The 224,765-nt window shown below is 58.0% G+C and carries 226 protein-coding genes and 1 tRNA gene (1 of these 227 cut by a window edge); 141 read left to right on the top strand and 86 right to left on the bottom strand.

The window, feature by feature from the left end; genetic code table 11:
* Positions 1-24: 24 nt before the first annotated feature.
* The 6 genes from ACR0J2_RS05300 (at position 25) to ACR0J2_RS05275 (ending at position 5,890) form a co-directional block, all read left to right on the top strand.
* On the top strand, positions 25-933 hold the full coding sequence (locus ACR0J2_RS05300) for a DMT family transporter (protein ID WP_170682002.1): 909 nt from the start codon (positions 25-27) through the stop codon (positions 931-933).
* An 87-nt stretch (positions 934-1,020) separates the two neighbouring features.
* Entirely contained in the window at positions 1,021-1,593 is a 573-nt protein-coding gene (gene betI, locus ACR0J2_RS05295) for a choline-binding transcriptional repressor BetI (protein WP_170805300.1), read from the top strand.
* Positions 1,590-3,098, top strand: a complete 1,509-nt coding sequence (gene betC, locus ACR0J2_RS05290; RefSeq protein ID WP_480811876.1) for a choline-sulfatase — start codon at positions 1,590-1,592, stop codon at positions 3,096-3,098. Before betI ends, betC begins: the two co-directional genes overlap by 4 nt.
* 89 nt (positions 3,099-3,187) lie before the next feature.
* Positions 3,188-4,846, top strand: coding sequence for a choline dehydrogenase (gene betA, locus ACR0J2_RS05285; protein ID WP_480811875.1), 1,659 nt, complete (start codon positions 3,188-3,190; stop codon positions 4,844-4,846).
* Positions 4,847-4,900: 54 nt separating this feature from the next.
* Positions 4,901-5,551: a thermonuclease family protein gene (locus tag ACR0J2_RS05280; protein WP_480811874.1), complete on the top strand. Its 651-nt coding sequence runs from the start codon at positions 4,901-4,903 to the stop codon at positions 5,549-5,551.
* Positions 5,552-5,650: 99 nt separating this feature from the next.
* On the top strand, positions 5,651-5,890 hold the full coding sequence (locus ACR0J2_RS05275; RefSeq protein WP_321252104.1) for a YdcH family protein: 240 nt from the start codon (positions 5,651-5,653) through the stop codon (positions 5,888-5,890).
* Positions 5,891-5,975: 85 nt separating this feature from the next.
* On the opposite strand, the gene ACR0J2_RS05270 is transcribed toward ACR0J2_RS05275, so the two are convergent.
* Together ACR0J2_RS05270 and ACR0J2_RS05265 are read right to left on the bottom strand one after the other, a co-directional pair.
* Positions 5,976-7,376 (bottom strand): helix-turn-helix domain-containing protein, encoded by a 1,401-nt coding sequence (locus tag ACR0J2_RS05270; protein ID WP_480811873.1) that lies wholly within the window; start codon positions 7,374-7,376, stop codon positions 5,976-5,978.
* A gap of 65 nt (positions 7,377-7,441) precedes the next feature.
* Positions 7,442-8,647, bottom strand: coding sequence for a multidrug effflux MFS transporter (locus ACR0J2_RS05265; protein WP_170609931.1), 1,206 nt, complete (start codon positions 8,645-8,647; stop codon positions 7,442-7,444).
* Between the two features lie 182 nt (positions 8,648-8,829).
* On the opposite strand from ACR0J2_RS05265, the gene ACR0J2_RS05260 reads away from it, so the two are divergent.
* The 3 genes from ACR0J2_RS05260 to ACR0J2_RS05250 all read left to right on the top strand — a co-directional run bounded on the left by ACR0J2_RS05260 (position 8,830) and on the right by ACR0J2_RS05250 (position 11,442).
* Positions 8,830-10,362 carry an acyl-CoA carboxylase subunit beta gene (locus ACR0J2_RS05260; protein ID WP_170609933.1) on the top strand — a complete coding sequence of 511 codons (1,533 nt, stop codon included), beginning with the start codon at positions 8,830-8,832 and terminating at the stop codon, positions 10,360-10,362.
* Between the two features lie 221 nt (positions 10,363-10,583).
* Positions 10,584-10,952, top strand: a complete 369-nt coding sequence (locus tag ACR0J2_RS05255) for a DUF6497 family protein (protein ID WP_480490226.1) — start codon at positions 10,584-10,586, stop codon at positions 10,950-10,952.
* Positions 10,953-11,088: 136 nt separating this feature from the next.
* Positions 11,089-11,442, top strand: coding sequence for a hypothetical protein (locus tag ACR0J2_RS05250; RefSeq protein WP_170609935.1), 354 nt, complete (start codon positions 11,089-11,091; stop codon positions 11,440-11,442).
* 74 nt (positions 11,443-11,516) lie between these two features.
* Here ACR0J2_RS05250 and ACR0J2_RS05245 read toward each other — a convergent pair whose 3' ends face one another.
* On the bottom strand, positions 11,517-12,668 hold the full coding sequence (locus ACR0J2_RS05245; RefSeq protein WP_480811872.1) for a DcaP family trimeric outer membrane transporter: 1,152 nt from the start codon (positions 12,666-12,668) through the stop codon (positions 11,517-11,519).
* 650 nt (positions 12,669-13,318) lie between these two features.
* Here ACR0J2_RS05245 and ACR0J2_RS05240 point away from each other — a divergent pair.
* Together ACR0J2_RS05240 and ACR0J2_RS05235 are read left to right on the top strand one after the other, a co-directional pair.
* Positions 13,319-13,522, top strand: coding sequence for a hypothetical protein (locus tag ACR0J2_RS05240; RefSeq protein WP_170609939.1), 204 nt, complete (start codon positions 13,319-13,321; stop codon positions 13,520-13,522).
* A 117-nt stretch (positions 13,523-13,639) separates the two neighbouring features.
* The gene (locus ACR0J2_RS05235; protein ID WP_480811871.1) at positions 13,640-15,685 is read left to right on the top strand and encodes an ATP-binding protein; all 2,046 of its coding nucleotides are present in this window, start codon (positions 13,640-13,642) and stop codon (positions 15,683-15,685) included.
* Between the two features lie 76 nt (positions 15,686-15,761).
* On the opposite strand, the gene ACR0J2_RS05230 is transcribed toward ACR0J2_RS05235, so the two are convergent.
* On the bottom strand, positions 15,762-16,208 hold the full coding sequence (locus ACR0J2_RS05230) for a DUF4174 domain-containing protein (protein ID WP_480811870.1): 447 nt from the start codon (positions 16,206-16,208) through the stop codon (positions 15,762-15,764).
* 165 nt (positions 16,209-16,373) lie between these two features.
* On the opposite strand from ACR0J2_RS05230, the gene scpA reads away from it, so the two are divergent.
* From scpA to ACR0J2_RS05200, 6 genes are all read left to right on the top strand, one after another.
* Complete coding sequence (scpA, locus tag ACR0J2_RS05225; protein ID WP_480811869.1) at positions 16,374-18,500, top strand: methylmalonyl-CoA mutase; 2,127 nt, start codon at positions 16,374-16,376, stop codon at positions 18,498-18,500.
* A gap of 109 nt (positions 18,501-18,609) precedes the next feature.
* Entirely contained in the window at positions 18,610-19,206 is a 597-nt protein-coding gene (locus ACR0J2_RS05220; RefSeq protein WP_480811868.1) for a VOC family protein, read from the top strand.
* Complete coding sequence (locus tag ACR0J2_RS05215) at positions 19,203-19,691, top strand: N-acetyltransferase family protein (protein ID WP_480811867.1); 489 nt, start codon at positions 19,203-19,205, stop codon at positions 19,689-19,691. Before ACR0J2_RS05220 ends, ACR0J2_RS05215 begins: the two co-directional genes overlap by 4 nt.
* A 45-nt stretch (positions 19,692-19,736) precedes the next feature.
* On the top strand, positions 19,737-20,417 hold the full coding sequence (locus ACR0J2_RS05210; protein WP_170609951.1) for a molecular chaperone DjiA: 681 nt from the start codon (positions 19,737-19,739) through the stop codon (positions 20,415-20,417).
* A gap of 4 nt (positions 20,418-20,421) precedes the next feature.
* The gene (locus ACR0J2_RS05205; RefSeq protein ID WP_170681990.1) at positions 20,422-21,435 is read left to right on the top strand and encodes an endonuclease/exonuclease/phosphatase family protein; all 1,014 of its coding nucleotides are present in this window, start codon (positions 20,422-20,424) and stop codon (positions 21,433-21,435) included.
* Positions 21,436-21,473: 38 nt separating this feature from the next.
* Positions 21,474-21,848: a hypothetical protein gene (locus tag ACR0J2_RS05200; protein WP_170824812.1), complete on the top strand. Its 375-nt coding sequence runs from the start codon at positions 21,474-21,476 to the stop codon at positions 21,846-21,848.
* Between the two features lie 14 nt (positions 21,849-21,862).
* On the opposite strand, the gene ACR0J2_RS05195 is transcribed toward ACR0J2_RS05200, so the two are convergent.
* The 5 genes from ACR0J2_RS05195 to ACR0J2_RS05175 all read right to left on the bottom strand — a co-directional run bounded on the left by ACR0J2_RS05195 (position 21,863) and on the right by ACR0J2_RS05175 (position 27,649).
* Positions 21,863-23,407 carry a Ppx/GppA family phosphatase gene (locus ACR0J2_RS05195; RefSeq protein ID WP_170805314.1) on the bottom strand — a complete coding sequence of 515 codons (1,545 nt, stop codon included), beginning with the start codon at positions 23,405-23,407 and terminating at the stop codon, positions 21,863-21,865.
* A 58-nt stretch (positions 23,408-23,465) separates the two neighbouring features.
* Positions 23,466-24,146, bottom strand: a complete 681-nt coding sequence (locus ACR0J2_RS05190; RefSeq protein WP_480811866.1) for a P-loop NTPase family protein — start codon at positions 24,144-24,146, stop codon at positions 23,466-23,468.
* Positions 24,147-25,220 (bottom strand): AI-2E family transporter, encoded by a 1,074-nt coding sequence (locus ACR0J2_RS05185; RefSeq protein WP_170609960.1) that lies wholly within the window; start codon positions 25,218-25,220, stop codon positions 24,147-24,149.
* A 90-nt stretch (positions 25,221-25,310) separates the two neighbouring features.
* Entirely contained in the window at positions 25,311-26,285 is a 975-nt protein-coding gene (locus ACR0J2_RS05180) for an isopenicillin N synthase family dioxygenase (RefSeq protein ID WP_480811865.1), read from the bottom strand.
* Positions 26,285-27,649: an FAD-dependent oxidoreductase gene (locus ACR0J2_RS05175; RefSeq protein ID WP_480811864.1), complete on the bottom strand. Its 1,365-nt coding sequence runs from the start codon at positions 27,647-27,649 to the stop codon at positions 26,285-26,287. Before ACR0J2_RS05175 ends, ACR0J2_RS05180 begins: the two co-directional genes overlap by 1 nt.
* A 167-nt stretch (positions 27,650-27,816) precedes the next feature.
* Between ACR0J2_RS05175 and proS the strand changes: the two genes are divergently transcribed.
* Positions 27,817-29,157: a proline--tRNA ligase gene (gene proS / locus ACR0J2_RS05170; RefSeq protein ID WP_170609964.1), complete on the top strand. Its 1,341-nt coding sequence runs from the start codon at positions 27,817-27,819 to the stop codon at positions 29,155-29,157.
* The gene (locus tag ACR0J2_RS05165; RefSeq protein WP_480811863.1) at positions 29,141-30,034 is read left to right on the top strand and encodes a glycosyltransferase family 2 protein; all 894 of its coding nucleotides are present in this window, start codon (positions 29,141-29,143) and stop codon (positions 30,032-30,034) included. Before proS ends, ACR0J2_RS05165 begins: the two co-directional genes overlap by 17 nt.
* 9 nt (positions 30,035-30,043) lie before the next feature.
* On the opposite strand, the gene ACR0J2_RS05160 is transcribed toward ACR0J2_RS05165, so the two are convergent.
* Positions 30,044-30,403, bottom strand: coding sequence for a hypothetical protein (locus tag ACR0J2_RS05160; RefSeq protein ID WP_480811862.1), 360 nt, complete (start codon positions 30,401-30,403; stop codon positions 30,044-30,046).
* 334 nt (positions 30,404-30,737) lie between these two features.
* Between ACR0J2_RS05160 and ACR0J2_RS05155 the strand changes: the two genes are divergently transcribed.
* The 3 genes from ACR0J2_RS05155 to ACR0J2_RS05145 all read left to right on the top strand — a co-directional run bounded on the left by ACR0J2_RS05155 (position 30,738) and on the right by ACR0J2_RS05145 (position 33,782).
* Positions 30,738-31,724 (top strand): DUF6492 family protein, encoded by a 987-nt coding sequence (locus ACR0J2_RS05155; RefSeq protein ID WP_480811861.1) that lies wholly within the window; start codon positions 30,738-30,740, stop codon positions 31,722-31,724.
* A gap of 83 nt (positions 31,725-31,807) precedes the next feature.
* Positions 31,808-33,103, top strand: a complete 1,296-nt coding sequence (locus ACR0J2_RS05150; protein WP_480811860.1) for a lipoprotein-releasing ABC transporter permease subunit — start codon at positions 31,808-31,810, stop codon at positions 33,101-33,103.
* Positions 33,096-33,782, top strand: coding sequence for an ABC transporter ATP-binding protein (locus tag ACR0J2_RS05145; protein WP_170609973.1), 687 nt, complete (start codon positions 33,096-33,098; stop codon positions 33,780-33,782). Before ACR0J2_RS05150 ends, ACR0J2_RS05145 begins: the two co-directional genes overlap by 8 nt.
* Here the strand turns inward: ACR0J2_RS05145 and ACR0J2_RS05140 are convergent.
* Complete coding sequence (locus tag ACR0J2_RS05140; RefSeq protein ID WP_170609975.1) at positions 33,766-34,203, bottom strand: DMT family transporter; 438 nt, start codon at positions 34,201-34,203, stop codon at positions 33,766-33,768. The two genes, ACR0J2_RS05145 and ACR0J2_RS05140, sit on opposite strands and share 17 nt — an antisense overlap.
* 96 nt (positions 34,204-34,299) lie before the next feature.
* Between ACR0J2_RS05140 and ACR0J2_RS05135 the strand changes: the two genes are divergently transcribed.
* The gene (locus ACR0J2_RS05135) at positions 34,300-34,701 is read left to right on the top strand and encodes a c-type cytochrome (RefSeq protein ID WP_170609977.1); all 402 of its coding nucleotides are present in this window, start codon (positions 34,300-34,302) and stop codon (positions 34,699-34,701) included.
* A gap of 6 nt (positions 34,702-34,707) precedes the next feature.
* Here the strand turns inward: ACR0J2_RS05135 and ACR0J2_RS05130 are convergent, their stop codons facing one another.
* Positions 34,708-35,394, bottom strand: coding sequence for a hypothetical protein (locus ACR0J2_RS05130; protein WP_170805326.1), 687 nt, complete (start codon positions 35,392-35,394; stop codon positions 34,708-34,710).
* A 42-nt stretch (positions 35,395-35,436) separates the two neighbouring features.
* The gene (locus tag ACR0J2_RS05125; protein WP_480812033.1) at positions 35,437-36,099 is read right to left on the bottom strand and encodes a DNA-3-methyladenine glycosylase I; all 663 of its coding nucleotides are present in this window, start codon (positions 36,097-36,099) and stop codon (positions 35,437-35,439) included.
* A 414-nt stretch (positions 36,100-36,513) separates the two neighbouring features.
* On the opposite strand from ACR0J2_RS05125, the gene ACR0J2_RS05120 reads away from it, so the two are divergent.
* The 9 genes from ACR0J2_RS05120 (at position 36,514) to ACR0J2_RS05080 (ending at position 45,436) form a co-directional block, all read left to right on the top strand.
* A complete protein-coding gene (locus ACR0J2_RS05120) occupies positions 36,514-37,464 on the top strand; it encodes an ABC transporter substrate-binding protein (protein WP_480811859.1) in 951 nt (316 codons plus the stop codon).
* 9 nt (positions 37,465-37,473) lie between these two features.
* Positions 37,474-38,526 carry a betaine/proline/choline family ABC transporter ATP-binding protein gene (locus ACR0J2_RS05115; protein ID WP_170805327.1) on the top strand — a complete coding sequence of 351 codons (1,053 nt, stop codon included), beginning with the start codon at positions 37,474-37,476 and terminating at the stop codon, positions 38,524-38,526.
* Positions 38,523-40,586, top strand: coding sequence for an ABC transporter permease (locus tag ACR0J2_RS05110; RefSeq protein ID WP_480811858.1), 2,064 nt, complete (start codon positions 38,523-38,525; stop codon positions 40,584-40,586). The genes ACR0J2_RS05115 and ACR0J2_RS05110 overlap by 4 nt, the downstream gene beginning before the upstream one ends.
* A 105-nt stretch (positions 40,587-40,691) precedes the next feature.
* Positions 40,692-41,357 carry an NnrU family protein gene (locus tag ACR0J2_RS05105; RefSeq protein WP_480811857.1) on the top strand — a complete coding sequence of 222 codons (666 nt, stop codon included), beginning with the start codon at positions 40,692-40,694 and terminating at the stop codon, positions 41,355-41,357.
* Between the two features lie 72 nt (positions 41,358-41,429).
* On the top strand, positions 41,430-41,951 hold the full coding sequence (locus ACR0J2_RS05100) for a DUF2478 domain-containing protein (RefSeq protein ID WP_170609989.1): 522 nt from the start codon (positions 41,430-41,432) through the stop codon (positions 41,949-41,951).
* Between the two features lie 365 nt (positions 41,952-42,316).
* On the top strand, positions 42,317-43,180 hold the full coding sequence (locus ACR0J2_RS05095) for a hypothetical protein (RefSeq protein ID WP_480811856.1): 864 nt from the start codon (positions 42,317-42,319) through the stop codon (positions 43,178-43,180).
* Between the two features lie 235 nt (positions 43,181-43,415).
* Positions 43,416-43,718, top strand: coding sequence for a helix-turn-helix transcriptional regulator (locus ACR0J2_RS05090; protein WP_171186123.1), 303 nt, complete (start codon positions 43,416-43,418; stop codon positions 43,716-43,718).
* Positions 43,711-44,931: a type II toxin-antitoxin system HipA family toxin gene (locus ACR0J2_RS05085; RefSeq protein WP_480811855.1), complete on the top strand. Its 1,221-nt coding sequence runs from the start codon at positions 43,711-43,713 to the stop codon at positions 44,929-44,931. The genes ACR0J2_RS05090 and ACR0J2_RS05085 overlap by 8 nt, the downstream gene beginning before the upstream one ends.
* Positions 44,932-45,238: 307 nt before the next feature.
* A complete protein-coding gene (locus ACR0J2_RS05080) occupies positions 45,239-45,436 on the top strand; it encodes a hypothetical protein (RefSeq protein WP_035262952.1) in 198 nt (65 codons plus the stop codon).
* A 229-nt stretch (positions 45,437-45,665) separates the two neighbouring features.
* Here the strand turns inward: ACR0J2_RS05080 and ACR0J2_RS05075 are convergent, their stop codons facing one another.
* The 8 genes from ACR0J2_RS05075 to ACR0J2_RS05040 form a co-directional block, all read right to left on the bottom strand.
* On the bottom strand, positions 45,666-48,383 hold the full coding sequence (locus ACR0J2_RS05075; protein ID WP_480811854.1) for an ATP-binding domain-containing protein: 2,718 nt from the start codon (positions 48,381-48,383) through the stop codon (positions 45,666-45,668).
* Between the two features lie 111 nt (positions 48,384-48,494).
* A complete protein-coding gene (gene brxL, locus ACR0J2_RS05070) occupies positions 48,495-50,570 on the bottom strand; it encodes a BREX system Lon protease-like protein BrxL (protein ID WP_480811853.1) in 2,076 nt (691 codons plus the stop codon).
* Positions 50,571-50,579: 9 nt separating this feature from the next.
* A complete protein-coding gene (gene pglZ, locus ACR0J2_RS05065) occupies positions 50,580-53,075 on the bottom strand; it encodes a BREX-1 system phosphatase PglZ type A (protein ID WP_480811852.1) in 2,496 nt (831 codons plus the stop codon).
* Positions 53,072-56,563 (bottom strand): BREX-1 system adenine-specific DNA-methyltransferase PglX, encoded by a 3,492-nt coding sequence (gene pglX / locus ACR0J2_RS05060; protein WP_480811851.1) that lies wholly within the window; start codon positions 56,561-56,563, stop codon positions 53,072-53,074. The genes pglZ and pglX overlap by 4 nt, the downstream gene beginning before the upstream one ends.
* Positions 56,563-60,057, bottom strand: coding sequence for a BREX system P-loop protein BrxC (gene brxC / locus ACR0J2_RS05055; protein ID WP_480811850.1), 3,495 nt, complete (start codon positions 60,055-60,057; stop codon positions 56,563-56,565). The genes pglX and brxC overlap by 1 nt, the downstream gene beginning before the upstream one ends.
* Positions 60,058-60,061: 4 nt before the next feature.
* Positions 60,062-60,664 (bottom strand): DUF1788 domain-containing protein, encoded by a 603-nt coding sequence (locus tag ACR0J2_RS05050; RefSeq protein ID WP_168577143.1) that lies wholly within the window; start codon positions 60,662-60,664, stop codon positions 60,062-60,064.
* A 1-nt stretch (position 60,665) separates the two neighbouring features.
* Positions 60,666-61,280, bottom strand: a complete 615-nt coding sequence (locus ACR0J2_RS05045; protein WP_480811849.1) for a DUF1819 family protein — start codon at positions 61,278-61,280, stop codon at positions 60,666-60,668.
* On the bottom strand, positions 61,277-62,149 hold the full coding sequence (locus ACR0J2_RS05040; protein ID WP_480811848.1) for a BrxR family transcriptional regulator: 873 nt from the start codon (positions 62,147-62,149) through the stop codon (positions 61,277-61,279). Before ACR0J2_RS05040 ends, ACR0J2_RS05045 begins: the two co-directional genes overlap by 4 nt.
* 570 nt (positions 62,150-62,719) lie before the next feature.
* On the opposite strand from ACR0J2_RS05040, the gene ACR0J2_RS05035 reads away from it, so the two are divergent.
* The 10 genes from ACR0J2_RS05035 to ACR0J2_RS04990 all read left to right on the top strand — a co-directional run bounded on the left by ACR0J2_RS05035 (position 62,720) and on the right by ACR0J2_RS04990 (position 71,508).
* The gene (locus ACR0J2_RS05035) at positions 62,720-63,598 is read left to right on the top strand and encodes an ArdC family protein (RefSeq protein ID WP_480811847.1); all 879 of its coding nucleotides are present in this window, start codon (positions 62,720-62,722) and stop codon (positions 63,596-63,598) included.
* A 625-nt stretch (positions 63,599-64,223) separates the two neighbouring features.
* Entirely contained in the window at positions 64,224-64,532 is a 309-nt protein-coding gene (locus ACR0J2_RS05030) for a hypothetical protein (RefSeq protein WP_480811846.1), read from the top strand.
* Positions 64,529-64,732 carry a hypothetical protein gene (locus tag ACR0J2_RS05025; RefSeq protein ID WP_054463963.1) on the top strand — a complete coding sequence of 68 codons (204 nt, stop codon included), beginning with the start codon at positions 64,529-64,531 and terminating at the stop codon, positions 64,730-64,732. Before ACR0J2_RS05030 ends, ACR0J2_RS05025 begins: the two co-directional genes overlap by 4 nt.
* On the top strand, positions 64,729-64,953 hold the full coding sequence (locus ACR0J2_RS05020) for a hypothetical protein (RefSeq protein ID WP_480811845.1): 225 nt from the start codon (positions 64,729-64,731) through the stop codon (positions 64,951-64,953). The genes ACR0J2_RS05025 and ACR0J2_RS05020 overlap by 4 nt, the downstream gene beginning before the upstream one ends.
* On the top strand, positions 64,940-65,221 hold the full coding sequence (locus ACR0J2_RS05015; protein WP_480811844.1) for a hypothetical protein: 282 nt from the start codon (positions 64,940-64,942) through the stop codon (positions 65,219-65,221). Before ACR0J2_RS05020 ends, ACR0J2_RS05015 begins: the two co-directional genes overlap by 14 nt.
* Before the next feature lie 174 nt (positions 65,222-65,395).
* Positions 65,396-65,986, top strand: coding sequence for a hypothetical protein (locus tag ACR0J2_RS05010; RefSeq protein ID WP_480811843.1), 591 nt, complete (start codon positions 65,396-65,398; stop codon positions 65,984-65,986).
* The gene (locus ACR0J2_RS05005; protein ID WP_480811842.1) at positions 65,973-67,781 is read left to right on the top strand and encodes a relaxase/mobilization nuclease domain-containing protein; all 1,809 of its coding nucleotides are present in this window, start codon (positions 65,973-65,975) and stop codon (positions 67,779-67,781) included. Before ACR0J2_RS05010 ends, ACR0J2_RS05005 begins: the two co-directional genes overlap by 14 nt.
* Complete coding sequence (locus ACR0J2_RS05000) at positions 67,774-69,666, top strand: type IV secretory system conjugative DNA transfer family protein (protein ID WP_480811841.1); 1,893 nt, start codon at positions 67,774-67,776, stop codon at positions 69,664-69,666. The genes ACR0J2_RS05005 and ACR0J2_RS05000 overlap by 8 nt, the downstream gene beginning before the upstream one ends.
* Before the next feature lie 614 nt (positions 69,667-70,280).
* The gene (locus tag ACR0J2_RS04995) at positions 70,281-70,586 is read left to right on the top strand and encodes a helix-turn-helix transcriptional regulator (protein ID WP_480811840.1); all 306 of its coding nucleotides are present in this window, start codon (positions 70,281-70,283) and stop codon (positions 70,584-70,586) included.
* A complete protein-coding gene (locus ACR0J2_RS04990) occupies positions 70,567-71,508 on the top strand; it encodes a reverse transcriptase family protein (RefSeq protein ID WP_480811839.1) in 942 nt (313 codons plus the stop codon). The genes ACR0J2_RS04995 and ACR0J2_RS04990 overlap by 20 nt, the downstream gene beginning before the upstream one ends.
* 58 nt (positions 71,509-71,566) lie before the next feature.
* On the opposite strand, the gene ACR0J2_RS04985 is transcribed toward ACR0J2_RS04990, so the two are convergent.
* The 14 genes from ACR0J2_RS04985 to ACR0J2_RS04920 all read right to left on the bottom strand — a co-directional run bounded on the left by ACR0J2_RS04985 (position 71,567) and on the right by ACR0J2_RS04920 (position 82,373).
* Positions 71,567-72,565 carry a TrbL/VirB6 family protein gene (locus ACR0J2_RS04985; RefSeq protein ID WP_480811838.1) on the bottom strand — a complete coding sequence of 333 codons (999 nt, stop codon included), beginning with the start codon at positions 72,563-72,565 and terminating at the stop codon, positions 71,567-71,569.
* A 20-nt stretch (positions 72,566-72,585) separates the two neighbouring features.
* Entirely contained in the window at positions 72,586-72,762 is a 177-nt protein-coding gene (locus ACR0J2_RS04980; RefSeq protein WP_480811837.1) for a DUF4177 domain-containing protein, read from the bottom strand.
* Positions 72,755-73,750: an ATPase, T2SS/T4P/T4SS family gene (locus ACR0J2_RS04975; RefSeq protein WP_480811836.1), complete on the bottom strand. Its 996-nt coding sequence runs from the start codon at positions 73,748-73,750 to the stop codon at positions 72,755-72,757. The genes ACR0J2_RS04980 and ACR0J2_RS04975 overlap by 8 nt, the downstream gene beginning before the upstream one ends.
* A gap of 2 nt (positions 73,751-73,752) precedes the next feature.
* Positions 73,753-75,066, bottom strand: a complete 1,314-nt coding sequence (locus ACR0J2_RS04970; protein ID WP_480811835.1) for a TraB/TrbI/VirB10 family type IV secretion system protein — start codon at positions 75,064-75,066, stop codon at positions 73,753-73,755.
* On the bottom strand, positions 75,059-75,754 hold the full coding sequence (locus ACR0J2_RS04965) for a TrbG/VirB9 family P-type conjugative transfer protein (RefSeq protein ID WP_480811834.1): 696 nt from the start codon (positions 75,752-75,754) through the stop codon (positions 75,059-75,061). The genes ACR0J2_RS04970 and ACR0J2_RS04965 overlap by 8 nt, the downstream gene beginning before the upstream one ends.
* Before the next feature lie 3 nt (positions 75,755-75,757).
* A complete protein-coding gene (locus ACR0J2_RS04960) occupies positions 75,758-76,408 on the bottom strand; it encodes a VirB8 family type IV secretion system protein (RefSeq protein WP_480811833.1) in 651 nt (216 codons plus the stop codon).
* Between the two features lie 4 nt (positions 76,409-76,412).
* Positions 76,413-77,192 (bottom strand): type IV secretion system protein, encoded by a 780-nt coding sequence (locus ACR0J2_RS04955; RefSeq protein WP_480811832.1) that lies wholly within the window; start codon positions 77,190-77,192, stop codon positions 76,413-76,415.
* A complete protein-coding gene (locus ACR0J2_RS04950) occupies positions 77,189-78,283 on the bottom strand; it encodes a lytic transglycosylase domain-containing protein (RefSeq protein WP_480812032.1) in 1,095 nt (364 codons plus the stop codon). The genes ACR0J2_RS04955 and ACR0J2_RS04950 overlap by 4 nt, the downstream gene beginning before the upstream one ends.
* 46 nt (positions 78,284-78,329) lie before the next feature.
* Positions 78,330-78,488, bottom strand: a complete 159-nt coding sequence (locus tag ACR0J2_RS04945) for a hypothetical protein (RefSeq protein WP_480811831.1) — start codon at positions 78,486-78,488, stop codon at positions 78,330-78,332.
* Positions 78,481-80,847, bottom strand: a complete 2,367-nt coding sequence (locus tag ACR0J2_RS04940) for a VirB4 family type IV secretion/conjugal transfer ATPase (protein ID WP_480811830.1) — start codon at positions 80,845-80,847, stop codon at positions 78,481-78,483. Before ACR0J2_RS04940 ends, ACR0J2_RS04945 begins: the two co-directional genes overlap by 8 nt.
* The gene (locus tag ACR0J2_RS04935; protein WP_480811829.1) at positions 80,837-81,115 is read right to left on the bottom strand and encodes a VirB3 family type IV secretion system protein; all 279 of its coding nucleotides are present in this window, start codon (positions 81,113-81,115) and stop codon (positions 80,837-80,839) included. Before ACR0J2_RS04935 ends, ACR0J2_RS04940 begins: the two co-directional genes overlap by 11 nt.
* Before the next feature lie 7 nt (positions 81,116-81,122).
* A complete protein-coding gene (locus ACR0J2_RS04930; protein WP_058260734.1) occupies positions 81,123-81,413 on the bottom strand; it encodes a TrbC/VirB2 family protein in 291 nt (96 codons plus the stop codon).
* Positions 81,413-81,991, bottom strand: a complete 579-nt coding sequence (locus tag ACR0J2_RS04925) for a lytic transglycosylase domain-containing protein (RefSeq protein WP_480811828.1) — start codon at positions 81,989-81,991, stop codon at positions 81,413-81,415. Before ACR0J2_RS04925 ends, ACR0J2_RS04930 begins: the two co-directional genes overlap by 1 nt.
* Positions 81,992-82,055: 64 nt before the next feature.
* Positions 82,056-82,373 (bottom strand): hypothetical protein, encoded by a 318-nt coding sequence (locus tag ACR0J2_RS04920; RefSeq protein WP_226892621.1) that lies wholly within the window; start codon positions 82,371-82,373, stop codon positions 82,056-82,058.
* A 378-nt stretch (positions 82,374-82,751) separates the two neighbouring features.
* Here ACR0J2_RS04920 and ACR0J2_RS04915 point away from each other — a divergent pair, with 378 nt between their 5' ends.
* From ACR0J2_RS04915 to ACR0J2_RS04905, 3 genes are all read left to right on the top strand, one after another.
* Positions 82,752-83,723 carry an ABC transporter substrate-binding protein gene (locus ACR0J2_RS04915; RefSeq protein WP_480811827.1) on the top strand — a complete coding sequence of 324 codons (972 nt, stop codon included), beginning with the start codon at positions 82,752-82,754 and terminating at the stop codon, positions 83,721-83,723.
* Positions 83,724-83,790: 67 nt separating this feature from the next.
* Entirely contained in the window at positions 83,791-84,819 is a 1,029-nt protein-coding gene (locus ACR0J2_RS04910; protein WP_480811826.1) for an ABC transporter permease, read from the top strand.
* Between the two features lie 12 nt (positions 84,820-84,831).
* The gene (locus ACR0J2_RS04905) at positions 84,832-85,890 is read left to right on the top strand and encodes a quaternary amine ABC transporter ATP-binding protein (protein ID WP_480811825.1); all 1,059 of its coding nucleotides are present in this window, start codon (positions 84,832-84,834) and stop codon (positions 85,888-85,890) included.
* A gap of 33 nt (positions 85,891-85,923) precedes the next feature.
* Here ACR0J2_RS04905 and ACR0J2_RS04900 read toward each other — a convergent pair whose 3' ends face one another.
* Positions 85,924-86,847 carry a LysR substrate-binding domain-containing protein gene (locus ACR0J2_RS04900; RefSeq protein ID WP_480811824.1) on the bottom strand — a complete coding sequence of 308 codons (924 nt, stop codon included), beginning with the start codon at positions 86,845-86,847 and terminating at the stop codon, positions 85,924-85,926.
* 236 nt (positions 86,848-87,083) lie between these two features.
* Here ACR0J2_RS04900 and ACR0J2_RS04895 point away from each other — a divergent pair, with 236 nt between their 5' ends.
* The 6 genes from ACR0J2_RS04895 to ACR0J2_RS04870 all read left to right on the top strand — a co-directional run bounded on the left by ACR0J2_RS04895 (position 87,084) and on the right by ACR0J2_RS04870 (position 95,204).
* Positions 87,084-88,688 carry a fatty acid--CoA ligase gene (locus ACR0J2_RS04895; protein ID WP_480811823.1) on the top strand — a complete coding sequence of 535 codons (1,605 nt, stop codon included), beginning with the start codon at positions 87,084-87,086 and terminating at the stop codon, positions 88,686-88,688.
* Positions 88,685-89,371: a dimethylsulfonioproprionate lyase family protein gene (locus ACR0J2_RS04890; protein ID WP_480811822.1), complete on the top strand. Its 687-nt coding sequence runs from the start codon at positions 88,685-88,687 to the stop codon at positions 89,369-89,371. The genes ACR0J2_RS04895 and ACR0J2_RS04890 overlap by 4 nt, the downstream gene beginning before the upstream one ends.
* 11 nt (positions 89,372-89,382) lie before the next feature.
* Complete coding sequence (locus ACR0J2_RS04885) at positions 89,383-91,503, top strand: 3-hydroxyacyl-CoA dehydrogenase NAD-binding domain-containing protein (RefSeq protein ID WP_480811821.1); 2,121 nt, start codon at positions 89,383-89,385, stop codon at positions 91,501-91,503.
* Positions 91,500-92,684, top strand: coding sequence for an acetyl-CoA C-acyltransferase (locus tag ACR0J2_RS04880; RefSeq protein WP_480811820.1), 1,185 nt, complete (start codon positions 91,500-91,502; stop codon positions 92,682-92,684). The genes ACR0J2_RS04885 and ACR0J2_RS04880 overlap by 4 nt, the downstream gene beginning before the upstream one ends.
* Before the next feature lie 128 nt (positions 92,685-92,812).
* Positions 92,813-93,832: an AraC family transcriptional regulator gene (locus tag ACR0J2_RS04875; RefSeq protein WP_480811819.1), complete on the top strand. Its 1,020-nt coding sequence runs from the start codon at positions 92,813-92,815 to the stop codon at positions 93,830-93,832.
* A 193-nt stretch (positions 93,833-94,025) separates the two neighbouring features.
* The gene (locus tag ACR0J2_RS04870) at positions 94,026-95,204 is read left to right on the top strand and encodes an acyl-CoA dehydrogenase family protein (protein WP_480811818.1); all 1,179 of its coding nucleotides are present in this window, start codon (positions 94,026-94,028) and stop codon (positions 95,202-95,204) included.
* A 290-nt stretch (positions 95,205-95,494) separates the two neighbouring features.
* On the opposite strand, the gene ACR0J2_RS04865 is transcribed toward ACR0J2_RS04870, so the two are convergent.
* Positions 95,495-96,385, bottom strand: coding sequence for a LysR family transcriptional regulator (locus ACR0J2_RS04865; RefSeq protein WP_480811817.1), 891 nt, complete (start codon positions 96,383-96,385; stop codon positions 95,495-95,497).
* Between the two features lie 98 nt (positions 96,386-96,483).
* Between ACR0J2_RS04865 and ACR0J2_RS04860 the strand changes: the two genes are divergently transcribed.
* From ACR0J2_RS04860 to ACR0J2_RS04850, 3 genes are read left to right on the top strand one after another with little or no spacing between them, the layout of a single operon-like run.
* Entirely contained in the window at positions 96,484-97,332 is an 849-nt protein-coding gene (locus ACR0J2_RS04860) for an alpha/beta fold hydrolase (RefSeq protein WP_480811816.1), read from the top strand.
* A 3-nt stretch (positions 97,333-97,335) separates the two neighbouring features.
* On the top strand, positions 97,336-97,602 hold the full coding sequence (locus tag ACR0J2_RS04855; protein WP_480811815.1) for a hypothetical protein: 267 nt from the start codon (positions 97,336-97,338) through the stop codon (positions 97,600-97,602).
* A gap of 46 nt (positions 97,603-97,648) precedes the next feature.
* The gene (locus tag ACR0J2_RS04850) at positions 97,649-98,374 is read left to right on the top strand and encodes a haloacid dehalogenase type II (protein WP_480811814.1); all 726 of its coding nucleotides are present in this window, start codon (positions 97,649-97,651) and stop codon (positions 98,372-98,374) included.
* A 72-nt stretch (positions 98,375-98,446) separates the two neighbouring features.
* Here the strand turns inward: ACR0J2_RS04850 and ACR0J2_RS04845 are convergent, their stop codons facing one another.
* The gene (locus ACR0J2_RS04845; protein ID WP_480811813.1) at positions 98,447-98,647 is read right to left on the bottom strand and encodes a hypothetical protein; all 201 of its coding nucleotides are present in this window, start codon (positions 98,645-98,647) and stop codon (positions 98,447-98,449) included.
* A gap of 2 nt (positions 98,648-98,649) precedes the next feature.
* Positions 98,650-98,862 carry a helix-turn-helix domain-containing protein gene (locus tag ACR0J2_RS04840; RefSeq protein WP_035920163.1) on the bottom strand — a complete coding sequence of 71 codons (213 nt, stop codon included), beginning with the start codon at positions 98,860-98,862 and terminating at the stop codon, positions 98,650-98,652.
* Between the two features lie 158 nt (positions 98,863-99,020).
* On the opposite strand from ACR0J2_RS04840, the gene ACR0J2_RS04835 reads away from it, so the two are divergent.
* Positions 99,021-99,662: a hypothetical protein gene (locus tag ACR0J2_RS04835; RefSeq protein ID WP_480811812.1), complete on the top strand. Its 642-nt coding sequence runs from the start codon at positions 99,021-99,023 to the stop codon at positions 99,660-99,662.
* A 2-nt stretch (positions 99,663-99,664) separates the two neighbouring features.
* On the opposite strand, the gene ACR0J2_RS04830 is transcribed toward ACR0J2_RS04835, so the two are convergent.
* Positions 99,665-99,970, bottom strand: a complete 306-nt coding sequence (locus ACR0J2_RS04830) for a hypothetical protein (RefSeq protein ID WP_050673817.1) — start codon at positions 99,968-99,970, stop codon at positions 99,665-99,667.
* Between the two features lie 471 nt (positions 99,971-100,441).
* Here ACR0J2_RS04830 and ACR0J2_RS04825 point away from each other — a divergent pair, with 471 nt between their 5' ends.
* A complete protein-coding gene (locus ACR0J2_RS04825) occupies positions 100,442-101,518 on the top strand; it encodes a tyrosine-type recombinase/integrase (protein ID WP_480811811.1) in 1,077 nt (358 codons plus the stop codon).
* Between the two features lie 62 nt (positions 101,519-101,580).
* Here ACR0J2_RS04825 and ACR0J2_RS04820 read toward each other — a convergent pair.
* Positions 101,581-101,654 (bottom strand) — tRNA-Cys (locus tag ACR0J2_RS04820).
* A 225-nt stretch (positions 101,655-101,879) separates the two neighbouring features.
* Between ACR0J2_RS04820 and ACR0J2_RS04815 the strand changes: the two genes are divergently transcribed.
* The 3 genes from ACR0J2_RS04815 to ACR0J2_RS04805 all read left to right on the top strand — a co-directional run bounded on the left by ACR0J2_RS04815 (position 101,880) and on the right by ACR0J2_RS04805 (position 104,886).
* Positions 101,880-102,533, top strand: coding sequence for a protein-L-isoaspartate O-methyltransferase family protein (locus ACR0J2_RS04815; RefSeq protein WP_480811810.1), 654 nt, complete (start codon positions 101,880-101,882; stop codon positions 102,531-102,533).
* A gap of 95 nt (positions 102,534-102,628) precedes the next feature.
* On the top strand, positions 102,629-104,047 hold the full coding sequence (locus ACR0J2_RS04810) for a TolC family outer membrane protein (RefSeq protein WP_170610077.1): 1,419 nt from the start codon (positions 102,629-102,631) through the stop codon (positions 104,045-104,047).
* Positions 104,048-104,121: 74 nt separating this feature from the next.
* Positions 104,122-104,886: a hypothetical protein gene (locus ACR0J2_RS04805; RefSeq protein WP_480811809.1), complete on the top strand. Its 765-nt coding sequence runs from the start codon at positions 104,122-104,124 to the stop codon at positions 104,884-104,886.
* 4 nt (positions 104,887-104,890) lie between these two features.
* On the opposite strand, the gene ACR0J2_RS04800 is transcribed toward ACR0J2_RS04805, so the two are convergent.
* Positions 104,891-106,348 (bottom strand): cobyric acid synthase, encoded by a 1,458-nt coding sequence (locus tag ACR0J2_RS04800; RefSeq protein ID WP_480811808.1) that lies wholly within the window; start codon positions 106,346-106,348, stop codon positions 104,891-104,893.
* Positions 106,349-106,408: 60 nt separating this feature from the next.
* On the opposite strand from ACR0J2_RS04800, the gene ACR0J2_RS04795 reads away from it, so the two are divergent.
* Positions 106,409-106,978, top strand: a complete 570-nt coding sequence (locus ACR0J2_RS04795; RefSeq protein ID WP_480811807.1) for a cobalamin biosynthesis protein CobQ — start codon at positions 106,409-106,411, stop codon at positions 106,976-106,978.
* Between the two features lie 64 nt (positions 106,979-107,042).
* Here the strand turns inward: ACR0J2_RS04795 and ACR0J2_RS04790 are convergent, their stop codons facing one another.
* Positions 107,043-107,363, bottom strand: coding sequence for a DUF6280 family protein (locus ACR0J2_RS04790; protein ID WP_037310273.1), 321 nt, complete (start codon positions 107,361-107,363; stop codon positions 107,043-107,045).
* 219 nt (positions 107,364-107,582) lie between these two features.
* Between ACR0J2_RS04790 and efp the strand changes: the two genes are divergently transcribed.
* Positions 107,583-108,146 (top strand): elongation factor P, encoded by a 564-nt coding sequence (gene efp / locus ACR0J2_RS04785; protein ID WP_480811806.1) that lies wholly within the window; start codon positions 107,583-107,585, stop codon positions 108,144-108,146.
* Positions 108,147-108,202: 56 nt separating this feature from the next.
* On the opposite strand, the gene ACR0J2_RS04780 is transcribed toward efp, so the two are convergent.
* Positions 108,203-109,147, bottom strand: coding sequence for an ABC transporter transmembrane domain-containing protein (locus tag ACR0J2_RS04780; protein ID WP_480811805.1), 945 nt, complete (start codon positions 109,145-109,147; stop codon positions 108,203-108,205).
* A 106-nt stretch (positions 109,148-109,253) separates the two neighbouring features.
* The gene (ygfZ, locus tag ACR0J2_RS04775; protein WP_170816618.1) at positions 109,254-109,991 is read right to left on the bottom strand and encodes a CAF17-like 4Fe-4S cluster assembly/insertion protein YgfZ; all 738 of its coding nucleotides are present in this window, start codon (positions 109,989-109,991) and stop codon (positions 109,254-109,256) included.
* Between the two features lie 73 nt (positions 109,992-110,064).
* Between ygfZ and ACR0J2_RS04770 the strand changes: the two genes are divergently transcribed.
* A complete protein-coding gene (locus ACR0J2_RS04770) occupies positions 110,065-110,739 on the top strand; it encodes a TIGR04283 family arsenosugar biosynthesis glycosyltransferase (RefSeq protein ID WP_480811804.1) in 675 nt (224 codons plus the stop codon).
* Positions 110,740-111,590: 851 nt separating this feature from the next.
* Here the strand turns inward: ACR0J2_RS04770 and ACR0J2_RS04765 are convergent.
* On the bottom strand, positions 111,591-112,460 hold the full coding sequence (locus ACR0J2_RS04765; RefSeq protein ID WP_170816616.1) for a MurR/RpiR family transcriptional regulator: 870 nt from the start codon (positions 112,458-112,460) through the stop codon (positions 111,591-111,593).
* 107 nt (positions 112,461-112,567) lie between these two features.
* Here ACR0J2_RS04765 and ACR0J2_RS04760 point away from each other — a divergent pair, with 107 nt between their 5' ends.
* The 9 genes from ACR0J2_RS04760 to ACR0J2_RS04720 all read left to right on the top strand — a co-directional run bounded on the left by ACR0J2_RS04760 (position 112,568) and on the right by ACR0J2_RS04720 (position 122,192).
* A complete protein-coding gene (locus ACR0J2_RS04760) occupies positions 112,568-113,383 on the top strand; it encodes an N-formylglutamate amidohydrolase (RefSeq protein ID WP_480811803.1) in 816 nt (271 codons plus the stop codon).
* Entirely contained in the window at positions 113,380-113,904 is a 525-nt protein-coding gene (locus tag ACR0J2_RS04755; RefSeq protein WP_321252206.1) for a TRAP transporter small permease subunit, read from the top strand. The genes ACR0J2_RS04760 and ACR0J2_RS04755 overlap by 4 nt, the downstream gene beginning before the upstream one ends.
* Positions 113,904-115,229 (top strand): TRAP transporter large permease, encoded by a 1,326-nt coding sequence (locus tag ACR0J2_RS04750; protein WP_480811802.1) that lies wholly within the window; start codon positions 113,904-113,906, stop codon positions 115,227-115,229. Before ACR0J2_RS04755 ends, ACR0J2_RS04750 begins: the two co-directional genes overlap by 1 nt.
* Before the next feature lie 57 nt (positions 115,230-115,286).
* A complete protein-coding gene (locus ACR0J2_RS04745) occupies positions 115,287-116,324 on the top strand; it encodes a TRAP transporter substrate-binding protein (protein WP_480811801.1) in 1,038 nt (345 codons plus the stop codon).
* Between the two features lie 57 nt (positions 116,325-116,381).
* A complete protein-coding gene (locus ACR0J2_RS04740) occupies positions 116,382-117,743 on the top strand; it encodes a glutamine synthetase family protein (protein ID WP_480811800.1) in 1,362 nt (453 codons plus the stop codon).
* Positions 117,744-117,842: 99 nt separating this feature from the next.
* The gene (locus ACR0J2_RS04735) at positions 117,843-119,225 is read left to right on the top strand and encodes an aldehyde dehydrogenase family protein (RefSeq protein ID WP_170676289.1); all 1,383 of its coding nucleotides are present in this window, start codon (positions 117,843-117,845) and stop codon (positions 119,223-119,225) included.
* Between the two features lie 65 nt (positions 119,226-119,290).
* Positions 119,291-120,436 carry an iron-containing alcohol dehydrogenase gene (locus ACR0J2_RS04730; protein WP_480811799.1) on the top strand — a complete coding sequence of 382 codons (1,146 nt, stop codon included), beginning with the start codon at positions 119,291-119,293 and terminating at the stop codon, positions 120,434-120,436.
* Positions 120,437-120,508: 72 nt separating this feature from the next.
* On the top strand, positions 120,509-121,348 hold the full coding sequence (locus ACR0J2_RS04725; protein ID WP_480811798.1) for an EamA family transporter: 840 nt from the start codon (positions 120,509-120,511) through the stop codon (positions 121,346-121,348).
* Between the two features lie 73 nt (positions 121,349-121,421).
* Positions 121,422-122,192 (top strand): alpha/beta hydrolase, encoded by a 771-nt coding sequence (locus ACR0J2_RS04720; protein WP_480811797.1) that lies wholly within the window; start codon positions 121,422-121,424, stop codon positions 122,190-122,192.
* A 16-nt stretch (positions 122,193-122,208) separates the two neighbouring features.
* On the opposite strand, the gene ACR0J2_RS04715 is transcribed toward ACR0J2_RS04720, so the two are convergent.
* The 3 genes from ACR0J2_RS04715 to parE form a co-directional block, all read right to left on the bottom strand.
* Positions 122,209-122,490: a hypothetical protein gene (locus tag ACR0J2_RS04715; RefSeq protein WP_170610108.1), complete on the bottom strand. Its 282-nt coding sequence runs from the start codon at positions 122,488-122,490 to the stop codon at positions 122,209-122,211.
* A gap of 251 nt (positions 122,491-122,741) precedes the next feature.
* The gene (locus ACR0J2_RS04710) at positions 122,742-123,626 is read right to left on the bottom strand and encodes a DUF5677 domain-containing protein (RefSeq protein WP_480811796.1); all 885 of its coding nucleotides are present in this window, start codon (positions 123,624-123,626) and stop codon (positions 122,742-122,744) included.
* Positions 123,623-125,581 (bottom strand): DNA topoisomerase IV subunit B, encoded by a 1,959-nt coding sequence (gene parE, locus ACR0J2_RS04705; RefSeq protein ID WP_480811795.1) that lies wholly within the window; start codon positions 125,579-125,581, stop codon positions 123,623-123,625. The genes ACR0J2_RS04710 and parE overlap by 4 nt, the downstream gene beginning before the upstream one ends.
* 171 nt (positions 125,582-125,752) lie before the next feature.
* On the opposite strand from parE, the gene ACR0J2_RS04700 reads away from it, so the two are divergent.
* The 4 genes from ACR0J2_RS04700 (at position 125,753) to ACR0J2_RS04685 (ending at position 129,821) form a co-directional block, all read left to right on the top strand.
* Positions 125,753-126,571, top strand: a complete 819-nt coding sequence (locus tag ACR0J2_RS04700; protein WP_480811794.1) for a class I SAM-dependent methyltransferase — start codon at positions 125,753-125,755, stop codon at positions 126,569-126,571.
* A gap of 128 nt (positions 126,572-126,699) precedes the next feature.
* Positions 126,700-127,308 (top strand): peroxidase-related enzyme, encoded by a 609-nt coding sequence (locus ACR0J2_RS04695; protein WP_170824623.1) that lies wholly within the window; start codon positions 126,700-126,702, stop codon positions 127,306-127,308.
* Between the two features lie 117 nt (positions 127,309-127,425).
* Positions 127,426-128,352, top strand: coding sequence for a polyphosphate kinase 2 (gene ppk2 / locus ACR0J2_RS04690; RefSeq protein WP_170610117.1), 927 nt, complete (start codon positions 127,426-127,428; stop codon positions 128,350-128,352).
* Between the two features lie 92 nt (positions 128,353-128,444).
* A complete protein-coding gene (locus tag ACR0J2_RS04685; RefSeq protein WP_170619122.1) occupies positions 128,445-129,821 on the top strand; it encodes an MATE family efflux transporter in 1,377 nt (458 codons plus the stop codon).
* Here ACR0J2_RS04685 and ACR0J2_RS04680 read toward each other — a convergent pair whose 3' ends face one another.
* Both ACR0J2_RS04680 and ACR0J2_RS04675 read right to left on the bottom strand, forming a co-directional pair.
* Positions 129,822-130,223, bottom strand: coding sequence for a hypothetical protein (locus tag ACR0J2_RS04680; RefSeq protein ID WP_170610121.1), 402 nt, complete (start codon positions 130,221-130,223; stop codon positions 129,822-129,824).
* A 13-nt stretch (positions 130,224-130,236) separates the two neighbouring features.
* On the bottom strand, positions 130,237-131,439 hold the full coding sequence (locus tag ACR0J2_RS04675) for a pyridoxal phosphate-dependent aminotransferase (RefSeq protein WP_170610123.1): 1,203 nt from the start codon (positions 131,437-131,439) through the stop codon (positions 130,237-130,239).
* A 91-nt stretch (positions 131,440-131,530) separates the two neighbouring features.
* Here ACR0J2_RS04675 and ACR0J2_RS04670 point away from each other — a divergent pair, with 91 nt between their 5' ends.
* The 7 genes from ACR0J2_RS04670 to ACR0J2_RS04640 all read left to right on the top strand — a co-directional run bounded on the left by ACR0J2_RS04670 (position 131,531) and on the right by ACR0J2_RS04640 (position 136,541).
* Positions 131,531-131,923 (top strand): helix-turn-helix domain-containing protein, encoded by a 393-nt coding sequence (locus ACR0J2_RS04670; RefSeq protein ID WP_170610125.1) that lies wholly within the window; start codon positions 131,531-131,533, stop codon positions 131,921-131,923.
* Positions 131,920-132,177, top strand: a complete 258-nt coding sequence (locus ACR0J2_RS04665) for a succinate dehydrogenase assembly factor 2 (protein ID WP_480490192.1) — start codon at positions 131,920-131,922, stop codon at positions 132,175-132,177. Before ACR0J2_RS04670 ends, ACR0J2_RS04665 begins: the two co-directional genes overlap by 4 nt.
* Before the next feature lie 78 nt (positions 132,178-132,255).
* A complete protein-coding gene (locus ACR0J2_RS04660; protein ID WP_170805411.1) occupies positions 132,256-132,753 on the top strand; it encodes a winged helix DNA-binding protein in 498 nt (165 codons plus the stop codon).
* A 389-nt stretch (positions 132,754-133,142) separates the two neighbouring features.
* Entirely contained in the window at positions 133,143-134,138 is a 996-nt protein-coding gene (dusA, locus tag ACR0J2_RS04655; protein ID WP_480811793.1) for a tRNA dihydrouridine(20/20a) synthase DusA, read from the top strand.
* Between the two features lie 34 nt (positions 134,139-134,172).
* Positions 134,173-134,997, top strand: coding sequence for a sulfite exporter TauE/SafE family protein (locus tag ACR0J2_RS04650; RefSeq protein WP_170610131.1), 825 nt, complete (start codon positions 134,173-134,175; stop codon positions 134,995-134,997).
* Positions 134,991-135,776, top strand: a complete 786-nt coding sequence (locus tag ACR0J2_RS04645) for a hypothetical protein (protein WP_480811792.1) — start codon at positions 134,991-134,993, stop codon at positions 135,774-135,776. Before ACR0J2_RS04650 ends, ACR0J2_RS04645 begins: the two co-directional genes overlap by 7 nt.
* A 39-nt stretch (positions 135,777-135,815) precedes the next feature.
* A complete protein-coding gene (locus ACR0J2_RS04640; RefSeq protein ID WP_480811791.1) occupies positions 135,816-136,541 on the top strand; it encodes a SpoIIAA family protein in 726 nt (241 codons plus the stop codon).
* A 138-nt stretch (positions 136,542-136,679) separates the two neighbouring features.
* Here ACR0J2_RS04640 and ACR0J2_RS04635 read toward each other — a convergent pair whose 3' ends face one another.
* The 3 genes from ACR0J2_RS04635 to ccmI are packed head-to-tail and all read right to left on the bottom strand — an operon-like array spanning position 136,680 to position 138,621.
* Positions 136,680-136,913, bottom strand: a complete 234-nt coding sequence (locus ACR0J2_RS04635) for a DUF1289 domain-containing protein (RefSeq protein ID WP_170610137.1) — start codon at positions 136,911-136,913, stop codon at positions 136,680-136,682.
* A 17-nt stretch (positions 136,914-136,930) separates the two neighbouring features.
* The gene (gene ruvX, locus ACR0J2_RS04630) at positions 136,931-137,395 is read right to left on the bottom strand and encodes a Holliday junction resolvase RuvX (protein WP_480811790.1); all 465 of its coding nucleotides are present in this window, start codon (positions 137,393-137,395) and stop codon (positions 136,931-136,933) included.
* The gene (gene ccmI / locus ACR0J2_RS04625; protein WP_480811789.1) at positions 137,392-138,621 is read right to left on the bottom strand and encodes a c-type cytochrome biogenesis protein CcmI; all 1,230 of its coding nucleotides are present in this window, start codon (positions 138,619-138,621) and stop codon (positions 137,392-137,394) included. The genes ruvX and ccmI overlap by 4 nt, the downstream gene beginning before the upstream one ends.
* Positions 138,622-138,797: 176 nt before the next feature.
* On the opposite strand from ccmI, the gene ACR0J2_RS04620 reads away from it, so the two are divergent.
* The 4 genes from ACR0J2_RS04620 to ACR0J2_RS04605 all read left to right on the top strand — a co-directional run bounded on the left by ACR0J2_RS04620 (position 138,798) and on the right by ACR0J2_RS04605 (position 144,102).
* On the top strand, positions 138,798-140,042 hold the full coding sequence (locus ACR0J2_RS04620) for a sarcosine oxidase subunit beta family protein (RefSeq protein ID WP_170610143.1): 1,245 nt from the start codon (positions 138,798-138,800) through the stop codon (positions 140,040-140,042).
* Positions 140,043-140,131: 89 nt separating this feature from the next.
* Positions 140,132-140,461 carry a sarcosine oxidase subunit delta gene (locus ACR0J2_RS04615; protein ID WP_480811788.1) on the top strand — a complete coding sequence of 110 codons (330 nt, stop codon included), beginning with the start codon at positions 140,132-140,134 and terminating at the stop codon, positions 140,459-140,461.
* Between the two features lie 67 nt (positions 140,462-140,528).
* Positions 140,529-143,543: a sarcosine oxidase subunit alpha family protein gene (locus ACR0J2_RS04610; RefSeq protein WP_480811787.1), complete on the top strand. Its 3,015-nt coding sequence runs from the start codon at positions 140,529-140,531 to the stop codon at positions 143,541-143,543.
* Positions 143,536-144,102, top strand: a complete 567-nt coding sequence (locus tag ACR0J2_RS04605; RefSeq protein ID WP_170610149.1) for a sarcosine oxidase subunit gamma — start codon at positions 143,536-143,538, stop codon at positions 144,100-144,102. Before ACR0J2_RS04610 ends, ACR0J2_RS04605 begins: the two co-directional genes overlap by 8 nt.
* 51 nt (positions 144,103-144,153) lie before the next feature.
* Here the strand turns inward: ACR0J2_RS04605 and ACR0J2_RS04600 are convergent, their stop codons facing one another.
* Positions 144,154-144,540, bottom strand: coding sequence for a hypothetical protein (locus tag ACR0J2_RS04600; protein ID WP_480811786.1), 387 nt, complete (start codon positions 144,538-144,540; stop codon positions 144,154-144,156).
* A gap of 102 nt (positions 144,541-144,642) precedes the next feature.
* Entirely contained in the window at positions 144,643-145,404 is a 762-nt protein-coding gene (locus ACR0J2_RS04595; protein WP_480811785.1) for an FkbM family methyltransferase, read from the bottom strand.
* Between the two features lie 101 nt (positions 145,405-145,505).
* Here ACR0J2_RS04595 and ACR0J2_RS04590 point away from each other — a divergent pair, with 101 nt between their 5' ends.
* From ACR0J2_RS04590 to ACR0J2_RS04580, 3 genes are all read left to right on the top strand, one after another.
* The gene (locus ACR0J2_RS04590) at positions 145,506-146,105 is read left to right on the top strand and encodes a superoxide dismutase (protein ID WP_480811784.1); all 600 of its coding nucleotides are present in this window, start codon (positions 145,506-145,508) and stop codon (positions 146,103-146,105) included.
* Between the two features lie 3 nt (positions 146,106-146,108).
* A complete protein-coding gene (locus tag ACR0J2_RS04585; RefSeq protein WP_480811783.1) occupies positions 146,109-146,990 on the top strand; it encodes a metallophosphoesterase in 882 nt (293 codons plus the stop codon).
* Positions 146,991-147,211: 221 nt separating this feature from the next.
* Positions 147,212-147,670, top strand: a complete 459-nt coding sequence (locus tag ACR0J2_RS04580) for a baeRF12 domain-containing protein (RefSeq protein WP_170676343.1) — start codon at positions 147,212-147,214, stop codon at positions 147,668-147,670.
* A gap of 53 nt (positions 147,671-147,723) precedes the next feature.
* Here ACR0J2_RS04580 and ACR0J2_RS04575 read toward each other — a convergent pair whose 3' ends face one another.
* Entirely contained in the window at positions 147,724-148,275 is a 552-nt protein-coding gene (locus tag ACR0J2_RS04575; RefSeq protein WP_170805445.1) for a TIGR00730 family Rossman fold protein, read from the bottom strand.
* Positions 148,276-148,401: 126 nt separating this feature from the next.
* On the opposite strand from ACR0J2_RS04575, the gene ACR0J2_RS04570 reads away from it, so the two are divergent.
* The 3 genes from ACR0J2_RS04570 to ACR0J2_RS04560 all read left to right on the top strand — a co-directional run bounded on the left by ACR0J2_RS04570 (position 148,402) and on the right by ACR0J2_RS04560 (position 152,237).
* A complete protein-coding gene (locus ACR0J2_RS04570; RefSeq protein ID WP_480811782.1) occupies positions 148,402-149,877 on the top strand; it encodes a LysM peptidoglycan-binding domain-containing protein in 1,476 nt (491 codons plus the stop codon).
* Positions 149,878-149,956: 79 nt separating this feature from the next.
* Entirely contained in the window at positions 149,957-151,762 is a 1,806-nt protein-coding gene (locus tag ACR0J2_RS04565) for an ABCB family ABC transporter ATP-binding protein/permease (protein WP_480811781.1), read from the top strand.
* A gap of 64 nt (positions 151,763-151,826) precedes the next feature.
* Positions 151,827-152,237, top strand: a complete 411-nt coding sequence (locus ACR0J2_RS04560) for a DUF2147 domain-containing protein (protein WP_480811780.1) — start codon at positions 151,827-151,829, stop codon at positions 152,235-152,237.
* 30 nt (positions 152,238-152,267) lie between these two features.
* Here the strand turns inward: ACR0J2_RS04560 and ACR0J2_RS04555 are convergent, their stop codons facing one another.
* Positions 152,268-156,065 carry an efflux RND transporter permease subunit gene (locus tag ACR0J2_RS04555; protein ID WP_480811779.1) on the bottom strand — a complete coding sequence of 1,266 codons (3,798 nt, stop codon included), beginning with the start codon at positions 156,063-156,065 and terminating at the stop codon, positions 152,268-152,270.
* Entirely contained in the window at positions 156,062-157,294 is a 1,233-nt protein-coding gene (locus ACR0J2_RS04550; RefSeq protein ID WP_480811778.1) for an efflux RND transporter periplasmic adaptor subunit, read from the bottom strand. The genes ACR0J2_RS04555 and ACR0J2_RS04550 overlap by 4 nt, the downstream gene beginning before the upstream one ends.
* 226 nt (positions 157,295-157,520) lie before the next feature.
* On the opposite strand from ACR0J2_RS04550, the gene ACR0J2_RS04545 reads away from it, so the two are divergent.
* The 5 genes from ACR0J2_RS04545 (at position 157,521) to ACR0J2_RS04525 (ending at position 163,169) form a co-directional block, all read left to right on the top strand.
* Positions 157,521-158,192, top strand: coding sequence for a hypothetical protein (locus ACR0J2_RS04545; RefSeq protein ID WP_170805450.1), 672 nt, complete (start codon positions 157,521-157,523; stop codon positions 158,190-158,192).
* 45 nt (positions 158,193-158,237) lie between these two features.
* A complete protein-coding gene (locus ACR0J2_RS04540; RefSeq protein WP_170610172.1) occupies positions 158,238-159,560 on the top strand; it encodes a PQQ-like beta-propeller repeat protein in 1,323 nt (440 codons plus the stop codon).
* Between the two features lie 49 nt (positions 159,561-159,609).
* Positions 159,610-161,073, top strand: coding sequence for a ribosome biogenesis GTPase Der (gene der / locus ACR0J2_RS04535; protein ID WP_480811777.1), 1,464 nt, complete (start codon positions 159,610-159,612; stop codon positions 161,071-161,073).
* A gap of 433 nt (positions 161,074-161,506) precedes the next feature.
* Positions 161,507-162,493, top strand: coding sequence for a fatty acid desaturase (locus ACR0J2_RS04530; protein WP_170816605.1), 987 nt, complete (start codon positions 161,507-161,509; stop codon positions 162,491-162,493).
* 91 nt (positions 162,494-162,584) lie between these two features.
* Positions 162,585-163,169 (top strand): helix-hairpin-helix domain-containing protein, encoded by a 585-nt coding sequence (locus ACR0J2_RS04525; RefSeq protein WP_170805453.1) that lies wholly within the window; start codon positions 162,585-162,587, stop codon positions 163,167-163,169.
* A 64-nt stretch (positions 163,170-163,233) separates the two neighbouring features.
* Here the strand turns inward: ACR0J2_RS04525 and serS are convergent, their stop codons facing one another.
* Both serS and ACR0J2_RS04515 read right to left on the bottom strand, forming a co-directional pair.
* On the bottom strand, positions 163,234-164,526 hold the full coding sequence (gene serS, locus ACR0J2_RS04520) for a serine--tRNA ligase (protein ID WP_480811776.1): 1,293 nt from the start codon (positions 164,524-164,526) through the stop codon (positions 163,234-163,236).
* Between the two features lie 85 nt (positions 164,527-164,611).
* Positions 164,612-166,273, bottom strand: coding sequence for a mechanosensitive ion channel family protein (locus ACR0J2_RS04515; protein WP_480811775.1), 1,662 nt, complete (start codon positions 166,271-166,273; stop codon positions 164,612-164,614).
* 201 nt (positions 166,274-166,474) lie between these two features.
* Between ACR0J2_RS04515 and yajC the strand changes: the two genes are divergently transcribed.
* The 10 genes from yajC (at position 166,475) to ACR0J2_RS04465 (ending at position 173,466) form a co-directional block, all read left to right on the top strand.
* Positions 166,475-166,762 carry a preprotein translocase subunit YajC gene (gene yajC / locus ACR0J2_RS04510; protein WP_170610183.1) on the top strand — a complete coding sequence of 96 codons (288 nt, stop codon included), beginning with the start codon at positions 166,475-166,477 and terminating at the stop codon, positions 166,760-166,762.
* A 33-nt stretch (positions 166,763-166,795) separates the two neighbouring features.
* A complete protein-coding gene (gene secD / locus ACR0J2_RS04505) occupies positions 166,796-168,457 on the top strand; it encodes a protein translocase subunit SecD (RefSeq protein WP_170619143.1) in 1,662 nt (553 codons plus the stop codon).
* 1 nt (position 168,458) lies between these two features.
* Positions 168,459-169,427: a protein translocase subunit SecF gene (gene secF / locus ACR0J2_RS04500; RefSeq protein WP_480811774.1), complete on the top strand. Its 969-nt coding sequence runs from the start codon at positions 168,459-168,461 to the stop codon at positions 169,425-169,427.
* Positions 169,420-170,166: a TSUP family transporter gene (locus ACR0J2_RS04495; RefSeq protein ID WP_480811773.1), complete on the top strand. Its 747-nt coding sequence runs from the start codon at positions 169,420-169,422 to the stop codon at positions 170,164-170,166. Before secF ends, ACR0J2_RS04495 begins: the two co-directional genes overlap by 8 nt.
* Positions 170,167-170,175: 9 nt before the next feature.
* The gene (locus ACR0J2_RS04490) at positions 170,176-170,529 is read left to right on the top strand and encodes an Mth938-like domain-containing protein (protein ID WP_480811772.1); all 354 of its coding nucleotides are present in this window, start codon (positions 170,176-170,178) and stop codon (positions 170,527-170,529) included.
* Between the two features lie 147 nt (positions 170,530-170,676).
* The gene (gene ccmA, locus ACR0J2_RS04485) at positions 170,677-171,291 is read left to right on the top strand and encodes a heme ABC exporter ATP-binding protein CcmA (RefSeq protein ID WP_170610193.1); all 615 of its coding nucleotides are present in this window, start codon (positions 170,677-170,679) and stop codon (positions 171,289-171,291) included.
* On the top strand, positions 171,288-171,944 hold the full coding sequence (ccmB, locus tag ACR0J2_RS04480) for a heme exporter protein CcmB (protein ID WP_170610195.1): 657 nt from the start codon (positions 171,288-171,290) through the stop codon (positions 171,942-171,944). Before ccmA ends, ccmB begins: the two co-directional genes overlap by 4 nt.
* Before the next feature lie 61 nt (positions 171,945-172,005).
* Positions 172,006-172,779, top strand: a complete 774-nt coding sequence (locus tag ACR0J2_RS04475; protein WP_480713610.1) for a heme ABC transporter permease — start codon at positions 172,006-172,008, stop codon at positions 172,777-172,779.
* Positions 172,776-172,934 (top strand): heme exporter protein CcmD, encoded by a 159-nt coding sequence (gene ccmD / locus ACR0J2_RS04470; RefSeq protein WP_170610199.1) that lies wholly within the window; start codon positions 172,776-172,778, stop codon positions 172,932-172,934. The genes ACR0J2_RS04475 and ccmD overlap by 4 nt, the downstream gene beginning before the upstream one ends.
* Positions 172,927-173,466, top strand: a complete 540-nt coding sequence (locus ACR0J2_RS04465) for a DsbE family thiol:disulfide interchange protein (protein ID WP_170610201.1) — start codon at positions 172,927-172,929, stop codon at positions 173,464-173,466. The genes ccmD and ACR0J2_RS04465 overlap by 8 nt, the downstream gene beginning before the upstream one ends.
* 25 nt (positions 173,467-173,491) lie before the next feature.
* On the opposite strand, the gene ACR0J2_RS04460 is transcribed toward ACR0J2_RS04465, so the two are convergent.
* Positions 173,492-174,193: an SDR family NAD(P)-dependent oxidoreductase gene (locus tag ACR0J2_RS04460; protein ID WP_480811771.1), complete on the bottom strand. Its 702-nt coding sequence runs from the start codon at positions 174,191-174,193 to the stop codon at positions 173,492-173,494.
* A 144-nt stretch (positions 174,194-174,337) separates the two neighbouring features.
* Positions 174,338-177,028: an aconitate hydratase AcnA gene (gene acnA, locus ACR0J2_RS04455; protein WP_480811770.1), complete on the bottom strand. Its 2,691-nt coding sequence runs from the start codon at positions 177,026-177,028 to the stop codon at positions 174,338-174,340.
* A gap of 235 nt (positions 177,029-177,263) precedes the next feature.
* On the opposite strand from acnA, the gene ACR0J2_RS04450 reads away from it, so the two are divergent.
* Entirely contained in the window at positions 177,264-177,956 is a 693-nt protein-coding gene (locus ACR0J2_RS04450) for a DUF1223 domain-containing protein (protein ID WP_480811769.1), read from the top strand.
* Position 177,957: 1 nt separating this feature from the next.
* Here the strand turns inward: ACR0J2_RS04450 and ACR0J2_RS04445 are convergent, their stop codons facing one another.
* From ACR0J2_RS04445 to purB, 5 genes are all read right to left on the bottom strand, one after another.
* On the bottom strand, positions 177,958-178,881 hold the full coding sequence (locus ACR0J2_RS04445) for a lysophospholipid acyltransferase family protein (RefSeq protein ID WP_480811768.1): 924 nt from the start codon (positions 178,879-178,881) through the stop codon (positions 177,958-177,960).
* Positions 178,882-178,994: 113 nt separating this feature from the next.
* Positions 178,995-180,065: a flagellar motor switch protein FliG gene (locus ACR0J2_RS04440; RefSeq protein WP_480812031.1), complete on the bottom strand. Its 1,071-nt coding sequence runs from the start codon at positions 180,063-180,065 to the stop codon at positions 178,995-178,997.
* A 95-nt stretch (positions 180,066-180,160) separates the two neighbouring features.
* Positions 180,161-180,703: a tetratricopeptide repeat protein gene (locus ACR0J2_RS04435; protein WP_480811767.1), complete on the bottom strand. Its 543-nt coding sequence runs from the start codon at positions 180,701-180,703 to the stop codon at positions 180,161-180,163.
* A gap of 102 nt (positions 180,704-180,805) precedes the next feature.
* Positions 180,806-180,958 carry a chitin-binding domain-containing protein gene (locus ACR0J2_RS04430; protein ID WP_170610212.1) on the bottom strand — a complete coding sequence of 51 codons (153 nt, stop codon included), beginning with the start codon at positions 180,956-180,958 and terminating at the stop codon, positions 180,806-180,808.
* A gap of 117 nt (positions 180,959-181,075) precedes the next feature.
* On the bottom strand, positions 181,076-182,380 hold the full coding sequence (purB, locus tag ACR0J2_RS04425) for an adenylosuccinate lyase (protein ID WP_321252292.1): 1,305 nt from the start codon (positions 182,378-182,380) through the stop codon (positions 181,076-181,078).
* Positions 182,381-182,467: 87 nt separating this feature from the next.
* Here purB and ACR0J2_RS04420 point away from each other — a divergent pair, with 87 nt between their 5' ends.
* From ACR0J2_RS04420 to ACR0J2_RS04410, 3 genes are all read left to right on the top strand, one after another.
* Positions 182,468-182,800 (top strand): hypothetical protein, encoded by a 333-nt coding sequence (locus tag ACR0J2_RS04420; protein WP_480811766.1) that lies wholly within the window; start codon positions 182,468-182,470, stop codon positions 182,798-182,800.
* A gap of 144 nt (positions 182,801-182,944) precedes the next feature.
* On the top strand, positions 182,945-183,505 hold the full coding sequence (locus ACR0J2_RS04415; protein ID WP_480811765.1) for a hypothetical protein: 561 nt from the start codon (positions 182,945-182,947) through the stop codon (positions 183,503-183,505).
* A gap of 10 nt (positions 183,506-183,515) precedes the next feature.
* Positions 183,516-183,839, top strand: a complete 324-nt coding sequence (locus ACR0J2_RS04410; RefSeq protein WP_480811764.1) for a hypothetical protein — start codon at positions 183,516-183,518, stop codon at positions 183,837-183,839.
* Positions 183,840-183,851: 12 nt separating this feature from the next.
* On the opposite strand, the gene ACR0J2_RS04405 is transcribed toward ACR0J2_RS04410, so the two are convergent.
* Both ACR0J2_RS04405 and dddP read right to left on the bottom strand, forming a co-directional pair.
* Positions 183,852-185,069, bottom strand: coding sequence for a bifunctional alpha/beta hydrolase/OsmC family protein (locus tag ACR0J2_RS04405; protein ID WP_170610221.1), 1,218 nt, complete (start codon positions 185,067-185,069; stop codon positions 183,852-183,854).
* Positions 185,070-185,256: 187 nt separating this feature from the next.
* Positions 185,257-186,600: a dimethylsulfonioproprionate lyase DddP gene (dddP, locus tag ACR0J2_RS04400; RefSeq protein ID WP_170805468.1), complete on the bottom strand. Its 1,344-nt coding sequence runs from the start codon at positions 186,598-186,600 to the stop codon at positions 185,257-185,259.
* A 123-nt stretch (positions 186,601-186,723) separates the two neighbouring features.
* On the opposite strand from dddP, the gene ACR0J2_RS04395 reads away from it, so the two are divergent.
* Positions 186,724-187,467, top strand: a complete 744-nt coding sequence (locus tag ACR0J2_RS04395) for a heme-dependent oxidative N-demethylase family protein (RefSeq protein ID WP_480811763.1) — start codon at positions 186,724-186,726, stop codon at positions 187,465-187,467.
* A 36-nt stretch (positions 187,468-187,503) separates the two neighbouring features.
* Here ACR0J2_RS04395 and ACR0J2_RS04390 read toward each other — a convergent pair whose 3' ends face one another.
* The 5 genes from ACR0J2_RS04390 to ACR0J2_RS04370 form a co-directional block, all read right to left on the bottom strand.
* A complete protein-coding gene (locus ACR0J2_RS04390) occupies positions 187,504-188,418 on the bottom strand; it encodes a hypothetical protein (protein WP_480811762.1) in 915 nt (304 codons plus the stop codon).
* A gap of 199 nt (positions 188,419-188,617) precedes the next feature.
* Complete coding sequence (locus ACR0J2_RS04385; RefSeq protein ID WP_170676410.1) at positions 188,618-189,412, bottom strand: lytic murein transglycosylase; 795 nt, start codon at positions 189,410-189,412, stop codon at positions 188,618-188,620.
* Positions 189,413-189,490: 78 nt separating this feature from the next.
* The gene (locus ACR0J2_RS04380; protein WP_480811761.1) at positions 189,491-190,138 is read right to left on the bottom strand and encodes an MSMEG_1061 family FMN-dependent PPOX-type flavoprotein; all 648 of its coding nucleotides are present in this window, start codon (positions 190,136-190,138) and stop codon (positions 189,491-189,493) included.
* A 132-nt stretch (positions 190,139-190,270) separates the two neighbouring features.
* Entirely contained in the window at positions 190,271-191,677 is a 1,407-nt protein-coding gene (gene glnA, locus ACR0J2_RS04375) for a type I glutamate--ammonia ligase (RefSeq protein ID WP_170610233.1), read from the bottom strand.
* Between the two features lie 43 nt (positions 191,678-191,720).
* Positions 191,721-192,059, bottom strand: coding sequence for a P-II family nitrogen regulator (locus ACR0J2_RS04370; RefSeq protein WP_108800222.1), 339 nt, complete (start codon positions 192,057-192,059; stop codon positions 191,721-191,723).
* A gap of 167 nt (positions 192,060-192,226) precedes the next feature.
* Here ACR0J2_RS04370 and ACR0J2_RS04365 point away from each other — a divergent pair, with 167 nt between their 5' ends.
* The 3 genes from ACR0J2_RS04365 to tig all read left to right on the top strand — a co-directional run bounded on the left by ACR0J2_RS04365 (position 192,227) and on the right by tig (position 196,721).
* Positions 192,227-193,762, top strand: a complete 1,536-nt coding sequence (locus ACR0J2_RS04365; protein WP_480811760.1) for an NAD(P)H-hydrate dehydratase — start codon at positions 192,227-192,229, stop codon at positions 193,760-193,762.
* A gap of 319 nt (positions 193,763-194,081) precedes the next feature.
* Complete coding sequence (locus ACR0J2_RS04360) at positions 194,082-195,206, top strand: porin (protein ID WP_170676416.1); 1,125 nt, start codon at positions 194,082-194,084, stop codon at positions 195,204-195,206.
* A gap of 183 nt (positions 195,207-195,389) precedes the next feature.
* Entirely contained in the window at positions 195,390-196,721 is a 1,332-nt protein-coding gene (gene tig / locus ACR0J2_RS04355) for a trigger factor (RefSeq protein WP_170610238.1), read from the top strand.
* A 103-nt stretch (positions 196,722-196,824) separates the two neighbouring features.
* Here the strand turns inward: tig and ACR0J2_RS04350 are convergent, their stop codons facing one another.
* From ACR0J2_RS04350 to rpsF, 6 genes are all read right to left on the bottom strand, one after another.
* Positions 196,825-197,688 (bottom strand): acyl-homoserine-lactone synthase, encoded by an 864-nt coding sequence (locus ACR0J2_RS04350; protein ID WP_170619144.1) that lies wholly within the window; start codon positions 197,686-197,688, stop codon positions 196,825-196,827.
* Positions 197,689-197,785: 97 nt separating this feature from the next.
* Complete coding sequence (locus tag ACR0J2_RS04345; protein WP_170610242.1) at positions 197,786-198,487, bottom strand: helix-turn-helix transcriptional regulator; 702 nt, start codon at positions 198,485-198,487, stop codon at positions 197,786-197,788.
* Between the two features lie 226 nt (positions 198,488-198,713).
* Positions 198,714-199,190, bottom strand: a complete 477-nt coding sequence (locus ACR0J2_RS04340) for a lytic transglycosylase domain-containing protein (protein WP_170610244.1) — start codon at positions 199,188-199,190, stop codon at positions 198,714-198,716.
* 145 nt (positions 199,191-199,335) lie between these two features.
* Positions 199,336-199,953: a 50S ribosomal protein L9 gene (gene rplI, locus ACR0J2_RS04335; protein WP_170610246.1), complete on the bottom strand. Its 618-nt coding sequence runs from the start codon at positions 199,951-199,953 to the stop codon at positions 199,336-199,338.
* A 12-nt stretch (positions 199,954-199,965) separates the two neighbouring features.
* Positions 199,966-200,193: a 30S ribosomal protein S18 gene (gene rpsR, locus ACR0J2_RS04330; RefSeq protein ID WP_005608650.1), complete on the bottom strand. Its 228-nt coding sequence runs from the start codon at positions 200,191-200,193 to the stop codon at positions 199,966-199,968.
* Between the two features lie 27 nt (positions 200,194-200,220).
* Positions 200,221-200,574, bottom strand: coding sequence for a 30S ribosomal protein S6 (rpsF, locus tag ACR0J2_RS04325; RefSeq protein WP_170610248.1), 354 nt, complete (start codon positions 200,572-200,574; stop codon positions 200,221-200,223).
* A gap of 283 nt (positions 200,575-200,857) precedes the next feature.
* Between rpsF and ACR0J2_RS04320 the strand changes: the two genes are divergently transcribed.
* Both ACR0J2_RS04320 and ACR0J2_RS04315 read left to right on the top strand, forming a co-directional pair.
* Positions 200,858-201,376, top strand: coding sequence for a hypothetical protein (locus ACR0J2_RS04320; RefSeq protein ID WP_480522521.1), 519 nt, complete (start codon positions 200,858-200,860; stop codon positions 201,374-201,376).
* Between the two features lie 126 nt (positions 201,377-201,502).
* On the top strand, positions 201,503-202,075 hold the full coding sequence (locus ACR0J2_RS04315; RefSeq protein WP_170610251.1) for a YceI family protein: 573 nt from the start codon (positions 201,503-201,505) through the stop codon (positions 202,073-202,075).
* A gap of 68 nt (positions 202,076-202,143) precedes the next feature.
* On the opposite strand, the gene ACR0J2_RS04310 is transcribed toward ACR0J2_RS04315, so the two are convergent.
* Positions 202,144-203,370, bottom strand: a complete 1,227-nt coding sequence (locus ACR0J2_RS04310; RefSeq protein WP_480811759.1) for a cytochrome b/b6 domain-containing protein — start codon at positions 203,368-203,370, stop codon at positions 202,144-202,146.
* 174 nt (positions 203,371-203,544) lie between these two features.
* Here ACR0J2_RS04310 and fabD point away from each other — a divergent pair, with 174 nt between their 5' ends.
* From fabD to mltG, 7 genes are all read left to right on the top strand, one after another.
* Positions 203,545-204,483 (top strand): ACP S-malonyltransferase, encoded by a 939-nt coding sequence (fabD, locus tag ACR0J2_RS04305; protein ID WP_480812030.1) that lies wholly within the window; start codon positions 203,545-203,547, stop codon positions 204,481-204,483.
* 42 nt (positions 204,484-204,525) lie between these two features.
* Complete coding sequence (gene fabG, locus ACR0J2_RS04300; RefSeq protein WP_170610255.1) at positions 204,526-205,263, top strand: 3-oxoacyl-[acyl-carrier-protein] reductase; 738 nt, start codon at positions 204,526-204,528, stop codon at positions 205,261-205,263.
* 210 nt (positions 205,264-205,473) lie between these two features.
* Positions 205,474-205,707, top strand: coding sequence for an acyl carrier protein (locus ACR0J2_RS04295; RefSeq protein WP_008756330.1), 234 nt, complete (start codon positions 205,474-205,476; stop codon positions 205,705-205,707).
* A gap of 138 nt (positions 205,708-205,845) precedes the next feature.
* Positions 205,846-206,385, top strand: coding sequence for a GNAT family N-acetyltransferase (locus tag ACR0J2_RS04290; protein WP_170610257.1), 540 nt, complete (start codon positions 205,846-205,848; stop codon positions 206,383-206,385).
* Positions 206,386-206,507: 122 nt separating this feature from the next.
* Positions 206,508-207,251 carry a 1-(5-phosphoribosyl)-5-[(5-phosphoribosylamino)methylideneamino] imidazole-4-carboxamide isomerase gene (locus tag ACR0J2_RS04285; RefSeq protein WP_170610259.1) on the top strand — a complete coding sequence of 248 codons (744 nt, stop codon included), beginning with the start codon at positions 206,508-206,510 and terminating at the stop codon, positions 207,249-207,251.
* A 208-nt stretch (positions 207,252-207,459) separates the two neighbouring features.
* On the top strand, positions 207,460-208,725 hold the full coding sequence (gene fabF, locus ACR0J2_RS04280) for a beta-ketoacyl-ACP synthase II (RefSeq protein WP_170676428.1): 1,266 nt from the start codon (positions 207,460-207,462) through the stop codon (positions 208,723-208,725).
* Complete coding sequence (gene mltG, locus ACR0J2_RS04275; RefSeq protein WP_480811758.1) at positions 208,726-209,880, top strand: endolytic transglycosylase MltG; 1,155 nt, start codon at positions 208,726-208,728, stop codon at positions 209,878-209,880.
* A gap of 62 nt (positions 209,881-209,942) precedes the next feature.
* Here the strand turns inward: mltG and ACR0J2_RS04270 are convergent, their stop codons facing one another.
* From ACR0J2_RS04270 to phhA, 3 genes are all read right to left on the bottom strand, one after another.
* On the bottom strand, positions 209,943-211,205 hold the full coding sequence (locus ACR0J2_RS04270; protein WP_170816672.1) for a DEAD/DEAH box helicase: 1,263 nt from the start codon (positions 211,203-211,205) through the stop codon (positions 209,943-209,945).
* Positions 211,206-211,503: 298 nt separating this feature from the next.
* Entirely contained in the window at positions 211,504-211,842 is a 339-nt protein-coding gene (locus tag ACR0J2_RS04265) for a 4a-hydroxytetrahydrobiopterin dehydratase (RefSeq protein WP_170610266.1), read from the bottom strand.
* 6 nt (positions 211,843-211,848) lie between these two features.
* Positions 211,849-212,649: a phenylalanine 4-monooxygenase gene (gene phhA, locus ACR0J2_RS04260; protein WP_480811757.1), complete on the bottom strand. Its 801-nt coding sequence runs from the start codon at positions 212,647-212,649 to the stop codon at positions 211,849-211,851.
* A gap of 115 nt (positions 212,650-212,764) precedes the next feature.
* On the opposite strand from phhA, the gene ACR0J2_RS04255 reads away from it, so the two are divergent.
* Complete coding sequence (locus ACR0J2_RS04255) at positions 212,765-213,223, top strand: Lrp/AsnC family transcriptional regulator (RefSeq protein ID WP_480812029.1); 459 nt, start codon at positions 212,765-212,767, stop codon at positions 213,221-213,223.
* Positions 213,224-213,785: 562 nt separating this feature from the next.
* A complete protein-coding gene (locus ACR0J2_RS04250) occupies positions 213,786-215,072 on the top strand; it encodes a DNA-packaging protein (RefSeq protein ID WP_480812028.1) in 1,287 nt (428 codons plus the stop codon).
* A gap of 77 nt (positions 215,073-215,149) precedes the next feature.
* On the opposite strand, the gene ACR0J2_RS04245 is transcribed toward ACR0J2_RS04250, so the two are convergent.
* The gene (locus ACR0J2_RS04245; RefSeq protein ID WP_480811756.1) at positions 215,150-215,722 is read right to left on the bottom strand and encodes a dihydrofolate reductase family protein; all 573 of its coding nucleotides are present in this window, start codon (positions 215,720-215,722) and stop codon (positions 215,150-215,152) included.
* Positions 215,723-215,980: 258 nt separating this feature from the next.
* Between ACR0J2_RS04245 and ACR0J2_RS04240 the strand changes: the two genes are divergently transcribed.
* The 15 genes from ACR0J2_RS04240 to ACR0J2_RS04170 all read left to right on the top strand — a co-directional run.
* The gene (locus ACR0J2_RS04240; protein WP_480811755.1) at positions 215,981-217,153 is read left to right on the top strand and encodes a phage portal protein; all 1,173 of its coding nucleotides are present in this window, start codon (positions 215,981-215,983) and stop codon (positions 217,151-217,153) included.
* On the top strand, positions 217,146-217,364 hold the full coding sequence (locus ACR0J2_RS04235; protein WP_170824607.1) for a GTA head formation protein, RCAP_rcc01685 family: 219 nt from the start codon (positions 217,146-217,148) through the stop codon (positions 217,362-217,364). Before ACR0J2_RS04240 ends, ACR0J2_RS04235 begins: the two co-directional genes overlap by 8 nt.
* 26 nt (positions 217,365-217,390) lie before the next feature.
* The gene (locus ACR0J2_RS04230; protein ID WP_480811754.1) at positions 217,391-217,936 is read left to right on the top strand and encodes an HK97 family phage prohead protease; all 546 of its coding nucleotides are present in this window, start codon (positions 217,391-217,393) and stop codon (positions 217,934-217,936) included.
* Positions 217,937-217,971: 35 nt separating this feature from the next.
* Complete coding sequence (locus ACR0J2_RS04225) at positions 217,972-219,150, top strand: phage major capsid protein (protein ID WP_480811753.1); 1,179 nt, start codon at positions 217,972-217,974, stop codon at positions 219,148-219,150.
* 170 nt (positions 219,151-219,320) lie between these two features.
* The gene (locus ACR0J2_RS04220; protein WP_170805484.1) at positions 219,321-219,920 is read left to right on the top strand and encodes a head-tail connector protein; all 600 of its coding nucleotides are present in this window, start codon (positions 219,321-219,323) and stop codon (positions 219,918-219,920) included.
* On the top strand, positions 219,917-220,255 hold the full coding sequence (locus ACR0J2_RS04215) for a phage head closure protein (protein ID WP_480811752.1): 339 nt from the start codon (positions 219,917-219,919) through the stop codon (positions 220,253-220,255). Before ACR0J2_RS04220 ends, ACR0J2_RS04215 begins: the two co-directional genes overlap by 4 nt.
* Positions 220,252-220,665, top strand: coding sequence for a DUF3168 domain-containing protein (locus ACR0J2_RS04210; RefSeq protein ID WP_480811751.1), 414 nt, complete (start codon positions 220,252-220,254; stop codon positions 220,663-220,665). Before ACR0J2_RS04215 ends, ACR0J2_RS04210 begins: the two co-directional genes overlap by 4 nt.
* Positions 220,666-220,685: 20 nt before the next feature.
* Positions 220,686-221,099, top strand: coding sequence for a phage major tail protein, TP901-1 family (locus ACR0J2_RS04205; RefSeq protein ID WP_170805487.1), 414 nt, complete (start codon positions 220,686-220,688; stop codon positions 221,097-221,099).
* Positions 221,099-221,419, top strand: a complete 321-nt coding sequence (locus tag ACR0J2_RS04200; RefSeq protein WP_480811750.1) for a gene transfer agent family protein — start codon at positions 221,099-221,101, stop codon at positions 221,417-221,419. The genes ACR0J2_RS04205 and ACR0J2_RS04200 overlap by 1 nt, the downstream gene beginning before the upstream one ends.
* A complete protein-coding gene (locus tag ACR0J2_RS04195) occupies positions 221,416-221,625 on the top strand; it encodes a rcc01693 family protein (protein ID WP_480811749.1) in 210 nt (69 codons plus the stop codon). The genes ACR0J2_RS04200 and ACR0J2_RS04195 overlap by 4 nt, the downstream gene beginning before the upstream one ends.
* A complete protein-coding gene (locus ACR0J2_RS04190; protein WP_480811748.1) occupies positions 221,612-222,274 on the top strand; it encodes a phage tail tape measure protein in 663 nt (220 codons plus the stop codon). The genes ACR0J2_RS04195 and ACR0J2_RS04190 overlap by 14 nt, the downstream gene beginning before the upstream one ends.
* 15 nt (positions 222,275-222,289) lie before the next feature.
* Positions 222,290-222,922: a phage distal tail protein, Rcc01695 family gene (locus ACR0J2_RS04185; RefSeq protein ID WP_480811747.1), complete on the top strand. Its 633-nt coding sequence runs from the start codon at positions 222,290-222,292 to the stop codon at positions 222,920-222,922.
* Positions 222,922-223,809, top strand: a complete 888-nt coding sequence (locus ACR0J2_RS04180) for a DUF2163 domain-containing protein (RefSeq protein ID WP_480811746.1) — start codon at positions 222,922-222,924, stop codon at positions 223,807-223,809. The genes ACR0J2_RS04185 and ACR0J2_RS04180 overlap by 1 nt, the downstream gene beginning before the upstream one ends.
* A complete protein-coding gene (locus ACR0J2_RS04175; protein ID WP_170805493.1) occupies positions 223,809-224,252 on the top strand; it encodes an NlpC/P60 family protein in 444 nt (147 codons plus the stop codon). Before ACR0J2_RS04180 ends, ACR0J2_RS04175 begins: the two co-directional genes overlap by 1 nt.
* Positions 224,253-224,765, top strand: the beginning of a protein-coding gene (locus ACR0J2_RS04170; RefSeq protein WP_480811745.1) for a baseplate multidomain protein megatron. Its footprint extends 3,453 nt past the window's final position; the window shows 513 of its 3,966 coding nt (coding positions 1-513); its start codon is at positions 224,253-224,255; its stop codon lies beyond the right edge, outside the window.

The raw sequence follows: 224,765 nt of genomic DNA, 5'->3' as shown, positions 1-224,765 counted from the left end.
CGGTTTCCGTGTTCAACCACTGACATGACAACAGCAGCAGTATCCATCCGCCCGATCGCAGGCATGTTCTGGATGTTCTCCGCCGGGCTGTCCTTTGTCATGATGACGGCCCTGGTGAAGACCCTTGGCTCGTCCATGGATCCAATACAGGCGGCCTTTCTGAGGTATGCGCTGGGGCTGGTGTTTCTGCTGCCTGCCTTGCGAACGATCATGGCAACGCATCTGACCAAAAGAGACCTGACGTTGTTCGGGCTGCGGGGGATTATCCACGCCGTGGCGGTCATGCTGTGGTTCTTTGCCATGACCCAGATCCCTTTAGCCGAAGTGACGGCGATGAACTACATGACACCGATTTACGTCACGCTGGGCGCCGCGCTGTTTCTGGGGGAAAAGCTGGCCTTTCGCAGGATTGCCGCAATTTTGGTTGCCCTGATCGGGGTTCTGATCATTCTGCGCCCCGGGTTTCGAGAGGTTTCGCCAGGCCATGTCGCCATGTTGGGAACGGCGCTGACCCTTGGCGGGTCTTACCTGTTGGCCAAGCTTCTGGTCCGGGATATTCCGCCTTCGGTCGTGGTCGCGCACCTGTCAATCTGGGTTACAATCGCCCTGATCCCGTTTGCCTATGCCGTCTGGACCCCGCCCAGCCTGCACGATTTGGGTGTATTGTTTCTGATCGCCTGTTTCGCGACAGCTGGTCATTACTTCATGACGCTGGCCCTTCAGGCGGCACCTGTTGCGGTAACCCAGCCGGTCACGTTCCTGCAACTGATCTGGGCAACTTTGATGGGTGCACTGGTATTTCATGAACGGGTTGATGTCTGGGTGGTTGCTGGCGGAACGCTGATCCTCGCTGCCGTCAGTTTCATCTCATGGCGCGAAGCGGTCCTGAACCGCAGTGCCGTAACGCCGCCGGGAGTCGGCCCGAAATACTGACGCCGCTCGCTCGGCCTGAACGTTATTGATTGACGAGTCAATAAAACCCCCTTAGCGTTTGGTAAACCCAGCTGCTGAGAGGTAGGCATGCCAAAACTCGGAATGGAACCGATCCGTCGGGATGCAATCGTCCGCGCGACGATTGCCGAGCTTGGTCTGAAAAAGTCCCTCGACGTGACCGTCAGCCAGATCGCCAAACGGGCGGGCATGTCCAGCGCGTTGGCGCATCACTATTTCGGCGGCAAAGATCAGATATTTCTGGCCGCCATGCGCCGCATTCTATCCGATTTTGGTGCCGAAGCCCGCGGACAACTGAAAAGCGCTGAAGTAGGGGAAAGACCACAGGCCATTATCCGGGCATGCTTTGCACCCTCGTGTTTCACACCTGATGTGATCGCTGCCTGGATGACCTTTTATGTTCTGGCGCAAACCAATGACGATGCGTTGCGTCTCTGGCAAATCTACCAGTCGCGGATCAGATCCAATCTGATCGACAGCCTGCGACCGCTGATGAGTGACCCGGTTGAAGCTGCCGAGAACATGATTGCCCTGATCGACGGGCTGTATATCCGCGCGGCGCTGAGCGCACCGGAAGAGCCGCAACTGGCCGTTAACCACGCAATGCGTGTCCTCAACACTTTACTCGAGGCTGAAAAATGACAATGCCGAACATTCTGATCCTGATGGTGGATCAGCTGAACGGAACCCTCTTTCCCGATGGTCCCGCAGACTGGCTGCATGCGCCCAACCTCAAGAAACTGGCCGCGCGTTCGACCCGTTTTGCAAATGCCTATACCGCGTCGCCCCTTTGTGCGCCCGGTCGGGCCAGTTTCATGTCCGGCCAGTTGCCTTCGCGCACCGGTGTCTACGACAATGCGGCCGAGTTCCGTAGCGATATTCCCACCTACGCGCATCACCTTCGTCGCGCAGGTTACTACACCTGCCTGTCCGGCAAGATGCACTTCGTCGGTCCCGACCAAATGCATGGGTTTGAGGATCGCCTGACCACTGACATCTACCCGGCCGATTTCGGCTGGACACCGGACTATCGCAAACCCGGCGAGCGAATAGACTGGTGGTATCACAACATGGGTTCGGTGACTGGCGCAGGCGTGGCCGAAATATCGAACCAGATGGAGTATGATGACGAGGTTGCCTACAACGCCAAAGCCAAGCTTTACGATCTGGCGCGCGGCAAAGACGACCGCCCCTGGTGCGTGACCGTCAGCTTCACCCACCCGCACGACCCCTATGTTGCCCGGCGCAAGTACTGGGATCTCTACGAGGATTGCGAGCATCTTCTGCCAGAGATCGCCGATATCGGCTACGACAATCAGGATCCGCACGCAAAACGGATCTTCGATGCCAATGACTGGCGCAGTTTCGACATTACCGAAGAAGACATCCGCAAATCCCGACGCGCCTATTTCGCCAACATCACCTATCTTGACGACAAGATCGGCGAGATCATCGAGGTGCTGGAAACGACGCGGCAAGAGGCGATCATCATGTTCGTCTCAGACCACGGCGACATGCTGGGCGAGCGGGGCCTGTGGTTCAAAATGAACTTCTACGAAGGCTCGGCACGGGTGCCGCTGATGATCTCGGCCCCTGATCTTCCAACAGGGCGTATCGACGCCCCGGTATCGACCATCGACGTGACACCGACGCTGGGCGCTCTGGCTGGCGTCGACATGGAAGAGATCGCGCCCTGGACCGATGGCGAGAACCTAGTGCCCTTGGCTCAGGGCGGCGAGCGCACCGCGCCCGTGGCCATGGAATACGCGGCCGAAGCGTCTTATGCGCCGCTTGTCTCATTGCGCTACGGCAAGTGGAAATACAACCGCTGCACACTGGACCCGGATCAACTGTTCGACCTTGAGGCCGATCCGCACGAACTGACCAACCTTGCCTTGAACCCCGAACACGCTGGCACACTGCAAACTCTGCGCGCGAAATCCGAGGCGCGCTGGGATCTGGATCGTTTCGACGCAGACGTGCGGGCCAGTCAGGCGCGCCGCTGGGTCGTGTACGAGGCGTTGCGGCAGGGGGGATATTATCCGTGGGATTACCAGCCGCTGCAAAGAGCATCGGAGCGTTACATGCGCAATCACATGGATCTGAATATCGTCGAGGAAAACGCCCGCTTCCCGCGCGGCGAATAACCTCTTCATCTTTTTGAAAATACTCCCGCCGGAGGCAATTAGGTTTTTCAACGAAAGACCTTGGCCCGGCGGGAACAGGAGACCTGAAAATGGAAGCAGATTTTGTCATTGTGGGTGCAGGATCCGCAGGGTGCGCGATGGCCTATCGCCTCAGCGAAGCCGGGGCCTCGGTTCTGGTGATTGAACATGGTGGCACCGATGCGGGACCGTTCATCCAGATGCCCGCCGCACTCAGCTATCCGATGAACATGTCGCGCTATGACTGGGGCTACAGTTCCGAACCCGAGCCGCATCTGAACAACCGCCGGCTGGCCTGTCCGCGCGGCAAGGTGATTGGCGGATCGTCGTCGATCAACGGTATGGTCTATGTACGCGGTCATGCCCATGACTACGACACCTGGTCGAAAATGGGCGCTGATGGGTGGTCCTATGCGGATGTCCTGCCGTATTTCAAACGAATGGAATCCTGGCACGATGGCGGGCATGGGGGCGATCCGACGTGGCGCGGCACTGACGGGCCGCTGCACGTGTCGCGTGGCCCGCGCGAAAATCCACTGTTCCAGGCCTTTGTCGATGCCGGGCAACAGGCGGGATACCAGGTTACCGGCGACTATAACGGTGAAAAACAGGAAGGGTTCGGCCCGATGGAGCAGACCGTCTGGAAAGGACGGCGCTGGTCTGCTGCGAATGCTTATCTGAAGCCAGCTCTCAAACGGGATAACTGCGACATCCTGCGTGGCCTTGCGACACGTGTCGTAATGGAAAACGGCCGCGCCATGGGCGTCGAATTGGTCCGACGCGGCAAAAAGGAGATCATTCGTGCCCGGCGTGAGGTGGTTCTGGCCGCATCTTCGATAAACTCGCCCAAGCTGCTGATGTTGTCCGGTATCGGACCCGCGGCACATCTGGCTGAACATGGGATCGGCGTAGTCGCGGATCGCCCCGGGGTTGGGGCTAACCTGCAGGATCATCTGGAACTGTATATCCAGCAGGCATCGCTGCAGCCGATCACGCTGTACAAGCACTGGAACCTGTTCAGCAAAGGGCTGATCGGTGCCCAGTGGCTGTTTACTAAAACGGGTCTGGGTGCCTCGAACCAGTTTGAAAGTGCTGCGTTCATTCGCTCGAAACCCGGTGTGCGGTATCCGGATATCCAGTATCATTTCCTGCCGATCGCCGTGCGCTACGACGGGCAGACCGCGGCCGAGGGGCATGGTTTCCAAGCGCATGTCGGTCCCATGCGCTCACCTTCGCGCGGGGCGATAACGCTGCGCTCGGCCCGTGCCGAGGACGCGCCGGTCATTCGTTTCAATTACATGAGCCACGAAGAGGATTGGGCGGATTTCCGCACCTGCATCCGTCTGACGCGCGAGATCTTCGGTCAGGACGCTTTCAAACCCTATGCGGGCAAAGAGATCCAGCCCGGAGCCAGCGTTCAGTCCGACGAGGAATTGAACGAATTCATCGCCGAACATGCCGAAAGCGCGTATCACCCTTGCGGGACATGCCGTATGGGGCGGGCAGACGACAAGAACGCTGTCGTCGACCCGCAGGGGCGTGTGATCGGTGTAGATGGTCTGCGGGTCGCGGACAGTTCGATTTTCCCGCAAATCACCAACGGAAACCTGAATGCGCCATCGATCATGGTGGGCGAGAAAATGTCGGATCACCTGCTGGGCAAGGATGCGTTGCCTAGTTCGAATGACCGGCCATGGGTCCATCCCGAGTGGGAGACCGCTCAGCGTTAACGTTTCTTAACATACCCCGTTGAATGCGCCGTTGGTCAGGGGCATATCGGGGGTATGTTAAGACTTTGTTTGTGTTTTGTTCTGATGCTGCCGCAGATGGTTCTGGCCGCTGACCGGCCAACCGGGACTGTGCGGGTCGTGGACGCGGATACGTGGGATGTCGGTGGGGTCAGGATTCGTCTGTCTGGAATTGACGCCCCCGAATTGGATCAGACATGTCGTGACGCGCAAGGTGTCGAATGGCGCTGTGGCGCGTGGGCAACGCAGGTTGCACGACAAAGGTTCGATGGGAGACCGGCCTTCTGTGAACCGGTGGATCGGGACAGGTATGGCCGTGTGGTTGCTCGTTGTTATGTAGCGGGGAGCGATGCAGCGCTTACGCTGGTCGAGGATGGGCTGGCCTTTGCGTATCGCAAATACTCCCGCGAATATGTGCCGTTTGAACAGAGGGCCGCGAAGGAAAAGAAGGGTCTGCACGCAACAGTGATTCAGGTGCCCTGGGTGCACCGCGCCGGGACTGCAGGTTTGCCCCGGCAGGAAACGTGCCAGATCAAGGGAAATATCTCGGCTCGTGGAGAAAAGATTTACCACATGCCCGGGCAGGCTTTCTATTCGGCGACAAAGATCAACAAGGCAAAGGGCGAGCGTTGGTTCTGTGATGCCAGGGCGGCGCGTTTGGCGGGCTGGCGACCTGCAAAGCGGTGAATCCAGGCTTTTGATGTCGCCAATTTGATCCGGGTCAAAGCGGTATCGCCGGAACATGTTTATCCGTGGGGACAACAACATTTTGAGGAGCTTACAGGAATGTCCCACACCCCACATGAACTGGCCGAAGAGTTTCCGGAAAAAGTCGATGCGATGAGCCAACTCAAGCAGTCCGACGCGCATTTTGCCCGGCTGTCGGACGAATATCATGAGATCAACCGGACCGTGCATCGGGCCGAGACCAATGTCGAGCCGATGGAGGAACTGGCTGAAGTTGAGTTGCGCAAGAAGCGCGCGGCCTTGAAGGATGAAATCTGGGCGATCCTGTCGAAAAACTGACCCAATCGGGGGCTCTGCCCCCGTCGCGGCAGGCCGCGACTCCCCCGGGATATTTTTAGCCAGGTGAAGATCCCGGGGAAAAGTTTCAGGTGACTTCGTAGGGCAGCGTTCCTCGGGTATGGGCGTCGATTGTCAGTCTGCGTTCCAGCGGGGGAACGGACCTTTGGTGACAGGTTTGACGTTCGCAAATCCGGCAGGAAATCCCGATCGGTTCATAGGCGCTGGCATTGCTGATATCCAGGTTGTCGGCATAGACCAGAGCCTGCGCGTGGCGCACTTCGCACCCCAGTGCAATGGCGTAGCGGCGCACCGGGGCCCCGAATGAACCGCCGGATTTCGATACGTCGCGCGCCAGGGAGATATAACGCACTCCGTCCGGCGTTTCGGCAAGTTGAAGAAGGAAATGACCTGGCGTTTCGAATGCGCGGTGGACATTCCACAGCGGGCAGGCGCCGCCGAAGCGCGCAAATTGCAGTCGTGTGGCTGAATGGCGCTTGGTGATCGTTCCGGCCTGATCCACGCGAACAAAAAAGAAGGGGATGCCTTTGGCTCCGGGCCGTTGCAAAGTGGACAGGCGGTGGGCAACCTGTTCGATTGATGCGCCGAATCTGATACTGAGCAATTCCAGATCGTGGCGATCCTCTTGCGCGGCGGCCAAGAAGGCACCGTAGGGCATCAGGGAAGCCCCGGCAAAGTAGTTCGCAAGCCCGATTTTGGCGATGGCGCGGGCTTCGTCACTTTGGAAGCGGGCGAAATCCAGGGTTGCTTCAAGTAGTTTGTCCTGAGAAATCAGCGCAACCTGCAGCAGCAACTGAAAGACCTGCGTTTGCGGCGCGGCGCGTGAAGACAGAGAAAGCGTTTTGCTTGCTATGTCATATTTGCGCGTTTCTGGAATATCCGTGAACTCAACACGGATGCCCCGCTCGGACAGGCTGTTGAGGGCTGCGGCGCGTATGCCTCCGGCTTCTTCCGCGCGTGTTGAAAACCGTTCGGCGGCCCGGTCGACAGCGTCGATATAGTTGTCGCAATAGTGGAAGAAATCGCGCACTTCTTCCCAGGGGCTGGCCTGAATTCGGGAATCCTCGCGCCCCAGGGCCTCGTCCAGCGAGGCCAGCCGTTCGTGCGTCTGGCGATACGTGCGGTGCAACGCGATGAAGGCGCGTGCCAGCGCCGGTGCGTTCGATGCAGTCAGTCGCAAGTCGGCAAGAGGGGGCATTGCGTCGTCGAAGACCGGGTCAGCGAGCGCTTCGCGCATATCCGACACCAGCCGTTCGCTGTCACCGGTGCTGAGCTCGGTGACATCCATCCCGAATTCTTGCGCCAGAGCCAGAACAACCGTTGTCGAGATCGGTCGGTTGTTGTTCTCCATCTGGTTTAGATAGGGCAGGGAAACGCCAAGCTTGGTTGCGAATTCCTTTTGCGTCAGGGTCAGGCGCGTGCGCATTTCACGCAGCTTTGCGCCGGCATAGAGCTTTTGAGTGGCCATGGCGTGTCTTTGCAACTTTTCTTTCAGCGCAGGCTAACTTTGCAAACCGCTGCGTGCAAGAAAGTTCAAAGACCCAGCTGTCGTTCCCGCCAAATGACAAGGCTGATGGCTGCGATGGCCAGAACCGCGGTTGTGAGCATTAGCCAAAGCAACGGCATTGCGCCGGTTTCCTGTGTCAGAAGCGCGCCCGCAAGTGCGCTCAGCGCTGCGCCGCCGCCAAGCATGATTGCGCCGCTCAGGCCGGATGCTGTTGCGGCCAGATGGGGGCGAACGGACAGCGAGCCGGATGTTGCATTGGGGATCGCCATGCCGTTGCCGACGCCAACAAATGTCATAAACCCGAAGAAACTGATGGCGGTTCCCAACCCGGCCAGGAACAGTAGAGCAGACAGGAATACACCAAGCGCGTTCAGCCAGCTTCCCCACAGAACCATCTTGTTGATGCCAAAGCGCACCGAGTAGCGCCCGCTCAGGAAGTTGCCGAAGAAATAGCCAAGTGCTGGCGCGCCGAAATAGATGCCGATTTCTGCCGCGGTCATGCCAAAGACCTCGGTTCCGATGAAGGGGGCGCCGCCGAGATAAGCAAAGAACGCACCGGACGAAAACGCGGAAGACAGGGAGTAACCCCAAAACCGCGGAGACGTGAGAAGTTCCGGGTATTCCCGAAACTGCTGCAATAATGTCTTGCCGCTTTTGATGCTGGTTTCACCGAAATCCGAATAGGTCAGCCAGATCGCAAGAGCGCCCACCAGAAAAGGAAACCAGAAGTTGGCTTTCCAGCCAAAGACCTCTTCCAGGATGCCGCCAATTGCTGGACCGATCATCGGAACGACCGCCATGCCCATGGTGACATATCCAATCATCGAGGCGGCTTTGTCCTGTTCGTAAAGGTCGCGAACGGCGGCTCGGCTGAGGACCATCCCGACCACGACAACGGCCTGAGACATTCGAAACGCCAGGAAAATCTCGACATTCGGGGCATAGATGCAGCCTAAAGTTGCCAGCAGAAAAAGCCCGAGCCCCCACAGCATAACGGGCCTGCGCCCGGCCTTGTCCGCTATCGGGCCGATCAGTATCTGCAGCACCGCATTTATCAGCAGGTACAGGGCAATCGACAACTGCATCACCCGGTATTCCGTTTCAAAATACTCTGCCATGTTGGGCAGGCTGGGCAGAAACAGATTCATGCTCAGGGCGGAAAGCCCCGATAGGATGACCAATGTCGTGATTGAAGGCGGCGATCTGCGCACCGAGGTCGAGCTGAATTGCATGATGTGCATGTATAGGGGGCGCAGATGAGATTACCATCGGCCTCGCAGCGTCAATCGAAAAATTAGCAAATTTACACTATTCACTGACTGGATTGCCAATAGTTTGCAAATTTGCCGAAAGTTGCTTTGGTCCTTGCATGACTCCGTATAAGGTCCGGCCAAATTTTACAGGGGTTATCGTCATGAAAGACATCCTTTCCGAGCTTGAAGATCGCCGTAACGATGCGCGGCTGGGCGGTGGGCAAAAGCGGATCGATGCGCAGCATGCGCGGGGCAAACTGACGGCGCGCGAGCGGATCGAGTTGCTACTGGACGAAGACAGCTTTGAAGAATTCGATATGTTCGTCAGCCATCGCTGTACCGATTTCGGAATGGAAAATCAGAAACCTGCGGGCGACGGTGTTGTGACCGGATGGGGCACGATCAATGGCCGCATGGTCTATGTGTTCAGTCAGGATTTCACGGTTTTCGGCGGCTCGCTGTCTGAAACTCACGCACAGAAGATCTGCAAGATCATGGATATGGCGGTGCAGAACGGAGCCCCGGTGATCGGTATCAACGACTCGGGTGGTGCGCGTATTCAGGAAGGTGTTGCGTCACTGGCGGGTTACGCCGAAGTGTTCCAGCGTAACATCATGGCCTCGGGCGTTGTGCCGCAGATCAGCGTAATCATGGGGCCCTGTGCGGGCGGCGCGGTCTATAGCCCGGCGATGACCGACTTTATCTTTATGGTCAAAGACACATCCTACATGTTCGTGACCGGTCCCGATGTTGTTAAAACCGTAACGAACGAGGTCGTGACGGCGGAAGAGTTGGGTGGTGCGTCTACTCATACAAAGAAGTCTTCGGTTGCCGACGGTGCATTTGAAAACGATGTCGAGGCGCTGGCCGAAGTGCGCCGTCTGGTTGATTTCCTGCCGCTCAACAACCGCGAAAAGCCGCCCGTGCGTCCGTTCTTTGACGAACCCGATCGCATTGAATCTTCGCTGGATACGTTGGTTCCGGACAACCCGAACACGCCCTACGACATGAAGGAACTGATCGCGAAGGTCGCGGATGAGGGTGATTTCTACGAAATCCAGGAGGATTTCGCGAAGAATATCATCACCGGTTTCATCCGGCTTGAGGGGCAGACCGTTGGCGTCGTGGCCAACCAGCCGATGGTTCTGGCCGGATGTCTGGACATCGACAGCTCGCGCAAGGCCGCACGGTTCGTGCGCTTCTGTGACTGTTTTGAAATTCCGATCCTGACACTTGTCGACGTTCCGGGTTTCCTGCCCGGCACCAGCCAGGAATATGGCGGCGTGATCAAACACGGTGCAAAGCTTCTGTTCGCCTATGGCGAGGCAACGGTTCCGAAAGTAACCGTCATCACGCGCAAGGCTTACGGCGGAGCCTATGACGTGATGGCGTCGAAGCATTTACGAGGCGATTTCAATTACGCCTGGCCGACAGCCGAGATCGCAGTGATGGGCGCCAAGGGCGCGACCGAAATCATTCACCGCGCCGATCTGGGCGACGCGGACAAGATCGCGCAGCATACGCAGGATTACGAGGATCGCTTTGCCAATCCGTTCGTCGCGGCCGAGCGCGGATTTATTGACGAAGTCATCATGCCACACTCTACGCGTCGCCGTGTCTCGCGGGCATTTGCGAGTTTGCGGAACAAGAAGCTGAAGAACCCGTGGAAAAAGCACGACAATATCCCGCTTTGATGGCCGGGGTGGGGCGGCCCACCTCGAATTGGAGACGGTCTGCCGAAGTTGATGGCGGAACGATTGCGAAGCCTAAAATCCGACTTTGAGGCCGAAACAGGTTTATGGAACAACCAGCCAGAAACAGATTAGCGCGGCGAGTCAACGCTGCGCCCGCGACCCCGGAGAGAGGAGCCTGCCACTGGCGGGGCTGGGGTCGCGCATTTGTTTTAGCTGGCGCGTTGCTTGCATCCCCTGCGGAAGTACTGGCCCAAAGCCTTTTGCCTGTTCCGTCAGGCCAGCCAGTCGAGCTGAGCGATGTTCTGCTGGACAATAACCCAGGTGAATTGTGGCTTAGGTTTCGCTTCATTGCCCCCAAGATCGGTTCGACAGTTGGGCGGATCGGTTATGATGTGGCGTCGGCCGATATGGCGCATCTTTGTGAAATCCTCGCGGTTCCCTATGTGGCGAAGCATGAACTTGAGCCGGCCCTCGTCGTGATTTCCTTTTCCGACCGCGCCACCGAATTCGGAAATGCCGCGCCCGATGCAACGCAGTTTTTCGAGGCCTACCGGTTGGAGGATTCCCGGTGTATCTGGGAAGGGCTCTGATCATGATCGGTGATTTTCATGACATCAGTGCGTTTCAGAAAAAACCGGCGACCTTGGAGGTGCGCGCAATGAAACCAGCTCTGGTTGAGTGTAAGTCCTTTTTCCTTTTCAACATGTTGATGGCCGAGGTTCAGGTATGCTGAAGCATCGTGGTTTCCCCGGCCGTCTGTCCGGCACCGATTTCCAGTTCGTCATCCGGCGCGCCAACCCCAAAGGTGTAACGCCTCTGACCCGGCGCGAGCGTTTCCGGGATCGCAAACCAGCGGACCGGCGCGCGGACGCGGCGTTCATGGAAGCGTTGTGGGAACATTTCGGTGACCAGCCGTTTGAGCGTGGCAATCTGGACGCAGGGCGGCTGAGTTGGCTGTTCGGGCGGGAAGTGATTGCGGCAGAAGACCCGTTCGATCCCGCCAGCTACGACGCATTACTGGTGATTGATCTGGACGTCGCGCGCCATTCTTTTCCTGAAATCTTCGACGGGGTGCGCTGATCGTGTTTGCCGCCGCGTCCCATATCCGCCAAGGGAAAACCCTGCCCGAAGCCGGCCAGGGCTGGTATGGGATGTCAGAAGTTCAGCTGCGCCGCCAGTTGGACCCGGTCGCCGTCAAACGTCCGGCCAGTGGGGGCATCGTTCCGCTCGCCAAAGAAGTATTCGGCGCTGAATGTCAGGTTGTCGGTTGCCTGGTAAAAGGCGTTCACGTGGATCGTCTCAAGCTCGGTGAAGGACAACGTGCCGGTCGAGGTGGGCAGATCGTAATCTTCGCGACCGTAGGCGATACCGACATTCCATTTCGTACCAATGTCCTGGCGGAACTCGATGGTATAGCCGTCGACGTCATTTGCCCGGCCGTTGACGATGGCATCGCCCAGGCCGATCAGGTAGGGGCCAAGCGCCTCACCGTCGACGTAGTTGACCTGAAACAGCCCGCCTTGCCACGGCCGGACCGAGCCCGAGAGGGTAAAGCCTGTCTGATCGACTTCGACCGTGCCGGATTCGGCCTTGCCATAGAGGGCGGACGCGCGGGCAATATATGTGCCGTCGTCGTACTCGATTGCACCGGTGAAAACCGGATCTCTCGAATTGGACGCGCTGACGTTCTCTTCGATCGAAGCCGAGAATGTTGTGTTGGACCCAAGGGTATTGGAGTAGCGCACCTGTGGCACACGAGCGAATGGGATACCGACAGGACCGTTGAATTCAACCGAGGTCGGATAGGTGTCCAGCGGCTGGAAATTGGTCCAGTACTGACCGATCAGCCAGCTGTCTCCGATCGTGATATTGGCATGGCGCAGGCGCAGTTCAGCCGCTCCGCCCGAGGCGAACAGATCCAGTTCCAGCTGGCCGCCGATTTCGCCGATACCGGAAGGCGTGCTGGTACGCAGCCCGATTCTGGACTGACGAACAGTCGCGCCGAATGTGCCACTGGTCTCGTTTGCAGGCTCACCGATGTTGTTTACGAAGGCGGTGTCACCCTGGTCGTAGTCGAAGTCGTAGAAGAAATCGGCCTTGATATATCCGTAGACGTCCAGAGTGGTATTGCCGATCCTCAGGTCGCCGGTCCCCGCACCGGGTTTGGCGGCCTCCAGCGCTTCGACACGGGCGCGCAGGGCATCCAGTTCGGCCTGGGTCTGGGCATCCTGGGCGTTGGCCTTCAATCCGCTGAATCCGAGTGCCGAGACGGCGAGCAGAAGGGCCGTTTTTCTCTTTGTTATCATTTGGGTATTTCCTTGTATGCGAGTGTGCACAGGCACAGTTCCACGACCCAAAATCCGATGGAAATCACGAGAACGGGACAAAATAGGCCCGATTTCTCAAGCAATCGTGCGGGAAATCCCAAGCACCTTCACGTGTGGGTGAAAGAGGGTCGTAACGCACGGAATTCGAGAGAAAATTTGGCCTTCGAAATTCATGGCGTTCGTGATTTGCCTTTTGCCCAAATCGCCCTTGGAAACCGGGTCTGTAACAGGAATGTGACACCTTCTGGCGTGCTGAAATATGGATACGGCAAAGGTCTTGTCGGCGCGAAATTGCGCGGCATTACGCAGGATGGGCAAAATCCAGCCGGTATTCGGGGTGGAAACAATACTTTGTTTGCTGCCTGGATTGTGCCGTGCATGGTGGAAGGGCCGTGCGGCTCTACTTTGCCTGCGTCGCACAAGCACCTACTATTCCGTACCCCTTCCTATCGCGGGCAGGCTTGTGTTCCCCACAATATCCTGCCCGCGTTTTTCTTTTCTCAGGCAATAGGCAACAAGCGGCAAAAAACTGCGCAAAAAGTTTGGTTGCCGCCGTTGTTATTGCATAACAATGCGGGCTTCCGGCATCTGGCCGCAAGGAAACCAAGAAATCTGAAGGGGCAGAAACCATGCAAACCTCACGCATCTTCCTTGTGGTCGCGGCCTGCGCAGGCCTTGCGGCCTGTGGCGAAACCACCGGCGAACAAGCGGTCATCGGCGGCGGAGCGGGCGCCCTGGGCGCGGTCGTTCTGGACGCAAACCCGGTCGTCGGCGCTGCGGTCGGTGCCGCGGGCAACGTACTGTATTGCAAGTCGCAGGGTACCTGCGACTAACTCCAAGCTTTTCGGGGCGCGTTCCGCCCCGTCCGCCATCATGCAGAATGCCGTCGCGGGGGGAGTCCCCTGCGGCGGCGTTTTGCATTTCCAGAACACCAAGCCAAAGGACGTCTCATGTTCAACAAGATCCTGATCGCCAACCGGGGCGAGATCGCCTGCCGGGTCATCAAGACCGCTCGCAAGATGGGTATCGGTACGGTCGCCATTTATTCTGACGCCGACAAGAACGCGTTGCACGTTTCGATGGCGGATGAGGCGGTGCATATCGGACCGCCACCGGCGAACCAGTCCTACATCGTGATCGACAAGGTGATGGATGCCATCCGTCAAAGCGGTGCACAGGCGGTCCATCCCGGCTATGGCTTCTTGTCCGAGAACTCGAAATTCGCCGAAGCGCTTGAGGCCGAAGGCGTCGCTTTTGTTGGCCCCCCGGTGGGTGCGATCGAAAGCATGGGTGACAAGATCACCTCGAAGAAGATCGCGCAGGACGCCGGTGTTTCGACGGTTCCCGGTTACATGGGGCTGATCGAAGATGCCGACGAGGCGGTCAAGATCTCGAACGACATCGGCTATCCCGTCATGATCAAAGCCAGTGCCGGTGGTGGCGGCAAGGGGATGCGGATTGCATGGAATGACGAAGAAGCGCGCGAGGGTTTCCAGTCGTCCAAGAACGAAGCGGCCAATTCCTTCGGCGACGACCGGATTTTCATCGAGAAATTCGTGACCCAGCCGCGGCACATCGAAATTCAGGTTCTTTGCGACAGCCATGGTAACGGCATCTATCTGGGCGAACGCGAATGTTCGATCCAGCGCCGGAACCAGAAAGTGGTGGAAGAGGCACCGTCGCCGTTCCTTGATCCCGAAACACGCAAGGCGATGGGGGAACAGGCGGTCGCGCTGGCAAAGGCTGTGAACTACGCCAGTGCAGGCACTGTGGAATTCATCGTCGATGGGGAAAAGAATTTCTACTTCCTCGAAATGAACACCCGTTTGCAGGTGGAACACCCGGTGACGGAACTGATTACCGGCGTCGATCTGGTGGAACAGATGATCCGCGTGGCCGCAGGTGAGACGCTATCGATTACGCAGGATGACGTGACCCTGACAGGCTGGGCGATCGAAAACCGTCTTTATGCCGAGGATCCGTATCGCAACTTCCTGCCGTCGATTGGCCGTCTGACTCGCTATCGTCCGCCGCAGGAAGTCGCAGCCGGTCCGTTGCTAGTCAATGGCAAATGGCAGGGTGAGGCCCCCTCGGGCGAGGCTGCAGTGCGCAATGATACCGGCGTCTATGAGGGCGGCGAGATCAGCATGTATTACGACCCGATGATCGCAAAGCTCTGCACCTGGGCACCAACCCGCGAGCAGGCGATTGAGGCGATGCGCGTGGCGCTGGACAGTTTCGAGGTTGAAGGCATCGGCCACAACCTGCCGTTTCTGTCTGCCGTCATGGATCACCCGAAATTCGTCAGCGGCGACATGACCACGGCGTTTATTGCCGAAGAATACCCAGACGGCTTCGATGGGGTTCAACTGCCCGAGGTCGAGTTGCGGCGGATTGCGGCCTCGTGTTCTGCCATGCACCGGGTTGCCGAAATTCGCCGTACCCGCGTATCGGGCCGGATGGACAACCACGAACGCAAGGTTGGCACCGAATGGACGGTGACGTTGCAGGGGCAGGAGTTTGACACAACGATTGCCGCCGACCCCGGAGGTTCAACGGTGAGCTTCGCGGATGGCACCGTGCACCGTGTGTCCTCAGACTGGACGCCAGGTGATCAACTGGCAGTACTGGATGTGGATGGCAATCCATTGGTGCTGAAGGTGGGCAAGGTTTCGGGCGGGTTCCGCATCCGAAACCGGGGCGCGGATATCAAGGTGCACGTGCGCACGCCGCGTCAGGCCAAACTGGCCAGGCTGATGCCGGAAAAACTGCCGCCGGATACTTCGAAAATGCTGCTGTGCCCGATGCCCGGCCTGATCGTGAAGATCGACGTCGAAGTGGGGCAGGAGGTTCAGGAAGGTCAGGCGCTGTGCACCGTCGAAGCGATGAAGATGGAGAACATCCTTCGCGCCGAGAAAAAAGGCGTGGTCTCGAAGATCAACGCAGGTCCCGGCGACAGTCTCGCCGTGGACGACGTGATCATGGAATTCGAGTGACCATGGCTGCGCTTTTGTCATATCTCCAAGGGCCACCGGCGATCATCGCCGGGGCCAATGGGCTTGGCGAAAGTTCTCAGCCGCCCTCGCGCCGCTCGCGAATCTCGCGTTCGCGCAAGGGGGTCTTGTCGATGGACCGGCCAATCTCGCGCACGCTCCACGGGCTGGGCTTGCGCAGTTTCACCACCCCGTCCTTGTCGACAAACACCATCTGGAATCCACGCGGGCGCAGTTGTGACCGAATGGGCGACCGGGCCTTGGGATCGGTATCCGTCAGCACGATAACGTCGCGGTCGCGCATGGCGTTTTCACCTTCCAGCAGCATGTCGATCTGTTGCTGGAACCGTGGATCGGCAGGTGTATCGGCAAAGACAACGATGGGTCGGCTGACCCATAGGAATTCGTCCAGTTCGCTGTCGCCAGCGGGTCGGACAAAACTGTCATCTGCTGGTGCTGTGCCATCGGCGGCCAGCGCGGCCAGCGGGAATAGTGCCGAGAAAACAAGGGCAAGCGTGCGTGTCATATGGCCTCCTGTTCCACTGAATATAGCCACTGTGCAGGCGATTGCGACCAGCGATTTGCACTCAACGCTCAATTTTCCGCGCCCGGGCCGGATTGAAGTGCGGGATTGAACATACGCGTGCTGTCGCAAACCGGCCGCGCCCCGAATTGATAAGAGGAAATCGAAATGACCGACACGAAGGACTGGAAAGCGCTTGCCGAGAAAGAGCTGCGCGGTCGTCCGTTGGATGATCTGACCAAAGAAACGCTGGAAGGCATCGACGTCAAACCGCTGTATACGCCTGAGGACACGGCGGAACTGCTGCATATGGGGTCTTTGCCGGGTTTCGGGCCGTTTACGCGCGGTGTAAAGGCGACGATGTACGCAGGCCGTCCGTGGACCATCCGCCAATATGCGGGCTTTTCCACCGCCGAGGAGTCGAACGCTTTCTATCGCCGCAACCTGGCGGCCGGTCAGCAGGGCGTGTCGGTGGCCTTCGATCTGGCGACGCACCGGGGCTATGACAGTGACCACCCGCGCGTTGTCGGAGACGTCGGTAAGGCTGGTGTGGCCATTGATAGCGTTGAGGACATGAAGATTCTGTTCGACGGCATTCCGCTGGACAAGGTCTCGGTCTCGATGACGATGAACGGCGCGGTGATTCCGATTCTGGCAAGCTTCATCGTTGCGGGCGAAGAACAGGGCCACGACAAGTCCGTCCTGTCCGGCACCATTCAGAACGACATTCTGAAAGAGTTCATGGTGCGCAACACCTATATCTATCCGCCTGAACCATCGATGAAGATCATCTCGGATATTATCGATTTTACGTCGAACGAGATGCCCAAGTTCAACTCGATCTCAATTTCGGGCTATCACATGCAAGAGGCCGGAGCGAACCTGGTGCAGGAACTGGCCTATACGCTGGCTGACGGGCGCGAATATGTTCGTGCCGCGACGCAAGCCGGGATGGACGTGGACAAGTTCGCAGGTCGCCTGTCGTTCTTCTTTGCGATCGGCATGAATTTCTTTATGGAGGCTGCCAAACTGCGTGCCGCGCGGACCCTGTGGCATCGCGTGATGACCGAGTTCGGGGCAAAGTCCGAACGATCCAAGATGTTGCGTACCCATTGCCAGACTTCCGGCGTGTCGCTGCAGGAACAGGACCCCTATAACAATGTGATCCGTACCGCCTATGAGGCGATGAGCGCGGTTTTGGGCGGCACCCAGTCGCTGCACACAAATGCTTTGGACGAAGCGATTGCGTTGCCGACCGATTTCTCGGCCCGCATCGCGCGGAACACGCAATTGATCCTGCAGGAGGAAACCGGCGTGACGGATGTGGTCGATCCGCTGGCGGGTTCCTACTACGTCGAAAGCCTGACCAACGAGCTGATCGACAAAGCCTGGACCCTGATGGAAGAGGTCGAGGAGATGGGCGGCATGACCAAGGCCGTGGCCAGCGGCATGCCCAAGCTTCGGATTGAAGAAAGTGCTGCGCGTCGTCAGGCCATGATCGATCGGGGTGACGAGGTGATCGTCGGCGTCAACAAATACCGCAAGGAACAGGAAGACCCGATCGACATTCTCGACGTCGACAACGTCGCCGTGCGCGAGGCACAGGTTGCACGTCTGGAGCGCATCCGTGCTACCCGCGATGAGGCCGCCTGCCAACAGGCGCTGGACGCGTTGACGAAGACTGCCCAAGAGGGCGGAAACCTGCTTGCCGCCGCCGTCGAGGCCGCCCGCGCCCGCGCATCCGTAGGAGAGATCAGCATGGCAATGGAGAAGGAATTCGGCCGCCACCGCGCCGAAGTGAAAACGCTGGCCGGTGTCTATGGAGCGGCCTATGAGGGTGACGAAGGTTTTGCCGCGATCCAGAAGTCCATCGAAGATTTCGCCGAGGCTGAAGGCCGCCGCCCCCGCTTGCTGGTCGTCAAGATGGGGCAGGATGGTCATGACCGGGGTGCCAAGGTGATCGCGACCGCCTTTGCGGATATCGGGTTTGACGTCGACGTTGGCCCTCTGTTCCAGACACCGGCCGAGGCAGCCCAGGATGCCGTCGACAATGACGTCCACGTGGTCGGCATCTCGTCTCAGGCGGCAGGCCACAAGACACTGGCCCCGCAACTGGTCGAGGAACTCAAGAAAGCCGGTGCCGAGGATATCATCGTGATCTGCGGCGGGGTGATCCCACAGCAGGATTATCAGTTCCTCTACGACCACGGCGTCAAAGCGATTTTTGGTCCGGGCACCAATATCCCCGAAGCGGCACAGGATATTCTGCGCCTGATCGGCGAAGCCAAGGGGTAAGGCCCAGACAAGATTTTTCAACGAAGAATCTTGTGGCGCAGATGTCCTAGGACAGCTTTACTGGGAAAGGCAGCGCGTTTTCTGCGCTGCTTTTTTTGATGGGGTGGAAATGGAACTGGATCATCTGGCCGTCGCAGGGGAAACGCTGGAGGCTGCTGCCGCGCATGTCGAGGACGCCTTGGGGGTCAGGCTTGAGACAGGCGGCAAGCATGAGAAATTCGGTACTTATAACAAGCTGCTCGGACTTGAAGATGGCTTGTATCTGGAAGCGATTGCAGTTGACCCGAATGCGGCGCAACCTGAGCGCACCCGGTGGTTCGATCTGGACCGGTTTCAGGGTGCACCGCGCCTGTCCAACTGGATCTGCCGTGTGAAGGATATCGAGGCGGCCACCGTGCCGGGTGGCCCGTTCGACCCGACAGATCTGGAGCGCGGGGCGCTGCGCTGGCGCATGATCGTGCCATCGTCCGGGCGCCTGCCTTATGACAACCTCTATCCCGCACTCATACAGTGGCAGGGCGATCTGCACCCCGCGGGAATGTTGCAGGCCAGTGGTTGCCGGTTGCTGAGATTGCTGGTGTCCCATCCCGAAGCCGCGAAACTTGCCCTAAGCACCGGACCGGTTGAGGGTGTTGAATTTCACCAGGGCCCGCCGGGCCTGCGCGCTGAATTCGAGACACCAAACGGACGTCGCGTTCTGGAATGAGGGTTCGGCAGGCACAGATTGCGGATGCACCGGCGATTGCAAATATTGCCAACGCGATCATCAGGGATACCCTGGTTACGTTCACATCCGAGGAGCGGTCTGCCGCGGGAATTGCAGCCGACATAGAAGCCCGCGGTGCGGGGTTTTTGGTGGCTGAACTGGATAGCGAGGTTGTCGGTTTCGCTTCGTATACTCGGTTCCGATCCGGGCCGGGGTATGCCGAATGCCGCGAGCACTCGATTCAACTTGCTCCATCAGCACGTGGCAAGGGGATCGGCCGCGCGTTGATGAGCCGGTTGGAAGAGGTGGCCCGGGCCGAGAGCGTCCACGTGCTTGTGGCGGGAATTTCCTCGGAAAATCCGGGGGCCATCGCCTTTCACGCTCGCATCGGTTTCACCGAAGTCGGACGAATGCCCCAAGTGGGCTGCAAATGGGGCCGCAGGTTGGATCTGGTACTGATGCAGAAAATTATTGGTCAGGACTGATCTGTCGCACCTGACACGCGCGATTTGTGGCGCTAGGGTGCGGCCATGTCGATCTGGACCCGTATATCCGATGCGCTGAGCGCACTGGCACAAGGTGAAAGCCTGACTGCCGTTTTTGAGAAACTGCGCTCACCGCCCGAAAGGTCGGTGGCCTTTACAATCGCTGTAATCGCGCTGGGGGCCAAGATGGCCAAGGCAGACGGGCAGGTGACGCGGGACGAGGTTACGGCCTTTCGCGATGTGTTCCAGATTGCCCGCGAAGACGAAGAAGGCGCGGCGCGGGTGTTCAACATGGCCCGTACCGACGTGGCTGGCTATCAGGACTATGCCCGCAAGATCGCCCGGATGTTCGACGAAGACAGCACGACGTTGTGCGACCTGATGGAAGGCCTGTTTCACATCGCCATGGCCGACGGGTTTTATCACCCGAACGAAAACGAGTTTCTGGAAGAAGTCAGCCGGATATTCGGGCAAACCGACGCTCAGTTTCTGGCGCTGCGCGCCCGGTTCGTGCCGGATGCCCCAAACGATCCGTATACCGTTCTGGGCGTGACAAGGGACATGCCGTTGACCGAAATTCGCAACATCTGGCGCAAGCTAGTGCGCGAAACCCATCCTGACGCCATGATGGCGCGCGGCGTGCCCGAGGAGGCAATCCGGCTGGCCGAGAAAAAGATGATCGACATCAACCGCGCCTGGGACGAAATAAACGGTGCAAAGGTCTGAACGGATGCGTTTGGCGACCTACAATATCGAATGGTTCGCCAACTTGTTTGATCGCCAGGATCGTCTGATCGTCGATGACGGCTGGTCCGGCCGCTATGATGTCACCCGGGCCCAGCAGGTCGAGGCGATCGCCAAGGTTCTGACGGCCATCGACGCAGATGCCATTCTGATCGTTGAGGCCCCAAACACCGGTAAAACCCAGAACACCGTCCGCGCGTTGCAGGGTTTTGCGGAAGCCTTCGATTTGCGCACCACTCATGCGGTCATGGGCTTTGCCAATGAAACCCATCAGGAACTGGCACTTTTGTTTGATCCTCAGTTGATGATGGTGCGCCATGATCCAAAGACGCGGTCTGCGCAGCCATTCGACCATCAGACAGCACCCCGGTTTGACACCGAATTTCGGATTGATCTGGATATCGACGCAACCGAGGATGTTGTGCTTTTTTCAAAGCCACCGATGGAATTGGCGGTGGAAACAAAGTCGGGTGCGAAATTTCGCCTGATTGGGGCACATCTGAAATCCAAAGCGCCGCACGGCGCGGAAAGCCGGGACGAGGCGATCCGGATTTCAATTTCCAACCGGCGCAAACAACTGGCTCAGGCGATCTGGCTGGCCCGGCGCGTCGAACAGCACATTGCCGAGGACGAACCGGTGATTTTGCTGGGTGATCTGAATGACGGCCCGGGCCTGGACGAGTTCGAGAACCTGTTCGGGCGCTCATCCGTCGAGATTTTGTTGCAGTCCGGTTTGTTTGATCCCAATGCCGCAACCGCCTACGGCTCTGTCGGCGGGGAAACACCTTCGACGGCCCGGTTTGTGCGCCGGGACAAGGGAGATTTTCTTGAGGCATTGCTGGATTACATCATGATCAGCGATCCGCTGCGCCAGCGAAATCCGGTCTGGCGAATCTGGCATCCGTTGCGGGACGACGCGATCCGTTCGAACGCGGAATTGCGGGACGCACTGCTGACGGCCTCGGACCATTTTCCCGTAACTCTGGATATTGACCTGTGATCTTTCAACGCCTTCCCGCAGTGCTTATGTTTGGCCCCATGAAACGAGTGCTTTTGATAAGTCTGATCGTGACGTCCACTGCGTTCCCAGCCAGCGCGCAGGAAGATACCGGCAAGTCCCTGATGGAGCGCGGCGCCGAGCTTTTCTTCGAAGGCCTGCGCAAGGAAATGGAGCCCACGCTCGATGATTTGCGCGACCTGGCTGAACAGTTTGGTCCTGCCATGCTGTCCTTTTTTGAGGAAATGGGACCGGCACTGGCAGAAATGACCAAGGAGATACAGGACTGGAGCGTTTATGAGGCACCGGAGATCCTGCCCAATGGCGATATCATCATCCGCCGGAAACCGCAGGACGACACCCCGCAAACTCCTGAGGAAAAACCAGAGCCGGACGAAGGTGTAACGGATATCTGAGCGTTTACAGGGGATTACCCCTTGATGATAACCTTGGTCTCGGACTTCAATGCCTGAGCCAGAGAGCCGAAGCGTGCTTCGGCGGTTTCGTTGAACAGCGGTTCGGCGGCTTTCGGCAAAATCAGATCCAACTGGCGTTTCTTTGGGAAATAACGAAGTTTGCCCATCGTGGCGTCATTCTTCATCCACAGCATTGCGCCAAAGCGCATTGCCTTGCCCAGAATCTCGGCCTGCTTCTGACTCTTTTCATCCAGCAGTTCATATTGCGGCGCGAACCGGTTACCTTCGCGTTTGTTGCGGTAGCGGTGCTGCAAGGCCAGACCAATGAACACCCTTTCCGAATGCTTCAGCCCACCCAGATTGGCGCGGGTCACGTAGTCGAAACAGACCTCTGCCCGATAATCGGGATGAGCGCGCCAACTGACATCGTGCAGAAGGCAAGCGGCCTTGACCAGCCGGACGCGGGTTGACGGGGCCGATTTGAACAGCGGCATGACGAAATCGAACAGGTGTTTTCCAAAACCGGGCAGACGGGCGTCCTTGGCTTCCGAAAAGCGGCTGGCCTCGATCAGCGGGTCGCAATCGCGCAGGCTTTGCGGCATCTGTTCGTACAGAAGCCCTTCGCGGATTCCATAGCTTGAAATGGCGATGTCCTTGGGTTTGAAAGTGCGGATCAGTCGGGACAGCACATCCATCGCGTAAGGGATCAGCGCCATGCGTGAGCTGGAAACACCGGCCCGGCTGCGCAATTTCTCGGGGTCGCCCTTTTCGATGAACCGGATGGTTTCGCGCACCTGCTTGTGGGTCATCCTGTATTCATGCAGAACGTTCAGCGGATAACCCCGCCGCAGCATGTCCAGCCGTGCAAAGGCGCGCCAGCTACCGCCGACCAGGAACAGGCGATCCCGTTGGGGGCCCAACTGATCGCGCAGCTCTTCCATGGTGGATTTGATATGCGCCTTGCGGGCGCGACGCCCGCCTTTGATGTCCCGCAGTTTCAGCGGACCCAGCGCCGATGTCACGCGGCGGCCGGTCTGGCCTTCGCCGATCTCGGCCAGTTCCATGGATGAACCGCCAATATCGCAGATCAGACCGTATGCACCCGGCCATCCCAGAAGCACGCCCTGCGCGGAGAAACGGGCCTCTTCCAGACCATCGATGATTGAAACGTGCAGACCGGTTTCGGCTTTGACCTCGTCGCAAAACTCCTGCCCGTCCTTGGCTTCGCGTACCGCGGCGGTTGCGACAACGTGCAGACCGGGCAGATCAAGGTTGTCGGCCAGATGCTGGAACCGGCGCAGGGCATCCAAAGCGCGAACACGCCCTCTGGGGTTCAGGTGCCCGGTCTCCGACAGACCCGCGCCCAGTTCGCACATCACCTTTTCGTTGTAGAAATACGCGGGTGAGCGGGCGGCCCCGTCAAATATGACCATACGGACCGAGTTCGACCCGACATCGACAACACCGACCCGGGACAAGTCCCTGACGCGGGGATCAGAAAATAGCGGTCTTCCGAAAGGTCCCCAGTCGGGGATGGTGGTATCGATAGTCTGATCCATGTCTTTCCCAGATATTCCTGTCTCAGGATGCGAAATCACCGGATTCGGGTCAATCTCTTCAATGGCCGTCGCCGGCATGGTGTTTCAGAACCCGGATCGCCAGCGCCCGTGTGATGTCGCGCCTTTCCGACAGTGCAAGTTTGTCCAACTGGGTCACCACGTCTGCCGCAGTTTCGAAACGCCGGTCCATGTGCTTGACCAGATAGGAAATCACCTCGGGTCCGGGGTTGAGCTGCCGGTCCACGAACAGCTTGGCCAGCACGGCCCCCAAGAGGGCGTCATCAGGCGGGTCCAGGGCGACCTGATGGGCGCCTTCGATACGGCTTTGCAAATCGGCCAGAGGCAGCTGCCATAGCTTCGGCGCCAGTCGTCCGGTCATCAACAGCGCGTGGCCTTCGGCCAGAACAAGATTGTGCAGATGAAACAGCGTTTTCTGTTTTTCAGCGTCACCTGCGATCATGGGTACATCTTCGACCGCGACCGAAGTCCGGGCCAACTCAGGCACCTCGCTGTGCTTCAGACCGGTGGCCGAAATGATCCGTCCGCCGGTTTCCGCCGCCCATACATGCGACAGATGTGTTTTCCCCGAACCTGCCGGCCCGCTGAGCACCAGTTTGTTGCCTGGCCAGGACGAGGCGGAAATCATTGCCACCGCCAGAGCGTTGGCGGGGGAAACAAAAAAATCTTCGCGTCCCAGCGCGGTTTTCGCCGGAAGGTCAAAGCTGAGCTGGCGTGCCATTTACTTGTCTTCCTGATCCAGCCCTTCCAGCCCGGTATACAGGCGGCTTTCCAGATATTTCGAAGTGGCAAACCGGGCCAGAACGCCGAGCGCTGCGGCGACCGGAACAGCCACCAACATGCCCACAAAACCGAACAGTGCCCCGAACACGGACAGCGCGAGCAGCAGCCAGACCGGATGCAGGCCGACCGAATTGCCGACAAGTTTGGGTGTCAGGAAATTGCCTTCGGTCACTTGCCCAAGTGCGAATACACCAGCGACCAGCCCGATATGGGCCCAGTCACCCCAGAACTGAAACAGCGCCAGCCCGATCGCCAGCGTGCCGCCGATCAGCGCCCCCAGATACGGGATGAAGGTGACGAGCCCGGCAATGAACCCGACAATCAGCCCGAACTGCAGGCCAACAAGCATCAGCGCGATGGCATAGTACGTGCCCAGGATCAGACAGACCGTTCCCATGCCCCGCACGAACGAGGCCAGGACATCATCGATTTCCCCGGCCAGCTTCTTGATTGTCGGCGCATGGTCACGCGGCAAAAGCTCGGCTATACGCGCAATCATGCGGTCCCAGTCCAGCAGCAGGTAAACGGTAACCACCGGCACGATGACCAGCAAAACGACCACGTTTATTGCCGATCCCAACGAGGCAACGACCGTTTGCAGGACATCGCCGGTCTTCGATTTCAGGGTCTCGCCAAGAGAAACCAGAAACTGATGCGAGTTGGACTGACGGTCCAGCAGGGACGGGAATTGTCGTTCTATAAACCCGCGCAGTTCCTTGAACAGGCTGGGCATGATCTCGACCAGATCGATCAGCTGAGTGATCAATGCGGGAACAACCATCAGGATCGCCAGGACGAAACCCAGCACACCGACTACGGTGATGATGCCCGTCGCCGCCATGCGCGAGAGACCCAGATTTTCAAGCCGATCCGCGACCGGATCCAGAAAATATGCAATCGCACCACCGATGACGAAGGGCAGAAGCACGTCCCCAAGAGCCCACAAAAGAAGGGCAATCACCACTGCGGCGATGCCCCAGTATCTGAGCTGATCCTTAACGGGCAAGGCCATATCGGTCCCCTGAGTTTGGCTCTTGCACGTGTTCTTGGCCCATGCGCGCCCGCGATGCAAGTGGTTCATGCCCGCTGAGATTTTGGGGTGTCAGCTGTGCAATGTTCCTAGTTCGGGGGTTTCCTCATCCGCCATTTCATCTGACCAGTTTGTGCGCCAGATCTCTGCCGACCAGTGCCCGCAATGGACTGCGGGCCGGTCAAAGCCGGGTAGGGGTGGCAATTGGGGTTGGATGACAACATCATGACGCGGCACGGCGAAATACGGAAAGGAATACCTTTCCTGCCCCGATCGGTTGACGACCCGGTGCGGAGTTGATTTCAACCGTCCCCCCGACCAAAGCTCCAGCATGTCGCCGATATTGACGACAAAGCCTCCGGGCGGGCAATCCGGAGTAATCCAGTCTCCGGCCCGCGTCTGAACCTCGAGCCCGCCGACGGGATCGGGCGCGATGATGGTAAGTGCGTCGGTATCTTTGTGCGGATGAATGCCATAGCCCGCTTCCTCGGCGGCCTGAGGCGGGTAGTGCAGCAAAGTCATATTGGTCATCGGGTCGCGGAACGCGTTACGCAGACTGTCCGGCTCAAGCTTCAACCCGGCTTCGAGCGCCCCAAGCAAATGGTCTGTTACGCGATCCAGTTCAGCCCAGTAATTCAGGATGACGTCCTGTGCGCCCGGGACTTCGCGCGGCCAGAGATTTGGCCCATAAAGGGCGCAGTCCTGACGGATACGCGCATCCGATGGGGTTTCGAAATGCAACTTATAGCCTTCGTATTTGTCGGCGGTCCCCGATCCGTCGTTCGGGGTGAAAAATCCCATGGGAATATAGCCGCGATAATTGTCACGGGTGATGGCCTGATCCCATTTGCTGCTGTCATCGATGCCGAAGATCTCACGAACGCAGTCCCGAACCTGCTCGACCATATTCGGGGGAACACCGGTGCCTGTAATCGATAGGAAGCCGATGCTGGTGCAAGCGTCCAGGATTTGCTGAACGGTGGTGTCAAAGCCCGGATGAGCCTTGTCGTTCAGGGGGGCAATGTCGATTGTAGGTATATGGTCCATCAGTTGATCCTCACCCCCTGGCGTTCAAGTTCGGCGTGAACCGGGCTCAGGTTCAATTCGTGCACGTCCTGATTGCTTTTGAGGGACAACGCCGCTGCAATTCCGGCACCCTGACCCATGACCGCACAGCAGGCCATATTTCGGGTCGCGGCATGGGCGACGCGGTCTGCGCCGTGGGAACGCCCCGCCACCAGCAGGCCCTGCACGCCTTTTGGCAGCATTGATCGGTAAGGGACCTGCATGTATCGGCCTGTGGTCGGCAAGATCAGGATGCCATAGCCGTCGATGAACTCGGGGTAGATGCCGATCGTGTCTTCGAACCGACCCTGATGGCGGGCGTCATCCTCGGTCATGTTATAGATCGCGTCGATCTTACGGGTGTCGCGGATGCCGATCGTCATCCCAAAGTTCCGCAGACGGGCGTTTTCACAACCGGGCATGAACCGGCGCAGCGCCTCGATGGCCAGCATCGACTGACGTCGGCCTTCGATCTCGCCGCGCGTCAGGCTGTCGGGGTCGGTGCCGTCTATCTCGGCCAGATGGATGAGGTTCATGTAGGTCAGCTCACCCGTGTCATGCATTGCACCCCATGTACCGGCGATGGTGTTCAGATGCGGCGGGATCAGCCCCTCATCAATGGCTTGTTGGAACGGTTTGTGCACGAAGGGCGAGAACATGTCGTCTTCTTTGCCGCTCGTCTCGATGTTCCACTCACCGCCGCCGCCCCAGTCCTTGTAGGTCTGCGGGTCGGATTTGACACCTTCCATGAACGCCCGTTTGTCGACACCGGCCAGATGGAACATGACCGAGGCCGCCATCATGTCTTCGCGTGGTGTCTTGTGGGTCGGTGCGCCAGCACGGTGAGCCACATCAGCGTCCCCGGTGGCATCAATCACCACCTTGGCCAGTATCGCCTCGCGCCCTGCCTTGGATTCGGTGATGATCCCGGTGATCCGGTTGCCTTCCATGATCGGCGCAACAAACTGACGGTGCAGCATCGGATGCACGCCAGCTTCTTCGACCAGCTTGTCTGCCACCAGTTTAAAGCCCTCGCTGTCGAGCTCATAGCTCAGCGACTGGCTTTCCGGCACCGCAGCGCCCATCTCCTTGGCACGGGTTTCGAACTCCATGCCGATGCCGCCAGCTTCGACCGTCTGTTCGTGGCGATACCAGGCGAAACCTTCGACACCGACAGTGGTGATGTTCCCTCCCATGCAACCGAAGCGGTCGACCAAGGACACTTCCGCCCCCGCCCTTGCCGCTGCCAGTGCGGCGGCAAGGCCGGCGGGGCCGGAACCTACAACAAGAACGTCCGTCTGATGAACTACGGGGATCTGGCGGGCGGGTTCCTGAATGGTTTGCACGGGGACCTCCTGAGAAAATGTTCCCGCACCATCCTGAATGCTGACTGGCGGGTCAATCAAAAAACCGACTGCTCCGAGGTCGCAAAATCGCCAATGGCCGATTGCCCCCGGCGGGGCTTTGCAATAAGCAGCTTTGAAGTCGAATTCTCACCTTTGAAGGTCATACAATGCGCCTCAGCCGTTACTTTCTGCCCGTTCTCAAGGAAACCCCCTCGGAGGCCCAGATCGTCAGCCACCGGCTGATGCTGCGTGCCGGGATGATCAAACAGGCCGCGGCCGGGATTTATTCGTGGCTGCCGTTGGGTTTCAAAGTTCTGCGCAAGTTGGAAAACATCGTGCACGAGGAACAGGCGCGGGCGGGTCATATCGCCATCCAGATGCCTATTTTGCAATCCGCGGACCTGTGGCGCGAATCCGGACGTTACGACGATTACGGTCAGGAAATGCTGCGAATGCAGGACCGTCACGGGCGCGACATGCTGTATACGCCGACGGCTGAGGAACTGGTGACCGACATCTTCCGTGGCCATGTCAGCAGCTACAAGGATCTGCCGCTGACCCTCTATCAGATTCAGTGGAAATTCCGCGATGAAATCCGCCCCCGTTTCGGCGTGATGCGTGGTCGTGAATTCTATATGAAGGACGGCTACAATTTCGACCTGAACAAGGAAGACGCGCTGCACGCGTATAACCGCCATCTGGTCAGCTACCTGCGCACTTACGAGCGTATGGGGCTGCAAGCCATCCCGATGCGCGCCGATTCCGGTCCCATCGGTGGTGACGACACGCATGAGTTCCTGGTTCTGGCTGATACCGGCGAGTCCGAAGTTTTCTATGACAGTGCTGTCACCGATCTGACCTTTGGCGACCGCGAGATCGATTATGACAACCGCGAGCAGTGTCAGGCGATCCTCGAGGAGTTTACCTCGAAATACGCGCGCACCGACGAAACCCATGACGAGGCGCTGTTCAACCAGATCCCGGAAGAGCGCCGTCGCGTGGCGCGCGGAATCGAGGTCGGCCAGATCTTCTATTTCGGCACCAAGTATTCCGAACCGCTGGGTGCAACCGTGCAAGGCCCCGACGGTAAGCCGGTTCCGGTCCACATGGGCAGCCACGGCATCGGTGTCAGCCGCCTGATCGGCGCGATCATCGAGGCCAGCCATGACGACAAGGGCATCATCTGGCCCGAGGGCGTGACCCCGTTCCATTGCGGTATCGTCAACCTGAAACAGGGTGATGAAGAAGCGGATACGGCTTGCGAAAGGATCTACAAGGCACTGACCGCGCTGGGGCTTGAGCCGCTTTATGATGACCGCAACGAGCGGGCAGGGGGCAAATTCGCAACCATGGACCTGATCGGCCTGCCGTGGCGCATCACTGTCGGTCCGCGCGGCCTGAAGAACGGCGTGGTCGAACTGACCAGCCGTCGCACCGGCGAAAGTGAGGAACTGAGCCCCGAGGCCGCGGTCACCAAGATCGCCGGGATTTATGAGCAGATCGCCTGAGCAGACCGACACGCCGCTGATCTCGGTGATCACGGCGACTTACAACCTGCTGTCCCAAGGGCGGCAGGACAGTTTTCTGGGCGTCATCGAATGCATGGCGCGGCAGAACTGCGTTCGGGCCGAGCACGTCATTCAGGATGGCGCTTCGTCGGATGGAACAACTGCGTTTCTGAATGAGGCGACGGCAGACGCCCTGCGTACACGCGTGATCAGCGCACCGGATGCCGGTCTGTACGATGCGATGAACAAGGGGGCACAGGCCGCGCGCGGAACGTATCTGCTGTTCCTGAACTCGGACGACGCTCTGGCGTCAGATGATGTGCTTAACATGGCGGCGGATCGGCTTGAGGCAACCGCGCCCGATTTCCTGTTCGGGTCGACACTGCGCAAGCACGCGGACGGATCGGAAAGCCGGGAGAAACGGATGTCACTTACGGCGGTCCTGCAGCGGATGCCGTTCTGCCATAACTCGGTTTTCATAAAACGGGATGTCTTTCTTGCACTGGGCGGACATGACACGCAGTTTCGCGTTGCTGCCGATTACGACCTGATGCTGCGCCTGGTCGGTGGTGGCTATCAGGGCGAGCGGATGGATGATCCGGTCTCGTTGTTCTGGGAAAGAGGTGTGACCAGCGACGATGAGGCAACAGGGCAGGACTATGCCCGTGTCTGGATGCAATACTACGCGGATTTCAAAACGGCCCATGGGCTGACGCAGCAGGATTTCTTTGGATACTATCGGCGCGGACACATGCCGGCCAACCTGATGCTTGAAGTTCTGCGTCGACCCGATACGCCCGAGGCGATCAAACGGGCCGCACGCCATTGCCTGTTAAAGACCCTGCGCCGTTCGGTGCAGTTTTGGCGAAAGTTCTAGTTTCTTAATTCAAGTGCCGTTCCGGGATGGGCGTGCCGCAAGAACTTCTCCATCTGCCTGCCCGCCATGGGCGACGACAATCGGACGCCCAAGCTTACGCACCAGATCCTTGAATTCGAACCCAAGAAAACGCAGTCCACAGACCCGCTCGCCGGATGTTCTGTCGGTGATGCACAGGCGGCCCCTTCGGAATGCCAGCCTGTATCCTTTGTCTTTCAGGATGTCCGCCAGGCTACCCCAGCTTGCCGCGCTGGCGAATAACGGGCGGATTGCTGCGCGCAGCAGAGCCGCTGTTTCGCAATCGAGTTCTGTTGATGCCGTTCGGGCCACAATAGAACCCGACACCTCGGTCTTCCGCTTAATTAACATGAGCGACCCCCGCTCCGAAATGTGTTCCCCCATTACAGGGTGTCAAAATTTCTCAGAATAATCAAAATTTGAAATAAAATTACTCTGAAAATGTTGCATTTTGAGTTCAATAATTCACGCAATACCCGCATTGATATCATAGGTGAAACAATTCAGCGCTGTCTGTGAAGGATGTCACAACTATTGGTATAGCCCGCTTGTTGCTCTGTCGCCTTAAGCCCGAGCCCTTCCAGACGGACCGACCGCGTTTGATTCGTTCCGGCATTGCAATTGCCGGGCTGGACACAAGATATCAGAGTGGTAAATCGGTCTGGTTGAGACGGGGGATACGGACGTGCTGAGTTTTGCAACGGTTGTGTATTCCAAGGACTATCCCTTGCTGGAATTGCAGGCGTTGTCATTTGCCCGGTTCGTTGACCCCCGAAATGTCGCATCGATCCATGTTATCATGAACGACATTGACGAGGCGTCGCTCAGACAGAAGATCGATCCAATCCTGCCGTCTTATGGTCCGTTGCTGCCCAAGGTTAAGGTGCTAAGCGGCGACGACGTATTGCTGGGCACCGGGCATTGTTCAGAACGGCCCTGGCGTGACCGGGTCCTGATCGAGAACCGTTTCCGGATTCCGTTCGCCCGAAAAGGCGGGTGGCGGGGCAACAACGGGTATCGCGCTCAGCAGGTGCTGAAACTGGGTGCCGCACGCGTGGCAGATGCTGAGAATATCGTTATCCTGGATACCAAGAACGTGTTTTTGCGCTCCTTTGAACAATCTGAGTTCTTTTCACAGGATGGCGCTGCCCAAATCCCGTTCATTCCGGTTCAAAGCGATTTTCACCGCAATTGGTTGTCTGAGAGTTTGGAGGCACTTGGGGTTAACAAGCCCGATACCGCCGATCTTGAAACAACGAACTTTGCGACACCGTTCCCGGTCCGACGATCGCTTGTTTTGGCGCTGCTGGACGAAATCAATGCGCGTTACGGTTCGGTGCAGGCTCTCTTTGCGTCGCGGCGGCGGCCTTCCGAGTTCATGCTACTTAACGCGTTTTGTATGGGCTCACCTGAAGGTTACGGGCCTTGGTTTCAGCCGATTGAAAACAACAGCGTCGGTTTGTGGCCCACCTATTCGCAGGATGTTCTGAGTGCGCAGGTGTCACGACTGGACGATCCGCAGTCACTCAGCCTTGGATTGCACAATCGGGCGGTTTCGAAACTGCCCGAAGATCTGCGCGAACGGGTATTCAAGGCATTGGAAAGCCGCGGCATCAGCGACCCGGCCAGAACAAAGGCTGTATTGGATCAAACTTCGGCCCTTTCCGGCTAGCACAGACACTGGCGGTGACAAGTCGCTTGACCATCCGGGCAAATGCCGAAAGGGTCGCCGCAAACAGAAAAACCGGAGCAGGCATGGCCACCACACCCCCGCCCTTTGCCCCTTTTGAATGGAAAATCGCCTGGCGTTATCTGCGCGCCCGTCGAGCCGAAGGCGGCGTCAGCGTGATGACCTGGATTTCCCTGATCGGGATCACTCTGGCCGTGTTTGCCCTGATCGCGACCCTGGCGGTGCGGTCCGGGTTCCGGTCCGAGTTTGTCGGTACCATTTTGGGAGCCAACGCGCATGTCACCGTCTATTCGGCTGGCCAGATCGGCCAGCAGGGCAGTGTTGACAGGACGATTGCGGATTTTGACGGCATGGCCGCGCGTATCGCGCAGGTTGACGGGGTCGAGCGGGCCGCGCCATTGGTCAAGGGACAGGTGCTGATCACCAACCGCGACCGCAGCAGCGGGGTCGAGGTCTTTGGCATTCGCCCCGACGACCTGCGGGATTTGCCGGGTATTGCTGAAAGTGAACAAGCCATTGGTGATCTGTCCGGGTTTCAGGACGGTGAAGAAGTGGTTGCCCTTGGTTCCGGCGTTGCCCGCAGCATCGGGGCGACAGTCGGCGATACGATCAAGCTGACCTCGCCCAACGGGGTCAAAACCGCCTTTGGCACGTCGCCGCGGGTGAATGCTTACCGCGTGGTCTATGTCTTTTCGGCCGGCCGCTACGATATTGACCGGACCCGGGTCTACATGCCGTTTGACAGGGCGCAGATCTTTTTCAACCGCGAAGGTGTCGCGGATGAGATCGAGGTGATGGTCGCGCAGCCCGAGGCACTGAACCCGATCCTGATACCGATACTTGAGGCCGCAGGCGAGCGCAGCCAGATCTGGACGTGGCAGGACGCTTCGGGCGGGTTCTTGCGCGCGCTCGAGGTCGAGGACAACGTGATGTTCATCATCCTGTCGATCCTGGTGCTGATCGCGGCGATGAATATCGTCTCTGGCCTGATCATGCTGGTCAAGAACAAGGGGCGGGACATCGGCATCCTGCGCACCATCGGGCTGAGTGAAGGGTCCGTTCTGCGGGTGTTTTTCATTTGCGGGGCATTCACCGGCATCATCGGAACGGTGATGGGCGTGATCCTTGGGTGCCTTTTCGCCATCTATATCGATCCGATTTTTTCCTTCGTGAACTACGTCATGGGAGGCGGTGTCTGGGATCCGTCCATTCGGGGCATCTACGCTTTGCCCGCCGAGTTGCACCTGACCGATGTGCTCAAGGCAGTCGCGCTTTCGTTGGGTCTGTCCTTTCTTGTCACCTATTTCCCTGCTCGTCGTGCGGCGCGGCTGAACCCGGTTGAGGCGCTGCGCTATGAATGATGTGACGATGCGGCTGAACGGTCTGACCAAGACCTATCTGAGGGGCACTCCGGGCGAGGTTCAGGTTCTGCGCGGTGCAGATCTGGAACTGCGCGCGGGTGAGGCTGTGGCGCTGGTGGCACCGTCGGGTGCCGGAAAGTCGACGCTGCTTCATATTGCCGGGCTTCTTGATGCCCCCGATGCCGGATCGGTTGAAATTGCGGGTCAGGATGCCTCGGGCAAAGGCGACCGTACCCGCACAGCATTGCGGCGGCGCGATGTGGGATTTGTCTATCAGTTCCACCATCTGCTGCCGGAATTCACGGCGCTTGAGAATATAACCCTTCCGCAACTGGCCAATGGCGTATCCGAAAAAGCTGCCCGTGAACGGGCTATGTCACTGCTGGGGCGGGTTGGGGTTGCGTCCCGCGCCGATCATCGCCCGGCGGCCCTGTCAGGAGGAGAGCAACAGCGCGTTGCATTCTGCCGGGCGCTGGCCAATGCGCCGCGCGTTTTGCTGGCGGATGAACCGACCGGCAATCTGGACCCTGAGACCTCGGATCAGGTTTTCGATGCGCTGATGTCACTTGTGCGGGGTGAGGGGCTTTCGGCGTTGATCGCCACTCACAACCCGGATCTGGCCGCGCGGATGGACCGGATCGTGCGGTTGGACGGCGGTGTTCTCAAGCCAGTTGAGTGATGGCGACGCCAACTGCCATAACAGCAATCCCGCCCGCCCGCATCCAGGTTAGGGGTGTGATCTGGGCGCCAAACAGACCAAAATGGTCAATGGCGGCTGCACTGATCAACTGGCCCAGCAGGACAAAGAACACTGCGTTACCGACGCCAAAATGCGGGGCCACGTGGGTGATGGACAACACATAAAAGGCGACCAGAACGCCGCCGAGGAACAGGTGCTTCGGGGCTTCTGAAATTTTTGAAAGCGCGTCGAAGCCGGGAAACACCAACATGACCAGCGCCGAAGCGGTCAGGGCAACGGCGAACAGAACCACTGCCGCCGTGGTCGGCGACCCGATCAGTTTACCCAAGGCCGCATTCAGACCCGCCAGCAGAGGCACGCCGACCCCGGCTGCCAGCATGATGGCTGCGTATTGTGTCATTGCCCGATCCTTTGCCCTTGTTGCGTTGATCTGGATCATTGCCCCTAGCCGCAGAACGGGCAAGCCTGCAATTGCCAATCCTGACAGGAGATTACGATGAAAATGTCCGCCGCCCGGGTCACATTTCTGACAGCCGTCTTTCTGGCATCACAAGCGCCAGCACAGGATGCCGAAAATGGTGGCCATTTGTACCTGCGCCACTGCGCCACCTGTCACGGGATCGAAGCAACGGGTCAGGGTCCGATGGCCGGTGTCTTGGTTATTCAGCCCACTGACCTGACCAAATTAGCGGATGCAAATGGGGTGTTTCCACGGGCAAGAGTTGTGGCACGGATCGACGGGCGCGATCCTCTGGTTTCGCACGGCAGCCCGATGCCTGTGTATGGGCCGTTCTTCGAAGGGCAGGACACGGCGATCAAAACGCATGATGGCCAGCCGATTCTGACGAGCCAGCCAATTGTCGATCTGGTCGCCTATCTGGAAACGCTGCAAAAGTGACGGTGATCAGCTGCAAATGCCGTTGATTTCCGCGCCCCGCCACGGCAGGGCGACGTCACGCTCGCGCCCCTTCTCGGGCAGCGGTGACAGGTCGAAGTGCACACCCAGCATGTCGTGCAGACGCTGCGTGCGGGCCGCCTGGGGATCCAGCGCCCGGCAGCACACATATTCCTCGACGATCGCGCCCTGTTGTTCGAACCCGTAAGAAAGGAAGTCAGGCGAAGTTTCGAGGTCGAACAAATAGGGATCCTTGCGTCCGCCATGTTCTGCCGCCGCGCGTAAAGGATGATACCCGGTGGTTTCGCGGTTCTGCCACTGCCAGACATGGGTCAGTTCATGCGCCAGAAGCATTGCGGCAATCAGGTTCATTTCGTCCGGAAATCCGGACATGTAATTCTCAAGATACCAGTCACGCGAGAAATAGACCCGGTTGAACAAGGCCACTGCGGCAGGGGTGCTGGTGACAAGCCCCTCTTCGGCCGGTGGCAGAATGCGATCCCGGCAGGCCAGACGCGGTCGCGCCTCGCGGTAGTATGTAATGGGCAGCACGGGCGCGCCATCGACAAGTCTGACGCGATCAATGTCCAGGCTTTTGCCCTGAATGGTATCGGTAAACGCGCGTTCGGTTTCTGTCAGCGGGCGGCTGCAGGACGCAAGCAGAAACAGGGCGACTAGCATAACGCGAGTGATCATGCCTAGCAGCCTAGTACGACGCATTCCGCCTGCAAGGTGATTTTAGAGGCTCGTCGCCAGAACACGGCTGATTTCTGTCAACGATCGGCCGGATTGCTCCATCCATGTGTTGAAAGCTTGCTGTACTGCGGCCATTGCCTTTTTCGACGTAGCGGGCCTATCAATGATGCCCTCGGCGATCAGCCGCGCGGTGACGTCCTGTGACAATATAAAACTGTCACGCCCGGCAAACCGCATTGCATATTGAGCCGAAGCCCCTCCAAGGCGCGCCCCGCGTTTGGCCAGCATGGCCAGCAGGCCAATGTAGTCGTGCGAAGGCCAGCCGCCCAGAACCTGACCCGCTCCGCCTTCTTCACGCAGTCCCAGCAGAAACGCGGCGTTGTCCCGAACGGCGGCGATCTTTGTTCCGTTGCGCACGATACGAGTGTCTTGCAGCAGGCTGTCGAACTTTTCGTCGTCCATGAAGGCGCACCGCCCGACATCAAATCCGTCAAATGCCGTTTCGAACCCATCCCACTTGGATTCGATGACTTTCCAGCTGAATCCCGCCTGAAAAATGGTTTTTGTTATTGTCGACAACCAGCGGTCGTCCGGCATGGCGGCCAGCTCAGCGGTGCTTTTGGGTTTGCTCAGCTTTTCCTCCAGCCTGTCAGGGCCGCCATGCCGGCCGGCGGCAATGCTGTAGATTTCGTCAAAATGGCGCATCATTCGGTTCCTCCGGCGCTAGTGTTTCCTTTTTGTTCCTTTCTGGCAAGGGGGCAAGTTGCGCCCGGTTGGCCGGATTCAATAGATCGCGACTATTGCGAAATGCAGAAATTTAGACGGTTTTGCAAAGAAATGCTCGACAAAACAGGGGATTCGGGTTTGTGATTGACTCGTCAATCAATGTCCGGTGCCCTGGCAAACCTCAGCAACAAGCCAGGACGGTGCAGTTGCGTTGCAAAGCGGGTGGGGGAAATCGCGCCAAAAAAGTGAAATTAGCTTAGCTCTGGTGTCAGTGTTCACTTTCCTTTTCCGGCTAAATTTGTGCATGTTGCGACATGGTATTGTCACCAGACAAGTCAGCCGGCGTAAAAACGCGTCGGGGTGGGCAAAACAAAGAAGACAGGGAGAAAAATCATGAAAAAACTGAGTGTAAGCCTTTTGGCCCTTGCGGTCGCGGGATCGGCACAGGCGGCGGATATGGGCGCCGTGGACGAGCCGATCAAGCTGGCAATCAACGAATGGACCGGTCAGCACGTTACAACGCATGTCGCGGGCGAGATGCTGAAGGCCGCAGGATATAACGTTGAATACGTCACAGCGGGCATGATGAACCAGTTCCAGGCGCTGGCCGATGGCGACATCGACGCAACGCTGGAAATCTGGTCGTCTAACGTGTCGGACGAATATGCCAAGAAAATCGACGAAGGCACCGTGGTCGAAATCGGCGATCTTGGGCTGGATGCCAAAGAAGGTATCGCATACCCGGCCCATGTGGCCGATCTGTGCCCCGGCCTGCCTGCTTGGGAAGCGCTGAAAGACTGCGCGCAGGTCTTTGCTACGGCCGAGACGCTGCCCGGCGGGCGTCTGGTCGACTATCCTGCGGACTGGGGTACACCCGGCGCGGATCGTATGACGGGTCTTGAACTGCCTTTCAAAGCGGTTCCTGCGGGCTCGGAAGGTGCTCTGATCGCGGAATTGCGCGCTTCGACTGAACGCAAGTCGCCGCTGCTGATCACCTTCTGGCAGCCGCACTGGGCGATGTCGGCCTATGACGTTCAGTTCGTTGAACTGCCTGCGGGCGAAGAGGCTTGCTTCAACGATCCGGCCTGGGGTCCGAACCCGAACGCGGTGAATGACTGCGACTTCTCGCCCTCGCGCATCTTCAAAGCCGGTTGGAGCGGCATGGAGGAGAAATGGCCCGCCGCTTACGAGATCCTGACCAACTACCAACTGGCGGTCGAAGACCAGCAGCCGATGATGGGTGCGATCGACGTTGACGGCGGCTCGGTCGAAGAAGTTGTCGCCGCTTGGATGGCCGAGAACGAAGGCAAATGGCGTCCGGTCGTCGACGCGGCAACCAAGTGAGCCGCATAAGTGACTGACGCAAACACGCCAGCCATTGCCTGCCGGAATCTCTGGCAGGTCTTTGGCCCTGGTGCTGACAAAGCCCTGACCGACGCGCTGTCTCGGTCAGGGAACGACTCTGAAAAAGCCGCCGCCGATCTGCGCGAAAACGGGTTAATTCCGGCCGTTCAGGACGCGAATTTCGAAGTCCAGGAGGGCGAGCTTTTCGTCATCATGGGGCTTTCGGGGTCGGGCAAGTCCACGTTGATCCGGTGTATCTCGCAGTTGCTGCCCGGAACGGGCGGAGAAATCCATGTGGACGGCGAGAATGTCATTGGCGCATCAAAAAAGACGCTGACCGAGCTGCGTCGCAAGAAGCTGGGCATGGTGTTCCAGCATTTTGGTCTGTTCCCGCACATGACCGTTGCCGAAAATGTGGCCTACCCGCTGCGTGTTCAGGGCGTTGGCAAAAAGGAACGTCTGGCCCGCGCGCAGGAAGTAATATCGCTGGTCGGATTGGAAGGCCGCGAAGACAGTTTCCCGCGCCAGCTTTCGGGCGGTCAGCGCCAGCGTGTTGGCATCGCACGGTCATTGGCCGTGAATCCCGATATCTGGTTTCTGGACGAGCCGTTTTCGGCCCTCGACCCCCTTATCCGCCGCCAGTTGCAGGATGAGTTCCTGCGCATTCAGGCGACGCTGAAGAAATCCATCGTCTTCATCACGCACGATATTCAAGAGGCGCTGAAGCTGGCCGACCGGATAGCGATCATGCGCGACGGCAAGATCGTTCAGATCGGAACGCCCACGGATATCGTGCTGCGCCCGGTCGACGACTACGTGCGCGAATTCTCGAAAGATGTGGCCAAGGGCCAGCACGCCAAGGTCGCCTCGGTCATGCGCGGAGGCGAAAGTGAGTGTGGGCCGGATGATCCGGGCCTGACCACGGCGATGACGCTGGACGCCGCCCTTGCACATTGCATGGAACTGTACGAACCGGTGCCTGTGCGTGACGAGGCAGGCAACATCGTCGGTAGTGTCCACCCGTCGGATCTGGCCGCCGCGCTTCAGGTGGATGACACATGACCGCGGCTACGGATATTTCTGCGCATCGGGCGCGGCTGACTGCAGGCGCGCGGGCGGCCCTGATCACCGTGATCGTCGGTGCCGTGTGTCTTGCACTGGAAGGCGTCGCCCCGTGGCTGGTGAAATGGCCCACCGCGTGGGAACTGCCTGCGACCCAATGGGTGGGCGCGTTCCTGGACTGGTTCCTCAACGGGATCAAACCCGCCATGCGGTTGTTTTCCGATCTGATGACCTATCCGATGAATGCGGCCAACTATGTGCTTGCCAATACCCCGTGGCCGATCCTCATCGGTCTTGTCACGGCATTGGGCTGGTATCTCGGCGGCTTGCCGATGGCGGCGTTGGGGTTCTTCGGCCTCAGCTTTGTCCTGGCCTCAGGCTACTGGGCCGAGAGCATGAACACCCTGGCGCTGGTCGCCGTCTCGGTGCCGGTCGCGCTGATCGTTGGCGGAGCGATCGGTATCCTCGCGAATGAGGTGCCAAAGGTGAAATCCTTTGTGCAGGCGGTGCTGGACGTGATGCAGACTGTGCCGACTTTTGCCTATCTGACGCCGCTGCTGCTGCTCTTTGGTTTCGGCCCCGTTGTTGGTCTGATCGCCTCGGCCATCTACGCCGCGCCGCCGATGGCGCGAAACGTGATGCTGGGCCTCGAAAGGGTCGAGCCCGAAATCAAAGAGGCTGCCATCATGTCCGGCGGCACCCGGTTTCAGCAACTGTTTCAGGTGGAAATCCCCGCCGCCGCGACGCAGATCATGGTTGGTGTGAACCAATGTCTGATGGCGGCGCTGTCGATGGTGATCATTGCGGCTGTTATCGGCGGATTCAACGACATCGGCTGGGAGGTTCTGCTGACCATGCGCAAGGCGCAGTTCGGTGAATCCCTGCTGGCCGGTCTGGTGATTGTGGTTTTCGCCGTGGTGATCGACCGGATGAGCGGCATTCTGGCGACCGAGCGCAAGCGTTATGACCAACGCGTCGTTTGGGCTGTCCTGGGCTTTACCGTGCTGTTCACGGCCGCCTTTTGGGCATGGCTTCCGGATCCGTCCGAACTGACGCTTCTGGACCCCATGGCCGAAGCGGTCGACAGTGGTCTGACGGCGTTCACACAGGCGAACGGACCGTGGCTGGATGCGCTCAAGAACAACTCGCTGTTCTATGTTCTGTTGCCGTTGCGGATCGGTCTTGATCAGGCGGTTCTGCCGTTTACCTGGGGGTTCCAGTGGACACCCGGGATGAGTTACGGCCTGTTCGCCGCCGGTGCCGGTATCACCCTGCTGATGGCGTGGCGCGGGCACCTGACCGGTGGACTGGTCGTGTTGATCCTGATTGGCATGCTGGAAACCGGAATTGCCAACCTGCCTTGGCCGTTTGTCCTGACCGGAACCGCCGCCCTTGGCTGGGTTGCGGGCGGCTGGCGTCTGGCAGCGCTGTCGGTGGGGCTGCTCTGCACCATCCTCGTCTCGGGCCTGTGGGAAAGGGCGCTGCTGTCGCTCTACCTCAGCGGTGCTGCGGTGTTTTCCTGCGCCGTAGTTGGCGGGCTGATCGGTCTGGCCAGCGCGGTATGGGAGCCGGTGTGGAAAATCGTCCGCCCGATCTGTGACATGCTGCAGACGATTCCGCTGTTCGTGTTCCTGATCCCGGTGCTGATGGTGTTTCAGATTGGCGAGTTCTCTGCCTTTCTGGCGATCTGCGCCTATGCCATCGTCCCGATGATCCGTTACACGCGGCACGGACTGGTCAATACACCGGAAGAGATGATGGAGGCCGCCATTTCAAGCGGCGCGACCGAGTGGCAGATCATGCGTGACGTGCGTGCGCCTTACGCGGCGCCGACCATCCTGCTGGGGCTGAACCAAACCATCCTTTATGCCTTTGCCATGCTGGTGATTGCGGCGCTGATCGGGACGACCGGCCTGGGCCAGTCGATCTATCTGGCGCTTGGGCAGGCCGATGTGGGGCTTGGTATCTCGGCTGGTGCCGCGATGGCCATCCTGGCGCTGATTGCCGACCGCATGGTGCAGGGCTTTGCCGAAGAACGGCGCAAGGCACTGGGCTTGTGAACAAGGGCAGGGGCAGCGTATCTGCCCCTGCGCCCGACTTGATTTCGGACAAGGACCACCCCCGCGCCGCAGCCTAAACCGGGCGCAATATGTTCGGAGTTTATCATGACCGGTTGGGCCCTCTTCCTTGCAGCGCTGATCACCTTCCTTCTGACCCACGTTGTCCCGGCTCGTCCCGCCGTGCGTGGCAGGCTGATCGAAACGATGGGGCGCAGGCGGTATTTCGCTGCCTATTCCGCCCTGTCCCTGCTGGTGCTGGGCTGGCTTGTCGTCGCGGCCGCACAGGCGCCTTATGTCGAAGTCATACCGCCTTTTGCGCTTTTTCGCTGGATACCGCTGCTGATCATGCCGATTGCCTGCTGGCTGGCCATAGTGGGGCTGTCGATCCAGAACCCGTTTTCGTTCGGAGGGCTGGGATACCGCGCCTTTGACCCCGAGAACCCGGGCATCCTTCGCACCACGCGCCATCCGGTTTTGGCAGCGCTGATGTTGTGGGCCGGCGCGCACCTACTGGCCAATGGCAGCCTGTCCCATGTCATCCTTTTCGGGCTATTCGCGGGTTTCGCTGTAATGGGTATGGCGCTGATCGACCGCCGCAAGGCGCGGGCGATGGGTATCGAATGGACGCGTCTGTCGCGCAATACCGCGCGCTTCTCGCTACGCGCACCGCGCCCATGGCCGGGCAAATGGTCCGGTCTTGTCGCGCTTGCCGTATTTGCGGTTCTGCTTCACCTGCACACACCTGTGATTGGCCTTTCCCCCCTGCCTTGACGCGAGGTGTGGCCGAGCACAGACATGCGTGCTATCTGGAATGTCATGTATTTGTAAGAAGAGGGTCTCTGAATGTACCTGGCCTATGTCACCACCACCGATCGCGGCGCAACCGACCGCCTGCTGAGCGCTGTGGCCGAGCATCTTCTGAACGCTGACGCGCGGCTGGCTGGTGTGGTTCAGACCAACACCGAATGCGCGGACAGCAGCAAATGCGACATGGACGTCCGGGTGTTGCCCGAGGGTGAGACCATTCGGATTTCCCAGTCTCTGGGCACCCAGTCGCGTGGTTGCCGTCTTGACCCGGCCGCGCTGGAGCAGGCCGTCGGATATGTAACTGCTTCTCTGGACGACAATCCGCAGCTTCTGATTATCAATAAGTTCGGCAAACACGAGGCGGACGGCCGCGGCTTCCGCCCTGTCATCGCTGAAGCCCTGGCGCGGGATATTCCCGTTCTGGTCGGTGTCAACGGCCTGAACAACGAGAAATTTCAGGAGTTCACAGGAGGCGCCGCTGAGGAAATCACACCTGACCTGCAAGAGATCGTCAGCTGGTTCAATCGGGTAACGGCCCAACGCGCGACAGCGGCCTGAGCCAGCCATTCTCGCTGCAACGGCATTGAACCCTCGTGACAACGCGCTCTGGCAAGATTCTGGGTTGTTGACAGGGAGATATGGAGGCGAGTACCGGAATCGAACCGGTGTACACGGATTTGCAATCCGGAAAATTTCGTTGATTTCAAAAGGAAAAATTGTAAACGGACTTGTTTCGTTCAGGGTCACTTTTCAATAGGTTACGAGGCCCAAGTAAACGGTTTTTCACAGTCTCTCGCTCTGGCGAAAGGACAAAGAAAAACCGCTGAGGGGGCGGCCACCCACCTCAACGGCATAGAAGAATATTTCCGTCCCAATACCTACGGCATTTCCGGTCTGACCTCAACCCAATTGGCGGTGAGATCATGAGCTGGCGCATCGCAAATGAATGCGCCGAGCGCCGCTTTGGCAGCGCCGCGCGCAAGCAGATCATCATGTTCTTGGCCGATAAAGCGAGCGATGACGGTTCGGGCATCTGGTGCTCCAAGGGGACGATCCAGCGTCACACAGAGCTCAGCGAGAGCACGGTGAAGCGCACCATCATCGATTTCCTGCGCGAAGGCATTTTGATCGAGACTGGGCGGCGGAACTGTAAGAACGGCTACACTGTCATTTACCGCATCGTTCTGGTGCGCGTGGCTGCGCTCGAACCCACGGCCGAGCCCGACATTGAGACGGGGGTCACTGTGAACCCCGTCCAGCCTGAACCCGGTACGGGGTCCACGGTGAACGGGGTACGGGGTTCACGGTGGACCCCAAACCATCCTAAAACCATCCATAAACCACCTACGCGCAGGCGCGAGGCGGCGGAGGAGGTTGAAGATTTTGGGTCTGAGAAGATCTTGGCAGCCTATCCCGAAGACAGGATCCGAGACCGGCGAACCAGTCTGCGCCTGATTGCAGCGGCTGTGAAGGCGGGGGTAGAGCCCGATGACCTGCTGCAGGCGGTCAAAGCCTATGCCAAGGAAAGCGAAGGTTACACGCGCAGCAAGGTCTGCTTCTCAGACAACTGGTTCAAGATGCGGCGTTGGGAAAAGGGGCTGGCCCAGATCCAGGCGGAGCGTGAGAAAGCGCGAGAGGCCGAAGCCAAAGGCCGTGTCAGCCTCGCCGAGTGGATCCACGAGCGCCATCCCTTGTGCCGCCACATCACGAACCGCCAGATCGAAGATTTGATTGCGTCAAAGCTGGTGACGCCCGAACAGGTTCGCGCTGCGGGGTTGCAGGCATGACTTTCGAAGGAAGGTAACGCAATCATTTCGTTCGAGCAAACGCGCTGTATGTGTGCGGTGAGGTAACCAGGCCATGTTTCGTAATGGTAACCTTAATGCTGTCAATGTTATGATGAGATAACATAAGTCGTGGTGCGAGCAGGGGCGTTGGATCGTCAGGTTGAGCGGCGAAAATTGACAATAATGTTTTATCAGCGTAACATATAGAGGCTTAGTGTCGCTTGGAGATATCATTATGGCTGTTCCGATCAAAATGCCCAGGGCGGCACGTAAGGAGCTCGTGACACTTGGGGAAAACATTCGTGTTGCGCGACTGCGCCGCAAGTTGACCGCCGAGATTGTTGCGCAGCGCGCTGGCACAACGCGGCAGACCATTGCCAAGATCGAAAGCGGGAACCCTGCAGTCAAGATCGGCACTTACGTGGCAGTGCTGCAGGCGCTCGGCCTCTTGAAAGGTTGGGGGGATATCGATGATCCGGTCGGTGAGCAGATGGCTCTGGATGACCTCCCGCAGCGTGCGAGACTGAAAAATGGTTGAGGTCTGGATCGACTGGAAGGGGTTGAAACGGGTTGGCACGCTCCACCGCATAGCGGGGCGCGGCCGAGAGCGGGTATCCTTTACCTATCATGACGACTGGCTTGCCGACGAAAATGCCTTCGGGCTTTCGCCGGACATGCCTCTCGTCAAAGGGCAATTCGTGCCTGAAGCAGGGCAGGACATGCTTGCACCACTTGGGGATTCTGCCCCTGACACTTGGGGCAGAACGGTGATGCGGCGTTTTGAGGGGCGCATGGCAGAGGCCGAGGGGCGACGTCCGAGGACACTGCAAGAAACCGACTACCTGCTTGGGGTGAATGATGAGACCCGTTTGGGTGCGCTGCGTTTCAAGGTTGAAGGAGTGTTTCAAGCCCGCGAGGGCATTGGCGTGCCTGCGCTCGTGAGCCTCGGGGATCTGCTGAATGCCTCGCAACGCGTCCTTCGCGGGGAAGAGTCCGCTGAGGACCTTCAAATGCTGTTTGCACCGGGGAGCTCGCTAGGAGGCGCTCGGCCGAAGGCCAGCGTCCTTGACCAGCACGGCCGCCTGTCGGTTGCGAAGTTCCCGAAAGAGACGGACACTTATTGCGTGGAACGCTGGGAAGCCATTGCACTGGAATTGGCAAGACGCGCTGGAATTACGGTCTCGGATCACACGCTTGAGATGGCGGGCGACAAGCCTGTTTTCTTGTCCCATCGGTTTGACCGGAACGAGGACGGCAGGATCCCCTTCATCTCCGCTATGGCGATGCTGGGCGGCAAGGATGGCGAAAGCTACAGCTATTTGGACCTGGCCGATATCATCACCTCAGAAAGCGTAACGCCCGACCAAGACCGCGAGGAACTCTACCGGCGGGTTGCCTTTTCCATTCTCGTGACGAACCTCGATGACCATATGCGCAATCACGGATTTCTGCGTGGGCGTGGCGGCTGGCACCTTTCACCGGCCTACGATATCAACCCTGTTCCGAACCAACCACGCATGCTCAAAAGCTACGTTGATGACGACAATCCGGATGCCAGTATCGCCCTGCACCGCGCGCAACATGAATCCTATCTTCTCGAACGCGGCGAGGCAGATCGTATCATTGCCGAGGTGACCGAAGCGACTATGGCTTGGCGTGAAGTTGCGCGTGCCCTCGGGGCTCCGGAGCGGGAGATCAGGGAGATGGCGACAGCCTTCGAGCACGAGGAAGCGGATCTGGCGCGCACGTGAACTGGGGCCGCTGTTGAATTGGATTGACCGAAAGCCGTTCGGCTGCAGCGAGATTTTGAGGTCCTTGGCCATTCTGATGCGTTACGACGTGGCAGTCGATTTTGGAGTGCCGAACTCAGATCCTCAACGCCGTGTTTCTGATTGCTGAACATAAGCGGGCAGCCGTAGCAGGCGCGGTGCAAGCCCCGCTTCAACAAGAAAATTCCCCTGTGCCAGCGCATTCCTCGCGAGACAAGTTTCTCGCTGACAGCCCCTTGGTGCCAGCTTTGGTCATGTTCATCGAAACACTCAAAGTGAGGATCAAAAGATGGCTACTCAAACTCTGAAACTGAACGTCAAATCCGGCGAAAAAGACGGCAAGAACTTCTGGGACCGCTGCGGCGTCCTCTTCGTGAACACCGACGACAGCGGCAACATCACGTCGATCAATGTCAAACACAGCATGTTCCCCGATGTCGAAATGGTCGCCTTCCCGCGCCGCGATGAAGATCCGGTCACCGAGTGACCTTAGCGCCAGGGCGGGTTTCCCGCTCTGGCATTTGTCATGCAAATTTGACGATCATTCGATTCCGCGATCGAGAAAAGTTTTCCCGCCCGCGTCGGTGACGAAGTCCACCAAATAGAGGCCTGACTGTGTTGATATAGCTTAAAAATGCGCCCATCATCGCAATCTTTCCTTCGCGTGTCCCAAATGAGCATAGTAGATCATTGTTCCAGTGACAGCCTTTTCCCGGCTACATTGGCCAGTCCTTTTGAAAATGGGGCGCTAGCATCGCCACTTGCCCAGGGATTGATTGTGTAAAGGTGACGCCAAGGTAGTTCGCTGCCCGCGTTGCCCCCACATAAAGAAATTTGGCGAACAAATCGGGATGCTTCGCAATTGTCTCATCTAGCCCGATAAAAAAGACCGCTTCGAATTCCAGGCCTTTGATATGGCGGATATCGAACACTCTGACATCTCTATCGTTCCCAACCACCTTGCCGTCTTTGCACGCAACTGCAGAGAGACTGATTTCTTCCAAGCGGTCGTTCAGCGCCAAAGCTAGGGGCTCTACGTCAGCTTCTTCATTCACAAGAACCGCGATCGTTGTGGACCGCTGAAGCATTCGATCAATCTCGTGAATACGGTTTGTGAGCCAGTCGGAGACCTTTTCATGATCGTTCAGAGCATCCTGCCATACCGGCGACAAGCCTTCTGCGTCGAGACGATCCGGCAATATTATGTCTTCGGCTTTTGACCCACCCAGTGATGCAACATCCTTTGCAAGCTCCACGAGACGTTGGCTTTGCCTATACGACACGGTGATCGACTTTCGTTCAATACCTTTGGTAATCCAGTCTAGGGCTTCATTTGTCTTTAGGCCCCACGATGTCAGGCGTTGATTGATATCTCCGCAGAGGAAGAACGAGCTGGAAGTTGGGTGCGCAATCTCGTGCATAGCTGCAAGTTGAACACGTGAGAAATCTGTAGCTTCGTCAATCAGAACCTGCGCTCTCTGCATGGCGCGCACGCTACCAAGGAAGCCTCCCTCCGGCAGGCTGCTTTCTGCATGCCTTCGATAGTGTCCGAGCAGCTCATTGGCGATTTGCAGTGCGGCGAGAACAACGAGGTCAAGTTCTTTCCAAAAAATATCAGAAGGTTTGGTGGGGGCTGCCTCATACCAGCGTGAAGTTTTTACTCGCTCCGCACGAAACCGCTTATACTTTGGTGCGATGCCCCGAAGGAAAAGGCGTTCAAGTCGCTCAAACTTTCGCAGACGGGTCTGCTCCAACAGCAGTTTCCCCAACTCAGCCAAGTCCTCATCTGATGGAATGCGCTTCTCGCCAAGCCAAGCTAGAAGCATTCCGTCCTGAGACTTTTCCGATACAGTTCGTTTGGCCAGTCGAGCCCTTGCGATCGCCTTGAGCGCACGCTCGAAGCGCACAAGGGCTTGCTGGCGGCTTACTGGACGGCCGGGTTGAGGTTCCTCTGTAACTTGATCTTCATCATCGAGTGCATCTTCAAAGTCATCTATATCCTCTGCCGGTTGTGGTGCGTTTGACAGCTGACGAGATATCTCCTCTCGGAGAATGTTTGGAAAGTTGCGGTCTTCGTAGACAAGCGCGTTGCGGGCTTTGGCGATAAGGCGAGAGATGGCTTCACTTCGTTCAGATATCGCTTCTCGAATGTCAGGTACCAGCTCGGTGACATTCCGTAGCGCGTGGGCGTAAATGTCCTTCCGTGGGGTGTCCAAATCTTCAGAGAGTTTTTGGCCAATAGTTGTCAGATCGTCAGCCGGTCTTGCAGCCAACCACTTAGCATCGGCCCTTAGCTCTTCTGAAACCGAAGTATCCAAATATGACCTAAAGTCATCATACCACGAGGCTTCGTCGGCAATTTCATCCTTAAGATAGTCTTGGGCGCGCCGTTCTACGAAAGGGCCGCTCCCGCTACTGGTTCTCAATAGCTTGAATTCATCGCGAGCAATTTCACGCCGGAACTCTTCCCAAGTTCTAATGTGGGTATCGCTCGCAGCCAAGCCTTCGCGTGCAAACGCCTCTTTCACATACTGACGAAGCAATTCGGTCGGGGAAAAAACGACCCAGCTTGTCTCGTGAGGGGTGTTGGTTTCTGCTTCAACTTGCTCGATTAACCGTAGCTCCTGAGGCGACTCTTGGAGAGCCTGTCGGTCGGTTTTCTGCCCCAAACGCCTAATCAGCGTGGTAGTCTTGCCAGTACCCGGAGGCCCTGAGAGGAAGCACTTGGTGTTGATCGGCATCCTAAAAATCTCGTCCTGATGCCGGTCCAAAATAGGCTGATCGCGAAGGCCCATATGCGTAATAATTGCCCGCCTAACGCCTTCTACGACATTTTCATCGGTGTCATCGTTCCAGAGCGCTTCGAGGTCCCCTTCCTCGATTTCGCCTTCAGGTGTGAGGATTTCGCGTAGCGAACCAACCGTGAACCGACCCAAATCTCTGATATCAATTTCGGTTTCACGAGAGTCCCACCCGCTTGACGTACGCTCTGGTTTAAGCAGCGCGCGACTATCTATCAGGAGGTCCCGCTCTCTCGCCCCGAATTTGAATGATCCCTCATCACCGGCGGCCAATGATGCAATCTTCCCGAGATCGCTCCGGTAGCTTGCGATTTTGTAGCCCGGAACGGACCGGGGCGTGGTGCGAGTGATGAAGATTGTCTCCTCTTCATCGTTTTCGTCCAGGAAGTGAACCCGCGCGATGACAGGTTGCTGGATGAGCGCGGCAATAGCCTCAGCTTCACTGTCTGATATCGAACCGATGCTATTTACAGCCTGAGGGCTGTTGAGAGTGTTTATGGTCGTGAAGACCCGCGCGTCGCCCCTTTTATGGGCCGCGCGGGCATTTTCGGCATCGGCCGCGACCTTTTCAATGCAATCAAGAGAATGACGGGCAATATCTTCGATAACCGCTTCTTTGTTTGTTTTATTCATTTCGGCACCTCAATTTGCCTACCGATCTCGGCTTGTACGAGAACCAATCTTGGCTACTCTCAACCTGAGAAATCGAAAATTATCTTTTGAAATCGTCACCTGATCTCACCGTTAGTCTTGCCGCACATAGGTCACATAGAAATTCTTCAGCATGCGGTGCTCCTGCAGGCGGTCACCTAGGCTGAAGCCGTCGCGTCGCATGGGTGCTTGGAAAATATCCAGGCCGCGATCGAGAACGATTTTCCAGCCAGTGTTGGTGACGATATCTCTCGAGTGAGCGGTCCCTGAGCCATCGAATGCCCAGGTGAAATCAACACCGGACCCGATGCATGCCTCAGTAATGCTCTCCAGCAATTCGCGTTGCTTTTGCACGTTTCCGTCATCAGGCCCAGTGACAAGATGGATAGCCACTTGATCTTCCAACGCCTTGCGCTGAATCACCATCTCGACGAATTCCATCATGTTCCTGATCTGGTAAAAATAGCGAATGTAGGGGTCTGTCACTACGATCCGCGATGCACCGTCCAGATAGGGCCCGAACAGTTTATCGTAGCTGATGCCTTTTCGGTTTTCGGCGAATACGTGGTGACCCTCTTCGGCGCGCGGCTTGGCGGGCGCTGAGGTCTCCGATGTGTCGCGCGGCTCATGTTCGACTTCGATGACGTCATCATCGACAGCATCAGTGGATTGGTCCTGCTGCTTTGGGTCTAAGGCAGGTTTCAGATAGTAGAATTGGGGGAACTCTTGCTCTTCGACGGTTTGGACGCGCCGCTTTTCCCCGTCAGAGCCAGTGTAGAAGAAGTCGACATCTGGATAAGTCGCATCGATCCGAAACAATTGGTCCTTAACGCGCTTTCGACTTTCAAGTGCGAGCTGCAAGAGCTCTTCAACGTCATCGGCTGTTTCATCTCCGGCAGGGAAAATCACCTTCAGGAAGCCCGACATGGTCTTGTAGACGGCGTCCCGATCACGGGTTGAAATCTTCTCGCTGACTTTGAAATGCAGGTCCGGCCGGTTGGAGAAGTCTTCTTGGCGCAAATGGCGAAGGATCTCGGCGAGGTAGTCGACAATGAACCCGTAGCCAGTGGTGAACATCTCGCCTCGGATCACGTCGATCTCCCAGCCAGGCAGATAAGCGTGGAGGCGGTCAATGAATGCAGAGTCATGGAACTGGGGTGGCAGGGCTTCGAACAAGTCGCTGTTCTTGAGCATGAATGGCACATTGTGGTCTGTGTTGCCGACAAACGCGAAGCTCGCTTCTGCCCCCATGGGGTTAACCCCGCGCGAGAAGGTCTTGTTTGCCATGTAGTTTTTCATGATGTCGACCAGGGCCTTGTTCGCAGTTTTCTCGCGCCCCGCAAATTCATCAAAGGCCACCACATCCCAATATCCGACCAGTCCGATTCTCCCATTCGAGTTGTTTACAAACAGCTTCGGGATGGTCACTTCGCCGCCGGAGATCAGCTGCCCGTGTGGCGAAAACTCAGAGTAGATATGCGATTTACCCGTTCCCTTTGGGCCAAGTTCGATGATGTTATAGTTTCGCTCCACGAAGGGGATCAGCCGCATCAGCTGCAAAAGCTTGCTGCGACGTCCGAAGGCTTCAGGATTGAAGCCAATTGACTGCATTAAGAGATCAATCCACTCTTCTTTGGTAAATTGCGCGCGCGCCTCCTTGTACCCATCGTAATCGACCTTGGCGATCTGGATGGGTTTGATGGTCTCGAGCACCCACGGAGACGTTCGCGCGTCCTCAGAAAACTCGTATTGGACATCAGCAATACACCATACGCCGGTCACAAGCAGCTTTGGATGCGCTTTGACCGTGCCGCTATCCACCGCAACCTTTTTGATGCCCAAGTTGTCGAACGTGGCTTCGTAGCTGTCTGTTTTTTCGTTCAGCGAGACGCTGATCTGGTCGATGACCTTGTAGCGTCCCTTTTCCTTGATCGTGGATTGGATCAGTCCCGCTTCGCTTCTGTGAACGTAGTGCTTTCTGAGGATTTCTTTGACGGTTTCGATGCCGCTCTCGATCGATGCTTCATCGTCAGTCGCACAGTACTGCCCGAGCAGGTATTCGAGGACATAGGTTGGAACGATTGCGTTTCCCTTGACCGCTTTCACAAGGTCTTTGCGGACCACGTAGCCCGCGAAATGCTCGTTAATTTTTTCGTCGAGTGCGCTCATGATAGGTCCTTAAAAGTCGAAATCTGTCGATATGCCACGACGCAGTTGGAAACGGTGGCTTGTGTAATCTTCGAAGTGGCTCGTTTTGCCGATACGTTCGCGAAGCTTGAGGAAGACGTCCTGGTTGTTGAACCGATCAGCATCGCGAGAAAGCAGGAACTTGATGGGCAGCTCCCGTTCGCGCGCATTTTGCGAGGTGTAGTCAAAGGTCAGCGGGTGCTCATCTGAGATGAGCGTGCCATCCGAAGCGTAAATCCCAGCAAGAACATTACGCTGTTGCTGCTTCTCTGAAACTGGCTGAGTTTGATAGAGAGTGACGGCCGTTTGGCCGGAAGAGATCAAGCTTTTTCCAGTGACGATGATCTGCACTTCAACTTTTTCAACATCGGCTTCGCGTCGTTTGCCGACACGGAGTACGGGAACAATGACCTCTTGAAGCGTGGCCCCGCCATGTACGAACCGGCTTCCCGCTCCCTTGACGCGCATACGATTGATCGAATTGGGCAACAGAACGTCCAAGTTGCCTGATAGACCCAGATTTGAGGATGAAAACTTCTTCATTCCAGATGTCGCATCCAGGTCTCGCCCGATGATAAATCGACGATTTTTAACAAGGATTTCCGCACCAGCGGGAGCCGCTACCGAAAAGTCAGTCTCATCCAATGCCCGGTGCTGATAGATGAAGCCATGATCCGCCGTCACAAGGATGTTGGAAAAGTTGGCCGTCGTAAGCTTGCGGACCAGTTTGGTCAGATCTTCGACAGCGACTTCTGCAGCCTCTGTCACGCGTTCCTCAGTGGCGAGCTTGTCGCCAACGATGTCGATCCTGTTGTGGTAGAGGTAGAGAATGTCATGATCGCGGAAAATCTCTTTTCCGTCGTCCGCCTTCAAGCTCATGAAATCATCGGCCTTCATGGCTTTGACACGGTCTCCGGCACGCCCCATGCCCAGAACCTTTTCGCGGTTAGCGGTTCCCTGAGTAGGCAAGCCAAACGAAGACACGTTGCCGTCCTCCGACAGCTCCAGATCCTTGTTCGGTAAGAGCGCAGCCATGCCGAGTTGCGTGTAGCTGGGCAAAGCAGAAATCATCGGCTTTAGATCGGCGTCGAACCGGTTCAGTTTACGGATCTCGCGCAGGGCTTCTTCTGCAACCTCATAGCGCAACGCGTCAGAGATGATTACCACCACCTTCTGATCGCGGCGGCGGAATTCGGCGGCCTGGTCCATATAGAAATCGGTCTGATGCGCAAATCCCGATATCTTCCAATCGCTCAGTCCAGCGATCTGATCTTGCCAGGCGTCATTGACGGCAGACAGGAAGTTGGTCGTGTAGCGGTTCTCTACGCTTTCGAACAACGCGCTAAGCAGAGAGGACTGACCGCTCTTTTGCATATGATAGATGAATTTGCGGTAGAGTTGGTCGATCTTGTACCAATGCGAAACATAGCGCTTCACCCCCTCAGCGGGGGAGGTCATGGTCAGGTTCGCCTCAGCCAACGCCTGCTGGAATTCTGTGGCATAGCCGATGGCTTGATAAATATCCTCATAGGTCGGGTACCAATGGCTTTGCCGCCGCTCTCGCACGGTCTTCAGCACCTCGGCTGATGAGACCGTTTGGCTTGCCATCTCAAGCACCAGAGAGCGAATTATCTGCCGGTCGATCTCTTCAAAATGGTCGATGGCACGCAAGGCCTTGATGTCTCGCTCTTGCACGTCTTCTGGGATCCGCAGGATTTCCTGGTACTTCCCACTCAGCGTTTCAAACGCCTGCGCCCCCAGCCGGTTGTTCTTCCAGCGGCGGAAGACAAGAAGTGCCTCGCCGTTCAGCTTGCCATCTTCGCCCAGGGCGCGGGCATAGCAGGACTGGAACAATGTGATCGCGAAATCCTCAAAGTCAGGCGCATCGCTGACATAGCCGTAGGCATTCTCAACCTGCTTCCAGAAGAACTCTGTCAGACCAGACCGCTCGATCAGGCGCATCGCATCGTCGCGCTCGTCCGCGAGCTCGGCCAGCAGCTCCTCGATCACCGTGTCCAAGGCTCCCTCGGCCCCGGCGCAGACGGCCAGCATGCGGCGCAGCACATCGGTCTTCGTATCAGACGGGCTGATCATCTGCTTCAGCGCCTCGATGCGGCCCTTGGCACGGTAGAACTCCATGTGGTCGCGCACCACGTCTTCGAACTGCAGCGGCAAGCCCAGTTCCGCCAGCCAGATCGCCGCTTGATCGGCCTTGAAGACACCGCAGGCGAAATAAAGATCCAGCAGCCAGTTGTCGGCCATCTCGGGCGCGGGGCCGTCGTGGAACACCAGAAACTTTTGTTTCGGCTCTTGCCGCAGCACGCGGTACTTCAGACCGAACTCGTTATTCGCGATCTCGACCTTTTCCACATCGAGCAGATCCACGGCGTCATATTCGGCCCGCATGTCGCGGGCGGCGTCGTACCAGAAGACGATCCGGTGATCGATGAACAGCCGCTCCAGGCCCGCTTTGATCCGGTCCGTCATGACAGCCCCGCGATCTTCTTCAGGGCAGAGCCGAACTTCGGATAGTTGGCCTTCACCCCGTCATCCAGGTCGATCTCGATCTTCTGCTGCGCCAGCGGGAAGATCACGTCGCGTTCCCATTCGTTCAGCTCGTCGATCTGCTTGGCAACCTTGGCCACATCCTTCAACGCCTTGGTCTTCTGGCCTTGGGTTGCGGTCGGATCATCGGACAGCTTTTCTAGCCGGACCCGTTCGCCCTCCAGCTTGGTGATGAACTCGCGCAGGTAGTCGTTGAGCAGCACCGACACCGTGTCGCCCCGATAGCGGTGCATGTAGATCAGCGCGTTGAACGTCCCCTTGGGGGAGGAGACCATCCAGTAGATCGGGCGCTTCTTGTAGCGCTTCACGTGGTCGGCGTAGAAATCCTTGGTGAAATACTTGCGGATGTCGCGGCCTAAGCTGTCTTCGATGAACTTCAGGTTCTCGCGGAAATGCGCCTCTCCGAAGGTCACGCGCAGGAATTTGCGGAAGCGGTCAACGATATCATCTTCGAACCAGTTTTCGTCCAGCACGGGGATCACGTTGTTTTCATCCGGCATGAAAGACGGCTCGGGGATGCGGGCGAGGTAATCCTTCAGCCGCTCGCCCTGATTGGCGAGGATCAGGCCCGGCGACTCAAAGCTGTAGCGCCCGAACATGCAGCCCACGGCGTAGGAGAGGAACTCGGCAATGGTGTCGGCGCGCAGGCGGGTCTCGTTGGCCTCGACCTCGTTCTTGATGCCATAGCGATAGGCGGGGTTGCAGGTGAGAGTGATCTCGTTCAGCGGCACCTCGGGCGTCAGCTCGTCCTGCAGACCGTAGGCGTCGATGAAGATGCGGTTGTTCTCTTCCTCTAACTTCTGCATCTCGTCCGTCATGGACTGCCAATGGGCGCGGAGCGTAGCATAGCTGTCCGCCAGCGTCTCGCCGCGATGATCGGGCGAGAGCAACGGGAGCGTGGTGAAATCCCAGGAGGTTTCGTAGGCGTCCCAGTCGGATTTGGTTGTTGCAATTGCCTGTTCTTGAGTAATCCCATCGATTGCAGATAGCACTGCTTGGTCAAACGGTAGAGCTGCAATATTACCAACTTGGAAGTTCAAGGTTGGGTTGATCAATGATAGGAATTCAGAGGTTACCTTGCTGGCAAGCGCGCCTGAAAGCTTTTTCGCATATCCATTGGGAGGAAAGGCCGAACTGCCAGCAACATCAAACACCGAGCCATGCGGAGCATATCTAACACCAAAGCTGCCGGAGCTGACAAAAGTCCATGTTACGCCTTCCTTGAAATAGAAATTTGTGTTCTGTGCTCGAGAACGGATCTTTCCTTTTTCGTCAGAAAAGTTGCGGATTTCTCGCCCATCGTTTTCCCAATTAACTACATACTCGAAGTTCCCATACCAGCGGCGATACTCACCGCCCTTGTTGTAAGGATACCATTTGTGGTCACTCGTGGTCGTTGCAGATGTTGAAGAATAACCCACACCAAATTTGGACGTGCTTACTTCGTGCCAAAGTCTTAAAAATCGATCGTTATCTGCGGTGGCAAGACCCTGCTTGACGCCAGACCAATCACCGACTTTTTGCCTTTCAATGAAAGCTCTTTTCTGCTGCTTTGATGCCCAGTAAGCAATCGGCAGGCCGGGAATGGCTTCGAAATCAGATTGTTTTGTCCGATAGGTTCCGTCTTGGGTTCGAAGAAAGATTCGTTCGATTTCAGACGGCGTGCGCACGTCAACGTGCCGCTTGAACAGGCGTCGATATAAACCATCGTCTTTCAAAGAAGGTTTGGAGTTGCGGAGAACAAAAGCCGCTGATCCGAAGTCTGACCCGAATATGCCTCTTCCCAAATGAAGCAACGACAGGAAACGCTGTTGCTTTACGAGCCAGACTCTATGATCTTCAAACGAGCTCAAGAAAAGCCAAGAGGGTAGGTTGATCATACCCCAGTAGCCGGAATTAGCCGATAGTATCGCACATCGCTTCATGAAGCAGGTCATCAAATCAGACTTTGCTTGTGGGTATTGCTGGTTTACCCAATTTTTTAGAGTGGGGTTCATTCCAGCGGCGCCCATATACGGCGGGTTGGCGACCACCACGTGGTACTTCGGCGACAGCGCCTCGGCCATGCGCAGCACGGCGATGACGCGCTCCTGCACCTCCTTCAGCAGCAGGTCGCTGCCGAAATCCCGCGCCGCCACCACTCGCAGCGTCTCGGCCGGGTCGCGCAGCTTCGGCACGATCAGCGAGCCGAAGTTCTTGGCTTGCTCGAACTGCCCCAGCGTCTCGCGCAACTCGTCGGTGAACAGATCCTTGCCCACCACGGCGGCCACATCCCGGACAACCTCGGCATCCGTAAAGCTGACGTTCTGCAACACGCAGATGTCGGGCTTTGTCTCCATCCGCAAAAACCGCCGCCGCCCCAGCTGCGCCGCCGCCTTCATCGCCAGCGCAAAGGCTGCCAGCGCGCCCGCGCGGTCGTCAATCTCCACCCCGGTCAGGTTGTGCTGCAGGATCAGCGCGGGGATCTCGGTCGCGTCATAGCCCTCTTCCTCGTAGATGGCGTAGAGCAGGTCAAAGGCATAGGTCAGCATGTGCCCCGAGCCTGCGGCGGGATCGCAGATGCGGATCTCTTCTGGTTTGGTGATGCGCAGGAAATCCGTCTCGGGCTCTTCGGGCGCGATGTAGTAGTCCATCTTGGCCGCAAGCCCGCTTTGCGGATTGTTCAGCAGCCAGAGCCGCCCCAGCGAGTTTTCCACCAGATAGCGGACGATCCAGTGCGGGGTGAAAAGCTGCGTCGCGGCGGGGATGTTCTCGGCCGTGATCTTCTGGTTCTTCTTGAGGCCTGCGAAGACCTGGTCCTTCTTCTCGGAGATGTAGAACTGGTAGAGCCAACCGATGATCTCGACATCTTGGCAGGCGTCCTCGGTCATGACCTTGCGGAGTTCGGCGAGGATGGAGGTCTGCGAGAGCAGATCCTCGGGCATCAGCAGTTCGGTGTAGTCGTCGATCTGTTCGAACAGGAACGGCATGGGGCCGTGCCACTGGTTGCAGGTGTGGACGAGCAGGAGGCGATAGGCTTCGGCCTGTGGATCATGCGACGGCGTGCGCCCGTCAAGGAGCGACTGGATGGTGGCTGGGGCACCGTCGGGCAGGTTGCCCGCCATCGCCTCTGACAACAGCTCGGGCCGGGTTGCGCCGTCAGAGGGGGAGACGGTGCGGACCTGCGTGTAACCGTTCGCATCCATGAAGCGCAGGGCGGTGAAGCGGTTGAACCACGTGTAAGCGACCTGTTCGATGACCTGCTGTTTGTCGGCTTTGTTGATGGCGTTTTCGAGGTCTTTGACCGCCTTTGGGGCCTCGCGCCGCGCGGCGCTGCCCTCGGCCAGAACGATGTCGAGCTTGGAGGTGACCTGATCGATCAGCAGGTTACGGGCGGCCTGGGCAAATTTCTTGAGCGCGTTGGTATCCATTACACAATAACTTTCTTACCCGCGCGGATTTCGGCCAGCAGGGTCTTTTTCATTTCTTCAAGGTACTGGTCGACGTCGGCCTCATCGGTCAGCAGCGTTTTGGGCGCAGTGACCTTCAGCTGCGAGGCGAGGACCGTAGTGGGGTGCTGTCGTTCCGGGGTGTCGTCATCGTTTCTGGGAGGGGTTTTCAAGCGGTCGAGTTCGGTGACAACGTCCGACAGCAGGTTGGTGCGCGCGCCATTGGCACGGTCGCGCAGCACGGGGATCAGCGTAACGGTGTCGAGGCCCGCCTTGTGGCTCTCGATGCGCGAGGTAATGCGGGCTTGTTTGTCCGTGTCGAGCGCCTGGAAGTCCGGCATTTGTGCGATCTTGGCTGAGACGTCTTCGACCTCTGCGATGACGGCTTTGCGTTCCTCAAGCACCTTGAGTTCGACCTTGTTTTTCAGATCAAACAGGTCGGATTTGAGGTTCTGGATCGATGACCCCTTAAAGCAGCCCGGGTCCTCCAATGCGGCGCGCAGCTTCGCCCCGGCATCAGGATCGACATAGTCGATGTTGGCAGATTGGCTGGCGAGCATATCGCGGGCATCGTCGTAGATACCCTTTTGCGCGCCCCCCATGAAGGACTTCACCTTGTCCAGGATATCTTCCTTCGCGTTCAGAAGGTCATCCTCGCGCTTGGGCGCGTCGGAAATATACCAGTTCGCTGGCTTGCCCTTCATGCCCCGCAGCAGTTCATGGAACGGCTCGAGCGCGGTCAGGAAAGGGTAGCGGTGTGACAGGCGAATAAAACCGTCTACCTCGGCTTCGAGCGTATCAATGCTTGTAGCCCATTCCGCACCCAAACCACGCGCGTCTGTTCCCGATGAGGGGTGCGCAAAGAGCTCCTGATAAAGTTCCTTCGCTCGACGAATTTCTGCAGCGGAGAATTCTGCCTGACGGGTCAATAGTATGTTCGGAAGCGCGTGACTGTTGTTCAACGCTTTGGCAAGGTCCAAGCCTTCCTTGATGGCGCTGTCGACGCGCGCTTCGATTTTGCCTTTGGCAACCAAGCTGCCCGCAAGGCAAAGGACTGCGGTAACTGGCCAGCCGTAGGGTTTGGATGTGAACCGATCAGCCAGATATTTGACGGAGACCTTCACCCCGTTGCGTGCCTGCGCGTTGATGAAGCTGAGGACGTCCTGTTCGGCTTCGTTGATACCCGTACCGTCAGAACCGAATAGCCCGCTTTCCGACTGTACCGCTTTGTTGATGTCGGCCTCGGTATAGCTGACGCCGCGCAGCATCGGGAGATTGGTGTAGACTTTGTCTACCAGGGACTGGAACGCCTTGCTGATGCGCTCTTGAGCATCCTCTCCACCGATCTCCAATTCGTCACCCCTGACGAAAAGTCGGGCGCTTCCCATCAACTTGCGAAGCCGCATTTCAAGGTCTTTTGCGCGGCGGCCGTTTTGTTCGCCTTTTTCTGCGACGATACGGTCGCGGCCCGGCTGCGGAGAACCGCTCCGGGACTGACGGATGAACTTGTCCGTTTGCTTAAACAGGATCAGGTCGCGGACGAAGTTGGCATCTGGTTTCATGGCAACCGCGAGCTCTTCCCGAGACATAGTTTTCATTCGAATGCCATCGGGGCTTTCAACCTCGTCGCTGAGGGGCGAAACGAGATTGATTGCCAGTTCGTACTCGCGACCAACTGCGTGATCATCAAGCTTCCGGGTAAAGGAATATTCGCTGTTCGTTGCGAGATGCTTGATCTTGCGATGACGCAGAATGGTATCGAATGCGAGGGTTTCGAGTTCTTTTGAGAGCTCAGAAGGGTCTATTTCGAGGGCTTTGATTTCCGCTTCGACATCCTTTTCCTCATTGGTGAGGAACTCATAGACCTCACCGTTCCGCTGGATATAGGTTTCCCTTTCCAGACGGCTCAATGCTTCCTCGATCTTTCGGCGTTGGCTCGTCTGGTCCGCCTCAAACTCTGACAGCAGCAGAATTCCGATGTTTCGAACCGACGGTTTGAAGCCTTTGACGTATTTGACGAGGAACAAGGATTTCAAAACCCGAACGGCAAAAGGATCGTCCAGGTTTTTTTCGGCAATCTGAATGCTCTGTTGAACCGAAGATTTCAGTGCGGTGCGGATTCCTTCGAACATGAGATCGAAAGTGGCCAGCCCTCCGACTTCTTTGTCTTTCAGCTTCTTAGAGACCTGTTGGAAAACGCCCAACATCGAACGCTCACCGACCGAGCTGTGTTTGCCTTCAAATGCGTTGTGCTCCGACAAAGACGTGATCGCCATTTGGAAGAGGTCATACTGATAGGGAGGGAAAGGATAGCTTGAGATGAAGTGCTCGCGATCCCGGTAGTTTTTGAGCTTCATCGAGCCGTCAGCAAAATCGAACAGGGTCTTGAGGTTGTTTTCTTCGCGGTCATGAAGGTTGCCAAGCGTTACTTGCCCTTCCGACGTTTTGGCGAGGAGGCGGCGCTGGATCACTTCGGCGACGTCGGCCGAGTTCAGCGGCATGCGGTTGCTGAAGCGGGCCTGGATTTTGGAGAAGTCATTCTCTTGCTGTTGCGTCATGTCGCCGATAACCGACGCCATATCTTGCTGCGCAGTTACTATGATCCAAGCCTGCCCTTTGCATTTGGTGTTAAGGCTCTCTGCGATGGTTTGCAGGTTGGTCATGAGCTTAACATTGTCCGCAATATACTGGCCGACTTCGTCAACGAAGAAGTTTAGCCGGAAGCCCTTGGGCTGGTCATCGATCCAAGCTTTGACTGTTCCAGCGAAGTCCTCAATCGAGACGCGTGTGTCCTTCCGGTATTGGCTCAGGATGTCTTTTGCATCTGAAGGATCACCACCGGTTGCTTCTGCAAACGCTGTCGCAATGTTCTTGGCTTCGAGTAGCGCCTGTTCCCGACCGCGCTCCCAGTCTTTCCCGGCAGCGCTTCGAAAAGCTTCTTTGAATGCCTCGAATTGCCCACGCCCCTGCAAATCGCGTTCGAATTGCGCGATATGAGGCTGTTTGCCATAGAACCCGCAGGCTTCGTCAAAGACCTTTTGGAAGACAGATAGAAGCGCATCTACATCCGTTTTCGAGATCACATCTGCCTTCTGGTCGATATTGAACAAGATCGATTTCGACGGGATGGAAACGGCCTTGTTGAGTGCGCCTGCCAGCATTGGCTCGCCTTTGAGCTTCTCAGCGAAGATCTCGTGAGCGGTTTTGCCGTCGACTTCACGATTTTCAAGCAGTAGAGCCAGCATCTTCAGCAAGTGCGACTTACCAGAGCCAAAGAAGCCAGAGATCCAGACGCCATTTGAAGTGTCATAATTGTTGTAGGCCTCGAGGAACTGTTCCAGCCGTTGGCCGATCTCCCCTGTGATGACGTACTCGTCGAGTTCGACGCGAAGGCTTGCCTCGTCATCGGCCTTAATGACGCCGTCAATGGCGCGATCAACGGGTTTCTCAAAAATGTCTTTTAGCAGCTGGGCCATGGGCTTAGACCTCGTAATTCAGAATGTTGAAGGCGCGGTAATACTTGTCGTCATGAAGCTGGCCAAAGAGATCCAATGACGCGCCAGTCGCCAAAGCATGGGTGTAGCTTCCTGGGAAGAAGAGAACGGTTGGTGCTTCTTTCGCAGTGCTTTGTAGGTTGTTCAGCACGTTGTGAGATCGGATGTAAGGATAAACTTCACCGACGCCTGACAAGAAAATGACGTCATGCGGGGTCGCTCGGATCGCCTGGCCAATATGCGGGATCAGATGAGCCTGTGGGTCCAAGACGCCCTGTAGAAGTTCCTTGATCTCACCCTTGCTACTGTCGGCCTCAATTTCAAGAACCTGCTCTAAGATCCCGCGCTCTGAAAGTATTTCGAGCGCGAGATCGTAGAGGTTCAGGTCCAACACTCGAGTGCCGGAGTGCTGAATTCGGGTCACAAGATCTTCACGATCCTCAACCATGGTGAGCCCTTCCTCGGCGGGAAAGGGATAGATGAAAAATGGCACTTCATTCCCTAGGCCTTGTTTGGTCAGGAAGCGTTCACTGGTGATCACGCGGTAGAGGTGCTCGGCCCGCTCTTTCCGGTTTAGTTCTCGTTTCAATTTAAGCTCCCTCAACCGGAACGCTGGGGAAAAAGGCCAGCTCGCCGGGGTTGTGGTCTTCAATCATGTGTTTCAAACGTGTGGAAATAATCGCGGTTTGAATGCGATCATCTTCTGAAATGATCCCAGCTTCACGCATCATGCGAAACATGATTTGACGAAGTTTCAGGCGGGTCGACCGACTTAATCCGGCCAGTCCTTCATCCCATTCAGCTTTTGCCTCAAAAAGAATGTCAAAGCTTTCGAGCGGTAGATCGAGTTGGTAAGATAGGTATCGCTCTCTCACCACTTCCACCGCGAATTCACGAATGAACCGATATGCGCGGCATGTGGCGATCCACAACATCGCCTGCTGTTCGGAGCGGTCAGCCTCTTCCACAAGGTAAGCGCGTTCCTCATCTGTAAGAGTAAGCAGGCGGTTAGAAATTTCGCGCAACGATCGACGGTTCGATGCTGATTTCGGTAGGCTGGTTGTGCCTTCCTCCATGGCTCTGAGAATTGTGTCTTCCCAAGCTTCACCGTTTTCATGCAAGCGTGCGACTTCCAGGCTTTCGTTCAGGAAGAGCCCGCCGGTGCTAAATGACATCTTGTAGTCTTGTCTCGCGAAAGCACTCATCGCCGTCCCCTCACGAGAGCAGCGCGAACTTCTCCGTCATTGATCAAAACTATGTGCTGATCCTGTGGGGCGCGGATACTTGGATCAACATCAAGGCCTAGTCGCTTTAGATTGTAGAACAATAGGCACTTTCGCACTGAAAGTTCTGCCGCCCCGTCATTCATTGCATAGTCTAGCTCTACAATCCTGCGTTGGTTTTCAGACAGGCCAGGGTGCGGTGCGATTTTGAGCGTTATTGTTTGGTGCCAGTCTTCATCGGTACCGGCGTCGGCATCTGATTGTTCCCCCAATGCGCTCTTCAGTATGCGTCCGAGAACAAAGTCTTTGAAAACTTGGTCTTTTGAGCAAAGCGCTCTCGCATGCCAACGAAATCCGTCATGTGCGAGGGCATGAGGAATGATAACGCGATTTTCTGGATCGGGGGAGGACATGGACTGATAGCTTATCTGCAGCTCTTTGCGCTGTTCACAGGCCAATAAGACGTTGCGAAGTGTTAGCGCGCTTAGTCCGCGCCCAGGCACAGTGGTTGCCAGAATGTCCGGTTGGTAGACAATCCAGTCTGCAGCGGGGACTGAACCGCCCCTTGAGATCGACAGGAGGTCATCAAGATACTCTGACGGATCAAGCGCAGTGTAGTGTTCTTCGAACTTCGGGCCCAGAACGTAGGTCTTGGCCGTTTTATCGTAAATGATGTGTTCGGGATGATCATTGATGTAGCTGTTGAGGTCTTTCGAAGCTTGAGCCCGACTGAGGCCCATAACATCCATCAGATCCGCAAGGCCGACACGTCCACGCCAAAAGACCCTGTGCTCAATGAATGCACGGCGATCCTGCTGCCATCGTGAAAGACTATTCGATTCGCTTGTCATAGCTCAAGTCTAGTTCAACCTAGAGGATGGGTCTATATTTAAGAACCATATACTCAGCGGACTGTCTGCAATATCTTGTAATTCTGTCAGCGGGTTGCGGGATTGCTTCGGTCTTGTGTCGTGCGCGACCTAGGAAGTATCGCATGGTTTCAGAAGAACCCGCGCTTAAGCGCGCGGGCAACATCTCCCAGTAGACTGCACCGAGGCTCAACGGGCCGATGGCCCGCTCACCCCGATCCAGACATCATTATTTTTGTTTAGTCCGCCCAACATCCCTGACCGTGGCGGTCAACCTTGGGCCATCCCCAAAATAAGCCACCAATTTCCCCTGTCTCGCAGGCGAGCCATTCCTCGCGCGGCAAATTGGCGTCTGATTTTGGCGCAGACATTTTCTTCGCAAATGTGGCCGATTGACAGCCCCGTTCAGGGCCATGGGTCGGGCTTTGCCCTCTCCCACTCTGTTCCGCCGAATACATGCGTATTCGGTCAGATCAGGTGGCCGAGGCGCAGCCCATCGGCGGAAGGGGGCGCAAAGCCTCTCCCGCGTCACTTTGATCGAGGAGGCCACAAATGGCACCGAAGTTTGATGTTTATGCCCATGTCACCGACACCATTATTGCAGAGATCGAGGCGGGCACGCCGCCATGGCGCAAGCCGTGGACAGGGGGCGCGTCCGGCATTGCCCTGCCGACCCGACACAATGGCGAGGAGTATCGCGGGATTAATATCCTGATGCTCTGGGTCATGGCGGCCAAGCATGGCTATGTTTCGAGCCGCTGGATGACCTACAAACAGGCGCAGGAGCTGGACGGCCAAGTTCGCAAAGGCGAAACGTCGTCGACCGTGGTCAAATACGGGACGTTCACCCGAGAGAACGAACTGGGCATTGAGGAAGAAGTGCCCTACGCGCGCGCATACCGCGTCTTCAACGCGGATCAGATCGAAGGTTTGCCGGAGGAGTACTACATCCGTCCGGAGGCCCCGCGCGATCTTGGCACTGAGGCTGATCCCGAGCTTGAGGCGTTTTTTGCTCGCACGGGTGCGGAGATCGTGACCACCGATGAGCCGCGAGCCTATTATAGCCCGGCCAAAGATCACATCCATATGCCGCCCGTGGCGACCTTCCTTAGTGCGGAAGGGTATTTTGCGACCCTTGCCCATGAATTAATCCACTGGACCGGCAGCGAAAAGCGGCTTGAGCGGATCAAGAAATTTACGAACCGTGAGGCCTATGCCTTTGAAGAGCTAGTGGCGGAAATCGGCGCCTGTTTCCTTGGTGCTCAGATTGGCGTCGAGCCGGAATTCGACCAAAGCGCTGCCTATGTTGAAGGGTGGTTGGAAGCGCTCAAAGAAGACAAACGGGCGATTTTTCGCGCGGCGTCCGAGGCACAGAAGGCAGCCGATTTTGTCTTAGCAGCCGCAGGTCAGTCGAAAGCGGCCGCAGCATGAGCGGCCCCGCAATCTTACCCCCAATGACGTGCCGCAAATGCGGCGCGTCAAACCCAGTGATCTTTCTCGCACCGGTCATCGTGAAAGGCAGTTGTTCGTGCATTTGCCTAGATTGCGCCGAGGCCCGTTCATGGCTGGATCCGGACGGCAACTTGAAAGCCGGTGTTGAGCTTTGAGCACCTGCGGCCCGCTTCACTTGGCGGGGCGCAGGCATTTTTGATCGGGATGATAAATTGTGGCCCGTGCTGCTGCGCACGGGCCGCTCTGAGAAACGGACTGTGCGGAGGATCGACTGGCTTTCAGCCCGCTCACCTCCTTCAGGCTTCTTTCAATTTGATTGGTCCGCCCAACATCCCTGTCACGTCCCGTCAATGGGCAAGCGCCGCGCGGGCGCGTCGTCAAAGCCTGCAAGCCGTGTCCTCGCGCGAAGGCGCGCTGCGGGCCGCACCAGTTGCTGGCTTTGACCCATTGACTGGCCGCTCCTGGGCCGTGGGTCGGGCTGTGCCCCCACCCACTCTGTTCCGCCGAATATATGCGTATTCGGTCAGATCAGATTGGCCGGTGTGCAGCCCATCGGCGGAAGGGGGCGCAAGCCCCAACCGCAGCACCCAAGAGGAGGCCACAAATGGCTCACAAGTATCAGCCCCCGAAATTCTGGACCTGCGACTGTGATCGCGTGACCGGCGGTCACATCATCGACGGGCTTTATAGCACCTGCGTCTATTGCGGGAAGCATCGGCACGAGCTGAAGGAAATCGTTGTTCCGTCGGGTTTGGGCGGCGTGTTCTGCGTCGAGATCCTCAGCGTCGAGGATGATTGCGCCAAGGTGAAGGTGGTCAAAAGCTCGAACGGCTTTGACGCGCTGCCGCCCTTCACGGTGCCGTTCAAAGACATCGCTCCGCGTTGGAAGCACAAGGCGGGAGAAATCCAATGATCCCTGACTATCACAGTGATGATTTTGCGACAGCGCGTCTGGAAGATACCGTCAGCTTGCGAAGCGCCGCCCGTGAGGCCCGCGCCACGCTTTACGCGGTGTTGAACCGGCTGGAGCTGAACGATCTGGAGGGTGAGGAGCAGCCCTATATCGACGATTGTCTTGGGGCGCTCGCAATCCTTGAGGAGGCGTTGCGATGACCTTGGAAGACATCAAAGCAGCAGTGGACGCGGGCAACCGCGTTCACTGGGTCAATAGCGGGTATGTGGTGACGCGTGATGACCTCGGGCAATACCTCATCACATTCACGCGGAACGGGTCGGCTATCGGCTTGACCAGTCGGGATAGCACCCGCCTGAACGGCGAGCCTGACGAATTTTTCATCGGGGAAAGTGCAGAGGTTTGCCATGAGGTATTCTAACATCAGGCAGGCGGCCCGAGAGGGCCGCGCCAGCGTGAATCTTCATGGGTTCTGCAATCTGCCCGATGGCGGGCAGGAGTATTGTGATGATCCAGAACTGATTGATGGCTGGGCAATCTATGTCCGAGTTGAGACCCCGGACGACCCGCAACAGCCCTTTGATCTGCACGAGCAGCCCGATCATCAAACCTATGCCAGCGCCGAAGGCGCGGCCCGCGCAATAGCGCTGCAAGTGCTTGGCGATGCTGAGGCGTGGAACCACGACTAGTGGTGTCATGCCTTGCGCATGAGGCCGGACTTTGCTCGGCGGTCGCAGACTATGGCTGCTCCAAACGGAATACAGGCAGTTGATACAATATTATAATATTGAATCAATTATGGCGAAGTGCCATAACAGAGCTGCCTGTATGATGCTGGCAAGAAATAGGGGTGATTACTTCACATGGGCCGACCGCGCGCACCACGGCACAAGCGACTAACGCAAAACCAGCGTTTTGCGATCGTGCGCAAGCGTGCCGAGGGTGTGCCGATCGAGGATCTGGCGCGCGAATTCGGCGTCACGACCCGCAGCATCTTCTACACGTTGAAGGCCGATCAAAGCCGCAAGTTGGATGCACGCGTCCGCTCTGAACTGGTGAATGTCCGGCTCACGCCGAAAGAGCTTGCGAGCTTCGATACGGTGCTGACGCGCCATGATATCAACAGTCGGGCGGAGGGGCTGCGGAGGTTGATCCAAGCCTCAAACGATCTCTTCGTTCCTGACGATGAACTGGCCAATCAGATGCAGGGGCTCTCGGCCTCGCTCAATCGTACCGGCAACAACATCAACCAGATTGCGCAGCGCCTGAACGAGGCAAAGCGCCAGGGCAAGACACCGCCCTATGGCAACTCTGCCCATGGTCAGGTGCGCGCCTTGGCCGGGCTGATCTTCGACATTGCAGACCAAGTTCAGGACATGGCGCAACGCCGCCGAAGCGCGCTGTCCGGCGAGATTGCCCGCGTTCTGGGAGGCTTTGCCGATGGCCCGGAATAGCGCCGTTGCCGCCGCGCAGGAGGCCTTCTTCGATCGCGATTGGAGCCGCATTCGCGGCAGCGTCCCGCGCGCCCGTTCAAAGCAGATGGCCCGCGCTGCCATGGGGCATTCTCCCGCGATCTTCAAAGCCATTCGCGACGGTGGCACGCACAACAAAGCGCAGCTGCGCAACCAGCTGGAATACCTGACCACCAAGTCGAGCTTTATCATCGACAGCCGTGGCACCTATGACGGCCAAAGCGTTCTGTCAGCCAAAGAGATCGAGCAGGTCACGCGCCGGTTTTCAGCGCAGTGGAATGAGGGGTTTCACCCAAAGCTCGGGCACACTTCTCATCTGTTGATGGCCTTCCCGATCGGCACGCGCGGCGAGGATGTCGCCGAGATCACGCGCGAGATTTGCGAGCGTTTTTTTCAGGGCGACGGCAGCCACTTTGACTACATCGCGGCCGTGCACGAGGACCGGGATCACCCGCACGCGCATGTCGTACTGAATCGGCGCAGCAAGGATGGCGAGTTCTTCTTTCTGAAGGAAGGGCACCACTTCAATTACGACAGTTTTCGCGAGGCGATGGTGGAGGTGTCCGACCGCTATGGGCTGCGGCTTGAGGCGACGCGAAAACTCGAGCGTGGGGTCACGACGAAAAGTCCAAGCGATATAGACCAGCGTCGCGCAGAAGCCACGGGCCAAAAGCTGACCGAGCGTGAGCGTGTGGGGCCGGAGCTTGACCGTGCTTTGGCTGAGGTGGCGCAGAACGCGCGGCTCTATCGCGGTTTAGCGGCTGAAGCTTCGCGCGAGAACCAGCACGACATTGCGGCGGCTCTGGACAAGGCCGCGACGCTCTTGGCGCAGGGCAAACCGATTGAAGCAGATGGAAAGGTATATGGCATGGCCGAAGAACAGCATTCGTTTGATGAGGTCGTGGATGCCTTTCACGCCAAGATCAACCAGGCCGAACGCATTGTGGCGGACTCTCCAGTGGAGCGTCGCGCGACGCTGGAGCATGAGCTGAACGACATCTATCGCTCTTTGTCGCATCTCAGCCCAATGGGAACGCAGTCCCACACCTTGCTCGAAGATGCGTCCAAAAGTGGGATCTATTCTGCCGCGAACATTAAGGCCGACGCCCAAAGTGCATTGCGGGATACAGCTCTTACCGAACGTCTTCAGCAGGCTTTGAAAGGCACCGGCATTGACGCGCAGGAGGTGACACGTCGTGTCGAAATCGGCGCGGGCAATGCCGCGCTCGAGCGGCAATGGCTTGGGCAGGATCTGAAGGCGATTTCCGATAAGGAAGGCTTTGACCTGTCGCGGGCCGATGAGCTCGAAAAAGCGATCGACCGCCTTGACCAGGTGCACAGTGATCTGGGCCGTGTGTTGGCAGATGCTGAGGTTCTTAAAGACAGTGGGGCGGTGGAGACCGACCGGCAGGAAGCCATCATCGACCGGCTGCCGCCGACCACAGCTGATATCCTGAGCCGTATGAGGGACGACCCAACCGCAGATCCATTCCGCAGCGATCAGGAACGCGAGACCTTGCGGGCCGAACTGGAGGATCTGGTCGGTGAAGAGCAGGTCGCCGACTTGGCGATTGGCGATGAGACCACACTGGAGGAGCATATCGAAGACCGCCTGGACCGGCTCTATGCGGCCAAAGCCTATCTGCAGAGCGATGCCGCTCTGGCGAACAGCGTGGCGATGGAGCACGTCCTTGATGAAATCGCCAATGAAGAAATCGATGTTCAACGCGAGCGGCATGTCGATGCCGACGGCGAAAATGGTGTGACGCATGGGTAAGGCGCGGATCGCACTTGGCGTCATGAGCTTTGCTTTTCTCGGCGCGGTGTTCGGGTATGTTCTGTCGTCGGCCTTTCTGACCTTCCGCTGGTTCGGGGTTGGGGAGGACATCGATTTCTTGATGCTGGCGCGCAGCTATGGGGTTCTCCGAATGACCCATCCGGCCGATATGCAGATTGTTCACTTGATCGTGGGGATCAGCACCGGTGCTGGAGTTTTGCTCAGCGCCGTCTTGATGAACGACGCTCTGACCAAGTTCGGTGAAACTCACTGGCAGCACATGTCAGAGATGAAGCGAAACGGCTTTTTCGGCAAGCCTGGCCACGGCTTTGTGCTCGGAAAGATGGGCAAGCCCAAGAGCCGCAAACCCTTTGTCATGTCCAAAGTTTTTCCCCATGCTTTGATCGTGGCCCCGACCGGACGCGGGAAGACTACGGGTTTCGTCATTCCGAACCTTCTGACTTATCAGGGCAGTGCCGTCGTGCTCGACGTGAAGGGCGAAAACTTCGAGGCGACGGCGCGCCACCGGGCTGCGCAGGGCGACAAGGTGTTTCGGTTCGCGCCGACGGATTGGAAGGACGGCCGCTCGCACCGCTACAATCCTTTGTTGCGCATATCGGCGCTCGAAAATGTCGACCGCCAGCAGATGGAACTACAACTCTTGGCATCGCTGTTCCTTCAGGCTGATAACGATCGGGTTCAGGGGCTCCTTGATGGCGGTATCGATCTATTCGTAGCGGCAGGGCTTTTGGCGTTTGAGCGCAAGCGACCGACCTTAGGCGAGATCTACCGGATCACTGCATCAGGCGGGGACAAGCAGAAGGAGTATCGCCGCCGCGCCGATGAAGTAGTCAATCCAGCCGCGAAGCTGATCTTCATGCGCATGGCCTCGACCAACAACGACACGCTAACGTCTTATCTGTCGCTCTTGATGACGTCCGGCCTCAAACAGTGGTCGAACCCCGCCATCGACCGTGCAACCGCAACGTCAGACTTCGATTTCCGCGACATCCGAAAAACGCCGTTTTCGGTCTATCTCGTAGCCGAACCGCTGATGGTGAAACCCCTCGCGCCGCTGATCCGCCTGTTTTTCTCAGACTTGCTTGCATCGCTGCAGGACCATGAACCTGCCAAGGACGAGCCTTGGCCAGTTATGATCATGCTCGATGAGTTCAACCGTCTGGGTAAAATGCCGATCGTGCTCGACAGCATCGAAACTCTGCGATCTTACCGGGCAAACTTAGCGATCGTAACTCAGACGATCCCGGCTTTGGACGAGATCTATGGTGAAAATGCCCGCCGCGCCCTGCAGGGCAACGCGGGCATCAAACTCTATCTGACCCCCTCAGATGAAAAGACCATCGAAGAGCTCAGCAAAGCGGTTGGCAAAACAACCAAACGCGTTGTGACCCGTTCGCGCTCGGTCGGCCGCAACCCATTCGCGGGGCGCAGTATGTCTGAACGGACGGAAGAGACGCCTTTGTTACCTGAGGATGAGGCCCGTCGCATGGATCTTGATGACATTGTTCTGGTGGTCGACGCGCAAATGCCCGTGCGCGCCAGGCGGATCAAATACTATGAGGATCGGTTCTTTAAGCAGATCTTCGACAAGCAAACCGGCGATCTGCCATATCCGTCAGCTGGTGACCAGATGCGCGGGCTGCAAGGGCAGATCAAGGCACTGGAAGCGAAGATTGGAGCGCTTGAGATGCCGAGGGCGGTTTCAAATGAGGGCTCTGACGATGGAGGGAAGCGGCGCGAAGAGATTGAAGAATTGGCGTCCGGCAATCAAAATGCACAGTCAGGTGATCAGGCCAGTTTGGGCGACTATCAGGCAGGAACTGAAAGGGTGGAAAGGTTTATGGAAGAGGCTGCTCGGGGATGAGGGGGCAGGCAAACCTTTCTGCGCTGAGATCTAAGATATTCGTTTGAACAAATCGTCTTCTCGGTCGCGGCAAAAAAGTTCGCCTACAGTGAACTTTTTCCCTTGAAAGCTGACGCCCCCGTTCCCACATACCTAATGTGTAACAACGGAAGAAGTTCCTCATACCCAGCTTGGACTTGTTCAAGCGCGGAGGGGGTTTCCCCTCTACCACTTCTACCGCAGACGGCCTGGAGGCCCCCGGAGGGGGACGAGGGGACGGCGGCGGGCGAAGCAGACGCGATAGCAAGGACAGCTATCGCGTCTAGGCAACGGGTTTAGTCGTCGGTTTCCGTTTTCTGTTGGGTGAGGACCCTTGGTTAGTGGCATCCGCTGTGGATGTTGCGCCGGGGCCAACAGAAAGGAGGAGCAATATGGCTCTCTCTGAAGATACACACCGACGGCGGCGGCGACGTCGGTTTTGGAGGAAACTCCGGAACCCTCGCACCGTGATGGTCATCCTTAGGGTGGCTATCTTCATCTACCGGCTTGTCCGGTGGTTGATGGCGATTTTCGGATCGCCCGGCTAATCGCCGCCCGCCTAATGTCTAAGCGGGAAAGGCAAACGGGATGAAACTATGATACATGAAGCACTAAGGTTGATCCGAGTGTTCCATGACTTGAAACAGGTCGAACTGGCGGAAAAACTCGGCGTCTCGAAGTCCCATATTTCGGAGATCGAAAAGGGTAACAAATCCCCCTCGCTCGATCTGATCCAGAGATATGCGACAGAGTTCAAAATTCCGGTTTCTTCTATCATGTTCTTTGCGGAAGAGCTGCCTAACGCCAAGTCTGGCGACAAAATCCGTTCAAAAATTGCACGCAAGGTCATCGACATTCTGCGTTTCGTTGAAAGGAAAGCAGATGCCGAAGACGCAGCCTAGAGAGGGTTACCAACTCAAGGATAGCCCGTTTTTCCGCCTCAGAAGCCGGAAGCAACTGGCCAAGCTTCTAAGAGTGTCCGCCGATACCTTGGACGAGATCAGCCACCGCAATGACCTCTACGTCCGCCGCTGGAAGCACAAGAAGCTAAAGGATGATGAAAAAGGCGCGTGGCTGAAACACCCTCCAACGCCGGAACAGGCGGAGAACTACCGCCCTATCGACATTCCCGACCCGAAGCTTAAAGCGATGCAAGGCCGCATTGGTGATCTTCTGGGGCGTGTCAAAGCCCCAGAGTTCCTTTTCAGCCCTGTAAAAGGACGCTCATACGTCGAAAACGCAGCGCACCACAAAGAGGCCAAGGCGTTCTGGCTACTGGACGTCGCGGACTACTTCCCAAGTTGTTCAGCCAACAACGTCGCCCGATTTTTCCATCGGGAGCTTGAATGCTCTCGGGACGTAACCGCCGTTTTGGTTCACGTCGTAACTCTGGGTGGATGCCTGCCCCAAGGCTCTCCTTGTAGCCCGATCCTAGCCTACTACAGCAACAGCCATATTTGGCTTGCCGTCGAAAAGCTGGTGAGGGCGAAAGGGTGTAAACTAAGCCTCTATGCAGACGATATAACGATTTCTGGCGACGTAGTGCCTAAAGCGCTGATCTGGGAGATCAAAAAGCTCATCTTCAGCAACGGGCTTCGATTGAAGGACGCGAAGGAAGTGAGTTTGATCAATGCTCCCGCCGATATAACAGGAGTTATTGTAAAGGATGGAGCTACCCATCTACCGAACCGTCAACTAAAACGGCTTGCCGAATTGAAGCAACAACGCGCGTTGATTAGAAATCCAAAGGTCCGGGAGCGAATCGAAAATCAAATCGCAGGGCGCATTTCTCAACGTAAACAAGTGGAAAACCCGAAGTTCTGACGGGCTCACAGCTAACCTTTGTTTGGCGGCTTTTGAAGGCCATTTAGGGCTGAGAGCTCTATTCCAACCGCTTCGCACGCTCAGCCACCCGCTGAACCATCGAGACAGTCGCACCGCCCGCCTGGCGTAGTCCAGCCCCGGCGATCTCAGCATTTGACCTCGTCCCAAACCGCGCCCGCGCCCGTGAGCCCTTGGTTCCGATCAAACCCTTGGCGAACCCACCAGGACTGGGAATGCTCGGCGTTCCGGCCATCATGAAGTTGCCTGAGATTGAGCGGACGATCAGCGGGGTGGCGATGATCATGCCGCCTGCGAGGAACATCATCATGAAGAAGGGCACCAGCGCGCCGATGTTGCTCGCGCCAGAGGGGTCTCCTAGTTCAGTCATGAGCGAGCGGGACATGCCAACGACCGTGGAAAACACCCCGGCGATCACGAGGGGGTAGAGAGCATAGGATACCGTGCTGGACAGCCAGCGATGGAAATAGTCCTTGCTGACATCAAACAGCGACAGTGCGATCATGATGGGGGCGATGCCGATCATGAAGGCCAGCATGATCTTGGCGAAGATCAGGACAAGGCCGCAGAGCGCGCCGATCACGCCGAGGAGGAAAGCGCCGATCGCGCCGATCAGGGCTCCGGCCATCCAATGCATGTTGTCACCGGCCGCGTTCAGATAGTCGCCGAATTCTTCGATGAGATCGTCGAAGGCCCCGGCGAAATAAGACGCACCCGCACCGCCGCCGCCAAGCCCCGCCACCATGCCGCCCGCAAGTTGGTCTAGCCCATCGATCAGGGCACTGGCCACAGCGTTGAATTGGACCCAATTCATCGCAAAGAGGGAGATCAACATGAGTTTGAGGGCGAACCAGAAGGCGGTCCGCCCATCCATGGATTTGTATTGAAACACCATGTTGAGGAAGACGCCGATCACAGCCAACGTCGAGGCTACGGCAATGACGCCGCCGAGCTGACCCGCGACGTTTCCAAAGGTGGTTTGGGCCGCGTCGTCCAGAAAGTTGTCGGTTGTCTCAACCATCCAGGTGACGACGCCCATCGGTTCCTCCTCGGTTGGATTTAGGTGGTGTCACCAGTGCGACGTTTCAGGAATGCCTTCAGGATGTGCTCACCGTCGAAATCCGGCACCACCGACACCAACTCCCAACCATCCTGACCAAGAGCTGTTAGCTGCGCTTCGATCTTCGGTGGCTTAGTTTTGGCGGTGTTGATCAGTTCAATCTTGTATTCAAACATGGGCTGTTTCCTTTGAATGGGCCGGATCAACCGGCAGGTAGAATTCGGTGATGCCGCGTGCGCCTTCATGGCGACCAGCCTGGATGATCACATCGATCGAGCGGGTGATGTAGTCGTTCATGTCCTGGTAGGTCATGGGTACGTCAGTTTTCAGGGCAGCGATGGCGAGGCGCTGCACGGCCAGCTGAGGGGTTTCAGCGTGGAGCGTGGTAAGAGAGCCGCCATGCCCGGTGTTGATGGCCTCAAGGAAGGTCATCGCCTCTTTGCCGCGTACTTCGCCTAGGACGATGCGGTCCGGTCGCATGCGGAGGGTGGAGGTCAGGAGGACATCGGCGCTGCGCGTGGCTTCGTCTCGGTCGGACATCAGCGTAACGATATTGGGCTGCGTCGGACGCAACTCGGCTGCCTCTTCGATCGTGATGATGCGCTCCTCGGCGGGAACGAAAGAGAGGATCTTGCGTGCCGTGACGGTCTTGCCGGTCGAGGTGCCACCGGACACGATCATGTTGAGCTTGTGCGTGACGCAGAACTTGATCGCGGCATCGATGTCGCCGGTGGCCACGACATCGCGCAGTTCGGAATTGCGCTTGCGTCGTGCGCCCTCGTTTCTGCGTTCTTTGCCAAAGAGATAGGAGAGCTTGATCTGTTCCAAAGGTAGGTCGGCGAAGAACCGCAGGGAGATCGCATAGCCGCCATCGACAGCCGGTGGCTGGATGACTTGCGCGCGGATCGGGCGGTCACGGTAGGTGATGCTGACCGATACGATGGGCTTGGTCCGGCTGAGCGTGGTGTTTGCGGCCGAAGCAATCTGATTGCCCAAATCTTTGATCTCATTCGCCGAGAGCTGTCGATTGACGTTCCGCATGAAGTGATCCCCCTGAAACTCGGCCCACAGCGTGCCGTCGGGGTTGATGCAAAGCTCGATCAGCTTGGGGTCACGCGCCTCGGGGATCTTGTCCATCGAGCTTTGCAGATAGCTGGCCGCCATGGTCAAAAAATCTCCAGATCGCGGTCGACCATCACGGTGACGCGGGCACCTTGATCGACATAGATCACGGGCGAGACGGAGAGATATTCGCCAATCACGCTTTGCGCGCTTTCCTGAAGGTCTTCGCCAATGCCCTCGAGCACATCCGAGGCAATCTCATCTTCGGTGTTCTGGGCCGCCACAGCGGGCAAGGCTCCGATCAGCGATATCAGAGCAGCGGAACCAAATCGTGTGCCAAAGCGACTGTCGACAAAGCCGGTTGTGCCGGACCGCCCCAATTCATCACCACCGAAGGCGCTGATTTCAACGGTCTGGTTGCTGGGCAGAATGATCCGGTCCCAGGCGATCGTCACGCGTTGCTGGGCGATATCGAGACCGGATTGATACCGCCCGATGAGGCGCGCGCCGCGCGGGATCAGGATCCGCGAGCCGTCATAGGCGTGGATATCTTCCGATACCATCGCGCGGACCTGACCGGCGAGCGAGCTGTCGATCGCTGTCTCCAGCACAGCTTGGATCATCGTGCCCTGAACGACCGTGTTTGACGGGTTTACAATCAACTGGGCCTGCGTCACCTCAGCGGGTTCAGCGCCATTGCGGACAAAGTCTGTGTCACCATCAAGCCGCCGCTGCTCGGCGGCGGTATCATTGTTGCCGCTTCCAGTGCCGCCAAAGGCGATAATTGGGCTGGCAATACGCGCTTGCAGTTCATCAAGCTCGGCTTGCCGCCGCCGCTCGAGTTCTTGGAGGCGCAGTTCTTCGGCCGTGGTGCCGGTTGGTGCGGGCGTGCGCGGGGTTTCCAGGCGCGCAAGCTCCAGATCGTTCTGCAGTCGCTGTATCTGACGTGCGCGTTCTTCCAACTCTTCGCGCAAGGCGGCTTGCGTAGCAGCGGCCTCACTGCGCAGGGCATCGATCTCTGCACCCAAGGTCTCCAATGCTTCAGTGTTGACGGCTGGGACTTCAGGTGCGGGTGCGTTGCGCAGGGCTTCGAGCTCGGTGCGCATGGCGTCCATTTGCGCGCGCAGCTCTTCTGTGTCGCTGGCCGGTTCCGGCTCCGGCGGTGGTGATGTCTCTATCGGTGCAGGGGTTGGCTCAAGGTCGCCAAACCCCGGACCGGCCGCTTGGAATTCATCTGGGGACGCGGTTTCCAGGCTATCGGGATCAGAGCCGCCAGAGAACAACAGCAATAGACCGCCAAGGGCGGCGATTGCCCCAATGCCCAGGGCGATAACGAAAAATGACGGTCGAGGTTTTCGGTTTTGTGGTTTTCCTTCAAGCGCTTCGAGGCGCTTCTTAAGCTCGGCGGTTTCACTCATCTTGGTTTGCCTCGCTCATCTCTTGAACGCAGATCTCGTCCTCGCCGAGTCGGAGAACCCATCGATCGCTGACACCTGACACACGGATCACGCCATCAGGTCGGGCCAGAGCATTCACGCTGCGCTCATTGCCGTTTGACCAACGAAAGATCGCAGGCAGCGGCGCGTTCGCGGCAAAGCGGAAATAAGTGAAGGTGCCGTCGTCCCAAATCTCGCGCGGAGTGATTTCGGACCGCGCGCTGACGCCGTAAGCGTGGTTTGCAGGTTGGTTTGTTGCCACACGCGATTGCCGAGGGGCCGCCTCGGGATAGGTGAATCGAATGACATAGAAGGTCGGCGAGTTCGCCTCGGTCACATTGAAATAGTAACTGCGCCGGTTGGTGTAGACGGTGATGTTGGTATGCGCGCCGCGCGAGACGGGCTTGATCGCAAAAGCTTGGCCACCGGGCACACCGTCCAAAAGGAAGCCCTCGGTATCGCCTGCGATAATCGAGCGGATCGTTTCGCCTTGGCCAAACTCGATGCTGGTCACATGGGTCAGGCTGGTGCGGATGCGGTAGACCTGTCCATCCTGATAGGTGGCCAGCCGGACGCGGGCATCATAGGGGCCTTGGCGCGGCTGGGTTTCTGCATAGGCGGTGCCAGCAAGCGAAATTAGGAAGGCGAGGATCAGGAACAGGCGGGGCATGGGTTACTCCAGACGATCCGAGCGGATCGCGTATTCGGTGACAGTGAAGCCGAAGGGGTTCTGCCAGACATCATCGATCGACCGGCTATTCTGAGGCCGAAACTCAAACATCAAAGTTGCGGTGAAGAGCCCGTTTTGACTGCCGCGCGGCGAATTGAGCCGCTTGCGCAGGCGCACCTGTGCACGATTGGCGCTGATATGGTTGATCGAGAGCACCTCGACATCGAGCCGCGCATCTGTGCCGTAGCTGTCCGGCGGATAGGCCTCATGGCCGCTGGTCCAGAGCGCGCGCAGACCAGCGGCGGCCGCGCCGTCCGACTGGTCCAGGACCCGCCGCACCCGCACGTCATTGTCGAGCTGATTGTATGTCTCTCGATCAATCACATAGCGATAGACCTGTGCCTCGATTATAGCGGGGCGTTCCGTGAGTGAGACCGCTTCAACCATGGCATTGGGGAGGGCCATGCCGGTTTCGCTATCAAAGGGCACGATCATGGGCGGCGGGTCCGCGTCGAGCAGGGCCACGAGGGCGGCGGCGAGGCAACCTGCCATGCCAAACGCCATGCCTGTCAGCCCCAGCTTCTGCCACATAAGCTCGCGTCGTCGTGCGCCGTAGACGAGCTCTTCTTCGATGATTTCTGCCTCACTGCTCATGGGGTCAATCCGCGCGCAGGTCTGGCAAGGTGAAGTTCATGTAGCGGCGCTCTTCGGCCAGCGTGGCGGCATCCACCACGCCAGATTGGCCAGCGCCGACCGTTTGAATGGCTTCGAGCTCCCACATGCGCGTCATGGCAATCGCAAGCTCAGCCGTGACACGGGTGTTGTGGTCCACCGCTTCTTTGAGCGTTTCCATGTCTGGGATCAGCGAAACAAGCTGCTCGACCCGCTCAAGAGATTGCGCGGCCTCGTCGTAGCTGTTCTCAGCGGCTGCAGACATGACAGCCCCGGTGCCTGCCTGACTGGCGATACGTTCGGCCCCTGGGTTGCCGCTGCTGGCCATGTCGGACAGGCTGTCTTGGTCAAAGCCTGCATCCTCTAAGGCTTGCGTCATACGGCCCTCCATCTGTGGGGCTGCATTGCCGATGAGGCCGCTGAAATCGCCGCTCTGGATTTGCCGGATGGTACCAAGGAGATCGCCGAATTCTTGGTCCAAAAGCCCATCGAGGTCACCGCCCATAGCCATTTCGATAATATCCGTCGCGCCGGTCAGGGCTGCGTAGGTCTCGTTGAGCGTGTCGAGTTGCTGCTGCACGAGATCGAGTTGTTCGAGAAGCGTGTCGAGCTGGTCGGTCTGGATCCCGAAATCCTCCAGCATTTGCTGTAGCTGGCGAATTTCCTGCGCGATGTTGCGCGTGTCGACCGTGGGGACACCTTGGGCAAATAGGGGTGAGGCAACCAGCAAAGCGCAGGTGGCAACGGTAGAAAGAAAGCGGATCATCGGAGTGCCTCCAAATCGAATTGCATGAAGTCTTGTTCGCGGGCTTGCGCGGCCGCCATGGCCAGTTCTGCCGCGCTAAGCGGGCGGGTATGGGCGGCCTTGAGGCGCGTGCGGATGGCGATCAGGCGAGCGAGTTCGGCCCGCGCATAGGTGTTAAGCGACATGGCCGCGTGAATGTCATCTGTCTCACCAATGCGGGTGATGATGTCCTGCACCCGAAGCGCGGTCGCTTGCACGGAGACCAAGGAATAATCGCCGTAGACCCCTGCGCCGAAAGAGGTGAGGCTCATGGTGGAGTTGGCGAGCAAAACTGGATCAATGGTGCCAAGCGCGTCGACGCCGCCCACGCGGGCAAGGTAGAGATTATAACGCTCGGGGATGACTTGAACGTAGTGCTGGGTTTCGGCAAAGGGCGGCACGCCGCCGTAGCGCTGCACGTTGCCAGGACCGGCATTGTAGGCCGCCAATCCGTGAATGATGTTGCCATCAAACATGGCCAGCATCTGCGCCAGATAGCGCGCGCCGCCGGTGACCTGGATGTAGGGATTTTCATAATAGGCTGGGTAAATCCCGAGATCCTGCGCCGTACCGGGCATGATCTGGGTCAGGCCGAATGCACCAACAGGCGAGCGCGCGCCGATGGTGAAGCGGCTTTCTTGCCAGATCAGCGCCTGCAACAGACAGCGCCACTGTTTGGGCGATAGGCCCGCTGCGCGCACGCCGGACATATGGTGCGTTTCTTGGGCGGCACGAATGATCAGCTGTTCAATCGAACCGGAGGCATCGCCGAACATCTGGGCTGCGCCGGGGTTTGGGTCGGCTGAACCGTAAAGCGTCTCTGCAGCGCTTTCAGGTGATGACCCAGCTTCCAAGCTCGCGACCAGCGCGCCGGAATTTCCGCTGGCCAACGTCGTGGCATCGAGGATGTCTTCCAGCGCCTGGAGTTGTTCTTGCTCGAGCGCTTCAAGCTCGTCCTCTTTGGTCAACCGATCCCGCTGCAGCGCCAGATCTTGTTCTCCCTGCTGCAGCACGCGCTCGCGCTGCAAGAACATTCCCGCATCAAACGTGGGCACACCTTGGGCAAAGGCCATTGGCGCGGCGAACCACACCAAGCCCGCAAGGATATGCAGGCTGTACTTACTCACTGAGACCACCAATCGGCCCGAGCAGCTCAAAGTTGCAGTTGCTGCGGCTGACCTCGGCAAAGGACTTGAAGCATTCGGTTTCGGACGGCCGGTATTCTGCGCAGGCTGTCAGGGTCAAAAGGGCGAGGGTCAGCACGCAAAGTCTACGCATCAATCTGTCTCCAAAAGTCTGGGTTTTGGCGGTAATCCGCGCCCACCAGCGCTTCGCCTTTTTCCATGCCGCCAAGGATCGTGAGGTAAGAGCCAAGCGCGCTTAGATCGGCATCGATAACCACCGAGCCTTGATCATCACGCACCAGCGCCAGACGGGAATTGCTGCCCGTGCCGAGCAATACGCTGAGCTCTTTTTCAGTGAGGCGCAACATTGTGTAGTCACTGGCCGAGGCGCGAATGTTGGGAAGCAAAAGCTGCGTCGGCACGGCCTCGACAATCGTTTTGCCGGTGCGGGTCTTTTCAAGCTGGCTTGCGTATTGGGTCATCATCACGACGACCGCGTTCTGTTTGCGTGCTGTGACCAGCCAATTGCTGAGCCGGTCCGCAAAATAGGGATTATCCAGCGCTTTCCAGGCTTCATCAATGATGATCAGTGTCGGTTTGCGATCCTCGATCACGCGCTCCACCCGCCGAAACAGATAGGACAGAACCGCCATGCGCTCTTTCTCGCTTTCGCTGTCGAGAATGCCAGTCAGGTCGAACCCGACCACATCACCATCGAGCGAGAAGGTATCCTCAGAGCTTTGCCCGAAAATCCAACCGTAGCGGCCATCAGCGGTCCATTCCTGAATCCGTTCGAACAGATCCCCTTCATCCGCCCCGGCGACAAAGAGCGAGGCCAGATCCTGCCAGTTGCGTAGCGCGGCATCGCTGGCTCCGGCGTTCTGGCGCACCACTTCTTGGATGCGGTTGATCTGAACCGGGCTCAGGGGCTTGTCGGCGCGATGTAAGAGCGTGGCCAGCCAATCAGAAAGCCAGGCTTGGCCGCGCCCGTCGATCTCGGTACGCAGCGGGTTGAGACCGGTTGCTTCACCCGCCTTGATGGCGCTGTAGCGGCCGCCATTCGCGCGCACAGCCATTTCCATGCCAGCGCGATAGTCGAAAACAAAGACGCGCGCGTCGCAGCGCCGGGCTTGTGTCATCAAAAAGGCTGACAAGACCGACTTGCCAGAGCCCGGGCGGCCAAGGATCAATGTATGCCCGCCGGTCGGTTCTTTGTCCGGTTGACCTGTCTCATGGTAGTTAAAGAGAAAGCCCGAGCGTTCAGGCGTTGGAAACAGGGTGATCGGCTTGCCCCATGGGACTCTGTGTCCGGGTTTGCCCAGTTGACCGCGATGCAGTGCTGCGAGGTCGGCAAAGTTCGTGTTCGTGATGGCGGCCTTGCGGCTGCGCATTTGTCCATTGCCCGGATGCTGCGCGAAAAAATGTGTCCGAGCCGCAAAGCTCTCATTCACCAGATTGACCCCTTCACTGGCCGCGATATTGCGCACCTCGGAAGCGATGGCTTCCAGCTTTTCCTCGGTCTCGGCGAAAACCGTTACCGTCATGTGATGATCGCCAAAGCTGAGGCGCTTGGATTCAAGATCGTCCAGCGCGTCGACCAGTTCTTCCGCAAGGGATATCGCGCCATCATCGCTTGCTTTCATCAAGCGCTGTTGCCGTTTGATCCGGCTGGCCATGATGTTGCTGTTGATCGGCGTGAAGGAATGCGTGACGACCATGTCGACCGGCAAATTCAGCTCATCGAACATGGTGCAGTTGGTTTTGGCCGGATAGGTCTTGATCGCAAAGTTCGTGCCAAACCGCTTGCCCGCCGTCCCATCGTCCAACGTAAAGCCTCGCCCCTGAAACGTGACGCGGGTGTTGGCTACATCTTCGGCAATGACGCCAAAGCGGGATTTTGCGAAAAGCGGGCGCTCTTGGCCGATGTTGAGCGCCCCGAGGAACCCGAGCAGTTCGCCGCTCTCAGCCCCAAGCAGGCGCGGATTCATCTCGGCAAAGGACGATAGCAGAAACCCGACGACCTCCTCGAGCTTGCGCAGCTGCTTGGCCGTCTGGTCTTTCATCTGTGCGATTGAGTCTGCACGTTTCAGACGCAGCCGCGCGCCGAGGGGAGGGCGTTTTAGCACCGTGAGCGTGAGCGTCTTGTCCCGCAGCCCTGCCTGCGCCATGGCCAGCTGCCAGCGGGTGTCCAGCGCTTGCGCAAACCCTTCCTCGCGAACCGGTGGCAAGGCCGTCTCGATCGCTTTTGAAACCTTGTGCACATAGAAACTGTACTCTGACCCGATCTGCGCGATGATCGCAGCAAAGAGCGCGCGGATCCTCTCCAAATGCGCGTCATCGCTGGTCATGCTGTTGACGCCATCAAGGCGGATGCACTGGAACAGCGCATTGCCGCGCGTGCGGATCGTCACGTCATTCACGAGGTTGACATAGGGAAGCATGCTGGCCATCGGGCGCTCTTTGCGCGCCCAGTCTGGTAGTGTCGCAAGATCATCCGAGGTGTTATGCAGCATAGCTGTCCCCCGAATGGATCTTGCGATTTGGCGTCGGGGGCGTTTCCTGCAGGGCGGTGACCATCACCTCAAGAAAGGCCGGATCCCAGTCAGCGGCTTTCCACAGAGCAGGATAGGCCAGAGCGGCGATGATGATCACCGGCCAGCTCTGCACCCAGAGAAACAGCAACACAAACCCGAAGAGCCAAACCATTGCATACATGATTGGTAAGCCGATGAGCTTTGGCGGCCGGACCAGGCCCAGGAAGAGGCGGGTTTGCGTTGCCATGCCGGATTTATGCGCCCCAGATGGCGGTCACGATGGTCGGCGCAGCTGCGATGCCTGCGATAGCGACCAGCACCCAAAGAGCCTGGCGGAAGTCCAGAATGCCAAAGAGCCAGGAGAGGAACACGCCAATCAGGGCCAGGGTGCCGATCACAATGCCCAAGGGGCCGGTGATCGTGTCGACAATGCCTTGAAGAAGGTTCTGCACCGGGGAGAGATCGATGCTCTGTGCAAGGGCCGGGTTGGCAATCATCAAACTGGCCAGAGCCAGCGACAGGATCGTGCGGAGTTGTGTGTGCATCAGGAGGCTCCAGTCAGTCGGTCACGCACGGCCATGACCCGGCGCACGTGATTTTGGGTTTCTCGGTAGGGAGGGATGCCGCCATGGCGCGTGACCGCGTCTGGTCCCGCGTTATAGGCAGCGAGCGCGAGTTCGGGCGTGCCGAACTGCGCCAGCATCATCAGAAGGTAGCGGGCTGAGCCGTCGAGGTTGGCCTGCCAGTCATGCGGATCCACGCCGAGCTGCGCGGCCGTCGCGGGCATCAGCTGTCCAAGGCCAATCGCGCCTGCGGAACTGCGCGCATTTGGGCGATAGGCGCTTTCGATCTCGATATTGGCTTGGAACAGCGCCTGCCATTCGGAAACGGAGAGGCCAGCACGGCGCAGCGCGGGGTGCCCACCATAACGATGCGCCGTGCTTTCAATGGCTGACAGGACTTCGGGGCGGGGAACGGCGCGGGCGGGTGCAGGAGGCGGAACTTCAGGCTCAGGCGCTGCAAAAACGATCAGCTCTGGCGGGTTTTCACCAATCCCGTCGACATAGCTTTGCGCAAAACCTGATTGGGGGGATTTGGTCTCCAGCTGGCCATCGGCTCGCATGGAAAGCACGAAGCCTTCGGAATAGGCCGGGGCAGCTAGGAATGCTGCGAAGACGGCAAGTGGCTTAGCCCGCGTCGTCCAACTTGTGAGAGGCGATCTTGCCTTCGAACATGGGGATCGAGACGATCGAAACACCAAGCCCGGCGAGGAAGCTGGATAAGCCGTTGATTGTCTTAAACTCTCGGGCCGCCATGTTGTTACGCGCGGTGACGAGCAGGCGACGCGTCTCGCCATCTGGCGAGACGCAATGCACGGTCCAAACTCCGGACCACTGAGCACCTGTACGTTTGGGCGTAACCCGGCACACAACATCCGCCGAATGACCCTCGGCAAGTAGTGTGCGCAGCCCGTCTTCACTGACAACATTAGGGGCGTCTTGCATCAAATTCATAGGATCGAGCCTTGCAGAATTGTGCATTGGCCCGGCAGTCCCTCATGGACTACCGAACCGATACAATATTATAATCTTGCAATCAATAGGTGCAATTTGAGTTGTTGCGCCCTTCATGCGTTGAACCAAATTTACTGCAACGGAGTGGCTGAGCCAAGATAATATGGGGCTTTTGAAACAAACATGGGCGGCTCTGGCTGTTTTGAGTTGGGAGTCATCTCTCAACCTGTAAACAATTGTACATGATTCAAAATTCTTTTCAGTTTTTTGCTCAAAGGCCTGTCGGTACAAATCATCGCTACAAACAAGGCGAATTTTGGCTTGGAGCGTTTCTCCGCCCCTGTTTCGCCGATGACAAGGAGGAAAGAAATGTTCAAGATTTCAACGGGACTCGGGTGTGTATTTGCTGCGGCAATTACCGCCTCGGCGGCCCAGGCAAACGAATGCGGTGAAGTATCTATCATGCAAGGCGACTGGGGGTCTGCGCAGATCGTCACAGCGGTTGCGAAGTTCCTGATGGAGGAAGGCTACGGGTGCGACGTTACCGCAATGCCGCTCTCGAGTAACCCTGCGCTGGCATCCGTATCCGAGACCGGGGAGCCCGATATTCTGACTGAAATCTGGACAAACGGCGCGCCGGCTTACCAAGGGCTGGTTGACTCAGGTGCGATCATTCCGGTGACCGAAGTTCTATCTGATGGCGGTGTCGAAGGGTTCTTTGTTCCGAACTACCTTGTGGAGGAACATCCGGAACTGGCAACAATTGAAGGCATCGCAGCCAACCCCGAACTCGTCGGAAATCGCTTTCACAACTGCCCCGAGGGATGGACTTGTCTGAATGTCAGCACCAACCTGATGAAGGCAGGCGGGCTGATTGATGCAGGCATTGAAAACTTCGTGCATGGATCAGGCGAAACCCTTGCGGCTTCGATCGCTGCCGCCTACGAAAACCAAGAGCCGTGGTTTGGCTTTTATTGGGCACCGACATCGGTACTGGGCAAATACCCGATGACCCTGGTCGATATGGGCCCCCATGACCCTGACAAGCACGCCTGCAACATCACAGCGGAATGCGAGACGCCAGCAATGAGCGCCTTCCCTCGTAGTGAAGTGGTTACAGTTCTTTCCAAGGAATTCATGGCCGAAAACGCAGCAGTGTCTGACCTGATGACAAATCTGTCCTTCACCAACGCACAGATGGGCGAAACGCTGGCATGGGTTGAAGACAACAATGCCTCCTACGATGAAGGCGCGGTGCATTTCCTAACAACCTACAAGGATGTCTGGGGGGCGTGGCTTAACGATGCTGCGCGCGACAAACTTTCCGCATTGCTGCAGTAAACTGCACGGACGGGGGCATCCTCAGCGATGCCCCTAACGCACTGAAGTAGATCGGAAAGTGGGATAAATGGCCTTCTATGACAACTTATTCAGCGCATTGGGTCTGAGCGAATGGTGTGGAACGTCAGACGACAAAGCGCCTCTTTCGCTGGCGGACCTTGCGGCGCAAGCAGGAGGAGAAGAGGCCTCTGGGCCACTCATTCCAATTCCCTCGTTTGATAATCTGCATGAAAGCTGCAACCGCATATGGCAGTCGCGCGATGTAACCAACGGGATCGAAGAAGGGTTTCTGGCAGCCAAACCGGCTCTAAAAACTGTTCTGGACCCGATCACACAGCCACTGAGCTGGATGTTGGATGGCGCACTTTGGCTGTTTGAAGCGATGCCATGGTTCATCATGGTCCCGCTTCTGGTGGCGATCTCCTGGTACGCCTCGCGTTCGCGCCCTGTGACGATCTTCGTCGCCGTCTCGATTATGCTGCTGGCCGTCGTAGACCACTACGATGTGGCGATGCAGACCCTGTCGATAATTTTTGTATGTACGACGATATCGGTGCTGTTCGGTGTGCCCATTGGAATTGCCATGTCGAAATCCGACCGATTGCAAAAAAGCGTCGTTCCGTTACTCGACCTGCTGCAGACCCTGCCGACCTTCGTGTACCTGATCCCTCTGATTTTCTTGTTCTCGGTCACGGAATCGAAACTGTACGGGATTGCGATCATCCTTTACGCGATTGTCCCGGTGATCCGCCTGACCGATCTGGGCATCCGCCTTGTAGATCAGGACGTGATCGAAGCGGCCAATGCCTTTGGCATGAATGACCGCCAGAAACTGATGCGAGTACAATTGCCGCTGGCGCTACCGAACATCATGGCCGGGATCAACCAGACCATCATGATGAGCCTTGCCATGGTCGTGATCGCCTCTCTTGTTTCGGCCCCTGGCCTTGGCGTGAACGTGTTGCGCGGTATTCGAAACCTTGAACTGGGTGTGGGCATCGTCGCTGGCATCGGCATTGTTCTGCTGGCCGTGATCCTTGACCGCGTGTCCAAGGCAGCTCTCACACGAGTCGATAAGACCCAAGTCAAACATTAAGGAGCCGGTTCAATGACACAACCAATGGTCCGCCTGTCCGGGCTCTATAAAATCTTTGGCGCCCGCGACAAGGACGTGTTGCACCATGTCCAGGGTGGCATGGGCAAGGAAGAGTTGCTGGCGCAGCACAAACACGTTCTGGGCCTCAACAACATCAACGTCGATATGCAGGCGGGGGAAATCACAGTGGTCATGGGCCTGTCAGGCTCGGGTAAATCCACGCTGATCCGCCACCTGAACCGGTTGATCGAACCCACAGCGGGCGAGATCATCGTGCAGGGCGAAGACGTGATGCAACTGTCCGAGGACGGGCTGCGTCATGCCCGTCAGGAAAAGATGTCGATGGTTTTCCAGAAGTTCGCGTTGTTGCCGCACAAGACCGTGCTGAAGAATGCAGGCATGCCCTTGTCGGTGCGTGGCGAAGACGAGGTCACCTGCGACCGCGAAGCCGCGAAATGGCTGGACCGCGTCGGTCTGAGCGGGTTCGAAAACCATTATCCAGCGCAGTTGTCTGGAGGGATGCAGCAGCGGGTAGGCATTGCCCGGGCGCTGACCGCAAACACACCGATCATGCTAATGGACGAGGCTTTCTCGGCCCTTGATCCGCTGATCCGAACCGATATGCAGGACCTGCTGCTCGAGCTGCAAAAAGAGCTGCACAAGACCATCATCTTCATCACTCACGATCTTGATGAGGCGCTGAAGCTGGCCGATCACCTTGTGATCCTGAAGGACGGCTTTGTCGTGCAACAGGGCGAGCCGCAGCACATCCTGCTGAACCCGGGTGATCCCTACATCGAAGACTTCGTGAGCGACATCAACCGCGCACGGGTTCTGCGGGTGCGCTCGATTATGACCCCACTTGGGGGGGACAAAGTGCCTGCGGATGCCCATGGCGAAGTGGACGTGAACGACACGCTCGAAAGCATGATCGCGCGGTCCGGCGGGGATACGTCACACGCTTATATAGTCAAAGATGGGGAGCAGACGGTCGGCACACTGGATATGACCGAACTGGTTCGCGCTCTTGTCCCTCGCGTCGCATCCGAGGCCGGTGCGCGTCAGTCCTGACGCGCGCTGACGGCAGAGCTGGAATTCAACAGATCAGGCCCTAAATAGCCGCATGGTTGGGTCGGCCTCGATCTGTTCGAACAGCCAGTCGATAAATGTATCGAGCTTGGGGTTGGGTGCACGCTCTTTTTGCGTCGCCAGATACCAGCGGCCTGGCTCTGGCACTGAAATGTCGAACGGTCTGACCAAGCGCCCCCTTTCAAGATCACGCGTGCAAAACGGTGCCCTTGAGACACTCATTCCGTGGTTGTTCAAAACGGCTTCGCGGACAAGAGGGTAGTTGTCGAAGATTGAGCCAAATTTCATGGTTTCGCGATCTAAGCCCGCAGCCTCCAACCAACAGTCCCAGTCATCCGGCTCATTCCATGTGCTTGGGACACTCAGCAGCAGGAAATTTCTGAGCTCTTCCAGAGGCATTCCATCGCTTGCGGAATTCAAGGCCTCTGGCGCGCAAACCGGGTAGATATCCGTTTCGAACAAAGGGCTGTAATCAAATCGTTTGTCAAATGGTGGTGCATTGAACACGCCCACATCGAACCGGTGCATGTCGTAATCACCGTCTTCAAAGGTAGAGACTATGCGCACGCGCGTGTCCGGATTATCCTGAAGAAAGTCTGCCAATCTGGGCTGAAGCCACATCGTGTTGAAACTTGCGTAGGACTGGACGAGCAACACGTTCGGTTCCTCAGGTGTCTGGATGCGCCGCGTGGCTTTGATGATACCCTGAATGTGTTCGCGGACCGGCGGGTAATATTGCTCGCCAGCCGGTGTCAGTTCGACCGAACGGCTTGTGCGTTCCAACAGTTTGACGCCGATTGATGTTTCCAGCGCTTTGACTTGGTGGCTGACGGCCGCATGCGTCACACAAATCTCTTCTGCAGCCTTTCGGAAACTCTTGTGACGCGCCACCGCCTCAAAAGCGCGCAGCGAAACCAGCGTGGGCATGTGAGTGGTCATTACTGCATCTCCTTGAAGAAACCAGCTCTGTTTACCCTCAAGCAGAGTTATCCGACGACGGGCGCGAATGCAGCAGGGTTTTGATACTTTTTTCTTAGCTTGTCAGGGGGCGAAACGCAATTCGCGGTGCGATATGATCGGTTAGAATTTCTTGATGAACGGAAATTTCTTTCAATTCTTCAGCCGAGTGAGAAATGCCAGATTAGCAGATAAAGAAGCTCAAGGATTCCACCTTTATGCCACCATTGTCACCGCTCTCTAATGCATATGGCTATCCGTTGCTGATCAAACACTTGTTAACCCGATCGAATATTGCGTCTGCCAGCCAAGAGATCGTCAGTGCCACCGAAATGCGGCTGAGCTATGCGGACTTGGGCAAACGCGTGCGCCAACTTGCCAATTCTTTAAAGGCCAGCGGGATTCGTGAGGGCATGCGCGTCGGCGTCATGGATTGGGACACACACCGCTATCTTGAATGTTTTTTTGCGGTCCCGATGATGGGCGCGACCCTTTTCACGATCAACGTCCGCCTATCTCCTGCCCAGGTTCTTTATACGATCAACCATGGGCAGCCTGATCTGATCATCGTGCATCAGGACTTCATGCCGCTTATTGATGATATCAAATCGGGCTTCAATCGAGACATCATCATCGTGCCGATTGGCGACGGTGAAGGGTATGAAGAGTGGATAGGCGAGGCCCCAGACAGCTTTGACTTCCCGGACTTCGATGAAAACCAAACCGCAACCTTGTTTTACACAACCGGGACCACCGGCAATCCCAAGGGGGTGAGCTATTCACATCGGCAGTTGGTCCTTCACACGTTGGGCCTGATCGCCGGCTTTGGTGCGTGGCCCGGAAACGCCGGATTTCATCGCGGCGACGTTTACATGCCGCTGACGCCCTTGTTTCACGTCCACGGTTGGGGTTTTCCATATGCCGCAACGATGCTGGGGCTGCGTCAGGTCTATCCCGGTCGATATGACCCTGACACTATTTTGCGATTGATTGCAGCCGAAGGCGTCACCTTTTCCCATTGCGTTCCCACGGTTCTGTCCATGGTTCTCGACCATCCGGACTGCCCACAAATTGAGCTGCACAGATGGAAAGTGATCATTGGCGGGGCGGCTTTGCCGCGCAGTCTGCAGGACCGGGCGGCGGCGGCGGGCATATCCTTGCATGCGGCATATGGGATGTCCGAAACCTGTCCGTTTCTGACGGTGGCCGATTTGTCCAGCGGCGATCCAGAGGTGCAGGCACAAACCGGCTTTCCCGGCCCGCTTGTCGACCTTCGTGTTGTGACACCGGATATGCAGGACGTCCCACATGACGGCGAAACAACCGGCGAAGTTGTTGCTCGGGCTCCCTGGCTGACACAAGGCTATCTGGATAACGCGCAAGCCTCGGGTGAGCTTTGGTGCGGTGGATATCTGCATACCGGGGATGTTGGGTATATCCGCGAGAATGGATCGTTGCAGATTACTGACCGCCTCAAGGACGTGATCAAGACCGGCGGCGAGTGGATTTCCTCTCTGGCACTGGAAAACATAGCATCGTCTTGTAGCGGCGTTGAGGACGTCGCGGCAATCGGGTTGCCGCACGCGAAATGGGGCGAAAGGCCGGTCTTGGTTGCTCAAGCCGCAAAAGATGCCGACCCGGATCTTGTGCGCTTGAGAGTCATGGAAGAAATCCAGTCGCGGGTTGACGCAGGCGAGATCTCAAAATGGGCAGTTCCGGACGAGATAATCTTTGTCGCCCGCCTACCTAAAACCAGCGTCGGCAAGCTCGACAAGAAACTCGTGCGGAAAGATATTTCAACGCGCTCGGACTTTAAATCATGACAGACAAGCAACGCCGTATTCAGGCGCTTATTCAATCCGTTGTCACCTATCTGCAGGCTCACAGAGCTGCCACGCGCGGCGTTGATCTGACGTTGGACAAGCTGGCAGCCATGGACCTGAAGGGAGAGAGGCTCATTGATTTACCTCCCCAAGGAACCCGGCACGATGAGGTTCTGAAGAACGCCATCGCCGGGATTGTCGCCCCCGAATTGCAAGAAATCGCACGTTGTCTGAAAGCGGCCAAGGATGATCTGATCTGGCGCGAAGACAACGCCCAATTCTATCCCCCTGGTGCCGAATTGGGCGAGGGATACACAAAGTGTAACCTACATACTCTGCTGATTGGGCCAGACGCATGTGGACATCACCATCCCGATTTCAACCTTGGCATTTTCATGCTGGGCCCAAGGACGCTGTATCGCGACCACAACCACGACGCGCCCGAGCTGTACCTGAACCTGTCCGAGAAATCTGGTTGGCGGTTTGGCACCCGTGACTGGCAGGATTATCCGGCTGGATCACTTATCTGGAACGCGGCGGGCGATCCCCACGCCACCCGGGTCTATGACCAGCCATTCATCTCCGTCTTTGTCTGGCTCGAGAACGTGAATTCACCCTGCAATGTAATCCACTTCGACGATTGGGCAGAGATCGAACAAGATCTTGCCAAACAGTCCAATTGAGGTTTCCAAACATGATTTCCATTAAACACACCGAGGGTGTCGCTTTCATTGAGCTGAATGCCCCGCCAGTGAACGCTCTTGGCCTGAAGATGCGGCAGGCGCTTTCCTCGGCCATCCACGAGTTGGACGCCGATGAACAGGTCAAAGCTATCGTTCTATGCTCGGCTCTGCCGCTCTTTTGCGGCGGCGCTGACATCGTCGAGTTCCGTACCGGGGCAGTTTGGGACAAGCCGGACCTGCCAGACATGTGTGTAACGATTGAAACCAGCAAAAAACCCATTATCGCCGCGATAGCAGGTCCCGCTATGGGTGGTGCGCTGGAGATCGCGCTTGCCTGTGATTACCGTGTCGCCACGCCGGATGCCGTGATGGGCCTACCTGAGATCAAACTGGGGCTGCTGCCTGGTGCCGGAGGCACCCAGCGACTACCCCGGATTGCCGGGCTGGAAGCGGCAACGCAAATGATCCTCTCGGGTGATCCCGTGAAAGGCGAATATGCCCTGTCTTGTGGGCTGGTCGACGCACTATTTGAGAACGACCAGGATTTTCGCGCGCATGTTTTGGGTTTCGCCACCCGTGTCAGCCATGAGGGCGATCCGAAACGCAGTTGCGCGGATATGACCGTCACACACCCTGATCCAAAGGGATATCTGACGAGTTTCCGAGACCAGATAGCGCACACGTCCAAAAACCTTGTCGCCCCTGAACGCTGCTTGGTATCCATCGAGGCCGCGTGCGAATTGCCGCTGGCCGAGGGGTTGGCACAAGAGAAGGCAGGTTTCGCTGAACTGCTCGACACACCTCAATCGCGCGCCGGGCGGCATCTGTTCTTTGCAGAGCGTGAATGCACCAAGGTTCCCGGCGTTACCCGTGCTGACCAACCACGTGACATTGCATCGGTCGCCGTGATCGGCGCGGGAACAATGGGGCGCGGCATTGCTATCGCCTTTCTGCAGGCGGGGTATCCGGTCACGCTTCTTGAAACTACGCAAGGCGCGCTCGAACAGGGGCTGGAAAAGGTCTGGGAGCATTTCCAGCGTGCGGCCCAAAAAGGGCGGCGTAGTGCCAATCGGGCAGAGGCAATCGCCGCCAACGCCACTGGGACGCTCAGCTATGCAGACCTTGCGAAGGCCGACCTGATTATTGAAGCGGCGTTTGAAAGCATGAATGTCAAACGCCAGATTTTCGAAGCGTTAGACCGGCACGCAAAACCTGGCGCGATACTGGCCTCAAACACATCGACGTTGGATCTTGATGAAATAGCTGCGGTCACGTCCCGTCCGGAGGATGTGATTGGTCTCCATTTCTTTAGCCCGGCCAATGTCATGCGCTTGCTGGAGGTGGTGCGGGGCGCCAAGACCGCTCCCGATGTTATTGCAACGGCAATCACGGTCGCAAAGAAGATCCGGAAGCTCCCTGTCACGGTTGGCGTGTGCTACGGCTTTGTTGGAAACCGGATGCTGGAACCATACTTCCGCGAAGGATCCCGTCTGCTTCTAGAGGGGGCAACGCCGAAACAGGTGGATAACGTCCTTGAAGGCTTCGGTATGGCCATGGGCATTCATGCGATGGCAGATCTGGCCGGAGTCGATGTGGGCGCACGCGTGCGTCAGGAACGGCGTAGTGAAATCGCGCATGACCCGACATACCAGGCTGTGCAGGACAGGTTGTTTGAACTGGGCCGACTGGGTCAGAAAACCGGGCGTGGAAGCTATGTCTACGAGGGACGGACACGGGTCGAAGACCCTGAGATAGTTCAAATCAGTTCCGAACTGGCGGACCTGCATGGTGTGAAGCGCAGGGGCATCGACGATCAGGAAATCCTTGAGCGATGTCTGTTCCCCCTAATCAACGAGGGCTTTCTGATCCTTGAAGAGGGCATTGCGACGCGCCCGGGTGATTGCGACCTGATCTGGGTCAATGGCTATGGCTTTCCGAACTGGCGCGGCGGCCCAATGCACTATGCCGACGAGATTGGACTGAGCCAGATTCTGGTGCGCATGAACCACTATCGGCAGTCGCTTGGTGCCTATGGTGAGATGTGGTTCACGCCTGCGCCTTTGTTGGAAGAACTCGCAACCTCGGGCGTGACACTTACCGCGTATTTTGATGCCAAAAAGGAAAAATCATGAGAGAAGCCGTTATCGTCTCAACCGCACGAACTCCTATTGGGGTTGCCTTCAAAGGTGCGCTGAACAACATCAAATCCCCTACCATGATGGGGCACGCCATTCAGCACGCGGTTGAACGTGCAGGCGTGGACCCCGGTACGATCGAAGATGTAGTCATCGGATCGGTCCTGACAGCGGGAACAGCAGGCATGAATGTTGCTCGGCTTTCTGCACTGGCGGCGGGCCTTCCCAATACGGTGGCAGGACAGACGGTCGACAGGCAATGTTCATCGGGATTGATGGCCATTGCGACGGCTGCAAAGCAGGTCATTGTGGATGGTCAGAACGTTGCCGTGGCTGGCGGGCAGGAAAATATCTCCACCCTGCAGAATGCCTATCTGAAATGGGCGGGCGATGAGAAAGATCCAAACGTTATCGACCAATCTGAACATGCCTATATGCCGATGCTGATGACAGCGGAAAATGTGGCCCGGACCTATGGGATCAGCCGCGAGGTGCAGGATGAGTACGCCGCACTTTCCCAAGCCCGGACGGCCCAGGCTCAGGCCACTGGCGCTTTTGATGACGAGATCGTCCCGATCACGGCGATCAAACGCGTCAAGAACCGCGAAACCGGAGAGGAAGCCCTGGAAGAAGTGACCTTGTCACAAGACGAAGGCAACCGGCCGGGCACAACGGCCGAAACTCTTGGCCAGTTGAACCCGGTTGTCGAAGGCGGCGTGATCACTGCCGGAAACGCAAGCCAGCTTTCTGACGGGGCCTCGGCTTGTGTGCTCATGGAAGGCAAAATGGCTGAGCAACAGGGTCTCCCACCGCTGGGTATTTATCGCGGCATGGCTGTTGCAGGAAACGCACCGGAAGAGATGGGGGTCGGTCCGATCTTTGCAATTCCAAAGCTGCTGAAGAATGCAGGTCTTCGCATCGAAGACATCGGCCTTTGGGAGCTTAACGAAGCCTTTGCCTGCCAGGTTCTGTATTGCCGTGACCATCTTGGGATCGATCCCGAAATCTACAACGTGAACGGCGGTGCAATATCGATTGGCCACCCCTACGGCATGACAGGTGCGAGACAAGTCGGGCATGCTCTGATTGAGGGGAGGCGTCGTGGCGTGAAATACGTGGTGACCTCCATGTGTGTCGGCGGAGGCATGGGCGCCGCAGCACTGTTCGAAGTCGCCTGACCCCACTGAAATTAGTTCAAGCAGAGCGTTATCTGTTTGGGACATTGACATTCTGGCATCTGCAAGGGTCGCCATCTGCAAGCCTGCGTTTCATGTCGACCGGAATTGGTGATACCTCCTGAGGCGTTATGACCAATGTCGCGCCAACGATCCTTTCCACGGTTTCCAGCCAGTTTGTCGATGACTGGCTGGCGGCGCTGCGTGCCCTGTGCCCAGAGGCGCAGATGGCGTCGCTGCTTAGCCGGTCCGGTCTGAACGCCGACTCGCGCTCGCCGAATGGTCGCGTCACGCTGGATCAGATCGTATGTCTCTATCAACTCGCCGCAGTTGAGACCGGTGATGAGATGATGGGGCTTTGGAGCAGACCCGTCAGACCAAGGGCCCTGCAACATCTTTTGACCACTGTCAGGGAAGCCACGTCTCTTGCATCTGCACTCTACCGGTTTTCGACCTTCTGGAATTTGCTGCTGGATGACTATCAGTTTGACCTGGATGATACTGACAGCGCATTGGTGCTGACCCTGAAACCACAAGGCGACGTGCCGCTTCAGCGGTTTGGGCATATGCTGATCCTCAAACTTGCCCACGGGCTCATGTCTTGGCTGGCAGGGCATGAGGTTCCGGTTAAGGCTGTCGATTTCGCGTTTGACCGCCCGGACTTTGATCAGGATTACGCGATCATCTTTCCTGCACCGCTGCGGTTTGGCCAGCCCGCCACCGCAATCTCGTTCGATCCGAATACACTGGGTCCCGTGCAGACGCGCAGCACCGCTGACCTTGACCGGTTTTTGCAAAACGCGCCCCGGGACTGGATCTTCACCTCTTCGCGCGAGCACACCCAATCGCTGCGGGTGCGCACCTATCTGGGTCAAACGGGATGGGACGCGGCGACCCTGACCCAGACAGCATCCGCAATGCACATGACCCCGCGCACCCTGATCCGCAGGTTGCAGGCGGATGGCACATCGTTTCAGGCGATCAAGGATGCCCTGCGCCGCGACATCGCGATCCGCGACCTGCAGGCGGGGCGCAAAAGCGTCGAGGCCATCGCACATGATGTCGGATTCTCCTCGGCTGCCAATTTTCACCGGGCCTTTCAACGCTGGACCGGCAGCACCCCCAGCTCGTACCGAAAGGCGAGCATTTGAGACGTGCTTTTTGTCACTTTTGGACAATAACCTGTCACTGCACGAGATAGAGCGAAGAAGTTTCCCTTGCTAAACCTTGCGCAATGCAAAGCATTCTCATCTGATTCTACTCAAGAAGCTTGATCGGCGGCCCCTCAGCAGGTGCTGGGATGTGGCGTCATATGAGAACGGCCGCCCTTGAAAGGATCCGCCAATGTCAGACAATCTCGCCACCATACTCCAGGCCGCACGCGACCACACCGAGCAGGTCATCCTGCCCAATGTGGACGCATGGAACGCCGCAAAGACATGGCCCCGTGATGCGTCTGACAAGGCCGGGGCCGCTGGCCTGACGGGGCTCTACGCCCCCGAGGAGTTTGGTGGTCAGGGCATGCCGCTGGCAGAGGGCATTCAGGTCTATGAACAACTGGGGCTGGGGGACGGCGCTTATGCCTTTGCCCTGTCGATGCATAACATCTGTACCTTCGCGGGCTGCGGCTATGGCACAGATACCTTCAAGGAAAAATGGGCACGGGATCTGACCTCGGGCCGCAAACTGGCGAACTTTGCACTGACCGAACCGCAATCGGGATCGGATGCCACAAACATGTATTCGCGGGCCGTGATCAATGATGACGGCACTTGGACGATCAGCGGAGCCAAAGCATGGGTCAGCCTGGCGACCGAGGCTGATATCTATTTCACCGTGGTCAAGACCAGTGACGCACCCGGCCACAAGGATATGGCGATGATCGCCATTCCCGCCGACGCGCCGGGCCTCAGCTTTGGTCCGCTCTACGACACCCCGTCCTACAATTTCCTGCCTCTGGCCGAGATGTACATGGACAAGGTGGTGGTGAGCGAAGACAACATCATCCTGCCGATCGGTCAGGGCTTGCAAGGTTCGCTCATGGCGATCGATATCGCCCGTGTGTCGATTGCGTCAGGATGCTGTGGATTGATGCAAGCTGCCTTGGATACGGCTCTGTCCTATTCCAAGAACCGCAAGATGTTTGGCGGCAAGAACCTCGATCTGGACGGAATCCAGTGGATGCTGGGCGAGGTTGCAACCGATCTTGAAGCCTCCAAGCTGCTTTACCGAAAGGCGGCAGAATCCCTTGGCACACCCGAAGGCCCTCTGATGGCCGCTCATGCCAAACGGTTTGTGCCAGATGCCGCAGTGAAGGCTGCGAACACCTGTACGCAAGTGTTGGGCGGCATGGGTCTGCTGCAGCCTTATGGTCTGGATCGTTTGTCCCGCCTCGCACAAATGCTGCGGATTGTGGACGGGACAACCGAAATCAGCCGTGTAGTTATCGGGCGGGCCCTGCAAAAACGAGCGGCGACCTTGCCTGATCTGCCAGTACCGAAAGGTTTTGGTGAAACCGGCTGAACGTCCCAACCCGCCGAAGAAGCGGAACCGACCGGAAAATCTCTTCTGAAATCGGTAAAATCGAAAGACCGGCCGCGCAAATGTGGCCGGTTTCTCTATTGCAGACCTTGGTGCAAGCGCGCGAGGTCAGTGGAGACTATGCGCGCGTTCTGGAGTTCCTGGACGACATGAGGAAATGATAGCCGTCCTCACGTAGAGAAAGCTGCCGTTCAATAAAGCTGCAGCGAAGGTCGCCAACGCGGGACAAAACAGTCTTTGGCTGCGAGTTCCCGAAAGGCTGCTTTGAAGCGCTATCCGGCAGCGCGCAAAGGGATCGAAACGCTGAGCTCGCGTGCGATTTCGTCGATGAGCGCTTTTACGGGTTCGGTTTTTCTTTTGGGATGTATGCGAGCCACAAACGTAATATCGGGTGGTGCTGGAAACACCCCCTCGATGACCTCGATTTCGTCAGATAGGTGCATCCCATTCAATAGCGCTACCCCAAGCCCAGATTGGACGGCGGATTTTACTCCGGCGGCGCTGGGGCATTCCAACACCTGTTCAAAGTGATGCCCCTGCGCTTGGCCGTCAGAGAAGCCCCATTGCCTGTAAAAGCAATTTTTGTCGAACGAGAGAAATGGAATTGACCCCAAGGTGTTTAGGAGCAGGTCAGGAGATTTCACCCAATGCAGAGTGTCGTCAAAAAGAACGAGGTCACCTTTCGCGACATCGGAGTTTAAAATCTGCATTACTGCAACGTCCAGTTCACCTGCCTCGAGCCAGGCCTGCACATTCAGACTTTGGCTTGTTCGGGTTCGCACGTTGACCTCAGGGAAAAGTCTTGTGAATCGCCCGAGGATCCGGGCGATGTCGCTGGTTGCCGTATCCTCAGTCACGCCTAGTCGGATGGTCCCGGCAAGAGGTTTCTTACCCAAATCAGAAAGGGCTTCGTCATGCAGGTCAACCATGCGGCGCGCATAGTCACATAGCCGCTTACCCGCATCCGTGAACAATGGCCCACCCGCTCGACGCGCGAGCAGGTTGCAATCCAACGCTTGTTCGAGGCGTCTAATTTTGTGACTGACGGCGGATTGCGACAACCCAAGATGTTCTGCTGCGCGCGTAACACCGCCGTAGTGAGCGATGGCGAGCAGAGCTCGTAGTGCGTCTATTTCAAGTCTCTTAGACATTCTCTCAACCATCCATGACATTTTTCAATCAATGTATGACAATCATTCATTTGATTCATATGTTATCGCTTGGCTAAGGTTTGCGAAAGCTAAAAATCTAGAGCATCGCTATGACCCACCTTGTTAATCAAAATGTCATCATCAACGGCACACGCATCTCTCATGGTGTACATGGTGAAGGGAGCCCCGTGGTTCTTATCCACGGCACACCGTCCTCCTCATATATCTGGCGCAATATACTGCCTTCGCTGGTCTCCGCTGGATACAAAGTCCATGTCTACGACTTGCTGGGATATGGGTTGTCGGAACGCCCTTGCGACCCGGCTATCGACACGTCCGTCACCGGCCAAGTCCCAATTCTTGAAGGATTGCTCGACATATGGGGCCTAGATGATCTGCACGTCATCGCCCATGACATCGGCGGTGGCATTGCACAGCGCTTTGGCATCCAGTCGCCCGACCGGGTTCGCACGCTCAGCATGATTGATGTAGTGAGCTATGATAGCTGGCCCTCGAAGCGCACCAATGAGCAGATGCAAGCTGGTTTAGAAAAGCTGATCAAAGCACCAGATGCCGATCATCGTGAGCATTTCCGCGAATGGTTCTATTCGACGGTTCAAAACAAAGTGCGTTTAGCAGAAACTTCGATGGAGACCTATTTGGACTTCATCTGTGGTCCGGTCGGTCAGGGAAGCTTTTTCCAGCATCAAGTCATGCATTACGACCCAAAGCATACAGACGAAATTGTCCCTCGTTATGCTGAACTCGGCAAGAACCCAGTTCAACTGATTTGGGGGGCTGACGATGCGTGGCAGGTTGTCGATTGGGCGCATCGACTGCACGACGCAATCCCAGGTTCAGAACTTCATGTGTTGGAAGACTGCGGTCACTTCTCACTGGAAGATCAACCCGAAAAGATTTCTGCCTTGCTGGTAGACTTTCTGCAAAGGCAGTGCTGAGCGATGACGGAGATCACACAAACGAATGTCGTTGAGCGCGACAAGCGACAGCTCACATCGCTATTCGAGATTATCGGCTCCGTCTTGGCGATGGTTTATGCATTGTCGATTGCGCTCAACGTAGGAGCAGAAATGCTTGGATTCTCGCTGCTGCTTGTGTCTTCAGGTCTGTTTGCAGGGTGGGCAATTTTAGATCGGCGTTGGGCTTTCCTTTTGCTCCAAGTCTTCTATGCAACGTCGGCAATTATTGGGTTGATCCGTTGGGCCTGACAACAATTCAGCGAAATCGTCCATATCAATAAGAAGGAAAGAAACTGTGAAACTGACGGACTTCAAGGTTCTGGCATTCGACGTTTATGGCACGCTGATAGACTGGGAAAGCGGGATGGTCACAGCTCTCAAACCATTGACTGACAAGATCACACAAGACCTGACACGTGACGACATCCTTGAAGCGCACGCCTATCATGAATCCACGACACAGCGCTGGACACCCAACAAAAAATACTCCGATCTCCTTGCTGTCGTTTACCGTCGTTTGGCTGAAGAATGGGGTGTCGAAGTGACTTGGGAAGAATGCCAAGCGTACGGCCTCTCGGTGCGCCAGTGGCCTGCATTTGACGATAGCCGTGACGCACTCGCCTATCTCAAACAACACTACAAACTGGTCGTCCTGACCAATACCGACAATGTAAGCTTTTCAGGGTCGAACGCGCGGCTCGGCGTCCATTTTGACGGCGTTTATACTGCAGAGGACGTGGGCAGCTACAAACCCAATGATCGCAACTTCGACTACATGCTGGAAACCCTTGCAAGGCAGGGCATCGCAAAAGAAGACATTCTGCACACCGCCGAAAGTATGTTCCATGACCATAGTCCGGCTAACAAACACGGGCTGAAAAATTGCTGGATTTACCGCCGCTATGAGAAAGAAGGGTTCGGAGCAACTATGAACCCGGGTGAGATGCCCAGCTACAATTTTTGTTTTAATAGCATGGCCGAACTGGCAGACGCACATAGGGCGGAGTTGTCCGGACAATAAGTCTGCACCGGACTGCGAAGCCGACATTCGCTGCTACTTGTTGAAGCTGTAAGTTTGGGCTCTTTCCGGCCGTTAGCTGCGTTTTCCACCAATGTCTGGTTCAGTGGAAAGCTCTGAGTTGTGTTGCGCTATAGGCTCGCCGTCATTGTGCAACGCAGCCTGCGTCTCGCCGTTGTCCCACTGATACAGCAGACCGATTTCTTCGCCAGTCTTGATACACGTAATGCGACCGATGGCTTCGGCCGTCGTGCGAACACTCTCAAGTTCGGGCAAAACTAGCCCCTCTCGTTAAACAATTCCTTCGGGGCAACATCGAGGGCAAGCGCAATCTGCTCCAGAATATCGATTGATGCTGAATTCTTGGCGAGTTCGATCTCGCTGATGTAGCTGCGGTCCACGTCCGCAGCCAAAGCTAGTTGTTCTTGGCTCATACCTTTGGAATTTCTTAGATTCCGGATGTTTAGCCCTACTTGTTCCCTCAATTTCATGGCCTGTATTCGGCCAGATCACAAGAACTGCTCTACGGACTATATTCCACAAAACGCGCGCGAACATCATAAACCCCATGCTCGCATATGGTGTGAAGGTTGAGGTTGGAGCTAGTGTATCAATAACACAGTAATGTAATCAAAAGGTACTGATTGATATGCGGTGCAAACTTATCAGGAATTGGACTGCCGGAGTAGCTTTGGCTCTTCTTTCAACCGTGGCCCCGCAGGCGGCAAAGGCCTATCAGGTCGATTGCGCCATTCTGCTTTGCCTGGCTGGTGGGTGGCCCGCGTCAGCAGAATGTGCCCACGCCCGTGCAGTGTTTATCCGCCGGATCACGCCCTGGCCGATTGAGCCGCCTTTGCAAATCTGGCGTTGCCCGATGGGTGTTTCTGAGCGTGCGCCTTTACAAAGTACGGCCCCGAAAATCTGGGAGGTCAGCAACCAGAATGGTCAGACACTCGGCCAAGTCATTCTGGCTCAGGTGGCTGAAGGCGGTGCCGACATCGACATCAGTGGTCTGGAATTCGATTTCGTGCGCACGATCCGTGTTTGGGATGTTCGGCACTACAGCCATCGCGAACGTGGCCGCGACGATGATTGTTCTGAGAGTTATAACATGCGCCTCGGGACCTACGGCACACAAGGCGAATTTGGCTGGCAACGCACGACCCCAGCGGCCGCACCGCAATGGGTTCTGCCGTCACGGCGCTGTTCGTCGTCAAGCTGGCGTCGCGGGGTCGGTGTCGAATGGGAAGATCACGAAGGCAACCATGGATATGAGTGGGTGGCCTACTAAGGCTATTCGCCGATGTCCTTCATACGTTCCGCGATATCGCCCGCAATGCGCTCATACAGGGCGGCTTGCTTATCTCTGGGAGTTCCGGGCTTCGGGTTCCTTCGGCGGATGCGTTTGGCAAGCCAGAAGAGCATCCGTGCCGCTGGATCCGACGTCGCATCAGGTTCTGCAGCTGGGTACTTCTCCTCAAGAGCGACGACGATTTCCTGAGACAGGCTGCGCCGGTTCAGTGTTGCATGCGTTTCCAGACGCTTCTTGAGCGCGGCGGGAAGCAAGAGTTTGAATTGGACCAAGGCTTCTTCTTTCATGATTCCATGATGGACAATATTTGTCCTCAATGATATGGACATTTTATGTCCTTTTGTTGAGGTGTAAATATGAAGACAACCCAATTCAAACTTAACCTTCCAGCGGACGTGAAAGCCTGGCTCGAAGAGGAAGCAGTGCGGAACTTGCGCTCACAGGGCGCTCAGGTGGTGTCTTGTTTGCGGGCAGCCATGTCGCGGCAAGAAGCCGTGGGTGAGAGGGCTGAAAAATGAGCCCAAGCCATATTCAGCTGATTCCAACCCCAGAGCTCGCGCTTCTCTTCGGCTACAACGAGCCGAGCGCGTCCTTCTATGACTTCTGCCGTAGGACGGGTATCGCTCCGGTGCCAGGGCGGCGCGGGTGGTATGACCCGAAACTCATTCGCGCGCGATTGGATGCTGTTCAGGGCATCAGCGTCACCGAACGCGAGGCCACTTCGCAACCGAGCCTCGTTGCACAGCGGAGAGCGCGCCGTGCCCAGAAGTAATCTTCCCAAGGGCGTCCACCGTGTCCGGCGCAAGGTTGTCTCCGGTGTTCGCTACCATTTCTATGCTTGGCGGGGCGGCACTAAATTTTGGGAAGGGACGGACCCAAACCCCAAAGAACCCGAATTCTTCCATGCGTTTTCGCAGTGCGGTAAGCCCCTGAGCCCGGCCGAATATCTGACGACTCACTTGGTCGACGATTTTCTGTCCAGCGCGTCCTTGCCCAAGGCTGAGCGTTCAAAGGCTGATATCCGCAAATGGTTGGAACTGTTTCGCGAAGAATTCGGTGCCGATCCTGTTGCGATGTTCGAAGAGCGCGCCTCGCGGGGCGAGGTTAACAATTGGCGCAAGAAGTGGCTTCACTCGCCCAAGCAGCACGATATGGCAGGCACCCACGCCACACGCCTTTTGAATTGGGCAGTGGAAGAGGGGAAGCTGAAAGAGCACCACTGCCACAAGCTCAAGAAACTCTACCAATCGAACCGCACAGAAATTATCTGGACGAGCGGCGATATCGCTCAGTTCAATAAGCACGCACCGAAATGGGTGCAGAGGATCCTGACCGCCGGATGCGAAACCGGTTTGCGAGCGGCCGATCTGGTTCAGGTCAAAATGGACCAATTCGAAGACACGCCGCACGGCAAGCGCCTTCGTTTCAGGACCAGTAAGCGCGGCCAGATCGCATATATCCCTGCCACATCGGCACTTGAGAAATTGATCGCAGAGACGCCGGAAGGCCAAGAGGTGTTGCTGGTGTCAGAGCTTGGCAGGCCTTTGACGGCCCGTTGGGCATCGAACCAGATCACCAAGTGGCGGCGCGAAGCTCAGATCCCCCCTTGGATCGACGGCAGGGAGAAGACTCTGTCTGATACACGCGGGACGGCGGCGACAAGATTGCTGAATGCCGATCTGTCTTTGCGCCAGATTGCGGTGCTGATGGGGTGGTCGGTTCGCTACGCGGCGCAGGTAATCGAGCATTATGCGCAGGTTAGCCCGGACGAAAGCGATGCGGTTTTGCGCAAGCTCAATCGAGCAAAATCACTGTCTCAAGACACAAAAATGTAAACGCCCCTGTAAACGCGGGGCCTCAAACACGGCAAGGAGTGATGTAAGTGATTGATTTTAAATGGAGGCGAGTACCGGAATCGAACCGGTGTACACGGATTTGCAATCCGCTGCGTCACCACTCCGCCAACTCGCCTTTTTAAGTAAAATCAATTACTTGCCGTGGTGTGAGAGGCGTTTTAACAGCTTTCGTCTGGGGCGTCCAGAGGATTGATTGCAATTTTGGCATCCGGCTTTGGAATTGCCGTCCCGCATAATGTGCAAACCGGGCATCATCGGCAAGATTCAGTGCATGAGCCGTTGCTGGCTGGCAAGGGATGTGGCACAAGCCAAACAATCAAGAGAGCAAGTGAGCGATCCAATGACAGACTTCGCAAAACGTCGCCAAACGATGGTCGATACTCAGGTCCGGCCTTCCGATGTCACCAAGTTCCCCATCATCGATGCGATGCTCAGCGTCAAACGCGAGAATTTTGTGCCGCACGCACAGCGCGAAGCCGCCTATGTCGAAGATCTGATCGATCTGGGCGACGGGCGGTACATGACCGAACCGCGGACGCTGGCCAAGATGCTGGATGTGCTCAACATTTCCAACAACGAGATGGTGATGGACATCGCTCCGGCGCTTGGGTACTCGACTGCGGTTGCCGCGCGCATGGCGCAACTGGTCGTCGCTGTCGAGGAAGAGGAAAGCCTGGCCGGCGAAGCGCAGACGCTTTTGATGGAAGCTGACGCCGACAATGCCATCGTGCATGTCGGCCCTCTGGAACAGGGGGCTGGTGAACATGGGCCGTATGACGTGATCATGGTGCAGGGTGGTGTCGAACAGGTTCCGCAGGACTTGCTGGCGCAACTCAAGGATCACGGTCGGATTGCCTGCCTGTTCATGGAGGGTGAACTGGGGGCGGTGCGCATCGGTTATAAATCCGGCGGACGTGTCACCTGGCGCCATGCGTTCAATGCCAGCGCGCCGGTTCTGAAGGCATTTTCGGCCGAAAGTGCATTTTCGCTATAGTCCGAAAGCAGATTATTTCGCTGCCTTGATTAGTTGAAAACAAAGGCGCAAACTGCCCAACGAGCAGTGTTATTTTGATTTGAGAGGACTTGGTTATGCGTGGTACGCCAACTGGTAGACTGGTCAGGGCAGCGGCCTTGACCACCGCCATTGCCTTGAGCGCAATACCCGGCCGCGCGGTCTGGGCCGATAATCTGACCGATGCGTTCATCGGCGCGTACAATACAAGCGGTTTGCTTGAGCAGAACAGGGCGTTGTTGCGTGCGGCGGACGAAGATGTCGCCATTGCGCTGTCAGCGCTGCGGCCGATCATCAACTGGGCCGTCCAGGTAAGCCAGGACTACACCCGTGCACGGACCAATAATGTGGTCACGACCAACGAACCTTCTCGGTTTTTCACAGGTCTGACGCTTAACCAACTCGTGTATGATGGCGGTGCATCGATCTTGGGGAAACAATCGGCTCAAGAAACTGTGCTGGCGACCCGACAGAGCCTGATTGATATCGAGCAGGGGGTTCTGAGCCGGGCGGCAAGTGCCTATCTGGATGTGTTGCTGCAGGAAGAGACTGTGGCCATTCGTCAGAACAACGTCGAGGTTTCGGCAGAGGAACTTCGCGCATCAAATGATCGCTTCGAGGTTGGTGAAGTCACCCGGACTGACGTGGCACTGTCCGAGGCTCAATTGGCTGGCTCACAGGCCGATCTGGCCGTTGCACGTGGCGATCTGGATATCGCGCAAGCTGAATATGTAAATGCGGTCGGTAATGCTCCCGGACGAACAGCCGGTCAGCCAAGTTTGCCCAGTCTGCCTCGCTCCGAAGCGGAAGCGATCAGCCTGGCGCAACGTAACCATCCAGCGATTCTGTCGGCGCAGCATCAGGTGCGAGCGCTGGATCTCATCGTGCAGCAACAGCGGGCAAACTTGGGTCCGAACGTTTCCCTGGATGCTGACGCGGGTGTTACAGAACGCTATGACAACAGCGATTACATCAACGATGCCAGTGTCTCGCTAACTTTCAGGCAGCCGATCTATGCCGGTGGCCGACTGGCAGCTAACGTCCGTCGGGCCATGGCGCAACGCGATGGGTCACGCGCCAATCTGCTGAATGTTCAAAAGAACATTACGCAAGGCGTAACGAACCAGTACGCGGCATTTCAGGCGGCCAGCGCAAGCTTGAGAGCATCGACCGAACGGGTTCGCGCGTCGCAGGTTGCTTTCGATGGTATCCGCGAAGAAGCGACCTTGGGGGCCCGGACAACGTTGGATGTTCTGAACGCTCAGCAGGATCTGCTGGATGCGCAACTCGCCGAAGTCAGATCGCGCACAGAGCGAACCCGCGCAGCCTATGATTTGTTGCAGGCCCAGGGCCTTCTGACCGCAGAACGCCTTGGTCTGGCCGTGCAGATTTATGATCCGACGCTGTACTATAACCTCGTCAAAAAGGCTCCGGCACAGGTCAGCAAGCAAAGCCGTGACCTGGATCGCGTCCTCAAAGCGTTGCGTCGTGACTGACGGGCAATACTATCGGTTGTGAGGTTCGAATTGTTTGGCTACACTTATCCGTAAGGATAGAGCGGTAGAGAACAATGACGGATAATGTCGTAAAAGCAGGGATCGAGGACGTCCTGTCCTCGGTCAAACGTCTGGTCAGCGAAGAAAGCCGCAAGGTTCCCGATCTGGCGTCCAAACGCAAGCCAAGCCGGCTGGTTCTGACCGATTCCCTACGGGTCGATGATCCCGTCAGGGTTGAAAGAAAGCAGGAAGCGCCGGAAGGTGTTCCCGGGTGCGAAACAGAACGCACCGCAAAGCCCCTGGTGCTGAGCGCCAGTGACATCATCAAAAACGGTGAGTGTGAGCCTGCCAATACATCAGTGTTGGAAGACGGGCCCAAAGCAGGGGCTGCGGACGATCTGGCGGGCAGTCTGAGCGCAAAGATCGAGGCACTGGAGGCCGCCATAGCCCGGACCGAGGACCAGTGGGAGCCTGACGGGAACAGCGATGACGCTTATTCGGGGACGCAGGTCAACCCACTGAGCTGGGATGGGGCAGGCGGGTTCGTGGCTGGATCCGAGCAACTTGACGACCAGATTGACGAAACTGAAGACGAAAGCTTCTCGGCGACATTTGTACGATCTTCGCAGGCGTCATATTCTGAACGGGCAGAGCCTGAAGCAGATGATCCAGACGATTTGGATGTTCCCACATTGGACGAGGATGCATTGCGGGAACTGGTGGCCGATGTCGTCCGTCAGGAATTGCAGGGTGTTCTTGGGGAACGTATCACGCGAAATCTGCGCAAACTGGTGCGGCGGGAGATCCATCGCGCATTGTCTGCTCAGAACCTCGAATAAACTGTTACTGGCGGGTCGGCGGCGCGGCCAGGGACAGCAACAGGTCCAGATCCATGTGCTGTTCCAGATGATCCGCCAGATCATCCAGCGTCTGTTCCACACCGTCATCGTAGCTGAGGTCTGAATTCACACCAAACTGCGCCAGATAGCTGGCGCGGAACGTGTCTGACGAAAAGATGCCGTGCAGATAGCTGCCACGGATACGGCCATTTCGACTGGCAGCGCCTTCCGGGCGGCCGTCAATCTCCAGCCAGGCATGGTCGCAATCGGCCCCGTCGGTGCGTCCCATATGTATCTCGTAGCCGGTGACGGTCTCTCCGCCCGTCAGTGCCTTTGCAGTGCGCAGTCTGACGTGCTTGTCCCCGGCCATGACGGTTGCGACGTCCAGCAGGCCCAAACCGTCGACTTTGCCCGGACGACCATCGACGCCGTCCGGGTCAGAAATGGTTTTGCCCAGCATCTGATAGCCGCCGCACAGGCCCAGAACATGGCCGCCGCGACGGACATGCGCCATAAGGTCCACATCCCAACCCTGTGCCCGGAAATAGGCCAGGTCGCCGATGGTGGACTTGCTGCCGGGCAGCAACACAAGATCGGCATCACCGGGCAGGGCCCGCCCGGCGGGGACGATCTCGACCGTCACGCCGGGTTCGGCCGACAATGGATCGAGATCGTCAAAATTCGCCATGCGCTCCAGTTGCGGGACAACTACCTTGCACGCCCCGCCACCATGAGAGCGGATGTCCATCATGTCTTCAGCAGGCAGTTTCCAGGCGTCGTGAAACCACGGAACCACGCCCAGACAGGGCCAGCCGGTCCGGGCGGCAATGTCATCGCGCCCTTCATCGAACAGTGAAACATCGCCCTTGAACCGGTTGACGGCGAACCCTTTGATCATTGCAAGATCGCGATCTTCCAGAACGGCCTGCGTTCCGACGATCTGGGCGATCACGCCACCGCGATGGATGTCGCCGACCAGCACCACCGGCACCCCTGTTGCGCAGGCAAACCCCATGTTGGCAATGTCGCCCTTTCTCAGATTGGTTTCGGCCGGGCTGCCCGCACCTTCGATAAGCACCAGATCGGCGTCGCTGCATAACCGGTCAAAGCTTTGCAGCGCGGCGCCCAGCAGTTTGGATTTATCCTTGCGATAGTCGCCAGCCTTCATCGTTCCCGCGCGTTTGCCCTGCACGATAATTTGCGCCCCGGTATCCGTTTCCGGCTTCAGCAGGATCGGGTTCATATCCGTATGCGTCGGTCGCCTCGCAGCCATGGCCTGCAACGCCTGAGCGCGCCCGATCTCGCCGCCGTTCTCGGTCACGGCCGCATTGTTTGACATGTTCTGCGGCTTGAATGGAGCAACCTTCAGCCCGCGCTTTGTGAAGGCCCGCGCCAGACCGGCGACCAGAACCGACTTGCCAACATTACTGCCGGTTCCCTGAATCATGATGGCGCGAACCATGGGCGTCTCCTATACGTTGAGGCGCAGATGACCTGATTTGAGGCCAAAGGGAAAGCCCGGATGAACACGCCCGCGCATCTTTTGATCGGTGCGGCCGCAGTTGCGCGACCACCCCGGGGCCGAACCTTGTCGGCGGCTTTGCTGGGGTCTCTGCTGCCGGATTTGTCGCTCTATCTTATGGCTGGCGTGTCGCTGTTTGTTCTGGGCATTCCTGAACAGGTGGTTTTCGGCCAACTCTACTACTCGAAATCATGGCAAACGGTCTTTGCCATCGACAATTCCTTTTTTCTGTGGGCGGCGATGTTGCTGATCGGTATCTGGCGCGGTTGGCGCTTACTGATCGTAGCCACCCTGGCCGCGCTATTACATGTGACGATGGATTTCCTGCTGCACGCAGGGGATGGTCGCCCGCACCTCTGGCCCCTGACCGACTGGGTGTTTGATAGCCCGGTCAGCTATTGGGACAGCACGCATCACGCCCTATGGGTCGCGCCTGTCTCCGTCGCGGTCTGTGCAGGTTCATACCTGCTGTTGTGGCAAAGAGGTTTGTCGGTTTCAGCCAAGCTGTTCTTTGCGGCAATGCTGGCAGCCGAGATCTGGGTCGCGCGCCAGTGGCTTTTGTTCTTCTGAAGCGTTCAAAAGAAAAACGCGCCCGTAGTTGGGGGCGCGTTTTTTCACCGGAAGACGCCGTTGATCAGGCGGCTTCAGCTTGCTGTGCGGCGTTGCGACGCTCGCTTTCTTCACGCGACAGCGCGACCGAAGTGCGTACGCCACGGCCAACGAACTCCATCAGTCCGCTGACGACCCGCTCGTTGGGGTCGATACCCGCGCAGGAAAGCACCTCGCGACCATCGCGCGAACGGGCCCAGCGGGCGATTTGTTCCGGGCCGTTGCCGTATTTCTTGTCATCGGCAATTGCATCGTCCAAAGCAGCCAAAACGACGGCTGCAAAAAGTTTGCGAGCACGATTGCCTTGCTCGTTGTTAAAGGCAGTGCCGTCAACGAAATCTCTCATCTCGTCAATCCTTGTTGTTCTTGCTCTTGCATTTTCGGCGTGGCGGCTCTTATGACCTATTAGGTGCGATTCGGATACACTTAAAATGCATAGTTGCGTTGCGTCATGTGCATGGCTTGCTGCAAGTGCAGCACTAGGTGTCGTTGTCTTGTCAGGTGTGGTCACGCCAGATATAGGGACGGGAACTGACGCATCAACCGTTTGTGAAGGATTTATGTAATGCCCAAGATAAATGGGAACGAAATTCGCCCCGGCAATGTGCTTGAGCATAACGAAGGGCTATGGGCCGCGGTCAAAGTTGACCACGTAAAGCCCGGTAAAGGTGGTGCTTTTGCCCAAGTCGAACTGCGTAACCTGCGCAACGGCTCGAAGTTGAACGAGCGATTCCGCTCGGCGGACAAGGTCGAACGCGTCCGCCTCGAGCAGAAAGATCAGCAGTTCCTGTACGAATCCGATGGCATGCTGGTGTTCATGGATTCCGAAACCTATGAGCAGATCGAACTGCCTGCCGATCTGCTGGGCGAGCGCCGCCCGTTTCTGCAGGACGGCATGACAATTGTTGTCGAATTTTATGAAAGCGAAGCATTGAACGCCACGCTGCCGCAAAAAGTGACCTGCAAAATTGTCGAGACCGAGCCGGTCGTCAAAGGCCAGACCGCCGCGAATTCGTTCAAGCCGGCCATTCTGGACAACGGTGTCAAGGTCATGGTGCCGCCCTTCATCGGGCAGGACGAAATGATCGTCGTGAACACCGAAACCATGGAATATTCCGAGCGCGCATAACGCGCCCCTTGTTCGAAAAGTGAAAAACCGCGCGGTTCCGTGCCGCGCGGTTTTTCTTACCTACTTCTTTCGATCTGCCGATAGCGCTCGGGGTGTGGGCCGAAAAGCTCGAGCATGAGTTCGTATTTTATGCGGTTTGCGCTGACCTGCCGGTAGAACGCGATCAGGAACGCGGTGGGGCCCTGAATTCGGCCAAGCCCGCTCGTGGCTGCGACGACCGTCCCGACATCCGTTTTGCCGTTCAGCACCAGATAGCCGCCCAGCATCAGCACGCCGACAGTTCCGGCCCCATTGATTACGCTAAGCAGAAACTTGGCGGACAGCTTCCAGAGGAACATTTTTCGCCGGGTCTCATAAATATCATCGAACAAGGCGTCGACCTCTTTCGAGACTGCGTCGATCTCCTCGATGGTCAGCTTGTCGGTTGCGCCCCGCAGGATATGAACACGCTCGGCGACCAAGACGTTCACCTTACGCTGCGAGATCAGCACGATGATGATTTGCGGGACGATCATCGAAAAGGCGATCATGCCCAGACCCGGTTGGGTCGAAGAGATATAGCCGATCACGCTGATCAGGGTTCCGATCTGAACCACGGGGTCTGAAAATGCGCCGCCCGCAAACTTACCCAATTCTTCGGCTTCGGCCGAAATGGCGGTGGTCATGGTTCCCTTGCGAACAGCCTCGCCTGACGCCTTTACATCCGAGGCCCGCACCAGCAATCGCTGGCGGATCATGCGGATCATGTCCTCGCCCAGTGTTCCGGCGCGAAACCCCAAAAGCCATTTCAGCGCGAGGCTGAGCAGAATGACGGACATCATTCCCGTGCCCAGATAAATCAGCTTTTCCGTCGTGACATCGTCCGAGGTGAGGTGGTTGATGATATCGCGCTGAAATTCCAGCGGAACGGCCGCCAGACCTGCGATTGCAATGGACAAAACGATTAGGAAGATCTGCCGCCCGGCGCTGGCACGCCAGATCGCTCTGTATAGCTGAAACATTGAAGCATCCGGTTTGCTGAACTCAAACCAGTGTGACAGCGCGGGTGGCCATGTTCAAAGGGCAGGGCAGAGTTCCTGGGCGCAGTCGTGCCGCTTTGGCAACATGTTAAGGGGCCAATGTAACCTTCGCGTCTTCGGCTGTCATGTCGTCCCCGACGCGGTCCAGGCGCAGGTAGGCGATCCCAAGGCCATTGGACTGGGTGAAAAGGGTCCCGGCAGGTTTTCCGCCCGAGGTAATCGGGGTTCCGACCGCCGCAATGCCATCAACGCTCACCCCGCGCAGACCCTTGCGCAGTTCGGTCTTGTGCTTCATGCGGGCCGTGACTTCCTGCCCAACATAGCAGCCTTTCTTGAAATCCACGCCGTTCAGCGCTTCGAACCCGGCTTCAAGGATAAAGGTGTCGGGTGTCAGTTCGACCCCGGTTTCCGGAATGCAGCGCCGTACCCTTATCGCGTCCCAGTCGGTGCCATCATCGCCGTCCGCCGCCGATGTATAGGCACGCCAGCCCAGTTCGGGATGGCGCGGGTCGGGCAGGGCGCCTTCGGGTGCAGGCCCGGTTCCGCGTTGTACGTTCAAATCACTGTTTTCGATGGTCACATCGGCGCGCAGTTTGTACATGCCCAGCCGTTTGGCCACCCCGTCCGCCAATTCTTCGGCAACGTCCAGCAAAATGGCATCCCCGTCCCGTTTAAGAAAGAAATCGGCCAGGTATTTGCCCTGCGGCGTCAGCAATGCAGCGTAGACGAGGCCGTGGGCCAGCTTGTTGACGTCATTCGTGACCAGCCCCTGCAAAAAGCTGTCAGTGTCCTTACCGGAAAGGCGCAGAATGCGGCGATTGGGCATGGGGTGGTCCTCGTCATTTCCTTGGGCTCCGTGATATAGGAGTTTCCGTGACCATGACCAGAGGTTAACGGACGTGCCCGCGCCAATCAGCATCGTGATCCCGACCCTGAACGCCTCTGGCTCGTTGCCCGGAACCTTGCAATCGCTGATGGAAGGGGTGCAGGTGGGTCTTATCCGCGAGTTAGTGATTACCGATGGAGGGTCAACGGATGAGACATTGGTCATCGCGGAGGAGGCCGGGGCCAGGATCGTAGAAGGCCCGCCTTCGCGCGGTGGACAATTGCGGCGCGGATGCCAAACGGCTTCGGCTGAGTGGTTGATGGTTTTGCACGCGGACACTGCCCTGCAAAGTGGGTGGAGCGACGCGGTGGCCTCACATCTGGAAACCGGTGCACCGGCAGCGTTTCTATTGCAGTTTCAGGCCAGGGGGATTGCCCCCCGATGGGTCGCCGGCTGGGCCAATCTGCGCAGCCGCCTGTTTGGCTTACCCTATGGCGATCAGGGGTTGCTGGTGCCGCGCAAAACCTATCTTGCTGCTGGCGGCTACAAGGAGCAGCCTTTGATGGAGGATGTCGCGCTGGTCCGGGCGCTGCCGCGCGTGCGCATCCTGCCCGTGCGTGCCGTTACGAGCGCGGAGCGCTATGAGCGTTTGGGCTGGCTGCGTCGGGGAGGGCGGAACCTGTGGCTGGTGTTTCGCTATTTTCTGGGGGCCGATCCGGAACAACTGGCACAGCAGTATCGGCGTTGAATGCGGTGCGCAGTTCGACCAGCGATTTGCCCAGCCGGAACGGAGCGGCGAAACTGACCAGGCACAGAGCGACGATCTGCAGAACCAGAATATGCGCGTTGGCCTGCAGGTATTCCCATTCATCCTTCAGCTTGCCGACCTGTTCGATCAGGTCATCATAGCTTTGCGCCAGAATAAGATAGTCCCCTGCGATTGCAGGCACTTTGCGACGCATGTTGTCGATTGCGGTCTGGGTTTTTTCATCCAACGAGGTGAAGACAAGAAACTGGTCGATGTTGAAAGCGTCGGCCGTGGCGGCCATGTGGCGCATTTCGTCCATGTCGTCCTTGGCCCCGGTTCCGAACAGAAAATGCAGACCTTGTAGCGGCGCAACCTCGTTCGTGACGGCTATGAACAGCGGCAGGTCGGCATTGCTGGCGGTTGAAGCCGACAGGAACTCGACCTTGTCGCACAAAACTGCTGTATCCGGGTCATAGGCCGGGTCGCAGAACCGCAACCGGAACCGCGCCGCATCGCGATCAAATGCCAGCGTTGCTGCATAGGCCACGTCGATCTGCCGGTCCAGCCGCGAACTGTCCGAGGTATAAAGGCCCGCCAGCACCGCCACCAGCGCGCCGATGCCGCCCAGCACGACCCAGACCAAGTCGGCAAGTTTCCAGGCCCGGTGCCCGGCCGGCTTGCGAAACAAAAATGCCGTTCCGACCGAACCCACCAGAAAGAAGAGGATCAGCAGTGGCAGCTGGTTTTCTGTAATGAACGTCATGGGTTCAAAGTGTACGGACTGCCGTCCGGCTGGCAACAGTGTTCACGGGCAGTTGTACCGATTGGGATGGGTCGCCATTCGGCAGATGTTAAGACCCTGAACTCTGCCCGAATTTCCGAAAGAGTTTCGTGCGGTCGAAGGCCTGTTCCAGCTCGTCGGTCCGCGCTTTCACCGAATCCCACAGACGTTCCTGTACTTCGGCAATGGCGCACTCCATCAAAACCAGAATGGCGGCCATCGAGTCCCAAGCTGACGGTACCGAAATGCGTGCGCTGAACGTGTGCTTGGCCAGCCTGTGAATAGGTGAGCGCCATTGGTCAGTGAACAGCACAATTTCCGCCTCACGCTCATGGCAGAGCTGCCCGATCAGCAAGGTCGAGTTTTCATACCGCCGGACATCCAGGGCGATCAGAACATCCCCTTTGCGCACGTCCAGCAGGTCATGTGTCCATGAGGCGGCTACAGGCAACAATCTGACATCCGGCCGGATCATTTGCAGGTGCAGGTAGAGATACTGCGCCAGAGTGCCGGTTATTCTTCCTCCAGTCAGGAAAATGCGCCGGTCCGGGTCGCACAGCAACCTGCAGAAACTGTCAAATTCCGCCGGATCCACTTCGTCGATCGTGCGTTTCTGGTTTTCCAGCGTTCGCCCGGAGTAGCGATTCAGGATGTGTTCCTCGGGCAGATCGTTCTGCCAGAGATCGCGCTTGGCCTCGGGGCCCGAGATCATCTCTTTAACCTCGTGGCGCAGCGCCGCCTGAAACTGCGGGTAGCCGTCAAACCCAGTTTTCTGCAACATGCGCGCGACTGTCGTGGTGGAAACCCCCGCCGTGCTGGCCAGTTCTGTTATGCTGCCCAAACCGGCCATCGGATAGTCATCCAGCAACACGCTGACCAGTTGCCTTTCGGATGGGGTCAGCTTGTCCCGGTGTGTCAGCAGCCTGTCCGTTACCCGCACGGTTGGACCCTCCTGTTTGATGACGTCAACTGTGATGTGAATATTTTTTCACTGCAATCAAGGTTGGAGAAATTTGTACAGGAAAAATATTGACAGGTGAATGTCCGATGTGGAATTTTTTCCACACGCCCAATCTGGGGCGCTTTCTGGAATCACGGGATTGCACATTGGACTACGGACCGGTCGTTCATATCGAAGCGAAAAACGATGCTCCCGCCGTGGTTGTGGTGTGCGAGCATGCGTCGAACCGTGTTCCCGAAGCGCTGGGATATCTGGGGTTGCCCGCTACGGCACTGGAAAGCCACATCGCGTGGGATCCGGGGGCGTTGGCGGTAGCCCGGCTGATCGCGGCGGACCTGTCTGCGGTATTGGTTCATGGAGGGGTGTCCCGGCTTGTCTATGATTGCAACCGCCCACCCGAAGCGATCGGGGCAATGGTGGTGAAAAGCGAAGATATCCGAATCCCTGCCAACGCCGATCTGACCCCGCAGCAGCGGCAGGACAGAATCGACAGTGTTTACAGGCCCTTTTGCACCGGCTTGTCCGATCAGATTCAATCGCATCGCAAGACATTGCGGCTGATGGTGACGGTCCACAGTTTCACGCCGGTCTATCATGGCAAGCCCCGATCGGTAGAGCTGGGGTTGCTGCATGGCGAAGATGACCGGTTTGCCCTGGCGATGATGGCGTCTGCACCTGTTGATCTGAAGTTTGAAACCCGCCTGAACGAGCCATACTCGGCCGCGGACGGCGTAGCGCATACGCTGGATGCGCAGGCGAAGCCCAATGGGCTTTTGAATGTGATGATCGAGATCCGGAATGATCTGATCCGAACGGAAGATCAGCAAAAGGCGATGGCGGCGTGTCTTGTGCCATGGATCAGCCGCACGTTGAACGATTTCGGGGAAAGGACGGAAATGTGATCCGGGCGATGGAGATATATGTGCGGGTCATCGACGCGGTCAATCACAGGGTTGGCCGCGTGATGATGTGGGGGCTGTTCGCCATGATGGCGATCCTGCTGTGGTCTTCAATCTCGAAAACCTTTTTTGTTCCGTCGCTCTGGACACTGGAAATGGCACAGTTCGCGATGGTTGCCTACTACATGCTTGGCGGGCCGTACTCGATCCAGATGGGGTCGAATGTGCGGATGGATCTGCTGTACGGAGAATGGTCCCATCGGCGCAAGGCGTGGACTGACGCATTTACCGTCATGTTCCTTATTGTCTATCTGATCATCCTGTTGTGGGGCGGCTGGGACAGCCTGATGTACTCGTTCCAATACGGAGGAGAGCGCAGCGCAACCATCTGGCGGCCGTATCTGTGGCCGGTCAAACTGATCATGGTAGTCGGCATCTTCCTGATGCTTTTGCAGGCCATTTCCGAGTTCTTCAAAGACATCCTGCGCCTTTGCGGCCACGACATCCCCCGAGAGGTAATCTGATGTCCTACGAGATGATTGCCTTGCTGATGTTCGCATCAATGATGTTGATGCTGCTGACAGGTCAGCGGGTGTTTGGTGCGATCGGCTTTGTCGCGGTGGTGTCGGCCTTGTTCCTGTGGGGGGATCGCGGCGGTTATGATCTTGGGTTCGCGGCTGCGATCAAGGTTATGAAGTGGTATCCGCTGCTGACGCTGCCGATGTTCATTTTTATGGGATACATCCTGTCCGAAAGCCGGATCGCGGATGATCTGTACAAGATGTTCCATGTCTGGATGGGCGGACTGTCGGGCGGGCTGGCGGTCGGAACCATCGGGCTGATGGTGCTGATTTCGGCGATGAACGGGCTGTCCGTAGCGGGCATGGCCATCGGGGCCACGATTGCTCTGCCGGAACTGCTGCGGCGGAACTACGACAAACGCATGGTCACCGGGGTGATCCAGGCAGGGTCATCATTAGGAATTCTGGTGCCGCCATCTGTGGTTCTGGTTCTCTATGCCATGATCGCCCGTCAGCCGGTTGGTCAGCTTTGGCTGGCCGGGGTTCTTCCTGGCCTGATGATGGCCGCCATGTTCATCATCTATATCATCATCCGGTGCCGGATCACCCCGTCGCTGGGCCCGGTTCTGCCAGCCGAAGAACGCGATATCCCACTGAGAGAGAAGCTGCGCCTTCTGCAGGCCGGATTACTGCCGGTCGGGATTTTCATGGTGATGATGGTCCCCTTCGTGAACGGCTGGACTTCGCTGGTTGAATCTTCGGCCATTGGTGCGATCACGGCGCTGCTGGCAGCAGCGCTGAAAGGGCGCCTGACCCGCGAAGTGTTTGAAAACTCGATGCGGCATACGCTGGGAATATCCTGCATGTTCATGTGGATCATTCTGGCGGCATTGGCATTTGGTGCCGTGTTCGACGGGCTGGGCGCGGTCAAGGCCATCGAAAGCCTGTTCACCGAAAAGCTGGGACTGTCCCCTTGGATGATCCTTGTCCTGATGCAGCTCAGCTTTATCCTGATGGGCACGTTTCTGGACGACACCGCGATGCTGGTGATCGTGGCCCCGCTATATGTGCCGCTGGTCGGAGAACTGGGCTTTGACCTGATCTGGTACGGCGTTCTCTACACCATCACCACGCAGATCGCGTATATGACGCCGCCGTTTGGCTATAACCTGTTCCTGATGCGGGCGATGGCCCCGCCCGAAATTTCGTTGCGCGACATCTACGGCTCGATCATTCCTTTTGTTCTGGTGATGGCCTGCGCCTTGGCCACGATCATCATCTTCCCAGAAATCGCGCTTTGGCTGCCGAATTATGTCTATGGAAAATAAGTCAGAAGACCCCGCAAAGGGGCGAAACTCAGTTCGACTAAACAGAGGAGAAGGATAATGACAACAAGACGCAGATTTCTAAGGTCGGCGGGGCTGGCCGGGGCGGCCACTCTGGCAAGCCCTGCAATCGTCAAAGCACAGTCGGCCATCAAGTGGCGGTTCCAGACCTACGCCGGCAGCGCATTGGGCGAGCACGTGACCAAGCCTGCCATCGACTACATCAACGCCAACGCAAATGGCGAACTTGAGATCGAGCTGTATTTTGCCGATCAGATCGTTCCCACCGGCGAACTGTTCCAGGCGCTGCAGCGCGGTACCATCGACGGGGTGCATTCAGACGACGACTCGATGGCGTCGCCGACGCCGCTGCGCCAGTTCGGCGGCTACTTCCCCTTTGCGACCAAACATATCCTTGATGTGCCCGTGCTGTTCAATCAGTACGGTCTGGCCGATATCTGGCAGTCAGAATACGAAAAGGTCGGTGTGGCGTGGTTGTCTGCTGCGGGTCAGGACCCGTGCAACTTCAACACCAAGAAGGAAATCAAGACGCTCGGCGATCTGGACGGGCTGAAGCTGTACACCTTCCCGACGGCGGGTCGCTTCCTGGCCAAGTTTGGCGTCGTGCCGGTGAACATTCCTTACGAGGATGCCGAAGTGGCGGTTCAGACCGGAGAGCTGGACGGTATGGCATGGTCGGGCATCACCGAAGATTACACCGTGGGCTGGGCCGATGTGACCGACTACTTCCTGACCAACAACATCTCGGGTGCCTGGATCGGTTCGTGGTTCGCAAATCAGGAACGCTGGGCCGAACTGCCCGATCACCTGAAATCGGTTGTCATGGCCGGGATCGAGGCGGGCCACACCTATCGCAACCAGTGGTACTGGGGTGGCGAAGCGGCGTTGCGTGCCAACGGCGACAAGCTGGAACTGCGGCAAGTTCCGGCCTCGGAATGGAAAGAGGTTGAAAACGCAGCTATCGAATTCTGGGATGAGGTCGCGCAGGAAGGCGAGATTCACCAGAAGATTGTTGGCATCTTCCGCGAGTACAACTCGGTCATCAACCAGGCCGGTGCTCCCTATACCTTCGATTGATACCAAACTCGGGGGCACCGCGTTTGGTGCCCCCGTCAGCAGCTAGAGGTTTGTTTCATGACCGCAACTTTGACATTCGAAACCCTGAAATCCCAGGTCGCATCCGGTGACATTGATACAGTCTTGGTTTGTTTTGTTGACATGCAGGGCCGTTTGATGGGGAAGCGGTTTCATGGGGGTCATTTTGTTGCGGGTGCGTGGGAAGAGACGCATTGCTGCAACTATCTGCTGGCAACGGACCTCGAGATGGGGACGCCGGACGGGTATGCCTCGACCAGCTGGGAGCGGGGATACGGCGACTACGTCATGAAGCCGGATCTGGACACGCTGCGGCCGGTGCCGTGGCTTGAGGGGACGGTGATGGTGATGTGTGATGTGCTGGATCATCACACGCATGAAGAGGTGCCGCATGCGCCGCGTTCGATCCTGAAGAAGCAGGTGAACCGCCTGAAGGCGATGGGCTATGAGGCGATGTGCGCCACCGAGCTGGAGTTTTTCCTGTTCGAAAAGAGCTTTGATGCGATCCGCAAGGAGGGGTTCCGCGATCTGCAACCGATCTCGGGCTATAACGAGGATTATCACATCCTGCAGACCACCAAGGAAGAGCATGTGATGCGGCCGATCCGCAACCATCTTTGGAATGCCGGCATTCCGGTCGAAAACTCGAAGGGTGAGGCCGAGACCGGGCAAGAAGAGCTGAACATCAAATACGCGCCGGCGATGGATACGGCTGAATATCACTCGATTGCCAAGAACGCGGTGAAAGAGATCGCCTGGCAGCATGGCCATGCGGCGACGTTTCTGCCGAAATGGCATCACGACAAGGTGGGCAGTTCGTCCCACGTGCACCAGTCGCTTTGGGCCGATGGCAAGCCTGCCTTCTATGACGCGGAAGATGAGCTGGGCATGTCGGCGCTGATGAAAAGCTACATGGCCGGTCTGCTGAAATACGCTGCCGATTACACATACTTCATGGCGCCTTACATCAACAGCTACAAGCGGTTCATGAAGGGCACCTTTGCGCCGACGCGGATCATCTGGTCGGTTGACAACCGCACCGCCGGGTTCCGCCTGTGCGGGGATGGCACCAAGGCGGTTCGGGTGGAGTGCCGGATCCCTGGGTCGGACATGAACCCCTATCTGGCGATGGCCGGAATGTTGGCGGCCGGGATTGCGGGTATCGAAGAGGGGCTGGAGCTACAACCGCCTGCAAGGGGCGATGTCTATCAGGGCGACACGGGCATGATCCCCGGCACTTTGAAGGATGCGCGCAACGCGCTGCATGGCTCGGCGATGTTGCGCGGAGCTATGGGGGATGATGTGGTGGATCACTATACCCGCGCGGCCGAGGTCGAGATTGAGGAATTCGAGCGCGTGGTGACGGATTGGGAAGTGGCCCGGGGCTTCGAGCGGGCGTAGGCTAGGGGAGAGCGGGCGCTGCGCGCCCGGGTGCCTTCGGCGAGAGTATTTGGAAAAAGATGAAGCAGGGCGCGCCCTGCGAACAGTCAAGAGGTTGGGATGGCCCAGACACTGAAGTGTATCTCTCCGGTCGATGGATCGGTTTTTGCCGAGCGGGAAGTGCTGTCGCGCGAAGCTGCGTTTGAGCTGGCCGCAAAGGCCCGCGCGGCGCAGGCGGGCTGGGCGGCGCGGCCGTTGCAGGAGCGGATTGATCTTGTAATGGCGGGCGTAGCCGCCGTTGGCGCGATGAATGACGAGATCGTGCCGGAATTGGCCCATATGATGGGTCGCCCGGTGCGCTATGGCGGTGAGTTCGGCGGCTTCAATGAGCGCGCCAGTTACATGGCCGAGATTGCCGCAACCTCTCTGGCCGATATCGCGGTGGGCGAGGATGAGACGTTCAGGCGCTATATCAAGCGCATCCCGCACGGGGTCGTGTTTGTGGTGGCGCCGTGGAACTACCCCTACATGACCGCAATCAACACGGTGGCACCGGCGCTGATCGCGGGCAACACTGTGATCCTGAAACATGCCACGCAGACCCTGCTGGTGGGGGAGCGTATGGCGCAGGCCTTCCATTCGGCAGGTGTGCCCGAGGATGTGTTCCAGAATGTTTTTCTGAGCCATGACGTGACCAATGATCTGATCGCTGGCAATGCGTTCGACTTCGTGAACTTCACCGGCTCGGTCGGGGGCGGTCGGGCGATGGAACGCGCGGCGGCAGGGACATTCACCGGTGTCGGCACGGAACTGGGCGGCAAGGATCCGGGCTATGTCATGGAGGATGCCGATCTGGACGCGGCAGTTGATACGCTGATCGACGGGGCGATGTTCAATTCGGGCCAGTGCTGCTGCGGGATTGAGCGGATTTACGTCCATGATAGCCTGTATGATGACTTCGTTGCCAAGGCGGTTGAGGTTGTGAAAGGTTATAAGCTGGGCAACCCGCTGGATACCGGGACGACAATTGGTCCGATGGCGAATGTGCGCTTTGCCGACGAGGTGCGGGCGCAGATTGCCGAGGCGGTTGCGGCTGGCGCGGTGGCCCATATCGACACCTTCCCTGAGGATGATGGCGGTGCTTATCTGACGCCGCAGATTCTTACAGGCGTCACCCATGACATGCGGGTGATGCGGGACGAAAGCTTTGGCCCCGTCGTTGGCATAATGAAAGTGTCCTCGGACGAAGAAGCCATCGCGCTGATGAATGACAGCGAATTTGGCCTGACCGCGTCGCTCTGGACCCGCGATGTGGACCGCGCCGCGCGGGTCGGGGACCGGATCGAGACCGGCACCGTGTTCATGAACCGGGCCGACTATCTGGACCCGGGCCTGTGCTGGACCGGCTGCAAGAATACCGGTCGTGGCGGCGGACTGTCCGTGATCGGCTATCACAACCTGACCCGTCCAAAGTCGTATCACCTGAAAAAGGTGACTGGCTGAGGATACCCGCTCGTCCCGTTCTCCCCCTCTGCGGGACGGGCCCGAACATTGAGAGAAAACAGGACATGAACCTTCAAGGAAACTGGTCTTATCCGACCGCGGTCAAATTCGGCGCAGGCCGAATCCGGGAACTGCCCGAGGCCTGCGCAGCCGCCGGGATGAAACGCCCGCTGCTGGTCACCGACAAGGGGCTGGCCGATCTGCCGATCACCAAGGCAACGCTGGATATCATGGAGGCCGCCGGTCTGGGGCGCGGCCTGTTCAACGACGTGGACCCGAACCCGAATGAGAAGAACCTTGAGGCCGGTGTCGCGGCCTATAAAGCGGGTGGCCATGACGGGGTGATCGCGTTTGGCGGCGGCTCGGGTCTGGATCTGGGCAAGATGGTGGCCTTCATGGCGGGTCAGACGCGGCCAGTCTGGGATTTTGAAGACATTGGCGACTGGTGGACCCGCGCCGACGCAGATGCCATCGCGCCGATCATCGCCGTGCCGACGACCGCGGGCACCGGATCGGAGGTGGGTCGCGCCAGCGTCATCACCAACTCCGAAACCCATGCCAAGAAGATCATCTTTCACCCGAAAGTGCTGCCAACGGTCGTGCTCTGTGACCCGGAGCTGACCGTGGGCATGCCCAGGTTCATCACCGCAGGCACCGGGCTGGATGCCTTTGCCCATTGTGTCGAGGCCTATTCCAGCCCGCACTACCATCCGATGAGCCAGGGCATCGCTTTGGAAGGGATGCGCCTGGTCAAGGATTACCTGCCGCGCGCCTATGCCGATGGCACCGACATCGAGGCCCGCGCCCAGATGATGAGCGCCGCCGCCATGGGCGCCACCGCCTTCCAGAAGGGCCTGGGCGCGATCCACGCCATGAGCCACCCCGTCGGCGCGCACTTCAACACCCACCACGGCACCACCAACGCGGTCTGCATGCCCGCCGTGCTGGACTTCAACGCCCCGGCCATCGCCGACCGGTTCGCGTTGGCCGCGGCTTACCTGGGCATCGATGGCGGCTTTGACGGCTTCCGTGCCTTTGTGCAGGACTTCAACGACAGCCTCGGCATCCCGCGCAAGCTCTCCGAACTGGGCGTCACCGAAGCCGCTATCCCAGACCTCGTCCAGGGCGCCCTCATCGACCCCTCCTGCGGCGGAAACCCAGTCGAACTTACCCAAGAGAACCTCACAAACCTCTTCAACACCGCGTTGTGATCCACCTCTCTTTGTGACAATAGGACACCGGCCCGTTTTGCGGGCCGGTTTTGTTTCACGAAAGGTTCGGACGTGACCCCGTTTGTCATCGCCATCACTTTGGCGGCTGCAATGCTGCATGCAGTTTGGAACGCGATAGTCAAATCTGCGGCCGACCGAACCACGACGATGGGCTTGGTGGCTCTTGGGCAGGCTATTCCCGGGGCGATCATGGTTGTCATGCTGCCCATGCCCAGTGCCGAGAGCTTCCCCTACATCCTGATCTCGACCTTTGTGCATTTCGGGTACTATTTCATGCTGGGCAAGGCGTATCAGCACGGTGACCTGAGCGTCGTCTATCCCATCGCCCGCGGGATCGTACCGGCGCTGGTCTCTCTGTGGGCGATGCTGTTGGTGGGCGAAATGCTGCCCCTGCAGGCGTGGGCCGGGATTGCTTTGATCGCGGTTGGTATCCAGCTCAGCAACTGGAGGGCATTACGTTCGGGGCTCGGGCGCTCGACCCTGTTGTTCGCGATAGGCACAGGGGTGTGTATCTCGATCTATTCGGTGTTCGACGGGATCGGGGTGCGCTTGTCGGGAAACACGCTCAGCTACTGGGCCTGGGGGGCTTTTCTGCACCTTTTTATTGCCGGATTCGTCGGCATCCGCAGGCGAAATAAACTGGCGGATTATCCTATGAACGTGTGGGTTGTTGGCCTGTTGGGCGGCCTGGTGTCGATGACGGCCTATGGGTTGGTGCTTTACGCCAAGAACTTTGCCCCGCTGGGCGCGGTTTCGGCGCTGCGCGAAACCTCCGTCATCTTCGCGGCGCTGATCGGGTTCATTTTCCTGAAAGAAGGCAACTGGATGCGGCGGCTGGGGGCCGCGGTCCTGATGGCCATTGGCGTGGCACTGATCGGGCTGGCCGTTTAATCCCCCCAAGACCATCTTGCTGAGTGCGCCCCCGATCTCTCATATTGAGTCGGAGTGATGAGGGAGCGTTTTCATGACCAAAGAGATTGTTCTGATCCACGGGGCCTTTGCCGGGCCGTGGTGCATGCAGGATTACGCGGGTTTCTTCCGCGACAGGGGCTGGACCGTGCACACCCCCGCATTGCGGTATCATGGCGGAGATCCAAAGGCCGAGCCTGATCCGGGCCTGACCGATACCAGTGTGATGGATTATGCGGACGACATCGCGGAATTTGTGAAAGGACTGGACAGCAAGCCGGTTCTCCTTGGCCATGCGATTGCGGGCGTGGTGGCGCAGCAGGTGGCCTCGCGCGGGTTGGCCAGCGCCGTCGTCCTTATCAACCCGAACGCAGCGTGGGGCACCTTGCCCGAAACCGACGACGAACGGGCCATCCCCCGCGCGCTGATGGAGGGCGGGGCGTTCTGGAAACAGCCCATGCGCGTCGATTTCGACCTGATGGCCCCCTTCGCGCTGAACAAGATGCCCGAGGCGCAACAACATGCGGTGTTTGACCAGTTGGGCGCCGAAAGCGGCCGGGTGATGTTCGAGATGTTCTTTTGGATGTTCGACGACCACCACGCGATGAAGGTCGACATCGACAAGGTCGACTGCCCGGTGCTGATCGTATCCGGCACCGAGGATCGGGCGGTAAACCCTGACACCTGCCGCGCTTTGGTCGAACTGTACGGAGACCGCGCGACCTTTATGCCCGTAAAGGATCACGCGCATTTTCTGTTCATGGAACCCGGCTGGGAAAAACCCGCCGGGCAGATTGCCGATTGGTTGGATGGAAAGGTGGGCTAGCAGACCCGCCATTGCATCACCGGCTGGTCTGAAAGCTGCTTTGTGGCCGCCAGCTCATCGTGCCATCATCCCGTTTGACACAGCGGAGCAGATGTTCCTCTCGCGATGTTGAGGTAGTGGTGACGGTGTTGTCGCCCGAGATCACCACGAAGGAATCCAGTGAATAGGCCATGCCCTGATAGTAGCAGAACCGTAACTCTGCCCCGACCGGAATCGGTGACGCGGTGAGCAGAGCCTGCTGCGCGTTTGCCTGGCTGGCCAGCACGGCAAAGGCCAGCCCGAGGGTTAATGATTTCATGTCGTCCTCCCGTTCGAATTTTTGTTGGTTGAAATTGGGTCTTGGACGCTCGGAACCTCAAATGTCGTTCTTCTATGACGGATTGTGCGCAAGTGTGAACGGGGTCAACGGGTTAGGCAAGGGGGAGTGTTTGTGAGTTGCCTGTGGGGATGTCCCGCACTACTCAACCAACGCTTTATGCAGAGCATCAAGCACGCGCCCGACCCGCCCCCATGGGCGGGCGCAGATTTCTACTGTAATTCGAAGCCTTTCTATTCATAACTTGAATAGAATTGCTCCTGTGAATCAGAGAATGCCTGCCTAAAGACTTTGGCTTCGCTTTCAAAGTCATCCAATAAAGGTTGGAATTCCGAGAACTTCATCTCCCTGCTGAAGTGCCTTGATAGAGCCATTTGGCAAAACATCCAAAAATGTAGTTGATCTGACATTATCCGACAGACTTGTGCATCCTGTTTCAGTTTTGTTTCTGACGGGTCGCGCAGTTGTTCATCTAGCATTAAATCGAGTGCTTTGTTGTCGCCATGTACCAAATGGCTTTGAAGCCCGTACATATGGGCCAAGGCGCGAAAACCTATTGTCGGGGAACCTTCAAAGCTGCGCTTATCTAAGAAATCAATAATTTCGGAAAATGACCATTTTTGCTTTAATTGTTTTCGTTTTTGCTTGTTCTGGCCTCCAAACTCGAAAATTGTGTCATCGCGGAGGGCTTCGAAAATACGCTGATCGAGATGCGTCCCGTGTTCGTTCGCTAAACTCTGAGCAAATTGAGCCTTATGTCTTTGTTGATGTGCGTGAACGTGTTCAAGGTCCGTCCAAAACTCTTCGACCAATTCCGGCTGTTCAGCAGTTGGAGTGTAACAAATAAACCAAATCTTGGAGCAGGTTTCTGTGAAAGGGCGTAGAAGTATTTCGGCATCCCAGATGTACCCCCAACTGGTCAAAAAAGATATGCTTTGACTTCTTTCGCTAGCAAACGTCATCAACCGATACAGTGTGCCTACGGCTGGGGACACAATGTGAGTATCTCGAAAATAGGAGAGAATTTGCTCTCGAATTTCCGAGACAGCAGTCAATTGGGCAGATTGAACGCCATGCAGTGTTGCAGTTTGCTTGGAAAAGCCTGTAGCTTTACTCAAACATCCAACTCCTCCACAAACCGCGCGTTCTCTTGAATATACTGGAACCGCAGTTCGGGTTTCTTGCCCATCAGGCGCTCGACAAGGTCTCCGGTTTCGCCGGGTTCGTCCTCGTCGATGGTGACGCGGATCAGTTTGCGGGACGCGGGGTCCATCGTGGTCTCTTTCAGGTCCTTGGCGTCCATTTCGCCCAGACCCTTGAAGCGTGAAACGTCGATCTTGCCCTTGCCGCCCAGACCTTTCTCAAGCCACGCGTCCCGCTCAGCCTCGTCCAGGCAATAGACGCGTTTCGCTCCTTGCGTCAGGCGATACAAAGGCGGGCAGGCAAGGTACAAGTGGCCCGCGTCGATCATCGGGCGCATCTGGGTGAAGAAGAATGTCATCAGCAGCGAGGCGATATGCGCCCCGTCCACATCCGCGTCGGTCATGATGATGACCTTGTCATAGCGCAGGTCGTCGACGTTGAACTTGGTGCCAAGGCCCACACCCAGTGCTTGGGTCAGATCGTTGATCTCGGCATTGGTGCCCAGCTTGGAACTGGCCGCGCCCAGCACGTTCAGGATCTTTCCGCGCAGGGGCAGCAGGGCCTGTGTCTTGCGGTCGCGGCCCATTTTGGCGGACCCGCCCGCCGAGTCGCCTTCGACGATGAATAACTCGGTGCCATCGCGTGTTGAACTAGAGCAGTCCACCAGCTTGCCGGGAAGACGAAGTTTCTTAGTGGCGGACTTGCGTTGTGTTTCCTTCTCGGCCCGTCGGCGCAGGCGTTCTTCGGCCCTCAGGATGAGGAAGTCCAGAATGGCGCCGGCGGATTTCGTGTCCGCAGCCAGCCAGTTGTCGAAATGGTCGCGGACCGAGTTTTCGACCAGCCGTTGCGCCTCAACCGTGGCAAGGCGGTCTTTGGTCTGGCCGACAAATTCCGGTTCACTGATAAAACAGGACACCAGCGCACAACCGCCGGTGATCAGGTCGTCGCGGGTGATCTGACCGGCCTTCTTGTTGTTGATCAGCTCGCCATAGGCTTTGATCCCTTTAAGGACCGCGGCCCAGAACCCGGCAACATGGGTGCCGCCTTCGGGCGTGGGAACGGTATTACAATAGGACTGGATGAAACCGTCGCGCGACGGTGTCCAGTTGATCGCCCATTCGACCTTACCGGGGGTTCTGAATTTCTCATTGAAATCCACCGTTCCGGCGAAGGGCTGCTCGGCATAGGTGGAGGAGCCGTTCATCGTCTCCTTGAGGTAATCCGACAGGCCGCCGGGAAAGTGAAAGGACGCCTCGGTCGGGGTTTCACCATCGTCTATGGCGGATTTCCAGCGGATTTCGACGCCCGAGAACAGGTAAGCCTTGGAGCGGATCGACTTGAACAGGCGGGCCGGCTTGAACCGGTGATGGCCGAATATTTCCTCATCCGCGTGGAAGGTGACGGTGGTGCCGCGCCGGTTGGGGGCCGCACCGATTTTCTCGACAGGGCCCAGCGGGATACCGCGCGAGAACCGCTGTTCGAACAGCGTCTTATCGCGCGCCACCTGCACGACCATCGAATCCGACAAAGCGTTGACAACGGACGCACCCACGCCGTGCAGACCGCCCGAGGTCTGGTAGGCCTTGCCCGAGAATTTACCGCCAGCGTGCAGGGTGCAAAGAATGACCTCCAGCGCCGATTTGTCCGGGAACTTTGGGTGCGGATCGATCGGAATACCGCGCCCATTGTCGCGCACGGTCAAGGCGTAATCCGAGTGCAGTTCGACCTCGATCCGGTTGGCGTGGCCCGCAACGGCCTCGTCCATCGAGTTGTCGAGGATTTCGGCAACCATGTGGTGCAAAGCGCGTTCGTCCGTGCCGCCGATATACATGCCGGGGCGTTTGCGGACCGGTTCCAGCCCTTCAAGCACCTCAATCGAGGAGGCGTCATAGGCGGCGGTGGCGCTGGGCGTCAACAGATCGTCGGGCATGGGTGCTGCTCTTGTTTTTGGGTTTGCCCCATTATGGCAGGTGATGTGTGCGGGGGGAAGAGGGGCGCGAGGTGTTGTGGATAGATGCGCTGGCGGCTGAGTTTTCGCCTGATCGACGGTAATTTGCTAGTCTGGGTTCGAGCAACGGCCTTATTGCAAAGGAGTGGGTTGATGAACACGAGCGCGTCCGGTTTTGTTGGAGAGATTCCTGAGCATTACGACAAGGGGCTAGGGCCCAATATTTTTGTCGACTATGCAGACCGGCTTGTCGACGAATGCTGTGCAGAGGCCGTGGCAAATGTAATCGAACTGGCGGCTGGCACCGGAATTGTCAGTGGCAAGCTGCGCGACAGATTACCGAAGGACGCCAGTTTGCTGGTGACGGATCTGAACGGGCCGATGCTGGAGGTGGCAAAAAAGAAATTCGAAGAGGGCGATAATCTCCGGTTCTCAGTCGCGGATGCAATGGATCTACCTTTTGAGGAAGCCCGTTTCGATCTTATGGTTTGCCAGTTTGGAGTGATGTTCTTTCCCGACAAAGTTGCCTCGTTCCGCGAGGCAGCCCGAGTTATCAAACCTGGCGGCCGTTACGTTTTCAACGTGTGGAGCGCAATGTCCGAGAACCCGTTTTCGCAGATGGCTCACGAAGTGGCCCGACAGTTTTTTCCGGATGATCCGCCCGGGTTTTATAAGGTTCCCTTTCACTACGGTGATCCACAGTTGGTCAAGGCGGACCTTGCCGAGGCAGGATGGGGTGACATCAGGTACGAGACCATTCGACTGAGCAAACGCATTGAGGCGCCCGAGACATTTGCGAAAGCTTTGGTTTTCGGAAATCCATTGATTGATGAAATCAGATCCCGAGGCGGAGTTTCTTCGGATGACGTTGCCAGGGAAATGGCGTCTGCTCTGCACCGCACTTTTGGCCCAAGCGAAATGACGATGCCGTTGTCGGCTACGACTTTTGTTTGCCGCAAGATCCAAGCGTGACAGATCCGGGCTTTTCTTAGTCTGCTGTTTTCAGGACTTTTGTTCCGCCTTTTCCTTTGGCATCAATATCCCGAAAGAGCGCTGAGGGTTCACGGCCAAGGGCGTTTGGCCCATAGAGAGGATTGCGAATGAGCTGGATCAAAACCATTCCGTTTGACGAGGCGAAAGGTAAGTTGCGAAAGCTGTATGAGCGAGTGACCGGCCCGGACAACAACGTGGACAACATCATGATGGCGCACAGCCTGCGCCCGCATTCGATGGAAGGCCACATGGCGATCTACAAGAACGTGCTGCACCATTCAGGCAACCAGATTCCTAAATGGTTCCTTGAGGTTCTTGGTGTCTGGGTCAGCTCGCTGAATCGGTGCGGCTATTGTGTGGAACATCACTTCAACGGGTTGCAGCGGTTGCTGGGTGATACTGTGCGAGGTGATGCCATACGCGCAGCGATTGAGGCGCGACAGCCGGAAACGGCGCCGCTGGATGCAGCACAGGTGGCAGCGATGGGATATGCCCGCAAGCTGACCGAAGCGCCGGCGGAACTGACCGAGGCCGATGTGATCGTTTTGCGAGATGCGGGGTGGGACGACGGAGAGATCCTCGAGATCAATCAGGTCTGTTCCTATTTTTCCTATGCCAACCGGACAGTTTTGGGATTGGGGTGTTCGACCAAGGGGGATGTTTTGGGACTGTCGCCAAACAACTCCGACAATCCCGACGATTGGGGCCATCGGTAAGGGCGCAAGCGGGCGTGGGCAGGCTGTTGCGCCTGTCAGAGTTTGATGCCGATCAAAGCGAATTTTTCGAGTTTCTGCTAGGCGTTCCGGGAAACATTGAAACCCAGGAGCATATGCATGGCGGCAATCGTCCAGACCGACTTGAAACCCACTCAGATCAATACTGTACAGGCTGAAGTTCAGGATGCCGCGCAGCCATGCGCCGAGAAAATCCGGCACGCTTTCGAGAGCGGCAAGTACCCTTACGGCCACAAGATGGCGCGCAAAACCTACGAGGCGGAAAAGGCGAAGCTTCAGGCTGAATTGCTCAAGGTGCAGCTTTGGGCGCAGGAGACGGGCCAGCGGTTTGTTCTGCTGTTTGAAGGGCGCGACGCGGCGGGCAAAGGCGGCACGATCAAGCGGTTCATGGAGCATCTGAACCCCCGTCAGGCCCGCGTGGTGGCCCTGAACAAGCCGACGTGGGAAGAGAAGGGGCAGTGGTACTATCAGCGCTATGTGCAGGAGCTGCCGACGGTCGGTGAAATGGTGTTCTACGACCGGTCCTGGTACAACCGGGCAGGTGTCGAGCGCGTGATGGGGTTCTGTTCGCCAAACGAATACCTTGAGTTCATGCGGCAGACGCCCGAACTGGAACGGATGCTGGTGCGATCAGGTATCCAGCTATATAAGTACTGGTTCTCGGTTACGCAGCCCGAACAGCAGCGGCGGTTCAAGAGCCGCGAAACCGATCCGCTGAAGCAGTGGAAGCTGTCGCCAATCGACAAGGCCAGTCTGGACAAATGGGATGATTATACCGAGGCGAAGGAGGCGATGTTCTTTTACACCGACACTGCCGATGCGCCCTGGACCATTGTCAAATCGAATGACAAGAAACGCGCGCGGCTGAACTGTATGCGGCATTTCTTGTCGACGCTGGATTACCCGGACAAGGATCACGAATTGGTTGACGAGCCCGATCCGCTGATCGTCGGGCAGGCGCATCACGTCATACATCGTTCGGATCACGTGCTGGGTACGTCGCTGCATCCCGAAGCGCGTTTATGAACAATCTGGCCTTTGGGGAATTCGGAGTCTCAGTTTGAAAATTCGCTGATCGGCTCTTGTCCCTGACGATGGCCGGGCCTATGGCTGTTGCGATGAGCAAAGTCATGTCATATCCCGGCCATTTTCGCGCGATTGCCGTTCTGGGCCTGCCCCTGATCGGCGGGCATCTTGCGCAGTATGCGATCGGCCTGACCGATACCATCATGCTGGGATGGTACGGGGTCGAAGCGCTGGCGGCGGTGACGTTGGCCAGCAGCTACTACTTTGTTCTGTTCCTGTTCGGCGCAGGGTTCGGCTTGGCGGTCATGCCCATGGTCGCAACGGCCGCGGCGGAGGAGAACGAAACCAGCATCCGAAGATCAACCCGCATGGGGTTGTGGCTGTCGCTGATTTACTCGGCCCTGATCATGCCGCTGCTTTGGTGGTCCTATCCCATACTGATCGCCCTGAAGCAGGAGCCGGAGGTTGCTCAAACAGCCTCGGAATACTTGCGTGTCGCAGGGTGGGGGATCATCCCGGCGCTATTGGTCATGGTGCTGAAGTCTTATCTGGCTGCGTTGGAGCGTACACAGATCGTCTTGTGGATTACCGTTGCCGCTGCCCTGGTGAACGCGGTGACGAACTACGCGCTGATCTTTGGCAATTGGGGGGCTCCGGAACTTGGTGTCATGGGGGCCGCCATCGCATCGGTTGTGACGCAGATCGTTTCGTTGATTTGCGTCATCTACTATGCGGTACGCGTTTTGCCTGAACACAGCCTGTTTCAGCGTTTCTGGCGGCCGGATTGGGAAATGTTCCACAGTGTTCTGCGGTTGGGCGTTCCTATCGGCCTGACCATGCTGGCCGAGGTTTCCCTGTTTGCCACTTCGGCCCTGATGATGGGATGGATCGGGCAGGTTCCGCTGGCCGCGCACGGTATTGCGCTGAACCTCGCCTCGGCAACGTTCATGGTTCATTTGGGCCTTTCAAACGCCGCCACCATAAGGGCAGGCAACGCGCTGGGCCGGAAGGATCGAGCGCACCTGGAAAAAGGCGCGATTGCCGTAACCGGGATGTCGCTGGTTGTGTCAGTGCTGACGATCATCCTGTTTCTGACCTGCGCCGAACCGTTGATTTCGCTGTTCATGGAAGCGGACAACCCCGAGCGTCCGCAGATTCTGGCGATCGGCACCGGGCTTCTGGCCATGGCGGCCCTGTTCCAACTGGTTGATGGCGCTCAGGTCATCGCGCTGGGCCTGTTGCGCGGTGTGCAGGACGCCAAGATCCCCATGGTGATGGCCGCGCTCAGCTATTGGGTGATCGGCATTCCAGCCTCTTACTACTTTGGCTTCATGCGGGGTATGGAGGGTATCGGAGTTTGGCTTGGCCTTGTCATTGGGCTGGCCTGCGCTGCGGTGATGCTGATGGCCCGTTTCTGGCTCAGGTCCGTGCGTGAGGTCGGGTTGCCTGTCGAAAGACCGGCGGCCTGATCAGTTTTTGTTCAGGCGATCGGCCTTCTTCCTTACAAGCACAGTCCGCAGGTCGTGCATCGCCATCAGCAACCGATCGCTGACATCTTCAAGCTGTTCTTCCGTGGCCTTGGACTGGGCCCACTGTGTCGTCAGGTTCAGGTAGTCGACCGCGCGGTGAATGTCGTCAATGTCACGTTCCGCCAACAGGGCTTTACGTTCTGTCATCCAGCGTTGGATTTCGGCCTTGTCAGCATCGGAAAGCGTGTGCTGTCCATGCGGTCTGACGTCGTCATTGCGGATGTTGATAACGGCGATCTGATCCATTTCGATCCGGCGATGTCGATTTGCCGTATCAATTTTGAACACAACCGCTCCGTTTTCGCGGACGCGGAAATAGTATTCCGGCAGGTCTGTCGACAAGATTTTTCTCCGATCAGGTCAGTGCGGCGCAAAACCGTTGAATGCGGGTACACGCCTCTTTCAGGGCCGCGTCCGAAGTCGCGTAGCTGATCCGGAAATTCGGCGAAAGCCCAAAGGCCGCACCAAAGACAACAGCGACGTCCGCTTCCTCCAGCAATGCGGTGGCAAAGGTTTCGTCACTGTCAATCAGGGTACCTGCAGGGCTGGTCTTTCCGATCAGACCTGCGATGGACGGGTACACATAGAACGCGCCTTCGGGCGTGGGGCAGGAAATGCCGTCGATTTCATTCAGCATCTCGACGACCAGATCGCGGCGTCGTTTGAAGGTCTCATTGTTGGGGGCCAGAAACGCCTGGGTGCCGTTCAGTGCCTCAACCGCGGCCCATTGGCTGACCGAACACGGGTTCGAGGTGGATTGCGACTGGATTTTGCGCATGGCCGCAATGATCTCGACCGGGCCCGCGGCGTAACCGATCCGCCAGCCGGTCATGGCATAGGCTTTGGATACGCCGTTGCAGGTGAGCGTACGGTCATACAGTCCCGGCTCAACCTCAGCAGGGGTGCAGAACTCGAACCCGTCATAAGCCAGGTGCTCATACATATCGTCGGACATGATCCAGACATGCGGGTGGCGCATCAGCACATCGGTCAACGCCTTCAGTTCTTCCCGGCTATATCCGGCCCCGGTTGGGTTCGATGGAGAGTTGAAGATGAACCACTTTGTCTTCGGCGTGATCGCGGCCTCAAGCTGTTCGGCGGTCAGCTTGAAATTGTTTTCGAGTTTGGCTTCGACCACAACCGGCGTGCCCCCGGCCAAAAGCACCATGTCCGGGTAGCTGACCCAGTATGGTGCGGGGATGACAACTTCGTCGCCCGGATTCATCGTCGCCATCAGCGCGTTGTACAGCGTCTGCTTGCCGCCCGTTCCGACCGAAATCTGGGCCGGCGTGTAATCCAGCCCGTGATCGCGCTTCATCTTGGCGCAGGCCGCCTGCTTGAGTTCGGGGATACCGTCGGGGGCGGTATACTTGGTCTTGCCGGCGGCAATGGCAGCGACCGCCGCGTCCTTGATGTTCTGCGGGGTGTCGAAATCCGGTTCGCCCGCGCTGAGGCCAATGACGTCGCGTCCGGCGGCCTTCATTTCAGCCGCCTTTGCCGTCATCGCGATTGTGGGCGAAGGTTTTACGCGTGACAGTGTCGCAGACAGGAAACTCATGAGCGGCCTCGGTTTGTATGTTTTGTCTGTCTGTCATAGGGTGCGCCCGAATGACGATCAAGCGCTATGAAAAATAGATTTGGAGCCCCAGATGACTGAAGAATACGACTGGTTCGGACCGGATGCAGCAACGTTTGGGGATCGTCTGGCAGGCGCGCGAGAAGCGGCCGGGATGTCACAGTCTGAGATGGCCCGCAGGCTGGGTGTAAAAAAGGCGACCATTGTCGCGTGGGAGAACGATCTGTCCGAGCCGCGCGCGAACCGTCTGTCGATTATGGCGGGCATGGTGAATGTCTCGATCATGTGGTTGCTGACCGGAGAAGGTGAGGGGATGGGCGCTCCCTTGGAGGAGGATGCCGAAAGCCTGGAGTTGGCAGGCGTCGCCGCCGAGTTGCGCGCAATTCGCGGCGAAATGCGCGCCAGCGCCGAACGCGCGGCGCGTCTTGAGAAAAAGATCCGCCTGATGTTGGAGCCTCAACAGTGACGGAAACACGCGATGTTCGGATCAAGCGTATGAAAATGCGCTCGATGCGGCGGGGGATCAAAGAGATGGATCTGATCCTGTCGGCCTATGCCGACCGCAATCTTGCGGGCATGGATACGGTCGGTCTGGATGCCTACGATGCGCTGCTGCACGAAAACGATCAGGACCTTTATCAATGGGTGACTGGGCAGGCCAGGCCTCCTGAAAACTTTGCGGACCTGATCGCGGATATCGCGCAGACCTTTCAAAAGTAACGGAAAGTCCCGCTTAACCGATTTTTCGGGAATTCGGTTCATCGTGTCAGAAACTGCGCGACTGAATCGGAGGGTCGGATGAGTATGGAATTGCAGGTTTCCGCGCCGGGAACCAAAGGGTTCATGACCAGCTATCTTGAGGCGCTGGCCCTTGTCGAACGGCTGCATCGGTTGCTGCTGGATGTCATCAAGGATGAATTCGAACGTGTCGGTGTGCTGGAAATCAATGCGGTGCAGGCGCTTCTTCTGTTCAATATCGGCGATCACGAGGTGACGGCGGGCGAATTGAAAAGCCGGGGTTACTATCAGGGCAGCAATGTCAGCTACAACCTGAAGAAACTGGTCGAAATGGGTTACATGCATCACCAGAGATGCGAGATTGACCGGCGGTCCGTCCGGGTGCGCCTGACCCCACGCGGCCGAGAGATTCGCGACATCGTGGCCGAGCTGTTCTCGCGCCATGCCGAAGGCTTGCAGAGCCGTGGTGTTCTGGAATTTGACGGGATCGAACATATCACCACGTCTTTGCGCCGGGTCGAGCGATACTGGACCGATCAGATACGGTATATTTACTAAGCATTCGGGCACGTCGCTCGGCAAAAGGTGAACGTCAGGTATCGGTGTGAAATCCAAGCTCTGCGGGTGCTGACCGGAACGTCGTATTCGCGGCAAATAGCGACTGAAGGTCGAGGGCCGGACAACTTCGAGCTCTCTCAACAAAAAGCCCAGTACGCTAACTGGGCATCTTCCTTCCGTGGTTTGATCGCCGGCTTTCGGGCAAAGTTTGGGTAAAAATCTTGAGCGTGACGGGTACCGGATCACATCGCGTTCAAGTCGCTGTTCGCTCTCACCGAATATGCTACACCGTGGCACGCTCGAATCAGAAACCCCAGTGCTCCGGAACCGGCAAGACAGGCTGGCCAAATCTCGGGGCGCTTTGCTTGCACGAACACGGAGCCAGCGCTTTGACGAAAAACGCACAGAAAGCAGCGCGTCTGAGCGTGGCCCCCATGATGGACTGGACAGACCGGCATTGTCGGTTTTTCCATCGGTTGCTCAGTCGTCAAACCCTGCTTTATACGGAAATGGTGACGGCCCTGGCATTGGTCCGGGGTGGGGCACTTCATTTGCTGGACTACAGCCCGCAGGAGCACCCAGTTGCCCTGCAACTGGGCGGGTCGGGTCCTGAAGAATTGGCACAAGCAGCGCGCTTGGGCGCGGAAGCCGGGTATGATGAGGTTAACCTGAATTGCGGCTGCCCTTCCGATCGGGTTCAGTCGGGCACGTTTGGGGCGGTGTTGATGAAGGACCCCTCTCGCGTCGCCGAATGCGTGGCGGCGATGATTGATGCTGTCGATATCGAAGTTACCGTCAAATGCCGCCTTGGTGTCGATGATCAGGAAGCCGAAGAAGTGCTGCCTGCGTTTCTGGAGGCAATCCGCGCGGCAGGCTGCGGTCGTGTTACGATCCACGCGCGCAAGGCCTGGCTTCAAGGGCTCAGCCCAAAGGAAAACCGCGATATTCCGCCGCTGGACTACGGTCTGGTGCATCGGATGAAAGCGGCTTTTCCTGATCTGCATGTCTCGATCAACGGCGGTATCACCTCGCTGAAACAAGCGAGGGAGCATCTGGACGCCGGGCTGGATGGTGTGATGATCGGACGTTCGGCCTATCATCAGCCCGCCGACATTCTTTGCGATGCTGACCCGCTGATCTTTCAAACAGGACTTGCCACTGACCCGTTTGAAGTTGTCCATGAAATGGTGCCTTATGTCGAAAAACACCTTGCCGACGGTGGGCGACTGCACCAGATCACGCGTCACATGCTGGGCCTATTCGCCGGACGACCCGGTGCGCGGGCATGGCGACGCGCACTGTCCGAGGGGGCAGTACATTCCGGGGCCGGGCCCGAGGTGATGCTGCAGGCGCTGGAACAGGTTGCGCCACTGGCTGAGGTTTAAACGAAATCCGGTTTGACACCGGTTTGGGGGGACAATGCCCGAGACGATGTTGCTGGCCCAAATGCTGGGCCTTTTGCTTGTGATCGGGGCCCTGGCCGGAGTGCTGGCCGGGTTGCTGGGAGTCGGGGGCGGAATTGTTCTGGTACCTGCGTTTTTCTATGCGTTTCAGACGCTTGGATATGGCGGGCCGCAACTGATGCAGCTGTGTCTGGCGACGTCTCTGGCCACGATCATCGTCACGTCTGTCCGGTCCGTGCTTGCGCACAACAAGAAAGGCGCGGTGGACTGGGATATCCTGCGCGGATGGGGCGTTGGTATTGCTATTGGTGCCGTTCTGGGTGTGCTGGTGGCTTCGGCCTTGCGAACAGAGGCGCTGCAGGCCCTGTTTGGGATACTCGGCATGGTCATCGGGGCTTATCTGGGGCTGGGCCGGTCAGAATGGCGGCTGGGTGACGCCATGCCGATAGGGATGCGCCGTGCGGTTCTTTCGCCATCGGTCGGCTTTTTGTCCGTGCTGATGGGGATTGGCGGTGGCAGTTTCGGTGTGCCTTTGATGAGCCTTTTCAACACCCCCATTCACCGCGCCGTGGCCACTGCCGCCGGGTTCGGCGTGATTATCGCCGTGCCATCGGTCCTGGGCTTTCTGTTTGTGGAAATCCCGGTCGAGCATCGTCCGCCTCTGACAATCGGGGCGGTTAATCTGGTTGCATTTGGCGTGGTGGTCGCAATGACGATGATAACGGCGCCCTGGGGGGTGAAACTGGCCCACGCGATGGATCCCAAACCCCTAAAACGGGTTTTTGCCGTGTTTCTGACACTGGTCGCCCTCAACATGCTTCGCAAGGCGGTGGGATGGTAGACCATTTTCAAGATAAGGGCTGGATCTCGTTTCCTTATGATCCGGTTCTGGCCGAATGGGTTGAAGAGGCTTTGCCTGCTGCCCGAAGCTCGGTCTCGGACCCGGCGCACGCTCCGTGGCTCGATTGCGAGGGGACGTGGTTCATCGGCGTCGATGCTCTGACCAATGATCGCCAGGGCAGGGTGGGGCGTTCATTGCCGCTGGCCGGGCATGCGATGGACTTCATCACTGGGCAGTACGGTGTTCTGCCGCTGCACAAAGGGCAGGTCTCGGTCATCTACCCCGGCTACCCGCGCCCCCGACGTGGCGAAAGCGAGGCGGCCGCACGGTACAGGCGAAACAAGGATGCCGCCCATGTGGACGGACTGCGCCCCTCTGGCACTGGCCGACGCCGCCATGTGGATGAGCCGCACGCATGGATTCTAGGAATACCGCTGAACAAAGCCAGCGCCGATGCTTCGCCGCTGGTTCTGTGGGAGGGGAGCCACAAGATCATGGGGGCGGCCTTTCGGAACGCCATGGCCGGACACACGGATGAGGCACTGCATCAGATCGACGTGACGGAAATCTACCAGACGGCACGACGAGAAGTCTTCGACACATGTCCGCGAATCGAACTGCCGGCGGCACCGGGCGAGGCTTATCTTTTGCATCGACACTGTCTGCATGGGGTCGCCCCGTGGGCTGAAACCGCAAGTTGTGGGCCCGACGGACGGATGATCGCCTATTTCCGCCCTGAATGTGCCGGGGGTGTAGCCGAGTGGCTCGAAACTCCGTAACGTCCTGCCATTGTTTAGCTTTGGAGGATTTTCGGTATGATGACCGTCCACACGAATTCTGATGGCGCACAGATTGAAGTTGAACTGTCTGGCCAGATCACTGCCGACGACTATGCTTCGACCCTTATTCCGGCCATCGAAGCTGCTTTGACCGAGCATGACGCGGTTCGCCTTCTGGCGATCGTGCATCCGGAGTTCAAAGGTTACGACCTTGGAGCCGCGTGGTCTGACACCAAACTTGGTCTGAGCCATTGGCGCGGCTTCGACCGGATCGCAGTGGTGGCGGATCAGGGCTGGGTTCAGACAAGCATCCGGCTGGCAGCTCCGATCCTGCCGTGCCCGGTGCAGGTGTTCGAGATGACCGAGTTGGAAGCCGCGCGGCGCTGGATGCGCGAATCCCTCGGGGCCATTCATGTCACAGATCTGGGCGGCCCGTGTATTCAGATTTCCTTGATGGGCAAGTTGGACCCCGATGAATACAAGCAGGCCGAGACCGATCTGGACAGCCTGCTTCGCGAGCGTGACGGGTTCAGGTTACTGATCGATCTGCGGGAATTTGATGGCTGGCAGGGGCTGACGGCACTGGCTGCACATTTCCGTCTGGCGCAGGGGCATATCGGGATGCTTGATCGCGCAGCAATTGTTGGCGACAAGGGCTGGCAGAGGATTGCGCAAAAAGTGGCAAGCCACGTGTTGGGAGCGCGAACGCAGTATTTCCCATCGGACGAAATCGAAAACGCAAAATCCTGGCTTACGGCTGGCTGATCCCTTCGCGGAGAGACAACTGAACTGATCGCGCCGCTGTGCTGGCCACTCACTCACGATCCGCGAACTCAACCCCCTCGGAGTTCACTCGGCCCGCAGCGGCGCAGCTTTAGATCGGTCTATTCTGGAATTGAAGTGTCAGCCTTTGTTCAGACGGGCAGCGCGGCCACCACGCCGTTTCGCAAGACGCGGTTTACGAGCCGGCAGGTCTGTCATGATTTCCGCCCGCTCGCTGCTTTCCATCTTGGACCAGCGCGAAATCTCGTCAAGGGTGCGGTAGCATCCTGTGCAGATACGTTCCGTCGGGTGCACAACACAGATCTGGACGCAGGGGCTTTCCACCTCATTCCTTTTCCAAACCATGTTTGTCATCGCGCCAACCCGCCTTTTTAAAGAAAGCGCAACCTGTCGAGCGCTCCTTGCAAAATATAACCAGCAGCGACGTGATCAATAACCTGTCCGCGACGTTTTCGTGTCGTATCCGCCTCAAGCAGTGCCTTTTCTGCCGCAACTGTGCTTAATCTCTCGTCCCAAAAACCGATGGGAAGGTCCGTCAGGCGCGACAGATTCCGGGCAAAAGCGCGGGTTGACTGGCATCGGGGGCCTTCAGTTCCGTCCATGTTTTTGGGCAGGCCCAGAAGTATTCCTCCGATTTCGCGGTCAGCAACAATTTCCAGAAGCCGCGCGGAATCGAGCGTGAATTTCTTGCGCCCGACCGTTTCGAGCGGGCTGGCCACGCCGCGCATCCGGTCCGAAACCGCCACGCCGATCGTCTTCTCGCCAAGGTCCAACCCCATGAGCGCCGTCATCGGGGCCAGCGCGGCGGCGAAATCTTCGAACTGATCGTGGATCATGGTTCCAGACCTGCCCTTCGGGCGGCCGTGGCCAGAATGTCCAGCGCATCGGCATTGCCGGCGAAAACAGATTGCGCTTCGTCGTATATTCCGCTTGCCCGTTCCGCTTCGCCAAGAACGCCCAGTGCTGCAATCAGGCGGGCCCATTCTTCGGGCGATCCGCCTTCGGTTGCCAGCCGGTCCGACAACTGGTTGACCATTCCGCGGATCATGTCCTGACGTTCTTCCGGCGTCAGTTCCGCTGCTGCGTCGACAGCGGCCTGATCAGGGCCTGGCGCGGTGGAAGGTGCCGGGATTTCCGGAGCATTGAAAACGCCCGCCCTGAAGGCCAGTTCGTCAATTTGGGCGCGGATCGCATCTGCCCAGGGTGCGCCGGCGGGCGCTTGGGCCAGTGCATCGGCCCAAAGCCGGTAGGCCAGGTCGGGTCGTCCGGTCTGCACAAGCATCTGCCCCCAATAGTACCGAGCAGGTCCATGATGCGGGTCGCGATCCAGCGCCTGTTTCAGCGCGTCCTCAGCCTCGGGCGAAACATATCCGCCCGCCGCCAGAATCATCATCTCGGCCAGGTGGGAATAAGCATCCGCTGGCGCTGCATCACCCGACAGTTCGATCACGCGTTGCTGCGCCTTGTAAGCAGCCTGAAAATTGCCTGCGTTGGCCTCATGTTGGGCCAGCAGAATATGACCCTGCAAGTCGTCGGGCCGGCTAGCAACGGTTTCGCGCAACTGGCCCAGCAGTTCGACATAGCTTTCTTCCAGCTGAGACGCCGGCGCGTGTGGTGTCGACGCTTCAAATTCGGCCTGAGCCGGACGATCGGCGCGCAGGCTCTTGGCCATTTCCAGTCGCATTTCCAGTGGTTGATCCGGCAACCCGTTGGCACCGAGTTGACGATAAAGCCCCATTGCACCACCCACCAGAACAAGCGCCACGACAACAAGTGATCCGACCGTAACGGCACGCGACGGGCCGTTGCCCGCTGCAGACTGCTGCATCTGCGCATCCGCAGCCAGAATGCGACGAGAGATTTCGGTGCGTACCCTGTCGGCATCCGCTGCTGGGATTACACCCCGGGCCAGGTCCCGGTCCACGCCCGCCAACTGTTCACGGTAGACGCGCAGGTCGTAGGCCGCGGCAGGTTCGCGGTTTTTCCTGTTGCGCAGCATGGAATATCCCAAAAACACGGCAATCAGCAGTGCAGTCAGTAAGATCAGGACCCAGAACGTCATAGTATCTCCGAAACGCTTGCCCTGACTTAGACCCGCTGGCCGCCCGACAAAAGGGACAAATGGCCGCGAATGGCGTACATGTCGCAATAGTGCGATATTGCGGCGTTGTGCGGCAGGGGTAAACTGTCGCCACAGGTCATATCTGCGCCCAATCACCGAACCGGATGGATTCGCTTATGAAACACTATTCAGCCTTTGCCGTTGCGCGCGAAGCGCTTCGTTACCACACAGGATGGGAACGCGCCTGGCGGTCACCCGAACCCAAGAAACGCTACGACGTAATAATCGTTGGCGCAGGGGGGCATGGTCTGGCCACTGCATACTATCTGGGTAAGAACTATGGCATCCAGAACGTGGCCGTAATTGAAAAAGGCTGGCTGGGCGGTGGCAACACCGGCCGGAACACGACGATCATCCGCTCGAACTATCTGCAGGACCCGTCGGCGGCGATCTACGAAAAGGCGCGCAGCCTCTATGAGGATCTGAGCCAGGACCTGAACTATAACATCATGTTCAGCCCGCGCGGCGTGATGATGCTGGCGCAGACACAGCACGAAATCCGCGGCTATCAGCGCACGGCGCACGCCAACGCCTTGCAGGGCGTCAAGACCGAGTGGATTACGCCTGAACGCGTCAAGGAACTGGTGCCGATCATCAATCTGGACGGCCCGCGCTATCCGGTTCTGGGCGCGCTTTGGCAGGAACGCGGCGGCACCGCACGCCATGACGCGGTGGCGTGGGGCTATGCGCGCGCCTGTTCCGCGATGGGCATGGACATCATTCAGCAGTGCGAAGTCACCGGCGTCCGTTCGGACAATGGCCGTGTGGTTGGTGTCGATACCACCAAGGGCGCCATTGACTGTGACAAGCTGGGCATCGTTGTTGCCGGGCACTCGGGGCAATTGGCCGAGATGGCAGGCTTCCGGCTGCCGCTTGAGGCCATCGCGCTGCAAGCGCTGGTATCCGAGCCGATCAAACCTTGCATGGACGTTGTCGTAATGGCCAACACCGTGCACGGCTACATGTCTCAGTCCGACAAGGGCGAGATGGTGATCGGCGGCGGAACCGACGGGTTCAACAACTTCACCCAGCGCGGTTCGTTCCACCATATCGAGGAAACGGTCCGCGCGCTGGTCGAGACCTTCCCGATGATCTCGCGCCTGAAGATGCTGCGTCAGTGGGGCGGGATCGTGGATATGACCGGTGATCGCTCGCCGATCCTGTCGAAAACACCGCTGCAGGGCTGCTTTATCAACGGCGGCTGGGGCACGGGCGGCTTCAAGGCGATCCCGGGTTCGGGCTGGGGCATGGCGCAACTGATGGCCACCGGTCATTCGCCACTGACCGAAGCCTTCTCGCTGGATCGCTTCAAAGAGGGCCGCTTCATCGACGAAAGCGTCGCCGCCGGGGTGGCGCATTGATGGAGATTTTTCGCCGAAAAATCGTCTCTGCCCCTGACTACGAATTGCGCGGACGTCAAACGACGGCTTGCTGCTGAAAGGATGACAAAATGCTGATCCTGAATTGCCCCTATTGCGGCGTTGACGCCGAAGAAACCGAACTGGCCGCTGGTGGCGAGGCGCATCTGAAGCGCTTTGGCCCCGGCTCGTCGGATGACGAATTCCACGACTACCTGTTCATGCGTGAAAACCCCAAAGGCGTGCATTTCGAACGCTGGCGGCACGCCAATGGCTGTGGCAAGTGGTTCCACGCCGCGCGTTGCACCCAAACGCTCGAAGTGTTCGGCACCTACACCGCTCAGACCTCCGAGCCGCCGCAAGACATCAAGGACGCCATCGCCGCCAAACGGCCCGGCTGGACGTGGAGAGAGTTCTCCTGATGCTTCACCTTTTCAAAAATACTCCCGCCGGAGGCTCCGACACCTCCACCTGCAAAAGGTCCGCAAAATGAGCACCCGTCTCGCAAAACTAGGCCGACTGATTAACCGGTCGAAACAGGTCACCTTTACTTTCAACGGCACCGCGATGCAGGGCTACGAGGGCGATACGCTTGCCTCGGCCCTTCTGGCCAATGATCAGATGATGATGGGCCGGTCGTTCAAATATCACCGTCCGCGTGGCGTTGTCGCCAGCGGGGCCGAGGAACCGAACGCTCTGGTCGGTCTCGGGCAGGGCGGCCGCTTCGAGCCGAACCAGCGTGCCACCACGACCGAGCTGTTCAACGGCCTGACGGCGATCTCGCAAAACCACTGGCCGAACCTGGAATTCGACATCGGTGCCGTCAACACTCACCTGTCACGGTTCCTGCCGGCCGGCTTCTACTACAAGATGTTCATCCATCCCAAGCCGTTCTGGAAGCACGTCTACGAACCCTTCATCCGCCAGTCCGCCGGTCTGGGCAAAGCGCCGGACAAGGAAACCAAGGACGCGGACACCTATGAACACTTCTACGCCTTCACCGATGTTCTGGTGATCGGTGGCGGTGTGGCTGGTCTTCTGGCCGCCAAAGCTGCGGCGCAATCCGGTGCCAAGGTTCTGCTGATCGAGCAGACTGCACATTGGGGCGGTCGCGCTCCGGTTGATGGCGGAACCGTCAATGGTGAGCCTGTGGATAAGTTCGTGGAACAATTGGTTTCCGAACTCGAAACAATGGGCAACGTCACCATGCGGTCCCGTTGCATGGGCGCAGGGGTTTATGACCATGGTTACGTATTGGGTTATGAGCGCCTGAACGATCACAAACCGGGCACGCAAGGCCCACGTCATCGCTTGTGGCGGATCCGGGCCAAACAGATCGTGACAGCAACAGGCGCGATCGAGCGTCCGCTGTCCTTTGCCGGAAATGATGTGCCGGGTGTGATGCTGGCTTCGGCCATGCGCGACTATGTGATCAACTGGGGCGTGACCCCCGGCGAGCGTGTCATCGTCGCCACCAACAATGACGATGCTTATCGCACGGCGATCCTGTTGAAACAGGCGGGTGTCGATGTCCTGCGCGTTGTCGATGCGCGTACATCTGCCGGGCCGTTGGCCGAAGAGGCGCGTCAGCTTGGCATCCGTGTCGATCCGGGCAAGGCCATCGCCAAAGTCAAAGGCGGCAAACGTGTCAAGAAAGTTGCGATCTGCAATCAGGAAGGCATCGGGGGCGCTCGCGAAGAAGTGGAATGCGACGCGGTCGCCATGTCGGGCGGCTGGTCTCCGGTGGTTCACATGTGGTCGCATTGTGGGGGCAAGCTGATCTGGGATGAGGCGCAAGCCCATTTCCGTCCCGATCCGGCGCGCCCGCCTTTGGGTGCGAATGGCGAAGGGTTTGTTGTGGCGGCGGGGTCTTCGAACGGTCCGCTGGCGCTGGGCGAGGTGCTGTCCGATGCCCATGCCGCTGGCAAAGCGGCGGCCAAGGCGGCCGGGTTCAAACCGAAGAACACTAAGGCCCCTGCTGGGGAAGCTACCGGCGAAGCGGCGATGGAAGCTGTCTGGCTGATGCCTGCCAATGCCGAAATTCAGCTGCGTATGAAATCCTGGCTCGACTTCCAGAACGACGTCAAAGTTTCCGACGTCCAGCTGGCTGCGCGTGAAGGGTACGAAAGCGTTGAACACACCAAGCGTTACACCACGCTGGGCATGGCGACGGATCAGGGTAAACTGAGCAATATCAACGGCTTGGCAATCCTGGCTGATGCGCTGGAATCCGAAATTCCGAAGGTCGGCACCACAACCTTCCGCCCGCCCTATACCCCCATTTCGATGGGTGCGATTGGTGGCGAAGCGCGTGGTGAAGTATTCCAGCCGATCCGCCAAACACCGATGCACAACTGGCACGACAAGAACGGCGCCGACTGGGAGCCGGTCGGCCACTGGCGCCGGACCTACGCCTACGTGCGTCCCGGAGAGTCCGTGCATGACGCGGTCAATCGCGAGGTCAAGAACACCCGCGAAAACCTTGGCCTGCTTGATGCATCGACGCTGGGCAAACTGATTGTCAAAGGCCCGGATGCCGGCAAGTTCCTCGACATGATGTACACCAACATGATGTCCACGCTGAAGGTCGGCAAATGCCGCTATGGCCTGATGTGCTCGGAAAACGGTTTCCTGATCGACGACGGCGTTGTTGCCCGCATCGACGAGGACACATGGCTGTGCCACACCACCACCGGCGGGGCCGAGCGTATCCATGGGCACATGGAAGAGTGGCTGCAGACCGAATGGTGGGACTGGAAAGTCTACGTGGCCAACGTGACCGAGCAATACGCGCAGGTCGCCGTGGTCGGCCCCAACGCCCGCAAGGTGCTTGAGAAGCTGGGCGGCATGGACGTCAGCCGCGACGCGCTGCCGTTCATGGAATGGCGTGATGGCAAGATCGGTGACTTCAACTGCCGCGCCTACCGCATTTCGTTCTCGGGTGAGCTGTCCTATGAAATCGCGGTTCCGGCCTCTCAGGGGCAGGCTTTCTGGGACGCTCTGATGGAAGCGGGCAAAGAGTTCGGCGTTATGCCTTATGGCACCGAATGTTTGCACATCCTGCGGGCCGAGAAAGGTTTTATCATGATCGGCGACGAGACCGACGGCACCGTGATCCCGCAGGATCTGGGGCTGCACTGGGCGCTGTCGAAAAAGAAAGAGGACTATCTGGGCAAACGCGCCCATTCGCGCAGCCACATGGCCGATCCTGAACGTTGGAAACTGGTCGGGCTTGAGACTGTGGATGGATCGGTTCTGCCGGATGGTGCCTACGCAGTGGGCGAGGGCGTCAACGCCAACGGTCAGCGCAATATGATCGGACGCGTGACCTCGACCTATTACTCGGCCAACCTGGACAAGGGCATCGCCATGGGTCTGATCAAACACGGGCCTGACCGGATGGGTGAGATTGTCGAGTTCCCGGGAACGGATGACAAAGTCTACAAAGCCAAGATCGTGGATCCGATCTTCTACGACAAGGACGGGGAGAAGCAGAATGTCTGAACCCATCAGCGCACTGAATCACGCAAGCTTCGACGGCATTGCCAAGGTCGAGGAATGCGGTCTGCAGGGTATGATCACTCTGCGCGGCGACCTGTCCGACAAGGTGCTTGCCAAGGCGGTCAAAGACGCCACGGGCCAAAAGGTTCCTGGCCAGCGCGAGGCTTTGGTGAACGGCGATACCGGCGTTTGCTGGATGTCGACCGACGAGTTGCTGGTGCTGGTGCCCTACGCCGAGGTCGAAGCCAAGCTGGCCGCGATGACCAATGCCCTGAGCGGCACACACGCCCTGGCCGTCAACGTCTCGGATGCCCGCGCAGTGTTCCGCATCTCGGGCGGCAGCGCACGCGAAGTACTGGGCAAGCTGGCTCCGGTCGAGTTCTCGGAAGAGGCATTCCAGCCCGGCCAGATCCGGCGCTCGCGTCTGGCACAGGTGGCAGGTGCGTTCTGGATGGATGACACCGAAACCTTCCGGGTGGTTTGTTTCCGGTCCGCCGCAGATTATGTGTTCAAACTGCTGAAAGTCGCGGCGCAGCCGGGCAGTGAAGTTGGGGTTTACTGACCTCTGCCTAAGTGCAGTTGAAATAGAAGCCCCGGGTCATCCGGGGCTTTTTTATTTGACCAACGCGCAGTTTCCGGTCCCGTAAGGTTTGTTTGATGCACTTACGTTGCCAAAGCTGCCGCGGACTTTGATCTTGTTTTTGGCTTGATCGAGGTTTGCCTGATACCGCATGCGCACCGCCTGACCGTCCGAACTCGGCAATGTGACCTTCCAGCTCATCTGGTAAATGTCGTTTCTGCGGGTATTCAGGTTTGCGTCCATCCAGTCGTGGTAGTTACTGACGACCTTCGCTTTGTTGGCTTCTGGATCAATGCGAAAGTAGTATTCCGGTGCGATCCAGCCTTCCCGACCCTTGACCTTGCAATGATATGTCAAATCTTCAGCCGCTGCCGTCTGAGCAGCAAATGCCGCAATGATAATTCCAAATAGTCGTTTCATTTCTTATCTTATTCATCAATGAGTTACTGGCGGAAGGAAACAGGTTTAGCTCGGGCAAACAAGCAGAACCGCACGTAAAATGAGAAGGTGGATTGTCGCATTCTACCCGTGCAGAACAATCGCGCGATAGCGTGTCAATTCTTCGGGTTTGAGCATTGTCTGAACGTCTGCCGGTTGCCCGCTTTCGTCACAAGCATTGGAGTAAAAGGAAAGGCTTTCCAGCAGCTCGGATGTGCGGGTCAGGCGATCTTCGTCGGCCAACAGGGGGGAGTGGAGAGAGAGATACAGTGCAGGCCGTACCTTTTCCAACCATGACAACAGGGTTGGAAGTACGAAGAACTCGGCCCCTTCGATATCCATTTTGACCAGTGACACGCCAGACAGATCATTCACCGCCTCGAACTGATCCCAGGCAATGGTCAGCGCATCGCTGCCATGTGTGCCGTCATGAAGCAATGAACTGGTGGAATCGCCGGGCTCTCCGCGCAGGGATGCCATGCGGGCCACACCGAACTGGTCTGACAGCGCCACACCAAAGGCCGACACGTTGTGGATGTCGTTCAGGTCCAGATTCCACGCCAGATGTCGGTAGGCCGTCGGGTCCGGCTCGAAACACCAGACATGCCGCGCCTTGCGTGCGCCATAAAGGACGGTGGGGCCAATCCACGCACCGATGTCAAGGTAATCGCTGCCCGGCGTCAGGTACTCATCAAGGACGGCGAAGGTCTCGGGTTCCCAGTCACCCGCAGTCGCCTTGCGCCAGAATTTCGAATGATAGGGGTCAAGGCGAAACGGCTCGCCGTTCAAGTTGCCCGCATAGTATCCGCGGGCGCGGTAGAACATCTTGCGCGCCTGTGTCAGCATCGTCTGCCTCCGGGTTTTCTTGTCTCGGCTCTTGACCTGCGGCGGCTGCCAAAGCATTTAACCTTGGGAACCGCAACTTACATTTTAAACAGGGGGCCGATATGGCTTTTGAACTTCCTGATCTTCCTTATGCACATGACGCGCTGGCAGCCAAGGGTATGTCCGCGGAAACACTGGAATATCACCACGACCTGCACCACAAGGCCTATGTCGACAACGGCAACAAGCTGATCGCCGGCACCCAGTGGGACGGCAAGTCGCTGGAAGAGATCATCGTTGGCACCTATGACGCAAACGCTGTCGCCCAGAATGGCATCTTCAACAACATCAGCCAGCTGTGGAACCACAACCAGTTCTGGGAAATGATGGGCCCCGGTGGCAACGCCATGCCCGGTGAGCTGGAAAAGGCCCTGACCGAAAGCTTCGGCTCGGTTGACGAATTCAAGTCGCAGTTCAGCGCTGCTGGTGCCGGTCAGTTCGGTTCGGGCTGGGCGTGGCTGGTCAAGAACGCGGACGGATCGCTGGCCGTGACCAAGACCGAAAACGGCGTGAACCCGCTGTGCTTTAACCAAACCGCACTGCTGGGTTGCGATGTGTGGGAGCACAGCTACTACATCGACTTCCGCAACAAGCGTCCGGCTTACCTTTCGAACTTCCTCGACAATCTGGTGAACTGGGAAAACGTTGCATCGCGGATGTAATCATTGACCCGACGAGGGTTCATACGGGGTCTGCTGGCGGTTACGCTGGCAGGCCTTTTTACTGCGGCTTATGGCTTTTTCATCGAGCCGGCCCTGCGGCTGCGCGTACGCAAATGGCGCCTGAAACGAACCGACTGGACTGTGCCCCCGGTTCGTATTGCGGTTCTGGCCGATCTGCATGTCGGAGAGCCTATGATCGGGCTTGACCGCATTCGCCAGATCGTGCGGCGCACCAATGCACTGGCGCCGGATCTTATCTTGCTGCTAGGAGATTACTCGGCAGACCTGAAAACCTTCATGCAACCGGTCAGGCCGGACGATCTGGCCGACGTTCTTTCTGATCTTGATGCGCCGCACGGGGTGTTTTCGGTGTTGGGCAACCACGACTGGTGGGATGACCGGCAGGCTCAGCAGCGGGGTGGTGGGCCGAATATCTACGCCGAGGCGCTGGGACGCAAAGGCATCACGGTTCTGTCGAACACTGCGATCAAGCTTGAGGCGTTAGGATTCTGGCTGGCCGGGCTTGAGGATCAGTGGGCTATCCGGCGCAAAGGCGGCGGGTATCAGGGGCTGGATGATCTGCCGGGCACCTTGAGTCAGGTAACGGACGATGCGCCGGTCGTGATGATGGCGCATGAACCGGATATTTTTCCAAAAGTACCAAAGAAAGTTGCGCTTACCCTGTCCGGGCATACTCATGGCGGACAGGTGCGCCTGTTTGGCTGGTCGCCCGTGGTGCCATCCCGCTATGGCAATCGGTACGCCTATGGGCACGTGCAGGAAGATGGGCGGGATCTGGTGGTTTCAGGCGGTATTGGCTGTTCAATCCTGCCCGTGCGGCTGGGGGTCACACCTGAGATTACAGTGATCGAAATGTCGGCCTGATCCTTTTCTTAGCGCTGGTGAAAACCTGCCGATACGTCGACTTTTGCCTTCGCCGGGATTGTATCGCGCCCCGCAGACCCTACGTAAAGTAGGCGGCAGGAGAGAGCTGCAAATCAAATAGACAAGCGACAGTAAGCGCGCCAATCCACTGTTGGCACGCTACAGAAGACTTGTGCCCAAAGGGCGGGGGGCGACCTCAACGGCCGATACAGGAGATCACTATGGTCGCAATTGAACAGGGAACATGGGTTATCATCGCAGACGGGGAAAAGGCGCTGGTGATGGAAAACATCACAGACGCCGAAGATCCCAATCTTGTCGTCGTCTCGGTTGAAGAGCAGGACACAGCGGACAACAAACCCAAGGACAGGGCAGGACGCCGGTTCGATTCCGGGCCGAACCAGAAGTCGGCCATGGAAGAGACGAACTGGAAAGCCCACGCCAAATCCTTGTTCGTTCAGGATGTGGCGGATTTGCTGAATCGAAAGGGGTTGAAAGGTGCGTTCAAGCGGCTTGTTCTTGTCGCCAGCCCTCATGTTCTGGGCCTGTTGCGCCGGCGGCTTCACAGCGAGGTGCTGGCCAAAGTGGTCGCCGAGGTCGACAAGACCCTGACAAACCACCCGTTGCACAAGGTCGAACAGGTTTTGCGTCAGCGCTTGGCAAAGCCTGCGGTTGCCTGACTATTTTTTCCCCGGGAGGCCAAAGGGTCCCCCGGGGTTCCGAACATCCTAAGTTAAGTCAGAAGCGAACGCAGGGCCTCAATGGCCCCTGTTGGGGAGTCCACCCAGGTCAGGAACTCGCCCAGCGATGGATCGGCAAATTCCTGATCCATGACCTGCGCGACCAGTTCGCGCAGCTTGTCCCAGTATCCATCAACATTCAGGATCAGGATGGGTTTGTCGTGCAGGCCTAGCTGCCGCCATGTCAGGGCTTCGAACAGTTCGTCCAGCGACCCGGGGCCACCCGGCAGAACGACAACCGCGTCTGCATTCATGATCATGACCTTCTTGCGCTCGTGCATGGTCTCGGTGATCACGAAATGGGTCAGGTCGGTCTTGCCGACTTCGCGCCGGACCAGATGCACTGGGATGACACCGAAAGTTTCCCCTCCGGCGGACTGCGCCGCGCGCGCGACCTCGCCCATCAGCCCGACATCTCCGGCACCATAAACCAGACGCCAGCCTTCATTTGCCAGCAATGTGCCGAACGCTTCGGCGGCTGCGGCATAGGCGGGATTTGTGCCATTGCGTGACCCGCAATACACACAGACTGATTTCTGAGACATCAGATGGGTTCTCCGGGCTTGTGTCTGAGGTTTTGACCCCTGATAGCGGGATTGATAGGTTGCCTCAACCGTCAGGCAGAATGTGTGAAAGTCAAAGCATTTGCGCTGCGGAGTGAAAGGAAAAGAATGGACGCCAAGTCGGGAAGCGGAAGCTCTGGAAACTTCCTCTGGGGATTGATCGCTGGAATTGCAGCTCTGATCGGAGCGGGAGGTTTGTATCTGTCCGGCATTTTTGGCGATGAACAGGACACTCCGGTGCCTCAGCAGACCGAACTCGCTGCCGAAGCGCCACAGGAAGATGTCACCACCGAAGCAGAAGAAACCGCTGAAAAGTCTGTGCAGCCTGCGGAAACGGCGGAGCCTGAGCAGTCTGTAGATCAGGCCGGGCAAGGCGAGAGCCAACCGGAACCGGCGGGCGAGGAAAAGGCCGAGACCGGGGAGGCAGTTGAACCTGCGCCCACGCCGGTCATCGCGCCTGCTCTGGATCAGGTTTATATCGAAACGGACGGGAACGCCCTGTTGTCCGGCACCGCCGAACCGGGTTCCGAAATCCGCGTGTTGCTGGATGGAGAGCCTGTGCACAGCTTCACGGTCGATGCCAGCGGGCAATTTGCCGAGTTTCTGGTGATCCCGTTCTCCGATATCGCAAGGGGCTTGGTGCTTGAGACATCCGACGGAGACACGGCGTCGCGTTCGGATGATTACCTGATAGCGGCGCTACCGGCGCCCGAGCCGCAACAGACCGAGGTGGCTTCGGCCGAGCCGTCAGAGGAAGCCGGAGCGCAAACGGTTGAGCCCGGTGCATCCGAAGTGGAAGTCACGGAACCCGAACCGACCGAGACCGCAGCAGCGGAAGACACGGGAACAGACCAACAGCCTGTGATTTCGCAAGAGGAGCAGACGGCAGAGGCATCTTCTGAGGATCAGCCCCAGCCCGAACCCGAAACGGCAGATACTGAAACCGCCGAAACCGACACCGCAGAAACTGAACAGGCAGATACTGAACCCACAGTATCTGAACCGGCAGCCGAGGCTTCTCAGGATCAGCAGGTCGCCGTATTGCGGTCTGGTGAAGAAGGTGTCGAACTGGTGCAGCCTCCTGCGACGCAAACTCAGCAGCCGGATCAGATTGCATTGGATACGATTGGCTATTCGGAAACCGGCGAAGTCGAGCTGACGGGGCGTGCGCAGGGCGGATCGGCTGTGCGCCTTTATCTGGACAACCGCCTTGTCGGCGATCTTCCGTCTGCGGAAGACGGAAAATGGCGGGGCGAGATCGAAGGTATCGACCCTGGTATCTATACATTGCGGGTGGATGAGGTAGCCCCGGACGGAACTGTCGTCAGTCGACTGGAAACCCCATTCAAGCGAGAACCAATCGAGACGCTGCAGGCGGCTGATCAGTTGGATGAAGCGGATGCCGAGACCCAAACAGCCGCAATCCGGTCAGTCACGGTTCAGAAAGGCGACACACTCTGGGCGATTTCGCGGGAACGTTTTGGTGACGGTATTCTCTACGTCAAACTTTTCGAGGCCAACCGCGACTCGATCCGCGATCCGGACCTGATTTATCCTGGTCAAATCTTTACCATCCCCGAATGAACACCCGGCTCTGGCCCTTTTGGGGGCGGGGGCCTATTTCTGATCTCAGGACAGACACGTGAAGCGACGGACAGCCCCAATGCAATCTGATAACGGGTCAGAACCTGACGAACGGCGCTCTGGCTGGCGCACGATCCGAAAGGTTTCGCCTTACCTGTGGCCCGATGACGAGCCGTGGGTTAAGCGCCGCGTTGTTCTGGCGCTGACGATGCTGGTCGTGGCCAAGCTGATCGCGGTATATACGCCGATTCTGTACAAGGGCGCGGTCGATGCGTTGGCGGGCGAAGGTGTGCCGCCCATAGCGCTTGGTGCTGTCGGGCTGACAGTGGCCTATGGCGTCGCGCGGATGATGACCGTTGGCTTCCAGCAATTGCGCGATGCGGCTTTTGCGCCGGTTGGACAGCGTGCTTTGCGTGCGCTTGCGCTGGAAACCTTCCAACACATCCACCAATTGTCCATGCGCTATCACGTGACACGCCGAACAGGCGGCCTGAGCCGGATTATCGAGCGGGGCGTCAAAGGGGTAGAGTTCCTGCTGCGGTTCCTGTTGTTTTCGATTGGGCCGCTGATCCTGGAACTGCTGCTGGTTGCGATCATTCTGATGTGGCTGTTCGACGTGTGGTACCTGGTTGTCGTCGCCGTCACCATCACACTTTACATTTGGTTCACGTTCGCGGTGACGGAATGGCGGGTCAAGCTGCGCCGCGAGATGAATGATCAGGACACCGAAGCCAATCAGCGCGCTATCGACAGCCTGCTGAACTTCGAAACCGTCAAGTATTTCAATGCGGAGATGCGCGAAGCCGAACGGTATGACGTTTCGATGAAGGCTTATGCAAAGGCCGCGCTCAAGACCGCTTATTCGCTGGCCTTTCTGAATTTTGGACAGTCCTTCCTGATCACGTGCGGGCTGATCGGTGTCATGGTTCTTGCGGCCATTGGCGTGCAGAACGGAGGCCTGACGGTGGGCGATTTCGTGATGGTGAACGCCTACATGATCCAGATCACCGTGCCGCTGAATTTCCTGGGCACGGTCTATCGCGAAATCCGCCAGTCTCTGGTGGATATGGGGCAGATGTTCGATCTGCTCGAACAGCCCGCCGAGGTAACCGACAAGCCTTGTGCACCCAATTTGAAGGTGAATGGCGGCGAGGTGACGTTGGAAGATGTGCGGTTCGGGTATGAGGCTGACCGGGAAATCCTCAAAGGTGTATCCCTGACCGTACCGGCAGGGCAGACCGTTGCAATCGTCGGGGCGACTGGGTCCGGCAAGTCGACCATCGGGCGGCTTTTATTCCGGTTCTACGATGTCACAGGTGGCGCGCTGAAAATCGACGGACAGGATGTCCGCGATGTCAGTCAGACCAGTCTGCACGCGGCCATCGGTGTCGTGCCGCAAGACACCGTTCTGTTCAATGACACGATCCGCTACAATATTGCTTATGGCCGCGAAGGAGCCAGCCAGTCCGACGTGGAAGAGGCCGCGAAAGCTGCTCAGATACACGACTTCATCGCCAGCCTGCCTGACGGCTATGACACAAAGGTTGGCGAGCGGGGGCTGAAACTGTCAGGCGGTGAGAAGCAGCGCGTGGGTATCGCGCGCACCTTGCTGAAGAATCCGCCGATTTTGTTGTTGGATGAGGCGACCTCGGCGCTGGATACCGACACCGAACAGGACATCAAGGACGCCCTAGCGCGGGCGGGAGAGGGGCGGACTGTGCTGACCATCGCTCACCGACTGAGCACAATTGCCGAGGCCGATCGCATCGTTGTGCTGGAACGGGGCGAGATCCTGGAACAGGGCACGCATGACGAATTGCTCTCTCGAGCCGGACGCTATGCGCAGCTATGGAACCGGCAGCAATCGGACACGCAGGCTGCCTGACGCGCGTTGTGTCCGGCAGGATGATTTTGTGATAAAATAAGCCTGTTCTTACAGGAGATTTCCGATGCGTCGATTTGTTCGAAAAGGCACAATTGCGGGCATACTTGCCGTGGCTATCAACCTTCCCACGCTGGCCGCAGCTGATCCGATCGAAGGCGTCTGGAAGACCGAGCCGGATCGAAAGGACCTGATCTCGCACATCAAGATTACGGTGTGTGGCGACAAGTTTTGCGGTCAGATTTTGTCGGCCTATGACAAATCCGGAAAAGAGGTGCAGACGCCCAATATCGGGAAGAAACTGTTCTGGGATGTGTCCAGCGAAGGTTCGGGCACATATGGCGGCGGAGAGTTTTGGGTGCCACTGCTGGATGTCGAGGCGGTGCCTCAGATGACGTTGCAGGGCGACACGCTCAAGGTCAAAGGATGTGAACATCACCTCTGCGGCCATCAGACCTGGACACGATTGCAGAATTGAAAAGGGCCGGTGTTGGCCGGCCCATGATCTTTATTCAGCTGCTTTCAGAGGCGGATTAGGTGGCTGATCCGACGCCTGGTCCGTTTTGGCCACGGACAGAGCGTCTATGACCTCATCGTCCTCCCAGATAACCTCGGTCGCCTGCGCTTTTCGCGCCGCCCGTCCAATGGCCATATCCTGTGCCAGCCGGCTGGCGCGGCCTGCCGAGGCGCGGGCCAGTGCCTTGCCCAGCCAGATTGTGTAGGTCGCCACCCAGACTCGCAGCGCCAACAGCGATGGTGTCACGATCAGTGTCAGTACGGTCGCAATACCCAGGCCAAAGACAACCGCAGTGGCAAGCTGTTTCCACCACAGGGCGGTGGGGCTGTCGATGGAATAACCGCCGTTGATGAAGTCCAGCGACAGACCGAACATCATCGGTGTCAGACCCGCCATCGTGGTCAAAGTGGTCAGCAGAACCGGACGAATGCGCGCCTCGGCCGTGCGGACGATGGCCTCGATCCGGGGCATGTAGCGGCTGTATTCCTGATAAGTGTCGATCAGAACGATGTTGTTGTTCACCACGATCCCGGCCAGCGCCACGATGCCCGTCCCGGTCATGATGATCGAGAACGGCTGTTGCATGATCATCATTCCGATCAGCACCCCGGTTGTCGATAGAACAACCGCCAGCAGCACCAGCACCGAGTTGTAGAACGAGTTGAACTGCGCCAGCAGGATCACGAACATCAATCCCAGCGCACCCATGAACGCATTTACAAGGAAGGCGCCGGATTCTTCCTGTTCCTCCTGGTCGCCGGTCCATTCCCAGCTGACTGCTTTCGAGAAAGGTCCAGTGTCCAACCACTCCGTCAGGACGGCAATCCGTTCATTGGGGTTGATCAGCGAGAACTGCGCGCCGCCATCCTCGATCGCAGACCGGATATCCTCGGCGCTCTGGCTGCTGGTCAGCTCGACAATCTCATACGCCTCACCATCGGGGCTGGTCAGGGTCGCGCCCTTAGGCTCCGCGCCTTCCGCAACCGCCCGGACAACGGCCAGCCTTTGTTCTGTGCCGTCCGCGTCGGTGATAACGACTTTGCTCAGCCCCGGTTCTACGTCCGCTTTGATGTCGTAATACCGCTCCTGATTGATGCGGTTGATCTCGGCCAGTTTTTCAACCGGCTTGCGGGTTACGAAATTCGATAGTGGCACCAGACCGTCCGAAGTGCGGACCTTCAGCGAATCCAGCGTGGAAAGAACGCGGTCTTCTTCGGGCAGACGCACACGAATCTCGACTTCTTCGTCGGTATTGTCCGGGCGCATCTCACCCAGCAGGATACCGCGTGTGACCAGCTGCACCATCGCGCCCACGGTCGCCACATCGGCCCCGAACCGACCCGCCTTGGCCACGTCCACGTCGATCTGCCAGTCAATGCCGGGCAGGGGCAGGGTGTCCTCGATCCTGACCAGACCGGGGGTGGTGTCGAACGCCTCGCGCGCGGACAGGGTTGCTGAGGTCAACTCCTCCCAATTGTTGCCCTTGATGCGCAGATGCACCGGTTTGGCCGAGGCCGGACCCTGATCCAGCGGCTGAAGCTCGACGATGATTCCGGGCAGTTCGGCCAGACTTGCGGTCAGTTCCTCAAGCACCCTATCGCCGTCGTAATTGGGATCGATGAAATGACGGTCAAACAGGCCGCCAAGGATCGGCTCTGACACATTCGGGCGGTCTTCCCACGGGATGATTTCGAACTGCACACGGCCAACGGTGTCGCCGGGGGCCTGCGCGCCACCGGTGTTCTGGTTCAGCCCACCTTCACCGGCAAAGGCGAAGACGTTGATAACAGCCGGGTGCGCGCTGATGGTCTGTTCAGCGGCCAGAACAATTGCGTCTTTTTCCGCCAGAGACAGGTTGCCACGGGCGCGGACATAGGCGGTGGCCTGTTCGGGCTCAGTCTCGACAAAAAACTCGACGCCGCGGTTGTTGTTCGAAAAGGCCGTCATCACAGATACAACGGCAAATCCGATCACCGCGATCGAGACGATCGGCATGATCGGATTTCCAACGAGGAATTTCACCATATAGCCAAAGACCGTGTGTTCTTTGGCCGTGTGCACATGGTCGTCTTCGCGGCGTTCGATCTTTGCCGCGCTCAGCGTGACGGATCCTGCAAAGGCACCCGTCAGAAACAGGAACGCGCCGAACAAACTGCCTGCGGTGCCGCCGATTGGAAGCAGATAGGTCGGGTTCAGCACCTGCATCGCACCCAGGAAAATCAGGTAGAGCGATGGCGGCACCAATACGGCGCGTACCCACCAGCGGGTTCGCGCGCGCAGCCAATTCGACGTGCGGTCAAAAGTCCGGCTCAACCGGCCCGAAACACCGCCCATCACGGGCAGATAGATCAGCGCCACAATCAGAGAGGATGACAGAACGAAGATCAACGTGATCGGCAGCATCTTCATGAACTCGCCCGGAACGCCGGGCCAGAACAGCATGGGCAGAAACGCACAAAGCGTGGTCGCCGTCGATGATACGATGGGCCAGAACATCCGCTGTGCCGCCTCGACATAGGCGTGCATCGGGCCGACGCCTTCCTTGATGCGCTTGTCGGCGTATTCGACCACCACGATGGCCCCGTCGACCAGCATCCCGACCGCAAGGATCAGGCCGAACATCACCATGTTCGAAATGCTGACGCCCATCATGGCCAGGAAGGCGAAGCACAGCAGGAACGAGGTCGGAATCGCAAAACCCACCAACAGCGCGGCACGGGTGCCCAGCGACGCCAGCACAACGATCATCACCAGCGCAACGGCCGTCAGGACGGAACCTTCAAGCTGGCTTACCATCGAGCCGACGATACGGCTCTGGTCATTCGACGTGCCGACGTCGACTGCTGCCGCCAGTTCCGGTGGCCAGATCTTCTGAGCCTCGGCAACGACCTTTTTGACCTCGTTGACCGTGTCGATGACGTTAAAGCCTTTGCGCTTGACCACCTGCAAGGCAACGGTGGCCTCCCCATCGAACCGGGCAGTGCCTTCACGGTCTTCAAAGGTGTAATTGATCTGCGCCAGTTCGCCCAGCGTGACAACGCGGTCGCCATTGACCTTGACCGGCAGGCCGTAAACATCCTGCGCTGTCTTGAAGGACGAAGGGATTTTGACCGAGAAGGTGCCTTGCGCCGTCTCGACCTCACCAGCAGCGATCAGCTGGTTGTTGTTCTGCACAACGTTGATCAGTTCTGCGGCGGTGACGTTGTAAGCCTCAAGCCGCAAGGGGTCGATCACCACTTCAAGCAGTTCGTCCCGATTGCCGGCAATCCCGGCTTCCAGAACGGAATCCAGCGCTTCAAGATCATCCTGCAGGTCTTTGGCAACACGGGCCATTGTGCGTTCGGGAACCGCGCCGGTCAGGTTGACTATGACGATTGGAAATTCGGAGAAGTTGATCTCGTTCAGCGAGTACTGCTCGGCCCCGTCGGGGAAATCAGCCTGCGCGCTGTTCATCGCGTCGCGGACATCGGCGGTGATCGCGGTCTTGTCCCAGCCGAAGTCGAATTCAAGCGCAATCCCGGCATAGCCTTCTGCGGCGGTGGCGGTCATTTCCTTCAAACCGTCCAGATCCGCCAGTTCGGTTTCCATGGGCTTGATCAGCAGGTTCTCGGAATCCTCTGCCGAAATACCGGGGAACGAAACCGAGACGAACAGAGCCGGGATTTCGATGTCCGGCTCGCCTTCTTTTGGCAGGCTGACATAAGCAAACCCGCCAACCATCAACGAGATCGCGATGAAGGCCAGGACCATTCGGGCCCTGTCGGCGGCCCAACTGACAATACCCGTCATTGCGACAATTCCCGGTAGGTCGGCGCGACACTGACGCCTTTGGTCACGAATTCCTGCCCGACGACAATGATATCCACCGTTTCAGGCAATCCGTCGATCCAGACACCGCTTGAGGTGTCACGCAGCAGATGAACAGGCATGAAGTCGACTACATTGCCCGCTGCAATTGTGCGAACCCCCAATTGGCCTTCATTGTTCAGCGTCAATGCGGATTGCGGCAGCAGGTGCGCCTTGGCGCCTTCGGCTGCGATGCGAATGTCAGCGGTCTGGCCGTCGCGGATGGCCAGTTCCGAGTTCGGAACGGTGATCTCAACCTCGAAGGTCCGGGTGGTTTCATCGGCGGAACGGCTGAGGAATGTCACACGGCCCGTAACCTCAAGACCGGTCACCAGTTTGGCCGAAGCCTCGGACCCCACAATGATCCGGTTCACTTCGGTCTCGGGAACAAAACCCACCAGCTTGATCGGATCCAGCTGGATGACGGTTGCACACAGCGATCCCGGCTGCATCAGGCTGCCCAATTCCGCCGTGTCGCTTTCCAGCAGGCCACGGAACGGCGCTTCGATGGTAAGGCGGTCAATCTCGCGCTGGGCCGCTTTCACCTCGGCTGCAGCAGCTTCGATACCGGCGCGAGTGGCCTCCAGACCCGCTTCGGCCGATTTCACACCTGCTTCAGCAGTGCTCATGGCCGCTTCGCTGGAAATCCGGCGTGTTTCCGACCCAAAACCCGTTTCAGACAGCTTACGCGCTGCTTTCAGGTTGATCTCGGCCTCGGCCACGCGCGCATGTGCTTCAGCAAGGCGGGCTTCGGCTTCGGGGATGCGGCTTTCGGCCTCAAGCTTGCCCGCCATCGCTTCGGCCAGACTGGCCGGGCGGGTGCCAGGGTCGAGTTCGCACAAAAGATCTCCGGCCTCGACAAAAGTGCCCTTGCGCTTGGGTTCTGACACAACGGTCGATATCGTTTCGGCCAGCACTTCGACCTGACGGTTCGCCTTGGTCTGGCCACGCAACAGCACTGCGCTGTCGATCTCGCGCGCCGATGACCGCAAGGCGACGACCTTGATTGCATCCGGATTTTGGGCAGCTTCCGCGCCCTCACCACCTTCAGCGGCTTGTGCTTCCGTTACGTCATCTTTTCCAGCAAAGGCGAACAGCGCGTCCCTTTCGAACACCAAAAAGTATAATGCAACAATTACCAAAAGCGCGTTTGCGAATGAAATCAATCGCATGCAGAAATTCTCCTAGGATTCATTGCCAGATTTTCACTGGCGCTTATGCCTCAAAATGGGGTCCGGCATAGGCCATTTCCATACTGAACTGAATAGTTCGGTTTAGTTTTTTTCGCAAGGGCGCACTAAGCCGGTGAAAATGTGCGAAATCGGACCCTTGGCTTGGACGTGGTGCCGGGGTATGACATGGCGCTAATATGACAGGACACTAAGCCTGGGGGCAGGGATGAGCGACGTCGACAGTTTCATTGATGAGGTGACAGAAGAGGTGCGCCGCGACCGGCTGTATCTGCTTTTGCGCCGCTGGGGCTGGGTGGGCATTGCAGCGGTTGTGCTTATCGTAGGCGGGGCCGCTTTCAACGAATATCGTAAAGCCAGCATCACAAGTCAGGCTCAGGCGCTGGGCGATGAAATTCTTGCGGCGCTGTCGCAAGATGATTCCGCCGAACGTGCCGCCGGTCTAAGCGGGATACAAACGCAATCGCCGGGTGGGGACGCAGTCCTGAAAATGCTGCTGTCCGCATCGCAGAACGAGGCCGGTTCGGCGCAGGATGCCGTGACCAGCCTGAACGCGGTTGCGACGCAAGCTGATCTGCCCGAAATCTATCGCGCCATCGCGAGCTTCAAGGCGTTGTTGTTGCAAAGTGAAACCCTTTCGGCGGACGAGCGTCGCCTGCAATTCGAGGCACTGGCCGCGCCCGGTGCGCCGCTGCGTCTGTTGGCAGAAGAACAGCTTGCGCTGATTGATGTCGCCGAGGGCAACACCGCCGCCGCGATTGATCGTCTGCAAGCGCTGCGGCAGGATGCCGAAGTTGGTGTCGATCTGCAGCAGCGTGCGACCCAGCTGATCGTGGCGCTGGGGGGCGAACCGGAACAACTGGTCGCCCAGCAAGGCTGATTGAGACAGCGAAACAAGAATGACGACAGGCGAGTTCGGAACATCATGGTAACGAGACTATTCCCCCGCATTGGACTGCCATTGGCGGCGATTGCCCTGACGACGCTTGCGGCCTGTCAGGAACCCGAAGTCATTCTGCCCGGTGAGCGCGAAGACATCCGTCCTGCGTCCGATACCGAAACTGTTGAAACCCGTGGGTCCAAACCAATCAGCCTGCCGGGGCAGACATCGAACGCCAATTGGGCGCAGAGCCCGGGCACAGCCGCTTTCCGAACCACAAACGCTGCGCTCAGCTCAGCACCGCAGCGCATCTGGTCCACTTCGATTGGCGAAGGCGATTCCCGTAAGAAACGGATTACAGCAGAACCGGTTGTTGCAGGCGGGCTGATTTATACCCTTGATTCCGGAGCCACAGTATCGGCCGTTACACCTCAGGGGCAGGTCGCCTGGAGCACCAACCTTATCCCTCCAAGCGACGGTGATTCCGACGCGACAGGTGGCGGCATGGCCTATGCCGACGGGGTCTTGTACGTCTCATCCGGGTTTGGTCGCCTCACGGCGCTGGATGCCAAGACCGGCGCGCAACGCTGGCAAAAACGGCTGAACGCAACCGGCAGCGGTGCGCCGCTGGTCAAAGACGGGTTGCTTTACGTCGTCGCCGGGGATGAGACCGGCTGGGCTGTGAATACCAAGGATGGCCGTATTGCCTGGCAGGTCGAAGGGACACCCAGCGTGGGGAACGTGCTTGGGGCACCGTCGCCCGCGCTGACCTCGGACCTCGCGGTCTTTGCTTTCGGATCCGGTGATATTGCCGCGACGTTCCGCAGGGGCGGCATCCGCCGCTGGAACGCTTCGGTCGCGGGCGGACGTCGTGGTCGCGCGGCAGCCCGGATCGTTGATGTCACCGGGGGGCCAATGGTAACCGGGGACACGATCTACATTGGCAACCACTCGGGCCGGACCGTGGCGCTGGAAGGTGGGTCCGGAGAACGTAAATGGACCGCCAACGAAGGTGCGGTTGATACGGTCTGGCCGGTCGGAAACAGCGTCTTCCTGATCAGCGACCGCAGCCAGTTGGTGCGACTGAACGCAACAGACGGATCGGTGATCTGGGCGCAGGACCTGCCCGGATTTGTCAAGGACAAGCCCGGACGGCGCGGGGCGATCTTTGCGCATTATGGTCCGATCCTTGCTGGCGGGCGCATCGTTGTGGCCTCGAATGACGGGTATGTGCGCTTTTACAGCCCGGTTGACGGAACCCTGGTTCACCGGATCGAAGTCCCCGGCGGGGCGACCGCGTCGCCCGTTGTCGCGGGGCGCACTTTGTATATCGTGTCCACCAAAGGTGCACTGCACGCTTTCCGTTGACGGCAAGATGCGCTAAAGGGCGCATCTTGAGTCTTGAAAGTTGAGTATCATGTCGCTGACCCTCGCTATCGTGGGGCGCCCGAATGTGGGCAAATCCACACTGTTCAACCGCCTTGTGGGCAAGCGCCTGGCCCTGGTCGACGATCAGCCCGGCGTGACACGTGACCTGCGCGAAGGCGAAGGGCGGCTTGGCGATCTGCGATTCACCGTGATCGATACGGCGGGTCTTGAGGATGCAGCGGATGACAGTCTGCAGGGGCGGATGCGCCGCTTGACCGAGCGCGCGGTGGATATGGCCGATGTCTGCCTGTTCATGATCGATGCGCGTGTGGGGCTGACCCCCACGGACGAGATGTTCGCGGAAATCCTGCGCAAACGATCCAAACATGTCATCCTTGCGGCCAACAAGGCCGAAGGAAATGCGGCGGATGCCGGCGTGCTTGAGGCTTATAATCTGGGTTTGGGAGAGCCCGTACGCCTGTCGGGCGAGCATGGCGAAGGAATGACCGACCTTTACGCCCACCTCATGCCTCTGGCGGACGCGATGGCAGAACAACAGGCCGATGAGACGCCTGTGACAGATGTGGAACTGGACGAAGAGGGCGAAGGCGAAGCGCGCCTGATCACCGATGCGAAACCGCTTCAGGTCGCTGTTGTCGGTCGTCCAAACGCCGGAAAATCCACCCTGATCAACAAGATTATGGGTGAAGATCGTCTGCTAACGGGTCCCGAAGCCGGGATTACCCGCGATGCCATCAGCTTGCGGATCGACTGGGCCGATCCCGATGGCAACAGCACGCCGATGCGGATTTTTGACACCGCCGGAATGCGCAAGAAGGCCAAGGTGCAGGAGAAGCTGGAAAAGCTGTCCGTCTCGGACGGGCTGCGCGCGGTCAAGTTTGCCGAGGTCGTGGTGGTTCTGCTGGACGCGGCCATACCGTTTGAACAACAAGACCTGCGCATCGCCGATCTGGCCGAACGCGAAGGCCGTGCCGTGGTCGTCGCGGTCAATAAATGGGACATCGAAGAGGACAAGCAGGAAAAACTGCGCGATCTGAAAGAGTCCTTTGAGCGGCTGTTGCCCCAGTTGCGCGGTGCCCCGCTGATCACCGTTTCAGCGAAAACGGGCAGGGGGCTTGAGCGTCTTCGTGCCGCCATCCTGCGCGCTCATGACGTCTGGAATCGCCGTGTGCCGACCGCAGCCCTGAACCGCTGGCTGGCAGCCATGCTGGAACAGCACCCGCCGCCGGCACCGCAGGGACGTCGGATCAAGCTGCGCTATATGACCCAGGCCAAGACCCGCCCGCCTGGGTTCGTGGTCATGTGCTCGCACCCGGACAAGATGCCGGACAGTTATTCGCGGTATCTGGTGAACGGGTTGCGTGAGGATTTCGACATGCCCGGCACACCAATCCGGCTGACCCTGCGTGGGCAAGGGGACAAGAACCCATACAAGGGGCGGCGCAAGAAAAACGCCGGGGCCCTGGCAAAGCACCTGAAGGGGCGCGGCTGATCTTTGGGTCTGGTCCGGCTGACGCAGCCGGACCGGATCATGGATTCTTGATATGTGCCCGGTTCCAAAGCCTCGGTACGCTTCGGCCGGTTCACGAAAATTGCGAAGGGCGCGGCCCCAATTCCGGTCAATCGCGAACATGAGTCAAAAAAGATAAGAATATCGCGATATTTGTACGTACTGGCGCCGTCAGTTTTGATCTTGAGAATGCGAGGCAAAGGTGCCGTAGGGTCAATCTGGGCGCCGGTGACGGAACAGCTTGGCAAAGACTTGAGCGGATTTCCCCGATCACTTGGACAATGTCTGAAAGAAAATGCTATCTATGCCATTGTTGGAGCATAACAATTACCCGCGCCGGTCTTGCTTTGAGACTATTCGTGTATAATCTGACGATGAACGTTCACACCGGCCAACAGAGGAAAGTGGGGCGGTTATGGATCTCAGGGAATATACCCGCCGATATGCGGTTCAGGACAATCGGCTTGCCAGCCTGAGCTATTTTGGGACTTTTGCGGTGTATTTCACATCGCTGGCTTTGGCGATCATCTTCGTGGACCGGTGGTATGTCATGGTCCCGGCCGGCATTGTTTTCGCATTTTCGGCAGTGCGCCTTTACGTGTTGCAGCACGATTGCGGCCATCATTCCCTGTTTGAGACGCGTCAACAGAACGAATGGGCGGGGCATGGCTTGTCACCCTTCACCTTTGCACCTTTCGAGGTGATGAAGCAGAACCACAATCTGCACCACGCCGGTATCGGCAATCTGGAACATCGTGAGACCGGTGAAATTCACACCATGACGCTGCGCGAATGGCAGCGCGCAGACTGGAAATCCCGTCTGTTCTACAGGCTTTATCGCAATCCGTTCATCCTCGTGCCGGTTGGTGCGCTGTTCACCTACTTCATTCGCTATCGCTGGCCCAAGAACACCGTGCGATTTGGGGCAGGTGGGGTGCTGTTGCACAATCTGTCGATCATCGTGTTTCTGGGTTTGCTTTATTATGTGGCCGGGACAACGGGGATTCTGGTCTGGTTGGTTTTTTCGTTGTTGGGCGGAATGCTGGGGGTGTTTCTTGTGTATCTTCAGCATAACTTTGAAGACACATACTGGGATCGCCGCCCGGATCTGGACCCACAGGTTGCCGCTTTGCAGGGTTCTTCAGCGCTGGACTTCGGCTGGTGGTTCGACAATGCGGTCGCCTGCATCACGCTGCATGATATCCACCATTTCAACGCGCGCATCCCGTCCTATCGACTGCGCGCCTGCCACTATAACCTGCCGCCTGAATTCACCCCGCGGCGGATCAAGTTTCGCGAGGCGGTGGCAGCACTGAACCTGAAGCTCTGGGATGAGGATGCTAAACGCCTTGTTCCGTTCCCCAGGAAATCCACGACAGGCGATCTGGCTCATAGCGGCTAACATCATGCGGTGAGCCAAGCTATCAGGGGGTTGGGGGGATGTACATCCGACGTATATATGTATTCGAGCGACGAATTGGAAAGGACCAGTAATGACCGCAGTGACCAACATAAAAGGTGTGGGCCAAGCGCTTGCAAAATCGTTGAGCGACAATGGTTTCAAAACTGCGGAAGCCATCGCCAAGGCAAACGCCGCTGATCTGGTCAAAATCCCGCGCATTGGTGCATCACGTGCGCAAACACTGATCGCAGCCGCCAAGGAAGCTGTTGCCAAGCCAACTGGGACCAAGCCGACGTCCCGGCGCGCACCGGCCCGAAAACCTGCGGCCCGCAAAACCGTAGCGGCGGCTGCCGCTGAAAAGCGGGCAAAAGAAGAGGCGCGCAAGGCGGCCGAAGAAAAAGCTGCGAAGGAACAGGCAGCAGCCAAAGCCCAGAAAAAGGCCAAAGCCAAGGCCAAAGCCGAAAAAGCCGCCAAGAAGCGGCGCGAGATGGAGGCGGCCTTTTCCGAGGCGAAAGATAAAGTGAAGGCCAAGTCCAAAAAAGCCAAACAGAAGGCCAAGTCCAAAAAGGACAAGGCGAAGAAAGACGTTGCCAAGAAGTCAGGCAAAGACGCCGCCAAGAAGTCTGGCAAAAAAGAGGGAAAAAAGAAGAAGGACAAAAAAAAGGCGAAGAAGTAGTCCCTCTCTGCCTCGACTTGTTTCGAAAACCGGCACCGTTTCAGACGGTTGCCGGTTCTTTGTTTCAGGCCAGCGTGCCGTCCGTCTGCAAAGTCAGCTTGCCGCCCAGGTAGGGGGCCAGGACGTCCGGAAGGGTAACGGTTCCGTCTTCATTCTGGCCGTTTTCCAGGACGGCAATCAGGCAGCGCCCAACCGCAAGACCCGAACCGTTCAGGGTGTGAACATATTCCGGCTTGCCGCCGCTTTCGGGGCGGAAACGCGCGTTCATGCGGCGGGCTTGAAATGCCCCTGTTGTCGAAACCGAACTGATCTCGCGGTATGCATCCTGCCCCGGCAGCCATGCCTCGATGTCGTAGGTCCGGCGCGCGCCGAAGCCCATGTCACCCGTGCACAGAACCACGGTGCGATAGGGGATGCCCAATTGCTCCAGCAAATCCTCGGCGCAACGCAGCATACGCTTTTGCTCGTCATCCGAGTTGTCGGGATGTGTGATCGAGACCATCTCGACCTTTTCGAACTGGTGCTGGCGCAACATGCCTGCCGTGTCCTTGCCTGCGCTTCCGGCTTCGGACCGGAAACAGGCGGTGTGCGCGGTCATGCGGACGGGCAGGGCGCTTTCTTCCAGAATGTCACCGGCGACGGAATAGGTCAGCGTGACCTCGGATGTCGGAATAAGCCACCAGCCATTGGTTGTCTGATAGCTGTCCTCGCCGAATTTGGGCAGCTTGTCGGTGCCATACATCGCCTCGTCCCGCACCAGAACGGGCGTCTGCATTTCCGTCAGGCCATTCTTTTCGATATGCGTGTCCAGCATGAACTGGGCCAGTGCGCGATGAATGCGGGCGACGCCTTTCGACAGGTTCACGAACCGGCTACCGCTGGTCTTGGCGGCGGTTTCAAAGTCCATCGCCGCGGCAACGGCAGGGATTTCGTAGTGTTCCTTGGGTTCAAATGCGAAATTTCGCGGAGCACCCCAGCGATTGACCTCGACATTTTCGTTTTCGTCCGCGCCTTGCGGCACGTCGTCGGCAGGGACGTTGGCAATGCGCGCCAACTGATCGATCAGCAGGGCGTCCAGATCCTTGGCCTCGGTCTGCATCCGGGCGATCTCGGCCTTTTTCTCGGCCACCAGCGCGCGCAGACGCTCGAACTCGGTTTCGTCGCCGCGCGCCTTGGCGGCGCCGACTTCTTTGCTGGCCTTGTTCTGCTCGGCCTGAGCGGTCTCGGCGGCAAGTATCTTGGCGCGGCGGCTTTCATCCAGCCTTAGCAGGTCCGACGACACCGGCGCGTCCCCACGGCGCGCAAGGGCGGCGTCGAAGGCGGCTGGGTTTTCGCGAATGGCGCGGATGTCGTGCATTGTTCAGATCCTTGAATACGTGAATCACTGGAACCGCTTATGCACTATCTCGCGGGGAGGGTGTAGCCGGGACAAGACGCCCGGACTATTTCTCTTCCTCTTCGGTGACTTCATGCGCCAGATGGCCGTCCCAAGCCTCGGCAGGGATCTTGGGTTCGGGTGGATCGGCCATATAAGAGGGCGTCATGATCTGAACACTGTTTTCGTTGAAAACGGCCACGATATTGCGATGCAGATCCGAGCGGATTTTCGGGATTATGCTGCCGCGTGTGGTGTACCCGTTGATCTGGTAGTTGATCGCGTAATCGGCCAGCGCGGTCCACAGTACAAAGGGGACGGGCTTGGACTTGATCCCTTTGGTACGGTTGGCCGCCTCGATCAGCATCGCCTCGACCTTTTCGGGCGGCTCTTCATAGCCGATGCCGACAGTGGTGTGCAACAACAGGCCGCTGCCATCTGTTTGCTTGGAAAAGTTCACCACATCCGAGTTCATCAGTTGCGCGTTCGGGATCGAGATCAGCTCATTCTTGATGGACTTCAGATGTGTCTCCATCAACTTGATCTGCACCACGTCACCGATATGATCACCAATCTGAATGCGATCCCCGATCGAAGTTGAACGGCGATAAATCACAAACAGGCCAGCAAGCATGTTCGACACGACCGAGTTCGCACCCAGCGACAGCATTGCACCGACCAGAATGGTCAGCCCCTGAAACGCGGCCGAATCCGAGCCCGGAATGTAGGGCACGGCAAAGACCAGCGCGATCAGGATCACGATGACACGGGCAATGTTGAATGTCGGATTCACCCAGTGCTTTTCGAAATCGCCCATTTCGAAGGACCCGGCCTCGACCGCATCAAAGAAAACCCTCATGCCGCGGATGATGTAGACGGTGATCCAGGCGATCAGGCCCAGCATGATCAGATTCGGGATATAGCTGAGGATGCCCTTGAAGATCAGCAGGACAGGTTCCGTCAGATAGGTCAGAAGCAGTTGCGCGAAATACCGGGTTTCGGCAAAGGCCAGAAGGACAAAGGACAGGTAGTAGTAAAAGCCCAAAAAGAAGATAACCAGCAGGATGAAATTCAGGCCGTATCGGATCAGGGCTGCAATTGCTTCGGCCTGAACGCTTTTGGCGGTCGCTGTTTCGACGTCCTTGAGATAGCGCTTGACCAGCTTCAGGGTGCGTCGCCGAATGCGCCGGTGAAGCCACATGATAATGATGACAAACAATGCAAAGCCGACAGTCCAGGCCAATGCTTCGATCGCGCCTGACACGCGCGCCTGGTCCGTCCGGTTCGCACGGTAGTCGACAATCGCCTCTTCTATCGCGTCGCCATGCAGAAGGCTGAGAACGTCCAGTTCCATCTGGTCCAGTTCCGCATCGGCGACGGTAACGATCGAAACTCTGACGCCATCAGCGAAAATGCGTGTACCGAGATCGGTTTTTTCGAAAGTAATGTCGACATCGGGGTCTTCCGAAGATTCGGCGACTTCGACAATAATCTTCTGGACTTGCTCGGCCCGTTCCGATGCCGGCAATGCGCTGGAGCCGCGCAGGAAGAACAGTGTTTCGCCATCGACGACCACCGGGGCCTTGAAAACATCCGTTTCATCGGTCTCGGGGGCCAGAATTTCGGGGGGTGCTTCTTGTGTCTGTCCGGCAGTGCACATGGCAAAAGCCAGCAGGGCTGCGATCAGCAAAACTTTTAATGCTTGCAGGTGTTTATATAGCTGATTCATTGTGACCCCCACGGCCTGACTATACCCCGCCTGACCGTCGTTCCTAGGGTATATCTGCAACGCTTGGAAACATCTTTCGACACGGTGACACAATCAGGACGGGTTACACCGCCGCCTTTGCTTGCAAACGGACACCTCAAAGCATAGGTTCCCGCCAAATTTGCGGAGCTTGTCCGCGATCCAAAGTAAAAGGAATGTCCCATGGAAGGTGGCGCAATCGCCCAGTTTCTCCCGCTGATCCTGATTTTCGCGATCATGTATTTCCTGCTGATACGTCCGCAGCAGAAGAAGATGAAGGAACATCAGGCGATGGTCGACGCCGTGCGCCGGGGCGATCAGGTCGTCACCCAGGGCGGGATGATCGGCAAAGTGTCCAAGGTCAAGGAAGGCGAGAACGAGATCGAGGTCGAGATCGCTGAAGGCGTCAAGGTGCGTGTGGTCAAATCGACCATTGCACAGGTTCTGAACAAGACCGAGCCTGCGAAATAACTTCGCGCGACAATCCCTTGAAAAGGCAGGGTAATGCTGCACATTGATACCTGGAAGCGGGTTCTGATCTGGTCGGTCTGTGTGATCGGCCTGCTCATGGCCCTGCCGAATGCGTTCTATACGCGTGTCGAGCAATCGAACGACGCCAAAACCGCCATTGAACTTGGCATTGATACTCCGGAAATGCAGGCCGAGGCCGCCCAGTGGCCCAACTGGCTGCCGTCTTCACTGGTCAACCTGGGCCTCGATTTGCGCGGTGGCGCGCATCTCTTGGCCGAAGTCCAGACCAGCGATGTCTACGAAGCCCGAATGGAGGCGATGTGGCCGGAAATTCGCGACGCCCTGCGCGATGAACGCGGGACGGTAGGCACCATCCGCAAGCAGCCATCCGCACCGGATGAGATTCGCGTACGGATCAGCCAGCCCGAGGGCATGTCGCGCGGGCTGGAAGTTGTACGTGGTCTTGCGCGTCAGGTGCAGACGCTGACCGGTGTTGGGGCGACCGACATCGAAGCGCGCGCCGACGGTGACATGATCGTCGTGCAATTGTCCGAAGCCGAGAAACTGGCATCGGATGACCGGACCGTGCGTCAAGCGCTGGAAATCATCCGTCGCCGTATCGATGAGGTCGGAACACGCGAACCCACCATTCAGCGTCAGGGTGCGGACCGTATTCTGATTCAGGTCCCGGGCGTCGGCAGCGCAGGTGAGTTGAAAGAGATCATCGGAACGACCGCACAACTGACCTTTAATCCGGTTGTGGGCCGTGGGACCGACCCGGATGCCGTACCGGGTATCGGTGAAAAAGTCGTGCCCTCGCTGGACGAAAGCGAAGTATTCTACACCATCGAATCCGCTCCGGTCGTGACCGGTGAAGAACTGGTGGATGCGCAACCGTCCTTCGACCAGAACGGTCGCCCAGCAGTAAGCTTCCGGTTCAACACCTCGGGCGCGCGCAAGTTCGGCGACTATACCCTCGATAACATCGGTGCACCGTTCGCGATTGTACTGGATGATGAGGTGATTTCGGCCCCAGTGATCCAATCCCACATTCCGGGCGGGTCCGGTATCATCACCGGCAATTTCACAGTGGAAGAAAGCACCAACCTGGCTGTGCTGCTGCGCGCCGGTGCCCTGCCTGCGGGGCTTGAGTTCCTCGAAGAACGTACCATCGGTCCCGAACTGGGGCAGGACAGCATCGATGCTGGGAAGGTGGCCACCACGGTCGCCTTTGCCGCAGTGCTGGTCTTCATGGCACTCAGCTATGGCCTGTTCGGAGTGTTCGCCAATATCGCGTTGATCATCAACGTTGGTCTGCTGTTCGGCCTTCTTTCGGTGATCGGTGCAACGCTGACCCTGCCGGGTATTGCGGGCATCGTTCTGACGGTTGGTATGGCAGTCGACGCCAACGTGCTGATTTTCGAGCGCATACGCGAGGAACTGAAATCCGCCAGAGGCCCCTCGCGCGCTATAGAGTTGGGTTATGAAAAGGCGCTGTCGGCCATTCTGGACGCCAACGTCACTACATTTATCACTGCGACGATCCTGTTCGCCATGGGCAGCGGTCCGGTGCGCGGCTTTGCCATCACTCTGGGTCTGGGCATTCTGACCTCGGTCTTCACCGCGATCTTCGTGACGCGCCTGATGATCGTCATGTGGTTCGAACGCCGCCGCCCCAAAACGATCGAGGTTTGATATGCGACTGAGACTTGTTCCCAAGGAAACCTCGTTCGATTTCTTCAACCGCTGGAAAGTCTGGCTGGGCATTTCGGCTTTGCTGATGATAGTGGGCTTCGCCTCGTTCCTGATCCAGGGCCTGAACTTTGGCATCGACTTTCGCGGCGGCACCACGATCCGGACGCAAAGCGCGCAGGAAATTGATGTGGGCGCCTATCGCGATGCCATCGCGCCGCTCGAACTGGGTGACGTGACCATCACCGAGATTTTCGATCCGACTTTCGGCGAGGACGAAAACGTCGCAATGATCCGCATTCAGGCGCAAGCCGATGCCGAAGCCGTTTCCGCTGCAACCGTGACAGCAGTGGAAGGGGCGTTGCAAGCTGCGGTGCCGGATATTCAGTTCGTCTCGGTCGAATCCGTTGGTCCAAAAGTGTCCGGCGAGCTGATCCAGACTGCGGTAATCGCTGTGGCTTTGGCCATCGCTGCGGTGCTTGTCTACATCTGGCTGCGGTTCGAATGGCAGTTTGCCCTGGGTGCAGTGGCCGCGCTGGTACATGACGTGATCCTGACCATCGGTATCTTTTCAGAACTGCAGATCCGCTTCGATCTGGCCATCATCGCGGCGCTTCTGACCATTGTCGGCTACTCTCTGAACGACACAGTGGTTGTGTTCGACCGGGTGCGCGAGAACCTGCGCAAGTACAAGAAAAAGGACCTCAAAGAGGTTCTGAACCTTTCGATCAACGAAACACTCAGCCGGACGGTGATGACCTCGGTCACCACTCTGCTGGCGCTGATTTCGTTGTATGTACTGGGCGGGGACGTGATCCGCGGCTTTGTCTTTGCGATGATCTGGGGCGTGATCGTGGGCACCTATTCCTCGGTCTTCGTGGCATCGACCATCTTGCTGTGGCTGGGGGTCAAGCGCGACTGGTCCAAGCCGTCAAACACGGCAGGCAACCAGTTCGCAAACATCGATGCCTGAGCTTTCGGGCCAGTCCCCGGTGGGGCTGGCCATTGTTTTATTCGCGGCTTTTCTGGGCGGTGTCGTACGCGGTTTTTCCGGGTTCGGCACCGCTTTGATCTTTTTGCCCCTGTCCGCGCCATTTCTGGGCCCGTTCGGTGCGCTGATTGCCCTGACAGTCATGGATATTTTCGGTCCGGTTCCGAATCTACGCCGGGCCTGGGTCGCCGTCGATCGGTCGGATCTTCTGCGGCTGGTCCTTGGTTGTGTGGTGACGTTGCCGATCGGGTTGTGGCTGCTGACGCAGGTGGAACCCGTGGTGTTCCGGTACGCGGTCAGTCTGATCTCACTGTTCATGCTCGCCGTCCTTGTCTCGGGGCTGCGCTATCGGGGGCGCGTGCGCCGCGCCATGGTTGCGGGGATTGGAACAGCCGCTGGTTTCCTTGGTGGTGTAGCGGGGTTGCCGGGCCCTGCTGTCATTCTGTTCTACATGTCGCGCCCGCTGCCGATTGAAGTTGTTCGGGCCACCATTCTGTTGTTCCTTTTTGCCTTTGATTTCCTGCTGCTTGGGATATTGACTGGAATGGGTCGGGTCACCCTGACGTCGATCGGGCTGGGTTTGGCGCTGGCCGTTCCGAATCTGGCTGGAAACTGGCTGGGAGGGTGGCTTTTCCGGCCCGAGCGCGAGAGGATCTACCGGGCAAGCGCCTATCTGGCGATTGCCGTTGCGGCCTTGTCGGGCCTGCCGCTTTGGGGATAAACACGGGCCATGCGCTTGAACGAGATAACATATAACAGCTCTGCACCGGTTGACGGCTACGGTCCGGGCTTCTTCCGCATTGGAGGGCAGGTCTACGAAGGATCTGTTCTAACCGGTCCGACCGGCACCGCCGGTTGGGGCGGCTACGATGATCAGGACGCTTTGCTGGAGTTGTCCGACGACGTCGATGTGGTCTTCATCGGCACCGGCGCTGAACTGTCTCATATCCCGGCCGACTTGCGTGTCGCATTGGAGGACGCAGGGCTTGGGGTCGAGATCATGAACTCACCAGCGGCCTGCCGCACCTATAACGTGCTGCTATCCGAAGGCCGGCGCGTGGCGCTGGCCCTGATCCCCGTTTGACCGGATCCGCTCTTCATCTGGCCAAAAGTATCCCGGGGAGCGCGAGGGGCTGGCCCCTCGCTCCGCTTCCTTCCTTAATCGCAAAGGCTGTTCTCCTGCGGCAAATCCCACCTTTTGCGTCTGGCAGCAATAAGATAAGCGGAACTCATGACACTGACCGTTAGCGATCTTGCCGTCACCCGGGGTGGTATCCCTGTTCTCGAGGGACTGAGCTTTGTGCTGGAACCCGGCCGCGCACTGATCCTGCGCGGCCCCAACGGGATTGGAAAAACTACCCTGCTGCGAACGCTGGCCGGGTTGCAGCCGCCCTTGGCTGGCCGGATCGAAGGGGCTGAAGACCGGATCGCCTATGCCGCGCATTCGGATGGTTTGAAACCCACCCTGTCAGTGACAGAAAACCTGACTTTCTGGGCTTCGGTTTTTGGCACACCGGACATTCAGCCCGCGCTGGACGCCTTTGACCTGAATGATCTGGCAGACCGCCACGCAGGCAACCTGTCCGCAGGTCAGAAACGTCGTCTGGGTCTGGCCCGAATGCTGGTTACCGGACGCCCGATCTGGATGTTGGACGAACCCACCGTGTCTCTGGATCGCAATGCCGTGCAGATGTTCGCCGATGCGGTGCGGGCACATCTGGGGCAGGGTGGTTCGGCCCTGATCGCCACCCATATCGACCTAGGGCTTGACGGAGAGGTTCTGGATGTCGGTCCCAACAAGGCCAAACCAAAACCCATCGACGATTTTGACGGAGGTTTCCTGTGATCGCCCTGTTATTGCGCGACTTGAAGCTGGCCTTCCGTGCGGGCGGGGGCTTTGGTCTGGGTCTGGCCTTTTTTCTGATAGTCACCGTTCTGGTGCCGTTTTCCGTAGGGCCGCAATCCTCGCTGCTGTCGACCATCGCGCCAGGCGTCCTGTGGCTGGGGGCGCTGTTGGCGTGCCTCTTGTCGCTGGATCGTCTTCTGGCACTGGATTGGGAGGACGGATCACTGGACCTTCTGGCCACCGCGCCACTGCCGCTCGAGGCTGTCGTGACGATCAAGGCGCTGGCCCATTGGCTGACCACCGGCTTGCCGTTGGTCCTGGCCGCGCCGTTTCTGGGCGTGTTGCTGAACCTGCCTGCGCCGGGGTTTTTCTGGTTGGTCATCTCGCTTCTGATCGGCACCCCGGCGATGAGCGTCATCGGCACGTTTGGCGCGGCGCTGACCGTGGGGCTCAAACGTGGCGGACTGCTGCTGTCACTGCTGGTTCTTCCGCTTTATGTGCCGACGCTGATTTTCGGTGCCGAAGTCGCCCGGCGGGGCGCGACTGGCATGGAAACACAAACGCCCCTGTTGATGCTGGCCGGAATTACGGCAGCAACCATAGCCCTGCTGCCCTTTGCCAGCGCCGCCGTGCTGCGGATCAATCTGCGGTGAACCGCCACAACTTTGACTGATGTCAATTGAGAACAGACCCGAGTCGGACTAGATAGAGCCCATGTCGATTGCAGCCAAAGCCAACGCCCTCTGGGAATATGCCAACCCGCGCAAGTTTCTTGCCACCAGTGAACGTGTGCTGCCGTTCTTCTGGGTCACCTCGACGGTTTGCATTGTCGTCGGCCTGATCTGGGGGTTTTTCTTTACCCCTGACGACTACAAACAGGGCTCGACCGTCAAGATCATCTATCTGCATGTGCCCGCCGCTTTGATGGCGATCAATTGCTGGCTGATGATGCTGGCGACATCGCTGGTCTGGCTGGTGCGGCGCCATCATGTCAGCGCGCTGGCTGCACGGGCTGCGGCACCGGTCGGAATAGTCATGACACTGATCGCACTGGCAACCGGCGCGATCTGGGGGCAGCCGATGTGGGGAACATGGTGGGCCTGGGATCCGCGCCTGACCTCGTTCCTGATCCTGTTCCTGTTCTATCTGGGCTATGTGGCCCTGTGGGAGGCGATTGAGGACCCTGATACAGCGGCCGACCTGACATCGGTGTTGTGTCTGGTGGGGTCGGTCTTTGCGATCCTCAGCCGCTATGCGGTGAATTTCTGGAATCAGGGTCTGCATCAGGGTGCATCCGTGATGCGCGCTGCAGCTGTGACCGGGGCGGATACCGAAGAGAAGGTCAGCAACATCTATTTCTACCCGCTGCTTTTGTGCATCGTTGGCTTTGTCCTTCTGTTCATCGCGCTGGTGCTGTATCGCGCCGGCACGGAAATCCGGGCGCGCCGGATCAAGGCGCTGCTGGCACGGGAAAGGGTGGGCGGATGATCCCCGATCTTGGTAAATATGCGGATACGGTTTTGTCGGCCTATGCGGCCTCGATTGTCCTTTTGGTTGCCCTGGTCGTGTTCAGCGTGCTGCGCGGACGCAAGGTGCGCGCCGAAATGGAAAAAATCGAACAGAGGATGACGCGCAATGGCTAAGATCTCGCCACTTATGATCGCGCCGCCGCTGATCTTTGGCGCGTTTGCCGTTTTGGCGGGAATCGGGATGTTCCGCGACGACCCCAATGCATTGCCCTCGGCCCGGGAAGGCCAGACCGCGCCGCCCGTCGTCATGACTGAGTTCCCCGGCAAATCCGGCTTCGACGATGCCACCCTGCGCGACGGAGAGGTCAAGCTGGTCAACTACTGGGCCAGCTGGTGCGCCCCGTGCCGGGCCGAACACCCGAATCTGGAGGCTCTGGCGCAGGAAGGCATTCCGATCTACGGCATCAATTACAAAGACCCGTTGGGTAATGCCGAAGCTTTTCTGACCGAACTGGGCGATCCCTACGCCGGGATCGGACGGGATGAGCAGGGGCGTATGGGGTTGGACTGGGGCGTCTACGGCGTACCTGAGACCTATGTGATTGACGGCGAGGGCACCATCATTCTGCGCCATGCCGGGCCAATCACCCAGCGTGTCATCGCAAGCACGATCCGCCCTGCACTGGAGAAGGCGGCAGTGCAATAGGCTGGTAAGCTTGGGCCGACTGCATTCAAAGGCGATACCCGCCTGAGACCGTCAGAACCTCTCCGGTTATGAAGGATGCCGCGTCGGAACACAGAAATCGCACGGCCCCGGCAATATCGCTTGGGGTTCCGGCGCGTCCCAGCGCGGTGTCCTTGACGAATAACTCGGTCAGGTCATCCGGACGTGGTGCCTCGGGGATGTTGATCGCACCCGGCGCGACCGCATTGACGCGAACTCCGGCCGGCCCAAGCTCTTTCGCCATGGCGCGGGTCCAGAGGTTCAGCGCCGCTTTGCTGGCCCCATAGGTGACCGCGTCACGTGGTGGTAGTACCGAATTGACCGAAGATATGCTGACGACGGCCGCCCCCGGATGAAGGTGCGGCAGGGCCGCTGCCAGCAATGCGGCCGGAACCAGAAGGTTCAGATCCAGGATCGCCCGATGGTCTTCCGCTTCAAAATGCTCTTTCGGAGTTGAGGCAACCAGACCGGCGTTGTTCACGATCACATCCAACTGGCCAAAATGATCCAGAACTTGTGCTATGACAGCTTCTGGCTGCTCCTTTTGCGTCAGGTCAGACCGTATTGACAGCAGTTTGTGGTTCGCTTTCAACTGCGTCGGCTCAGTGGAGCGCCATGTGAATGCGACCCGGTGATCTTTTTCCAGTTCCTCGACAATCGCCCGCCCAATTCCCCGTGCGCCGCCCGTAACCAATGCCACTTTTTTCATCTGCTTCTCCTGCCCACACCAGAACGGGGTTAGGGGCAAAAGGCAACTTCTTCTGTTTGAAAATACCCTGTAGAGCGAGGCAATGCCGCGCAAGAAAAAGGCGCCCGCAAAGGGCGCCCTTCAAAAAGCTTTATCTGTCCCGGCTCAGCCTGCTTTGGCCAGGTTCCGCAACACATAGTGCAGCACGCCGCCGTTCTCGATGTATTCAATCTCGGGCGCGGTATCGATGCGGCACTTGAGGGTGATGGTCTTCTCGGAACCGTCACCATAGATGATGGTACAGGGAACCTCTTGCAGCGGCTGGATGGTATCCAGACCGTGGATCGAAACCGTTTCATCCCCCTTCAGACCCAGCGATTTACGAGTATCGCCACCGGTAAACTCGAACGGGATAACGCCCATGCCAACCAGGTTCGAACGGTGAATACGCTCGAAGCTTTCAGCGATCACGGCCTTGACGCCCAACAGGGCCGTGCCTTTAGCCGCCCAGTCACGCGAAGACCCCGCGCCGTACTGCTCGCCGCCAAAGACGACAAGCGGAACGCCCTGTTCCTGATAAGCCATCGACGCCTCGTAGACCGAGGTCTGTTCGCCATCAGGGCCTTTGGTATAGCCGCCTTCGACGCCGTCCAGCATCTCGTTTTTGACGCGGATGTTGGCAAAAGTTCCGCGCATCATGACCTCGTGGTTGCCGCGGCGCGACCCGTACGAGTTGAACTCGCGCGGCTGAACCTGACGGTCCGTAAGATACTTGCCGGCCGGAGTTGTCGTCGCAAAGGAACCTGCAGGCGAGATGTGGTCGGTGGTGATCATGTCACCCAGGATCAGTAGAACCTTGGCGCCATCGATATTCGAGATCGTGCCAGGCTCGGACCCCATGCCCTGGAAGTAGGGCGGGTTCTGAATGTAGGTCGAGGTCGGGGGCCAGTCATAGGTCTCCGCATCGGTGGTCTCGACCGACTGCCACTTCTCGTCGCCCTTGAAGACGTCGGCGTATTTCGACTGGAACGCCTCGCGGGTCACGGTCTGTTCGACCAGTTCCGCAACTTCCTGCTGGGTCGGCCAGATGTCTTTCATGAAGACGTCATTGCCGTCCTTGTCCTGACCAATCGGTTCCGACGTCAGGTCGATATCCATCGTGCCGGCCAGCGCGTAAACGACAACCAGCGGCGGTGAGGCCAGATAGTTGGCACGCACGTCAGGCGAGATACGGCCTTCGAAGTTGCGGTTGCCCGACAGGACCGACGTGGCAACCAGATCGCCCTCGGCAATTGCATCGGACAGCTCTTTCTGTATAGGACCCGAGTTGCCGATACAGGTGGTACAGCCGTAACCGACAAGGTTGAAGCCGATCTGGTCCAGATCTTCCTGCAAGCCGGCGGCTTCAAGATAGGCCGACACAACCTGCGAACCCGGTGCCAGCGAGGTTTTGACCCACGGCTTGCGGTTTAGACCCAGCGCAGCCGCCTTGCGCGCCACCAGACCCGCGCCAATCATCACGTATGGGTTCGAGGTGTTGGTGCACGAGGTGATCGAGGCGATTACGACCTTGCCCGATTCCATGGTGTAGTCTTCGCCTTTGACGGCGACTTCCTTGCCCATTGGACGCTTGAACGTCTCGGCCATTTCCTTGGTGAAAGCGGCCTTGGCGTTGGTCAGTGCGACATAGTCCTGCGGGCGTTTCGGGCCCGAGATCGCGGGAACGATGGTGCCCATGTCCAGCGACAGGGTGTCGGTGTAGATCGGCGCATAGTTCTCATCGCGCCAGAAACCGTTTTCTTTGGCGTAGGCTTCAACCAGTGCGATGCGATCTTCGTCACGGCCGGTGTTGCGCAGGTAGCGCAGCGTTTCACCGTCGATCGGGAAGAAACCACAGGTCGCGCCGTATTCCGGCGCCATGTTGGCGATGGTCGCACGGTCGGCCAGCGGCAGACGGTCCAGACCCTCGCCGTAGAACTCGACGAATTTGCCAACCACGCCTTTTTCACGCAGCATTTCCACGACCTTCAGAACAAGGTCGGTCCCGGTGGTGCCTTCGACCAGATCGCCGGTCAGTTCAAAGCCGATGACTTCGGGGATCAGCATCGAGATCGGCTGACCCAGCATTGCGGCCTCGGCCTCGATCCCGCCTACGCCCCAACCCAGAACGGCCATGCCGTTGACCATTGTGGTGTGGCTGTCAGTTCCGACAAGCGTGTCGGGGTAGGCGACTTCATCCCCATTCTGGTCAGTGTCAGTCCAGACGGTCTGCGCCAGGTATTCCAGGTTCACCTGGTGGCAGATCCCTGTGCCGGGGGGCACAACGCGGAAGTTGTTGAACGCGCTCTGGCCCCATTTCAGGAACTGGTAACGCTCCATGTTCCGCTCATATTCGCGGTCCACATTCATCTGGAACGCGCGCGGGTTGCCGAATTCGTCAATCATCACCGAGTGGTCGATGACCAGATCAACCGGGTTCAGCGGATTGATCTTCTGAGCATCGCCGCCCAGACCCTTGATGCCGTCGCGCATCGCGGCAAGGTCGACCACGGCAGGAACGCCGGTGAAGTCCTGCATCAAAACGCGGGCCGGACGATAGGCGATCTCGCGCGGGTTCTTGCCGCCCTTGGCGCCCCATTCCGCAAAAGCCTTGATGTCGTCGACCGAGACCGAAAAGCCGTCATCTTCGAACCGCAACATGTTTTCCAGCACAACTTTCAGCGCGGCGGGAAGCTTGGAAAAATCGCCCAGACCGGCCTCTTGCGCGGCGGGGATCGAGTAATAGGAAATGGACTTGCCATTCACGCTCAGGCTGCGGCGTGTTTTGGCGGTATCCTGTCCGACTTTGATGGGCATCTAATGGCCTCCCTCTCAAAATGACGTGGATTGTGGGATTCGCTGAGGGGTATCTGCATCACGTTTAGCCTTGGTTCAAGGTCCAACACGACAAGTGCGGCAATTTTTGTATACCATTGCACACATTTTTTACAATTTGGGTGTCACAGGTCTCAAGAAACCTTGATTGGCGGTTGATCTTTGAACGGTCTAAACCTGTCTGGCAACCGACCAAACCGAGGCCGCCATGTTCAGAATGACTATCTTTTCAACGCTTACGTCATTGCTACTGGCGGCACCGGTTCTGGCTGAAAACGATCCCGTCGTTGTAGAACTTTTCACCTCTCAAGGCTGTTCATCCTGCCCGCCTGCGGATCGAATCCTGCATGATCTGGTCAAGCGCGACGACGTCATCGGGCTGGCGTTACACGTCGACTACTGGGACTACATCGGCTGGAAAGACGAATTCGCCGATCCCGATCATACGACGCGTCAACGCGCCTACGCCCGTCAGGGCGGGCGGTCGATGATTTACACACCGCAGATGGTGATAAACGGCCAACAGGACATCGTTGGCGCGCAATTGCGGGAACTGAACCGACTGATTGACGCGCATCTCAAAGCCGCCCCTAAGGCTTCGGTCAATGCCAGCCGGACTGGGAACGACGTTGTTGTGGATGTGACGCCCGTCAATCTACCGGTTGCAGAGACGTATGACGTGCGTGTCGTTCAGTATTCTCCGATGCGACACGCCTCGATCCGCAGGGGCGAGTTGGCGGGACACGAACTGGACTATGCCAATGTTGTCGAATCCTGGCAGAGCGCCGGGCAGTGGGACGGGGTCGCGCCACAGCGGTTTTCGACGGTGTTGACCTCGGACCTTCCTGCGGTTGTGCTGGTGCAGAGAGCGGGGCACGGCCCCATCATTGCAGCGACCAAGGCAGAATGAATTAGGGCATATCTTCCGGCTGAACCCCCAGCCCGTTCCATGTTTTCCAGCGTCGGTGAATCCAAAACCACTGACCCATGTGTTTGCGAACCACGGCTTCAAGATCATCGTTGGTGAACTGGGTCATGGTTTTGGCGTCAGTATGCGGAACAGGATCATGCAGAATGATCTCGAAATCGATCCCGTTCGGCTGGCGCACTGCATAGCATGGGATCAGCACGGCACCATATTTGATCGCCAGTTCCGCATTCAAAACCGAGGTGACGGCCGGTTTGCCGAAAAAAGTCAGTTCTTCTCCGCCATGGGCGTGCAGGTCGGACACGATGGCGATGATCCCGCCTTTTTTGAGCGAACGAACCATTTCGACCATGCCCCGACGACCCTGTTCGAACATCGGCTCACCGGTTTTGTAAAAAGCTTCAACGTATATGTCATTGAAATACGGGTTGGCCATTCGGCGAAACAGGCACCCGATGGGTTTGCCGCTGCGGTTCTGCAACGCGATCCGGGCCGCGAGGTAGTGTCCGAAATGCGCGGTAATCATCATGACCGGTTTGCTTTCGGCCACGGCGGCATCAAAAGCAGCGATGCCGGGACCCGAAATTTTGGCAGCCTTCTGCCGCTCGGAAAAGGCCTCGGGCGAAAAATGCTCCATGATCGCCCGGCCCGCATTGTCGGGAACGGCGCTGCAAATGCGGCGAACCTCGGCATCGGGCAGATCGGGGCATGTCAGTTTGAGGTTGCGACGCACGCGGTTCGTGAAGCCAACAATCGGCGACAGGCCGCGCACAATGGCACCCATTGCCGCAATACGCCGTTCGTACGGCAATAGCCGCATCGTACCGATTACAGCTTTGAGGAAAAGGCTGGTGATATAGTATTTACCAAGCTCAAAGCGGCTCAGTTCCGACTTTTCGACGGGCATGTAGGTGTCTCACCAGATATTCGATTTGCGGGCTCAGACATACAGGTCAGAAACCGCAACCACAAGCGTTCAGCAAATCCAGAGGGATCACCATTGCGTTCCGGTGCGTGGCATTATTGTTCATCGCCTTCTTCTTCGATCAAGGTGATGGCTCCTTCATCCACCAGTGCGCGAATGACACCGACAATCTGCGCCATCGCGTCGTCCGCATCCTTTTGCCTGACCTTGCCCCGTTCACCCATTTCCTCGCGCAGATTTTCCGCCATGCGCGTAGAAATGTTGGAAAGCAGGAATTCGACCGAAGCCCTGTCTTCATCGGCGATTGCGCCCGCCAGTGCGGTCACTAGCACGGGTTGATCGATACCGCGAAGCAGCGCGGGGATGTCCCGCGCAGTGATGCGGGTTGATATGTGGGCAAAGGTAAAGATGGACTGGCGTACCACACTGGCAAAGTCGGAATCCTCTTCATCCAGCGCGGTCAGCAACCCGTCCCGGGTTGTTGCGGCTGACTGGTTCAGGATTGCACCGACGCGGGCGCCGGGGTGGTCCGCAAAGGCCGGTGCAGGGCGCTGATCCAGTTGGGCGGCCAGCGACCATCCAATCCGCTCAACCGCTTCGGGCGTGATGTTGGCCGTTTTGGATACGGCATAGGTTATGCGGCGGGCCACGGGGCCTGGAAGGTGACCAAGCAGTTCTGCGGCCGTGGGCGTATCAAGCTTGGACAACATCACGGCGGCAATTTCGGTGCTTTCCGCTTGCGCCATACTGGCCAGATCTTCGACAGGTATTTCACGAAGGCGCAGCCACGGGTCGCCGATCTGACGCACGCCGGCAACCTTTCGCAATCGCGCTGCCGTTGCCGGTGTAATTTTGCCGTTGACGGCATCCAGAGCGCCTGCCAGCCCGTGCGGGAAGGCCAAGCCGACGCCTTCAAGCGCGCGCGTGAATTCCCGAGCGACCGCATCAAGTGTGACGCGGTCCACCAGACCCATCTGTCCCAGCTGATGGGTCAGTTTCTCCTGCAAGGCGTCCGGGAGTTCTTCCAATGCAATGTCGGCGCCTTCGTTCAGAAGAAGCCGAACGATAACAGCGGCTTTTTGCCGGTTGCTGAGCTGTCGGGGCACAAGACGCGCTGCGTCTTCTTCTTCCCCTTCGATCACCGGCGTCGAAGCAGCCGGAGACATATGTACCAGAGCTTTGGCGTCTTGCATCTGCCCGCGGTCCCAAATTGCGATTCCACGAGCAGATTACGAAGCAACAGGTAAATTTACCCTGAACCTCAGTAGCTGTAGGTCAGCCCGGTGCGGATTGCATCGCGCAGAGAGGTCTCGGCCCATGTGCCTTCGCCGCCCCGTGCCTTGATTTCGCGCCACTGTGCTATGGCAAGATCGGTTTTCCCTTCTGCAACAAAACCCTGCGCCATATAGCTACGGGCAAGGATGTTGTCCGGGTTGGCGGAGATAGCGTATTGATAAAACACGTTGGCCAGTTCCAGTTCGCCCATCTTGCGGTAGGTAAAGCCCCAATAGGTCATGACGCGGTCGTCATTCTGATCCATCACGCGCAATATCGCCTGGGCGTTTTCATACTGGCCATCGTAGGCCAGTTCCCGAACTGCATCATAAAGCTGATCTTCGGTGAAATTGGTTTTGTTCGGTTTGACACAGCGACCGGCCGTCTCGTCATACACGCGCCCGAACAGGCATTTCTTGGTCGTGTTTGTCGGCTTTGGGGGGCTGCTGTCGCCACCACCTGCTGCAAACGCGGCGGGAGCGAGCACAAAAGCCTGAAGGGCAAGTGCTGAAGCTATTACGAGGCGCATATTCCTACTCCGTTTTCAAAGGAACTTGTCAAAAGCATAGCGTGATCTTCAAAAAAGCTAACAATTGACTGATCGCTTTTATTCACAAGCAGGAAAGATTTTTCAGCTGTTGACGATTTTGGTGCAGCTTTGTGTCTCGGTGTCCCAGATTGTGCCGGGTGCGCAGGACTGGGTCTGATTGGTGTGATTGCTGCAGGCAAGTGCGACCGATGCAACGCAGGAAAATGTCAACGCGCAGAGAATGGTTCGAAACATTGGACTCTCCCATCCGGAAAATGCACCTGCAGGATAACCCAATTCCGTCAATCTGGCAAAAAACAAGACCCGGATCGGGGAAGCGACCCGGGTCCTGAAAGAAATCAAACGTCTGCGCTATTCACCAAAGACGCGGGCGAAAATCGTGTCCACGTGTTTGGTGTGATAGCCAAGGTCGAATTTCTCTTCGATTTCCTCGACGCTCAATGCGGCGGTGACGTCGGGGTCTGCCAGCAGCTCTTCTTTGAAATCGGTGCGGTGTTCCCAGACTTTCAGTGCGTTGCGCTGAACCATGGCATAGGCGTCCTCGCGGCTGACGCCAGCTTGGGTCAGCGCCAGCAGCACCCGCTGGCTCATCACAAGGCCGGGGAACCTGTTCATGTTTTCGATCATGTTCTCGGGGAAGATCAGCATCTTGTCGATCACGCCTGTCAGTCGTGCCAGCGCAAAGTCCAGCGTGATTGTCGCATCCGGTCCGATCATGCGTTCGACCGAAGAATGCGAGATATCTCGCTCGTGCCAGAGCGCCACGTTTTCCATCGCCGGGATCACGGCCGCGCGCACCATGCGCGCCAGACCGGTCAGGTTCTCGGTCAGGACCGGGTTCTTCTTGTGCGGCATGGCCGAGGAACCTTTTTGACCCATCGAGAAGAACTCAGCCCCCTCCAACACCTCGGTCCGCTGCATGTGGCGGATTTCGATTGCGATGTTTTCGATGCTGCTGGCGATGACGCCCAGGGTGGCAAAGAACGCCGCGTGACGGTCGCGGGGAATGACCTGCGTACTGATTGGCTCGGGGACCAGACCCAGTTGATCGCAGACATGCTCCTCGACGCGCGGGTCGATATTGGCGAAGGTGCCGACTGCGCCGCTGATCGCGCCCGTGGCAATCTCGGCGCGCGCATCGCGCATCCGGGACAGGTTGCGGTCCATCTCGGCGTAGAAACGCGCGAATGTCAGGCCCATCGTTGTCGGCTCGGCGTGGATGCCGTGGCTGCGACCGATGCGGACAGTGTCCTTGTGTTCGATTGCGCGACGTTTTAGGGCGGCCAGCAGACCTTCGAGGTCGGCGACCAGAATATCTGCGGCGCGGGTCAGCTGCACGTTGAAACATGTGTCCAGCACGTCCGAGCTGGTCATGCCCTGATGGACAAAGCGGGCCTCATCGCTGCCGACATGTTCTGCCAGATGGGTCAGAAAGGCGATGACGTCGTGTTTTGTGACGGCTTCGATCTCGTCGATGCGGGCCACGTCGAATTCCACGTCCTTGGCTTTCCAGACGGCTTCGGCGTTTTCGCGCGGGATCACCCCCAGATCGGCCATGGCGTCACAGGCATGCGCCTCGATCTCGTACCAGATGCGGAACTTGGTCTCGGGCGACCAGATGGCAACCATGTCAGGGCGGGAATAACGGGGTATCATTGGCGGCTGCACCTTTTTGTGTTTGGGATGAGGCGTTGCGCGGGGTTTAGCCGTGCATGCAAAAGGGAACAAGGTGCGAGTGCCGAGATGAGACGGTTTGCCCTGATTTTGATGCTGTGGCCCGGATTTCTGGCCGCAGAGGAGTTCCGCCAGTTGTCGGGCAACGAGATACTTTTCGCCTTGACCGGTAAGAAACTCGACTACGGAGAAGGAGCCTGGCAGACCTTCGACGCCAGTATGCTGACCCAGTATTTTTCGGGCAGGCCCAGTTCGGGCCGCTGGAATGTGCGTGACGACAGGTACTGTTCGCTTTGGCCGCCTTCGGATTTGTGGGCGTGTTACGACGTTCAGGTAAGCGGGCAAAGGGTGCGTTTTGTCGATGACAATGGCGGCGTGACGGAAGGGACCTACGTTGACTGAAGATATGGGTTGGTCAAGTAGCTGAGCGCTGCATATTGAAGACCGTTGCCGCCCGGTTTCCCGAACCATGCGCGCCCTGATGCTGGACAAGTGCCGTTTTGGTGGGCCAAGCTGCGTGAAGTGAAACCAACAGGTTATTGAGATATGCGTATTATTTTGAATTCCGCACTGGCTGCCTGTGCGGGGATGTGGTTGGCATGCATCCCACCCGCATCGGCGGACACACCGGTCACCTATACCGACGACGGGCGCGCGCTGTTCCGGTTTAACGTGCCCGATTTCTGGACATTGCGCACAGGCGGAATTCGGGAAATCGAAGATACGCAACTTGGCGATCCGCGTGCTGTGGCCCGGGTCATGGGGATGCGTCCAGTCACTGACGATAATGTCTGGATGGGTTTTGTGTCGCCGAACGGTGTCAAAAGCATCGCTGACGGGCTGCGTTATCTGGAAGATATCGACAAGTTTCTGGTCAAGGAGCCGACGGTCACAAGTACCAGTGACAGGCGCATCGGCGGTTTGCCCGCACGTGTGATCCGCGGGACAGGCAACAGGGATGGCAGGGGGGTGAACTTTACCGCCACTGTGATCGATCTGCCGCGTGACCGGGTTGCGATCGTCGTCGCAATCCTGCGCAACGGAGCGGATCCGGCCTATGCCGATACACTGAATGCCGTTTTCGCGTCATTCCAGCCTGCGCGGTAAGGAGGTTCAGATGATAAGAAGATTTATCAAACCCTCGGTTCTGGCGCTGGGGCTTGGGGCATCCAGCCTTCTGCTGACGGCATGCGACGGTGTCTCGGTTGGTGTCGGGGTCGGATATGGATATGACCCGTTTTACGACTCGATGCTGTGGAACGACTACTACCACGACGTGGATGTCGATATTGACGTGAACAGGCCAGTCAGACCTGACCGACCGAACCGACCCGGCGGGCAACCACCGACACGTCCAAGGCCACCCGTGGCGAAGCCGCCGGTGACCCGGCCTCCGGCCGCCCGGCCGCCGATTCACCGGCCGGCTCCCCGCCGACGCTAATCAACGGGGCGTTCAGGTCGGAAGCAATTCGGTTGTTATGTGGACGGACGCTTCCAAAGTTCTGTGCACGGGGCATTTGTCGGCGATTTCCATAAGCCGGGTGCGTTGGTCCTGCGTCAGCGGGCCTTCCAGCCGGATTTTTCTGCGGAACAGGTCAACCTTGCCTTCCGTGACAAGCCCGGCATCCTGCGCATGAACCTTGTCATGGCAGACATCGACGCTGACATGGGTCAGCGGCCAGTTCTTGCGCCGCGCATACATGCGGATCGTCATGGACGTGCACGCACCCAGGCCGGATGAGACGAAACCATAGGGCGACATGCCCCGATCCGTACCCCCGTACGAGGCTGGCTCATCCGCGACCGCGTGGTGACGGGGGCCAGCCTGAATATCCTGCAAGAAGCCGGATGGGTCGGCCTCGATCACCCGCACCACACCTTCCGGCGCGCCGGGCGGCGGTGCGGGCGGACACAAGGGTACGTAACGTCCAACCCAGGCCGAGATTACATCGGCGGCGTATTCGGCATCGGAGGCCCGCGTAATTAGGTGATCGGCATCATCGAGGGTGACAAAGCTTTTGGGATGTTTGGCGGCCTGGAAAATCGCACCGGCATTGTCGATGCTCACCGTTTCGTCACGTGGGGCATGCAGGATCAGAAGTGCAGCTTTCAAATCACCGATGGCCGGGGTCAAAGCCGATTCAGATATGTCATCCACAAAGGCTTTTCCGATCCGAAACGGCCGCCCGCCCAGCAGAACCTCGGCCGAACCGTCCTGTTCGATTTCCGGCAACGCGGCTTCGAAATGGTGGGACACGTGCCCTGGATCGGCCGGTGCGCCAAGAGTGACAACAGCCTTGACCGAGGGAATGCCCGCACGTGCCCGCAGAACAGCGGCCCCGCCCAGCGAATGCCCGATCAGCAGGGCAGGAGCCATGTCACGCCCTTCCAGATAAGTCGCCGCCGCGATCAGATCTTCAACATTTGACGAAAAAGTCGTGTTTGCAAACTCGCCTCCAGAATGTCCCAGACCCGTAAAATCAAAACGCAGCACGGCAATGCCCATGACCGCCAGGCGCGCAGAAATGCGCCGCGCGGCAGGGATGTCTTTGGAACAGGTAAAGCAGTGCGCAAAAAGGGCCGTTGCCAAAACCGGCCCGTCGGGCAGGTCAAGGCGGGCTGCCAGTTGGCTGCCATCGTGCCCGGAAAATGTAATGCGTTCGGTTGGCATAAGGAACTCCTTGGTCGTTGGCTTCACAGTGGGCACAGCGACGCCTTATCTCAACCCGCCTGACATGTGCCTCACGCGGAGGTGACAGGAATTCCCGAGTTCTTCTTATGCCAAAAGCATCTGTGAAGGCACGAGAGGCAGAACCTCTCGCAGAATGCCAGGTGACGCGGTCTGGTTGGAAGGTGATCTAAGCCAAACCCATCAGGGCTGGATCAAAGGGATATTTCGTCAGGTTCTCATATCCGTCCTCGGTGATCAGAACCTGATCCTCAAGCTTGATCGAAAAGTCGCCGCCGACTTCTCCGACCGCTGCCTCGACACACAGAACCATGCCCGGTTCAAGCGGGTAGTCGTAGGCACCCGCAACCGCCTGATCCGGATAGGCAACCAGAGGCCATTCATCGCACAGGCCCACGCCATGCATCAGGCAGCCGTATTTCTGGGCCTGGAACTTTTCGTCCAGCCTATGAGCATTGGCCGTCAGTTCGGGGATCGTGACGCCGGGCTTCAGCATTTCCATGTTGGTCATGATATGTTCATGCGCGTGCTGCATGGCATAGATCATGTCGGCGCGCGGCTTCTCATCGCCGATCCACCAGGTGCGGGAAATGTCGATGCAGATCCCGTAGGAACCGATCAGGTCCGTGTCAAAGGCAATGATTTCGTTCTTCCGGGTTACCCGGGGGCCACATTCCTGAAACCAGGGGTTTGTTCGCTGGCCCGAGGCAAGCAGGCGCGTTTCAATCCATTCGCCGCCGCGCCGGATGTTTTCGGCGTGCAAAACAGCCCAGACATCATCTTCCGAGGTCTTGCCGTCACCAACATTGGCGCGGGCGAACTTTTCCATCTCGCCAACAGCGGTTTCACAGGCGTGATTGGCGCAGCGCATGGCGAGGATTTCGTCGGGACCTTTGATGGCGCGGGTCTTTTCGGTGACCTCTTCGCCTTCCATGATCTCGAATCCCTGCGCTTCAAGTGCGCGCAGCCCGTGCAGCATGATCTTGTCCACTGCCAGTCGTTTGTTGCCGCCGCTGTGCTCGTCGATCAGAAGGCGCACCTCGTTCGAGAAAACATCGGCGGCCACGTCCACCTTGTCACCGCGGTCGAAATAAAACAGATCAGCGCCCGAACGCTGTTCACGCACCAATGGATTGAACTTGGACAGAAAGGGAGAGTTCTTGTAATCCCAGATCACCATATAGCCGTCGGCGCATAAGAGAACCGCGCGAAACGGGTTATGTGTATTCCACAGCTGCATGTTGGTGCTGTCGGTGGCGTATCGGATGTTCAGCGGATCGAACATCAGCAACCCGCCGTATCCGCGATCAACGATAGATTGGGTCAGCCGTTTCCATCGATATTCCCGCATCCGGGCCAGATCGGGAAGAACCAGACCCGCTTGTTCCCATTCTGCAAACGCCAATTGGGTCGGGCCGATTTCTATGCGGTCGTTTTCGTTTGGCGTACCGTCACCCAGCGTTGCCCCCTTGGTCGGGTCGATCTTGCGGGTGTCCCGGTAATGCTGATTCATGGCTTCGCTCCCTTTTGGCCCGGCAAAGATGGTCGTACCGTCCCATGCCGTCTTAGTAGTTTGCGACCCATGTTCAGTCGCTTTTGGACCGACAATACCAAAATACGGTGATAGCCCTAGGCCATGACTGAAATACTGCAACAACACATTCCCTATAACCCGCTGGCTGCGAAGCCGCTGCCGGGGATTCGACCCGCACGCCCTGAAGACTGGTTGACCCGCGACGAAGCGTTTGCAGCCCAGATGCGCAGGCGCGAGGATTTGTTGGCAGAGCGACGCGATGATGTTCTGGCACTGGATCCCGGTGCAGAACCGGCTGCGCAGGAATTGCTGGATATGGTGTTGCGGCAGGTTTATCCCGAAGCACCCGATCATGTGATCCGGTCTGACGGGGCAGAAGTGGGTATTGACCGCTCAAGGCCCCTGGATACTTTGTGCCAGCTTGTTCAGGAAGATTTTTGCATTCTGCAGAAACAGGGCGGCGAACATGTTCTGACCGGTGCGATACTGTGTTTCCCGGCCAGTTGGCGACTGTCCGAGAAATTCATGCGTCCGCTGATCGATATTCATCATACCGTCAACAGTTATGATGAAAACGTCGCCAGGCGGGTTCAGCGTCTGTTTGACGGGATTCAGCCGGATCGGCCACTCTGGCGCTTTAACGCGCTGTGGTACGATGACGCCGAGCTGTTTCAGCCCCGCAGCACCAGCGAGCCGCGGAAAATCCGGGATCCGGGAAACACGCCTTTTCTGCGCAGCGAGCGTCAGACCATTCTAAGACTGCCCCAAACGCGCGCCGTTGTTTTCTCGATCCACACTTATGTTCTGGCGGTTGACAGGGTGCTGGAAATGGAAAACCCCGCCTGATGGCGGGGCCTCCTAGGAGGGTCTTCTAGTAAAGTTTCATAGACCTAGGGCACCGGCAACACCTGCAAATGCGCCACTGGAATTAAGGGTCACGATCGCGACCGTAAAAGCCAGAACCTGAGTATTGAGTCGGAAATCCTCGCCCCGGATCAGGTTCACAGCAGCCAGAGAAAGCGCGATCGGTGCCGACATGCTGGCCACGGCCCCGGTCAGGCCCCAACTTGTCAGACGCAGGATGTCGCTGGGCTTTTCATCCTCGTCGGTGGTCGGTTCAATCGGTGCGTGGGCCTGTTGATCCGTCTGATCTGTTCTGAACGCGATGCTCAGCAATTGATCGTCCGACAACTGGATCGGCCTTGCGTTCGGTTTCGGTACCGCGGCTTCCGGCTGGTAATGATCTGCGGTATTCGAGGTGCTGACGCCTGCAAACGGGCCGGTTACGGACTGAAATATCTGTTTTCTGTCCCTGGGTTTGCTTGGCATTAGCGTGTCAAACGCGCTCATGAACTGTTCGATGGTCAAAACCGCGTTGGGCGAAAGCCACTCCACGCGCTGGGTCGAGCAGATGTCGACCATGCGATACAGGATCACAACCAGCATAAGCTCGGAAATTTCGCTGTCATCCAGCAAAGCTGACACCGGTGAGACCGAAATGACCAGACGGTTCTTTGGTCGTGTTACCGGCGGTCTGGGTATCGTTTTGAGGCCCGCAGTGCGGTCCAGCCGGTCGAAACGGTCGTCGACCCCGTTCAATTCCGTATCCAGTGTCAGACGAACCAAATACTGGCTTGAGACGATGCTGGCCTCGGTGCCGCTGAGCAGTGACTTTCGCTCGATCAGATGACCATAGTCTTCCAGCGTCGCCGCGACGATATTGCCAAAGCGTTCGATCGCGCCCTTGGTCTCACCGTCAAATTGCAGACCGCCATGATAACTGTGCTTCCGACTCACCGCGCATTCCTTTGTCGCTTTCTGTCTGAGACCGCAGACTAGCGGGTGATCTGGGGGAGAATTTGACGAAAATGCAAAAAAAATCAATTTTCGAGGGATTGATTACGCTTTGGAAACCAAGAGACTAGGGGAAAATTCGGGCATCTGTGGCGACAATGTGGCCAAAGTTGGGATCGCCTGTGTTGGAACCTTGTTTCGCCTATTGGTCGATTCGCTGCCCCATGATTGCTATGGATTGCTGATAGACCGAGGCGGCATTCCACTGCTGGATAACCGCAAAATTGGGCTGCCCTTTCTGATAGCCCCGGCCGGGTTTCCACCCTTTCTTGCGAAGAAAATTCGCGGTCGAAGCCAGGGCGTCGGTCATGTTGTAAAAGTCCACCCGACCGTCACCCGTCGCATCGACACCATAGGTCAGGGCATTCCCCGGCAGGAACTGCGTGTGGCCCAGCTCGCCATGTTTTGCCCCTTTTGTCGCCATCGTGACGCTGCCCTGATCCACCAGTTTCAATGCCCCGATTGCGTGCGGAATGAAGAATTCGGAACGGCGACAATCATAGGCCAGTGTCGTTATTGCGGAAACAACCTGGCTGTCGCCCATGAAGTTTCCAAACCCTGTTTCCATGCCGTGAATGGCGATCAGAACACCGGCAGGTACGCCGTATTGCCGTTCAAGCGCGGCGTAAAACTGCGGGTTGCGGGACTTTCGCTTGCGTCCCTGCGCGACAATCGTGTCGGCGCCGCGCACCTGCATGAACTTGTCCAGCGAGTATTTGAAACTTTTCTGGTTACGATCTGCTGAAATTGTTCGCGTGGCGTATTGCGTCTGGGCCAGTGCCTGCAGCCCTTTCTTTTTTACACCCGCGCGCCGCGCCTGTTTGGCGAAATCTGCCTTCCATACCTCAAACCCGCTGCCGGTGTTGCCGCAAGGCGCGGAGAGTGCCAGGGACGGCAGGGACAAGGCACAGAATATCGCCGTTGCAAGTCGAAGCATGAAACCTATCCAATAACTTGAAACTCTGGGGCAGCGTACGCGCCATGCGGGAAATGGCAAACGAAATCCCGGGACGGGTCAGTAAAGGTCCAGTTCTCCGGCCTCTTTGAGGCTTTCAAACCACTGTTCCGGCGTGGCGTCGATTCTGGCGTGTTTGACCATCATCGCGTTCATATTGGGTAGATGAGATGAATCCGGCCATTCTTCGGGTTGCCAAAGGTGAGAGCGGACGATGCACTTTGGGCAATGGGCAAAAATCGTCTGGATATGGATCAGTAGTGCCAGCTTTGGTGCTTTGCCGCTCATGGTCATACCGCTCAGCAAATCCGGATCGGCGCAAAGCCGGGCCGTGCCGCGCAATCGCAATGTTTCCATTTTCCCGGGGACCAGAAAGATCACACTCACGCGTGGGTCATGCAGGATGTTATGAAACGTATCCACTCGCTTGTTGCCGGGGCGATCCGGGATAGCGATCAGAGTGTCAGACAGGATTTCGACAAACCCCGCGGGATCGCCGCGGGGCGAGATATCAAGGTGACCGTCGGGATTGGCCGACGCGATCAGGCAAAACGGTGAGGTGCCGATGAAATCGCGGCACATCTGATCCAATGCCGGTATTTCCTTGGCAACAATCTGCGGCAGGGGCGCACCGGTAATCTGTTCCAGTTCGTCCGCAGACGTAATGAAATGCGAATAAGGTGAAAAAGGCGCGTCACTGGCGGGCATGAGATTTCTCCGCTGGGATCTGTGGCCCGAGTGTGAAAGATCACTCGCAATCCGTCAAATCCAGTGCGGCGACAAGAAAAGGGGCGCCCGATGGACGCCCCCTTTGCGAGAATTTTCGTCGAAAGTTCCTGATCAGCAGCTGTAGTACATGCCGTATTCAACCGGATGCGGCGTGTGCTCGTAGGTTTCGACCTCTTCCATCTTCAGCGCGATGTAGCCGTCGATCTGGTCTTTGGTGAACACGTCGCCCTGCAGCAGGAAGTCATGATCGGATGCCAGAGATTCCAGAGCTTCGCGCAGCGAGCCGCAAACGGTCGGGATGTCGGCCAGTTCTTCGGCAGGCAGATCGTACAGGTTCTTGTCCATGGCTTCGCCCGGATCGATCTTGTTCTTGATGCCGTCCAGACCGGCCATGAGCAGCGCGGCAAACGCCAGGTAGGGGTTTGCAGCCGGATCGGGGAAGCGGGCCTCGACGCGCTTGGCTTTCGGGCTTTCGGTCCATGGAATACGGATGCAGCCCGAACGGTTGCGTGCCGAATAGGCGCGCAGAACAGGTGCCTCAAAGCCCGGGATCAGACGCTTGTAGCTGTTGGTCGACGGGTTGGTGAAAGCATTCAGGGTCTTGGCGTGTTTCAGAATACCGCCGATGTACCACAGGGCTTCGTCTGACAAGTCGGCGTATTTGTCGCCTGCGAACAGCGGCTTGCCTTCTTTCCAGATCGACATGTTCACGTGCATGCCGGTGCCGTTGTCGCCATAGATGGGCTTGGGCATGAAAGTTGCCGACTTGCCATAGGCATGTGCCACGTTGTGAATGACGTACTTGTACTTCTGCAGCTCGTCCGCCTGTTTGGTCAGGCTGTTGAAGATCAGACCCAGTTCGTGCTGGCACGAGGCAACTTCGTGATGGTGCTTGTCGACCTTCATGCCCAGACGCTTCATGGTCGACAGCATTTCCGAACGCAGGTCCTGCGCCTCGTCGATCGGGTTCACCGGGAAGTAACCGCCCTTGACGCCCGGACGGTGGCCCATGTTGCCCATTTCGTATTCGGTATCAGTGTTCCAGGCCGCGTCGGTTGCATCAACTTCGAACGATACCTTATTCATTGTATTGGAATAACGGACATCATCGAACAGGAAGAATTCGGCTTCGGGGCCCATATAGGCCACGTCACCAACGCCGCTGGCTTTCAGATAGGCTTCGGCCTTCTGTGCGGTGCCGCGCGGGTCGCGGCCATAAGCTTCGCCGGTGTCAGGTTCAACGATCGAGCAGTGCAGGCACAGCGTTTTTTCGGCGTAGAACGGATCGATATAGGCCGATTCAGTGTCGGCGATCAGTTTCATGTCCGAGTTTTCGATCGACTTCCAGCCAGCAATCGAGGAGCCGTCGAACATAAAGCCTTCTTCCAGGAAGTCTTCATCGACCAGATCCACATCGACGGTCACGTGCTGCAACTTGCCCCGCACGTCGGTGAAGCGGATGTCGACGTAGGCGACGTCTTCTTCGCGGAGAGTTTTGAGAACTGCTTCTGCGCTCATTCCCTTGGTCCTTCTGATAGATATGTCAGGATATTCGGTTGATTTACAGGGCGTCCGAGCCGGTCTCGCCGGTACGGATGCGGATGGCTTGTTCGACGGGTGAGACAAAGATCTTGCCGTCGCCGATCTTGTCGGTTTTGGCGGCATCCACGATGGCTTCGATGGCCGCGTCGACCTGATCGTCGTCCAACACCACCTCGACTTTTACCTTCGGCAGGAAGTCGACCACATACTCCGCGCCGCGGTAGAGTTCGGTATGGCCCTTCTGACGGCCGAACCCTTTAACCTCGATGACACTGAGGCCCTGGACGCCAACGTCCTGCAGCGCCTCTTTCACTTCGTCCAGTTTGAACGGTTTGATGATCGCTTCGATCTTCTTCATCCCGGCCTCCTAATCTGCTTGTCAGGTTGGCAGTGATCACGTCTAAGATCGCTGGGCAATCTGATTGCGAAACGGACCGGTTGCTTGTGCGTAGAATTTCAGCGAGCGGTTAAATTTTCATCGAGTTGCACAAAATGTAATCGAAATTGAATCGCGCGGGAGATGAGATGACGGATTTGCTGACGGCGGCGCAGATGCGGGCGATTGAACTGGCTGCGATTGAATCGGGCGAGGTTACCAGTCTGGAACTCATGGAACGCGCCGGGCAGGGCGTTGTTGAGGCGATTTTTGAGGAATGGCCCGATCTGGCAAAAACGTCCGGTCGCGCATTGGTGTTGTGCGGGCCGGGAAACAATGGTGGTGACGGGTTTGTCGTTGCCCGGTTGTTGAAAGAGTGGGGCTGGGAGGTTGAGGTGTTTCTGTACGGCGACGCCGCAAAACTCCCGCCTGACGCACGAAGAAACTTTGAGCGGTGCCAAGGCAAGTCCGACGTCAGTGTCCGAAAGATCGATACGCTTGCAGATGACAATCTCAATTTCCCTTCAGACCTAGACCTGGTAATTGATGGATTGTTCGGAACCGGGCTGACGCGACCGTTTCTGGGCGGCTTCTCCTTGTTGGCAAATGAGCGGGTAAGGGACCTGTCGTCAGGACGCGGCTTGCGGGTGGTTGCAATCGATATTCCCAGCGGCTTGTGCGCCGACAGTGGGCGCGTGCTGGGAAATGTGATCCAAGCGGATCTCACCGTAACTTTTCACGACATGAAGGTTGGTCACATGATCGGCGAAGGCCCCGCCAATTGCGGTGTGGTTCGGACAAAGTCGATCGGCCTTGAGCGAAAAAAAGACAATCGAATTGTTAAGCTGGTTTCGGAAAAGAGTTTTCGGGTCTCGAAGGAACCGAAGGATCACAAATACTCTTATGGCCATGCCCTGATCCTGTCCGGCGGACCGGGCAAAACCGGCGCCGCGCGGTTGGCCGCGCGGGGCGCGTTGCGGATTGGGGCAGGGCTGGTGACAATTGGTGTGCCCCCGGCCGCGCAGTTGGAAGTTGCCGCACAGGTCACCGCTGTCATGTTGCAACTGGCTGAAGGGGCCGACGAGCTTTCCCGGGTGCTGAAGGACGGGCGACTGAATGCATTGTGCCTTGGACCGGGAATGGGGCTGGATCGCGCTCGTGACTTGGTGCCGGCGGCACTGTCGGCAGGGCGCTCAACCGTTCTGGATGCAGATGCGTTGACGGCGTTTTCAGAGGACCCCAAGGCATTGTTCGATCATTTGCATGAGACCTGCGTTCTGACACCACACGGGGGCGAGTTTGCCCGGCTGTTTCCGGATATTGCACAAAAGTTGGAAGAAGTTCCCGACAAAGGCCCGGCATATTCCAAGGTTGACGCAACCCGTGATGCTGCCGAGCGGGCAGGATGCGTGGTTCTGTTCAAGGGGCCGGATACTGTGATCGCGGCGCCGGACGGGCGGTGTTCCATAAGCTCGGCGTTTTATGACCGATCGGCGCCATGGCTGGCCACGGCAGGGGCCGGAGATGTTCTTGCAGGCTTCATCACCGGATTGATGGCGCGAGGGCTTGGGCCGATGCAGGCCGCAGAAGCTGCTACGTGGTTGCATGTGGAATGTGCGCGGCAATTTGGCCCCGGACTGATTGCCGAGGACCTGCCCGAGCAGTTGCCAAATGTTTTGAAATAGTTGAATGTTTGATTGTCTGCGCGGTGGGTCGCCGAAAAGCTGGCTGATCGGCGTAATTTTGCCAGCGGCGTTGACGAAAATGCACAGCAAGTGTTTGCCAGTTGCATGGCTGATTGGCAGAATTTTCTTGCAGACTACCTTTGACTGCTGAAAGTCAGATTTAAGCGGTTGAAATTATTGAGTATAAATCTCTGCCTTGGGCTCTCGATGTGGCTAATATGCAATGCTTCTACTGTCTGAAATGCCGGCTATTGGAACCTCAGATTTTCGTGAACAAATGGGCGGGACGTGAAACCAGAACCCCATCATGGTGACAGATATGACTAAGATTCTCAGAAACTCATCAATAGCCGCGATTTTGGCGGCAACAGGCGCGATACCAGCTGCTGCTGAGTTGAAATATGAAAATAACAGCGGCGGATATGTGCATCTATACGGACAGTTCCACCCCGCTCTTGTTTCGGTGGACGACGGCCAGGATACCGAGACACGTGTTCTGGACAACGACCTGTCCAACAGCCGGGTCGGTCTGCGGTTGATGCAGCCTTATGGCAGCAACGAGTTCATGTTCTGGTTGGAAACCGGCCTGGGCTTGCCCAGCACAGGGACGGCCAACCAGTTCGGCACCAACAACAACGGATGGTCGCGCGAAGACATTCGCCACGTCGATTTCTCGCTTAAGGGGGGGTACGGAAAGTTCTCGGCTGGTCAGGGCAGCATGGCATCAGATGGGGCCGCAGAAGTTGATCTGTCTTATGTCGGGACCGCTTTGTATTCGTTCACCAACGATGAAAACGGAGCGTTCTTCTATCGTGATCCCACAGGCACACTGAGCACGATTACAGTGGGCGACTCGTCCAGCAACTTTGACGGGGCGCGTCGCGGGCGCATCCGCTATGACACGCCGGATTTCAACGGGTTCTCGGCGGCAATTGCCTATGGTCAGAACATTCTGTCCAGCAGCGATGACGACGACTACTATGACATCGCGGTTTCCTACGGCAATACGTTCTCCAACGGCGTCGAGTTCGCCGCTAGCATCGCCTATGCCGTGCGCGATTTTGACAACTCATCCGGTGAGCGGAAAGACACGATCGGGTCAGCCTCGGTTCTGCTGCCCAGCGGGTTCAGCTTTACCGCTGCCCTTGGTTCGCGCGATGACACCTCATCCGGTGCAAGCGATCCGGACTATTGGTACACCAAGCTGGCGTATGAAGGAGACTGGGTGTCCTGGGGCAAAACCGGCGTCGGTATCGACTATTTCGACGGGTCGGATTTTGAGAACAGCGGTTCAAGCACCAAGTCCTGGGGTATTGCCATCGTTCAGCGGTTCGACAGCATCAACACCGACGCATATCTGAAGTACCGCAACCACGATTTCGACGACACGATCAGTTTCGACAAAAACGAAGCGTGGGTTCTGGGCGCGCGCTGGCGGTTCTGATCCTGCTTCTGAGACAAGCATGCGCTCCGGTTCGTTCCGGGGCGCTTTTTTGTTCAATTCAGCGGCAAAACAAAGCTGATCCGGGCTTTGCCCCCTTGCACGCGGGCGGCTGGGCAAATAGAAGGCGTCAAATTTGCCCGGCGCGCCGTTTTGCGCGCCCCGAATCCTATGGGGACTACCATAATGCAGGTTACCGAGACGCTGAACGAAGGTCTAAAACGCGGCTACAATATCGTCGTATCCGCAGCCGAGCTGGATGAAAAGGTCAATGAGAAGTTGACCGAAGCGCAGCCGGAAATCGAAATGAAAGGTTTCCGCAAAGGCAAGGTACCGATGGCGCTGCTGAAAAAGCAGTTCGGCCAGCGCCTGTTGGGCGAAGCGATGCAGGAGAGCATCGACGGTGCGATGAACAAGCACTTTGAGGACAGCGGCGACCGTCCTGCGCTGCAGCCCGAGGTCAAAATGACCAATGAGGACTGGAAAGAAGGCGACGACGTCGAGGTCGCAATGTCCTATGAGGCGCTGCCTGCGATCCCCGAAGTAGACCTGAAGTCGGTCGAACTGGATAAGCTGATTGTCAAAGCAGACGACGCAGCCGTCGAAGAAGCGCTGAACAACCTGGCCGAAACCGCGCAGGACTTCAAAGCGCGCCGCAAGGGTTCCAAAGCGAAAGATGGCGATCAGGTTGTGATCGACTTTGTGGGCAAGGTTGACGGCGAAGAGTTCGAAGGTGGTTCCGCCGAAGACTATCCGCTGGTTCTGGGTTCCAACAGCTTCATCCCCGGCTTCGAAGAGCAGCTGGTTGGTGTGAAGGCCGAGGAAGAAAAAGACGTCAACGTGACTTTCCCTGCGGAATACGGTGCCGAGCATCTGGCCGGTAAAGACGCTGTATTCACCTGCACCGTGAAAGAGGTGAAAGAGCCCGTCGCTGCCGAGATCAATGACGAGCTGGCCACCAAATTCGGTGCCGAAGACCTGGCCGCATTGAAGGGCCAGATCGCTGAGCGTCTGGAAGCCGAATACGCCGGTGCGTCGCGCGCTGTCATGAAGCGTGCTCTGCTTGATGTGCTGGACGAGAAAGTCTCGTTCGACCTGCCGCCGTCGCTGGTTGAGGCTGAAGCCAAGCAGATCGCACACCAGCTGTGGCACGAAGAGAACCCGGAAGTGGAAGGCCATGACCACGGTGAGATTGAGCCCACTGACGAGCACAACAAACTGGCGGAACGCCGCGTGCGCCTGGGCCTGCTGCTGGCCGAACTGGGCCAGAAGGCCGAGGTTGAAGTCACCGACGCAGAAATGACGCAAGCTATCATGAACCAGGCCCGCCAATACCCGGGTCAGGAGCGGCAGTTCTTTGAGTTCGTGCAGCAGAACGCTCAGATGCAGCAGCAGCTACGCGCGCCGATCTTCGAAGACAAGGTCATCGATTACATCGTTGAACTGGCGCAGGTTGCCGACAAAGAAGTCAGCAAGGACGATCTGCAAAAAGCCGTTGAGGCACTGGAAGAGGAGTAATCCTCTTCCACCCCCCCCCGGGCAACGTGGGGCACAAAAAAGCGGAGCCGTCTGAAATTAGACGGCTCCGCATGGGTGGCTTTGTACTTATGAGGTGAGGGGGTCAGGCCTCATGAGCAAAAGCACGGGGGGTTCGTAGCAGAGCGGTCTTTTGCTCTGGCGTAAATCGGTCCGAAAGCTCTTCGATCAGTTTCAGAACATCTTCGACTTCGGCCTTGCTCGTGGCCGCGTTCATCTGTTCGACAAAGTACCGTTCCAGTTGCGAAAGCGGCTGATGGTCGAAGTTAGCGACCGGCTGCTGTGGCGCTGCTTCGGTCTTGCCATGGGCATAAAGATCCAGAGCCGCTTCTTCGGTCAAGAAGACATCATGCTCAATCCCGGCATAGTTGCGAATTCCTGCAATCCGTTCATCCGAGCAATCCATGAGTGCGGCCATGGCGACGACCTTGCCCATGGGCTTGGCTGTGCCGACATAGTCATACGGCGCGTTGCCTGAACGTTGCAGGACCCGGTTCATCACTGGATCGATCACTGCGATCGAGTCCAGTACTCCGGCTGTCTGTGCGTATTCGAACGAGCCGATCATGACTTCGCTGGTGACGTAGGATACAGAGTTCTTTCCGCGTCCGCGTCCGAGTTTCTTGGTGTCGACGCAGAAGCGCGTCGCTTCCCAGACCTGGGCGCTGCGTATGGGAGCCTCGCCATCCAGGATAGAGCTGAAGACGTCGGCCAGCATGTGTGGCCCGGTCGTCTGCAACAGTCGCATGCACCCAACGACGTCCCCTTCGTCGTTGATGCTGACAACATGTGCAGGATGCAGGTCGTCAAAGTGATCGCGCTCGCGGCCATCCTTGATGTTGACATCCCAGCCAAGGCGATCCCCGAAAACCCGTGCCCGCAGCTTGAACATGTCGTCCAATACATCTTTGAATTTGTGCTGGTTCATACCATCAATTACGATGATCATTTCCATCCCCCTACAGTCTGGTTACCGTGTCTTAGAATTTAACCAAGATTCGGTTTAAGGCTATTGGGGGTTTCCCGTAATTTTGTCTTTTTTTTGATTAACCTGGGGCAATTAGGCCCATTCCGATGGCCCGTCCGATGGCCTGCGGAGTGGTGAGCGCGCCGAGTTTCTCGCGGCCCGACCGCATGTGCACTTCTACCGTGCGGTGTGAAATGGACAGAATATCGCCAATATCCTGCTGAGATTTGCCCTCGGCGACCCATTGCAGGATCTCTTTTTCCCGGGTCGAAAGGGTCGGCAGGTACAACGCTTTCGCCAAAAGACCGGATTGCATAACGGTGTCATGCGCGTGAACCGCGGCCATCTGAAGATCGCCCATCACATGCTTCTTCAGCTTCTCCCATTCCGCGTCCGAGCAATCCCTTGTGACACTGAGCATTCCGCATTCGCCGTAAGGCCCCCGGATCGGAACAGTCAGCCCGCGCGATGTAATCCCGAAATCATTGGCATCCCGGAAGACCGCATGGAATTTCTCGTCATGGTTAAACCGCCCCCAGTCAACGGGCGCGATGCTAAGCACTGACTGATAAATCGTGGGATCAAAGTGGTGATAGCCGTGGCTGCCATAGTGAATCTTCCACTCGTCAGGGTAGTTAGCATAACCCTGCACATCACCTTTGATGGGGTTCATGGTTGCATAGGAAGCGTAGTCAAAGCCGAGCTCATCGCAGACGGCATTGATGATGTCTGAGGCCGACTTTTCCTCATGGTCGATTGCGGCCAAGTCTATCAGTTTCACCGGTCCAACCCTTACAGTGACACTCCTAGCCCCAAAGAAATGCCGTCTTCGTCCTTCACGGTGTATACGTTGCGTCAACCTTGGGGTGTTGTGCAAGCCATTTGTGCAAGCCGCGTATGCTTATTGCGTACTTAAAGCAACAGAACGGGGAAAAACATACCTTTTCGGCACTTAATATCCCGGATTACCTCCGGTTGACGCGAAGTTCGGGGCGTTTTGAGGGGGTTTATTCCGATCGCAGGCCCGTTTCGACCAGCATTTTTCGCGCTTTCGCTTCGGGATAGAAGCCCTTTGCGTACAGAAAAATCGCCCGTTGCTGATCCCCATCGGACAACAACCATGCCCCCCTTAGGTACTTTCCGGCGAATTCCAGATTGGTGTCTGCATCCAGCAAGCCTTGCGCTTTCCCGTCATACCCCATCGAGCGTGCCGTTGCGGGAAGGATTTGCAGCAATCCGTAATACGGGCGGTTGACTGCCCAGGGCCGATGTGTGCTTTCCCGGATCGCCAGCTTGTGCACCAGTTCGCGCGGCAGTTCGTAGTGATCGGCCCACTTGTTGATCGATTCGCGCAGTTCGGCTGTCTCGTTCGGATAAAGCGGTGGATCAAATGCTTCGTCTGAGGGCCGGTTGGAGCCGCTACAGGCGGCTATGGGCGTTGCAATCAGAATAGCCAGCACACTGCGGCGAAGGAACAAAGTCATAAGATAGCTCCGACAATAGAGGGGCCGATGATAGAAAACGATAATCGGACTGCAAGGTTGGGTTTTTTGGAGCAGCAAAAACTTGCTGAAACAAAAAAGAGGCCGCGCATGGTACGCAGCCTCTTTCTCGTCATTTCCTGTCGGATCAGGCTTTGGCTTCGTCTTCTTCAGCCGAAGCTTCCGGTGCCAGATCTTCGTCTTCCGAAGCGGCAGAACCGATGTCGTCGAACAGTTCGGCAATCTCGAATTCCGCGGCAGCTTCTTCTTCAGCAGCCAGTTCCTGGATCGATTTACCGGAGGCTTGCAGTTCGGCTTCTTCTTCCGAACGTGCAACGTTCATCTTGATCTCGACTTCGACCTCGGGGTGCAGTTTGACTGCGAGCGAGTGCAGGCCCAGTTCCTTGATCGGAGCAATCAGAACGACCTGTTTCTTATCGACAGTGAAGCCTGCTTCGGTTGCGGCCTCTGCGGCGTCACGCGGCGTGACCGAGCCGTAGAGAGCGCCGGCATCCGATGCCGAGCGAATCACGATGAACTGCTGACCGTCCAGCTTTTCAGCCAGTGCTTCAGCTTCTTTCTTGGTTTCCAGGTTGCGTGCCTCAAGCTGCGCTTTCTGGGCTTCGAACGACGCGATGTTGGCGCTCGACGCGCTCAGCGCCTTGCCCTGGGGCAGCAGGAAGTTGCGGGCGTAGCCGGGTTTGACGTCAACGACGTCGCCCATCTGACCCAGTTTCGCGACGCGTTCCAGAAGGATAACTTGCATGTCAGTCTCTCCTTACTTCACGGCGTAGGGCAGCAGGGCGAGGAAGCGCGCGCGCTTGATAGCACGGGCCAGTTCACGCTGCTTTTTCGCCGAAACGGCGGTGATGCGCGAAGGTACGATCTTGCCACGCTCAGAGATGTAGCGCTGCAGCAGACGGGTGTCCTTGTAGTCGATTTTCGGCGCGTTCTCACCCGAGAACGGGCAGACCTTGCGGCGGCGGAAAAATGGTTTTGCGGCCATGGTTTGTGTCCTTTCGTCAGGCTTTGATCAACGGCGCTCGCGGCGGTCGCCACGCTCGTCACGCTTTTGCATCTGAACCGACGGGCCGTCTTCGTGGCCGTCGACCTTGATGGTCAGAACGCGCATGACGTCTTCGTGCAGACGCATCAGGCGTTCCATTTCCTGAACGGCGCCCGAAGGAGCGTCTGTCTTCAGGAAGGCATAGTGGCCTTTGCGGTTCTTGTTGATCTTGTAGGCCATCGTCTTGACGCCCCAGTACTCGCTATCAACCAGCTTGCCGCCGTTGTCAGCCAGAACGGTGCCGAAATGTTCGACGAGGCTTTCCGCCTGCGCGTTGGACAGGTCCTGACGCGCGATCATTACATGCTCATACAGTGGCATGTGCACTCCTGTTTATATCAAGGCGCATTTCAAAGGCGGGGCTTTCTGGTCCTTCGCGACCCTGCCACGAGAGGCTGCGCGATTCATAACTCTTGCGAAGGATGGCCCCATATACACGTTTGAGCGCGAGGGGCAAGCCCCGCCACATATGCCTTTGTGAAGTCGCCCTAATTCCTTTGGCGCGCCCAATTCCTGACGCTTTTCGGCTCAAAGTTGTTTTGTATGCCGGGGACTAGCCGGAACGAGCAAATTCAGTACGGCAACCTGAGACGGGGTAAAGAAAATGACCGCTACGAACACAAACGCAATTCACAAGACGGCCACTGGTTCGCGATTTGAACATTCTGTGCCTGTCATGGTGGCCTTCGCACCGAACTGGAAAGCGAGAATGATCTTGGCGCGGGCCTTGGGCCTGATTTTGATCGTAGCCGCATTTTCCATGTGGCTTATGTCCGGGTCCGTTGCAGGACCCGAAGTGTGGCCCATCAAACTGGCGGCTTCGATGATGTTCCTGCTGGTCGGGGTCAGTTTGCTGACGATCGAGATTATGGATGCCCGGCCGGACGCATATTTTGATCCGATCCGCCGCGAAGTGCGCGTGCTGCAGAAAAACGAAAATGGTCGCCCGCAAACGGTTCTGCGTCGCAGCTATGAAACCCTGGGGGGTGCACGTTTTGCGGATGATCAGGTCGAGTTGTTCGACATGGATGGCAGCCTTCTGATGAAGCTGCCGCTGCAATCAGCGGATGTAAGCCGGGCGCTCAAGGGGCAACTTAGCGGAAACGTTACGATCTTCGCCTAAATCCCGTTCTGTTCAAAAAAGAACAGAATTTGTGAGAGAATAGAGGTTGAGTGCCGCCCTTGGGCGGCACATTTACGTTAGTGAGCAACCATTCTGGGTTGCACCACCAATTCTGCGGAGTTTGTTATGAAACCTATCCTCCTGGCCGCCGCACTGGCCGTATCAGCAACATCGGCTTTTGCTGCTGCCGAGAAATATGTTCTGGACTCAAGCCACAGCCAGGTCGTCTTTACTTACAATCACCTCGGATTTTCGACCACAACCGGGATGTTCTCGGGTTTTGAAGGCGAGATCATGTTCAATCAGGCAGACCCCGCTGCGTCGAGCGTGACCGTCTCGATGCCGGTGGTCGAGATGATCACGGGCTGGAAGCCGCGCGAGGATCATTTTATGTCCGAGGATTTCTTTGCTGCGGCCGAGGGTGATTTGGCTACCTTCACCTCGACCGGTATTGAAGTGACAGGCGAAAACACTGCCAAGATCACCGGCGATCTGACCCTGAACGATATCACCAAGCCCGTGGTGCTGGACGCAACGCTCAATCAGGTTGGCGAGCATCCGATGGCTGGAAAGCAGTGGGCCGGGTTCGACGCGACCACAACCCTGCTGCGCAGCGACTTCGACCTGGGCCAATTCGCGCCGTTCGTCAGTGACGAGGTGGAAATTTCTATCTCGATCGAAGCGCAAAAGGCTGAATAAGACAGATTTGGCTTTTGAATAGAAAACCGCCGGTGCTGAAACACCGGCGGTTTTTTTGTTGGTCAATGTTACTTGGCCCGCGACGCGGTCAACTCTACTGCAACGGTCACGGCAAACGCCAGCGAGTCTTCAGCGGGCATTTTTTTGCCAATGTCGAAACTCAGCCGGTCCAGCGTTATTTCTCCGGTCATTGTTGCGAAATCATCCTGAATACTCAGAGCGAAGGGCAAAGCGATGTCCAGCGTCTTGTCTCGGATTGTCAGGGGGCCACGCGCCTCGTATCCGGATTCGGTTTTGAACAGGTCGGCATCGAAGCTGGCGGTCGGGAACTGGCCGCTGTCGAAGAAATCCGCGCCCATGGCCTGATCCGTTACGGTTCCGAGGCTCAGCGAGCCGATGGCAATGGTCACGTCCACCGACCCTGCGAGGCCGGGTTCTGCCGGTTCGTCGAAAGTGATCGCGGCGGTCCAGTCAGAGAAGCTGCCGGTTACAGGGCTGCCAAGTTGCTTGATCGTGATCGACAGGTTTCCTTCCTGCACCTGCCAGTCCGACTGAACCTCTGCAAGTTCGGCGGTTTCAGTGGAAACGGCAGAGTGTTTGGTGAAAACACCGGTGGTCCAGCCAGCCGCCAGCACACCGCACCAGATGACCAGCGCGGCGGCGGCGGGGACAAGTGAGTGTTTCTGTGCGGGCGGCTTGGGCGCATCCGTTGCGCCCGGCAACATCCGACGCAGCGTACTGTCCTTATCCACGACATGGTGTTTCAGCGCTCCTGCGATGTGAAGCACCAGCGAACCCGCCAATACGATGATGAACAGCCAATGCAGGCTGGCAGTTAGTTCAGCCAGAGCGGGCGACTTGGGAATGAATGGCAGGTTCTGGCCAAAGGGCCACAGGATGGGTGCGAACCCTTCGGCGGCTGCGTGGTGCAGCCAGCCGGTCAGGGGAACCAGCACAAGCGAGCCATACAATAGCCAATGCACTGTTTCGGCGGCGAATGCTTCGGGCTTGTTTTCTGCGTTCAGCAAACCGGGTTTGGTTTGTGTCATCGTCCAGAGGATACGGGCCAAGGCCACGAAAAAGACGGCGATGCCCACAGTTTTGTGCAGCGAAAACAGCCGTGCGGCCTGCGCGATGTCGTCCTCGGTAGTCGGAATTGACGGGTCATAGATCGCCTGGGCCAGGTTGTTGGCAAAAAAGCCCAGTGGCAATGCCGTGAAAATCAGCAATGCCGTCAACCAGTGAAAGGTCTTGGCAATACTTCCGTAGGTAGAGAAGGTATTTTTCGAGTGCATTGATCGGATGCTCCGAAGGTGAAGGTCTGGACACAACCTATATCCGTGTGAACAGGACACAATATGACCGTGCGCACAGCGATGGTGCCGGAATGCAGAGCGCAGGCAATGCTTGTGCCGGGCCAATTGTCGGTTTACACCCCGCCGCAACCTAACGTCATCCATGAGGTTGCAATGACACTCGCGTTCGTTTTCCCGGGGCAGGGCGCCCAGACCATCGGTATGGGCAAAGCACTGGCCGAAGCCTATCCCGCCGCGCAGGCGGTATTTGACGAAGTGGACGAGGCACTGGGGGAAAAGCTGAGCAGCCTGATCTGGGATGGCGAGATCGAAACACTGACGCTGACGCAGAACGCGCAACCGGCGCTGATGGCGACCTCGATGGCGGCGATGCGCGCGCTTGAGGCCGAAGGGGTTGCGATTAGCAATGCGTCCTATGTCGCGGGGCATTCGCTGGGTGAATATTCGGCGCTTGCTGCTGCAGGGGCTTTGTCGGTCGCCGATACTGCCCGCCTGCTGCGCACACGCGGTCAGGCTATGCAGAGCGCCGTGCCGGTAGGTGAAGGCGCGATGGCCGCTGTGCTGGGGCTGGATCTGAAGGCCGTTCGCGCGGTTGCGGAAGAAGCCGCGCAGGGCGAGGTCTGTCAGGCGGCGAACGACAATGATCCGACACAGGTTGTGGTATCGGGCTCCAAGGCGGCTGTGGAACGTGCCGCAGTCATTGCAAAGGAAAAAGGTGCCAAGCGGGCGGTCATGCTGCCGGTCAGCGCGCCATTCCATTGTGCTTTGATGCAGCCTGCCGCCGATGTGATGGCCGAGGCCCTGGCTGCCGTTGAAATCAAAGCGCCTGCTGTTCCGTTGGTGGCGAATGTGCGTGCCGAGGCCGTGACAGACCCGGATCTGATCCGGCAGTTGCTGGTCGAACAGGTGACGGGTTCGGTCCGGTGGCGCGAAAGCGTCCTTTATATGGCGGCGCAGGGTGTGAACGAGACATGGGAAATTGGCGCGGGAAAGGCGCTGTCGGGCATGATCCGAAAGATCGACCGGGCTATTGGCGGCAAGGCTGTCGGTACACCCGAAGACGTGCAGAATGCGGTGCAGGCCGAATCGTAATCTCCATACGCGTCGACACAGACGAACCAAGAGGGAAACCGAATGTTTGATTTGACAGGTAAGAATGCGCTGATCACCGGAGCTTCGGGCGGTATCGGGGGCGAAATTGCGCGTACCCTGCATGCGGCGGGCGCGTCGGTTGGGCTTTCCGGCACACGGGTCGAGCCATTGCAGGCGCTTGCGGACGAACTGGGCGAACGGGCCCACGTTTTGCCCTGCAACCTGAGCGACGCCGAAGCGGTTGCAGCGCTGCCGAAGCAGGCGGCCGAAGCGATGGGATCCGTTGATATTCTGGTGAACAATGCGGGCATCACGCGCGACAACATCTTTATGCGCATGTCGGATGAAGAATGGCAGAGCGTGATTGACGTGAACCTGACCGCGACCGCCAAACTGTGCAAAGGCGTTCTGCGCGGCATGATGAAGGCCCGCTGGGGTCGTATCATCAATATCTCGTCGGTGGTGGGCGCAACCGGTAATCCGGGGCAGGCGAACTATGCGGCGTCCAAAGCCGGAATGGTGGGCGTGACCAAGTCGCTGGCCTACGAAGTGGCAAGCCGCGGAATCACCGCGAACGCCGTGGCTCCGGGCTTTATAACCACCGCGATGACCGACAAACTGACGGATGATCAGAAGAGCGGAATTCTGGGGCAGGTTCCGGCGGGCCGTATGGGTGACCCTTCGGAGATTGCCGCCGCAGTTCTGTATCTGGCTAGCCCCGAAGCGGGATATGTTACCGGAACCACCTTGCATGTGAATGGCGGTATGGCCATGTTGTAAGCGCGACGCAGGGCAGGCGCGAAACCGTTTGCCTTGTGCGTTGTCTGTGCTATAGGCGGCGCAGATATGTGGGGGCCGGTCATTCAGGTTGGCCTTCGCCATGCCCGGTCAGCCGGGTCTCAAACCGCCCGGAACGGGCAAACCAAAGCCAGCCTGAGCGGGCAAGGGCAGAACCGGGCAATGCGCCCTGAAACGGAATGAGGAAAAGACATGAGCGACGTCGCAGATCGCGTTAAAAAGATCGTTGTTGAGCACCTGGGTGTCGAAGAAGACAAAGTCGCGGAAAACGCGTCCTTCATCGACGATCTGGGCGCGGACAGCCTGGACACTGTTGAGCTGGTTATGGCCTTCGAAGAAGAGTTCGGCATCGAAATTCCCGATGACGCAGCCGAAACCATCCAGACCTTTGGCGACGCCGTCAAATTCATCAGCGAAGCGTCCTAAGCGTTTCGTGTCGAGATAGAGCGGCGCTTCCGGGCAACGGAGGCGCCGTTTTTTTGTGCCCGGACCGATTTCCCGCTTGCACGGCGTCTTATTGCTTCGCACTGTTTCCACTGAGGCAAAATTCCAGGCGGGCAGGGCATGATAAGATCCACCCCGATGATAAACACGGCGCGACTGACGCTGTGTGCGATGCGACCAGAAGATTTCAACCGCTTTGCGGAAATCTGGCGAAATCCGTGTGTTGTGCGCCATATCGGCGGTAAACCGAAATCACGGGGCGAGGCGTGGGATGCGTTCCTGCGCAATGCCGGACACTGGCAGATGGCCGGATTCGGACAATGGGCGGTGATCCAGCAATCGAATCGGCAGATGATCGGTCAGGCAGGATTTTTCTATGGTGATCGGGGTCTGGGTGAGGATTTTGGCCGTTTCCCCGAGGCAGGCTGGGTCCTGGCCCCCGAAGCGCAGGGAAAAGGACTGGGATACGAGGCCGCACAGGCGGCGCACGACTGGTTCGACAGGGTCATTCCCGGGCCGTTGGTCGCCATGGTGGATGCCACAAATGAAGCGTCGCAAAGTCTGGCGCAGAAGCTGGGCTACGTTCTGATGCGTGAATGCGAATACATGGATACGCCTGTCCATCTGTTACGGCGAAATGGTCCGCCAGCACGCGTCTGAAACACAGTAATTGTAGCAATGCCGCAAACAGAGCGTGGTTTGCCGAAACTGTTTGAAACAACCGTTTCGGCGCTGTCTATGCTATGCTGGATTTTACAGCGATTGGGCGAAGGAGCATGCTCATGAGGATTTATCCCACGATGGAATTGCAGAACGGACGGTGTGTCTCGCTGGACAAAGGCCGTCTCGATGAAGCCATGGTCTGGCATGTCGATCCGGTTGCAACCGCGCGCAGCTGGTCTGCAGCCGGGGCGGAATGGATGCAACTGACGGACTTCGACGCAATCGAAGGGCGCAATACCAACGCCGAACTGATCGAAGAAATAATTCGAAGCGCGGAAATGCCGGTACAGCTTGCCGGCGGTATGCGAAGCCGCGAGCACGTCGAGCACTGGATCGACAAAGGTGCCGGCCGGGTTGTGATCGGAACCCTGGCCGCGCGTGATCCCCACGTGGTCAAGGAACTTGCCAAACTGCACCCCGACCAGATCGTTCTGGCCGTGGATGTCTGGCAAGGTCAGGTTATGACCGAGGGCTGGCGCAGCCAAAGTGCCTTTACGCCAGAAGCGTTCATCGATGCTTTTGCCGACACGCCATTTGCTGCTATTCTGGTCACTGATATCGACAGCGACATGGATGACGTCGAAGCGCAGCTGGGATTGATTTCGGGGCTGGCCAAGCACTCGCGGACCCCGGTCATCGCCAGCGGCGTCGTTCGCACGGCAGACGATATTTCGCGGCTGGCCTACATCTCTAACATCTCGGGCGCGATTGTGGGCCGTGCGCTGTTCCGCAAGACACTGAGCCTGTCCGAAGCGCTTAAGGTTGCGGCCGCTGCCCATGAACCGGTGGCGCAGTTCCAATAGGACCGGCCCGGTATATCTAGCCCGCCCTTTTCCGTTTCAGGGAAGGGGCGGTTTTTTTTGCAGAGCGGTGGTGCATTCCTGCTGAACCACAATATATGACCGGCATTGGCGAAATGACGCTAACAAGGAATGCGCCCTTGCTCTTGCCCCCGCCCCCCGGGGCGGGGTATGGACGGTTCTCATACAGGAAGCAGGCAAGAGGCATTTCATGCGCAGAGTCGTTGTAACCGGTCTGGGATTGGTCACTCCTTTGGCCAGTGGGGTCGAGGAAACCTGGTCGCGGCTGCTGGATGGGGAATCCGGCGCGGGCCCGATCACCCATTTCGATGCTGAGGCAAGTGGTGTCACCACGACATATGCCTGCGAAGTGCCGCGTGGAGACGGCACGAACGGGACTTTCAACCCTGACGACTGGCTGCCGCCGAAAGAACAGCGCAAGATCGAAGATTTCATTCTGTATTCGATTGCTGCTGCAGACATGGCCTGTCAGGATTCCGGCTGGTTGCCTGAAGATGAGGAAAGCCGCCTGCGGACTGGTGTTCTGATCGGCTCGGGCATCGGTGGGCTGGGGTCCATCGCGGAAACTGCCAATCTGATCCGCGACAAGGGCCCGCGGCGGGTTTCGCCTTTCTTTATTCCTGGCGCGCTGATCAACCTGGCGTCGGGTCAGGTGTCGATCCGTCATGGCTTCAAGGGACCGAACCATTCGGTCGTGACCGCCTGTTCCACCGGGGCGCATGCGATCGGCGACGCCAGCCGCATCATCCGCGCCGGCGACGCTGACGTGATGGTGGCCGGTGGCGGTGAAGGCTGCATCTGTGAGATCGGTATTGCCGGTTTCAACGCGTGTAAGGCACTGTCGACCAAATATGCCGATGATCCGAAGAGGGCCAGCCGCCCTTATGACATCGACCGCGACGGGTTCGTCATGGGTGAAGGTGCGGGTATCGTGGTTCTTGAAGAATACGAACACGCAAAGGCGCGCGGTGCGAAAATTTACGCCGAGGTTCTGGGTTATGGCATGTCGGGTGACGCTTATCACATCACCGCGCCATCCGAGGACGGTGATGGCGCGGAACGTTCGATGAAAGCCGCGCTGCGCAGCGCCGGGCTGGAGCCGAAGGATCTGGACTATATCAATGCGCATGGTACCTCGACCATGGCGGATACGATCGAGTTGGGTGCGGTGGAACGTTTGCTGGGCGATCATGCAAGCAAGGCAACCATGACTTCGACCAAGTCGGCCACAGGCCACCTTTTGGGTGCGGCAGGCGCGATTGAGGCGATTTTCTCGATACTGGCAATCCGGGATCAGGTTGCCCCACCGACAATCAACCTGGACAATCCGGCGGTTGAAACACCCATCGATCTGGCACCGAACGCCAAGCGAGAACGTGAGATCAACGTGGCACTCTCCAATTCGTTCGGCTTTGGCGGCACAAACGCAAGCGTGATCTTCGGAAAGGTCAGTTAAATGTGGCGGGCCCTAGCGTCCAACGCGCTGACCCTGCTGGTGGTCGGCCTGTTTCTGATGGGCGGTCTGATCCTTTGGGGGCAATCGCAATACAAGGCTGAAGGTCCGCTGCAATCCGCGATCTGCCTGCGGGTGGAAAGCGGTTCGAACATGACACGTGTTAGTCGCGATCTGGAGGATCAGGGTGCGATCAGCAATGCCATGATCTTTCGCATGGGCGCCGACTACACGGATCAGGCGCAGAAATTGAAGGCGGGCAGCTTTCTGGTGCGCGAAGGCGCCTCGATGCAGCAGATCATCGACGAGATCACCAGCAGTGGTGTAAGCACCTGTGGTTCCGAGATCGAGTACCGTATCGGTGTAACCCGCACGCAGACCCGTGTACGCGAACTGGACCCTGCGACTTTGGACTTTGTCGAGGTTGCCTCATTTGGATCAGATGAGGAAACTCCGGCGGAATACGCAGAAAAACGTGGCGAGGCTGACACGCGCTATCGGGTGTCAGTGGCCGAGGGCGTGACCGCGTGGCAGGTTGTTGACGCGCTGAAGTCATTTGATGCGCTGAGTGGTGACGTAACCCAAATTCCGGCCGAGGGTGAGTTGGCACCTGACAGCTATGACATCAAGCCAGGCGACGACAGGAATGCTGTCTTACAGAAAATGCAGGAAAAGCAGCAGCTTCGGATCAATGCAGTCTGGGAAAGCCGTCAGGACGGGTTGCCACTGGAAAGCCCGGAAGAAATGCTGATCCTTGCGTCCATCATCGAAAAGGAAACCGGCGTGCCGGAAGAGCGCGGACAGGTAGCCAGCGTATTCGTGAACCGCTTGAAGCAGGGTATGAAGCTGCAGACAGACCCGACCGTAATCTACGGTATCACCAAGGGTCAGGGTGTCCTTGGACGCGGATTGCGGAGGAGTGAGCTGCGGCGCGCAACCCCTTGGAATACTTACCTGATCGATGGGCTTCCGCCGACACCGATTGCCAATCCGGGACTGGCAAGTCTGGAGGCCGCAGTTGCGCCCGAAGAAACCGACTATGTCTTCTTTGTTGCTGACGGTACCGGCGGCCATGCATTTGCGGAAACCTTGCAGGAGCATAACCGCAACGTCGCCAAATGGCGTGAGATCGAAGCCGAGCGTAACTCGGGCAACTAATCCGCAAGAGACATGAATAAGTGGCCGGGGACGCATCGCCGCCGGCCATTGTTGTTGTGCGATCAGGCCGCCGGGCGTCGGCGCTGTCTGCGCCGTTTGGAAGGGGCGGAATTCGAGTTTCCGGAACCCGCATGCGGTTTGGAACCTCTGCGACGATTGCCCTGACGGCGCGCAGGTTTCTGAGGCTCGGCGGCTTCAGGCAACGCGCCGCTGGCGACGGGAATTTCAATCTTCATCAGCTTTTGAATTTGCCGCAGCAGATCGACTTCTTCCGGTGCGCAAAACGCAATGGCTTCACCTTCGCGCCCGGCACGGGCCGTCCGCCCAATGCGGTGGACATAATTGTCGGGCACCTCGGGCAGGTCATAGTTGATCACATAGGCAACGCCGGGGATGTCGATCCCGCGTGCGGCCACGTCTGTCGCCACAAGAATCTTGATCTCGCCCGTGCGAAACGCCTTGATGGCGCGGTCGCGTTGTCCCTGGCTTTTGTTGCCATGGATCGATGCCGCGTTGAATCCGTCTGTGACCAGCCCCTTCATCAGCTTTTCTGCGCCATGTTTGGTTCGGGAAAACACAAGTGTCAGCGCCTCGGGGTCGGTGGACAGAATTTCACGCAGTTTGCCGGGCTTTCCGGGCTTGTCGACGAAGTGGATGGATTGAGTGATCTTGTCCGCAGCTTTACCCGGTGGCGAAACCTGCACCCTTTGCGGGTTGGTCAGATAGGCGCGGCTGAGTTCCTCCATCTGCTTGGGCATCGTGGCCGAGAACAGCATGGTCTGGCGCGGGCTGCCCAGATGCGGCGCAATGCGGCGCAGGGCGTGGATGAAGCCCATGTCCAGCATCTGATCGGCTTCGTCCAGCACAAGATGCCGGACGGCGCCCAGATCGACGGCGCCGCGATCCATCAGGTCGATCAGGCGTCCGGGCGTTGCCACGAGTATGTCGGTGCCGCGCGACAGGAACGAGATCTGCTTGTTGATGGACTGGCCACCAACAACGGTCGCTACGCGCAGTTTGGTTTTTCTGGTCAGATTACGCAGGCTTTCGGCGATCTGATTGACCAGTTCGCGGGTAGGGGCCAGGATCAGTGCCTTTGCCGTTTTGGGGGCCGGTTTGCCTGGCTGGGCCAGAAGGTGGTCAATCAGCGGCAGGCCGAAGGCCAGCGTTTTACCTGTGCCGGTCTGGGCCAGGCCCAAAATATCGTGTCCCTGAAGCGCAAGCGGAATGGCCTGGTTCTGGATGGGGGTGGGTTGGGTAAGTTGCGCGTTTTTCAGGGCGTCATTCAGAGCGGGTGCAAGACCCAGCATGTCGAAGTCGAACAAATCGTATTCCTTTTTGGTCCGCAAAGCCGGGTTGGCCGCGAACATGAGATTCTGGCCACGCAACTTGCGCGACCGGCAGGGTTTAGCGAGACCTCAGGACGGGCAGGCGGGTCCTGCGCCATCCGGCCATCGCATCAAGAACCCTGCGTGAAGGGGAACTGGAGGGTAGGAGCGCTTTGGGCAGGCTACGAGCCTGCCGATGCTCACGCGTCAGCGCTGTGTTGAGCGGCACATGAGGGTTACGAGCGCAATTGTCAAGCGCTGCTGAATGCAAACGCTTGTATGGGTGTTTATCGTGTTACGCCGTCAGCGCGTCCAATTTTGCTGCCCAGATGAAATCATTGTCACTGAGGCCGCCGATCTCATGCGTGGTGAGCCGGACCACTACGTAACCATAGCCGAAACTGATATCGGGGTGATGCCCCTGCTGATCGGCGAGCCATGCGCAAAGATTGGCCAGATAGGTCGCCTTGGCAAATCCCTTGAACTTAAAGCGTCGCGTCAGTGTTTTGGTTTCGGAATCAAGCTGCCAGTCCGGGCTGAGGGCCTTGAGATGTGACTTGGCGTCTTGCGCGGTCAGCGGCGGGATGCCGCCGGAACAAGGGACGCATGTTTGATCTGCTAGTTTCTGTGTCATGGTGGATCACTCGGCAGCGGTTGTTTTTTCAGGGAACTTGTTCGGCAGCAGACCCAGAGACTGGGCGCGGTGGACGTCGGCCAGAAGGTTGCGCTCGGCCGCTTCGAACAGGTCCTCTGGATCGTTTAGCACAAAATACCCCATCTGGTGCATATCGATCCGATAAGGAGTGCGCAGGATCGTCAGGACATCAAACGGGTCCCGATCTGGTATGTCGCTGTTCACGGCGTATACAAGTTCGGTGGGGGAGGAAGCCAGTCCTGATCCCAGGGCCTTGATACCACCTTCCTGTCGACGCAGCCCAAATTCGATTGTGAACCAGTATAGCCGGATCAGCCAGGCGTAGTCGTTCGGTCCCGCCTGTTGCCCGGCTTTACCGATGGCATGGCTGAACGCCGCAAAACGCGGATCACTCAGCAACGGAGTATGGCCGAAGATTTCATGAAAAATGTCGGGCTCTTCAATATAGTCAAAATCTTCACGTGAGCGAATGAAGGATGCCGCAGGGAAAGTTCGATCCGCGAGCATGCCGAAGAACGTCTTGAACCCGATGAGGGCCGGAACCGGCTGTACCCGCCAGCCGGTCAGATCCAGCAGACGCTCGGAGATGTCCGCGCAAGACGGTACGGTCGTTTTGGGAAGATCGAGGCGTGCCAGCCCGTCCAGGTATTCGCGCGCCATGTAGCGCTGAACATTTCGCGCTTGAGCGGCATAGAGATCGGCCCAAACCGCGTTCTCTTCATCCGTGTAGACTATGTGGCCGCGGCTGTCGGGTACTTTCGCGACGTAGCTGGTTGATTTGGGCATGATGTATCCTCCTGAAACAATTGTAGCCCTTCAGGTTGAAATAAATGTCTGGAAAGAGGCGATTGGATTGCTATTTTGAAATGTATGGACGCCCAGAAAGGAAATTGTGAAACATATGCTTCATGATGCGGATATTGCGGTTTTGCGGGAATTGCAGCTGAACGGCCGGTTGTCGATGCAGGATCTGGCAGAGCGAACCGGGTTGTCGGCCTCGCAATGCTGGCGGCGGGTGCGTGATCTGGAAGCGTCGGGCGTTATTGCCCGCTATGGGGCGCAGCTCAGGGCCAAGGAGATCGGGTTGAACGCGATCGCTTATGTCCATGTTGCGCTGCGAGATCATCACGAGGACAGCATCAAGTCATTCCTGCGTTTGGTGGAGACTGAACCGCAGATAGTGGAATGCGCGTCCATCACCGGGGACCATGATTTTATTCTGAAAGTGTATGCACGAACACCGGAGGACCTTGAGGGCTTTATCATGCAGCGTCTTCTGAAGTCCGGGCTGGTTCGGGATACCCGGAGCAATTTCGTGCTGCGTCAAAACAAAACACGGGCGCCTTTGCCTTTGCGTTGATTGTTCGACAAAGGCTTGAAGGTTGCCCGGTAGGCGAAAGAAATCATTCATAATTTTGTCACGATGCCTGTTGCGCCGACGTTGCGCGAGGCCTTGACGGTGCGGCCTTTCTCGTGTATAGGTTGTGTCATGCTAGAAGAAGTGAGCAACGGCCCCGGGGCAACCCGGTGGCCGTTTTTCGTTTCTCTCGTGCGGAAAAACTCTCGCATGAGGTCACAGGCAAACATGACTTTGATTACCCCGGAAGAGCGGATGTCCCAGACGGCGGAACTTTTACAGTCGCTTGAGACATCTATTCGCGGTTTGCGCCAAGCAGCGGAAGAACTGCGCAGGCAAATCGGAACCGGGGAGGATGCAGACCTTGCCGCGGCAGGCAAGCAACTTGGGCAGTTAGAGGGGCTGATCCGAAGTTGTCAGAAAGTGGAGACAAGCTTTGTCGAACAACATCACAGACAAGCCGGAATTGCCCAAGGGGGGTACGCGCTCGACCTTGAACGCGCTCGATTTGAAGTCGGGTGCAGGCTGGCTCGCCTCCGCGCCTGCTGCGGTTCGGGACCGATTTCTGAGTGAGATCGGGGAGGGGGGGCTGTGCGCCCTCCCTTTCCTGTTCGAGTTCTGGGCGTTGCCGCACCAACTGCCGCCCGAAGGCGACTGGCGGTCCTGGGTGATCATGGGCGGGCGCGGTGCAGGCAAGACGCGGGCTGGGGCCGAATGGGTGCGTTCGATGGTCGAGGGATCGAAGCCGTTGGACCGTGGTGAGGCCAGCAGGGTTGCGCTTGTGGGAGAGACGTTTGATCAGGTGCGTGATGTGATGATCTTTGGCGATAGCGGGATATTGCAGTGTTCGCCGCCGGATCGTCGACCTGTTTGGAAGGCATCGGAACGGAAACTGATCTGGCCCAATGGGGCCGAGGCGCAGGCTTTTTCGGCGCATGATCCGGAGGGGCTGCGTGGACCGCAGTTCGATGCGGCCTGGGTGGATGAGTTGGCCAAGTGGAAAAAGGCCGGGGAGACCTGGGATATGTTGCAATTTGCGCTGCGGTTGGGGGATCGGCCTCGGGTCTGCGTGACCACCACGCCGCGCAATGTGAAGGTTTTGAAGGACTTGCTGGCGTCTCCGCCCACCGTGCAGACCCACGCGCCGACCGAGGCGAACCGGGCCAATCTGGCGGACTCGTTTTTGGCCGAGGTGCGTGCGCGCTATGCGGGCACACGGCTGGGGCGGCAGGAGTTGGACGGGGTTCTGCTGTCGGATGCTGAAGGCGCGCTGTGGACGGGCTCGATGCTGGAGGCGGCACGGGTGGGCCGCGTGCCCGCGTTGGATCGCATCGTTGTGGCGCTGGACCCGGCGGTGACGGCGGGGGCGGATGCGGATGCTTGCGGGATCGTGGTGGTTGGCGCGCAGCTACAGGGGCCGCCCGAGGACTGGCGCGCCTATGTGCTGGCCGACCGGACGGTGCAGGGCGTTGGCCCGGCGGGCTGGGCGCGGGCGGCGATTGACGCCATGGATGAGTTCGGGGCCGAACGGCTGGTGGCCGAGGTCAATCAGGGCGGGCAGTTGGTGGAAGAGGTCGTGCGGCAGGTGGACCCTCTGGTCCCGTTCCGCGCAGTGCGGGCGTCGCGCGGCAAGGTCGCGCGGGCCGAACCTGTGGCGGCTTTGTACGAGCAGGGACGGGTGAGCCATGTGTCCGGGCTGGACGCGCTGGAGGAGCAGATGTGCCAGATGACCGCGCGCGGGTTCGAGGGGCAGGGGTCGCCGGATCGGGTCGACGCGCTGGTCTGGGCGTTGCATGAGTTGATTGTGGGGCCTGCGGGGGTGTATCGGCGGCCGCGGGTAAGGGCGTTGTGAGAGGTTGTTCCCTCCAAACCTAGATGCCGAACGACTGCAAGCATCCTGTTTTATTGATGCTGCGCAAGACGAAAAAGTCAGCTTTCGGGGACGCCTTTTTCGACACGATAGCGGAACTGGATATAACCGCTCGGGCAGGCGACCGCCTGAGCATCAGTAAGAGTGACGTCTCGGAGAGTTCTTCCAAATAGTGGCGTTCCATCACCGATCAGAATCGGCATTTGGGTTATGGTGATCTCGTCAAGTCGACCGAGGTTGATAAAATTCTGAATAGTCTTGCCGCCGTCGACATACGCACTCTGATAGCCTTCAGCCTCAAGCCTGTCCAAGAGTGCGGTCAGGTCGCCTGAATACAATTCGATTTTGTTTTTCAGATTGTCTGGCGGCGTTTGAACCGTTTTGCTTAGCACAACAATCTTTGTTGTTCCGTAGGGCCACTGATCGGGTGGCAGATCAAAGCTGCTGATCATTTCCATGCACTTGCGACCCATGATCATGCAATCGATGGTCGCAATGTAGGTCGCAAAGTCGATGTAGCCCTCGGCCATGCCGGCCTCCGGGTCTCCGGCGGTTTCGAGCCAGTCAACACTGCCATCGGCCCGGGCAATAAACCCGTCCGCGCTTGTTGCGATATAAGCGCTGCACTTCATGATGACCTCCTTGGTTTTCTAGTCAACTCAAAGGATGCTGGTTGTTATCTAACTTGATAGCAGACATTCGTTCCAACAGATATCTCGGCAGCTTCGTCCGCAACGAGGCAATTTGAACTCAATGCAAAGCTGGCGTGAAGCAGGCGGTTGAGGTGAGCGTTGCCAAACCCGCGTACGCTTCGTTCCCGAGGCTTAAACTTCTTTCCGTCATAACTCCTTTCAACAAGCCGGGCAGAGCGGCGGCAGAAAGGAGCACAGATGGTATTCGATTTCTTGCGTCGTGGATCGGCTGGCGAGGCACCCGAGGCGAAGGCGAGCGCAGCGGGGCCTGTGGTGGCGTGGCAGACAGGCGGGCGCGTGGCGTGGAGCCCTCGGGATGCGGTGTCGCTGACACGGACGGGGTTCTCGGGGAACCCGGTGGGGTTTCGCTCGGTCAAGTTGATTGCCGAGGCGGCCGCGGCATTGCCGTTGGTGCTGCAGGATCAGGCGCAGCGGTTTGATACTCATCCGATCCTGTCGCTGATGCGTCGTCCAAATGCGGCGCAGGGGCGGGCGGAGTTGATGGAGGCCTTGTTCGGGCAGTTGCTGCTGTCGGGCAATGCCTATGTCGAGGCGGTTCAGGCCGAGGAAGGCCTGCCTGTTGAGCTGCATGTGTTGCGCTCGGACCGCATGAGCGTGGTGCCGGGGGCAGATGGGTGGCCTAAGGCTTACGACTACGCCGTTGGCGGCAAGAAGCACCGGTTCGCGGCGGAAAATATATGTCATATCAAGTCGTTCCACCCGCAGGATGATCATTATGGGTTCTCGCCGATGCAGGCCGCGGCAATGGCGATTGATGTGCATAACAGTGCGTCGCGCTGGTCGAAATCGCTGCTGGATAACGCGGCGCGGCCTTCGGGGGCGCTGGTCTGGAAGGGCGGAGACGGCCACGGCGTGATGGCCGAAGATCAGTTCCGCCGCCTGAGCGACGAAATAGAGCAGAACTATCGCGGGGCGCGCAATGCTGGCCGACCGATGGTTCTGGAAGGGGGGCTGGATTGGAAACCGATGGGTTTCTCTCCGTCCGATATGGAGTTTCAAAAGACCAAGGAAGCCGCCGCCCGCGAGATCGCGCTGGCCTTTGGGGTCCCGCCGATGCTGCTGGGGATACAAGGCGACGCGACCTACTCGAACTATCAGGAGGCCAACCGGGCGTTTTATCGCCTGACCGTTCTGCCCCTGGTGACGCGGGTGGCGGCGGCGGTGTCGGAGTGGCTCTCGGGCTTTGCCGATGAGGATCTGATGTTGAAACCCGATCTGGATCAGGTGCCTGCATTGGCCGCCGAGCGTGATGCGCAGTGGGCGCGTGTCAGCCAGGCGGAGTTCCTGACGGACCGGGAAAAGCGGTCTTTGCTGGGTCTTCCGGTGCTGACGGAGGATGCGGATGACTGAGGGGTATCCACCGTTCGATTGCGCGCCTGGCCTGCGTCTGGCCGCACATGAGAGGGTGGCCGAAATCCAGCATGCGCATCTGTGCAGGCGGCTGGATCAGATTGAAGAGATGATGGAACGGCTGGAGCGTCGATTGTGGCTGACGGTTTACGGGGTGGCGGCGGTGATTCTCGCGCAGGCCTTTCAGTCACTTCTTGCTGTCACGCCATAAATTCAGTGAGTTGCGTGGAGAAGTTGATGGATTTAGAACGCAAAATCGCCAGGTTCGGAGACGGCTTGTCGGTGAACGAAGATGCGGTCATCGCGGGCTATGCCAGCCTATTCGGGCAGGTCGATCAGGGCAGCGATGTGGTGCAGCGCGGGGCGTATCGGGGCTCGCTTGACGGGCTGAAGGCTGCTGGGCAGCGGGTTAAGATGCTATGGCAGCATGATCCGGCGCAGCCCATCGGCGTCTGGGACGAAGTGCACGAGGATGATCGGGGCCTGTGGGTCAAGGGGCGCTTGCTAGAGGCCACGCAAAAGGGCCGTGAGGCGGCAGAGTTGATCCGGGCTGGAGCCATGGACGGACTGTCGATTGGTTATCGAACCAAGCGGGCTGTGAAGAATGAAAAGGGCCAGCGGGTCCTGACCGAACTGGAGCTGTGGGAGGTGTCGCTGGTGACCTTTCCGATGCTGCCCAGTGCGCGGGTGGCGGCAAAGGGAGAGACCCGAGATGCCGAGGATGCCCTGCGCAGTATTGCCGAGGCGTTTAACGATGCCCGGCAGGAGCTGGCGCGACCCTAGCGCGCCTCAAACCCACTCAAGAAATGGATGTGCTGATGAGCAAGACCGAGACCCCGGCCTTGACCGGAGAGGGTGCGCCCCTGGTTCAGGAGGTGAAGCAGGCGATGGCTGGCTTCGTAAGTGAATTCAAGGGCCTGAGAGCTGAAGTTAAAACAAAGCTGCAACAGACAGAAGAGCGACTTACCATGCTGGATCGTAAATCAACCATCGCGGCACGCCCGCATCTTGCGGCGTCCATTGAGGACGGTGCACCGCACCAGAAGGCGTTTGATGCCTATGTCCGTTCGGGCGATGACGGTGGCCTTCGCGGGCTGGAGATGGAGGCCAAATCGCTGTCCAGTGCGGTTAACAGTGATGGCGGTTATCTGGTCGACCCTCAGACCGCCGAGATCATCAAGTCGGTGCTGAAATCCACCGCCTCGATCCGGTCGATTGCCTCGGTGGTGAATGTCGAGGCGAACTCGTTCGATGTGCTGATCGACCACACCGATGTGGGTGCGGGCTGGGCGGATGAGACTTCGGCAGCGAGTGAAACGTCGACCCCGTCAATTGACCGGATTTCCATCGCCCTGCATGAACTGAGCGCGTTGCCCAAAGCCTCGCAACGACTGCTTGATGACAGCGCGTTTGATGTGGAAGGCTGGCTGGCCGGTCGCATTGCCGACAAGTTCGCACGGGCCGAGGCGGCAGCGTTCATCTCGGGCGATGGCGCGGACAAGCCCAAGGGTGTTCTGGATCATGCCAAGGTCGACAATGACGTCTGGACCTGGGGCAATCTGGGCTACGTGCCGACCGGTATTGATAGCGGTGTCGAGGCAGATTCAATTGTCGATGTGGTCTACGCCCTGGGCGCGCAGTACCGGGTCAACGGCACCTTTGTGATGAACTCGAAAACTGCCGGTCTGATCCGCAAGCTCAAGGACAGCGATGGCCGATTCCTGTGGTCGGACGGTCTGGCTGCTGGTGAACCCGCACGTCTGATGGGCTATCCGGTGTTGATTGCCGAAGACATGCCTGATGCGGCGAGTGACAGTTTCTCGATTGCCTTCGGTGACTTTCAGGCCGGTTACACCATTGCCGAACGCCCCGATCTGCGTGTGCTGCGGGATCCATTCAGTGCCAAGCCGCATGTCCTGTTCTACGCGACCAAGCGCGTTGGCGGCGATGTGAGCGATTTTGCTGCAATCAAGCTGGTGAAATTCGGCACCGCCTAAAGCGGGCTGAATCCGGGGGGCCTAGCGCCCCTCGGGCGGCGGGCGCGGGCCGGGGTGAGATCCCCCGCGTTGTCTAGCTGCTCCCCTCCGTCCGAGCAACGTGGGGCGGCGCGTGCCCGTCAATTTCCTGAAGTCGGCCCCGGTGGGGTCCGAGATTGCGGAGTGAATGGATGATGTTGATCGAAGAAACCGCCATCGCGGATGCGGCGCTGCCGGTGGATCAGTTCAAGGCGCATTTGCGGCTGGGCACGGGCTTTGCCGAGGGTGATGTGCAGGACGAGGTGCTGAAGGGATTTCTACGCGCGGCAATCGCGGCGATCGAGGCACGCACCGGCAAGGTTTTGATCGAACGGGATTTCTCGTGGAGCCTGAAAGGCTGGCGTGACCCAGCGGGCGAGGTTCTACCGGTGGCCCCAGTTGGATCGATCGGCGCTGTGACGCTGACAGATGCGGCAGGTGCCGAGACGGTGTTGGATGCAGCGGCCTATCGGTTGGAGAGCGACAGCCAGCGCCCACGGCTGCGACCAGCGGGCATGGCTTTGCCGATGGTTCGGACTGGGGGATCGGCAAAGATCGCCTTCACAGCCGGCATGGCAATAGATTGGGGCGGATTGCCCGCGGATCTGGGGCAGGCATTGTTGTTGCTGGCGGCCCACTATTATGAATACCGCGACGCGACGGCGCTGAGCGCTGGCTGCATGCCCTTTGGCGTGACCAGCCTGATCCAACGCTATCGAACGGTGCGCTTCGGCACGGGGGTGATGCAATGAACGTGCCGCGCCTGAACCGCAAGCTGGTGCTGGAAGCGCCGCTGCGCAGCGCCGATGGGGCTGGCGGCTATACCGAAACATGGGCCGCACTGGGCACCCTCTGGGCCGAGGTAACGGCACGCAGCGGAGCCGAGCGGCAGATTGCGGGCGTTTCCGTTTCGCGTGTCGGATACCGGATTGTGGTGCGCGGCGCGCCCGAAGGATCTTCGATGCGGCCCGCGCCGGACCAGCGGTTTAGGGAAGGTCAGCGCCGTTTTGTCATTCGCGCGGTAGCTGAGCGTGACTCGCGTGGCCAATACCTGACCTGTTTTGCAGACGAAGAGGTGGCGGCATGAGCTATGGCGTTTCAGCTGCGTTACAGGCGGCAGTGTTTCAACAACTCTCGGCGGATGCACAGGTCAGCACGCTGTCTGCAGATGCGATCTATGACGCAGTGCCTGCGGGGACAATGCCGCAGACCTATGTGACGCTGGGACCCGAGGAGGTGCGCGAAGCCTCGGACCGGTCTGGTGCGGGCGCAGTGCATCGCTTCACGGTTTCGGTAGTGTCCGAAGTGGCGGGCTTTGGCGCGGCCAAAACGCTGGCCGGTGCGGTGTGCGACGCGCTGGAGGGCGCGGCAATGAGTTTGGATCGCGGCCACCTGGTGGGGCTGTGGTTCGAGCGCGCCTCGGCCCGGCGCACGGGAACCGGTGGAACGATCCGCCAGATCGACCTGAGATTCCGCGCCCGCGTGGAAGACGACTAAGCAATCAACGGAGTGAGCATATGGCTGCCCAGAACGGAAAAGACCTGCTGGTCAAAGTGGACATGAACGGTACAGGTCTGTTCGAGACCATTGCGGGGCTGCGCGCCACGCGGATCAGCTTTAACGCAGAAAGCGTCGACGTCACCAGCCTTGAAAGCCAGGGGGGCTGGCGAGAGTTGCTGTCGGGCGCTGGGGTCAAATCGGCCTCGATCTCGGGCTCGGGGGTGTTCAAGGACACTGGAACGGACGAACGTGCACGCCAGCTGTTTTTTGACGGCGAGACTCCGAGGTTTCAGGTGATCATACCGGACTTTGGCATTGTAGAAGGACCCTTTCAGGTCACTGGCATCGAGTATGCCGGCTCGCACAATGGCGAGGCAACTTATGAAATGAGCCTGGCCAGCGCCGGTGCGATGAACTTTACGGCGCTCTGATGGCCAATCCGTGGACCGGTGAGGTGGCGTTGACCATCGATAGAGAGCAGCGGGTGCTCAAACTGACATTGGGTGCTTTGGCGGAACTGGAACAGGAACTGAAGACCGGGTCCCTGGTCGAGCTGGTGCAGCGATTTGAAGGTGGGGCCTATTCCAGTGGTGATGTTCTGGCCCTGATCGTGGCGGGGTTGCGGGGCGGTGGCGCCGATGTCACCCGCAACGATTTGATGCATGCCGAGATCGAGGGTGGCCCCATGGCCGGGGCAAAAGCTGCCGCCGAACTGTTGGCGCAGGCGTTCATGGTGCCGGAACAGGCATGAACGGGTTCGATTGGCCGGACCTGATGCGCGCGGGCCTTGTCGGGCTGCGCCTGACTCCCGAGCAATTCTGGCGCCTGACCCCGGCGGAACTGCGGCTGATGCTGGGGCAGGGTGGGGGCATGCCCGCGATGAACCGGGCCGGGTTGGACGCGCTGCTGGCGGCTTATCCGGACAAGAGGAAAGGAGAGCATGATGACGGATCGTGATGGGTTGGACGACCTGCAGGAACGTGGTGAGGCGCTGGGCGACGCGCTGGGCGATGCGGCCAGCATGGCAGCGGCCTTTGACGGCCAGATGAAGCGGATCAGCGCTGCCTTCGAAGAAACCGGCAAGGACGTTGCCACGCTGGAGCGCGGCATGTCCAGTGGTTTGCGCAAGGCATTCGACGGTGTGGTGCTGGACGGGATGAACCTGTCGGATGCGCTGGACGTACTGAAGAATTCGATGGTCCAGACTGCGTATGCGGCAGCAATCAAGCCGGTGACAGACCATTTCGGCGGCATGCTGGCGAACGGAATTGGGGGCCTGGTTCAGGGGCTGATGCCTTTTGCGGACGGGGGCAGTTTTTCTCAGGGCCGTGTGATGCCATTTGCCAATGGTGGAGTCGTCAGCGGACCGACGACGTTTCCGATGCGTGGCGGAACCGGCCTGATGGGCGAAGCAGGACCCGAGGCGATCATGCCTTTGGCGCGCGGCCCTGACGGAAAGTTGGGTGTTCGCACTTCGGGCGGGGGGCGGGCCGTAAATGTGGTGATGAACATATCCACGCCAGATGTTCAGGGCTTTCGCCGCTCGCAAAGCCAGATCGCGGCCCAGATGAGCCGCGCGCTGGGTCGCGGCAATCGCAACAGGTAAAACAGGGAGCAGGACATGAATTTTCACGAAGTGCGATTTCCGGCCAGCCTGAGTTTCGGCTCGGTCGGGGGGCCCGAGCGGCGCACGGATGTCGTGACGCTGGCCAACGGGTTCGAGGAACGCAACACTCCGTGGGCGCATTCGCGCCGCCGGTATGATGCCGGCCTGGGTATGAGGTCTCTGGACGATATCGAGACGCTGATCTCGTTTTTTGAGGCGCGCCAGGGACAGATGTACGGGTTTCGCTGGAAGGACTGGTCGGACTTCAAGTCCGGTGCGGCAACGGCGGAAACCGCGATGGCTGACCAGGTGATTGCGCGCGGCAACGGAACACAGACCGGGTTTCAGTTGATCAAGACTTACAATTCAGGTGGCTTTAGCTATGTCCGGCCGATCGTCAAACCTGTATTGGGAACCATTCAGGTTGCGGTTGAACAGGATCAGGTCCGCGAAGGTGTGGATTTTGAGGTCGACCTGAGCACGGGACTGATTACGTTTGCAGATCCGCCGGCCGAGCAGGTCGAGATCACCGCCGGTTTTGAGTTCGATGTGCCGGTCAGATTTGATACCGAAAAGATCCAGACCAGCGTTGCCAGCTTTCAGGCAGGCGATGTGCCGAACGTGCCGGTTGTTGAGGTACGCGTTTGATGAGCTGGGACGAACAGGGACTGCACGAGCATCTCAAAAGTGGACTGACTACCGTTTGTCGTTGTTGGGCCGTGTCGCGCAAGGACGGGCAAACTTACGGCTTTACCGACCATGACAGAGAGTTGCAGTTCGGCGGCTTGGCCTTCAAGGCAAGCAGCGGACTGACCGCAGCGGCGATCGAACAGGCCACCGGGTTGTCGATTGACAATACCGAGGCGATGGGCGCGCTTTCGGACGCGGCGATCCGAGAGGAGGATATCGAGGCCGGCCGTTTTGATGGAGCGGCGGTCTGGGCCTGGTTGGTGAACTGGGCAAATCCCCAACAGCGAAAGTTGCAGTTTCGCGGCTCGTTTGGCGAATTGCGGAGGGGCGGTGGAGCTTTTCATGCGGAGTTGCGTGGCCTTACCGATTTGCTGAACCGGCCTTTGGGGCGGATCTACCAAAAACCATGCACGGCCGTTCTGGGTGACAAATCCTGCCGGTTCAATGTGAACGCGCCGGGCTACTGGGCCGAAGCTGAAGTCGTAAGTGCCAAAGGTGGTGCTGCGTTGTTGCTGAAAGGGGCAGAACAGTACGGCGGTGGCTGGTTCGAGCGTGGCAGGCTGGACGTCATGTCCGGCAAGGCCGAAGGGCTTTGGGGATCCATCAAGCAGGACAAACAGATAACAGATGGACGTTCCGTCCAACTGTGGACCAGCATCGGCGGAGGATTGGCTGTCGGGGACAGGGTCAAGCTGACGGTGGGTTGCGACAAGAGCATGGGAACCTGCCGATTGAAATTCAATAACATGCTTAACTTTCAGGGGTTCCCTGACCTTCCCGGCGAAGATTGGGTCATGGCCGTGCCCAGGAAGAATAACCCCAATGCAGGGGGGAGCAGGCGGTGATGACCAGCAGAACGGAAATCGTAGACGAAGCGCGCAGTTGGCTGGGGACGCCTTATGTTCATCAGGCGTCGGTCAAAGGGGCCGGGGCGGATTGTCTCGGCCTGCTCAGAGGTGTCTGGCGCGCGGTTCTTGGGGCCGAGCCCGAAGCAGTGCCGGTCTATAGCATGGACTGGTCCGAACCGCAGGGCGAAGAACGCATGTGGGCTGCCGCAAGCCGACATCTGATTGAAAAAACGCCGGCCGAATTGGATGCGGGCGACGTTCTGTTGTTTCGGATGCGGGACACTGGTGTGGCCAAACATCTGGGAATTGTCTGCGAAACCGGGGACGTGCCGCGCTTTGTTCATGCCTATACCGGGCATGGCGTTGTTGAAAACACTCTGAGCGAGCCCTGGCGCCGTCGGGTTGTCGCCTGTTTCGCTTTTCCGATGGAGGACCTGTAAATGGCAACAATCCTACTTTCGGCAGCTGGCGCGGCAATTGGTGGGTCCATCGGCGGAACCGTCGCAGGGCTGTCCACAGCAATTATCGGCCGTGCTGTTGGGGCGACCCTTGGCCGTGTCATCGACCAGCGTCTGATGAGCCAATCGGTTATGGGCGGGGGCAGCGAGGTGGTCGAGACCGGACGGCTGGACCGGTTTCGTCTGACTGAAACCGGTGAAGGCGCGCCGGTCGCCACGGTCTTTGGCAGGATGCGTATTGGGGGTCAGTTGATCTGGGCCTCGGACTTTCTGGAAACACAAAGCACCAGCACAACAACGCAATCTTCCGGCGGTGGTGGCAAAGGGTCTCCGAAACCACCGGAAGTGACGACAACGACCCACAGCTACAGCTACTCCGTTTCGCTGGCCATCGCTTTGGGCGCAGGCGAAATCTCGGATGTCCCGCGAATTTGGGCCGATGGCGAGGAACTGGAACGATCAGGTCTGAACATGCGGGTGTATCGCGGCACTTCG

The organism is Ruegeria sp. CG4 (genome assembly GCF_056537185.1).
The sequence above is the reverse complement of the archived record's forward strand: the minus strand, read 5'-3'. Positions and strand labels throughout refer to the sequence as shown.

Coding starts and splice junctions, on each gene's coding strand:
- ACR0J2_RS05300 (WP_170682002.1), top strand. CDS start 25: ATGACAACAGCAGCAGTATCCATCCGCCCGATCGCAGGCATGTTCTGG.
- betI (WP_170805300.1), top strand. CDS start 1,021: ATGCCAAAACTCGGAATGGAACCGATCCGTCGGGATGCAATCGTCCGC.
- betC (WP_480811876.1), top strand. CDS start 1,590: ATGACAATGCCGAACATTCTGATCCTGATGGTGGATCAGCTGAACGGA.
- betA (WP_480811875.1), top strand. CDS start 3,188: ATGGAAGCAGATTTTGTCATTGTGGGTGCAGGATCCGCAGGGTGCGCG.
- ACR0J2_RS05280 (WP_480811874.1), top strand. CDS start 4,901: ATGTTAAGACTTTGTTTGTGTTTTGTTCTGATGCTGCCGCAGATGGTT.
- ACR0J2_RS05275 (WP_321252104.1), top strand. CDS start 5,651: ATGTCCCACACCCCACATGAACTGGCCGAAGAGTTTCCGGAAAAAGTC.
- ACR0J2_RS05270 (WP_480811873.1), bottom strand. CDS start 7,376: ATGGCCACTCAAAAGCTCTATGCCGGCGCAAAGCTGCGTGAAATGCGC.
- ACR0J2_RS05265 (WP_170609931.1), bottom strand. CDS start 8,647: ATGCAATTCAGCTCGACCTCGGTGCGCAGATCGCCGCCTTCAATCACG.
- ACR0J2_RS05260 (WP_170609933.1), top strand. CDS start 8,830: ATGAAAGACATCCTTTCCGAGCTTGAAGATCGCCGTAACGATGCGCGG.
- ACR0J2_RS05250 (WP_170609935.1), top strand. CDS start 11,089: ATGCTGAAGCATCGTGGTTTCCCCGGCCGTCTGTCCGGCACCGATTTC.
- ACR0J2_RS05245 (WP_480811872.1), bottom strand. CDS start 12,668: ATGATAACAAAGAGAAAAACGGCCCTTCTGCTCGCCGTCTCGGCACTC.
- ACR0J2_RS05240 (WP_170609939.1), top strand. CDS start 13,319: ATGCAAACCTCACGCATCTTCCTTGTGGTCGCGGCCTGCGCAGGCCTT.
- ACR0J2_RS05235 (WP_480811871.1), top strand. CDS start 13,640: ATGTTCAACAAGATCCTGATCGCCAACCGGGGCGAGATCGCCTGCCGG.
- ACR0J2_RS05230 (WP_480811870.1), bottom strand. CDS start 16,208: ATGACACGCACGCTTGCCCTTGTTTTCTCGGCACTATTCCCGCTGGCC.
- scpA (WP_480811869.1), top strand. CDS start 16,374: ATGACCGACACGAAGGACTGGAAAGCGCTTGCCGAGAAAGAGCTGCGC.
- ACR0J2_RS05220 (WP_480811868.1), top strand. CDS start 18,610: ATGGAACTGGATCATCTGGCCGTCGCAGGGGAAACGCTGGAGGCTGCT.
- ACR0J2_RS05215 (WP_480811867.1), top strand. CDS start 19,203: ATGAGGGTTCGGCAGGCACAGATTGCGGATGCACCGGCGATTGCAAAT.
- ACR0J2_RS05210 (WP_170609951.1), top strand. CDS start 19,737: ATGTCGATCTGGACCCGTATATCCGATGCGCTGAGCGCACTGGCACAA.
- ACR0J2_RS05205 (WP_170681990.1), top strand. CDS start 20,422: ATGCGTTTGGCGACCTACAATATCGAATGGTTCGCCAACTTGTTTGAT.
- ACR0J2_RS05200 (WP_170824812.1), top strand. CDS start 21,474: ATGAAACGAGTGCTTTTGATAAGTCTGATCGTGACGTCCACTGCGTTC.
- ACR0J2_RS05195 (WP_170805314.1), bottom strand. CDS start 23,407: ATGGATCAGACTATCGATACCACCATCCCCGACTGGGGACCTTTCGGA.
- ACR0J2_RS05190 (WP_480811866.1), bottom strand. CDS start 24,146: ATGGCACGCCAGCTCAGCTTTGACCTTCCGGCGAAAACCGCGCTGGGA.
- ACR0J2_RS05185 (WP_170609960.1), bottom strand. CDS start 25,220: ATGGCCTTGCCCGTTAAGGATCAGCTCAGATACTGGGGCATCGCCGCA.
- ACR0J2_RS05180 (WP_480811865.1), bottom strand. CDS start 26,285: ATGGACCATATACCTACAATCGACATTGCCCCCCTGAACGACAAGGCT.
- proS (WP_170609964.1), top strand. CDS start 27,817: ATGCGCCTCAGCCGTTACTTTCTGCCCGTTCTCAAGGAAACCCCCTCG.
- ACR0J2_RS05165 (WP_480811863.1), top strand. CDS start 29,141: ATGAGCAGATCGCCTGAGCAGACCGACACGCCGCTGATCTCGGTGATC.
- ACR0J2_RS05160 (WP_480811862.1), bottom strand. CDS start 30,403: ATGTTAATTAAGCGGAAGACCGAGGTGTCGGGTTCTATTGTGGCCCGA.
- ACR0J2_RS05150 (WP_480811860.1), top strand. CDS start 31,808: ATGGCCACCACACCCCCGCCCTTTGCCCCTTTTGAATGGAAAATCGCC.
- ACR0J2_RS05145 (WP_170609973.1), top strand. CDS start 33,096: ATGAATGATGTGACGATGCGGCTGAACGGTCTGACCAAGACCTATCTG.
- ACR0J2_RS05140 (WP_170609975.1), bottom strand. CDS start 34,203: ATGACACAATACGCAGCCATCATGCTGGCAGCCGGGGTCGGCGTGCCT.
- ACR0J2_RS05135 (WP_170609977.1), top strand. CDS start 34,300: ATGAAAATGTCCGCCGCCCGGGTCACATTTCTGACAGCCGTCTTTCTG.
- ACR0J2_RS05130 (WP_170805326.1), bottom strand. CDS start 35,394: ATGATCACTCGCGTTATGCTAGTCGCCCTGTTTCTGCTTGCGTCCTGC.
- ACR0J2_RS05125 (WP_480812033.1), bottom strand. CDS start 36,099: ATGCGCCATTTTGACGAAATCTACAGCATTGCCGCCGGCCGGCATGGC.
- ACR0J2_RS05120 (WP_480811859.1), top strand. CDS start 36,514: ATGAAAAAACTGAGTGTAAGCCTTTTGGCCCTTGCGGTCGCGGGATCG.
- ACR0J2_RS05110 (WP_480811858.1), top strand. CDS start 38,523: ATGACCGCGGCTACGGATATTTCTGCGCATCGGGCGCGGCTGACTGCA.
- ACR0J2_RS05105 (WP_480811857.1), top strand. CDS start 40,692: ATGACCGGTTGGGCCCTCTTCCTTGCAGCGCTGATCACCTTCCTTCTG.
- ACR0J2_RS05100 (WP_170609989.1), top strand. CDS start 41,430: ATGTACCTGGCCTATGTCACCACCACCGATCGCGGCGCAACCGACCGC.
- ACR0J2_RS05095 (WP_480811856.1), top strand. CDS start 42,317: ATGAGCTGGCGCATCGCAAATGAATGCGCCGAGCGCCGCTTTGGCAGC.
- ACR0J2_RS05090 (WP_171186123.1), top strand. CDS start 43,416: ATGGCTGTTCCGATCAAAATGCCCAGGGCGGCACGTAAGGAGCTCGTG.
- ACR0J2_RS05085 (WP_480811855.1), top strand. CDS start 43,711: ATGGTTGAGGTCTGGATCGACTGGAAGGGGTTGAAACGGGTTGGCACG.
- ACR0J2_RS05080 (WP_035262952.1), top strand. CDS start 45,239: ATGGCTACTCAAACTCTGAAACTGAACGTCAAATCCGGCGAAAAAGAC.
- ACR0J2_RS05075 (WP_480811854.1), bottom strand. CDS start 48,383: ATGAATAAAACAAACAAAGAAGCGGTTATCGAAGATATTGCCCGTCAT.
- brxL (WP_480811853.1), bottom strand. CDS start 50,570: ATGAGCGCACTCGACGAAAAAATTAACGAGCATTTCGCGGGCTACGTG.
- pglZ (WP_480811852.1), bottom strand. CDS start 53,075: ATGACGGACCGGATCAAAGCGGGCCTGGAGCGGCTGTTCATCGATCAC.
- pglX (WP_480811851.1), bottom strand. CDS start 56,563: ATGGATACCAACGCGCTCAAGAAATTTGCCCAGGCCGCCCGTAACCTG.
- brxC (WP_480811850.1), bottom strand. CDS start 60,057: ATGGCCCAGCTGCTAAAAGACATTTTTGAGAAACCCGTTGATCGCGCC.
- ACR0J2_RS05045 (WP_480811849.1), bottom strand. CDS start 61,280: ATGAGTGCTTTCGCGAGACAAGACTACAAGATGTCATTTAGCACCGGC.
- ACR0J2_RS05040 (WP_480811848.1), bottom strand. CDS start 62,149: ATGACAAGCGAATCGAATAGTCTTTCACGATGGCAGCAGGATCGCCGT.
- ACR0J2_RS05035 (WP_480811847.1), top strand. CDS start 62,720: ATGGCACCGAAGTTTGATGTTTATGCCCATGTCACCGACACCATTATT.
- ACR0J2_RS05030 (WP_480811846.1), top strand. CDS start 64,224: ATGGCTCACAAGTATCAGCCCCCGAAATTCTGGACCTGCGACTGTGAT.
- ACR0J2_RS05025 (WP_054463963.1), top strand. CDS start 64,529: ATGATCCCTGACTATCACAGTGATGATTTTGCGACAGCGCGTCTGGAA.
- ACR0J2_RS05020 (WP_480811845.1), top strand. CDS start 64,729: ATGACCTTGGAAGACATCAAAGCAGCAGTGGACGCGGGCAACCGCGTT.
- ACR0J2_RS05015 (WP_480811844.1), top strand. CDS start 64,940: ATGAGGTATTCTAACATCAGGCAGGCGGCCCGAGAGGGCCGCGCCAGC.
- ACR0J2_RS05010 (WP_480811843.1), top strand. CDS start 65,396: ATGGGCCGACCGCGCGCACCACGGCACAAGCGACTAACGCAAAACCAG.
- ACR0J2_RS05005 (WP_480811842.1), top strand. CDS start 65,973: ATGGCCCGGAATAGCGCCGTTGCCGCCGCGCAGGAGGCCTTCTTCGAT.
- ACR0J2_RS05000 (WP_480811841.1), top strand. CDS start 67,774: ATGGGTAAGGCGCGGATCGCACTTGGCGTCATGAGCTTTGCTTTTCTC.
- ACR0J2_RS04995 (WP_480811840.1), top strand. CDS start 70,281: ATGATACATGAAGCACTAAGGTTGATCCGAGTGTTCCATGACTTGAAA.
- ACR0J2_RS04990 (WP_480811839.1), top strand. CDS start 70,567: ATGCCGAAGACGCAGCCTAGAGAGGGTTACCAACTCAAGGATAGCCCG.
- ACR0J2_RS04985 (WP_480811838.1), bottom strand. CDS start 72,565: ATGGGCGTCGTCACCTGGATGGTTGAGACAACCGACAACTTTCTGGAC.
- ACR0J2_RS04980 (WP_480811837.1), bottom strand. CDS start 72,762: ATGTTTGAATACAAGATTGAACTGATCAACACCGCCAAAACTAAGCCA.
- ACR0J2_RS04975 (WP_480811836.1), bottom strand. CDS start 73,750: ATGGCGGCCAGCTATCTGCAAAGCTCGATGGACAAGATCCCCGAGGCG.
- ACR0J2_RS04970 (WP_480811835.1), bottom strand. CDS start 75,066: ATGAGTGAAACCGCCGAGCTTAAGAAGCGCCTCGAAGCGCTTGAAGGA.
- ACR0J2_RS04965 (WP_480811834.1), bottom strand. CDS start 75,754: ATGCCCCGCCTGTTCCTGATCCTCGCCTTCCTAATTTCGCTTGCTGGC.
- ACR0J2_RS04960 (WP_480811833.1), bottom strand. CDS start 76,408: ATGAGCAGTGAGGCAGAAATCATCGAAGAAGAGCTCGTCTACGGCGCA.
- ACR0J2_RS04955 (WP_480811832.1), bottom strand. CDS start 77,192: ATGATCCGCTTTCTTTCTACCGTTGCCACCTGCGCTTTGCTGGTTGCC.
- ACR0J2_RS04950 (WP_480812032.1), bottom strand. CDS start 78,283: ATGGCCTTTGCCCAAGGTGTGCCCACGTTTGATGCGGGAATGTTCTTG.
- ACR0J2_RS04945 (WP_480811831.1), bottom strand. CDS start 78,488: ATGCGTAGACTTTGCGTGCTGACCCTCGCCCTTTTGACCCTGACAGCC.
- ACR0J2_RS04940 (WP_480811830.1), bottom strand. CDS start 80,847: ATGCTGCATAACACCTCGGATGATCTTGCGACACTACCAGACTGGGCG.
- ACR0J2_RS04935 (WP_480811829.1), bottom strand. CDS start 81,115: ATGGCAACGCAAACCCGCCTCTTCCTGGGCCTGGTCCGGCCGCCAAAG.
- ACR0J2_RS04930 (WP_058260734.1), bottom strand. CDS start 81,413: ATGCACACACAACTCCGCACGATCCTGTCGCTGGCTCTGGCCAGTTTG.
- ACR0J2_RS04925 (WP_480811828.1), bottom strand. CDS start 81,991: ATGCGAGCCGATGGCCAGCTGGAGACCAAATCCCCCCAATCAGGTTTT.
- ACR0J2_RS04920 (WP_226892621.1), bottom strand. CDS start 82,373: ATGCAAGACGCCCCTAATGTTGTCAGTGAAGACGGGCTGCGCACACTA.
- ACR0J2_RS04915 (WP_480811827.1), top strand. CDS start 82,752: ATGTTCAAGATTTCAACGGGACTCGGGTGTGTATTTGCTGCGGCAATT.
- ACR0J2_RS04910 (WP_480811826.1), top strand. CDS start 83,791: ATGGCCTTCTATGACAACTTATTCAGCGCATTGGGTCTGAGCGAATGG.
- ACR0J2_RS04905 (WP_480811825.1), top strand. CDS start 84,832: ATGACACAACCAATGGTCCGCCTGTCCGGGCTCTATAAAATCTTTGGC.
- ACR0J2_RS04900 (WP_480811824.1), bottom strand. CDS start 86,847: ATGACCACTCACATGCCCACGCTGGTTTCGCTGCGCGCTTTTGAGGCG.
- ACR0J2_RS04895 (WP_480811823.1), top strand. CDS start 87,084: ATGCCACCATTGTCACCGCTCTCTAATGCATATGGCTATCCGTTGCTG.
- ACR0J2_RS04890 (WP_480811822.1), top strand. CDS start 88,685: ATGACAGACAAGCAACGCCGTATTCAGGCGCTTATTCAATCCGTTGTC.
- ACR0J2_RS04885 (WP_480811821.1), top strand. CDS start 89,383: ATGATTTCCATTAAACACACCGAGGGTGTCGCTTTCATTGAGCTGAAT.
- ACR0J2_RS04880 (WP_480811820.1), top strand. CDS start 91,500: ATGAGAGAAGCCGTTATCGTCTCAACCGCACGAACTCCTATTGGGGTT.
- ACR0J2_RS04875 (WP_480811819.1), top strand. CDS start 92,813: ATGACCAATGTCGCGCCAACGATCCTTTCCACGGTTTCCAGCCAGTTT.
- ACR0J2_RS04870 (WP_480811818.1), top strand. CDS start 94,026: ATGTCAGACAATCTCGCCACCATACTCCAGGCCGCACGCGACCACACC.
- ACR0J2_RS04865 (WP_480811817.1), bottom strand. CDS start 96,385: ATGGTTGAGAGAATGTCTAAGAGACTTGAAATAGACGCACTACGAGCT.
- ACR0J2_RS04860 (WP_480811816.1), top strand. CDS start 96,484: ATGACCCACCTTGTTAATCAAAATGTCATCATCAACGGCACACGCATC.
- ACR0J2_RS04855 (WP_480811815.1), top strand. CDS start 97,336: ATGACGGAGATCACACAAACGAATGTCGTTGAGCGCGACAAGCGACAG.
- ACR0J2_RS04840 (WP_035920163.1), bottom strand. CDS start 98,862: ATGAAATTGAGGGAACAAGTAGGGCTAAACATCCGGAATCTAAGAAAT.
- ACR0J2_RS04835 (WP_480811812.1), top strand. CDS start 99,021: ATGCGGTGCAAACTTATCAGGAATTGGACTGCCGGAGTAGCTTTGGCT.
- ACR0J2_RS04830 (WP_050673817.1), bottom strand. CDS start 99,970: ATGAAAGAAGAAGCCTTGGTCCAATTCAAACTCTTGCTTCCCGCCGCG.
- ACR0J2_RS04815 (WP_480811810.1), top strand. CDS start 101,880: ATGACAGACTTCGCAAAACGTCGCCAAACGATGGTCGATACTCAGGTC.
- ACR0J2_RS04810 (WP_170610077.1), top strand. CDS start 102,629: ATGCGTGGTACGCCAACTGGTAGACTGGTCAGGGCAGCGGCCTTGACC.
- ACR0J2_RS04805 (WP_480811809.1), top strand. CDS start 104,122: ATGACGGATAATGTCGTAAAAGCAGGGATCGAGGACGTCCTGTCCTCG.
- ACR0J2_RS04800 (WP_480811808.1), bottom strand. CDS start 106,348: ATGGTTCGCGCCATCATGATTCAGGGAACCGGCAGTAATGTTGGCAAG.
- ACR0J2_RS04795 (WP_480811807.1), top strand. CDS start 106,409: ATGAACACGCCCGCGCATCTTTTGATCGGTGCGGCCGCAGTTGCGCGA.
- ACR0J2_RS04790 (WP_037310273.1), bottom strand. CDS start 107,363: ATGAGAGATTTCGTTGACGGCACTGCCTTTAACAACGAGCAAGGCAAT.
- efp (WP_480811806.1), top strand. CDS start 107,583: ATGCCCAAGATAAATGGGAACGAAATTCGCCCCGGCAATGTGCTTGAG.
- ACR0J2_RS04780 (WP_480811805.1), bottom strand. CDS start 109,147: ATGTTTCAGCTATACAGAGCGATCTGGCGTGCCAGCGCCGGGCGGCAG.
- ygfZ (WP_170816618.1), bottom strand. CDS start 109,991: ATGCCCAATCGCCGCATTCTGCGCCTTTCCGGTAAGGACACTGACAGC.
- ACR0J2_RS04760 (WP_480811803.1), top strand. CDS start 112,568: ATGTGGAATTTTTTCCACACGCCCAATCTGGGGCGCTTTCTGGAATCA.
- ACR0J2_RS04750 (WP_480811802.1), top strand. CDS start 113,904: ATGTCCTACGAGATGATTGCCTTGCTGATGTTCGCATCAATGATGTTG.
- ACR0J2_RS04745 (WP_480811801.1), top strand. CDS start 115,287: ATGACAACAAGACGCAGATTTCTAAGGTCGGCGGGGCTGGCCGGGGCG.
- ACR0J2_RS04740 (WP_480811800.1), top strand. CDS start 116,382: ATGACCGCAACTTTGACATTCGAAACCCTGAAATCCCAGGTCGCATCC.
- ACR0J2_RS04735 (WP_170676289.1), top strand. CDS start 117,843: ATGGCCCAGACACTGAAGTGTATCTCTCCGGTCGATGGATCGGTTTTT.
- ACR0J2_RS04730 (WP_480811799.1), top strand. CDS start 119,291: ATGAACCTTCAAGGAAACTGGTCTTATCCGACCGCGGTCAAATTCGGC.
- ACR0J2_RS04720 (WP_480811797.1), top strand. CDS start 121,422: ATGACCAAAGAGATTGTTCTGATCCACGGGGCCTTTGCCGGGCCGTGG.
- ACR0J2_RS04715 (WP_170610108.1), bottom strand. CDS start 122,490: ATGAAATCATTAACCCTCGGGCTGGCCTTTGCCGTGCTGGCCAGCCAG.
- parE (WP_480811795.1), bottom strand. CDS start 125,581: ATGCCCGACGATCTGTTGACGCCCAGCGCCACCGCCGCCTATGACGCC.
- ACR0J2_RS04700 (WP_480811794.1), top strand. CDS start 125,753: ATGAACACGAGCGCGTCCGGTTTTGTTGGAGAGATTCCTGAGCATTAC.
- ACR0J2_RS04695 (WP_170824623.1), top strand. CDS start 126,700: ATGAGCTGGATCAAAACCATTCCGTTTGACGAGGCGAAAGGTAAGTTG.
- ppk2 (WP_170610117.1), top strand. CDS start 127,426: ATGGCGGCAATCGTCCAGACCGACTTGAAACCCACTCAGATCAATACT.
- ACR0J2_RS04685 (WP_170619122.1), top strand. CDS start 128,445: ATGAGCAAAGTCATGTCATATCCCGGCCATTTTCGCGCGATTGCCGTT.
- ACR0J2_RS04675 (WP_170610123.1), bottom strand. CDS start 131,439: ATGAGTTTCCTGTCTGCGACACTGTCACGCGTAAAACCTTCGCCCACA.
- ACR0J2_RS04670 (WP_170610125.1), top strand. CDS start 131,531: ATGACTGAAGAATACGACTGGTTCGGACCGGATGCAGCAACGTTTGGG.
- ACR0J2_RS04660 (WP_170805411.1), top strand. CDS start 132,256: ATGAGTATGGAATTGCAGGTTTCCGCGCCGGGAACCAAAGGGTTCATG.
- ACR0J2_RS04650 (WP_170610131.1), top strand. CDS start 134,173: ATGCCCGAGACGATGTTGCTGGCCCAAATGCTGGGCCTTTTGCTTGTG.
- ACR0J2_RS04645 (WP_480811792.1), top strand. CDS start 134,991: ATGGTAGACCATTTTCAAGATAAGGGCTGGATCTCGTTTCCTTATGAT.
- ACR0J2_RS04640 (WP_480811791.1), top strand. CDS start 135,816: ATGACCGTCCACACGAATTCTGATGGCGCACAGATTGAAGTTGAACTG.
- ACR0J2_RS04635 (WP_170610137.1), bottom strand. CDS start 136,913: ATGACAAACATGGTTTGGAAAAGGAATGAGGTGGAAAGCCCCTGCGTC.
- ruvX (WP_480811790.1), bottom strand. CDS start 137,395: ATGATCCACGATCAGTTCGAAGATTTCGCCGCCGCGCTGGCCCCGATG.
- ccmI (WP_480811789.1), bottom strand. CDS start 138,621: ATGACGTTCTGGGTCCTGATCTTACTGACTGCACTGCTGATTGCCGTG.
- ACR0J2_RS04620 (WP_170610143.1), top strand. CDS start 138,798: ATGAAACACTATTCAGCCTTTGCCGTTGCGCGCGAAGCGCTTCGTTAC.
- ACR0J2_RS04615 (WP_480811788.1), top strand. CDS start 140,132: ATGCTGATCCTGAATTGCCCCTATTGCGGCGTTGACGCCGAAGAAACC.
- ACR0J2_RS04610 (WP_480811787.1), top strand. CDS start 140,529: ATGAGCACCCGTCTCGCAAAACTAGGCCGACTGATTAACCGGTCGAAA.
- ACR0J2_RS04605 (WP_170610149.1), top strand. CDS start 143,536: ATGTCTGAACCCATCAGCGCACTGAATCACGCAAGCTTCGACGGCATT.
- ACR0J2_RS04600 (WP_480811786.1), bottom strand. CDS start 144,540: ATGAAACGACTATTTGGAATTATCATTGCGGCATTTGCTGCTCAGACG.
- ACR0J2_RS04595 (WP_480811785.1), bottom strand. CDS start 145,404: ATGCTGACACAGGCGCGCAAGATGTTCTACCGCGCCCGCGGATACTAT.
- ACR0J2_RS04590 (WP_480811784.1), top strand. CDS start 145,506: ATGGCTTTTGAACTTCCTGATCTTCCTTATGCACATGACGCGCTGGCA.
- ACR0J2_RS04580 (WP_170676343.1), top strand. CDS start 147,212: ATGGTCGCAATTGAACAGGGAACATGGGTTATCATCGCAGACGGGGAA.
- ACR0J2_RS04575 (WP_170805445.1), bottom strand. CDS start 148,275: ATGTCTCAGAAATCAGTCTGTGTGTATTGCGGGTCACGCAATGGCACA.
- ACR0J2_RS04570 (WP_480811782.1), top strand. CDS start 148,402: ATGGACGCCAAGTCGGGAAGCGGAAGCTCTGGAAACTTCCTCTGGGGA.
- ACR0J2_RS04565 (WP_480811781.1), top strand. CDS start 149,957: ATGCAATCTGATAACGGGTCAGAACCTGACGAACGGCGCTCTGGCTGG.
- ACR0J2_RS04560 (WP_480811780.1), top strand. CDS start 151,827: ATGCGTCGATTTGTTCGAAAAGGCACAATTGCGGGCATACTTGCCGTG.
- ACR0J2_RS04555 (WP_480811779.1), bottom strand. CDS start 156,065: ATGACGGGTATTGTCAGTTGGGCCGCCGACAGGGCCCGAATGGTCCTG.
- ACR0J2_RS04550 (WP_480811778.1), bottom strand. CDS start 157,294: ATGCGATTGATTTCATTCGCAAACGCGCTTTTGGTAATTGTTGCATTA.
- ACR0J2_RS04545 (WP_170805450.1), top strand. CDS start 157,521: ATGAGCGACGTCGACAGTTTCATTGATGAGGTGACAGAAGAGGTGCGC.
- ACR0J2_RS04540 (WP_170610172.1), top strand. CDS start 158,238: ATGGTAACGAGACTATTCCCCCGCATTGGACTGCCATTGGCGGCGATT.
- der (WP_480811777.1), top strand. CDS start 159,610: ATGTCGCTGACCCTCGCTATCGTGGGGCGCCCGAATGTGGGCAAATCC.
- ACR0J2_RS04530 (WP_170816605.1), top strand. CDS start 161,507: ATGGATCTCAGGGAATATACCCGCCGATATGCGGTTCAGGACAATCGG.
- ACR0J2_RS04525 (WP_170805453.1), top strand. CDS start 162,585: ATGACCGCAGTGACCAACATAAAAGGTGTGGGCCAAGCGCTTGCAAAA.
- serS (WP_480811776.1), bottom strand. CDS start 164,526: ATGCACGACATCCGCGCCATTCGCGAAAACCCAGCCGCCTTCGACGCC.
- ACR0J2_RS04515 (WP_480811775.1), bottom strand. CDS start 166,273: ATGAATCAGCTATATAAACACCTGCAAGCATTAAAAGTTTTGCTGATC.
- yajC (WP_170610183.1), top strand. CDS start 166,475: ATGGAAGGTGGCGCAATCGCCCAGTTTCTCCCGCTGATCCTGATTTTC.
- secD (WP_170619143.1), top strand. CDS start 166,796: ATGCTGCACATTGATACCTGGAAGCGGGTTCTGATCTGGTCGGTCTGT.
- secF (WP_480811774.1), top strand. CDS start 168,459: ATGCGACTGAGACTTGTTCCCAAGGAAACCTCGTTCGATTTCTTCAAC.
- ACR0J2_RS04495 (WP_480811773.1), top strand. CDS start 169,420: ATGCCTGAGCTTTCGGGCCAGTCCCCGGTGGGGCTGGCCATTGTTTTA.
- ACR0J2_RS04490 (WP_480811772.1), top strand. CDS start 170,176: ATGCGCTTGAACGAGATAACATATAACAGCTCTGCACCGGTTGACGGC.
- ccmA (WP_170610193.1), top strand. CDS start 170,677: ATGACACTGACCGTTAGCGATCTTGCCGTCACCCGGGGTGGTATCCCT.
- ACR0J2_RS04475 (WP_480713610.1), top strand. CDS start 172,006: ATGTCGATTGCAGCCAAAGCCAACGCCCTCTGGGAATATGCCAACCCG.
- ccmD (WP_170610199.1), top strand. CDS start 172,776: ATGATCCCCGATCTTGGTAAATATGCGGATACGGTTTTGTCGGCCTAT.
- ACR0J2_RS04465 (WP_170610201.1), top strand. CDS start 172,927: ATGGCTAAGATCTCGCCACTTATGATCGCGCCGCCGCTGATCTTTGGC.
- ACR0J2_RS04460 (WP_480811771.1), bottom strand. CDS start 174,193: ATGAAAAAAGTGGCATTGGTTACGGGCGGCGCACGGGGAATTGGGCGG.
- acnA (WP_480811770.1), bottom strand. CDS start 177,028: ATGCCCATCAAAGTCGGACAGGATACCGCCAAAACACGCCGCAGCCTG.
- ACR0J2_RS04450 (WP_480811769.1), top strand. CDS start 177,264: ATGACTATCTTTTCAACGCTTACGTCATTGCTACTGGCGGCACCGGTT.
- ACR0J2_RS04445 (WP_480811768.1), bottom strand. CDS start 178,881: ATGCCCGTCGAAAAGTCGGAACTGAGCCGCTTTGAGCTTGGTAAATAC.
- ACR0J2_RS04440 (WP_480812031.1), bottom strand. CDS start 180,065: ATGTCTCCGGCTGCTTCGACGCCGGTGATCGAAGGGGAAGAAGAAGAC.
- ACR0J2_RS04435 (WP_480811767.1), bottom strand. CDS start 180,703: ATGCGCCTCGTAATAGCTTCAGCACTTGCCCTTCAGGCTTTTGTGCTC.
- ACR0J2_RS04430 (WP_170610212.1), bottom strand. CDS start 180,958: ATGTTTCGAACCATTCTCTGCGCGTTGACATTTTCCTGCGTTGCATCG.
- purB (WP_321252292.1), bottom strand. CDS start 182,380: ATGATACCCCGTTATTCCCGCCCTGACATGGTTGCCATCTGGTCGCCC.
- ACR0J2_RS04420 (WP_480811766.1), top strand. CDS start 182,468: ATGAGACGGTTTGCCCTGATTTTGATGCTGTGGCCCGGATTTCTGGCC.
- ACR0J2_RS04415 (WP_480811765.1), top strand. CDS start 182,945: ATGCGTATTATTTTGAATTCCGCACTGGCTGCCTGTGCGGGGATGTGG.
- ACR0J2_RS04410 (WP_480811764.1), top strand. CDS start 183,516: ATGATAAGAAGATTTATCAAACCCTCGGTTCTGGCGCTGGGGCTTGGG.
- ACR0J2_RS04405 (WP_170610221.1), bottom strand. CDS start 185,069: ATGCCAACCGAACGCATTACATTTTCCGGGCACGATGGCAGCCAACTG.
- dddP (WP_170805468.1), bottom strand. CDS start 186,600: ATGAATCAGCATTACCGGGACACCCGCAAGATCGACCCGACCAAGGGG.
- ACR0J2_RS04395 (WP_480811763.1), top strand. CDS start 186,724: ATGACTGAAATACTGCAACAACACATTCCCTATAACCCGCTGGCTGCG.
- ACR0J2_RS04385 (WP_170676410.1), bottom strand. CDS start 189,412: ATGCTTCGACTTGCAACGGCGATATTCTGTGCCTTGTCCCTGCCGTCC.
- ACR0J2_RS04380 (WP_480811761.1), bottom strand. CDS start 190,138: ATGCCCGCCAGTGACGCGCCTTTTTCACCTTATTCGCATTTCATTACG.
- glnA (WP_170610233.1), bottom strand. CDS start 191,677: ATGAGCGCAGAAGCAGTTCTCAAAACTCTCCGCGAAGAAGACGTCGCC.
- ACR0J2_RS04370 (WP_108800222.1), bottom strand. CDS start 192,059: ATGAAGAAGATCGAAGCGATCATCAAACCGTTCAAACTGGACGAAGTG.
- ACR0J2_RS04365 (WP_480811760.1), top strand. CDS start 192,227: ATGACGGATTTGCTGACGGCGGCGCAGATGCGGGCGATTGAACTGGCT.
- ACR0J2_RS04360 (WP_170676416.1), top strand. CDS start 194,082: ATGACTAAGATTCTCAGAAACTCATCAATAGCCGCGATTTTGGCGGCA.
- tig (WP_170610238.1), top strand. CDS start 195,390: ATGCAGGTTACCGAGACGCTGAACGAAGGTCTAAAACGCGGCTACAAT.
- ACR0J2_RS04350 (WP_170619144.1), bottom strand. CDS start 197,688: ATGATCATCGTAATTGATGGTATGAACCAGCACAAATTCAAAGATGTA.
- ACR0J2_RS04340 (WP_170610244.1), bottom strand. CDS start 199,190: ATGACTTTGTTCCTTCGCCGCAGTGTGCTGGCTATTCTGATTGCAACG.
- rplI (WP_170610246.1), bottom strand. CDS start 199,953: ATGCAAGTTATCCTTCTGGAACGCGTCGCGAAACTGGGTCAGATGGGC.
- rpsR (WP_005608650.1), bottom strand. CDS start 200,193: ATGGCCGCAAAACCATTTTTCCGCCGCCGCAAGGTCTGCCCGTTCTCG.
- rpsF (WP_170610248.1), bottom strand. CDS start 200,574: ATGCCACTGTATGAGCATGTAATGATCGCGCGTCAGGACCTGTCCAAC.
- ACR0J2_RS04320 (WP_480522521.1), top strand. CDS start 200,858: ATGACCGCTACGAACACAAACGCAATTCACAAGACGGCCACTGGTTCG.
- ACR0J2_RS04315 (WP_170610251.1), top strand. CDS start 201,503: ATGAAACCTATCCTCCTGGCCGCCGCACTGGCCGTATCAGCAACATCG.
- ACR0J2_RS04310 (WP_480811759.1), bottom strand. CDS start 203,370: ATGCACTCGAAAAATACCTTCTCTACCTACGGAAGTATTGCCAAGACC.
- fabD (WP_480812030.1), top strand. CDS start 203,545: ATGACACTCGCGTTCGTTTTCCCGGGGCAGGGCGCCCAGACCATCGGT.
- fabG (WP_170610255.1), top strand. CDS start 204,526: ATGTTTGATTTGACAGGTAAGAATGCGCTGATCACCGGAGCTTCGGGC.
- ACR0J2_RS04295 (WP_008756330.1), top strand. CDS start 205,474: ATGAGCGACGTCGCAGATCGCGTTAAAAAGATCGTTGTTGAGCACCTG.
- ACR0J2_RS04290 (WP_170610257.1), top strand. CDS start 205,846: ATGATAAGATCCACCCCGATGATAAACACGGCGCGACTGACGCTGTGT.
- ACR0J2_RS04285 (WP_170610259.1), top strand. CDS start 206,508: ATGAGGATTTATCCCACGATGGAATTGCAGAACGGACGGTGTGTCTCG.
- fabF (WP_170676428.1), top strand. CDS start 207,460: ATGCGCAGAGTCGTTGTAACCGGTCTGGGATTGGTCACTCCTTTGGCC.
- mltG (WP_480811758.1), top strand. CDS start 208,726: ATGTGGCGGGCCCTAGCGTCCAACGCGCTGACCCTGCTGGTGGTCGGC.
- ACR0J2_RS04265 (WP_170610266.1), bottom strand. CDS start 211,842: ATGACACAGAAACTAGCAGATCAAACATGCGTCCCTTGTTCCGGCGGC.
- phhA (WP_480811757.1), bottom strand. CDS start 212,649: ATGCCCAAATCAACCAGCTACGTCGCGAAAGTACCCGACAGCCGCGGC.
- ACR0J2_RS04255 (WP_480812029.1), top strand. CDS start 212,765: ATGCTTCATGATGCGGATATTGCGGTTTTGCGGGAATTGCAGCTGAAC.
- ACR0J2_RS04245 (WP_480811756.1), bottom strand. CDS start 215,722: ATGAAGTGCAGCGCTTATATCGCAACAAGCGCGGACGGGTTTATTGCC.
- ACR0J2_RS04240 (WP_480811755.1), top strand. CDS start 215,981: ATGGTATTCGATTTCTTGCGTCGTGGATCGGCTGGCGAGGCACCCGAG.
- ACR0J2_RS04235 (WP_170824607.1), top strand. CDS start 217,146: ATGACTGAGGGGTATCCACCGTTCGATTGCGCGCCTGGCCTGCGTCTG.
- ACR0J2_RS04230 (WP_480811754.1), top strand. CDS start 217,391: ATGGATTTAGAACGCAAAATCGCCAGGTTCGGAGACGGCTTGTCGGTG.
- ACR0J2_RS04225 (WP_480811753.1), top strand. CDS start 217,972: ATGAGCAAGACCGAGACCCCGGCCTTGACCGGAGAGGGTGCGCCCCTG.
- ACR0J2_RS04220 (WP_170805484.1), top strand. CDS start 219,321: ATGATGTTGATCGAAGAAACCGCCATCGCGGATGCGGCGCTGCCGGTG.
- ACR0J2_RS04215 (WP_480811752.1), top strand. CDS start 219,917: ATGAACGTGCCGCGCCTGAACCGCAAGCTGGTGCTGGAAGCGCCGCTG.
- ACR0J2_RS04210 (WP_480811751.1), top strand. CDS start 220,252: ATGAGCTATGGCGTTTCAGCTGCGTTACAGGCGGCAGTGTTTCAACAA.
- ACR0J2_RS04205 (WP_170805487.1), top strand. CDS start 220,686: ATGGCTGCCCAGAACGGAAAAGACCTGCTGGTCAAAGTGGACATGAAC.
- ACR0J2_RS04200 (WP_480811750.1), top strand. CDS start 221,099: ATGGCCAATCCGTGGACCGGTGAGGTGGCGTTGACCATCGATAGAGAG.
- ACR0J2_RS04195 (WP_480811749.1), top strand. CDS start 221,416: ATGAACGGGTTCGATTGGCCGGACCTGATGCGCGCGGGCCTTGTCGGG.
- ACR0J2_RS04190 (WP_480811748.1), top strand. CDS start 221,612: ATGACGGATCGTGATGGGTTGGACGACCTGCAGGAACGTGGTGAGGCG.
- ACR0J2_RS04185 (WP_480811747.1), top strand. CDS start 222,290: ATGAATTTTCACGAAGTGCGATTTCCGGCCAGCCTGAGTTTCGGCTCG.
- ACR0J2_RS04180 (WP_480811746.1), top strand. CDS start 222,922: ATGAGCTGGGACGAACAGGGACTGCACGAGCATCTCAAAAGTGGACTG.
- ACR0J2_RS04175 (WP_170805493.1), top strand. CDS start 223,809: ATGACCAGCAGAACGGAAATCGTAGACGAAGCGCGCAGTTGGCTGGGG.